This is a genomic window from Gordonia namibiensis NBRC 108229 (assembly GCF_000298235.1).
Taxonomy (GTDB): Bacteria; Actinomycetota; Actinomycetes; order Mycobacteriales; family Mycobacteriaceae; genus Gordonia; species Gordonia namibiensis.
Map to the genome: position 1 here is coordinate 1 of NZ_BAHE01000019.1, position 194,173 is coordinate 194,173.

Genomic DNA, 194,173 nt, shown 5'->3' on the forward strand with positions numbered 1-194,173 from the left:
AAACTCCGCCCCGCAAACCCGAAGATCCGCAGTCCGAAGGAATCTGGCGACCCCTCAAACACCAACCCGAGACACAAAGACTCGAACCAGAAGTTCAGGGGCGGTCAGCCGCAAGCCCGATCTCCACTCCCCATCCAAACCCTCTCAGGCCGGCCGGGGCGGCGCCGTGGCGCGCTGACTCGACATAAGTTACGCACGTGGGTCCTCAGCGTCAAATCGCCTGGTCAGCGGCTATGCCTGGGGACCATTACCGAGTTCGGCGTGCATTCGGAGCGGATACCGAGCCTTGTCCGGGCTTTCCCGATGGGAACCGCGCCCCCGTATCCGCCCTCCACGGGCGGCCCGAACGACACACCGTCGCCGGCAGATCTGCGGAGGGTGGATTCCAGGGGCCGGTTCTTCGAGCCGGTTCTCGTTCAGCCATCAACCCGGGGATCTCGTGCCAACACCCAGGCTGAGAGAACAAACCCAGAAAAAGCGAGAACCCCCGCCCGGACATCCCGGGCGGGGGTTCTCGTGTTGGTAGCGGGGACAGGATTTGAACCTGCGACCTCTGGGTTATGAGCCCAGCGAGCTACCGAGCTGCTCCACCCCGCGTTGGTGAACACAACGTTACACACGCGTTTGTCAGCGATGCAAATCGATGCCGCAACCGCCCGTGACCAGTATCGATGTCAGTGACAGCGGTCACCGCAGCGATACAGAGGTGGTCACGGCGGCGCATCGTCCGGCTCGGGCAGCTTTCGCCGTTGTGAGCTGGGTCACTCTCGGGCGTAGACTCGGCGCTACCCGATCCGGGCTGACCCACTACCGAGGAGGGAACCATGTCCGCCCATCTCCACCATGAGAGCCATGGCAACCACCCGATGAGTTTCATCGGATTCGTACTCGCACTCGGCGGCTTCGTGGCCGCGGCACTGTGGCTGGTCCACATGGCCTCCGGCAACACGGGCCCCGCTATCGTGTCCGCGGTGCTCATGGTCGCGGCGTTCGGCGTGGCCGTCTCGATCTTCTTCACGATCGGCCACCGGTATCACCACAGCCCGGTTCTGCCGGACAACACCCCGGACGAAAAAGAGCGCTACGTGCGCAAGTATCGCGGCTAGCGATACCCGACGCACGTAGCGCTCGGATTCCCTCTCCCGATCGATGCGCCCCTCACCGGGGCGCATCGATCGGAATCTGTCCGGCTAGTTCTGCTCGGGCAGTGATTCGTACTGTGCGACAGCCTTGTTCAGCCGATCGAGGGCTTGGCCGTAACCGGCGAAGTCGCCCTTTGTCTGCGCGTCCCGCAGTGCGCCGAGCGCGTCCCCGATCGCCTTCACCGCGGCGTCGCGTTCGGGCGTTCCGCCCTGGGGAGGCGCGGGCTGCTGCGGGTTGGTCGTCCCACCCTGCTGCTCGGACTGGTCCGGCGTGTCCTCGGACTGCTGCTCACCGGGAACCACACCGGCGGCCGGCGTGATCCCGACCTGACGCAGCGCCTCGGCCGTCGTCGGGGCGTAACCGATGCGCGCCTCGCGTTCCTTCGGCTCGTAACGGGTGATCACCCGGAAGAGCCGCGGGAAGGCTTCTTCGCCCTGGGCCTGTGCGTACATCGGGACCACGTACAGGATTCCGTTGTCACCGACCGGCAGCGTCAGCAGGTTGCCGAACGTCACCTTCGCCGTGTTCTCGAGTGCCTTCAACGATTCGGCGACTCGGCCATCGGTCTTCATCGGGTTGAAGGCCTGCTTCGGTCCCGACCGCTGGTTGTTACCCGGGAGCTCCTTGACGGTGATCTGCCCATAGTTCGACGGGTCCGAGGAGACGGTGATGTAGGCACCGAGGATCGGCCGGTTGAGGCGGGTGAGCACCGAGGTGATCTGGAACGATGCCTGCTTGCTCTCCGGATCCGAGGCCACGAAGTAGTACGGCGGCTGATCGAGTCCGCGCTGTTCGGCGTCGGGACTCGTCGGATCAGAGGGCACCGACCAGAAGTCGTTCGCCTGGAAGAACGTGCCCGGGGAGTCGACGTGGTAGCGCGTCAGAAGTGCCCGCTGGATCTTGAACAGATCCTCCGGGTACCGGACGTGCTCCCGCAGGGAGGTCTGCTTGTCGAACTCGGCACGCGAGGCGACCGAATCCGGGAAGACCTTCATCCAGGTCTTGAGAACCGGGTCCTCGGTGTCGACCTCGTACAGCTTGACCTCACCGGTGTAGGCGTCGACCGTGGCCTTCACCGAGTTGCGCACATACGACACGGTCTTGTTGACCTGCGTGCGTCCGGTCTGCCCGGGATTGAGGTCCTGGGCGTCGGCGGTCGCGCTCTGCAACGACATCGGCTGCGAGTACGGGAAGTTGTCGAGGGTGGTGTACCCGTCGACGACCCACTTGATCGAACCGTCCTCCATCACCGCGGGATAGGTCTTGGAGTCGACGGTCAGCCACGGCGCGACCTGCTTCACGCGGTCTCGCGGGTCGCGGTTGTAGATGATCTTCGACGCCGAGGTGATCTCCCCCGACAGCAGGAAGTTGCGTTCCGCGTACTTGCCCGCGTACAGCAGCCGGCTGAACCAATTGCTCAGCGGGACGCCCGCCGGGCCCTGGTAGGTGTACTTGGCGTCGCCCATGTCGTGTTCGCGGGGCTCGCCGCCCTCGGAACCGACGATCGCGTAGTCGGGATCGATCTTGGCGAGCAGCTCACCGAAGTAGATGCGCGGCTGCGTCACCTTGATCGGGGCGTCGCGCTTGTACGCCTCGGTCTGGTAGTTCGTGGTGTCGCTGACGTAGTAGAACGGGTCGCCGCCACCGTCGATGTCGTTCTCGTCGGCCGACTCGTTGACCCGGTTCGCCGGCGCGGCGACGAAGCCGTTGCCGTGCGTGTAGACGAGATGCTTGTTCAGCCAGTTCTGCTGGTTCTCGAGGTAGCGGCTCGGATCGAGTTCGCGAACCGCGACCACGAAGTCGCGGAGTTCGCCGTCGATCTTGTAGCGGTCCACCGCGAGCTGGGTCGGGAAACCGTAGAAGTTCTGGCGCTGCTGCTGCTGGATGAACGTCGGCGAGACCACGTTCGGGTCGAGGATGCGCACGTTCGACAGCGTCGGGATGTCGCTGTTGACGAGGGCGGGGTTCGCCGGCTCGGCCGTCCAGTCCTTCTGCGTGATGACCTTGTCCGGCCCGATGCCGTAGGCCTCTCGCGTGGAGTTGATGGCCCGCTGGATGTACTCGGCTTCCTTCTGGGCAGCATTCGGCTTCACCGAGAACTGCTCCATGGTCAGAGGCCAGCCCACACCGATCAGCAGTGCCGAGAACAGCATCAGTACGGTTGCGAGAGCGGGGATACGCAGATCACGCAGCACGACGGCGGCGAAGAAGGCGACGGCACAGATGATCGCGATCGCCATCAGGATGAGCTTGGACGGCAGGACTGCGTTGATGTCGGTGTAACTGGCGCCCGGGAAGATCTCGGACTTCCGCGAACTCGAAAGCAGGTTGTAGCGGTCGAGCCAGTACGCCGCCGCCTTGAGCAGCAGGAAGGTTCCGGCCAGGACCGCGAGCTGGATGCGGGCGGCCATCGTGACCGATCCCCCGCCCTGCGCGAGTCGGATGCCGCCGAAGATGTAGTGGGTGACCAGGTTGGCCAGGAACGCCACGACCACCACGACGAACAGCAGGTTCAGCACGAACCGGTAGAACGGCAGGTCGAAGGCGTAGAAGCCGATGTCGAGGTTGAACTGCGGGTCCTTCTGACCGAAGGACGTCCCGTGCAGGAACATCTGGACCGTGGCCCAGGAACCCTGTGCGACGAGACCGGCGAGTGCGCCGATGATCAGTGCCGGCAGCACCGCGAACCACCGCACCTTGGTCATGATGGCGGTCCGGTAGCGCGCGAGCGGGTCGTTGGGCCCCGCGGTGGGCACGAAGACCGGCCGGGACCGGTACGCGAGGGCGACCGCGCCGAAGACGATCAGGCCGACCACCAGCGTCGTGATCAGGAAGAGGATGACACGGGTCCAGACGACCGTGCTGAACACGCTCGAGTACCCGACGTCGCGGAACCACAGCCAGTCGGTCGCAAGACCGATCATTCGTGGCCCGATGAGCAAGAGGACCAGCACGGCGACGCCGAGTCCGATGACGATCTTGCTCCTGCGTGACAGTGTCGGCATTCCTGCCGGCCCTCGGACGCCCACCAGACCCACTCTCCAAAGCTCTCAATCCGGACAACGCCCTGCGTGACGAGCAAGCCTGGGCGTGGTGCCCACTGTACTGGCACCACCCGGGTGCTGATCACACTCGGGCGTCGGGACAACGATCCGAGGTCGATCACGGTTCCCCGGGTCGTGGACGACGGCTTCGTCGGGGCAAGATGGGCGGGTGCCCGACCCCACGACACCCCCGACGACGCCCCGCGGTTTCTCCACCGACGACCTCGGGAGCGCATTGAGCGAGATCCTCGACCACGTCGACGCCGCAGGCTGGGGCCAGACGCCGTCGGTGTTCGCCCTCGTCCCGACTGCGGTCCTGGCCGAGGAGGCACCGGACGTCCTCGGCGGCGACGACGAGTCGCCCCTCACCCCGATCGAGCAGGAGTACGCCGACCTCGACGCCTTCCTGGCATCGGCGATCTGGCCCGACGCCGTCGTCGGAGCCGCGGTGGCCATCGAGATCGTGGTCGCTCCCCCGGCTCCCGGCGACGACGGCACGCCGCGTTATGTCGCGAACGAAAGCCACCCGGCTGCAAGCGTTCCGGACGACGCGTCGGAGCAGGCGCGTCTGGTGGTGGGCGTGCTGCGCTCCGGAAAGGACCTCGCGCTCATGCGGTTACGCCATCAGCCGGGTGAGGAGATCGAGACCCTCACCCATCCGCAGCTCGGGACCGAGTTGCGGGCGGCGCTCGCCGGCACCTTCACACCCGACGAACCCGGGGTCTGAACCGCCCGGACGAGGAACGACCGGTCAACAGGTCGGGGCCGGGCGCCCTTCGCCGATGGCGTCCAGGGCGTCCACCGCGCTGTCGAGCGTCTCGACCTTCACCAGTTCGAGGCCGTCGGGACGGTCGGAGACGGCCTCCGCACAGTTCCGGGCCGGGACCAGGAACACCGTCGCACCGGCATCGTGCGCCGCGCGGGTCTTGTGGGTGATGCCGCCGATCGGCCCGACGTCCCCGTCGGCGGTGATGGTGCCGGTTCCCGCGATGAACTTGCCGTGGGTGAGCTCGCCCGGGCTCAGCTGATCGATGACCGACAGCGCCAGCATCATGCCCGCCGACGGTCCACCGATGTCACCGACGGTGTAGGTGACCTTCAGCGACGGGTCGGCATTGGCGACCTCGGCCGCGACCCCGAGGAACCCGGCCTTCGCGTCGTCGGGATGCGGGGCGAGCGTGACGGTCACCGTCTGCGGGGTGCCCTGCCGCACGATCTCCAGCGGCAGCACCGTGCCCGGCGGGTTCTTCGACACGACGTCGCGCAGTTCCTTGCTCGTCTCGACCTCGACGCCCCCGACCCTGGTGACCACGTCACCGGCCTGCAGGACACCGGCCGACGGGCCCTCGGCGCCCACGCCGGCGATACGCAGAACCGTGGGACGGTCGAGGAAACGCAGCGCCGCGATGGTGGCGCTCTCCTCCGACCCCGCCATCTGCTGAGCGTTCTCCTGCTGGACCTGCTCGGTGGTGCGGTCCGGCGGATACACCTCGTCGCGCGGGGTGAGCGCGTACTTCCCGGACAGCCACATTCCCAGTGCGTCGAAGAGGGTGAGCCCGTCGCTGACCGACACCGTCGTCAGGTTGAGGTTGCCGGTGGTCTTGTCGAGGGGCGCACCGTCGATCTGCACGACCTTGCGTTCGACGACCTTGCCGTCCTGCTCGACCTTCGTCATCCCGAGGGTGTTCAGCGTCGGGCCAGGACCGAGCGCGGCGTAGGGAACCTGCACCTGCGTGCCGACGACGAGCAACGCCAGCAACACCAGGGCGCTGACCGCGGCGGTGGCGATCCGTCGGAAGCGGGGGCTCGAACTCATTCCGCACACGATAGTGCCCCGACCTCCGACGACGGTCCCGGCGTCGCTACGCGCACGGCGAACATCCGACGCCGTGAACCCGCCTGTCCGGGCGGTACGGTGGACGTATGAGTGATCTGCCCTTCGGCTTCTCGGCGTCCGGGAACGGCGACGACGACCGCGACAAGAACAGCGGCGACAAGGACAAGCCGGGCGGCAACCCCGGCAACCCCTTCGGTGGCGCCAACCCGTTCGGATTCGCAATGGGCGGACAGGGTTCCGGAGGCGGACAGGGCTTCGGCGACTTCGACCCGTCGAACTTCGACCCGAACATGCTCGGCCAGATGTTCTCCCAACTCGGCAGCATGTTCAGCGGCATGGGCGCCGGGATGGCCGGTGGCGGCGGCGGTCCGGTGAACTACGAGGTCGCCACGAATCTCGCCCGCCAGCAGATCGGTTCGTTCACACCGATCCTGGAGAAGGAGATCTCGGCGTCGGCCGACGCCGTACGACTCGCCGACGTCTGGCTTGATGACGCGACGACGTTCCCCAGCGGCGTCACCCAGACCGTCGCATGGACCCCGGTGCAGTGGCTCGAGGAGTCGATGGACACCTGGAAGGGTCTGTGCAACCCGGTCGCCGAGCAGCTCGCGCGCACCTGGCAGGACAATCTCCCCGCCGAGGCCGCCCAGTTCGCCGGGCCGATGCTGGGCATGCTGACCCAGATGAGCGGGATGGCCTTCGGCACCCAGCTCGGGCAGGGGCTCGGCCAGCTCGCCAAGGAGGTGCTCACCTCCACCGACATCGGTCTGCCGCTGGCGCCCGAGGGCATCGCGGTGCTGCTCCCCGAGGCGATCGCGAAGTTCGCCGAGGGTCTCGAGCAGCCCGCCCAGGAGATCATCGTCTTCCTCGCCGCCCGCGAGGCCGCCCACGTCCGGCTCTTCACACACGTCGGCTGGCTGCGTCAGCGTCTGCTGTCGACGGTCGAGGAGTACGCGCGCGGGATCAGCATCGACTTCAGCGGGATCACCGACGCCACGTCGAACATCGATCCCACCGAGTTGCTGTCCGATCCGTCGAAGCTCGAGGAGCTCATCAGCTCGTCGACGTCGTTCGAGCCGACCACGACGCCCGAGCAGAAGGCCGCGCTCGGCCGTCTCGAGACGCTGCTGGCCCTCATCGAGGGCTGGGTCGAGCAGGTGGTGACCCGGGCCCTCGGCGACCGCATCCCGAGCACCGGGGCACTGACCGAGACCATCCGCCGTCGCCGCGCCTCGGGCGGTCCCGCCGAGCAGACCTTCGCGACCCTCGTCGGTCTCGAACTGCGCCCGCGCAAGGTGCGCGAGGCGTCGGAACTGTGGCGTCGGGTCTTCGAGGCCACCGACCTGTCGACCCGCGACGGTGTCTGGGCACACCCCGACCTGCTGCCCGACTCCGACGACCTGGACAACCCGGCGGCGTTCATCGACCGACTCCTGCACAAGGACACCGATCTCGACGACGCCATCGCGCAGCTCGAGAAGTCACTCGCCGAACAGGACGACACCGAGTCCGGAGACGACGGGCCGAACGGACAGAGCGGGCAGGCCGGCTCGTAACTCCACAGTCGACGCCGCACGCGCCCATGTTGTGGATAACCGGCCCGACCGCCTCCCGCGAGATGTTTTCGCTGGCAGAGTTGCGTCATGTCCATCACGGTCCCGCGCATCCGGCCGGGAACACCGATCCTGGTACGACCGGGCAACCGGGTGCACGTGGGGATCGATCCGGCCGGCAGCGTGATCATCGAGCTCGACGACGCGATCTCGGCGCATTCGGTCGCCACGATGCTGCGCTCGCTGGAACGCCCGTGCACCCCGGAGCTGCTCATCCGTCGGGCGTCTGCCGCCGGACTCGCCGACGACGAGATCCGGACGCTCCTCGACGGCCTGGCCGCGGCCGGGCGGACGGTCCCGAGTATCGAACCCGAAACCCCCTCGGCGAGTTCGGATCTCGTCGACTTCCGCATACAGATCCACGGTCAGGGACCGTTGTCGGACCTGTTGGTCGCCTCCTTGCGAGCGCAGGGCCTGCAGGTCCACCGGACGATGCGCCGACGCCCCGACGGCTCTCTCGACACCGTCGACACCAGACTCGTGATCCTCAGCGACTTCCTCGTCCACGACCCGCGGGTCGTATTCGCCCTGACGAGGGCGCGGATTCCGCACCTGCTGGTCCGGGTCCGCGACGGCGTCGGAATCGTCGGCCCGCTCGTCCTGCCGGGCCTTTCGAGTTGTCTGATGTGCGCCGACCACCATCGCTCCGACGCCGATCCGGAGTGGCCGACGATGGCGGTGCAGCTCATCCGCACGCCGGGCGACCCGGATCCCGCGATCGTGCGGCCGACCGCCGCGATCGCGCATGGGCAGGTCGAACGTCTCGTTACCGCACTGCGTGGGCCCTCCCCCGCCGCGCCACGGGGCGTGCCGCAGTTGTTGAATCAGGTGTTGGAGTTCCGCGATGATCCTGTGCGAGTGGACCGCCGAGAATGGTCACCCCACCCGAGCTGCGATTGTCGTCTGGTGCGAGACGAACAGCTCAAGTCGTCTATTGTGTGACGCGGAAAGGATGCTATGACCGACATCACTCGGGGGCAGGGTCGTCGCAACGCGAAGTTGGCTTCTCTCCCCATCGGTATGGCCGGACGTGCGGCGGCGGGGCTCGGCAAGCGCATGGTCGGTAGAGACAAGGACGAGGTCAACCAGGAACTCCTCGAGAAGTCCGCGGAACAGCTGTTCGCGGTCCTCGGTGAGCTCAAGGGCGGCGCCATGAAGGTGGGTCAGGCGCTGTCGATCATGGAAGCCGCGATCCCCGACGAATTCGGTGAACCGTTCCGCGAAGCACTTACCAAGCTCCAGGCGGAAGCACCGCCGATGTCGGCCGACAGGGTCCACAAGGTCCTCGACCAGCAACTCGGTACCCGCTGGCGTGAGCGCTTCAAGGAGTTCTCCGACGAGCCGGCCGCGTCGGCATCTATCGGCCAGGTACACAAGGGTGTGTGGTCCGACGGGCGTGAGGTCGCGGTCAAGGTCCAGTACCCGGGCGCCGACCACGCGCTCAAGGCCGACCTGAAGACGCTGTCGCGCATGTCGGGCCTGTTGCAGAGGTTGTCGCCGGGCACCGACGTCAAGGCGATGATGGACGAACTCATCGACCGCACCGAGGCCGAACTCGACTATCTCGGCGAGGCCGACAACCAGCGGGCCTTCGCCAAGGCGTACGACGGGCATCCGAACTTCCTGATCCCCAAGGTGGTCGCCAGCGCGCCCAAGGTCGTGGTCTCGGAATGGGTCGACGGTGTCGCGCTGTCGAAGATCATCGCGACCGGCGACCAGGAGACCCGCGACAACGCGGCTGCGAAAATGGCCGAGTTCGAGGTCAGCTCGCCGTACCGGGTCGGCCTGCTCCACGGCGACCCGCATCCGGGCAACTTCTTCATCGCCGACGACGGTCGTTTCGGTGTCCTCGACTTCGGTGCGGTCGGCCACTACCCCGGTGGACTCCCCCCGGAGACCGGGCCGATCCTGCGGCTCGCCCGCGACCAGAAGTACGACGAACTCAAGGACCTGATGGTCGAGGCGGAGTTCATCCGCCCGTCGCACGCGTCGAAGGTCACCAGCGCCGACCTCGAGGCATACCTGCGGCCGTACGTCGACCCGCTGTACTCCGAGTCGTTCCACTTCACACGCAAGTGGATGCAGCGTGCCGCGGGCAAGGCGACCGACGTGCGCGGCGAGGTCTACAAGACCTCGCGGAACCTCAACGTGCCCAAGCGGTTCGTGATGGTGTTCCGTGTGCTCGGTGGTTGTGTCGGCATCGCCTCGCAGCTCGAGGCGCACGCGCCGTACCGCGCCATCATGGAGGAATGGGTGCCCGGTCTGGGCGACTGATCCCCGACGACGAACAGCGACGCCGCGAGCACTGCTCGCGGCGTCGCTGTCTGTGTTCTCAGGCCGCGGAGTTCTTGCGCGGCCGGCCGCGGGGGCGCTTGCGTGCGATCACGGTGCCGCGTTCGAAGATCTCGCCGCCCCACACGCCCCAGGGCTCGGCACGATCCAGGGCCGCCTGCAGGCACTGGGTCCGGAGCGGGCAGTCGGCACACATCGCCTTGGCACGCTCGAGGTCACGCGGGTTGTCGGCGAACCACAGGTCGGCGTCGGCCACCTGGCAGGGCAGGTCGAGCCGGGCGGTCGCTGCGCGGTCCGCCGAGATACAGGACTCGAGTACGCAATCGACGGTCATTGGGTTTCTCCACATCTGCTCGTTTGGGATTGGTGACCCATGTCCTCGATGTGGCTGCCGGTCCGAGAACCCCTGCGAGGGGTGATGATCGGGTGACAAAAAAGAGGGCCACGGGTTTCGCCTCTGCGATTCGCCCGTGGCCCGAAGTTCTCGGAGGTCTAACTCCGGAGAATCGGTGTCGGTACGGGGAACCCATGCGGCGCGGGGGCTGCTGCGGCTGCTGCCGGCGCTACGTGCGCTGCTACCGGATGCACTGCCACCGCGGGATGCGCTGCCGCGGTCGGCGGTGCGACCGCCGGGAGTGCGGCTGCAACGGCCGGCATTGCCGGAATCGTCGCTCGAGCGACGACCGGACGTGCACTGACGGCAGGCAGCCAGGAGCGGTTGCGACGGGCGCGCAGAACGACGGCATGTGCCTGGTTCGGCTTGGCCGCAGACACGGCGATGCCGGCCTGGTTCACGGTGCTTCCGTTCACTGATCCGCTCCTTTCTCTTCTCGTCGAACTCCGATGAGCGATGGGTTCCTGGTGGGCACAAGAGCGTTCCCACCCGTGTGCCGACGGAGATCAGCCTAAACGGTGCGTCAGAAGGCGCACAACCTATTTTTGACCTGCGGTTTTGACGAGTTCGAGGAGATCCTCGCCGTACTCGTCGAGTTTCTGCGCGCCGATCCCCGAGATCGACACCAGCGCGGCGGTATCCGTGGGGCGCTGTTCGGCGATCGCGGTCAGCGTCTTGTCGGAGAAGACGACGAAGGGCGGGACCTTCTTCGCCTGGGCGCGAGACCTGCGCCATTCCTTGAGCGCGACCAGGAGGTTCTCGTCGAGGTCGGACGGGCATCCCGCGCACCGACCGAGCAGCGTCGCGGTCGAATCCATCAGCCGTGAGCCACAGACGCGGCAGGTGGGTCCCTTGCGGGGGGTACGTTCCTTGGCGATCTTCGACGCCGGCGAGTCGTCGGGGACGAGATCGGTCAGGAACCGGGAGCGACGACGGGCGCGTCCGCCCTCATTACGCGCGAGCGCCCACGACAGGTGCAGGTGTTCGCGGGCACGCGTCACGCCCACGTAGAACAGTCGGCGCTCTTCTTCCACGTCTTCCCAGGACCCCTTGATGGCCTGGCTGATCGGCAGCGACCCGTCGGTCAGCCCGACCAGGAAGACCGCATCCCACTCGAGTCCCTTGGCCGCGTGCAGCGACGACAGGGTGACGCCCTGGACCGTCGGCGGATGGCGCGCCTCGGACCGGGTCGTGAGTTCGGCAGACAGTTGCGGCAACGTGAGGTCGGGGTTCTCGGCGACCATGTCCTCGGTCAACTGCACCAACGCCTTCAGCGACTCCCACCGGGCGCGCGCCTGGGCGCCCGACGGTTCCTCGTCGGTGAGTCCGAGTTCGCCGAGGACGGCGCGCACGACCTCGATCGTCGTGACACCGGGCTTCACCTCGCGGTTGGCGACCGTGGCGATCTGACGCATCGCCTGCCGCACCTCGGTGCGCGCGAAGAACGCCTCGCCGCCGCGCACCTGATACGGGATGCCGGCCTCGGTCAGCGCCTGCTCGTAGTTCTCCGACTGGGCGTTGACGCGGTAGAGGATCGCGATCTCCGACGGTGCGACACCCGACTTGATGAGGTGCTTGATCTCGATCGCGATCGAGGTGGCGGCGGCCGGCTCGTCGTCGTATTCGGCGAACTGCGGTTGCGGGCCGGACGGCCGCTGTCCGATGAGTCGGAGGCGGGTCCCGGCGATGCGTCCGCGCGCGGCACCGATCACGCGGTTGGCGAGGTCGACGACCTCGGGCGTGGACCGGTAGTCACGCTCGAGCCGGACGACCGTCGCCTCCGGGAAGCGACGGCTGAAGTCGAGCAGATAGTTCGGGGATGCACCGGTGAACGTATAGATCGTCTGGTTGGCGTCGCCGACGACCGTCAGATCGTCGCGCTCGCCGAGCCAGGCGTCGAGCAGTCCCTGCTGGACGGGCGTCACGTCCTGGTACTCGTCGACGACGAAACACCGGTAGCGCGAACGGAATTCGTCGGCCGTACCGGGCTCGATGGTGAGGATCTGCGTCATGTAGATGAGCATGTCGTCGAAGTCGAGGAGGCGATCGCCGTCCGGCGAGACCTTGGAGTCCTCGTAGTGGCCGTACACCGCGGCCACCTTCTGCGGCGGTGCGGGCGACTCGCGTCCGAGCCGGCCGACCGCCTCGACGTAGTTCTCCGGCGAGATCAGGGTGGCCTTGGCCCACTCGATCTCCGACGAGAGATCGCGCAGGGTGTCGGTAGCGGTGTCGAGTCCGGCGCGGCGTGCGGCGCGCGAGATGAGCGGGAACTTGTTGTCGATCAGCTCCCACCGGGCATCGCCGAAGGCGCGCGGCCAGAAGTAACGCAGCTGCCGCATCGCCGCGGCGTGGAAGGTCTGGGCGGCGACGTTGCCGGTGGCCCCGCCGACGCCGAGGCTCCGCAACCGGGTCCGCATCTCGCCCGCCGCGCGAGCGGTGAACGTGACCGCGAGGACCTGGCCGGGATTCACCTGACCGGTGTCGACCAGGTGGGCGATGCGTCGCGTGATGGTGCGCGTCTTGCCCGTACCCGCGCCGGCCAGCACACACACCGGGCCGCGCGGAGCGAGGACGGCCGCGGACTGCTCCGGGTCGAGTCCCTCGACCGCGCCGGCATCGCGGAAGCGGGCATCGGGGTTCGCGGGGGAGGTCGGATGGCGCACGGACTCCACTATGTCACCACCCACCGACGCTCCCCGGACCGGCGATCGGGCTGTGCATGACGCGTCCCACGTCGCCGATCGCGGCGCCGCCGGGAACAGCCTGCGCATGCATGGTGTTATGGCAGTCATGAGCAACGTGATCGACGACGAGGCAGGCGCCCGCAACTCCGACACCGGCGAACTGACCATGTACACCACCTCGTGGTGTGGTTACTGCGCCCGCCTGAAGACCGGACTGAAGGCCAGCGGTATCCCCTGGCAGGAGATCGACATCGAGCTGAACCCGGATGCCGCCGAATTCGTCGGCAGCGTCAACGGCGGCAACCACGTCGTCCCGACCGTTCTCTACGCCGACGGCACCACCGCGACCAACCCCTCGATCGCCGACGTCAAGAAGAAGCTCGGCGTCTGATCTCGTGACCTGAACACCCGGGCCGGCCTTGCCGGACCCGGGTTTTCTCGTCTACCGGGACTGCTGCGCCGTCACCCGGCCGCGGCCCAGGACTCGATCAGCGTGCGTGCGATGGAGATCGATCCCGGCAGCTGCAACCGGGGTGCCGCGCCGTCGGGTCCGGGATCGGCACGCGTCCACCCGTCCCGCGACAACGCCTCGCGCACCTCGTCACGGTGGAACCACTGCGCATCGCCGATCTCGCCGTCGAGGAAGGCGAGCTCGTCAGCGGGATCGCCGATCGCGGCGAAGCCGAGCATGAGCGACCGCGGGAACGGCCACGGCTGGCTGCCCAGGTAGCGCGGTTCGCGCACCACGATGCCAACCTCTTCGTGCACCTCCCGCAGCACACATTGTTCGAGTGACTCCCCCGGCTCGACGAACCCGGCGAGGGTCGAGTACCAGCCGTCAGGCCAGACGGCTTGGCGCCCCAACAGGATCCGGTCGGCGCCGTCGTGGACCACGGTGATGATCGCTGGATCGGTGCGTGGGAACTCGTCTCGGCCGGACTGGACGCTCCGACGCACCCAACCGCCACGCGCCGGCCGCGTCGCCGACCCGTCGACCGGCGAATGACTCGCCGTCTCATGCCAATTCAGGATTCCCAGCGCGGTGACGAGCAGTCCCGCCTCGTCCGGCGTCAGATGTACGGCGCCACGTCGTGCGTCGTCGGTGGGACCGTCGATGTGATCGACCCGGCGCGCCCACCGGTCGATGCCGTCCACGACACCGAGGATCACCGCATCGGCGGGCGGCTCGTCGGCGACGGTGGTCGCCGGAACCCAGTGCAGCACACCGGACTCCCCGACCGGATATCGACCGTTGGAGTCGATCAGCAGCACCTTCGCCTGTGGCCATCCCGCCAGCATGCGCTCGGCGTCGTCGCGGACCTCGTCGGCGCGGTGGAATGTCGCGCGCGACAGGAGCGGCTGGTGGACCAGTTCGAAGTGCACGTCGGTGTGTCCCTTTTCGGTGGTCGGTGCGGGGTGTCCTGGTGGCCGACAGGGCTTCTCGTCGACCGTGTTTCTCGTCGAAGGGCTTCTCGTCGCCGGGGTCTAGTCGTCGCCGGGGCTCTTGCGGACGTACAGCAGACGGTCGCCGACCTCGATCTGTTCGACCTCGCTGTCGTCGACCCGGTGCAGCACCCCGTTGCGGACGACGCCGAGCACGATGTCGCGGGTGTGCGCGGGCGAGCCGCCGGTCTCCGTCGGGTCGACCTCGCGTTCGGCGATGGCGTAACCCGCGTCGGGGGTGAGGAGATCCTCGATCACCTCGACCACCGACGGGGTCATCGTCGCGATACCGAGCAGGCGGCCGGCCGTCTCCGAGGACACCACCACGGAGTTCGCGCCCGACTGCCGCATCAGGTGGGTGTTCTCCGACTCGCGGATGGACGCCACGATCTTGGCCCGCGGGTTGATCTCACGTGCGGTGAGTGTCGCCAGGACGGCGGTGTCGTCGCGGCTGGTGGCCACGACGATGCTCGAGGCATGCGCGACTCCGGCCAGACGCAGCACGTCGGACTTGGTGGCGTCGCCGCGGACGGTGACCAGACCGTTGGAGGCCGCGGACTCCAGGACGGTCGGGTCGGAGTCGACGACCACGATCTCCGAGGGCTTGATGCCGTCGCCGCGCATGGCGTCCACCGCGGTGCGGCCCTTGGTGCCGTAACCGATGACGACGGTGTGATTGCGCACGGTATTCCTCCAACGCTGGATCTTGAGCGCCTGTCGGGACCGTTCGGTGAGCACCTCGAGGGTGGTGCCGATCAGCACGATCAGGAACAGCACACGCAGCGGCGTGATGATGATGATGTTGATGAATCGGGCGAAGGGACTGATCGGCGTGATGTCGCCGTAGCCGGTCGTCGACAGAGTGACCGCCGAGTAGTACAGCGAGTCCAGGTAGGACAGTTCGCTGTTCTGCGCGTCCCGGTACCCCTCGCGATCGAGCCAGACGACCACCGAGGTGAAGAACAGCGCGAGGCACGCCCAGAGCACGCGGCGTCCGATCGCGCGTGCGGGGCTCTGCTGCAACTCGGGGATACGGACGACGCCGACCAGTGCGTGGTCGGGCCGGTTGGCCAGCTCGGCGTCGGATCCGAAGCGGCCGCGGAAGCGGTTACGCATTGCCACGTTTGCGCTCCTGGAGTTCGCTCACACGCTGAAATGTAACCCACACGACGGTGCGAGGGCTCATTTGGCCAGCTTGGCGGCAAGGGTCGCCTCGTCGGGCAGGTCGTCGGCCTCCAAGGTGTGTCCGTCGCGCACGTAGTGGAAGGCGGCGTGCACCTTCTCCACCGGCACGCCGGCCAGCTGAGCCCAGGCGATCCGGTAGGCGGCCAGCTGGATGAACAGTGACTCCCGTTTCGCCGGTTCGGGTACGACGCCGGTCTTCCAGTCGACGACCGTCCAGGATCCGTCCTTCTCGGCGAAGACCGCGTCGATGCGGCCGCGCACGACGATGCCGCCGATCACGGTCTCGAACGGCACCTCCACCTCGGTGGGGCTGCGATTGGCCCAGCGGGACGCGAGGAAGGCCTCGCGCAACGCATCGAGGTCGGCGTCCGGGCTCGCCGTGGCGTCCGCCGCGCCGGGCAATTCGTCGATGTCGAGCAGCCGGGTGGCACCGAACCAGCGCTCGACCCAGGCGTGGAATGCGGTGCCGCGCCGCGCCATCGGGTTGGGCCGGAAGGGCGTCGGGCGCCGGAGCCTGCGGGCGAACTCGGCCTCGTCGGCGTCGAGTTCGACGAGCTGGCTGACCGACAGGTGCGTCGGCAGCGTCACCTCGACGAGCGCCTGGTTGGCCTGGTGGTGTTCGGCCAGCAGGGCCGACACCTCCGCCTCCCAGGCCGCGACCTCGTCCTCCGGGTCGGGCGGCATCGGCAGCATCTCCGGATCGTCCGGGGCCTCCGGCGCCTCGAACAGTGCGGGCGCCTCGCGAGTGGCGATGGCGTCGAGGACGAGGTCGGCGGCCGCCTGCACGGCGTCGCGGCGGCCGGCGAGCGGATCACGCGGCCACGGCTGCGCCACAACGCGTTCGGCCAGCGGGTTGGTCGCGTCCTCGGCCGGCGGCGGGGTGCGCACCGCGATCGACAGGCCGGTGGAGTCGACGGCGGGATCGGTGATCGCCTCGTCGATGGCGACCATCAGCTCGTCGAAGAAATCCGAACCGCCGCGCGGCTTGTCACCGGTCTCCGACCAGTGGTGAGCGGAGATCAGCAGGTCGTGTCGTGCGCGGGTGAGGGCGACGTAGAGCAGGCGCCGATCCTCCTCGAGGCGGCGTTCGCTGATCGCCGCCTTGTGGTCGGACAGGGCGTCCTCGAGTTGCTTGCGGTCGCCGACGGTGTCGATCTTCAGCAGCGGGAAGCCCTCGGGCGTGCCGTCGGCCGACTCGGCCGGGATCGCGAGGTCGCCGCGCAGGTCGGCGGGTAGTTCGCGCGCGCTGCCGAGCCACGTGGTGTCGGCCTTGGCGCTCGGGAAGATTCCCTTCGCGAGGTGCGGGATCGCCACGACGTCCCACTCGAGCCCCTTGGCCGCATGCACGGTGAGGATCTGCACGCGCTGCTCGGCGACCTCGATCTTGCCGGGCTCCAGGCCTTTCTCGATGGACTCGGCGGCGTCGAGGAAAGCCAGCAGCCCGGGCAGGTTCGCACCGGGACGGTCGGCGTAGTGGCTGACGTAGTCGGCGAAGGCGTCTAGGTGTTCGCGGCCGGTGATCGCGCCGCGCATGCGCCGGGCCCGGATCTGCGCCTCGACGCCCACGCCGATGGTGTTCTCCACATCGGCGACGAGTTCGGGCAGTGGTTGTCCGATGCGGCGGCGGAGGGATTCGAGCTGCGCACCGAACGCCCGGATGCGGGCGTATCCCTCCGGGCTGTAGTCGCCGGGGTCACCCGGATCGACGACGGCATCGGCGATCCCGGCGCGATCGACGATCTCGGTGGGCAGTACGGCGTCGAGCGCGGCGTCGAGTTCCTCGCGGCTGGTGACGACGCCACCCGCCTCTGCGTAGCTCTCGGCGGCCAGCGTCGTGGCCCGACGCCACAGCGCGGCAAGGTCTTTGGCGCCGAGACGCCAGCGGGCACCGGTGAGGAGCCGCATCACGGCGGTGCCGGCCATCGGATCGGCCATGACGCGCAGCGTCGCGACGATGTCCTCGATCTCCGGGACGTGCAACAGTCCACCGATGCCGACGACCTCGGTGGGGATGCCGCGGCTCTCCAGCTCGGCGGCCAGCGGGGCGGAATCCTCGTTGCGCCGCACCAGGATCGCCGTGGTGGGAGGCGCCTCGCCGGCGGCCTCGGCGGCGCGATAGCGCCGCTCGACCTCGTCGGCGATCCAGTTACGTTCGTCGAGAACGGTCTCGGTGAGGGCGATGGCCGCGGTGCCGTGCGGGGCGTCGGGGCGGGGTCGGAGGATGGAGACCGGGATGCCGCGGCGCCGCAGTTCCTCCGAGATCTGGTTGGCCAGGCGGAGGCCCTGAGCTGCGTTGCGCCAGCTGGTGAGGAGTTCGCGACGTTCGGCGGGCGTGCCGTCGGGTCGTGGGAAGTCGCGGGCGAACCGCGGGAGGTTGGCCGCCGACGCACCGCGCCAGCCGTAGATGGACTGGATCGGGTCACCGACCGCGGTGACGGCGACCGACTCCCGCGACGGGTCGTGGCCGCCGAACAGGGTCGACAGCAGCACGCGCTGCGAATGGCCGGTGTCCTGGTACTCGTCGAGGAGGACCGCGCGGAACGCCGTGCGCTCGGCGGCCACGACCTCCGGGTTGGACACGACGAGCTTCGCGGCGAGCGACATCTGGCTACCGAAGTCGAGCGAGGACTGCGCCCGCATCGTCTCGCCGAGGGCGATCACCATCGGGATCAGTTCGCGCCGTTCGTCGATGACCTCCTTGACCTTCAGCAGCGCCTGCGTGGGCTTGTCGCGCTGCTTCGGACCCTTCGGCAGGGTGTCGATGAGCTCGTAGAGTCGCGAACCCGCCTTGGCGAGATCGTCGATGTCGACGAGGTGTTCGGACATCTCGCCGTACAGCTTGAGGACCGACTCGGTGACGCTGGCCGGAACCTTCTTGGTGTTCAGCTCCCCCGGCCACGACGACACGAGCGAGAAGGCGAGCTGCCACAGTTCGGTCTCGGTGAGCAGCGTCGACGACGGTTCGACGGGCAGCAACAGACCGTAGTCGGCGATCAAGCGGCCGGCGTAGGCGTGATAGGTGCTGACCTCCGGGTCGGCGCCGCGCAGCCGTGCGGCCAGCGTCCCGTCCGGGTCCCAGGTGCGCAGGGCGGGCGCGCCCGACAGCATGGACAGGCGACGCCGGATACGTGCGCCGAGCTCGCTGGCGGCCTTGCGAGTGAAGGTGAGTCCGAGGATCTCGTCGGGTGCCACGATCTGGTTGGCGACGAGCCACACCACCCGCGAGGCCATCGTCTCGGTCTTGCCCGCACCGGCTCCGGCGACGACGAGCATCGGCTCGACCGGCGCCTCGATCACCGCCACCTGTTCGGGGGTCGGGTCGGGAAGGCCGAGCGCCGCGGCCAGCGACTTCGCGCCGATCATCGTCCGGCCGGGCGTGAGTCCGCCGGTCTGGGTTCCGCTAGTCATCGGTCACCGCCTTTCCGGGGATCTTCGCGGGGCAGCTGGTGGTGAGGTTGCAGTGCACGCAGCCCGGGTTGGGTGTCGCGGTGAAGGTCGGGCCGATGCTCGCGCGGGCGGCCCGGCGCACCACGCCGATCCACTCGTCGAGCATCTCGGGCGTCAACGGCGACTGGACGCGTTCGGCCGCACCGGAATTGCGGTTCGCGGTGGACACGTAGACCAGGCGCGCACCGCCTGGCGGGACATCACCGAACTGTGGCACTCCCCCATGCGCCAACGCGACCTGGTAGGCCGCCATCTGGGCGTGCTCGTCGGCCTCGGCCTTGGTGATCGCGTTCTTCGACGTCTTGACGTCGACGACCACCGGGCGGCCGGCCGCGTCGGTCTCGAGGCGATCGACGCGGCCGCGCAGCCGCACGTCGGGCGCATCCTCTTCGTCGGGATCACCGGTGGGACCGCCGGGAACGGTGGCGTCGACCGGCAGTTCGACGCCCACCTCCTCGAGGTCGGCACGCGAGATCCGCAGCCAGTCGCGGAAGTGGCCGAGCATGCTCTCGGCGCGTTCGAGTTCCCGGGCCGAGTACCAGCCCGCGCCGGTGTCGACCCGGTCCCAGATCGCGCGCAGCGCCGCGGTCACCTCGGCCGGATCCAGCTGTCCCGCAACGGCCTGGACAAGTGTGTGCACGAGGCTACCGGTGAGTGCGGGCGTCCCGTCGCCGTCGCGGCCGCCGTTGCGTTCGAGCACCCAGCGCAGCGAACACCTGTTCAGCGCTTCGACATTCGACGGCGACAGCACGACGGGTCCGTTGTCCGGTGTCCACAGCGGCGCATCGGTGCTGGGTTCGGCGAGCCCGAACCAGTCGCGCGGGTGGGCGCCGGGGATGTCGGAGTCGGCGAGTTCGGCGAGCAGCCGGGCTGCGGCCCGGGTCCGCTCGTCGGGTTCGTGGGCCCCGGCCATGACGACCGAACGCAGGGTCGCGACCAGCGACGGGAGCGACAGAACGCGGTCCACGCCGGGGTCGAGCTGGAGTTCGGCCTGAGGCGCCTCGTCGTCGGGATCGTCGACGAGATCGGCGAGTTCGGTGAGGAAGCGCGACGGCGAGGCGTCGCCGCTGCCGTCCTCCACCGCCGTCACGAGCAGCCTGCTGCGTGCGCGCGTGCAGGCGACCAGGAACAGCCGCCGCTCGTCGGCGAGTGCCGTCGCGCCACGGGCGACGGTGTCGACCGCGCCGGCGTCCATGCCGTCGAGGATGTCGACGAGCGCACCGGTGGAGAGCACACCGCCGCGGCTGCGCAACGACGGCCACAGACCGTCCTGGACCCCGGCCACCGCGACAACCTCCCACTCGCGGCCGACCGCGGCATGCGCTGACAGGACGGTCACCGATTCGGTTGCCGCCGTGGCGGTTCGGCTGTCACGCGGGATCTGCAGCTGGGACAGGTAGTGGACGAACCCGGCCGGCCCGGCGGCGGGCAGGGTGTCGGCGAAGTTGGCCGCTGCCTCGAACATCGCCATGACGGCGTCGAGGTCACGGTCGGCCTGTTCCCCGGCCGGGCCGCCCCGGACCGCCGACGCCGCCCAGCGCCGTTCCAGACCGGTGGCCTGCCAGGCCGCCCACAGCGTCTCTTCGACGCCGCGTCCGGCATCGTGCGCCCGCTGTCCGGCGGCGACGACGTCGAGAACGCGGGCCAGCGGCCCCGCCTCGGTCTCGGTGAGGGCCCGGCGGTACCGTGCGCCGAGCTCGGGGTCGAGGAGGGCGCGGGTCAACGAGGTCAGCGAATCCGGTTGCGCCGTCGGGTCGTTCTTCTCGTCGAGGCGACGGATGCCGCGCCGCAGGCGTCGCATCGCACCGGGATCGGCCGCACCGACCGGACCCGACAGCAGCGTCAGCGTGTCCTCGGTGGTGAACAGCTCGGACTCCGGGGTCGCCTCGCTCCGCATCGTCGGGTCCTCGCGGCGGGCGGCGACCACCCGCAGCACCAGCATCAGCGCGATCACCGCACGCTGGCGGTGCAGCGGCAGATCGCTGGCCGGGGTGGTCACCGGGACCCCGGCCGACCGGAACGCACGGCGCAGTGGGGGCAGGGCGAGGGACACCGACCGGACGATCACGGCCATCTGCGACCACGGGACGCCGTCGAACAGATGGGCGCGGCGCAGCAGGTCGGCGATCGCGGTGGCCTCCTTGGCCGCCGATCCGTACACGCGCACGGCAGCCACGTCGCGTGGCACTGCGGCGTCGGACTCGGCCTGCACCGGTTGGGGATATGCGTGCGGGCGCGCCCCGGGGAGCCGCGCGGCGATCGCGCGGCCCAGGCGGGCGAGGTCGGGGTGGGAGCGGAAGTCGTGCTCGAGCACGATGTCGCGCTCGGACCCCGGCTCGGCGAGCCCGTCGGCGAATCGTGGACTGGCCCCCCGGAATCCGAAGACCGACTGATCGGTGTCGGCCGCGATGATCGTCGAGGTGGTGCCGGTACCGACCAGCCGGATCAGCTGTGCGGCCTGCGGATCCAGATGTTGCGCGTCGTCGACGAGGAGGTGACGGATGCGGCGGCGTTCGCCACTGAGCAGGTCGGGATCGGTCGCGAAGGCCGACAACGCCGAACCGATCAGCTCGGCGGCGTCGACGGCCGGCGCCGACGCACCGGGCGTCTCGAGGCCGACCGCGCCGCGCAGCAACATGTTCTGCTCGTATTGGGCGTACGCACGGGCCGCGGCGGTCCACTCGGGGCGTTTGTGTTCACGACCGAGGGCCGCGAGTTCTTCCGGCCCGACGCCGCGTTCGGCGGCCCGCATCATCAGGTCGCGCAGTGCCTGCGCGAAACCGTCGGTACCCAGGGCCGGCCGCAGATGCGCGGGCCAGTACTCCGCGCCGTCCTCGATGTCGCCGGCGAGCAGCTCGCGCAGCACGACGTCCTGCTCCGATCCGGTGATCAGCCGCGGGGGCGGGTTGCCGTGGGCACTCGCCTGCAGGCGCAGGATCGCGAAGGCGTAGGAGTGCACGGTCCGGACGAGGGGTTCGCGGAGCGCACCGCCGAGCACACGCCGCCCGGCCGCGTTGGCCGAGAGCACGCGCCGGGTGATCTCCTCGCGCAGCGCGACCGCCGCCCGGCGGCTCGACGCCAGGACGAGGACCGATTCCGGATCGGTCGCGGGGTCGAGCAGGCGCGCGACAGCGGCGTCGACGATCAGCGAGGTCTTGCCGCTGCCCGGTCCGCCGTGGACCCGCACCGGACGCCAGGCCTGCTCCTCCTCGCCGGCCGGGATGCTCGCCGCCGGGTCGATGACCTGCGTGATCGCCGGCGGCCACTCCCGGGGGCGGTCCGCGGCCTCGGGCGCTGCGACGAGCCGTGCGCGCAGGGCGCTGCGTGACGCCTGGGTGCCCGGTTTCCGACTCATGGGCTCCATCGAATCATGTGCCACCGACGACTCCCGCGGCCCGAGGTGTCGGTGCGGGTGGGTCGGGCTCGCCACCCGCGCATACGGCAGGATGGACGAGGTGACAGCTCTCAACACGTATGTCTTCGGCGGCGACACGGCGGAGGGCGACACCGTTCTCGCAATCCACGGTCTCACCGGCCACGGTCGTCGCTGGGAGCCCCTGGCACAGCACCTGAGTGGTGTCCGCATCGTCGCGCCGGACCTCATCGGCCACGGACGTTCACCGTGGCGTCCGCCGTGGAGCATCGAGCACCATGTGCGTGCACTGTCCGCCGTGCTCGACGACCACGTCCCGACCGACCGGCCGATCGTCGTCGTGGGCCACTCGTACGGCGGTGCACTCGCTCTCCACCTGGCGAACCGTCGGCCCGACGACGTCAAGGGGATCGTCCTCCTCGACCCTGCCCAGGGCCTCGACCCAGAGTTCGCGCTCCAGGTCGCCACCGACAGTCTCGACAACTGGGACTACCCGAGCGCCGACGCCGCGCGCTCGGCCAAACGTGCCGAGGGCTGGGCGGATGTGCCCGACGACATTCTCGAGGCCGAGCTCACCGAGCACCTCATCCCCCGTCCGCACGGCCGGGTGGGCTGGCGGGTCAGTGCGCCCGCGGCCGCCGCGTCCTGGAGCGAGATGGCTCGGCCCGCAGTACTTCCGCCACCGGGCGTGCCCACGCACATCGTCGTCGCCGATCAGGTGCAGCCGCCCTTCGTGCGGCCGTCGTTCCTGGAGGCCTGCGCGAGCGAACGCGGTGACGACGTGACGGTGCACCACGTCGACTGTGAGCACATGGTGCCGTTCCTCGAACCGGAACTGTCCGCGTCGCTGATCCGCTCGCTGCTCTAGGACCCCGATGGCGGCGATCACCGAGGAACAGGTCGAAGCCGTCCGCGCCCTGGTCGCGGCGATCCCGGTCGGCCGGGTGAGCACCTACGGCGACCTGGCCGGCGCGGCCGGACTGTCCAGCGCCCGGATCGTCGGTTGGATCATGCGCACCGACACCGCCGACCTGCCGTGGCATCGGGTCGTCCCCGCGAGCGGTCGTCCCGCTCCGCATCTCGCGAACCGACAGCTCGAAAGGCTTGCGGCGGAAGGTGTCCCGATCTCCGAAGGACGAATCCGGTTGCGCGAGTGCCGGTGGGCGATCGCGTGACCTCGATACGCGGCGTCCTCGCTTCGCTCGGTCGTCGCTACTCGGCCAGCAGAACGAGCCCCCCGCGTGGCCCGGCCGTCACCACTCGGCCAACAGAACGAACCACCCGCCGGCTCGGTCGTCGCTACTCGGCCAGCAGAACGAACCACCCGCCGGCCCGGTCGCCGCTACTCGGCCAACAGAACGAACCACCCCCCGCTGGTTGAGTAGGCGAGGAGCGTGCGACGAGCCGTATCGAAGCCAGCCGACGCAGCTCAGACGAGCCGCGGCACCGGGGTGCGTCGGTACGGGCTGATCGCGGCCCGCATGCGCGTGACGATGAGGTCGACGATGCGCGGGTCCGGGCCGAGGGGTGCGGCGACGGCGTCGGCGCCGTAGGTCTCCAGACGCTGGTGGAAGAGCCCCGGTGCGAGCAGGTAGCTCGCGACCACGACGCGACGTCCGGTGCGGCGCGCCTTCTCGATCGCCTCCGGCACCGACGGCTGCGCGGTCGTGATGAACCCGACCTCCACCCGGCCACCGATCAGGGATTCCAGTTGGCGCGCAGCCAGATACACCTGGCCGCAGGCACTGGGATCCGACGACCCGGCGGCGGCCAGGACCACCGAATCGCCCGGCTCCCAGCCGGCCTCGGCGAGCCGCAGGCGGGCGACCGCCGCGATCGCCGGGTCGGGGCCGAGCGCGCGGGTCACGACCGTGTCGGGTCGGCCCGCGAGCGCGACGTGTTCGGGGATGTCCTTGCGGACGTGGTACCCCGAAGCGAGGAAGGCCGGCACCAGGACCGCGGGCTTGTCGAGGTCGGCGATCACCTCGGACGGGGTCGGCCCGAGCACGTCGACGAAAGCGGTACGGGTCAGCCCGATCCGCGCACTGACAGCCTCGGCGATCTCGGCGATCACGGTGACACCGTGCGGGTTACGGGTGCCGTGGGCGACCAACACCGGACTGACGTCTCGCAGGCGGTCGCCGTGCGGGAGCCGAACAGTGCCGTCTCTCAGGACATTGTCTCGCATGTGTCCTCCCCTGGACGTGGTCATTCGTCTTCGGCGTCGTATTCGAGGTCGACGGCCAGGCGGTAACCGCGTTTGACGACGGTCTGGACCATCTTCGAATCCCCCAATGCTGCACGGAGTCGCGCGACCGCGACCTCGACGGCATGGGTGTCGGAGCTGTCGCCGGGCAGCACCGCGAGCATCTCCTGCCGCGACACCACCCGACCGGGGTTGCGTGCGAGCAGCTTCAGCAGCAGCAGGCCGGTCGCCGACAGGTCCTTCAGCTCGCCGTCGACGACGACGGCCTGGCCGCGTATCGCGGTGTCGTGTCCGGCGACCCGCAGCACGTGGGTGCGGCGCGGAAGTTCGTCGGTGATCAGGCGCGCAAGAGCTCCGAGCCGGAACCGGCGGGGATACGTCGTCGGGATCTGCAGTGCCTCCAGCGGACTGGCGGTCACCGATCCCACGCACATCACCGGCACCGCGGTGCGCAGCGCGTGCACGAACTGCTGCAGTTTGCCGAGTTCCTTGGCGCGGGTGAGGATCGATGCCGCGGCCGGCGCGCTGGTGAAGGTGATCGCGTCGAGGTCGCCGCGCAGCACCTGCGCGATCATCTTGTCGATACGCGCCACGTCCGGGTGCATGTTCCAGCGGTAGACCGGGATCGGCACGACCTCGGCCCCCGCGGCCCGCAGGACGGTGCAGAAGTCCGGCAACGGTTCCCACTCACTCGTCGCGCCGTGGAGCTGCACGGCGATGCGCACGCCCTCGACGCCCTCGGCGAGGAGGTGGTCGAGCACCTCCGAGGAGGACTCGCTCTCCGGCGACCACTCCTCCCGCAGGCCCGCGGCGCGGATCGCGCCCTTCGCTTTGGGGCCACGCGCGATCAGCCGGCTCTGCGACAGCGAACGCAGCACATCCTCGGCGTTGCCCCAGCCGTCGGCCGCCTCGATCCAGCCGCGGAAACCGATGCCGGTGGTCGCCACCATGATCTGCGGCGGCGAGGCGATGATCTCCTCGGTCACCCGCTCGAGCTCGGTGTCGTCGACGAGCGGCAGGATGCGGATCGTCGGCGCCTGGACGACCCGCGCACCGCGTCGTTCGAGCAGTGCGGCGAACTCCTCGGCACGACGCGCCGCGGTGATACCGATGGTGAATCCAGTGAGCGGCAACGGGTCGGCTTCGGCCGCATCACCGGGAAGATTGATGGCGTTCACGCGGGAAAGAACACCTCGACGATCCGCTCGACGACGCGTACGCCGTAGCTCGGCACGGAGACCGATTCGTCGTCCAGGCACACACCGGTCCGCAGTGCGAAGACCTGCTTGCCCAGCGGCGAGGCCACTGTCGGCTCGCCGGCGCGGTCACCGGTGAGTCCGCGCGAGAGCACCGCGGCTCGACCGAACGGGTCGATGTTGCCGATGGCGTACAGGCGCGAGCGGCCGGGAGCCGCCTCGCGGTCGGTCTCCGCGGCCTGCAGGCGGAACAACGCCGCCTGTTCACCGCGCGGACCGAGTACCGCGACTCCGCGTCCGACGATCAGGTCGTCGATCGGACACGCCCTCACCCAGGCTCCCTCGACCGTCCCCGACCCGTCGGCTCCGGACCGCTGTCCGGTCTCGTCTGGTGCGATGGTCATGTCGGCACTCCTTCCTTCACCGGCGCTGCGGTCACAACCGACCCGGTGTTCTCCTCCGCTCCCGGACGCACCTGCGGCATGTCGAGCAGCACCGGCACCTTACGTTCGTACTCGGCGAACCGGATGGTCGGGTCGACCACATCGGGTGCGTTCACGAACGACACGAACCGCTTCAATTTGTCCTCGTCGTCGAGCACCGCCGCCCATTCGTCCCGGTAGCCGGCGACGTGCCGGGCCATCGCATCCTCGAGTTCGGCGGCGAGTCCCAGGCTGTCGTCGCAGACGACCGCCTTGAGGTGGTCCAGTCCGCCTTCGAGGGATTCCAGCCACGGCGCGGTGCGCTGCAGCCGGTCGGCGGTACGGATGTAGAACATGAGGTACCGATCAATGTAGGCGACCAGGGTGTCGTCATCCACTCCGCTGGCCAGCAGCTGCGCGTGCTTGGGGCTCTGACCGCCGTTGCCGCCGACGTAGAGGTTCCAGCCGTTCTCGGTGGCTATCACGCCGACGTCCTTGCCGCGGGCCTCCGCGCATTCGCGGGCGCACCCGGAGACGCCGAACTTGATTTTGTGCGGCGCCCGCAGGCCCCGGTACCGCTTCTCCAGGAAGACCGCCATGCCGACCGAGTCCTGGACGCCGTAGCGGCACCAGGTGGAGCCGACACAGCTCTTTACCGTGCGGAGACTCTTCCCGTAGGCGTGCCCGGACTCCATCCCGGCGTCGACGAGGCGTCGCCAGATCTCGGGCAGCTGGTCGACGCGGGCTCCGAACAGGTCGATGCGCTGGCCACCGGTGACCTTGGTGTACAGCCCGTAGTCGCGGGCGATCTCGCCGATCACGATGAGCTGCTCGGGGGTGACCTCACCGCCCGGCATGCGGGGCACCACCGAGTACGAGCCGTTCTTCTGCATGTTCGCGAGGAAGTGATCGTTGGTGTCCTGCAATCCGGCCTGCTCGCCGTCGAGGATGTGATCGCTCGACGTCGAGGCGAGGATCGAGGCGACGGTCGGCTTGCAGATTTCGCAACCCTGGCCGGTGCCGTAGCGGTCGATGAGTTCGGAGAAGGTCCGGATGCCGGTGACGGCGACGATCTCGAACAGTTCGGCGCGCGACTGGGCGAAGTGGTCGCACAGCGACTTGCTGAGTTCGACGCCCGACGCGGTGAGGAGCTGCTTGATGCTGGGCACACAACCGCCGCAGGTGGTGCCGGCCGAGGTGCAGCCCTTGATCGCAGCGATGTCGCAGGCGCCGTCGGCGATGGCCGAGCAGATCGAGCCCTTCGACACCCCGTTGCAGGAGCAGATCTCGGCATCGTCGGGCAGCGCGTCCATGCCGACGCCGGTGCCGCCCTCCGGGGCGATCAGGGCCGCAGGGTCGCCGGGGACCTCGCGACCGACCATCGGCTTGAGCAGGGCGTAGGCCGACGCATCGCCGACCAGGATCCCGCCGAGCAGGGTCTTCGCGTCATCGCTGACGACGATCTTGGCGTACTTGCCCGCGACCGCGTCGTGGTAGGTGATCTCGAGGGCGTTCTCGGTGGTCGCGAACGCATCGCCGAAGCTGGCGACGTCGACGCCGAGCAGTTTCAGCTTGGTCGACATGTCGGCGCCGGGGAAGGTCGACGAGCCACCGAGGAGACGGTCGGCGACGACCTCGGCGGTCGAATAGCCGGGGGCGACGAGTCCGTAGCAGCGGCCCTCCACCGCGGCGACCTCGCCGATGGCGAAGATGTGCTCGTCCTCGGTGACGCAGTTCGTGTCGACGAGGACGCCGCCGCGCTCGGCGACCGCGAGGCCCGCATCGCGGGCGAGCTGGTCGCGGGGCCGGACTCCGGCGGAGAAGACGACCAACGAGGCGTCGATCAGCGACTCGTCGGAGAGCGTGACACGCAGGCCGCCGTTCTCCGCGTCGGCGATCTCCGAGGTGCCGACGCCGGTGTGGACTTCGAGGCCGAGGTCGGTGACGAGGTTCTTCAGGATCGCGCCGCCGCCGGCGTCGACCTGCATCGGCATCAGGCGCGGCGCGAACTCGACCACGTGCGGCTTCAGGCCCATCAGCTTGAGCGCGTTGGCCGCCTCGAGCCCGAGCAGACCGCCGCCGACCACGACGCCCGTCGCCCCCGGGCCGGCCGCGTCGGCGGCTGCCCGGATGTCGTCGAGGTCGTCGAGGGTGCGGTAGACGAAGCACTTGGAGTTGTCGTGGCCCGGCACCGGCGGCACGAAGGCGTACGAACCCGTTGCGAGAACGAGTGCGTCATAGTCGATCTCGCGGCCGCCGGAGGTCACCACACGTCGGTGCGCGCGGTCGATACCGGTGACGGCCTCACCCAGATGCGTGACGACGAGATCGTCACCGTCGTAGGTGTTGCCGTCCAGCGCGAGCGAATCACGCTGCCAGGCACCGACGTAGGAGGACAGACCCACGCGGTCGTAGGCCGGATCGCGCTCCTCGGAGACGATCTCGACGCGCCACCGGTTCTCGGTGTCACGCTTGCGCATCTCCTGCACGAAGCGGTGGCCGACCATGCCGTGACCCACCACGACGACGGTGTTGCGGCCGGTGTTGGTCTCGCTGCTCATTGTCTACTCCCTGTGCCTTGCCTGATGGTCGAGTTGCGCCGCGGGCGAACTCAGGCCAGCGCTTCCCTGGTGGTGGCCGGCTCGCCGGTGCCGGCGGTGGTGCCGGTGGCCTCGGCGACCGGCAGATCGGTGGTCTCGCCGACGACGATCGGGCGTCGTGCGTAGAACCACCAGGTGACCACCGCGGCCACCACATAGAAGGTGAGGAACACCCAGAAGGCCTGCGTCGCCGACTGATTGGACTTGTAGCTGGACCGCAGCACCAGGTTGATGCCGACACCGCCGAGACCGCCTGCCGCACCGGCGATGCCGATGAGCGCGCCGGACATGCTGCGCGACCAGGTGGACTTGCCGAAGGCGTTCAGCCCCGACAGCGTCTGCGCCTTGTGCTCCCAGATCGTCGGGATGATCTTGTACACCGAACCGTTCGCGATGCCGGAGATCAGGAACAGCAGGATGAAGCCGGTGATGAAGGCCGCGAGCACACCGCCACTGATCACCTTGCCGTTGGCGTCGGCCGACATGCCGGCGATCACGAGGATCGAGGCCGAGGCGGCCATCGCGATGAAGCAGTACAGCGTGACCTTGCCGCCGCCGATGCGGTCGGCGAGCTTGCCGCCGTAAGGGCGGGCCAGCGAGCCGAGAAGCGGTCCGATCCAAGCGATCTGCGCTGCTGCGAGGGCAGGCTTGGAGGCACCGGCGGAGGTGAAGCTGATGTTGAGGACCTGGCTGAACGCGAAACCGAAACCGATGAACGAGCCGAAGGTGCCGATGTAGAGCAGGCAGATGAGCCAGGTGTCGCGGTACTTGAGGCAGTCGATCATCGCCTTGCCGCTGGCGGTCTGGTGGTCGAGGTTGTCCATGTAGATCGCCGCGCCGATTCCCGCGACCGCGAGTGCGACGAGGTAGATCGCGCAGACGATCTCCGGCTGGTCGGCGAACAACCAGATGACCAGCAGTCCGATGACCTGGACGACCGGGACGCCGATGTTGCCGCCGCCGGCGTTGAGACCGAGCGCCCAGCCCTTGAGACGCTGCGGGTAGAAGGCGTTGATGTTGGTCATCGAGGAGGCGAAGTTGCCGCCGCCGAAGCCGGTGATGGCCGCGACCGCGAGGAACCAGCCGAACCCGAACTCGCCCGGGTTCATCATCAGCATCATCGTCAGGCCGGTCGGGACGAGGAGCACGATGGCGGAGAAGATCGCCCAGTTGCGTCCGCCGAACCTCGCGGTGGCCTGGGTGTAGGGGATGCGCAGGCACGAGCCGACGAGGGTCGCGGTCGCGGCGATGACGAACTTCTGGTCCATGCTGATGCCGTATTCCGGGCCCATGAACAGGGCCATCACCGAGAACAGCGACCAGATCGAGAAACCGACGTGTTCGCAGATCACCGACCACACGAGGTTGCGCTTGGCGATAGCGGCGTTGCCGTTCTCCCAGGCGACCCTGTCCTCCGGGTCCCAGTCGGTGATGGTGTGGTCACGCTTGAGCTGTGCTCTGAGGTCTGCGAATGCCATGCGTCCCCGTCTTCCGATGCTTGGTGGTCACTGCACGAGCAGTGCGGGCTGTCTTCTCGACACGACAGCGAGCTGTCATATCGGACGCCGACACCGATGTCGTGCGATCGAGACCAAGCATCCCGGGGGCGTGTTGCGCGGATTTTCCGCGAGGTGACCGGACAGTCACGTTGTTCTCACTTCGGCACGAAGGCCGTGTGAGAACTCAGAAAAATCCCGATCAGGGCTGTGAGCTGCGGTTATACGAGCAAACGTACCAGTTCGACGACCCGCTGCAACCCGGGCAGTGCGCCGGCGGTCGAGCGCGGGTGCAGGGCGTGGACGGCCAGACGGAACATCGTCGCCCGCAGCATCATCTGCGGCCACTCCGGCTGATCGGACCACCGCTGGACGAGTTCGGTGTCGGCGCCGCCCCAGGCGAGGGCGTCGACCACCGCCACCGCGGCCGCCCACGGGGCGGGCCGCCAGTACGGGACGATGTCGGTGATGCCCGGTGCCGCAGCACCGGCGAAGAGCACGGTGCCGAACAGATCGCCGTGCACGACCTGAGACGGCAGGTCGACCGGCTTGCGTAGCTTCGCCAGGGTTCTCAGCATCTCGACGCTCTGCACGCCGTCGGGTGCGGTCGGCTCGGCCATGCCCGCGGCACGTGCCGAGCGCAGCGGGACCTCTTCCCACGCGGCCCGGTCGGCGGCGGTGAAGACGTCGACGTCGGTGTGTGGCGGCGCCGGGGGCTGCAGCAGGAAACGCGGGCGTTCGAGGGACGCGGTCGCCTCGTGTAGACGGTCGGCGACGAGGACTACCTCGTCGTGGCGCGGTTCTGGTGTCCCGGCGATGTAGGTGTCGGCACGCCATCCCGAGACGACGTAGCGGCCGTCGGTGGCACGGAACGGGCGTGCGATCCGCATGCCCTCGACGTACAGCGTCTCGCGGACTGCGGCCGACCAGGCGGCGCGTGCGTGGTCGGGCACCAGCGACAGCACGACCTCACCGACGCGCCAGCCACCGATCCATGATTCGCCCATGGCGACGGGCGGATGGGAGGTGAGCCCGAACGTGTTCAGCACGTGTTCGGGCGGCTCGACGGTATTCACCAGGTCAGATTACCGAGCGCCGGTGACCGATTCGAGAAGGCACGCGGTGGGAGCACCCGAGAACGGGTGCCCCCACCGCGGTGGGAAGGTCTCAGTAGACCGGCAGTGTCTTGTCGACCTGGTTGGCCCAGGCGGTCACCCCACCCTGCAGGTGGGTGGCGTCGGCGAAACCGGCTCGCTTGAGTGCGGCGAGCGCCTCGGCCGACCGGATGCCGGTCTTGCAGTAGAGAACGGTCGGGCGGTCCTGCGGGACCTTCGCCAGGCCCTCGCCGGAGAGGATCTCGCCCTTGGGGATGAGGGTCGCACCCTCGATCCGCACGATGTCCCACTCGACCGGCTCGCGCACGTCGATGATCGCGAGCTTCTCCCCCGCGTCGATCTTCTGCTTGAGTTCGACGGCGGTGAGCGTCGAGCCGGCCGCGGCGTCGGAGGCCTCGTTGGACACCACACCGCAGAAGTCGTCGTAGTCGATGAGGCCGGCGATGCGCTCACCCTCCGGGTCCTTGCGGATCTTGATGGTCCGGTAGGTCATGTCGAGGGCGTCGTAGACCATGAGGCGGCCGAGCAGCGGTTCACCGATACCGCAGATGAGCTTGATCGCCTCGGTGCCCATGATCGATCCGATCGAGGCACACAGGATGCCGAGGACACCGCCCTCGGCGCACGACGGCACCATCCCGGGCGGCGGGGCCTGCGGGTAGAGGTCGCGGTAGTTGATGCCGCGGCCGTCGGGGGCGTCTTCCCAGAACACCGACGCCTGACCCTCGAAGCGGTAGATCGATCCCCAGACGTAGGGCTTGTGCGCGAGCACCGCGGCGTCGTTGACCAGATAACGGGTCGCGAAATTGTCGGTCCCGTCGAGGATGAGGTCGTACTGCGAGAACAACTCGATCGCGCCCTCGGGCTCGAGTCGCTGATCGTGGATGTTCACGGTGACGTACGGATTGATCTCGAGGATCGAGTCCCGCGCGCTCTCGGCCTTCGGGCGTCCGATGTCGGACTGGCCGTGGATGACCTGGCGCTGCAGGTTGGACTCGTCGACGATGTCGAACTCGACGATCCCGATGGTGCCGATACCGGCCGCGGCGAGGTACAGCAGCGTCGGCGAACCGAGCCCGCCGGCACCGATGACGAGCACCTTCGCGTTCTTCAGGCGCTTTTGCCCGTCCATCCCCACATCCGGGATGATCAGATGGCGGCTGTAACGGGCCACCTCTTCATTGCTCAGTTCGGCTGCCGGCTCCACGAGGGGTGGCAGCGACCCGGTGAGCGACCCTTGCGACGACACGAACGCCTCCAGTAATCGGCGAGTACACGGACTCTTGGCACAACCATCGGAGCCGCCCGCTCATTCCCGGGGTCAGCGCTTGGGGAACGGCCAGGGATTCGGGCGGCAGACGAACGTGCGGTTGGCCTTCATGTCCGGGTCGAGGGCCATGATCTCGGAGTTCGCGGTGCCGAAGGACTGCTGCATCATCACCGGCGCGAGCGCCCCGTTCTCGCGGCATGGCTCGTGCGATGCGTAGCCGAGTCCGTGCCCGACCTCGTGATTGACGAGGTACTGGCGGTAGGCGATGTCGTCACCCTGGTAGGACAGCGCGCCGCGCACCCAGCGGGCCTCGTTGAGGGTCACGCGCTCCTGCGGCGGGTAGTAACAGGAGGTCTCCAGCTTGATCTGGTATCCGCACAGTTCGCGGGTCGTGCCGGTGGAGACCAGGGTGATGCGCAGATCCGGCTCACCGCGGTCGATGCGCCGGAAGCTCACGCGCCCGTCGCCGATCCAGCTGCGTGGGTTGGCCAGCGTCATGTCGACCATCTTCGCGAAGGTCGGGTCGCCGCCGTAGTCCTGCGGATTCAGGCCGTTCTCCACCTCGACGGTGTAGGTGTACTCCTGGCCGCCGGTGCCGACCTTCGGACCCGCACCGCGCAGCACCCGGAAGGTCTGCTTGCCCTGCGTGGTGAACGGGCCGCCCTGCGGCAGGGTGCCCGCGGGCAGCGCCGCGGCCTGGATGTCGCCGGTCGGCGCACCGATCGGGCGTGTCTCGGTGCTGATGTCGGTGTTGCGGGCGGCCGAGTCGGGATTGACCGCGGCGGTCGGCGCCAGATCGGAACCCCGTCCGTCCTGGATGGTCACCACGATGAGAACGATCGTGAGAATCGTCAGAACCGGGATGGCGTAGGCGCGCCAGCCGTACGTCGATACGAACCGGCCGAGAGCCGACTGCTTCTTGTATTCGGGCTGCGCATCGCGGTCGACGCGGGGACGGCCGTTGTCATCGGTCGGGTCCCAGCGCGCCCGAAGCGGCTGGTCCGGCTTGGGACGCCCCGACGATCTCGGGCCGACATCCTTGGTGCGCACCGGTCCCTCGTCGAGGCCGGTGCCGCCATCCTCTGTGCGGCTCACGGAACAACTTTCTCACAGCGGACCGCAGATACTGCGCAGGAAGGTCTCCCGAGTACGATCTTCGCCATGTCGACCGCAACCAACGCGTCCTCGGTACCCGGACGCAGTACGCGCCTGCCGCGCAGCGCACGGCGCATGCAGTTGCTCGATGCGGCCAGTGAGATCTTCGTCGAACGCGGCTACCACGCCGCGGGGATGGACGAGATCGCCGTGCACGCGGGAGTGAGCAAACCCGTCCTGTATCAGCACTTCCCGTCGAAGCTGGACCTCTACATCGCGGTGGTCGACTCGCATGCCGAGAAGCTGGTCAGCGACGTCAACACCGCCCTGCGCACCACGACCGACAACCGGAAGCGTGTCCGGGCCGCGGTCGAGGCATTCTTCGACTTCATCGACCAGGACAACTCGGGCTACCGGCTGATCTTCTCCTCCGACGCCTCCGACCCCGCGGTCATCCGTCGCGTCGAGGGTGCGACCGAGGCCTGCGTCGACGCGGTGTACGGCCTGGTCATGCACGACTCCGGCCTCGATCCGTACCGCTCGCGCATGCTCGCCTCCGGGCTCGTCGGTGCCAGCCAGGTCAACGCGCGCTACTGGCTCGAGGCCAAGCGTCCCGTGGACAAGCAGACGGCCGTCGACACCACCGTCGCACTGCTGTGGGGCGGTCTGTCCCACTTCCCGCGCCAGGCCGCACCGCAGACCGACGCCGAGTCGCCTGCGGAGACCGACTCCGGTCCGGCCTGAGACCCCGACGACGAGTCCCGGACATACGACAAGGGTCCGGCGCGCCCGTAGCGAGTGATCGCGAGGTGCGTGCCGGACCCTTGTCGTTGGTCTGTGTCCCGCCTCAGGAACCGAATCCGACGCGACGGTTCTCCGACGCCCCGACCTCGGCGTAGGCGATCTTGGTGACCGGGATCAGGTAACGGGCGCCCTTCTCGTCCACCAGCGCCAGCAGCGGCTGCTTGCCGCCGAGTGCCGCCTCGACCTCGGCGTAGGCCTCGTCACTGGTCAGCGACGTCGCGACGGTCAGCTCACGCGGGCTGTCGGTGATGCCGATCTTCACTTCCACGGCCATGTGCCGCCCTCCTCCGGTGTCAACAACGCTTGCCGCACAAGGCTAGTCCAGCGGTCACCGGACCGGACAGCCGCTCCGCTGACAGCGAAAAAGCGGCGGGAACGAACAGGTGGTCAGTCGAGCCCGAGATCGGCCATGCGCTCGGCGTGTTTGGCCGCGACCGCATCGAAGAAGTGAGCCACCCCGGACAGCGAGGACGCCCCGGAGAACAACAGGTCGGTGACCTCCTCCTCGGCGGCGAGCACCCACTGCGCGTGGGTGATGGCCTCACCCAGCAGACGGCGACCCCACAGGACCAGCGCGGACTTGATCGACGGATCGGCCTCGACGGCCGCCCGGACCTGCTCGCGGGCGAACGCCGAGTTGGCGGTCTCCGCCATCACCTCGGCCATCACGGTGCGCGAGTCGGGCGGGAGCATGTCGGACAGTTCGACGTAGAAGTCGGACGCCAGACCATCACCGACGTAGGCCTTGACCAGCGCCTCGTACCAGGTCTTCGGGGTGGTGGCGCGGTGGTACTGATCGAAGACCGACCGGTAGCGTTCGACGGCCTCGGCGGCGGTGAGCCCCGTCATCGTCTCGACTCGCTCGGCGAGGCGGTCGAAGTGGCCGACCTCGGAGGCGGCCATGCGCGCGATCGCGATCTTGCTGGGCACGTCGGGAGCCATCGCCGACTCCTCGATGAGGCGATGGAAGGCGGCGAACTCGCCGGCCAGCAGCACCGCGAACAGCTTCCCGACCACGCGGTCCTGGGTCTCGATCGCAGCTACCGGGGTGATGTCGGAGGGTTCGGAAACAGGCGCCATGAGGTGATGGTAGCGGCCTCTCAGGAAGCACCAAGTACACTCGACCTCGGTGCACCCCGACGGGACCCCCCGGCGCCTGCCCGCTGAGCTGCGTGATCATCGCGTGCTCGCCGGCGCGAGCGTGTGGATGCGGCCGATTGGATCTTTCGACGACCCCTCGCGATCTTCGCGGGATCGAGACAGCGAGTTCCTCGCGGATCGAAGAGTTCGTCGCACGACGCCCGGCCGAATCCCCGGTACCACCACGACATTTGCGCGCGCACTTTCGAGCTTTTTCCTCGTGCGCGCAGGAATCACACGCGCGCAAGAGAACTGGCCAGAAAGGCAACAACCGCACATGAGCGATTCGGCCGTGCAGACGACCATCGTCGACGAAACCCACACCGCCCCCACCTTCGCCGAACTCGGCGTGGACGAGCGTATCGTCTCGGCACTCACCGAGGACGGCAAGACCCAGACGTTCGCCATCCAGGAACTGACCCTCCCCCTCGCCATGGGCGGAGACGACCTCATCGGTCAGGCCCGTACCGGCATGGGCAAGACCTACGGCTTCGGCATCCCGCTGCTCCATCGCCTCGCCAACGCCGAGGCCTCGGGTGTCCGCCCACTCGACAACACCCCCCGGGCGCTGATCATCGTGCCCACGCGCGAACTCTGCGTGCAGGTGACCAGCGACCTCGAGATCGCCGCCAAGAACACCGACGTCACCCTCGCCGACGGCACCAACCGCATGCTGAAGATCACCTCGATCTACGGTGGCCGCCCCTACGAGGCGCAGATCGCCGAGCTGCAGTCGGGCGTCGACGTCGTCGTCGGCACCCCGGGCCGCCTGCTCGATCTCGCCCAGCAGGGCCACCTCGTGCTCGGCAAGGTCTCGATCCTCGTCCTCGACGAGGCCGACGAGATGCTCGACCTCGGCTTCCTCCCGGACATCGAGCGCATCATGGCCGCGCTGCCGACCCCGCGCCAGACGATGCTGTTCTCGGCGACCATGCCGGGCCCGATCGTCACCCTGGCCCGCACCTTCCTGCACCGGCCCACTCACATCCGGGCCGAGAACGCCAACGACTCGGCGGTGCACGACCGCACCAAGCAGTACGCCTACCGTGCGCACGCTCTCGACAAGGCCGAACTCGTGGCCCGAATCCTGCAGGCAGAGGGTCGCGGCGCGACGATGATCTTCACCCGCACCAAGCGCACCGCGCAGAAGGTCGCCGACGACCTCGCCGAGCGCGGGTTCAAGGTCGGCGCCGTGCACGGCGACCTCGGTCAGGTGGCTCGCGAGAAGGCCCTCGGCCGGTTCCGCGACGGCACCATCGACGTCCTCGTCGCCACCGACGTCGCCGCCCGCGGCATCGACATCGACGACGTCACCCACGTCATCAACTACCAGTGCCCCGAGGACGACAAGACCTACGTGCACCGCATCGGGCGCACCGGTCGTGCGGGCCGTACCGGCATCGCCGTGACCCTCGTCGACTGGGACGAGCTGCACCGCTGGGAGCTCATCGACAAGGCCCTCGGGCTCGGCATCCCCGAGCCGGTCGAGACCTACTCGACGTCGGAGAACCTGCGCGAGGATCTGTCGATCCCCGAGTCGGCCACCGGCCGCATCGTGGCCGCCAAGCCCGCCCGCGACCCGAACGAGACCCGCGAGACGCGTGAGGACCGGGAACCGCGCAAGCGGTCGACCCGCACCCGTCGTCGTACCCGCGGCGGCCAGGGTTCCGAGGGCGGCGACTCCGCGAAGTCCGAGAACACCGCGGAGTCCACCGCCGAGGCCGAGAGCGGCGAGTCGGCGAGCAGCGACACCGAGGCCTCCGGTGAGGACAACGGCGACGGCGCCTCGAAGCCGCGTCGTCGTCGCCGTCGTCGCGGTGGCGCCAACCGCAAGCCCGCGGGCGAGGGCTCGGGCGCCGGCGACGCGACCCCGGTCTCCGCACAGTCCGCAGCCGAGTAACCCACCACGAGTCCACGCGTGGCACGCGTCAAACCGGAGCGGCGTCGGCCGATCGATCTCGCGGTCACCGCGACCATCATCGTGCTCGTCGCCGTCGCCGGGCTCATCGCCTGGTTGGTGAGCCCGGTCCGCGGGACGACCAGCGTCCAGGCGCAGTCCGCCCCGCCGCAGGTCGAACAGCCCGCGGCGGTTCCGGACGCCTTCGCGCCGCGCTGGCAGGCCTCCTCCGATGCCACCGTCGCCCCGGCGATCGCCGATTCGGTGGTCGTGACCGGCGACGGCGGCACCGTCATCGGCCACGACCCGGCGTCCGGGGCCGAACTGTGGTCCTACCGCCGAGACCTCGACCTCTGCGTCGTCGACACCGCCTGGACCGCCAGCAGCGACCTCGCGCTCGCCGTCTATCGCAATTCCCGGGGCTGCTCGGAGGTCACCGCGCTCGACGCGAAGACCGGTGCCCGCAAGGGCTCCCGGACCAGTGACGCCGACGACGAGCTACGCCTCGTCAGCGACTACGGGTACGTGGTCGCACAGGGCTCCGGGCGATTGGAGACGTGGGGTTCGAATCTGGTCCGCGGCGTCGAGTACGGCCGCGTGGAGGCGCCCGTGCGCCCCGAGGACGAGGCGAAGCGCAAGGCCTGCGTCATCTATTCCTCGGCCATCACCGGCGATCGCATGTCCGTCGTCGAACGGTGTGCCGACGACCCGGGCTACCGGCTGACCGTGCTGGGCGCCCTGCTCGACGACGACGAACGAGTCGAGCAGTACGGTTCGACGCTGATCACCGGTGACGTCAGCGGACCTCCGCCGGTGGTGATCGCGATGTCGTCGACGGGTATCGCCGTCTACGACGGTGGTGCGAGTCCGGCCGAACCGCCGGCGCTCGGTGGCGACAGCGGACCATCGATCCGCCGCTTCGATTCCGAGGGCGTGGCCACCGGTTCGAACACCGTCGCCGGGGATGCCACTCCGCCGACGGGCAGCGTCCCGCTCGAGGGCAACGGCATCGTCACGTACTGGACCGGCAAGGCCACCGTGGTGCTGGATGCGCAGAGTCTCAAGCCGATCTACCAGGTGCCGGCGACGCTGGGCCCCGGTCAGGTGATGGCGGGGCAGCTACTGCTGCCGAGTGCGTCGGGGATCAGCGTGCGCGACGTCGCCGGCGGTCGTGAGATCCGTTCGATCCCACTCGACCGCAGCAGCGCACCGGGCGGCGTGGTGAGCCTGCGGGTCATCGGCGACACGGTCGTCGAACAGCGCGGTACGACGGTCGAGGCCTTCGGGCCGGCCTGACCTCGTCCGCTCTACGCCTCAGAAGTCGACGGTCCGCACACCCTCCCCCGCATCCCAGTGCTTCCACAGGTTCTCCGCGAGTTCGCGATATGCGGTGGCGCCCTTGTTCTTTCGACCACGCATGACCGACGTTCCGGAGGCGGAGGCCTCCGCGAACCGGACCGTGCGCGGGATCGGCGGGCTCAGCACCGGCAGGTCGTAGCGATCGGCGACGTCGGAGAGGACGTCCCGGCTGTGTGTGGTCCGGGCGTCGAACAGCGTCGCCACCGCTCCCAGCATCTTGAGGTTCGGATTGGTGATCTGCTGGACCTCGCGGACCGTACGCAGCAGCTGTCCCACGCCGCGATGGGCGAGCGTCTCGCACTGTAGGGGGACGATCACCTCGTCGGCGGCGGTGAGGCCGTTCAGGGTGAGCACGCCCAGCGACGGCGGGCAGTCGACGATGATGACGTCGAAGTCCTGCCCGACCTCGGCGAGTGCCCGCTTGAGCGCGTACTCACGTCCCGGGCGCATCAGCAGCAGCGCCTCGGCGCCGGCCAGGTCGATGGTGGCGGGCAGCAGCGTCACCTTGTCCTCGGTGTCGAGGAGCACGTCGGCGATCTCCTCGTCACCGAGGAGCACATCGTGCACCGACGACTCCAGCTGGTCGGGGTCATGCCCGAGGGAGAACGTGAGACAGCCCTGCGGGTCGAGATCGACGACCAGAACCGACACGTCGAGGTCGGCGAGAGCGGCTCCGAGGGACTCGACCGTGGTGGTCTTGGCGACCCCACCCTTCTGATTGGCAATCGCGAGGATGCGCGTCATGCGCCCCACTGTACGGGCGACCGCCCGGACGTCGACGTATTGGAGTCAGGGTTGTGGTAACAACTGGATCAACTGGTCGGAATGCCCGATTCCGCGACCACTTACCCGGTTCAGTGGTCGGGTTCGAGGTCCCCGGCGAGCCACCGGACGGAGGCCGGGCTGAACAGCATCACCAGCACGGCGAGCGCCGCCAGGGCGAGCGGCACGCTGAACACCGGCCAACCGCTGGTGTACAGGTAGTACGCGACCGGGAGCAGCAGGATCTGGGCGACCATCGCGATCGAGCGACCCCAGCGGCGCCCGGCCAGGAGGGCGAGCCCGCCGACGAGGACACCGCCGCCGATGATGCCGAACCAGCCCCCGGTGCCGTAACCGCTGATGGCCGTCTCCTCGTGTCCGGCGAGACCGCGGATCACCAGGATCACCGCCACCGTGACACCGATCAGGCCCTCCACGGTGGTCACCGCTCCGGCCACCTTGATCTGGGTGGGCGTCACCGACGGATCGACGTCGATCTCGAGCCGGTCCTGCTCCGGGCGGTCCTTCTCCGTACTCACGCGTCCAGCGTATTCGGCGCCGGCGGGAGGTGGCTGCGCACCCCACGGCAGCCTTCCACGACCTCGCCGATGCAGGGCGGATTGCACGGTTGCGCCACCTACCCCATATCCTCGGGTGTCGTGCGCGTCATGCTCATCGTCAACCCCTTCGCCACCGCGACCAGTCCGGCCGGGCGCGATGCTCTCGTGCACACACTGAGCGCTCACTTCGACCTCGACGTCGAGCTCACCACCCACCGCGGGCATGCGTTCGAACTCGCCGCCCGCGCGGCCGCCGAGGACTTCGACACAGTCGTCGTCCACGGCGGCGACGGCTCGGTGAACGAGGCCACCAACGGCCTCCTCGATCCACCGGGTACGAGCGACCCCTCTCGGCGCCGGCCGAGCCTGGCCGTGATCCCGGGCGGCAGCGCGAACGTCTTCGCCCGGACCCTCGGCATCGACCCCGACCCGCTGCTCGCGACCCAGCAGATCATCTCGCTGCTCGACGCCGGGGAGAGCCGTCGAATCGGTCTCGGCCACACTGACGATCGCTGGTTCCTGTTCAACACCGGCATGGGCATGGACGCCGTCGTGGTGCATGCGATGGAAGACAAGCGTCATGCGGGCAAGGCCGCCACTCCCGCGCGGTATCTGTGGACCACCGTCAGCAGCTTCCTCAAGCAGGCCGGCAGCTCGGCGACGTTCGACGTCGAGATCCCCGGCCGCGACCGGATCGTCGGCGCCCGTTTCGGTTTCGTCTCCAACACCAGTCCGTGGACCTATCTCGGGCCGCGCGAGATCCGCACCAATCCGACCACCGGCTTCGACACCGGACTCGGTGTGTTCGTGGCGACGTCGACCGGCGTCCTGCGCAACCTCCCTCTCGCCACGCGACTGCTGGCACAGGCAGATCCCAAGGCGCACCACCTTTTCCGCGAGGACGACGTCGACGAGATCCGGTTCATCGCCGAGGCCCCGATCGATGTACAGATGGACGGCGACTACATCGGCGCGTTCCGCGACATACGTTTTCGTCATCGTCGTGACGCCCTGACCGTCATCGCACCCGCCCCCACCGCATAGGGCAGCGCGGCGATCGCGAACAACGCCGCAGGCCCCAGATGTACCGATCCCGCCGCCCATCCGGCGAAGGCGAGGATCGCGACCACCTCCTCCCCCACGCCCGCGATCGACGTGACCGTTGCCCGCGACGCGGAGTCCAGCCGGTCCTGCAACGCGGCGTCGGCGACGACCAGCGCCCACCCGAAGACCCCGAAGGCCACGGCCACGCCGACGACGCCCGCCGGGTGAGCCCACAGGGCCGCGGCGATCAGCGCCGATGCGCCGAGCCCCACCGCGGGGCCGACCATCACGGTGTCCCGGACGCGCCGTGCCGCAAGGGAACCGCAGATGTCGCCGGCGGCGACCACGATCATGAGCAGTGCGACGGCCTCCGGGGTCGCAGCACCCGACATCGGGCCGCCCAGGAAGGATTCGGCCAGCAACGGCAGGTACTCGTCGAGCGCTGCCACCCAGGTCAGGGCGATGACCAGGACCAGCAGCCGACGTGCGATCGGACGGTCACGCAGATGGCGCAGTGCGCCGCGGAGGACCGCGAGCCAACCGTCGGGTGCGTCGAGTTCAGCGGTGTCGGCACCCGGACTCGAATCCTGTCCGGGGCCGCCTGCTCCGGGGCGACCCGATTCCGGCAACCCGGCGGAAACCAACGCGCAGAGCACGCAGGCCGTGACACTCGCAACGCCCGCTGCCGTGTACCCACCCCACGCGAGGAGCGGCACCGCCAGGGCCGTGCCGCCGATCACCCCGATCGCGGCCGCGGCCCGCATCGCACCCGAAAGCCGTGCGTACTCGTGTGACCGGCCGAGGATCGCCAGTTCGTCGTAGACGAGCGCCTGGCTCGTACCCGAACGCAGCGAACCGCCGATCGCCCACAGCATGAAGCCCGCGGCGAAAGACGGGAAGGAGGGAGTAACGGTCCAGAGCGCGAACCCGGCGCCCGTGACCAGAGGCCCCGCCACCAGCAGGCGGCGTCGCGAGAACCGGTCGGCGAGGACCCCGGTCGGCACCTCGACGATCACCGTCGACAGCGACCACAGGATGAACAACGCACTGATCTCGGCAGGCGACAAACCGGCCCCGGGGACCGTGGGGTCGGCGAAGAGAATCGCGTAAACCGGGTAGAGCGGGATCAGATCCTCAAGCAGGGCGGCACCTACGGCGCAGCCCGCCAGACGCCGCTCAGAACCCCGGCCGCGAGCGCGGGATCGGAGTGGTGTGGATCAACATCGTCGACGCATGTGAGCAAGAATACGCGAGCCGTCTCTCCACGTCACGAGGGATTTCCCGAGAGCGTGAGGGTCGTCACCTGCGGAAACTCATCGACAGCCCCTGAGAGTGCGCGTAGGCTACTACACGGACGGCGAACATGCTGTCCATACCCCCCATGGGGTCGGCTTTGGCTGAAGTGGTAGGCGCGGGACGTGATGTTGCCCACGTGTTAACCAAGAACCATTGACTTCGGCTGGATTCGTGAAAGTATTCACAAGCAACAACGCGGAAACATTTGGTGCGCCCGCGTGAACTGAGAGTTACCAGCCAAACAATCAGCAAGCAATCAACTAATCGAGTGGTGCGCGGAAACGCGCCTGAAGGAGTAGTGGAATGGACTGGCGTCACAAGGCCATCTGTCGCGACGAGGATCCGGAGCTGTTCTTCCCCGTGGGAACCAGCGGTCCGGCCATCGCGCAGGTCGCCGACGCGAAGCTCGTCTGTGCGCGGTGCCCGGTCACCGCTGACTGCCTCTCGTGGGCCCTCGAGTCGGGCCAGGATGCAGGCGTCTGGGGCGGCATGAGCGAGGACGAGCGTCGCGCACTGAAGCGTCGTACCGCACGTACCCGCACCCGGAGCAGCGTCTAGGCTCATCCGAGCCGGCGTTCGCCCGGATTCGAAGAAACCCGGCCACGGCCGGGTTTTTTCGTGTCCGGCAACAGCTTTCACACCCGGATGACCGCGCCGCGTCAGGAACGCAGCGGAATGTGCACGCCGACTTCGGTTCCCGCCCCTTCAGGGTTCGGCCGGACGTCGAGTTCACCGCCGAGTTCGATGGACACCAGTGTCTTCACGATCTGGAGTCCGAGGTGGTCGGAGGTCGCCGGGTCGAAGTTCTCGGGCAGTCCTGAGCCGTTGTCGCGCACGGCGATACGAAGGTTGCGCACGTCACGTTCGGCGATCACCGCGATCTCGGCGTCGGATCGGGGCGAACCGTCGAAACCGTGCTCGATCGCGTTCTGGATCAGTTCGGTGAGCACCATCACCAAGGGCATCGCCAGCTCGGCGGTGAGGACGCCGAGCCGGTCACGGTGACGCACCGTCACCCGTGACTCGTTGGACGCCACATCGACCAGGATCGGCACGAGACGGTCGACGACCTCGTCGAGATCGACCTCCTCGTCGACGCTGCCGGACAGCAGTTCGTGGACCAGGGCGATCGACGCCACCCGGCGCACGGCCTCGTTCAGCGCCTCCCGCGCGTCGGTGTTGGACGTGCGGCGGGCCTGCAGGCGCAGCAGCGCCGAGACCGACTGCAGATTGTTCTTCACCCGGTGGTGGATCTCCCGGATGGTCGCATCCTTGCTGATCAGCGCGCGGTCGCGTCGTTTGACCTCGGTGACGTCACGGATGAGCACCACACTCCCCGACTCCTCCCCCTTCGGGCGGAGCGGCACCGCCCGGATGAGGACCGTCGCGCGCCGGGCGTCGGCCTCCACCCGCATGCCGATGTCGCGGTACGGGCCGGTGGGCACCTCGGCCACCCCGGCCGCGATGTCGAGCATCATCGCTACGTCGTCGGCCTCGAACGGCTCGGTGACGAGTTGTTTGACCACGTCGGAGAGCCGCGTGTGGTTGAGCTCCGCCGTCCAGCCCATGCGATGGAACGCCGAGAGCGCGTTGGGGCTCGTGTAGGTCACCGTGCCGGTCCGGTCGAGCCGGATGAAACCGTCGCCGGCGCGAGGGGTCGACAATCCCCGCGGATTGCCCTCCTCGTGCGGGAACGTGCCGTCGGCGACCATCTGGCACAGATCGTCGGCCGAGTCCTGATAGGCGAGCTCCAGGGGCGACGGCAGTCGCGGATGGGTGAGGTCGACGGCGCGCGTCAGTACGCCGATCACCTCACCCTCGAAGCCGACCGGGACCGCCTCCTGCCGCATCGCGGTGGCCCCGAACCACGTCGGGTCCTCGTCGCGGAGGACCTTGTCGGAGTCGAACGCGCGGACCACCTGCGGATGCACGGAGGTGTCGATGACCCGGCCCACCTCGTCCGTGGGAAAGACGGTCGACGCGGTGTTGGGTCGGCACTGCGCGACGGTGACCACGTCCCCGTCGTCGGTGCGCACCGACAGGAGGAAGTCCGCGAAGGAGAGGTCGGCGAGCAGCTGCCACTCGGCGACCAGACGCTGCAGGTGTGCCGCGGCCGCGTCGGAGAGCGTGGTGTGCTCGGCGAGCAGGTCGGCAAGGGTCGACATGGGGTGCGGCGCGGGTTATTCGAAGGTGGCGATGACGTCGCCGGCCTGGATGACGTCGCCCACCTTCACCTTCAGGTCGGCGATGGTGCCCGGTTCCTCGGCGAGAACGGGAATCTCCATCTTCATCGACTCCAGCAGCACGAGGGTGTCGCCGACCTCGATCTGCTGTCCGGGGGCGACCAGGACCTCGAGGACACTCGCGACGATCTCTGCCACCACGTCTTCAGCCATGCACATAAGTTAGCCCACGAGGTGACCGGCGACGACGGGTCGGGGCCGGGTCGGGACCGATCGCGACCGGTCGGTGGCCGGCCGGGTTTTGGCACGTGGGAGAATGCCTGAGACACTGTGATGTCCCCATCCGCCGGCAAAAGGAGATGCGTCATGGGAAAGCGCGGACGCAAGAAGCGCGCTCGTAAGAAGAACGCTGCCAACCACGGCAAGCGTCCGAACGCCTGATCTTCGCCTCACGGCGGGGTTCGGCGAACGAGCACCAAGAAAAACGCCCGGGTACGGCCACCATGGCCACCCGGGCTTTTTCATGTCGTCACCCCCGGATCAGCCGGGGGTGACGGGGGTTTCAGCGGTCGGTCTCGGCGACCTCTTGGACGATGACCGTCTTGCGGATCTCCACCCGCAGACGATCACGCAGGCCCTGCGGTGCCTGGTCGCCGCCGCACTTGCGGTTGACCAGCGCCTTCAGCTGCCGCTCGATGCCGTAGTGGGCAAGGCACGACGGGCAGGTGTCGAGGTGACCCTGGAGTCGCTTGCGGGCGTTCTCGTCGCACTCGTTGTCCAGCAGCAGCCAGACATCGGCGATGACCGCCGAGCAGTCGAGCTGGGTGAGTTCCGGATCGATGTCGCTCATCGCGCCACCTCCGCACCCTTGGCCGTGGCGGATCGGTGGAAACCACGCTCCCGGGCGACGTCGGCCAGCAACTCACGCAGCTGACGGCGTCCTCGGTGGAGTCGGGACATGACGGTGCCGATGGGGGTGTCCATGATCTCGGCGATCTCCTTGTACGGCAGGCCTTCCACGTCGGCGTAGTACACGGCCATCCGGAAATCCTCCGGAAGCTCCTGCAGCGCGGCCTTGATCTCGTCGTCCGGAAGGGCGTCGAGGGCCTCGATCTCCGCCGAGCGCAGCCCCTGGGAGGTGTGCTCGGCAGTCGACGCGAGCTGCCAGTCGGTGATCTCGTCGGTCGGGTACTGCGCCGGTTGGCGCTGTTTCTTGCGGTAGCCGTTGATGTAGGTGTTGGTCAGGATCCGGTAGAGCCAGGCCTTGAGGTTGGTGCCCTCCCGGAACGACGCGAAAGCCGTGAACGCCTTGATGTAGGTCTCCTGGACCAGGTCCTCGGCATCGGCGGGATTGCGGGTCATCCGCAGCGCGGCACCGTACATCTGGTCGAGCAACGGCAAGGCGTCGCGCTCGAACCGTTCGGTGAGCTCTTCGGGGGACTCGCTCGGATCGGCGCGCCGCGGCGCACCCTTCTCGGCGGACACATCCGCAGCGGAACCGGTCGCGGTGGACCCCGGACCGGCTGCTTCGGTGTCGGCTGACTCGGCTTCGGCCACTACGATCCCTTCGATGAGAGGCGTCACTGGGACGTTGCCGGTCAAGCTTACCGACCCCGGCCCGGACAGGAGGTGCGTCGCCTCCACGAGTACCGGTGGCTCGAGTACCGCCGCTGTGCTCATCTCGGTTCTACCTCCTCGCATGCGCTCCCGATCTTTCTGTCGCAACCAGTCACAACAGGGTGGGACGGGCAGTTTGTTCCCGCGGCGTCGCATACGCTCACCACGTCACATCCGGCCCAGTCCCACCGGGAGGCACCCGACCATGGCGGCAACACCTGCGATCGCTGCCCTCGAACGCGCGAAGATCGCCCACACCGTGCACCGCTACGACCACGACCCGCGATCGGAGGCCTACGGGGCCGAGGCGGTCGAGGCCCTCGCCGACGCGCTCGGGGTGGTCGGCGAGCAGGTCTTCAAGACGCTGGTCGTCGAACTGTCCGGTGGCAGCCGCCCCGGCCTGGCGGTCGCCGTGGTCCCGGTCCCCCGCAAACTGTCGGTGAAGGCGGCCGCTGCCGCACTCGGCGCGTCGAAGGCGCAGATGGCCGAGGCCAAGGCCGTCACCCGCAGCACCGGTTACGTCCTCGGCGGTGTCTCCCCCGTCGGGCAGCGGACCGCCCTGCCGACCGTCGTCGACTCCTCGGCACTCGGGTTCGACCGGATCCTCTGCAGTGCGGGTAAGCGCGGTCTCGAGATCGCCCTGGCACCGGCCGATCTCGTCGCCGTGACGAAGGCCGTGGTCGCCGACATCGCCGTGTGAGGTCCCCCCTGTCGCAGGCGAATGGCAGCATGGTGAACATGTGCGGACGCTATGCGGTGACCACCGATCCGGCGAAGCTGGCGGCGGAGATCGACGCGGTCAACGAGGTACCGGAGCCGGCGAAGGAACCTGCCGATCCCGATGCCCTCGACCTCGATACCCCCGCACCTCGCGCCCTCGGCCCGAACTACAACGTCGCGCCCACGACCACCGTGATGACCGTGGTCAAGCGACATGCGCCGGAGGACCCGACCGACGATCCGCTGCTGCGCATCCGCGCCATGCGCTGGGGGCTCGTACCGCCGTGGACCAAGGAGATCGGCAAGGGACCGCTGCTGTTCAACGCCCGTGCCGAGAGCGCCGCGGAGAAGAGTTCGTTCCGTGCGTCGGTGAAGTCCAAGCGGTGCCTGGTGCCGATGGACGGCTGGTACGAGTGGAAGAAGGGTCCGCCCGACAGCAAGGGCAAGCCCACCAAGATCCCGTTCTACATGTCCCCGCAGGACGGCACCCGGCTGTTCATGGCCGGGCTGTGGTCGGTGTGGCACGACAAGAACTCCGACGCCGCCCCACCGCTGTTGAGCTGCTCGATCCTCACCACCGATGCGGTCGGCAAACTACGCGACATCCACGACCGGATGCCGCTGATCATGCCGTACGACAACTGGGAGGCCTGGCTCGATCCGGACCACCGGGCGCCGGACGACCTGTTCGCGCCGCCCGCCGAACCGCTCGCCGAGGCGATCGACATCCGCGAGGTCGCCCCGCTGGTCAACCGCGTCGCCAACAACGGGCCGGAGCTGCTCAACCCCCTCTGAGTCAGAGGTCGGCGACGAGGACCGCAGCCCCGTCGAAGCGTCCCGCGGCCAGGTCGGCGAGGGCACGATCGGCCTGCGACATCGGGTACTCGTGCGTGGTCGCCCGAACCCCGTGCTGGGCGGCCAGCGTCAGGAACTCCGCACCGTCGGCACGGGTGTTAGCGGTGACCGAGCGGATCTCCTTCTCGTAGAACAGTTCCCGCTCGTAGTTGAGCGGCGGCACGTCGGTGAGGTGGATGCCGGCGATCGACAGGACGCCGCCCCGGTCGAGCGCGCGCATCGCCACCGGGACCAGCTCACCGACCGGGGCGAAGGTGATCGCGGCGTCGAGCAGTACCGGCGGCACGTCGGTGGCATCGCCGACCGACGCCGCACCGAGATCGGCGGCCAGGCGCCGGGACTGTTCTCCACGGGTGAGGACGTGTACCTCGATCCCGAGGGCGATCGCCAGCTGCGCACACAGGTGAGCACTACCGCCGAAACCGTAGAGTCCCAGCCTCTTCGGACGGCCGGGCCCTGTCCCGGGGTCGTCGAGGAGGCCGGTACGCCGGAGCGCGCGATAGCCGATGATTCCGGCGCACAACAGCGGCGCGATCGAGACGTCGTCGATCCCGGCCGGCAGCGGGTAGGCGAAGGCCGCGGGCACGGTGACCAGCTCGGCATAACCACCGTCGACGTCCCATCCGGTGTACACCGATGCCGCACACAGGTTCTCGGCACCGCGGAGACAGCGATCGCAGGTCCCGTCGGTGTGGTGCAGCCAGGCGACGCCGACGCGGTCTCCGAGGGAGAAGCCGTCGGCACCCGGACCGAGTTCGACGACCTCCCCGACCACCTCGTGTCCGGGCGTCACATCGGCATGGCGAACCGGCAGATCGCCCTCGGCGACGTGGAGGTCCGTCCGGCACACACCGCAGGCACGGACCCGGACGAGCAACTCGCCGTCCGCCGGCCGCGGTTCCGGTTTGTCGACGAGCCGCAGTGGTCGGGTGTCGATCGGCCCCGGCTCGCTCACCGCCCAAGCGCGCATACCTCAGGCTAAACCCGCCCGCGCGGTGCAGCGTGGTGTTGCACATGACCGGTCTCACACCGGTCGGGCTACGCCTTCCCGACACTGTGTCGGTATCGTTGCCGACATGGTGTCGGTAAACATGCGAGGGCAGTGACATGTTCCTTGCCCTTCGAGAACTCTCTTTCGCACGCGGACGATTCGCCCTGATGGGGTCGGTGGTCGCGCTCATCGCCATCCTGATGGTGCTGCTGAGCGGCTTGTCGGTCGGTCTGGTCAACGACGGTGTCTCCGGTTTGAAGAAGCTGCCGGTGACCTCCTTCGCCTTCCAGAAGGACATCGCGACCGACTCCGCCTTCTCCCGCTCCCTGGTGCCGACGTCGGCGGTCGGGAAATGGGCCGAGCAGCCGGGCGTCGAGGACGCCGCACCGTTCGGCAACACCCTGATCAACGGCCGCACCAACACCGGCGTGGACATCGACCTCGCCCTCTTCGGCGTCGAACCGGGCAGCTTCGTCAGCCCCACCGCCTCCGAGGGCAAGTCGCTGTCGACCGCCCCCGGTGAGATCGTCATCAGCCAGACCGCCGCCGATGACGGACTGTCGATCGGTGACACGGTCACCGTCGAGCCGCTCGGCACGCAGCTGCGTGTCGTCGGAATCCTCGACGGCCAGAGCACCTTCGGACACGTCGACGTGGCGTTCGTGCCGCTGAAGACGTGGCAGGAGATCCGCGCCGGAGCTCGTCCCGGCGAGCCGGTGCCGCCGCGCGTCTATGACGACATCACCGCCGTCGCGGTGAAGGCCGACAAGTCCGTGGACCTGGCCGCCGGCGATGCCGCCGCGGACACCACCTCGCTGACTCTCGACGAATCCTTCGGCGCCTCACCGGGTTACACCGCCGAGACCTCGACCCTCTCGTTGATCCAGGCCTTCCTGTACGCGATCTCGGCGCTGGTCGTCGGCGCGTTCTTCACCGTCTGGACCATCCAGCGCAGGCAGGAGATCGCCGTGATGCGCGCGATGGGCGCCTCGACCGGCTACCTCCTGCGTGACTCGCTCATGCAGTCGTTCATCCTGCTGCTCGTCTCTGCCGGCATCGGCATCGGGATCGGCGTCGGCCTCGGTGCCGCCATCGGTTCCACCCCGATGCCCTTCGCCCTGGAGACCGGTTCGGTCGCCGCAGCCGGCGGGCTGCTGATCCTGTTCGGCATGATCGGCGCCGCCGTCGCGGTGCTCCGAATCACCCGGGTCGACCCCCTGACCGCCTTGGGAGGCAACCGATGACCGCGCTCGCACTCAACGACGTCAGTCTCGTCCACGGCGACGGGGAAGACGTGGTCACCGCACTCGACGCGGTGAACCTCGAAGTCGCCGCCGGCGAGTTCGTCGCCGTCGTCGGCCCGTCCGGATCGGGCAAGTCCAGCCTGCTCGCGGTCGCGGGCGGCCTCATCACCCCGACGTCGGGGAAGGTCACCGTCGGCGACGCCGAACTGGGAACCGCTTCCAAGCGCGACCTGACCCGGATCCGTCGCGAACACATCGGGTTCGTGTTCCAGAGCGGCAACCTGCTCGACGCGCTGACCGTCGAGGACCAGCTGCGTCTGCCACTGACCTTCGGTCGCGTCGCCGAGTCCCGCTCACCGGCCGAACTGCTCGCCGGTGTCGGGATGTCGCACAAGGCGAAGCGCCGCCCCCATCAGCTGTCGGGCGGTGAACGGCAGCGGGTCGGTATCGCGCGGGCGCTGATGACGCGACCGGACGTCCTCCTGATCGACGAGCCCACCGCGGCCCTCGACCGCCGGCGCAGTCACGAGATCGTCGAACTGCTCGCGCGCGAGACGCACGAGCACGGCGTCGCGACCGTGATGGTGACCCATGACCAGGACGTTCTCATACACTGTGACAAGGTGTACGAGATGATCGACGGACAACTGAACCCGGGCTCCCCGGCGTCCAGCTGAGCTGAGGAGGTGGGCGTTTGCCACGCATCCAGGCGCCCACCGTCGCCGAACACCGGCGACAGCAGGAGCAGGCGATCCTGGCCGGCGCGAAGGCGATTCTCGCCGAGACCGGCCAGGTCCCGACCCTCGCCGCAGTCGGCAAGCGCGTCGGGCTGGCCCGCTCCAGCGTCTACCAGTACTACTCGTCGAGCGAAGAGCTCCTGGCCGCGGTGGTGGCCGACCTGTTCCCCAGTTGGGTCCGGTTCGTCCGGGATCGGGTCACGGCACAAACCGAACCCGGGCAACAGATCTGGGGTTACATCGGCGCGAATGTCGAACTGTTCGTCGGTTCCGAGCAGGACGTGGCCAATGCGCTGACCCGAGTGGTCGACCCGAGTGTGTTGCAGGAGCCGATGCAGCGGTTCCATCGGGAACTCCAGGAACCGCTCGTCGAAGCCCTCGTCGCGCACGGCGAACCGCGGCCACTCGAGATCGCCCAGCTCATCGACTCGATGATCGTCCAGGCGTGTCGGTCCCTCGGAGGCGAGCACTCCGAGACCTCGACGCAGCCACCCACGGAGGCGAACGCGCAGGAGATCACCACGATGATCCGCCGCCTGATCGGCGGCTACCTCGGGCTCGCCGACGCCTGACGCCGGCGAGTACGACCCGTCTCAGCGGAAGGCGTAGTCGCTCAACGGGAACGAATCCATCTCCCGGAGGGTCCGCAGCGTCGAGGCGGGACGCAGGAGTGTCGCCTCCCCGTGCTGGTTGAAGTAGTAACTCCGCGAGCTCACACAGTTGCCGTTGTAGAAGACCGACGACTGCAGACGGTCGGTCACCTCGTCGAGGAAGGCGTCGTTGGCGGTCTCGGTGACCTCGAAGGTGTCCTGCCCGCGACGTCGGAGTTCACCGAAGAGCCGGGTGATGTGCTTCATCTGCCCTTCGATCGTGGTGAAGTACGACAGACCGCTGTAGGAGTACGGGCTGTTGAGCGAGATGAAGTTGGGGAACTTCGGCACGGTGACACCCTCGTAGGCCTGAAACCTGCCCTCGCGCCAGAACTTCCCGAGGTTGCGTCCCTCCCGCCCGACGATGTCGAACGCCGGGAAGTTCACGTCCCACAGGTTGAATCCCGTTGCCAGCACGAGGGTGTCGATCTCGGTCTTCGTTCCGTCGCCGGCCAGGATCCCGTCGGCCTCCAGACGGGCGATGCCGCTGGTCTGCAAGGTCACGTTCGGCTTGGTGAAGCTGGCGAAATACGTGTTGGAGAAGGTCGGTCGCTTGCAACCGAAGTCGTAGTCGGGCGTCAGCTTTCGACGCAGTTCCGGGTCGGGGATCTGGGACCGCAGGTGCGCCTTGGCCAGCCGGGCTGCGAGCTTGTTGCCGGGCTTGAGCTGCTTGTAGTGCAGCACGCCGGAGACCATCAGCAGCTCCAGCAGCGAGGTGTTGACCAGGCGGGCCGCCCGCTGCGTCAACGGGATCCGCCGGAACAGCTGCTGCACCGCCGACGGGATCGCGAAGTCGATCTTGGGGACGACCCAGATCGGTGTCCGCTGGAAGACGGTGAGCGCATCGGCACGCTCGGCCACCTCCGGGATCAGCTGGACCGCCGTCGCCCCGGTGCCGATGACCGCGACCTTCTTGCCGGTGAAATCGAAGCCGTCCTCCCACGCCGCGGTGTGCAGGATCTTCCCCTGGAAGTTCTTGATCCCCGGGAAGTCCGGGACATGGGGCTGGGAGAGGAAGCCGGTCGCGGTGACCAGATAGCGGGCGGTGCGCTGCGTTCCGTCACCGGTCCGTACGCGCCACAACCGCGCGGCGTCGTCCCATTCGGCGGAGTCGACGGTCGTGCCGAACTCCATGTGCCGCTTCAGGTCGTACTTGTCTGCGACGTGGTGGGCGTAGCGCTTGAGCTCCGGCCCGGGCGCGAAGAGTCGCGACCAGTTCGGGTTGGGCTCGAAGGAGTACGAGTACGTGACCGAGGCGATGTCGACGGCGAGACCGGGATAGTGGTTGACATGCCAGGTCCCGCCGAGATCGTCCTCGCGCTCGAGGATCGCGATGTCGTCGATGCCGAGGCGTTTGAAGGCGATGGCGGCACCCATTCCGCCGAATCCGGCGCCGACGATCAGCACCTCATGAGCAGGCGCGGCTTGTGCAGGTTGCATGAGAGACCCCAATAACTGTAACCGACAGTTACTGTAATCTAACACACACCGCGACCGCGTGTATCTCCCCTGGTCAGGCGATCGCGGTGCCGTCCCAGAGCACATCGAAGAACTGTGTCGCCATCAGTTCCTCGCTCTTGTTGCGATTCAGCCCGAGCTCCTTGCGGTAGGCCAGGATGTGCTGCAGCGACAGCGCCGAGTACAGCAGTGGCAGGTGGTCGTGCGGCTGGTCGTAGACACCGCTCGCCCCCTTGGCCGCGGCGAGATTCCGGCGAAGATGAGACGGGTGCTTGAGCGCGTCGCGCAGCACCGCCGCCTTGATCATCTTCTTGCGTCCAGCCGGGACGACGACGAGGTCGCCCGGGTCGAACAGGGCGGTGTCGAACTCCTCGGACGTCGCCACGGTGCAACCGGCGGTCGGTCGCGGATTGCACTCGACCATGTGGTGGACCCCGTCGTCGGTGACGAGGTAGTCGAAGCTGATCTGCCCGTGCCAGTTGAGTTCCCGCGCGATGGTCTGGGCTGCGGCGAGGGATTCCGGCGAGTCGACGGACTGGAAGACGATGCCGCCGCGATCGTCGATCGCGAGGGGGTGCTCGTAGCAGGAGTGCAGGACGATCTCGCCGTGGTGGGCGACGCTCCAGCTGCACCGGTCGACACCCGCGAGGTATTCCTGGACGAGCCACGGGTCGTCGGGCGTCGGGGTGATGTCATCGACCGAGGACTCCCCGGCCAGCGGCCCGGTGTTGGTGAGGATGTCGAGCCCGCCGCGCCCGAAGGCGGCCCGGGCGAACCAGTGCGGCCACCGCTGGGTGGCCTCGCGCAGCTCCTCACGGCTCGTGGTCGTCACCGACTCCGCGGCCGGGAGCCCGAGTTCGCGGCAGAGGGCGGTGAACCCGACCTTGTCGTGGACGCGGGCGAGGGTCTCGAAATCGGGGAAGAACAACTCGACGTCGGGATGCGCCGCGGAGATCCGGTCGCGGTGTTTGGCGAGGTAGAAGACCTCCTCGAACATCGGGAGCAGCCAGGTGATGTCGTGCTCGCCGATCGCCTCGATCACCGCGTCGACGAAGGCGGTGGTCTGTTGGGTGGGTGCGGGGAGCACGAGATGCCGTCGCGCGCCGCGCGAGTGACTCCCCGGCGCCGAGGCGAAGGTGTCCGCGGCGGTGACGTCCCGCCCGGTCTCACCCAGTTTGTGGATCTCGTCGACGGCGAACGGCATCCGGGATGTGGTCACGAGGAGGTGCGGTTCAGAGGCCTGCATGGCTGCAGACGATAAGCGACGCGCGGGCTTCCGGCCCGGCGATGGCGGACAGATGGCGAGGATTTGTTCCCGGTCGGCACTCCCGACCGGTCCGGCGGTAGTTTGGCAGTCTCATGACTGATCGATCCGGCACCCCCTCAACCCGCTCCTCCCGTGGTGCGGCGGCCGCGCCCCGTTCGACCACCCCCTCCTTCGTGGCGGCGGTCTACGCCTTCGCCGTCGTCATGCTCGGGACGACGCTGCCGACACCGCTGTACTCGCTCTACGGCGAGGCGCTCGGCTTCGGTGTCGCCACGACGACGATCATCTTCGGTGTCTACGCGACGGGAGTCATCGCCGCACTGATCGGTTTCGGTCGCTGGTCCGATGTGATCGGGCGGCGCAAGTTGCTCATCGCCGGCGCACTGCTCTCTGCGGCCAGCGCCGTCGTCTTCCTCACCGCCGGACCGGTCTGGCAACTGCTGGTCGGCCGGGTGCTGTCCGGGTTGTCGGCGGGGATCTACGCCGGCGCCGCAACGACTGCGGTCATCGAACTCGCACCACCGTCGTGGCGGGGCCGGGCGCCGGCCGTCGCGACCGCGGCCAACATCGGCGGACTCGGGATGGGGCCGCTGATCGCCGGAGTGCTCGCCGAGTATGCGCCCGATCCGCTGTACACCCCGTTCTTCCTCGACCTCGTCCTCCTGGCACTTGCCTTCGCCGGCATCTGGCGACTACAGGAGACGGTCGACGTCAAACCCGGTGCCCGTCTCGGTGTTCAGCGACTCTCGGTACCGGCCGACATGCGCGGCGTGTTCCTCCGCGCGTCGATCGCCGCCTTCGCGGGCTTCGCGGTGATGGGCACGTTCACCGGCGTCATGCCCTCGTTCGTCACGCAGATATTCGGCGTCGACGACCGCGCGTTCACCGGCTTTCTCGTCTTCGTGCTGTTCGCCTCCTCCGCGGTCACGCAGATCGTGGTGCGTCGCATGCCCACCGAGCCCGCGCTGATCGCCGGTTGCGCGATCCTGATCGGCGGCACCTGCTTGTCCGTCGTCGGGCTCATCGCCGCGTCGACCGCAGCCCTGCTCGCCGGCGCGGTGGTGTGTGGCGTGGGCCAGGGCATGTCGTTCAGCAAGGGACTCGCGTCGGTGGTCGCAGCCAGCCCGGCCGATCGGCGAGCCGAGGTCACATCCACCTATTTCGTGGTGGCCTACGTCGCGATCTCGCTGCCCATCGTCGGGCAGGGTGTGGCCGCAGAGCAGTGGGGACTGCGGCCGGCCGGCATCGCCTTCAACATCGGCGTTGCGGTGCTCGCGCTGGTGGCGTTGATCCTGACGATCATCGTGGTGCGGCGCCCGGAACCCCGTTCTCGTTGAGCACGTCCACCAACTGCCGGAAGCGCACGCTGCTGACGAGGTCCTCCACGAGCACCACCTCACCGTCGGCGTTGGCGAGCGGGATGCACCAGTTCGGGTATTGCTCGGCACTCGTGCCGGGTTGGTTCTGAATCCGCCTCTCCCCCACCGCGTCCACGAGTGCGACGCTCAGCAGCACCGACGGTGTGTGCGCGATGACTGCGTAGAGGGCGTCGACGACCTCCGGTTCCGACAGCGGGGTGTCCCGCGACAGCAGTCCACGCTCGTAGGCGAGTTCGAGGACGGCGTCGCGTTCGCGTTCGTTGCGTTCCCGTTCGGCCTCTTCCCCTGTCTCGAGCAGTCCCAGCCGCGCCCGCAGCGCGATGTGGTCACCGGCCAGGTAACCCGACGTCGGCGGGAGGTCGTGCGTCGTCACCGACGTCAGGCACAGTTCGCGGTAGCGTTCCGGCGCGATCGCCGCCTGGCGGTCCTGCTCGAACCACAGGATCGACGTGCCCAGGATTCCTCGCTCGCGCAGCGTGTCCTGCACCGTCGGTTCGAAGACCCCGAGGTCCTCGCCGACGACCACCGCGTCGGCCCGTTGGGCCTCGAGGGCCAGGATGCCGATCAGCGCCTCGCTGTCGTAGTGCACGTAGGTGCCGCCGGCCGGTCCCATGCCGTCGGGAATCCACCACAGCCGGAACAGCCCCAGGATGTGGTCGACGCGGACCCCGCCCGCGTGACGCAGCACGGTGCGGATCATGTCGCGGTAGGGCTCGTAACCGGCTTCGGCCAGTCGGCGCGGATGCCAGGGCGGCTGATCCCAGCCCTGGCCCTGCTGATTGAAACCATCCGGCGGTGCGCCCACCGTCGCACCGGAGGCGAGCACGTGGCCGAGCGCCCAGGCGTCGGCGCTGTGCCGGCCGACGCCGACGGCGAGGTCGGCCATCACGCCGACGGACATCCCCGCGGATTCCGCGGCATGCGCCGCGGTGGCGAGCTGTTCGTCGCAGATCCACTGCAACCAGATGTGGAAGTCGATGCGCCGAGCGAGTTTCCGGCGCTTCTTCTTGAGGTACGTCGGATCGAGGAACTTGTCCTGCCAGCGGGGGTCGTCGGCGTCGTAGCGCTCGGCCAGTGCGCACCAGGTCGCGAATCGCTTGAGGCCTTTGCCCTCCCGCTTTCGGAACTCCCGCAGGGCGGTCTTGCGGGCGGGACTCAGCGGCACGCCGTAGATCAGTTCGAGTGCTTCCAGCTTCGCCCGGTAGGACTTGTTGCGCCGGATCCGGTCGGTGGCGGTGTTCTCTCCCATGAACCCGCGGGCGAGCTTGTCCAACCACTTGCGCTGGGACTTCGACAATCCGTCGAGTTCGGGGATGTCGGTGACCCGGATGTAGATCGGGTTGAGGAAGCGGCGGGTGACCGGAAGGTAGGGCGAGGCCTCGATCGGAGGGTGCGGTTGCGCCGCATGCAACGGATTGACCTGCACGAAATCAGCGCCGTACGCACTGCCCGCGACCTCGCAGATTCCGGTCAGATCGGCGAAGTCGCCGACCCCCCACGAGTCTGCCGACCGGATCGAGTACAGCTGCACGGCCAGGCCCCACCGCTGCTGCCCCAACAGCCGGTCCGCGGTGTGCAGCCGGCGCGGGGTGACGATCAGCGGCGCGCTCGACGCCGTCGAGTCGTCGAGGTCGAGGGCTTTGATCTGGTGGTATCCGGGTTCGAGGTCGTCGGGGATCGCGAAGGTCGCCCGCCCGACGAGCGCGCCGTCGATCTCCCGCGGGTCCACCCACGCGTCGAGTTGTTCCGGCGCGACATCGCGGCCGTCCTCGGTCGCGATCCACACCTTGACCAGGTTCCCGTGCGGGACATGGACCCAGAAGGTGTTGCCGCCGCCCTCGGTCACGACCGTCACCGCGGGGACGAATTCGCGCCACGGCCGCTCGTCGACCTCCCGGATCGACTCCTCGATCTCCTCGGGTGAGTCCGCAGGGACGTCGAGCGCGGTGAGGACGGCGACCAGCGTCTCCGCGCTCACGTCGTGGGTCTCCTCGTCCCAGCCCACATAGCTGGTGGCCACACCGTGACGATGCGCCAGTTCGGTCAACCTCTCGGTGTTCACGTCAGCCACCTCGCCATCGTCTCAGGATTCGGGCGACTCCGCGCTACGTCCCTTCGATACGCCCTCCGCAAGCTCCGGGCCACTCAGGGAGCGGAGGAATACGCCCTCCGCAAGCTCCGGGCCACTCAGGGAGCGGGGAGACCGAAGATGACGCCCGGGTTCAGCAATCCCTGCGGGTCGAACGCCGCCTTGACCGCGCGCATGGTGTCGAGGTCGACATCGGACCGGCCCAGGTGGGTCCAAGCCGTCTTGGCGCGGCCGATGCCGTGTTCGGCACTGATGGACCCGCCGTTTGCCGCGACGATGCCGAAGACCCGGTCGGTGACGGTCCCGGCGTGTTCTTCGGGGACGTCGAGCAGGTTCACGTGGATGTTCCCGTCACCCACGTGTCCGAAAAGGATGGGACGACACGGGAAGTCGCTGGTCGTACCGACCGCGGCCAGCTCGGCGAATGTCTCCGGCAAGGCGCGTATGGGGACGGAGATGTCGAGTTTGACGACCGGCGTCGTACTCGACCGGGCGATCGTCTCGGTATGACTCTCGCGTGCACCCCAGAGTGCTCGTGCGGGCGCCGGTTCGAGGACGGCGTCGACGAGTCCGCCGGTGCCGTCGAGCAATTCGGCCATCGTCGTCTCGATGTCGCCGACCCCGGACACCTCGAGCAGGACGTAGAACGGCGCGGGTGTCGCCGTCGGCCGGCGTTGTCCGTGCTCGTGGACGAGTTCGATGCCGGCCTCGGTCATCAGCTCGGCGGCCTCGACGGTGAGCCCACGCGACGATGCGGCGCCGATCAGTGCGATCGCGTCCTCGACGTGTTCGACCGCGGCCACCGCGACGGTCGCCGCCGACGGCGGGACGACGAGTTTGAACAGCACGCGGGTGATGACCGCGAGGGTCCCCTCACTCCCGGCGAGAAGTGCCGGGAGGTCGTATCCCACATTGTCTTTCACCAGTGAGGTCCACCGGCGGAGGATGCGGCCGTCGGCGAGCACCGCCTCGATCCCGAGGACCTGGGAACGCGTGTTGCCACGGCGGATCATGCGGATTCCCCCGGCATTCGTCGAGACCACCCCGCCCGCGGTGGCCGACTCGCGGGAGGCCAGGTCGATGGGGAAGGCCAGGCCCGCGTCCGCGGCCCGACCGTCGATGGCGTCGACGGTGGCACCGGCCTGGGCACCGACGCAGCGCCCGACCGCGTCGACCTCGTCGATGTCGGTCATGCGGGCCGTCGACAAGACGATCACCGGTTGTCCGGTGTCGTCGCGAGGTGGCGGCACCGAGCCACCCACGAGTCCGGTGTTCCCGCCCTGCACACAGATCCGGGCGCCGACGGAGGCGCATTCGCCGACGACCCGGGAGACCTCCTCGGTCGTGCGGGGGCGTACGACCGCATCCGCCTGGCCTCGGTATCGACCGGTCCAGTCGGCCAGGAAGCCCTCCATCGCCGCGGGGTCGGTGAGGACGTTGCACTCACCGACCGCCCTGCGCAGTTGCGTCAGCAGGGCATCCGCATGCCCGGGCACGGTGTCAGACCTGTGCGACCGCGTCGGCGACCGGCGTGGGTCCGTCGTTGAACTCGATGACCTTGTGCACTGTCTCGGGCCGGGCGAGGACTTCCGCCGCCACCGCGGCAACGTTGTCGCGGCTGACGTGGTCGCCATCGCCTCGGGTCCCGCCGACGGCGATCTTCCCCGTTCCCGGCTCGTCGGTGAGCCCGCTGGGTCCGAGGATCGTCCAGTCGAGGTCGCTCGACTTCAGGTAGGTGTCGGCGGCAGCCTTTGCCTCGGCGTACGCGTGGAACGAATTGTCCTCGGGGACGCCGTGATCGGGGCCGGCACCGAAGTAGGAGACGATGACGTAGCGGCGGATGCCGACCTTCGCCGCCGCGTCCATCGATCGGATCGCCGCATCCCGGTCGACGGCGTACGTTCGCGCGGGGTCACCACCGCCCGCTCCCGCCGACCAGACCACGGCGTCGTGTTCGGAGATCGCCGTGGCGATCCCGGTCGTGTCGAGGGTCTCCACGTCGGCGACGACGGGTACCGCTCCGGTCTCCGCGACATCGCGCGCATGTTCCGGGTTTCGGATGATCGAGGTCACCTGATCGCCTCGGTCGGTCAGGATCTTCGCCAGGCGCAGCGCGATCTTGCCGTGTCCACCGATGATGGCCACTCGGGTCACTGGATGCTCACTTTCCGTTGCTCACTCGTGCTGGGGTCGACGACAGACGTACTTTTCCCAACGTACCCACCCCGCGAACGACACCACCCCGGTCCGGACGCGGTGCGTCGGGACCGGGGCGGGTTCGCTGTGGGGGCTGCGATCAGACGCGGGTCCGGCCGCGCCCGGTCACGAGCTTGACCAGGAACAGCAAGATGCATGCGCCGATCAGGCAGGTGACGAAGCTGAAGATCCATCCGGCACCTTCGACGTCGACGCCGAAGATCTTGAGGAGGAATCCTCCGAGCAGGCCGCCGATGACGCCGACGACGATGTTGAGGATGATCCCCTGCTGCGCATCGGTCTTCATGATCTTGCTGGCGATCCAGCCGGCCAGACCACCGATGATGATCCACGCAATGATGCCAATTCCCAGCATGTTTGCCTCCTAGGTAGTTGTTGATCCTGCGTGCGTACGTAAATCGTCCGAATCGTCCAGATCGTGCGATTTGCTACAAGACCGAACGTACCCAGGAATTCCGGGTCCAAACCTGCGGGCACGGATCTGTGTGCACATCGAGACCCGTGCGACGGTCGTGCCGAGACCTTCTCCAGGGGGTGAGGCCGCCCGAACTGCGGCTATGACGGAATCACGGACAGGTCACCTCGATCTCGTAGGACTTGGTCACCTTCTCGGTCGGGTTGGCGAGATCGACGCCCGACGCCTCGCCGGTGATCTTGTAGGTGGAGCCGTCCTTGTCGACCTCGGCACTACCCTCACCCACACCCTTCTGATAGCCGAGCGTCACGCCGTCCACGGAACCGAGCCCGACCGACTCGACCTCCGGCGAATCCCCCGACGACAGCACGACGCCGATGCCCGAGGTGCCCGACCCGGAACCGATCCCGATCGTCACCTTCCCAGCCGCATCGGTGCAGCCGACGGTCTTGTCCGCCAGATCCACCTCCCGGTCGTCGACGGTCACCTTGGCCTCCGCGTCGGTGTTCTCGGAGTCGTCCGAGCCGCATGCGGTTACGGCGACGGCCAGTGCCGCCGCGCCGAGGACTGAAGCGATGTGCACTTTGTTCATCATGAGAACTCCTGGGCAGTCGTGAACGCCGCCGGCCGGCGGGCTGAGACGAATCTAGCGGTTGAGCTGCGCGTTGGCACAGAAATGTTCGAATATCGGGACCTTCGGCACCGCAGTGGGTCTCAGGCGATCGACGGCAGTTTCGCGTCGGCCTCGATCATCACCGCGCGGGTGAGATCGCGGAACTGTTCGTAGTGCCCGTGATAGCCGTACTTGGCGTGCAGACTCGGCCACCGCGTGTGGTCTGCGGCCGCGCCGATCGCATTGGCCTCGTGGAGATATGCGGGCAGGATGTTCTGGATCGTCGGATCGCGCCGGAGGCGGTGGACGGTGTCCCGGTGCAGCGACGACGACGCCCGGTACTTGGTGATGACGACACCGAGTTCGACGATGGTACGGCCGATCTCGGCACCGAAGTCGGCGACCTGCCGCTGGACGTGTGGAATCGCGTACGTGGACAACACGTCCGGGATCGTCGGGATGAGATACCCACCGGCCATGAACAATCCGTTGAGACTGAATGGACCGACGTTCGGCGGACAGTCGACGAGGACGTAATCGTAGCGGGACATGGCGGGGGCCAACGCAGCCCGGAGCACCTCGACGGCGGCGAGATGGTCGTCGGCGGCGACGCGGCGCGCGCTCATCTCCTCCTGCAGGTCGATCAGGTCCAGCGACGACGGGACGAGGTCGATCCCCGTGACCCCGTCGATCGACGAGACGTCACGTTGGACGGTGCTCTCCAGGTCGAACCGGTGGGTGCCGTCGAGGACGTCGGCGAACAGGGTTGCGACGGTGTGCCCGCGCGCATTACAGGCCTCCCAGCCCTTCTCGCCGATCATCATCGTGGTGAGGTTGGTCTGGGCGTCGAGGTCGACGAGGAGCACCTTCTCACCGAAGGCGCCGGCGAGGAAGTCGGCGAGGCCGGCCGTGAGCGTGGTCTTCCCGACCCCGCCCTTGAGGCTGATGGTCGCGATCACCGTCGGCATGGTGTCCCCGGTCTGTTCGGTGGGTCTGCGTCGCCAGACTAACCGGGAGAAACGCGCGGCGCAGCGACTCTCAGCCGGTCGTACCCAGGGCCTCGACCCTCTGGTCGTGGTGGGCGAAGGTGGGACCGCGCCCGCCGTCCTGCTCGGCGGCCAGCTTGGTGAAGGCGTCGTGCATGACGGCCCAGTAGGTGTCGCCGTTCGCGCGACGCCTGTCGGCCCGCTTCCAGTACCCGGGGATGCGTCGGTCCAGATTCGCCAGGCGCGCCTGCGCGGTGATGAGTTTCGGTGCGACACGTCCGATTCGGGTCGGCTCGGGAGTACCGGTGATGCGCTTGCCGAGGAACGTGCCACCGATGAAGAAATACAGGCCGTGCAGGGTCTGGTGGAGCGCCGACTTCACCTGCGTGTCGATCAACGGGACCCGAACCTTGTCCATCAGCGTGTTGAGCATCATCTCGGAGACGTCGTTGAGCGCCTCGGAGAACTCCGACGGTGGTTCCATCACCGCATAGCCGTAGTCGAGGAGCTCCACCGCTTCGCCGAAGGTGCGCGGGATCATCGCCTCTCGAATACCCAGGATGTGACCGATGTACGACCAGAAGATGTTGAGGTCTTCCAGGTCCCGGTAGTCGTAATGACGACCGTAGTTGATGTCGTACATGAGGTTGGCGACCCCGAACGACGGGATGCCGCCGGACATCTCGGCATTGGAGATCGGCACACCGTGCTGGGCGACCCATTCCTCCCCCCACTTCTTACGCAGCATGACACGCGCCTGCGCGTGCATCAGCCGCACCCGGACGGCGTTCTTGAACGCGATGCCGTAGCGGTCGAGCGCCCCCGGTGCGGGCAGGTGCACCCAGAACTCGGCGGTCTCCAGCGACCGGTTGACCATGTTGCGCTGCATGCGACCCATGGTTCCGACCGCGCCGCCCACCGAGCCTCCCTGGACGGTGACCAGGGTGTTGAGGAAGATCAGCGACGCCTTGCCCGCCGGGCTCACGCTGTTTGCGACGATCGCGCCCCGGTCGACGCGCTCCCTGGTGATCCAGGACGGCGGGTTGTCGATGTGCTCGAAGAGCGCGACGAGTTCCTCCGGGGGATCGTCGATGGTCTCCAGTCCGTTGTCGAGTGCGTCTTCGAACATCTGCCGTCCGCTCCGCGGGGGCAGTCTGCGGAACATCTGCACGACCGCGTCCATCTCCGGATCACCGACCCAGAGATGGTCTTTGGCGCGGGCCACGATTCCGCCGGTGTCGGGGAGCCGATCCTGCACGTCGACCCAGCCGTCCAGCAGTCGATGACGGGCAGGTGTCCAGTCCGGGTTGAACGTCGGTCGCGCGGGCGGTGCCGGTCGCAGCGGGCGCCCCAGCACCGGATCGATCGGGGCGTCGGGGGCGGGCGGTGGGGCGAGGGCGTCGAGGTGATCTTCGAGGACGGTCATGGTGTCTCCGCGCATTCCGAGGTCCGGCAACTTAGTAATCTAGGTTAGCCAACTCGGCGGGCGTGCGGAGCCGTTCCATAGACGAAGCAGTCTCGGCGCCCGAACCCCGCCGTTCCGTGCCGCGCACTCGTCCCCGCATCCCGGCCGGCCGCCCTGACGTTTCCACCGTTGATCAAGGTTCGGGAGAACGCGCGATTCGGGCGACCCCGACTCTGCCGACATAGTCGAAATCTGTGAGAATGGTCGTCGCCGGACATTTCACGCCGAGACCGCGCGGACACCACGGCACATTTCGTGAACCGAGGAAATACGCGACGACCCGCAGTCCCTGGATTCACGTGATACCGATTCACCGAACGCGGCCGCGTCACCTCCGCGAGACAAGGACAGTCATGACCACTCGTCCCACGAACGCTGGTATCCGAAAGCTCTCGGCCGGAATGGCTTTCGCCGCAGCGGCGGCGACAACCATCGCGCTCGCACCGTCCGCCTCGGCATCCCCGGGAGATGTCACCGTCTCACCGTCGGTGTCCGGAAACACGATCACTCTCGAGGTCACCAACAATGCGAACAAGCGCATCGGCTGCGAGATCTTCGGCGTGAAGGCCAATTCCACTCCCACCGCCTCGGCCGTGGTCTTCGGTTATCAGACGCCTGAGGAACTCGGCGCCCTCATATCCCCCGGCACGTCGAAAAATGTGCCGATGCGGGTCACCGCGGGCAACCCGCCGAAGCCGACCGGGTCCGCGACGATCCCGACCGGGACCTACGACATCTATTGGGGTTGCGCCACTATCACCCTGCCGCCGGGCTCCGTCCGCGAGCAGTTCTGGGGAACCAACCCGCCGTTGACCAACATGACCCCGACCGCCGGGGCGCCGGTCCGCGTCACGGTGACGGGTGCCGGGCCGGCCACGCCGGAACCCCGGTCGGAGGCCCCCACGACACCTGCTCGCCCGACGGTCCCCAGGTTGCCCGGTATCGAGATCCCGGAGCAGATCTGCGCCCCGTGGGCCTGCTACCCGCTGCCGAGACCCTGATCGCTCACCGACTCCGCGTCACAGCGGCGTCGGGTGATTGTCCTTGGACTTCGAGCGGAACAGCATGTACCCGCCGTAGAGGGCCAGTCCGATGAGGGCGATCCAGAAGAGCCCCTCGAGCAGCGGCCCGATCACCGCCAGCGCGATGAGGACGACCGCGATGATCCCGAGGACCTTCCAGAACGTGGTTGACGAATTCGTTGATGTGCTCATGCCCCGAGTCTCCGCCGGCACCCCACCAAAAGCCACAGGTCAGCCGGTATATGGGGCGAAGTTCAGGGACATCCCTGAGACCGTCCCTAGCGCCGGAACCAGGCCTCGGGATTGCCGCTCAGGGCCTTGGAGATCCGTAGGCGCGAGGTGTCGGTGAGGTCGTCGGGCAGATCGTCGGGCGCGAACCAGGCGACGTCGGAGTTCTCGTCGTCGGCCGCATGCGGTTCGCCGTCGACGTATCGCGCGAGGAAGCGGACGTCGAGGTAGCGCGTCTGATCCCCGTTGGGATAGGTGATCAGCGGGGTTACGTCGACACTGGTCAGGCGGATGATCTCGGCGGTCACGGCCGTCTCCTCGGCGACCTCGCGCAGCGCCGCGCGGGCAGGCTCCTCACCGGGTTCCAGCACCCCGGACACGACCGCCCACTGTCCGTTGTCGACGCGGCGGGTGAGCAGCAGACGGCCGTCGGCGTCGCGGACGACCACACTGACACCCGACAGCCAGAGCTCGCGATGGCCGACCTGGGCACGCAGGTCACGGATGAAGTCAGGGATGGGCATCCCCACATCCTGCCTGCCCGGGCCTCGGGGCGTGTCGCGGCGGCGCGCACAATGTGATCCATGAAGATCTCCCGACGAGCCGAAGGGATCGCCCCGTTCTACGCGATGGAGTTCGCGCGGAACGCGGCCGAGCTGGAGGCGCAGGGCCACCACGTGGTGAAGCTCAACATCGGCGAACCCGACTTCGGACCGCCCCCTGCGGTTCTCGCGGCAGCCCGTGAGGTCAGCGACGGCCGGCCGCTCGCGTACACCGGCGCACTCGGTCTCCCGGAGTTGCGGGCCGCGATCGCGGACTTCTACGGGCACCATTTCGGCGCGGATGTCGACCCTCGACGGGTCGCGGTCACCTCCGGCGCCTCGGCCGCGCTGCTCATGGCGTGCGCCGCACTCATCGATCCCGGCGACAGAGTGCTCATCGGAGATCCGTCGTACCCGTGCAACCGCCAGTTCGCCCACGCCTTCGGTGCGCAGGTCGACCTGATCGAGACCACCGCGGAATCACGCTTCCAGCTGACGACCGATGACGTCGAGAGGTCCTGGACCGACAGCACACGCGGTGTCATCGTCGCCACCCCGTCGAATCCCACCGGCACCTCGATGCCGTACGACGAATTGGTCGCGATGACCGATCTCGTCGCAGCGCGCGGCGGCTGGTCCATCGTCGACGAGATCTACCTCGGCCTGTCCGACCCCGGTGCGGACGGACGCGCCCCGCAAAGCATCCTCGCCACCGACACCCCGGGTACGGCCGAGACGGTCGTGATCAACAGCTTCTCCAAGTACTTCGGCATGACCGGCTGGCGTCTCGGCTGGTGCATCGTCCCCGACGAGTTGGTCGGGGTCATCGAACGCCTCGCACAGAACTTCTATGTATGCCCGCCGACCCCGTCCCAGTACGCGGCGCTGGCCTGCTTCACCCCGGAGTCCCTGGCCGTCGCCGAGGACAACCGGCGCGAGTTCGCACGTCGCCGGCACCTCGTCATCGACGGGCTCGCGCGCATCGGGCTCGACGTACCGGTGGTCCCCGACGGGGCGTTCTACGTCTACATCGACGTGAGTTCGACCGGGCTGAGTTCGGCGGAATTCTGCGACCGCGCCCTTCGCGAGGCACACGTCGCCCTCACGCCGGGCAAGGATTTCGGGGTCGCCGGTGCCGATCGCTTCGTCCGGCTGTCCTACGCGGCGTCGACGGAGGATCTCGCTCTCGCGATCGACCGGCTCGGCGCGTTCGTGGGAGCCGGAAACCCCGCGTGACCCGCGACTGACGCCGACCTCGCGGATAGAGTGTGATGTGCAACACTCTTCGAGCCCAGGAGGCGGCGCATGAGTATCGCCGATCTCGACACCGTGGACCCGAAGCGGATCGCGGAGGAGGCGGGGAAGGTCCTGCGCGAGCGGACAACCGGCGAACCCCGGGTGCCCAGTGTCGTCGCCGGGGTCACCACGGACCAGCGGACCGTCTACCTCGAGGCGGTCGGGCTCAGGGCCTCCGACGCCGATCATGCGATGACCACCGACTCGGTGTTCGCCCTGTTCTCCATGACCAAGGCGATCACCGCGACAGTCGCGCTCCAGCTCGTCGGCGAGAAGCGGCTCGACCTGCACGCACCGGCGAGCGAGTACGCCCCGGCCATCGCCGATCTGGAGGTGATCGAGGGATTCGACGACGACGGCAACCCACGGCTGCGCCCACCCGCCTCCGCCGTCACCACCCACCAACTCCTCACCCACACAGCGGGTTTCGGCTACTCCTTCTTCGACGAGACCTACCACCGACTCGAAACCGAGCACCGGCAACCGCCGATGTCCGAGTCGACACACGCCGCACTGCGCACACCGCTCCTGTTCGATCCGGGCACCGCGTGGGAGTACGGCTCCAACATCGACTGGGTCGGCCAGGTCATCGAGGGCATCACCGGCCGCCGCCTCGGTGACGTGATGAGCGATCGCGTGTTGTCGCCACTCGGCATGTCCGACACCGCATTCACGCTCTCCGGCGACACCCGGCACCGTCGCGCGATCATGCACCACCGCCGCGGCAACACCCTCATCGCAGATCACCAATGGGAGCGAACCCGCTACCTCGACTTCGAGACCGCGGTCTACCGCGCGCTCAGCGTCTGACCCAGAACCTGCCGACCGGACTCCCAGAAATCTGGGGGCGCACCGGTTCCAGAGGTTCCGCCGCGACTTTTCCGGCGTTCGAGGGATGGCGGGAACAAAAGGTGCTCAGCGACTCTGAGTGCCATGAACACATCGGGAACCGCGGTGCCGAAGACCGCACCCGACCCCGCTTCACCGTCCGCTCCGATCACCGAACCGCGAAGGAACCACACCGTGTCCATCACCTCCGAACCGATCGACTTCACCGACCTCGACGCCCTCGTCACCACCGTCGCAGGACCCGTCCTGACACCGACCGACGACGGTTACACCGCCGAACTGACCGGCTTCAACCTGGTGGCCATCCCGGCCGCGCAGGTCGTCGTCGGCGCGGCCGGCGCCGAAGACGTCGCCGCCGCAGTGCGATACGCGCGGGCCAACGGACTGCGGGTCGGTGCCCGGGCCACCGGACACGGGGCCCCGATCGAGGGCCGCGGCACAGTCGTCGTCACCACCTCGCGGATGACCGACATCGTCGTCGACCCGGTCACCAGGACCGCCCGCGTCGGCGCCGGTGTCCGCTGGCGTGACCTCGCCGCGGCGACCGCGCCTCACGGACTGACCGGCCTGGTCGGCTCGTCGTCCTCGGTCGGCGTGGTCGGCTACCACCTCGGCGGCGGGCTCAGCCCCCTCGGACGCCGATTCGGTTGGGCCGCAGATCATGTGCGGTCGATCGAGCTGGTGACGGCGGATGGGATCATCCGAACGGTCGACCCCTCGGCCGGTTCGGACCTGTACTGGGCGATCCTGGGCGGACGCGACGGCTTCGGCATCGTCACCGCCATCGAGTTCGAACTCTTCGAGCTCCCCACCGTCTACGGCGGCGGCATCTTCTTCGCCGGCTCGGCGGCGGCCGACGTGCTCCACACCTGGCGTGAGTGGGCGCCGACCCTGCCGGAGGAGGCCGGCACCTCGGTCGCGATCCTGCGCCTTCCGCCGGACCCCAACCTGCCGGCCCCGTTGCAGGGCCAGCTCGCGGTGCACGTCCGCTACACCCACACCGGCGACCCGGCCACCGCGGCAGCACTTCTCGCCCCGATGCGCTCGGCCGGCCCCATCCTGCTCGAGAACATCGACGTGCTCCCGACCGCCGCTCTCGACGCCGTGCACATGGACCCGCCGGGCCCGATGCCTTCCGCCGAACGCGGCAGCATCCTGCACGAGTTCCCGGCGTCGGCCGTCGACGCCCTTCTCGACGTCGCCGGACCGCACGTCGCGAGCCCCCTGGCCATCGTCGAGGTCCGCCTGATGGGCGGCGCGCTGACGCAACCGCAGCGCGTACCCAACGCGGTCGCCGGACGCCACGGCGCCTTCAACGTCGTCGCCATCGGCGTGCCGGCCGGCCCCCTCGGCGACCAGGTCGGCGCACACCTGGCCGCCGTCACCCGGGCCGTCGCGCCGTGGTCGGCCGGTGCACTGCTGAACTTCTGCGGACTCGACGCCGCCGAACGAGAGCAACTCTGGACGCCCGAACAGCGGGTACGCCTGGAGACGATCCGCCGCCGTCACGACCCGACCGGGGTCCTCCGGGTGGATGATCCCAGCTTTGTGGGATAGACATCGATGCAGCTCAGGAACATGATTGCCAGATGACATCGAGCCTGACCGCCGAGCGCGTGCGCCGCGACATCGAAGTCGTGGCGCACGCCGGTCTCGGCCTCGACGACTTCTTCGCGGAAACCGTGGAGTCGTTGCGTCGTGCGGTACCCATCGATGCCGCCTGCATCGGCACCTTCGACCCCAACACGGTCATGCTGACCTCGGCCCGGAAGTACGGGGACCTGCTCGGTCAGGACCACAAGGACCCGGAATGGGGGCTTCTCGAGTACGGGCAGGTCGAACCGTCGAGTTACCGAGAACTGGTGGCGCAGAAGCGCGATGCCGTCGGCCTCAATCTCCTGACCCGGGGTCGGACCCAGCAGTCCGAACGCATGACGCGCCTCATGATCCCGGAGTACTGCTTCCACGACGAGGCGCGCGTCGTGCTCCGCGACGGGGATCGGGTGTGGGCCGGGATCGCGATGTTCCGCAGCGGCGCGGGCTGCCGCCCGTTCACCGACGACGAGATCGACTTCCTCGGCTCGCTGTCGCAGACACTCGCACACGGGGTTCGGATCGGGCTGCTCAGCACGGTCGTCGCCGAACAACGGCCCTCGATCAACAACGGGCCGGCCGTCCTGATCATCGATCGCAACAACGAGATCGTGCAGATGAGCGCCGGCAGCCAGGAGCGCATCGACGACCTCGCGGCGGGACCGAACAGTGCGGCAGCCGTGAACCCCATCTACGGCCTGATCGGTGCCGCACGACGCTACGGTGCCGGCGAGACGCAGGTACCGCCGCGCCTACGGGTCCGCGGCAGATCGGGAATGTGGCTCGTCATCAACGCATCCCCGCTGTCCTCGGTCGACGGCCGGCCCGGCGAGGTCGTCATCACGATCGAGGAGGCGCGCCCGCCGGAGATCATCCCGCTCGTCGTCGAGGCCTTCGGCCTCACCGCGCGTGAGCGTGACGTGACCCAGATGGTGTTGCAGAACGTCGCCACCAAGGACATCGCCGCAACCCTGCACGTATCCGCGTACACGGTGCAGGATCACCTGAAGTCGATCTTCGACAAGGCCGGGGTCCGGAGCCGTCGCGAACTCATCGCCCGGGTGTACTTCGACCAGTACGCGCAACGTCTCAACGATCCGCTCACGCCCTCCGGCTCCTACGCGTCGGCCGAATAACCACAGCTCACCTGCACATTCCCACCGAGGGCCCGCATCGCGGGCCCTCCTTTCGTCGTCAGAAGACCGGCAACTTGGTCGGTCGTCTCACAGTGAGACGTTTGTTACCTGCATCACACGGTTGTATCGAAGTCGCTCCAGTCCATGCGGGCCGGCACACCCGTCGGCTCCCTCAAAAGAGGAGGCGCACTTTGAGCAGGCAGAGCTTGACGAAAGCCCACGCGAAGATCACCGAGTTGTCCTGGGAGCCCACCTTCGCGACCCCGGCCACTCGATTCGGAACCGACTACACCTTCGAGAAGGCCCCCAAGAAGGACCCGCTGAAGCAGATCATGCGGTCCTACTTCCCGATGGAGGAGGAGAAGGACAACCGTGTGTACGGCGCCATGGACGGCGCCATCCGCGGCAACATGTTCCGCCAGGTCCAGGAACGCTGGCTGGAGTGGCAGAAGCTGTTCCTGTCGATCATCCCGTTCCCCGAGATCTCGGCGGCCCGCGCGATGCCGATGGCCATCGACGCGGTCCCCAACCCCGAGATCCACAACGGGTTGGCCGTGCAGATGATCGACGAGGTCCGTCATTCGACGATCCAGATGAACCTCAAGAAGCTGTACATGAACAACTACATCGACCCGGCCGGCTTCGACATCACCGAGAAGGCATTCGCCAACAACTACGCCGGCACCATCGGCCGACAGTTCGGCGAGGGGTTCATCACCGGTGACGCCATCACGGCAGCCAACATCTACCTCACGGTGGTCGCCGAAACCGCATTCACCAACACGCTGTTCGTCGCGATGCCCGACGAAGCCGCCGCCAACGGCGACTACCTGCTCCCCACCGTCTTCCACTCGGTGCAGTCCGACGAGTCGCGGCACATCTCCAACGGCTACTCGATCCTGCTGATGGCTCTCGCAGACGAGCGCAATCGTCCTCTGCTGGAACGTGATCTGCGGTACGCGTGGTGGAACAACCACTGCGTCGTCGACGCCGCGATCGGCACCTTCATCGAGTACGGCACCAAGGACCGCCGCAAGGACCGGGAGAGCTACGCGGAGATGTGGCGCCGGTGGATCTACGACGACTACTACCGCAGTTACCTTCTGCCGCTGGAGAAGTACGGACTCACCATCCCGCACGATCTGGTCGAGGAGGCCTGGAACCGGATCACCAACAAGCACTACGTCCACGAGGTGGCGCGCTTCTTCGCCACCGGCTGGCCGGTCAACTACTGGCGCATCGACGCCATGACCGACAAGGACTTCGAGTGGTTCGAGGAGAAGTACCCCGGGTGGTACAACAAGTTCGGCAAGTGGTGGGAGAACTACAACCGTCTCGCCTACCCGGGCCGCAACAAGCCGATCGCCTTCGAGGACGTCGACTACGAGTACCCGCACCGTTGCTGGACCTGCATGGTGCCGTGCCTCGTCCGTGAGGACATGATCGTGGACAAGGTCGACGACCAGTGGCGCACCTACTGCTCGGAGACCTGCCACTGGACCGACGCGGTCGCCTTCCGCGACCAGTACGACGGCCGGGACACCCCGAACATGGGGCGTCTCACCGGGTTCCGCGAATGGGAGACCCTGCATCACGGCAAGGATCTCGCCGACATCATCAAGGATCTGGGCTACGTTCGCGACGACGGCAAGACCCTCATCCCACAGCCGCACCTCAACCTGGATCCGAAGAAGATGTGGACGCTCGACGACGTCCGCGGCAACGTCTTCAACAGTCCCAACGTGCTGCTCAACGAGATGTCCGACACCGAGCGGGACGCGCACATCGCGGCGTATCGCGCCAATCCCAACGGGGCCGTGCCGGCCTGACGGCACGCCGGTGGGCGCCCCCCTTCCGAGTTGCTCGCAACTCGCTCCTCAGGGAGCAGGAGACGCTCGCGAGCTCGCTCCTCAGGGAGCGGTGATGACCGCAAGCCATCGCCTCCCCAGCTCCCTGAGGAGCGCAGCACCTCCCTTTTCCAGACAGGAGTTTCCGTGGCCGACACACATCACATCAACTTCGTCCCGGTCGACATCGAGATGGAGGTCGCCGAGGACGAATCGATCCTCGACGCCGCGTTCCGACAGGGCATCCACCTCATGCACGGGTGTCGCGAGGGCCGGTGTTCGGCCTGCAAGTCGTACATGCTCGACGGGGATGTCCAGATGGACAACTACTCCACCTTCGCCTGCAACGAGGCGGAGGAGGCCGAGGGCTATGTGCTGCTGTGCCGGTCCTACGCCTACAGCGACTGTGAGATCGAGCTCCTCAACTTCGACGAGGACGAATTGCTCGGCGGCGCACCGATCCAGGACGTGCGCACCCGGGTCGCCGCGATCGAGCCGGTGACGACCGACATCGTGTCACTTCGTCTCGACGTCGTCGAACCGGAGACCTTCGAGTTCAAACCCGGTCAGTACGTGGACCTCTCGGTCCCCGGCACCGAAGAGAAGCGTTCGTTCTCGATCGCGACCACCCAGGCCACTCCGGACAAGCTGGAGTTCCTGATCAAGAAGTACCCGGGAGGCCTGTTCGCCGGCCTTCTCTCCGACGGCCTCTCCCCCGGCGACGAGATCATGATCAACGGCCCGTACGGGTCGTGCACCCTGCGCAACGGCCATGTACTGCCGATCGTCTGCATCGGCGGAGGGGCCGGAATGGCCCCGCTGCTCTCGCTGCTGCGCCACATCAGCGAAACCGGTCTGAACAGGCCCGTTCGTTTCTACTACGGGGCCCGGACCGCGGCGGATCTGTTCTACCTCGACGAGATCGCCGCACTAGGCGAGAAAATCGCCGACTTCCGGTTCGTCGCCTGCCTGTCGGAGTCGGCCGACGGAGCCCCGGACGGCGTCGAGGTCGCCGAGGGAAACGTCACCGACATCGTCAACTCACACGAATCCGATCTCGCCCGAACGGAGGTGTATTTCTGCGGCCCCCCGCCCATGGTCGATGCGGCTCTCGCTCTCGCCGACCAGCATTCGGTCCCCCGGGACCAGACCTTCTACGACAAGTTCACCAGCCCGGCTTTCGACTAGAAGTCGCCGAACGAGGAGGAACGACAGGTATGTCCGCCCCCACCGCGCCGAAATCACCACAGCGCGAACGCAGTTTCCCGAGCATCGAATTCACCGACGCCGAGGCCGGCGCCAAGGAATTCCCGAGCAGCAAGAGCCGCAAGTACAACTACTATCAGCCGGCCAAGAAGCGGGCGACGGTCTACGAGGACGTCACCGTCGACGTGCAGCCCGACCCGGAACGCCACCTGACCCAGGGCTGGATCTACGGCTTCGGCAACGGTCCCGGCGGTTATCCGCAGGAGTGGACGGCTGCGAAGTCGAGCAACTGGCATGCCTTCCTCGATCCCAACGAGGAGTGGGAACAGACCATCTTCCGCAACAACTCGGCGGTGGTCCACCAGGTCAATCTGTGTCTGCAGAATGCCAAGCGTGCCCGCGTGTACGACGGCTGGAATCCCTCGTGGCTCAAGTTCATCGAGCGCAACCTCGGCGCCTGGATGCATGCCGAGAGCGGCATGGGCCTGCACGTGTTCACCTCGATCCAGCGGTCCGCTCCGACCAACATGATCAACAACGCGGTCGCGGTCAGTGCGGCGCACAAGCTGCGTTTCGCCCAGGACCTCGCGTTGTTCAACCTCGATCTCGCCGAGGCCGAGGAGGCCTTCGACGGCTCGGCACACAAGGAGGTCTGGCAGTCGGCGCCGGAATGGCAGCCGACCCGCGAGGCCGTCGAGCGGCTGACCGCGATCGGCGACTGGGCGAAGTTGTTGTTCTGCACCAACATCGTCTTCGAGCAGCTCGTCGGGTCGCTGTTCCGGACCGAGCTGATCATGCAGGTCGCGGCGCGCAACGGCGATTACATCACCCCGACGATCGTCGGCACCGGTGAGTACGACTACGACCGCGACCTGAACTACACCCGGGCCCTGTTCCTGATGCTCTCCCGCGACGAGCAGTACGGCGCGCAGAACCGCGCATTGTTCGGCGAGTGGCTCTCGGAGTGGGTGCCGCGCTGCCTCGACGCCGCGCGTGGGCTGCAACCGATCTGGTCGCAACCGGCGGACAAGTCGGTCACCTTCGCCACGAGCCTCGACGCGGCGACCGAGAAGTTCCGCGACGTACTCAAAGCCATCGAAGTCGACATCCCCGAGGAGCTGAACCGATGACCTCCATGCAATTCGGCGCACAGACCGAGTTCTCGAACATGTGCGGCGTCACCCTGATGAACACGCCCGTCGGCCGCGTCGTGGCCGACGTCATGGGCGCCAAGGAAGGTGTCGAACTCACCGAGTACCCGTCGATGATCCGGGTCGACGGCGTCAACCGGCTCGAGTTCGACTACGACGAGCTCACCGACGCCCTGGGTCAGGAGTTCGACGGATCGGTCTTCGAGGAGATCAGCTCCACCCACTACGGGCGGATGGTTCACCTCGACGACCGGACCTACCTGTTCGCGAGCCCCGAGGACGCCGCCGAGTTCATCGGGTTCGATCTCACCGCGTCGAGCTGAGCGCAGGCCCGACCCCCGATCTGCGTCGTGGCCGCCGGCGAACACCCCCCGGCGGCCACGACGCACCCCAGAAATCCCCCGCCGACAACAACTCTCGATCCCCGCCAACCCCATCGGATGCAGCCCGCTTCCACCGAGAACGATCAAGGAGTCATCGATGTACGAGAAGAATGGCGAAAAGTACTTCATCGTCGACGCACACGTCCACCTCTGGGACGCCCGTGAATCCAATCAGCGCAACATCCACGGCAAGCAGTTCATCGATTGTTTCTACGACTACCACCGCAATCTCAGTCCCGAGGAGGAGGTCTGGGATTACGACACCTACACCTACTACGGTCCCGACCGGCTGATGCGTGACCTGTTCGAAGAGGGCCCGGCCGATCACGCGATCTTCCAGGCGACGATCCTGAAGGACTTCTACGTCAACGGTTTCGCCCAGGTCGACGACTCGCTCAAACTGTGCGAGGACAACCCGGGGCTGCTCACCTACAACCACGCCTACGATCCGCGTCACGGTGAGGCCGGCCTGGAGCAGCTCCGCAAGGACGCCGACATCATGAACCTCAAGGGCGTGAAGCTCTACACCGCCGAATGGTTCGGGGACTCGCGGGGTTACAAGCTCGACGATGCATGGTCGCGCCGCTACCTCGAGGAGTGCATCAAGCTGGGCATCAAGAACGTCCACATCCACAAGGGCCCCACCATCCGACCACTCGACCGGGACGCCTTCGATGTGGCCGACGTCGACAAGGTGGCCACCGACTACACCGATCTGAACTTCATCATCGAGCACGTCGGTCTGCCGCGGCTCGAGGACTTCTGCTGGATCGCCACCCAGGAGTCCAACGTGTTCGGCGGTCTGGCCGTGGCCCTCCCGTTCATCCACACCCGTCCCCGCTACTTCGCCCAGATCATCGGCGAACTCCTCTACTGGATCGGTGAGGACAAGATCCTGTTCGCCAGCGACTACGCCCTGTGGACGCCGCAGTGGCTCGTCGAGCGGTTCGTCGACTTCCAGATCCCGGAGGACATGACCGAATACGCGCCGATCACCGTGGAGCAGAAGAAGAAGATCCTCGGTCTCAACGCGGCGGCCCTGTACCCGCACATCGAGGTCCCCGAGGAACTCAAGCTCCCGACCAGCGCGGGCGATCCGGAAGTCGAGGTGGCCGCCGGCGCGAAGGATGCGGTGACGGCATGACCGCGGTCGCTCCCCATCCCGGGTACGTCACCGACACGGCACTCGAGCACGACGTCCTCGCCGCACTCGACACCGTCCTCGATCCCGAACTCGACCAGCCGATCACCGAACTGAAGTTCGTGCGGTCGATCCTGATCGACGAGGCGGGGGTGACCGTGCACCTACGGCTCCCGACGTCGTTCTGTTCGCCCAACTTCGCCTACCTGATGGGATCGGACGCACTCGATGCGCTCGAGGACGTCAACGGCGTCGGCCAGGTCCGGGTGCTGCTCGACGATCACCACGACAGCGACAAGATCAACGCCGGACTCGACGCCCGCGCCGGGTACAAGGGCACCTTCGGCGTCGAAGCTCTCGACAGCCTCGACGAGCTGCGTCTGACCTTCCAGCGCAAGGCCCACACCGCTGCGATGGAACGCTGTGTGGCCGCGGAGATCGCCGCCGGGCGGGTCACGGTCGCCGACGTCGATCGGCTGGCGCTGCGCGACCTGCCACGCGGGCACCACAAGGCGGCGCTCCTGCGACGCCGGATGGAGCTGGGTCTCAGCATCTGCCCCAACAGCCTCGTCGTCGTCGACGAGGAGGGGCACGCGCTGCCGGCCGACCAGATCCCGATGCGGCTGAGATTCGCACGGTCCGTGCGCATCTCGATGGAGGGAAACAGCCACTTCTGCCGCGGTCTGCTCGCCACCCGCTACGCCGACGACGACCAATGCGACGGGGCCAGCGGCCCGGTCATCACCAACCTCCGCGAAACCCCTCGCGCACACCCCCGAAGCGAACAGGAGTAAGCCATGCGCGCAGTCCAGGTCGTCGGCTACCACGACAAACTGCAACTCAACGAGGTCCCGGCCCCCGAGATCACCGGGCCGCACGACGTCATCGTCCGGATCGGCGGCGCCGGTGTCTGCCGCACCGACCTGCACATCCTCGAGGGCCAGTGGGAGGCGAAGAGCGGTGTCGCACTTCCCTACACGATCGGTCACGAGAACGCGGGCTGGGTGGAGGCCATCGGCGACGCGGTCACCAACGTCGCCGTCGGGGACAAGGTGATCCTGCATCCGCTGATCACCTGCGGACTCTGCCGGGCCTGCCGGTTCGGCGACGACGTCCACTGCGAGAACAGCCAGTTCCCCGGCATCGACACCGACGGCGGTTACGCGGAGTTCCTCAAGACCACGGCGCGCAGCGTCGTGAAGATCGACGACTCCCTCGAACCCGCCGACGTGGCGGCACTCGCCGACGCCGGCCTGACCGCGTACCACGCGGCCGCCAAGGTCGCACGGATGACGCGACCCGGCGACACCTGCGTGGTCATCGGCGCAGGAGGTCTGGGGCACATCGGAATCCAGGTCCTCGCCGCGATCTCCGCCCTGCGGATCGTCGTCGTCGACCGGAACCCGGATGCGGTGGAACTCGCCAAACAGGTGGGTGCCGAGATCGGCATCGTCGCCGACGGAACACATGTGCAACAGGTCCTCGACCTGACGGGCGGACACGGCGCCGAGGCCGTGCTCGACTTCGTCGGCGAGGGCGGGGCGACCGCCGAAGGAACCGCGATGCTGCGCCGCGCCGGCAGCTTCTTCGTGGTCGGCTACGGCGAGAACATCGACGTCCCCACCATCGACGTGATCTCCACCGAGATCAACTTCATCGGCAACCTGGTCGGTTCCTACAACGACCTCGGTGAGCTGATGGACCTCGCCGCCCGGGGAAAGGTCAAGCTGCACACCAGCACCTACGCCCTCGCCGATTTCCAGCAGGCACTGGACGATCTCGACGCCGGCCGCGTACGCGGTCGAGCGATTCTTGTGCCCTGACCCTTCGAGGCTCGTCGCTTCGCTCCTCGCACCTCAGGGAGCGAACGGCGGGCCGCCGCCCTCGTTCCTCGCACCTCAGGGAGCGAACGGCGGGTCGCCGCCCTCGCTCCTCGCACCTCAGGGAGCGGTAGGGGCCTCCGTATTACCCAGCCGAGAACACCACAGAAAGGCAGGACAACCATGGCCAAGGAGTTGCGCTACAACGCCGAAGCGCGACTGCGGCTCGAGCGAGGAGTGAACGCACTCGCCGACGCGGTCAAGGTGACATTGGGACCGAAGGGCCGCAACGCGGTCCTCGAGAAGCTCACCGGACCACCGACCATCACCAACGACGGGGTGACCATCGCCCGCGAGATCCAGTTGCGCGATCCGTTCGCCAACATGGGCGCACAGCTGGTCAAGGAGGTGGCGATGAAGACCAACGGGGTCGTCGGTGACGGCACCACCACCGCGACCGTGTTGGCGCAGGCCATGGTTCGCGAAGGTCTGCGCGCCGTCGAGCAGGGCGCGAATCCCATGCGGGTGCGCCGCGGTATCGAACGTGCGATCGCGACAGTGATCGACGCGCTGTCGGAACAGTCCGTCGCACTCGGGGGCCGCAGCGATCTCGAACGCATCGCGACCCTCGCCGCGAGTGACGACGAGGTCATCGGTTCGGCCATCGCCGCCGCGGTCGAGTACGTGGGCCGCAACGGTGTCATCACCACCGAGGAGAGCGACACCCTCGGCCTCTCGGTGGATGTCGTCGACGGCATCGAGTTCGACCACGGGTACATCTCCGGGTACATGGTCACCAATCCCGAACGGATGGAAGCGGTTCTGGACAACCCGGTGGTGTTGCTGACCAACAAGAAGATCACCTCGGTGCAGGAGATCATGCCGAGCATCGAGGCGGCCAAACGCGCCGACCGCCCGCTCCTGGTGCTCGCCGAGGACGTCGACGGTCCCGCCCTGCAGCTGCTCGTCGGCGGCAACATGCACAAGACGATGCAGTCGGTGGTCGTCCGGGCACCCGGCTTCGGTCATCGCCGCGTCGCCGAACTCGAGGATCTCGCCGTGGCCCTCGGCGGTCACGTGATCGCCAAGGACACCGGCCTCGAGCTTCACGAGGTCTCCCTCGAACACCTCGGACAGTGTGACCGTGTGACCGTCACCGAGGACTTCACCACGATCGTCGGTGCACGGGGCGACCAGACCCTCGTCGACGCTCGCGTCGCGCAACTCGAGGCGCAGCACGCACGTGCGCGGATCGACGCCGACCGGGACAGCCTGGAGCTGAGGATCGCGCGCCTCACCGGCCGGGTGGCGGTCATCCGCGTCGGCGGCGTGACCAGCGTCGAACTGAAGGAACGCATGCTCCGGGTGGAGGACGCCCTGGCCGCGACGCGGGCGGCGGTCGAGGACGGCATCGTCTCCGGCGGCGGAACCGCTCTGGCACAGGCTCATCGGGCTCTCGACGCGCTCGGTGACGTGGCTGGTGACGAAGGGGCCGGAATCGGCGTCGTCCGCAGGTCGATGGCCGAACCGCTGTTCTGGATCGCCACCAACGCCGGCTTCGACGGCGAGGAAGTGGTCAAGGTCGTCAGCGGCCTGCCCCTGGGCCACGGATTCAACGCGATGACAGGCGATTACGGCGACATGTTCGACGAGGGCGTCATCGACCCGGCCAAGGTCACCAAGGCCGCCCTGGAGAGCGCCGCCTCGATCGCCGCGTTGTTGATCACCACCGAGACGGCGGTCGTCGAGGAGGTCTTCACGCACCCGGGTGCGATCGAGGCCCCCGGATTCGGCGATCTCGCCGAGGGGATGGTGCGGCCCTCCAACATCTACTAGCCCACCCCTCCAAGACCCCGGCGGGGACGTCGTCGCTGCAGCGGCGACGGGGGCCGGTCGCGATTGCAGATTCGTTCTCGGCGTGGATCGCGACCGGCCCACTTCCGGCTGTCCGTATCAAGCCCTGACCAGTACGAATTCGGACGAAAACACCTGTTCGTTCACACGCGTGAACGTTGCTTTGTCCGATACACTGCCCTGGAATGAGACCTGCATCACAGTAGAGAGATACGGTCCAGGTGAAGCCCAAGCCAACAGACCAGTCTCGTGAACCCGTCGCCCACGTGGCTCGGGCGCGGGAGAGGTTCCTCAGCGACGACGGCGTCGTCGACGATCGCATGTCCGGCGCCGTCCGCGACGCGATCTCCACCTCGTGGCGCCGCTCGCGCTCGTTCAACGTGCAGACCGACCGCCTGGAACTCCCGTTCGTGCGCGAGCCGAACACCGACAGTCCGCTGATGACCGCGGCCCGGCCGGTGCTCGACCAGCTCGCCGCGGACCTGTCGGCCGAGCCGGTGAGCATCATCCTCACCTCGCCGGACGGCGTGGTGCTGTCCCGCGCCGCCGGCTGCGGCGAGCTCCTCGGCCAGCTCGACGCCGTGTCACTCGCCCCCGGCTACAGCTACAGCGAAGAGCATGCCGGCACCAACGGGATCGGGACCGCCCTCGAAACCCGACAGGCCACCCTCGTCACCGGTGCCGAGCACTACGCGGGGTGCCTCGCCCGGCTCAGCTGCGCCGGCGTGCCCATCCGAAATCCCTTCTCCGGCGGACTCGTCGGCGCCCTCGATCTCACCGGGTGGGTCCAGGAGGGCGGCTCCCTGCTGCTGTCGCTGGCCAAGTCGGCGACCGTGCAGATCGAACAGCAGATGCTGGCGAACGCCAGCGAACGCGAATCCCGGCTTCTCTCCGCCTATCTCGCAACCTGCCGGCGCGCGCCCCAGATGATGGTCCTCGCCATCGCCGCCGACGTCGTCCTGATGAACCGGCGCCTCCGGCAGAGCATCGACCCCCAGGATCAGGTGTCGATGCTCGAGCACGCCGTCGATCAGACCCTCGAGGTCGCGGCGGGGCGTCGGGTGAACACGCTGCCCAGCGGACGTTCGGTACGGCTGGCACCGGTCACGGAGTTCTCCCACGCCGAGGACGGTGTCGCGGTCTTCCATGTCCACCTGATGGATTCGGTCACCTCCGCCCCACCGCAGCGCCGATCGTCGAAACCCTCGGTGCTGCCGGGGATCGTCGGACGCAGCTCGTCGTGGCGTCAGGCATGCGACCGCATCGTCCAGCACGTCGGGGACGGTCACTGGATCGCGGTCTCGGGCGAACGGGGTTCGGGCCGGTCGGCGGTTCTCCGCGCGGCGGCGGGGCGGTACCGGCACGGGACGATCCGCGTGTACGCCGCCGAGGACTTCCAGGACGCCGACACGCTCGACAGCTTCGCAGCCGAGCTCGACACGGACGGTTTCGCGATCATCCTGCGCGACGTCGATGAGCTGCCCGACGACGTATTGTTCGACGTCGCCGAGGTGATGCAGGGACGCGAGCACGCGGGCTGGCTGGGCATGACCCTCAGCTCCAGCGATTCGACACCCGCCCTGGGTGCCACCCTGCTGCCGTTCTTCTCGCACACCATCGAGGTGCCGCCGCTGCGTCATCGCATCGAGGATCTGCAGGTTCTGGTGCCGACCATCCTCCTGCAACTGACCCGCGGACGGGAACTCGCCGTCGCGCCGGACGCCATGCGGCAGCTGAGCAAGTACACCTGGCCGGGGAACGTCGCAGAACTCCGCCAGGCGCTGCGGGACGTGGTCATCCACCATCGGTCGGGGACGATCACGGCGCAACACCTGCCGCCGACCTATCGCGCCCAGAGCCGGCACACCCTCACCCGCATCGAGGCACTCGAACGGGATGCGATCGTGCGGAGCCTGGAGGAGAACGGTCGGAACAAGGTCGCGGCGGCCCACGCTCTCGGCATCTCCCGCGCGACGATCTATCGCAAGATCAAGGAGTTCGGCATCGACGTGTAGTCGGTCGCGCCGAGAGAGGATCGCGACGGGCAGGTCGGGACGATGCCACCCCCGCCGAATGGCACCGTCCCCGCGACCTGCATCTTCACGCCATAACCGAAGTTATTCACGATCGTGAATCGTCCGTAGTCCATCACGGGACCGCGCACCATGACAAGGAAAAGTGACAAGGTGTGACACTCGTAACAACCATCTGTACATTGCTGAACCGCGTGCACGTGACTCCTCGATCGAGGGTCGGATACCGAGCGGACGATCGGTAGATGCATGATGAACGGGTGCCCCTGAGACGGGCACGACAACGGCGGTCCGATCACGAGGAAGTGCGATGGCCACACCCATGTCCCGGCGGGACCTCGAGTTCCTGCTGTACGAATGGCTCGACGTCGAGGCCCTGACCTCACGAGACCGTTTCGCGGCGCACTCGCGCGAGACGTTCGACGCCGTGCTCGAACTCAGCGCCGACATCGCCATGAAGTGCTTCGCCCCGGCCAACAAGATCGGCGACGCCAACGAGCCCTACATCGGTGCCGACGGCAAGGTCGTCCTCCCCGACGAGGTGGTGTCGGGCCTCGCCGAGTTCCGCAAGGCCGGCCTCATCGCCGCCTCCTTCGACGAGGAACTCGGCGGCATGCAGTTGCCGACCGTCATCCGGCAGGCGTCCGCGGTGTGGTTCCAGGCGGCGAACGCGGCCATGTCGTCCTACAGCTTCCTCACGGTCGGCAACGCCAACCTGCTGGCCGAGTACGCGACCGCCGAACAACGCGACACCTGGGTCCGCCCGCTCGTCGAGGGCCGCTTCTCCGGCACGATGTGCCTGTCCGAACCGCAGGCGGGGTCGTCGCTGGCCGACATCACCACCAAGGCCGAACCGGCCGGTGACGGCACCTACCGGATCACCGGGACCAAGATGTGGATCTCGGCCGGCGACCACGAACTCACCGAGAACATCGTGCATCTCGTGCTGGCGAAGGCCCCCGGCGGGGGTCCCGGCGTCAAGGGGATCTCGCTGTTCATCGTCCCGAAGTTCCTGCCGGACGGCACCCGCAACGACATCGCCCTGGTGGGCCTCAACCACAAGATGGGCAACCGGGCCACCACCAACTGCCTGCTCAACTTCGGCGACGGCACCTTCTCGCCCGACCCCACACCCGGTGCTGTGGACACTCAGCCCGCTCGCTCCGCTCCCGGCGCTGTCGGGTACTTGGTCGGCGAGGAGCATCGCGGCCTCTCCTACATGTTCCACATGATGAACGAGGCACGAATCGGCGTCGGATTCCTCGCCACCGCACTGGGTTACGCCGGATACCAGGCGTCGCTGGAGTATGCGAAGGTGCGCACGCAGGGCCGCCCCGTCGACCAGAAGGACCCGTCGTCGAAGCCGGTGCCGATCATCGAGCACGCCGACGTCCGGCGCATGCTGTTGGCCCAGAAGTCCTATGTCGAAGGCGCACTCGCCTTCGAGCTGTACTGCAGCGTCCTCGTCGACCAGGCGGCGACGACCGCCGACGCCGAGGAACGCGCCCGCATCGACCTGCTGCTCGAGGTACTGACCCCGATCGCCAAGAGCTGGCCGTCGCAGTGGTGTCTGGAGGCCAACAGCCTGGCGATCCAGGTGCACGGCGGCTACGGCTACACCCGCGAGTTCGACGTCGAGCAGTACTACCGCGACAACCGCCTCAACCCCATCCACGAAGGGGCACACGGCATCCACGGCCTCGACCTGCTGGGCCGCAAGGTGATCATGCAGGGCGGTGCCGGCCTCGCACTGCTCGCCGAGACGATCGGCGCGACCGTCGCACGTGCACGCGAGGTGCCGGCCGCCGCCGGGTACGCCGAGACCCTGCAGTCGACCGTCGACCGGCTCGTCAAGGTGACCGCGCACATCTGGTCGTCGGGCGACCCGAAGCTCGCGCTCGCCAACGCCACGCTCTATCTCGAGGCCACCGGCCACATCGTCGTCGCCTGGATGTGGCTCGAACAACTCCTCGCCGCGGACGGCCGGACCGGCGACTTCTACGACGGCAAACGCGCTGCGGCCCAGTACTTCTTCCGGTATGAACTACCGAAGACCGGTCCGCAGCTCGACCTCCTGACCGCTCTGGACCGCACCACCCTCGACGTCGAACCGTCCTGGTTCTGACCTCACCACCGATCACGACGCGGCGCCGATGCGCCGTGTCACGTAGGAACATGCAAGGGAGACAACGATGTCCGTGATGGATCTGTTCGACACCACCGGCAAGGTGGTCATCGTGACCGGCGCTTCGTCGGGACTCGGTGTCTCCTTCGCCCGCGGCTTCGCCGAGGCCGGCGCCGACGTGGTGCTCGCCGCGCGCCGGGCGGAGAAGCTCGCCGACACCGCCGCCGCCGTGGAAGCGCTGGGCCGCAAGGCTCTCGTCGTTCCCGCCGACGTCTCCGACCCCGAGCAGTGCCAGCGCGTCGTCGACGCCGCGATGGAGACCTTCGGCAAGGTCGACGTCCTCATCAACAACGCCGGCGTCGGCACCGCCTACCCCGCCACCCGTGAGACGCCCGAGCAGTTCCGGAACGTCATCGACATCAACCTCAACGGCTCCTACTGGATGGCGCAGTCGTGCGGGCGGGTCATGCAGCCGGGCAGCGCGATCGTCAACATCTCGTCGATCCTGGGCATCACCACCGCCGGGCTCCCGCAGGCCGCCTACGCCGCGAGCAAGGCCGGCGTCATCGGTCTCACCCGGGACCTGGCCCAGCAGTGGGGTTCGCGCAAGGGAATCCGGGTCAACGCCATCGCCCCCGGTTTCTTCGAGAGCGAGATGACCGACACCTACCAGCCCGGTTACCTCGACTCGCAGATGCCGCGGGTCGTCCTGGGCCGCACCGGTCACGGCGAAGAGCTCGCCGCCACCGCGATCTGGCTGGCGTCGGCGGCCGCCGGTTACGTCACCGGCCAGACCCTCGCGGTCGACGGTGGCGTCACGATCACCTAGAAGCGACACGCGATTGCCGCAATCGGCGGCGGGGGCGGCCATAGACTGATCGCAATGGAATCCGTACCCGCTCCCGACAATCCGCTGCATCCCACCCTGCGTGAGCCGGTCAACCAGGTCGATCCACGCGCCAAGACCCTGTGGCGCATCGGTCCGTTGATCCTGGGCGTACCGGCGACCATCGCGGCCATCGTGGTCGCAGTCGTCGTACCCGACGCACGGTGGGCTGCAACGCTCGCCGCGATAGCCCTGGCCCTGCTGACCGTGTTCTACACGGTGGTGGTCCCGTTGTGGCGGTACCGCTTTCACCGCTGGGAGGTCAGCGAGGATGCGGTGTACGCCCAGTCGGGCTGGTTCGTCCGGCACCGGGTGATCATCCCGATCGCACGTATCCAGGTCGTCGACACCGAGGCCGGTCCCCTGGAACAGTTGCTGAAACTGGGGAAGCTCACGGTGACCACGGCGTCGTCGGCGGGCACGATCCACATCGAGGGGCTCGACGCCGAACTCGCACGCGCGACCGCATCCGACCTGACCATCCGCACCCAGGCGTTCACCGATGACGCGACCTGAGCCGCAACCCGGTGCGGTGCTGCCGGCCACCCCGGCGTCGGGCCTGCACATCGACGCACCGGACGAATGGCATCGACTGTCCCCGTGGATGATGGCGGTGACCGTCGTCGAATCGCTCCCGTCGCTGGTTCCGGTCCTCATCGCACTGGTCTTCGCCGGGCGGAGCGCGCCCCTGGTGACGCTTCTCGCCACCGTCGTGCTCGTGCCCCTGGTGACGGTGGTGCCGTGGCTGACCACCTTCTATCAGGTGACCGCAGAACACGTCCGGGTCCGGAGCGGGCTGGTCACCAAGAAGGTCGCCACCGCCCGCCGCGACCGTATCCGCAGCGTCGACCTCACCGCCTCACTCGTCCACCGCGTACTGAACCTGCAGAAGGTCACCATCGGCACCGGCGGCGACGAACAGGCGTCGCAGGTCAAACTCCGCGCCGTCACCCTCCCCGAGGCGCGCGCCCTGCACGACAACCTGATGCCGACGGCCGGAACCCGCTCTGCGGCAGCAGCGTCGGATGAGCAGTTCGATGCCGAGATGCCGACGGCAGCACCCGAGGTGCTCACCAGCTTCCAGAACGCCTGGCTGCGGTACTCACCGTTCTCGATGGGCGGTCTCGTGATCGCCGCCGCGGTCGCCGGCGTCGGGGTCCAGATCGCCAACGACGCAGGCATGTTCGACGAGGGGGTCGGCCTCGCACGCGACGCCTTCGACACCGTGCGGTCGATCCCGCTCGCACTGGTCATCGCCGTGGCCGTGGTGGCCGTGATCCTCATCGGCGCTGTCCTGTCGGTGATCGGATATGTCCTGAGCTACTGGGACTTCCGCCTCACCCGGCATCCCGACGGGACCCTGCGCACCGAACGCGGACTACTCACCACCAACTCGATCAGCTTCGACGAGAAGCGCATCCGCGGCAGCCACCTGACCGAACCGATCCTCATGCGACCGCTGAAGGGTGCCCGTCTGCAGGCGATCGCGACCGGTGCGACCAAACACCCGCTGCTGCTGCCGCCGGCCCCGATGTCCGACGCGATGCGGGTCGCCGACCTCGTCACCCACGAGCGGTCCGAACTGACAACCGCGTTGACCGCACACGGCCGCGTCGCCCGCATCCGCCGCCTGAACCGGGGCTTCCTCTCGGGTCTGGTGATCCTCGTCGGGATCTCGATCGCGGTCATCGGCGGCGCGATCCCGGTCGGTTGGATCGCCGTGGGTGTGCTCGCGCTCGCGGGTTCAATCGGTCTCGGCATGGTCCGGGCCCGGCACCTCGGTCACCGTCTCACCGCCCGGTCGGTGGTCATCGCTCCCCCGACGGTCGCCCGGCAGCGGATCGTCGTCGACCGCGCCGGCGTGATCGGCTGGGCGAGCCGGTCATCGGTCTTCCAACGCCGTGCCGGGGTGAGCACGCTGATCCTCGCGACGGCCGCCGGTTCCGAGCACTACTCGCTCGTCGACGTCGACGATGCGACCGCCGCGGCGATCACCTCCGACGTGACACCCGACTGGGTGGCACCGTTCCTCCGTCCGATGGCCGAGTAGGTCGACGGCCCCGCATCAGCGTGGTGATCTCCTTCCCGCCTACCGAGCTCGATCGGCGGGAAGGAATCCGACAGGCGGGATCGTCGATCACCCGGCGTCGGGTAGCGCCTGGAGCAGCCGGTCGACGAACGCCGCCTGAGCGGGGTTGAGTTTCTTCTTCGCGGTCTCCGGGTCGAACCACTCGGCGCGGTCGATCTCCGGGAACGATTGCATGCGGCCCGACCGCGGCGGCCACGCCATCTCGAAGGTGTTGGAGACGACGGTCGTCACGTCGAGATCGCCCTCCACGCCGAAGCCGATGACTGTTTTCCCGCTCTTGAGTTTCACCTCGCCGAGGTCGATGTGCGGGCCGTCGGGCACCGGGCTGCCGATCTCTTCGAGGTACTCACGACGCGCGGCGTCCCAGGCCGACTCGTCGGCGTCGAGCAATCCCTTCGGGATCGACCACGACCCCTCGTCCGGCTTGCGCGCCCAGATCGGGCCGCCGGGGTGGGCGATGAGCACTTCGACGCCGTCCGGTCCGGTGCGTCGGAACAGCAGGATGCCCGCGCTGCGGCGAGTCGAGGATGGGGTCACCGATATATCTTCGCGGAAACACCGCCGACACACGGACGCGCCTTCGCGGAAACCTCGGGTCCGTAGAAAACCAGGCATGTCGGTACTCGATGTCGTGAAGAACGGGAAGACCGGTGCGCGTCCGGTCGACGAGATCCCGCCGTTCGTCAAACTGTTCCCGCTCGGCTTCCAGCACGTGCTCGCGATGTACGCGGGTGCGGTCGCGGTCCCGCTGATCGTCGGCGGCGCGATGGTCGGGGCCGGGCAGCTACAGCAGGGCGACATCGTCCACCTGATCATGGCCGACCTGTTCGTCGCCGGTATCGCGACGATTCTGCAGGCCGTCGGTTTCTGGCGGTTCGGCGTCCGGCTCCCGCTGATGCAGGGCGTGACCTTCGCCGCTGTCGGCCCGATGATCACCATCGGCACCAGCTACGGCATCACCGCCATCTACGGTTCGGTGATCGCGTGCGGCGTGTTCATGATCGCGGTGGCACCGATCGTCGGGCGGCTCATCCGGTTCTTTCCGCCGCTGGTCACCGGCACGATCATCCTGATCATCGGCGTCTCGCTGATCCGGGTGGCGGCCGGCTGGTTCGGCGGCGGCACCGCCTCCGGCCCCGACTTCGGCGACCCGAAGAACATCGGCTTCGGTTTCCTCACCCTGGCGATCATCGTCGCCATCGAGCGTTTCGCACCCGACGCCGTCCGCCGTGTCTCCATCCTCCTCGGCCTGGCGATCGGCACGCTCGTGTCCATCCCGTTCGGGATGACCCACTGGGACAAGGTCGTCGAATACCCGTGGGTGGGTGTGCCGCAGCCGTTCCAGTTCGGCGCGCCGACCTTCGAGATCAGCGCGATCATCTCGCTGATCATCGTCGGCGTGGTGATCATGACCGAGACCACGGGCGACATCGTCGCGGTCGGTGAGATCGTCGACGAGAAGATCACCCCGCGCCGCCTGGCCGACGGCATGCGCGCCGACGGACTCGGCACCGTCCTCGGCGGCATCTTCAACACGTTCCCGTACACGGCGTTCGCACAGAACGTCGGCCTCGTCGCCATCACCGGCGTCCGCACGCGCCACGTGGCGACCTGTGCCGGCATCATCCTGGTGGTCCTCGGTCTGCTGCCGAAGATGGCGGCGGTCGTCGAGGGCATCCCGCTCCCGGTGCTCGGCGGCGCCGGTGTGGCACTGTTCGGCATGGTCGCGGCCAGCGGCATCCGGACCCTCACCAAGGTGAAGTTCAACAACGTCAACGTGCTCGTCGTCGCGATCTCGGTGGGCGTCGCGATGCTGACCGAGGCGAAGATCTACTACACCGACCGCGCTCTCGGCGATGCCCCGGTCGACGTCGTGCTCGACATGTACTCGCAGTTCCCGGACTGGTTCCAGACAATCTTCCATTCGGGCATCTCGGCCGGCGCCATCACCGCGATCCTGCTGAACCTGCTGCTCAACACCCGCAGCGTGTCGTCCGATCCGATCGACTACCACAACACCGGGGACATCGCGGTCGTCGGCGAACCCACGGTCTCGGCCGCCGACGGCATCCGGGCACCGGCGTTCGACCCGCGGGACGCCCTTGCGGCCGCCGACCCCGACACCCCGCCGGAGACCCTGCGCTACCTCGCCGATCACGACGCGTCGCTGCACCAGTTCATCGTGACCAACCCGTCGACCCCGAAGGACCTCTGCGACCACATCAAGAGCCTCGGCGACCCCAAGGTGATGCGGGTGTTCGAGACCTGGGACGGCTACACCGACGGTGGGTTCTCACGGCGCGGTTCGTGAGCCCGCGGCCGGGCCAGGTGTCGCGGAACGTGTCGGCGATCGCCACGATCGGCGACATCTGCCGACGAGTCGCTCGCTCCTGGCCTCTCCGCCCGCCGATTCGGCCTATCGTGGGAGGCATGTCCTCTCGACTCGACCCCGAGGAATCGGTGCCCGACGATCTCATCGTCGATCCCGACGTGCCCCACGAGTGGCCGCATGCGTCGGCCTTCGCCTTCGGTGATGCGACGCCGATCGGCGAGACCGATCGCCTGGCGCGCGAACGCGCGGCGTACGAGGCCGCCGGTCACGCCGACCACAACCGGGGCCACGCCGTGGGCGGCTCCGCCGGAAGTACCGAGGGGCAGTAGATGGAGGTCTTGTCCAGCCGGGTGCTCCTGCTCTCGGCAGATCCCGAACGTCTGCAGGCCTTCTACCGTGACCAGTTGGGCCTCCCGATCCATCGGGAGTATCCCGGCGGCATCGTGTTCTTCGCCGGCAACGGACTCATCGAGATCTCGTCGCACATGAAGACCGACGCCCCCGACCCGACGAGCAACGCGGTGCTCTGGTTGCAGGTCCGCGACGCCGAGGCCACCGAGAAGCAGTTCCGCGATCGCGGGGTGACGGTCAAGCGTGAGCCGCGGACCGAGCCGTGGGGCCTGATCGAGATGCACGCCGAGGACCCCGACGGGCGCACGATCATCGTCGTGGAGATCCCCGCCGATCACCCGTTGCGCAAGGACACCCGCTAGCCGGAGGGCATCGGCGGTGATGAAACCGGCCGGACCGGGCATGACAAACTGGATCGCATGAGTTCCTGGAACGCGCCCACCTGCGCGAGCGGCTTGGATGCCACCGTCGAGCTGCCCGGTTCCAAGTCCATCACCAACCGCGCGCTGGTCCTCGCCGCGCTCGCCGACGGCCCGTCGACCGTCCGCGGAACCCTCCGCAGCCGAGACACCAACCTGATGCTGGGTGCCCTGGAGGCACTCGGTGTGCAGGTGCGCACCGACCCCGCGTCCGAGACCACCGTCTCCCTCGTCCCCGGGCCGCTGCACGGCGCGGACATCGACTGCGGTCTCGCCGGCACAGTGATGCGGTTCCTGCCGCCGCTCGGTGCGCTGGCCGCCGGCCGGGTCCGCTTCGACGGCGACCCGCAGGCCCGGGTCCGGCCCCAGACCACGATCCTCGACGCCCTGCGCGGACTCGGGGTCGCGATCGAGGGCGACCGGCTGCCATTCACGATCGACGGCACCGGCCGCGTGCGCGGTGGCGAGGTCACCATCGACGCGTCGGGGTCGTCGCAGTTCGTATCGGGTCTGCTGTTGTCGGCGGCCCGGTTCGACGAGGGGCTGGTCATCCGCCACGTCGGACCGCCCGTCCCCTCCACTCCCCACATCGACATGACCGTCGAGATGCTGGCGACCGCCGGCGTCGAGGTCGACACCTCCGAGGCGAACGTCTGGCGCGTGTCGCCCGGTCCGATCCGGGCGGTCGACTGGACCGTCGAACCCGACCTGTCGAATGCGGCTGCGTTCCTGGCCGCCGCCGCGGTGACCGGCGGGGAGGTCCGGGTGCCGTACTGGCCGGCGGTTACCACGCAACCCGGCGCCCGCATCGCCGACGTCCTGGCCGCGATGGGATGCACCGTCGAGCACCTCGAAGGCACCCTCACCGTCCGCGGACCCGAGGTGCTGAAGGGTGTGAACCTCGACCTGCGCGACATCGGCGAGCTGACCCCGACCATCGCCGCCCTGTGCGCCCTCGCCGACGGCGAATCGGAGCTGAGCGGCATCGCCCACCTCCGCGGCCACGAGACCGACCGGTTGGCTGCCCTCACCACCGAGATCACCCGGCTCGGCGGGATCTGCGCCGAGACCGAGGACGGACTCCGGATCACCGGGACGAGCCTGCACGGCGGGACGTGGGAGTCCTACGCCGATCACCGCATGGCCACCGCCGGCGCCATCATCGGACTCGTGACACCCGACGTCGTGGTCGACGACATCGAGACGACGAGCAAGACCCTGCCCGACTTCCCCGGGATGTGGCAGCAGATGATCGGGCGCCCTTGAGCCGGCGGGCAGCCAGCTACGACGAATCCGACGTCCGGGTTCGTCCCGGCAAGGGCACCCGTCCGCGCACCAAGACCCGCCCGTCCCACGATGACGCCGAGCAGGGCATGGTCGTGTCGGTGGACCGCGGTCGCTGGGGTGTCGTCCTCGGGGGCGATCCGGACCGTCGCGTCGTGACGATGCGGGCGCGAGAACTCGGTCGGACACCCATCGTCGTCGGTGACGACGTGTCGGTGGTCGGCGACCTCTCCGGCAAGCCCGACACCCTGGCCCGGATCGTGCGCGTGGCCGAACGACGAAGTGTGTTGCGCCGCACCGCAGATGACTCCGATCCCTACGAGCGGATCGTGGTGGCAAACGCCGATCAGCTGCTGATCGTCACCGCGATGGCCGACCCGCCCCCGCGCACGGGCTTCGTCGAACGCACCCTGGCCGCGGCCTACGTCGGCGGCCTGTCCCCCATCCTGTGCCTGACCAAATCCGATCTCGCCGATCCGACCGAGTTCACCGCCGCCTTCGCCGATCTCGACCTGCCGGTCATCCGCGCCGGGCGGGACGATCCGCTCGACGACATCCTCGACGCACTGCGCGGGCGCATCACCGCCTTCATCGGCCACTCCGGGGTCGGCAAGTCGACGCTCGTGAATCGTCTTGTCCCCGATGCGTATCGAGCGACCGGCGTCGTGTCCGGGGTCGGCAAGGGACGCCACACCTCGACCCAGTCGGTGGCACTGCCGCTACCCGGGGACTCGGTCCCGCGCGGCTGGGTCGTCGACACCCCGGGCATCCGGTCCTTCGGACTGGCCCATGTCGGCCCCGACGACATCATCGCGGCGTTCGACGACCTCCGCGACGCCATCGAGGAATGCCCAAGGGGCTGTACGCATCTCGGCCCGCCGGCCGATCCGGAATGCCGACTCGACGAACTCGAGGGCCACTCCTACCGGCGCGGCATGGCCGTGCGCCACCTACTGGCGGCGGTCGGCGGATCGCTCAGCGACGACGACGCCGGGCCCGCAGCTGGCGAATCGCCGTCTTGAGTCCGGTCGCCCGCGGCATCCCCGCGAAACGCTTCTCCGACGCGGTTTCCGGTGCGTCGTCGGCGGTCGCGCGCAGGAGCTGATCGGGCAGCGCCAGCTTGTTGATCGTGCGCAGCGTCTGGAAGTACTGCACCGCAAGCGAACCCGTCGTGTAGGGCAGGTCGTACTTGTCGCACAGCGCGCGCACCCGCTCGGCGATGTCGGCGTAGCGGTTGCTCGGCAGGTCCGGGTAGAGGTGATGCTCGATCTGGTAGCAGAGGTTGCCGCTCAGGAACGCCATCGCCGGACCGGCGTCGAAGTTCGCGGTGCCGAGCATCTGCCGCAGGTACCACTGGCCCTGCGTCTCGTTCTCGAGGGACTCGACCGTGAACTTCTCTGCGCCATCCGGGAAATGGCCGCAGAAGATCACCACATAGGCCCACAGATTGCGGATCAGGTTGGCGGTGAGGTTCGCCGTCAGCGTGTGCCTGAAATTGGGTCCGGTCAGCGCCGGGAACAGGACATAGTCTTTCGCGACCTGCTTGGCGATCTTGCGACCGAACTCCTTCATCTGCGGGATCGCGACCTCTTTGGGCTTCTCGCCCTGGATGACCTCTTTGAGGCCGAGATCGTGCAGGCCGATCCCCCACTCGAAGGTCGCCGCCAGCATCACGTTGAAGAACGGCTGGAAGAGCCGGCGCGGCTCCCACGGCTCGTCGCGGGTCACGCGCAGGATCTTGTAACCCACGTCGTGATCCATGCCGACCACGTTCGTGTACTTGTGATGGATGTAGTTGTGGGAGTGCTTCCAGTGCGGCGAGGCGCACACCATGTCCCATTCCCAGGTGGTCGAGTGGACCTCCGGGTCGTTCATCCAGTCCCACTGCCCGTGCATCACGTTGTGCCCGAGCTCCATGTTCTCGATGATCTTCGAGAGAGCGAGCGCGCCGGTGCCGAGCAGCCAGAGAGGCCGCGAACGACTGCCGAGCAGCGCAACGCGGCCGGCAACCTCGAGCGCTCGGTGCGCCAGGATCGTGCGTCGCAGGTACTTGACGTCACGCATCCCCCGGTCCGCCTCGATCTCGCGGCGGAGGGTGTCGAGTTCGGCACCCAGCGCCTCTACGTCGGCGTCGGTCAGATGCGCGTACTCGTTGATGTCAGTGATGGCCATTGAGCCCCATTATGCCGACCTTCTCGTTTCCCTGCGCCGCCGCGGGGTGCGGCCACACGTCGACGACGATCAGGCGGCAGCCTCGTCGTCGCCGCGCGCCGCACGCAACGGCGTCACCACGGCACGGCGTCCACGGGCGGCCCGACGACGCTCACGCAGACCCGCGATGGCCGAGCGCAGCCCGCGACGGGTACCGGTCTGCTCGTCGATGGTCGCCTGGAGTCGAGTGCCCTCGGGGAGTCCCTGCTTGAAGCGCCGCTCGGAGGCGGTCTCCGGCGCATCGTCGGCGGTCGCCTTCAGGTACTTGTCCGGCAGCGAGAGCTTCGCGATGGTCCGCCAGGTCTTGGCGTACTGCACCGGGAACGGACCCGAGGTGTAGGGCAGGTCGTACTTGTCGCACAGCGCGCGCACCTTCACCGCGATCTCGGCGTACCGGTTGCTCGGCAGGTCCGGGAAGATGTGGTGCTCGATCTGGTACGACAGGTTGCCGCTCAGGAACGCCAGGACGAACCCGGAGTCGAAGTTGGCGCTGCCCAGCATCTGGCGCAGGTACCACTCGGCCTGGGACTCGCTGTCGATGTCCTGCTTGGTGAACTTCTCCGCGCCGTCGGGGAAGTGACCACAGAAGATGACGGCGTTGCTCCACACGTTGCGGATGACGTTGCCGAGCGCGGTCGCGGTGGCGGCCCGGCGGTAGGCGTTGACGTAGCCGACCTTGTGCCCGGTGGTCGCACTGACCAGCGCCGGGTAGGCGAGGTAGTCCTTGGCGACCTGCTTGCCGATCTTCGACAGCACGTCGGCGACGTCGCGCTTGTGCTGTTCCTGCTCCTCCGGCGTGCGGCGCTTCTTGCCCAGCTCGAGGTGCTGCACGGCGACGCCGTACTGGAACGCGAGCGCGAGGATCGTGTTGTAGACGAGGTTGCCGTAGTTGAACGGACGCCACCGCTGATCGCGGGTGACGCGCAGCAGGCCGTAGCCCACGTCGTCGTCCATACCCAGCACGTTCGTGTACTTGTGATGGATGTAGTTGTGGGTGTGCTTCCAGTGCGCCGACGGGTCGGTGTTGTCCCACTCCCACGTCGAGCTGTGCACCTCGGGATCGTTCATCCAGTCCCACTGCCCGTGCATCACGTTGTGCCCGAGCTCCATGTTCTCGACGATCTTCGCCACACCGAGCGCACCTGCACCGGCCCACCAGAGCGACTTCTTGGTGGAACCGAACAGCATCGCGCGTCCGGCCAGCTCAAGGCCACGCTGGAAGCGGATGGTGTTGCGCAGGTAGCGGGCGTCACGCTCGCCCCGGCTGGCCTCGACCTCCGCGCGGATCGCGTCGAGCTCGGCGCCGAGCGCCGCGACGTCCGCGTCGGACAGATGTGCGTACTCGGGGATGTCCGTGATCGCCATACGTGTGGTCCCTTCGCAGGTGGGGATGGGTCTCGGCGGGGGTCGACGACGACCTCTACACCGACCGGCTCACGCCGGATCTCCGACCCTTACGTCTCCGTAACTTACGCAAGCGTAGGTTACGTGGCGCAGGTGTGTCCAGCGGTGAGCCGCGGCAACGGCACGGATTTTCTGTGAAGTGGGGGGTTTCGACGGGCTCAACCAGCGGGGGTCGGGCGCAACCAGCGGGGGTCGGGCTCAACCAGCGGGGGTCGGGCTCAACCAGCGGGGGTCCGGCGCAACCAGCGGGGGTCCGGCGCAACCAGCGGGGGTCGGGCCCAACCGGCGGGATCAGCTACCCGCGGCCTCGCGATAGTCGTCGATGAACAACTCGAAGCCGATGAGGTCCTCGAAGACACCGTCGGACCGGGCGGCGAGCTTCTGCCGGCTGACCTCGCGGAAACCGGCCGCACGGGCGAGTTTCTTGCTGCCCTCGTTGCTGTCGGCGGCGAACAGCGTCAGCCGCCGGAAGCCGAACTTCTCGAACGCGTACCGCACGGACGCCGGGAACGCTTCCGCCAGAACACCTTTCCCGCGTGCTTCGGGGCGGGTGTAGAAACCCGCCTCGGCGCCGGTGACCTCGTCGATGTGCAGGAGGGTGATGTCACCGAGGTAGTCGTCGGTCTCCAGATCGGCAACGGCCCAGGTGCAGGTCAGGCCCTGCGCCGCGGTCCACCACTTTCGCAGACGTTCGGCGGCCGCGTGCTCGAGTTCCAGCGGATCGGGTCGCGCGAAGAGGTACTTGCGGGAGACCGGGTCGTCGAGCGTCTCGCGGATGCGGGGGTCGTCGTGTTCGGCGAGGGGCCGAAGGCGGAACCGCTCGGTCTCGAAGACGTCGGTACGCCACTCGGTCTGCGGTTCCCGCACGTCGTCGGCACGCAGTGAGCCGACCCATGCGTCGCGGATGTGGCCGCGGACCTCGACCCCGTCCGGGACCGCGGCGTCGAGCCGGAAGCCGCAGGAGTGCGCGACGCGCAACGCGTCGATGTTGCCGGCGACCGTCGTCCAGCGGACGACCTCCTTGCCGGCCTCGCCGAAGGCGTAGTCGACCGCGAGCAGGACCGCGCGTTTCATCACACCCCAGCCGCGGGCATCGGGATGGAGGTCGTAACTGAGACTGCTGAGCGGGCCCTCCCCCGCGAGGTCGACGGTGCCGACGAACCGGCCGTCGAACTCGACGGCCCACAACATGCGGGAACCATCCGCCCAGGATCTGGGCGCATAGTCGAGGGCGAACCTCTCGGCGGCGGCACGACTGTACGGCGCCGGGATGGGTGTCCACCGCATCATGGCCGGATCGGCCGCGAGCTCGACCATGCGATCGAGATCTCGGGGCTCATGAGGCCGCAGCGTCACCCCGCCGTCGGTGAGAACGGGGACGTTTTCGGGAATCGGGACCGCGGCTTTCACCGGTCAGCCCTCGGGCCGAACGGGACGGGTCCCAGCACTGTGACCAAGCACGGTTCGAGCGTACCGGCAGACCCCGGGGGGTCGCCGGGTCACAGACGAACAGGCAGGTCAGACGTCCAGCGTGCAGTCGCCGGCGGCCGCGCTGACACACGTCTGGATACGTTCGCCCTCGACATGCTCGGCACCGGAGCGCAGATCGCGCACGCAACCCTTGTCGAGCATCACCACGCAGCTCTGGCAGATACCCATCCGGCAGCCGAACGGCATGATCTCGCCTGCGGCCTCCCCGGCCTCGAGAAGGGTCGTCGCGCCGTCGACCTCCGCGGTCTTGCCCGAGCGCTTGAACGTCACGGTGCCGCCCTGGGCACCCACCACACCGCGTTCGAGGGCGAACCGCTCGATGTGCAGTTGCTCGTCCAGGTCGGCATCGGAGTAGAGCCGGTGCAGGCCGTCGAGGAACCCCGCCGGACCACACGCCCAGGTCTGGCGCTCACGCCAGTCGGGGCACAGACTCGGCAGGACCTCCGGGGTGACCTTGCCGTCGGTGCGGGTGTACTGCACGTGCAGGTCCACGAGACCCGACGACGCCATCGCCTCGAGTTCGTCGGCGAACAACAGATCGGCCTCGGAGGGCGTCGAATGGATCAACCGGATGTCGGTGGTCTGATCGCGCTGCCTGACCGTGCGCAGCATCGAGATGATCGGGGTGAGTCCACTACCGGCCGTCGCGAACAGGATCTTCTGCGGCAACGGGTCGGGAAGGACGAATTCACCGCGCGGCGCGGCGAGACGCACCACGGTGCCCGGCGTCAAACCGTTCACGAGGTGAGAGGACAGGAAGCCCTCCGGCATCGCCTTCACGGTGATCGCGATGGTCTTGTCGTGCGCCGACGCGTCGGGGGTCGAGGTGAGCGAGTACGACCGCCACGTCCACCGACCGTCCATGAGGACACCGATGCCGACGTACTGACCGGGTGCGTAGTCGAACGAGAACCCCCAGCCCGGACGGATCCGGATGGTCGCGGTGTCCTCGGTCTCCCGGTTCACCGAGATGACCTTGCCGCGCAGCTCTCGAGCCGACCACAGGGGGTTGGCGAGATGCAGGTAATCGTCGGGCAGCAGCGGCGTCGTGATGCGGGTGACCGCCGCACGAACCCACTGCGCACCGCGGCTACGCGCGGCGACCCCGGCCACCGGTTCTTCGAATCGCTCGAGCAGACCCAACGCACACACCGCCTTCGATGTCAGGAACACTGCGCCTGACACTCTAACCTACGCAACCGTAGGTTAGCGCCATCGAGGATCGTCGACCGGCCTCAGAGCAGTTCGAGCAGGAACGGCAGCTCCTGGGTGGCGTACCAGGCGAGGTCGAAGTCCTCGATGTCGCCGACGGCCAGTTCCGCGTCGAGGTCGCCCATGTCGGCGGCATCGATCACGACCACGGCGGCACGGACCTTGTCCTCCGCCTCCTTCACGTCGACGTGGACCGAGGCGACCGCCGAAAGCGGGATCGTCCCGCCGACCTTGACCACGGCGTCGTCGAGATCCGGACGCAGTTTCACATCCTCGACGTCGGCGGCGACGACCACGCGGCGCGGCGGCAGCGACGGGGTCACGCCCGGCTTCGTCACCGCCTCGTCCGCGGCGAGATCGTGCTCGGCCTCGGCGTCGCCGGATTCCGGCGCCTCCCCGGCGAGCAGACGCAGTGAGGCCCGGGCAGCCTCCCGCATCGCGACCTCCGAGAGCTCCTCGTCGTCACCCGAGACGAACGCCTCACGCAGGGCCGGGGTCAACGCGAACCCGGTTCCGCCGATCGGCCGGAACTCGCCGTCGGAGTTGAGCTGCATCAGCATTGCCAATGTCGCCGGCAGGTAGACCCTCATTCGACCATCGCTCTCATAGAACGACCGCTCACGCGGTCCGATTGCGGTACCCGCTCACCTTAGCCGCGCCCCTGACTCAGTCGGTGACCAGCAACTCCTCGCAGGACTCCGTGACGTAGTCCGCCAGAACGGGCAGGTCGGGAATGACCCCGCGGTCGGCCATGAACGAGAACTGCAGCCGGTCACCGTATTCGACGATGCTGACCGCAAGTGCCCTCTGCGAGACGAGAACCGGGATGTAGAAGATCTCGCGGACCGGCGCGCCGAGCACGAACCGGTCGGCGATCGGGGCGGTGCTCATCGCCACCGGGACGTTGTACCCGCGACTGTCGAGCGACCGGAACGCGCGCGAGCTGAAGTCGGCGAAGGGTACGAGCCCGAGCTCCGGGAACAGCGGACTCGGCCCGGTGCTCATCCGGCGCGGCGACTGCGCATAGCGCTCGGCGAGGCCCGCGACCTGGGCGAGGCGCACCGTCGGATTCGACTCCCCGACAGGCAGGTCCGTCACGAAACTCGGTTTGCCGACGTTGATCCAGCCCGGCTCTGCATGCGCCTCGATCTCCACCCCGGGGTCGCGCGGCGACAGCGGGATCACCACGCGGACGGTGTCGGCCGGTACCGCCGCCGGGTCGACCGACAACATCCAACGACGCACCACCCCTGAGATGATGGCGAGTTCCACGTCGTTGACGGTGCAGTTGTGGTGCTCGGCAATCTTTGCGCAGTCGCGGCGCGGGATCGACGCCGTGGTGAACGTGCGGGTCGTCGTGCCCGTGTTGTTGAGCGGGCTGCGCGGGGCGTGGTCGGTGAGCTGCCCGACGACGTCACCGGCCCGGCGGACGGTCCGGCCGACCACCGACCGCACCTCGGAGACCAGACCGTTGCCGCGCACGACGGTCTCGACGAGATCGCCCGGGCGCGCCATCGCCTCGGCGAGTGCACTCACGACCAGGTTCGCCGACCCCGGCGGCGAGCCGGGCATCCACAGCTCCTCGGGCAGCTCCTCCGGCTCGTCGGTGGGGTCGCAGATGACCTCACTGATCTCGGGATGGTCCGGGCCGTCGATCAGACACCGATGCGACTTGGTGAGGATCGCGAGCCGGCCGTCGGCCAGGCCCTCGATCAGGTACATCTCCCACAGCGGCCGGGTGCGATCCAACGGCCGGGACATCACCCGGGAGATGAGCTCGGCGAGATCTGCGGGACCACCGGGCCGTGGCAACCCGGAGCGCCGGATGTGGAAGTTGATGTCGAAGTCCCGGTCGTCGACCCACACCGGACGGGCGAGTCCGAACGTGACCTCGCGGACCACCTGCCGGTACCGGGGCGCCAGTTGGAGCCGGTTCTCGACCAGCGACACCAGCGACTGGTAATCGAGCGCGGGTCGACGGGACGTGGTCCCGTTCTCCCCGGTCGTCGGGTCGCCGGCCTTCGTCGGCTCGCCGGTAGAGGGGTCGACGACCAGCAACGCCCCGAGATGCGTTGTCGACCGGGAATCGTCGAGGAAGTAGTACATCGCGTCGCGCGGCGACAAACGGTTCACCACGCCGCCGATCCTAGCCGTCCGGGAGCGTCGGGGCCGGACTCGACGGGGTCAGCAGAACTCGAGGGCCACCAGCTGCCAGCGGTATTCGACCTGACCGAGACCTGACCGCACACCGATGCCGGGGCGCGAATCGTTCCCGCGCACACGGCACGGCTTGCGCTCGACGCGCCCGGCGAAGGCCCGAACACGCCCACCACGGAGGTAGGAGCCGAACACCTCGGCCGCACTGGTGTCGCACAATTGGACGTGCACACGCTGGAGAACCGTACCGCGAGCGGGCGGACCCCCTGGGGCACCGGTGGTTTCGGCCACCCTGAAGGCATCGTGACGAACCAGCGCGGCCACCTGATCGGCGATCGACGGCGACACTGAGTCACCGAGATGCGCTATCCCCCTCCGACGGTCGATGACCTCGAAGAGCAGTCGCGATGTGGCCACGGTGAACCGTCGGGCCTCCACCGCGGCGGCCAGGGTCTTGCGTGAGGTTCCCGCGCCGGGACGCGGCCGCGGGAACACGGCGCGCACGGTCCCGGAGCCGACCGCACCGGCACCCATCGCGCCGGGCCCGGCCGGCTCATACGTCGGGGCGGGCAGTACCCGGACCCGCGGCGTCCGTGTAGCGACGGGAGGAGCGGAGGTGAGTGTCTGCATGGGGATTGGACGCAGCCACTCCCCTGTCGGGTTCCACTTTCTCCCGAAATTTTTTCAGCGGCGCTGTTTCTTGGCCTTCGGCGGCTTCGGACGGCTGCCCTTGGTGTTCGCCCGTGCGGCCGCGCGGCGCTCACGCCGGCTGGCCGAATCGGCGGCACCGGCCAGTTCCTCTTCCTCGGAGTGGACGACCGTACCGCCGCCCTCGTCGGGACCGGAGAACGTCATCGGCACCTCGCCGTTGGCGGCCCCGGAACCACGCAGGGCTGCGGGGACCTGCGAACCGGTGTCGGCCGCCGGCGCCGGTGCGGGTGCCCCCGCACCGACCGCGGCCCGGAGATCGGCGGCGGTGGGCAGGGGCGCCTGAGGTGCCGGCTGCTCGGTCTGCACCTGCGCGTTGAACAGGATCCCGAGTGCTTCCTCCTTGAGGCCCTCGAGCATGCCGTTGAACATGTCGAAGCCCTCGCGCTGGTACTCGACCACCGGGTCGCGCTGCGCCATCGAACGCAGGTGGATGCCCTCGCGGAGGTAGTCCATCTCGTACAGGTGGTCGCGCCACTTGCGGTCGAGAACGCTGAGCAGGACGCTGCGCTCGAGCTGGCGCATGGCGCCCTCACCGGCGATCTCCTCGATCGCCTTCTCGCGCTTGTCATAGGCGGCCTTCGCGTCGGCGACGAGGGTCTCGCGCAGCTCGTCGGCCGAGATGTCGTCGCGCTCACCGTATTCCGTCTCACCGACGACCTCTTTGGGGTCGAGTTCGATCGGGTACAGGGTGCGCAGCGCGGTCCACAGCTCGTCGAGATCCCAGTCCTCGGCGTAACCCTCGGCGGTCGCACCCTCGACGTACGCGCTCACGACGTCGTCGATCATCTGCTTGACCTGCTCGTGGTGATCCTCGCCCTCGAGGATCTGGCGGCGCTCGGCGTAGATGATCTTGCGCTGCTCGTTCATGACCTCGTCGTACTTGAGGACGTTCTTGCGCATCTCGAAGTTCTGCTGCTCGACCTGGGTCTGAGCGCTGCGGATGGCCTTGGTGACCATCTTGGCCTCGATCGGCACGTCGTCGGGCAGACGGCTCATGATCGCCTCGAGCGCACCACCGTTGAAGCGGCGCATCAGTTCGTCGGCGACGGACAGGTAGAACCTCGACTCACCCGGATCGCCCTGCCGACCGGAACGTCCGCGCAGCTGGTTGTCGATTCGGCGGGATTCGTGCCGCTCGGTGCCGAGCACGTACAGGCCACCGGCCTTGCGCACGGCCTCGGCCTCCTCGGCGGCCTCGGTGCGCGCGACCTCGATGGCCTCGTCCCACGCGGCCTCGTACTCGTCCGGGGTGGTCACCGGGTCGAGTCCGGCCTTGCGCAGGCGGGTGTCGGCGATGATGTCCGGGTTGCCGCCGAGCACCACGTCGGTACCGCGGCCGGCCATGTTGGTGGCCACCGTGACTGCCCCGAGACGACCCGCCTCGGCGATGATCTGGGCTTCCTGTTCGTGGAACTTGGCGTTCAGGACGCTGTGCGGGATCTCGCGCTTCTTGAGCTGACGGGACAGGTACTCCGAACGCTCGACGCTGGTGGTGCCGATCAGCACCGGCTGGCCGATCTCGTGGCGCTCGACGATGTCGTCGACGACCGCGGCGAACTTCGCCTCTTCGGTCTTGTAGATCAGGTCGCCCTGGTCCTTGCGGATCATCGGCCGGTTGGTCGGAATCGGCAGCACTCCGAGCTTGTAGATCTGGTCGAACTCGGCGGCCTCGGTCTCGGCGGTACCGGTCATGCCTGACAACTTGTCGTAGAGGCGGAAGTAGTTCTGCAGGGTGATCGTGGCGAGGGTCTGGTTCTCGGCCTTGATCTCGACGCCTTCCTTGGCCTCGATCGCCTGGTGCAGACCCTCGTTGAAGCGGCGGCCGTCGAGCACACGACCGGTGAACTCGTCGACGATCAGGACGTCGCCGTTGCGGACGATGTAGTCCTTGTCGCGCTGGAACAGCTCCTTGACCTTGATCGCGTTGTTCAGGTAGCTGACCAGGGGCGAGTTGGCGGCCTCGTAGAGATTGTCGATGCCGAGACGGTCCTCGACGAACTCGACGCCGGCCTCGTGCACGCCGATCGTCTTCTTCTTGATGTCGACCTCGTAGTGGACATCCTTCTCGAGCAGCGGCGCGATGCGCGCGAACTCGGTGTACCACTTGCTCGATCCCTCGGCGGGGCCGGAGATGATCAGCGGGGTACGGGCCTCGTCGATGAGGATCGAGTCGACCTCGTCGACGATCGCATAGGCGTGGCCGCGCTGGACGAGGTCGGCGAGCGAGTGCGCCATGTTGTCGCGCAAGTAGTCGAAGCCGAACTCGTTGTTGGTGCCGTAGGTGATGTCGGCGGCGTAGGCCTCGCGGCGCGCGGCGGACGACATGCCGGTGAGGATCACCGCGGTCTCGAGGCCGAGGAAGCGGTGGACGCGTCCCATCCACTCCGAGTCGCGCTTGGCGAGGTAGTCGTTGACGGTGACGACGTGGACGCCCTCACCCGACAGCGCGTTGAGGTATGCCGGGAGCACACAGGTGAGGGTCTTGCCCTCACCGGTCTTCATCTCGGCGATGTTGCCGTAGTGCAGCGCCGCGCCGCCCATGATCTGGACGTGGAAGTGCTTCTGGTCGAGTACGCGCCAGGCCGCCTCGCGGGCCGTCGCGAAGGCCTCGGGCAGCAATTCGTCGAGCGTCTCACCATCGGCGATACGTTTCTTGAACTCGTCGGTCTTGGCTCGCAGTTCGGCGTCGGAGAGCGCCTCGAACTCGTCGGACAGCGCCTCGACGTGCGACGCGATCGCGTCGAGTCGCTTGACCATGCGGCCTTCGCCGACACGCAACAGCTTGTTCAGCACCGTGGATCGAGTCCCTCACCTGTAGAAAACACACGGAATCCGGCCCGTGCGAAAGCACAGACCGGATCCCATGGTAGCGAGGTGAGCTGAGCAGACCCTGATCGACCGGCACGTTGCCGGGACGAACTTCGTCCCTTCGGATTCGTCGGCGGACCGTCGGGAACGCTCAGCCCGCGTTCATGTCAGGCGGATGAGGCCGTAGTCGAAGGCATGCCTGCGGTAGACGACCGACGGCTTGTCGCTCTCCTTGTCGTGGAACAGGAAGAAGTCGTGCCCCACGAGCTCCATCTCGTAGAGCGCGTCGTCGACCGTCATCGGCACCGCGGTGTGCTCCTTCACGCGCACGATCTGACCGGGTGTGTAATCGTCCACGTCGTCGTAGTCGGACTTCGTGGAATCGGCCAGGGCGGTGCCCGGATCGCCGACGAAACCGTCGACGGACAGTTGGTTGTCCCGCAACGGCGGTGCGCCGATCTCGGTGGCCTCGGCCACCGACAGCGGACGGCGGTTGCCGTGGTGCACGCGGCGGCGGTCCTTCACCCGCCGGAGACGGGACTCGAGCTTGTCGAGGGCACGTTCGAGTGCGGCGTAGAAGTTCTCGCCGCACGCCTGCGAACGCACGATCGGGCCCTTGCCCTTCGCGGTGACCTCCACCTTCTGACAGACCTTGGCCTGCCGACGGTTCCGATAGTGCTTCAGCTCGACGTCGAATTCGAAGATCGTCGGATCGAATCGCTCGAGACGAGCGAGCTTGTCGCCGACGTAGATGCGGTAGTGGTCGGGTATCACGACGTTGCGGCCGCTGAACACGATCTTGGCGATGGGCTCGGCGGGTTCGTCGGCGTCCACCGTTCCGGGTGGGCGGACGAACGCGAACTCCTGGTCGTCGGAGTCGTTCTGGGCGGGTTGGTGGTCGGGCTCGAGGCCCTCCTCCACGGTCGGCCTGGGGTCCGCGATTTTCGGTTCGCGCTGGCCTTTGCGGTGGATGACTGTGGACATTCAACTACCTCCTGAATTGTTCCCGGCGGCGGTTGGGTCATCGTGATCTGTTGTCGCACTGATAATTTGGCCGACGCCGAGGATTTGTCCATGCCAGCTGACAGCTGACACTCATCGACAGGGGCATCACCTCCCGAAAATCGGTCGTGTCCGGCGCGGGGACTCAACTGTCCTCCCGGCAACCCGATGTACCCAAGACCGTAGTCGCAAGTTCGGGTATCGGCCACGTTTTGCCCCGCCGCGTCGGGTATCCCGGGACAAGTCGGGACCGAGGGCCCGCGCGCGGTGATCCCAAGGACTCGGACAACTCACCGAACAGGGCGGATCTCTCCACAGGCTCCGCCGGCCACACCTGGCGTGCGGCGCCCGGGCCTAGGGTCGGGACATGGTCTGGGGTCAGGTGCCGGCCGCGGCGGCGGATCTGGTCTTCCCGGTGGTCTGCGGCGGGTGCGCACGGCCCGGGACCCCGTGGTGCGCCCGCTGCGAGACCGCCTGGCACGACGCTCCGGTCGCCGCCCGCCCGCGCATCTCACCGGGTGTGCCGGTGTGGGCCCTCGGTCGTTACCGGGGTCCCCACCGGAACGGGATCATCGCCGTCAAGGAACACGACCGCCGTGATCTGATCCCGCCGCTGGGCGCCGCACTCGCCCACGCCGTGCGGGTGCTGGCCGGGTGGGGCGAGCTACCCGACGCCGACCGACTGGCGTTGATCCCCGCGCCCACCCGCCGGCTGAGCGCACGACGCCGCGGCGGCGATCGGGTCGCCGCGATCGCCGAACACGCCGCACCACTCCTGGGTTCCCGTGTGACCGTCGCACCGCTGCTGATGACCGCGGCGACCGCCCGCGACTCCGCCGGACTCGACGCGCGAGCACGTGCTCGCAACCTCGCGGGGGCGGTCCGCCTCCGCAGCGGTGCGCGTCCACCGCACGGTGCCGCGGCGCTCCTGGTCGACGACGTGCTGACCACCGGGGCCACTGCAGCCGAGTCGGTCCGCGTTCTGCACGCCGCCGGGATCGGGGTCGCGGCGGTCGTCGTCCTGGCCGCCGCCTAGGAAGATCCCGCCCCGGCGATCAGGGCAGAACCGGGATCGCCCCGGCGATCATGGCGGGTTCGACCTCGGTCCAGTACTGGTCGGGCTGCCCGTTGTTGCTGCCGAGGCGCAACACGCCGCGCTGATCCCCGACGTAGATGGTCGAGGCATTCGCCACCACGGCCCGCACCGGTGGGGACACGTTCCCGCTGAGCAGGCCGACCGCCGGGGTGCCGTTGATCGACAGCTGCACCACCGGGGACTCCGGCGCCTCCCGGGCGACGACCAGAGTCGTCGGTGACGCCCAGTCCAGGGACACCGCACGGTTGCCGATGTTGTAGGCCGCGATCCGCGGGCTGGTCAACGACACCTGCCCCTCGGCGTTCGTCGACAGCACGGCGAACACGATCTGCCCGCCTACGACGAGGGCAACCCGGACACCGTCCGGAGCCACCTGCATCTCGGTGATCGCGCCGCGCGCCACCCTCGGTATCGACGATGCCTCGACCGGGACGGTCTGGGTGCCGTCGTCGTCGCGCTGCCACTGCACCGGCTTCCCGTCGACGACCACCCACACAGCGTTCTCGTCGGCGCCGAAGGAGGGACGGGTGATGGACACCCCGCTGACGATCGGCCCGACGTCGCCGCCGTAGTCGCCGATCACGCACTCGAGCCGGCGGTCTCCCGCCGTCCGCACCGCGGCGACCCGCGCGCCGTTGTCGGAGATCGTCGCCGCCCGCACGTCGCGAGACGAACCGAGAGGTCCGCGCACCGGCACGGTCGCGGTGTCGGTCACCGCACGCAATGCGCCGCCGGTGACGACGTTCAGGCCGACGTCGGTGGACGGCACCGCGTTCGGATCGAAGGAGCGGAGGTCGGCGGGTTGCCATCCCGAGGCGCGTTCGGCGGCGAGGGGCGCACCGTCGGCGTCGATCACGTACGGCCCGGCGATGTCGGCGCCGTCGAGTGTCCAGACGATCTGCGCCGCGAGCACGGTGCGGTCCCGGCTCGACGGGTTGCCGATGCCGCTGAGGTCGACGCGCACTCCGCCGCCGGCGAGGCCGACGACCGGTCCGCGCAGCGTCGAACCGCTCGGGAAGCCGCTGTCGACGGCCGCGGACAGGTCGGCGGCGGGCCCGCCGAGGAGCCGGTTGACCAGCGCCGTCGGATCGGTCGCCTGCCCGGAGTAGAACCAGCGGGGGTCCGGGACGAGCCGTCGGCCGGTGCGGTCGGAGAAGTAGAGCGATACCGGACGATAGGTGTTGTCGAACTGGTCGCGGTCGATCATCGCCCCGTTCGGCAGCGGCCCGTCGATGCGCCACTGGTCGCCCTGGCGGGTCAGGCTGATGCTGGTCTCGACCCGTCCCGACGCGGGCAGCAACTGCCCGTCGGACTTGAGTGTCCCGACGTTGTCGCCGGTGAGCCGCATTCGAACGGAGTCCTCGTTGCGCTGGTCGACGAAGATGCTGATCTCGTCGAGGATCAGTGCGTCACCGCGGTCGTCCCACTGCTGGGAGGCCACCGGCGTCAGGAAGGCGCGGGCGGCGTCGTGGCCGGAGTCGGGATCGACCGTGGACTTGAGGAACGCCCGGACGAGGGCTTCCGGGTCCATGTCGGACTGGGGCACCGGGGCCGCGTTGGTGGCGCCCTCACGCTGGAAGGACTTGATGGGCTGGGGCGAGGAGTCGTTCGGGATCGACCCGCAGGCCGACACCACGACCATCGCCACGGTTGCCGTGGCGACGGCGATCAGGAACCCCAGAACACTCCGCCGCGGGTGCTCCGGATGACGTACCACGCTCATTCGGTACCAGCCTCCACACCTGGTGTGCGGCCACTCGTCTTGGCAGCGGCGCGGGGTGCCGAGCCGACCGACTTCAGCGGCAGGGGCGAACCGAGCACCTTGTGGCCGCGGACGAGAGGCAGCGTCAGCCGGAAGCACGCACCCTTACCGGGTTCGCCCCACGCCTCGAGCCGGCCCTGATGCAGTCGGGCGTCCTCGATGCTGATCGCCAGGCCGAGACCGGTGCCGCCGGAGCGCCGGAACCGCGACGGATCCGAACGCCAGAACCGGTTGAACACCAGCTTCTCCTCCCCCGGCCGCAACCCGATGCCCTGGTCACGGACCGTGATGGCGACGGCGTCGCCGTCGGATCGCATCGTCAGTGTCACCGGTTTCCGTTCGCCGTGGTCGATCGCGTTGGCGAGCAGGTTGCGCAGAATCCGCTCGACGCGGCGCGGGTCGATCTCGGCGAGCACGGGTTCGGCGGGCAGGTCCAGGACGAGCTCGGTCCCGGTCTCCTCGGCGAGGTGTCGGACGGTGGCCAGCGCACCGTCGATCGGGATGGCCATGTCCATCCGTTCCGCCGCCAGTTCGGCCATGCCTGCGTCGTGGCGGGAGATCTCCAGCAGCTCGTTGAGCAGGGTCTCGAACCGGTCGAGTTCCTTGTCCAGCAGTTCGACCGAACGCTTGCGGACAGGGTCGAGTTCGTCGCGGCCCTCGTAGAGCACGTCCGAGGCCATCCGCACGGTGGTCAGCGGTGTCCGCAGCTCGTGGCTGACGTCGGAGGTGAACTGACGCTGTAGGCCGCCGAACTCCTCGAGGTGGGTGATCTGCTTGGACAGGCTCTCGGCCATGTCGTTGAACGACATCGCGAGACGGGCCATGTCGTCCTCGCCGCGCACGGGCATGCGCTCCTTGAGACGGCCGTCGGCGAACCGGACGGCGATCCGGGAGGCCGACCGGACCGGGATGACCACCTGCCGGGAGACCAGCCAGGCGATCGCCGCCAGCAGACCCAGCAGGACGATGCTTCCGGTCAGCAGGGTGCCGCGGACGAGGTCGACGGTGTTCTGCTCCGCGGTCAGCGGGAACACCAGATACAGCTCGAGCCCCGGCACCGAGGCGTTGGTCGGGGTGCCCACGATCAGGGCCGGCGCCTGTCCGCCGGAACCGTCGGGAACCTGGGTGTACTGGTAGGCCACCTGGCCGCCGCGGACCATGTCCCGCAGGTTCGACGGCACCTCGGCGGTCGGTCCGACGCCACTGGCCGCGCTGCTCTCGGCGGCGCCGGGGACGATGAGCACGGTGTCGAAGGCGCCGACCGTGCCGGAGGCCTGACCCGTGTCGGCGTCACGGTCGGTGAGCAGCGATCGCGTCTGACGCAGCCGGTTCTGCACCGACATGTTGCCTGCGCCGCTGGACAGGTCGCGTTCGACCGAGATGCGGGCGCGGTCGATCTCCTCGGTGGCCGCGGCCAGCTTCACGTCGAGGAGACGGTCGGTGATCTGGGAGACCAGTACGAAACCGAGGATGAGGAGCACGACGACCGACAGCAACAACGTCGACGCCACGACCCGTAACTGCAACGAGCGCCGCCAGATGTGCCCGAAGGCACGTCCGACAGCGCCGGCAGCACGGGTGAAGCGCCCGAAGGTGCTGTTGACCCGTCGTCGAGATCGACCGATCACGGCGGGCCGGCCTTGTAGCCGACCCCCCTCACAGTCAGAACGACCTCAGGGTTCTCCGGGTCGGTTTCGACCTTCGCGCGCAGACGCTGGACATGCACGTTCACGAGTCTAGTGTCCGCCGGGTGGCGGTAGCCCCACACCTGCTCGAGGAGGACGTCGCGGGTGAAGACCTGTCGCGGCTTGCGGGCGAGTGCGACCAACAGGTCGAACTCGAGCGGTGTCAGCGAGATCGGGACGCCGTCGCGGGTGACCTTGTGTGCGGGCACGTCGATCTCCACCGGCCCGATCGACAGCAGCTCGGCCGGCTCCTCGTCGGTACGACGCAGACGGGCGCGGACGCGGGCGACGAGTTCCTTCGGCTTGAACGGCTTGACCATGTAGTCGTCGGCGCCGGATTCGAGACCCAGCACGACGTCGACGGTGTCGGACTTCGCGGTCAGCATGACGATCGGGACGCCGGAATCGGCACGCAGCACACGGCACACGTCGATGCCGTTCATGCCCGGCAGCATCAGGTCGAGCAGCACCAGGTCGGGGCGGATCTCGCGCACGGCGGTGAGTGCCTGCGTACCGTCACCGACCACGAAGGGTTCGAAACCCTCGCCGCGCAACACGATCGTCAGCATCTCGGCGAGAGCGGCGTCGTCGTCGACGACGAGGATGCGAGGCTTCATGTGTCCAATGGTGACACCATCGTGATGAAAGCGTGGTGAATGACGCGCCGGAGGTGGACGTTCTGGCCGGATTCGTCCCACGCCATAGACTCCTGCGCGTGGGTCAGTTGATTGCGGTAGAGGGGCTCGACGGCGCCGGCAAGAACACGTTGGTGACCGGCCTGGTCGAGCGCTGGACGGCGTCGGGTCTTCAGGTCGCGACGTTCACCTTCCCGCGCTACGGGCAGTCGGCGACCGCCGACATCGCCTCGGAGGCATTGCACGGTGCGCACGGCGACCTCCGGGACAGCGTGTACGCCATGGCACTTCTGTTCGCCCTCGACCGGGCCGGCGCGGCAGCGGACATCGCTGCGGCGACCGAGACCAGCGACATCGTCATCCTCGACCGCTACGTCGCGTCGAACGCCGCCTACAACGCCGGGCGGCTCGAACAGGACGCCGACGGCGAGGTCGTGCGATGGGTTGCCGACCTCGAGTTCGGGCGGTTCGGCATGCCCGTCCCCGACCGCCACGTCCTGCTCGGTGTTCCCGCCGAGGTGGCCATGCAGCGGGCCGAGAGCCGGGCCGCCGCCGACGCCAGCCGGGCACGCGACGCCTACGAACGCGACAGCGACCTCCAGCGCCGCGTCGACGCCGTCTACCGCCAACTCGCCGAGGCCCAATGGACGTCCCCGTGGCACCGATACGACGGCGAGGACGTCGCCGCACTGGCCGACCTCCTGACCCGCTGACGCCCGATCGGTCCGTGGGACCGCGAGTCCCCTGAGGGGGTCATTCGGACGCACGCCACCCCGGCGACCGGGCTCTGCCGTTGCCAACGCTCTTCGCTAGCCTGGATCAATGACTGGGGAGGGGGTCGAATGACCTATCAGCCGCCACCACCCGGTGGCCCACCGCCACCGTTGGGGCCCGGTCGGCCCGGGTACCCCCAGGGGCCCGGCCCCGGTGGGCAGCAGCCGTTCCCAGGACAGTTCCCGCCCGCGTCGCAGCCGCGACCCGCCTACGGTCCGTACGGAGCCCCGCCGCCCCACGGCGTCCACGGACCCGGGCCGTACGCACCGAGCGGCGGCTACGGAGGCCCTCCCGGCGGACCCTACGGTCCCCCGCCACCCAAGCGGAACACCGGCGCGATCATCGCCTGGATCACCGGCGGTGTCGCGGTCATCGTCTTGGCGGCCCTCGTCGTCACGCTGGTCGTGATGTCCTCCGGACCGGAGGAGTCCGCTGTCGCAAGCGGTTCGAGCACCTCGTCGAGTACCACCCCGGGCGGGTCGACGAGCCCCGACCCCGAATCCGCCGACTACGCAGCGCTTTCCCAGATCCGTGCGGCTCTGCAGAACTACGTGGCGGCACGCAACGCCCGCGACGTCGTACGTATGAAGGCCGCGGTCTGCAGCCAATCGCGGGAGCGCATCACCGGTCCACCGCCCACCGAGGACGGCCTGATCGTGCTCGACGGCTTCCTCGACACGGTCTTCGACGGCAACGTCGCCCAATCCGAGGTCGTGTCCCATCTCGAAAAGGGCAGCCGCCGAACCGAATCCGAGAAATCCAAGGAACGGTTCCTGAAGGAACGCGGCTCGTGGATCTATTGCCCTGACGCCGAACCCGACATCGGGGCCTGACCCCAAAACGCCGCAAACCCACCCTTTTTCGGCATTTCCACCCCCAGCGAGGGTGGTGGATCTGCCGAAAAAGGGTGGGTTTGCGTGAGCGGGTTACCTCAGTAGCGGTAGTGCTCCGGCTTGTACGGGCCCTCGACGTCGACGCCGATGTACTCGGCCTGCTCCTTGGTGAGCTTGGTCAGCTTGCCGCCGAGCGCCTCGACGTGGATGCGCGCGACCTTCTCGTCGAGGTGCTTGGGCAGGCGGTAGACCTCGTTGTCGTACTCGTCGTTCTTGGTCCACAGCTCGATCTGGGCGATGACCTGGTTCGAGAAGCTGTTGCTCATCACGAACGACGGGTGGCCGGTCGCGTTGCCGAGGTTGAGCAGGCGACCCTCGCTCAGCACGATGATCGACTTGCCGTTCTCGAAGATCCACTGGTCGACCTGCGGCTTGACGGTGATGCGCTTGGCACCCGAACGCTCGAGGCCGGCCATGTCGATCTCGTTGTCGAAGTGGCCGATGTTGCCCAGGATCGCCTGGTGCTTCATCTGACGCATGTGGTCGAGGGTGATGATGCCCAGGTTGCCGGTCGAGGTGATCACGATGTCGGCGTTGCCGATCGCGTCCTCGACGGTGACCACGTCGTAGCCGTCCATGAGGGCCTGCAACGCGTTGATCGGGTCGATCTCGGTGACCTGGACGCGGGCGCCCTGACCGGCCAGCGACTCCGCGCAGCCCTTGCCGACGTCGCCGTACCCGCAGATCAGAACCTTCTTGCCACCGATGAGAACGTCGGTGCCCCGGTTGATCCCGTCGATCAGCGAGTGGCGGGTGCCGTACTTGTTGTCGAACTTGGACTTGGTGACCGAGTCGTTGACGTTGATCGCGGGGAACGCCAGCTCACCGGCAGCGGCGAACTGGTAGAGCCGCAGCACGCCGGTGGTGGTCTCCTCGGTGACACCCTGGACCGACTCGGCGATGGTGGTCCACTTGTTCTTGTCGGTCTCGAAGCGCTTGCGGAGCAGCTCGAGGAAGACCTTGTACTCGGCCGCGTGGTCGTCCTCGGTGGGCGGCACGACGCCGGCCTTCTCGAACTCGGCACCGCGCAGAACCAGCATGGTGGCGTCGCCGCCGTCGTCGAGGATCATGTTGGCCGGCTTGTCCGCCTCGGGCCAGGTCAGCATCTGCTCGGCGGCCCACCAGTACTCCTCGAGGGTCTCGCCCTTCCAGGCGAAGACCGGGACGCCCTTGGGCTCGTCCGGGGTGCCGTGCGGACCCACGACGACGGCCGCAGCCGCGTGATCCTGGGTCGAGAAGATGTTGCACGACGCCCAGCGGACCTCGGCGCCGAGCGCGACGAGAGTCTCGATCAGCACCGCGGTCTGAACGGTCATGTGCAGCGATCCGGAAATGCGAGCACCCTTGAGCGGCAGAACATCTGCGTTCTCGCGACGCAGTTCCATGAGTCCGGGCATCTCGTGCTCGGCGAGCTCGATCTCCTTGCGGCCGAAGTCCGCCAGGGACAAATCGGCCACCTTGTAGTCGATCCCGTTGCGGCTGTCGGCCTTCAGCTCGTCCTGAGCAGTCGTCATCTGATCCCCTTGTCGTTCGCTTCGTGCGCTGCGTGTGCAGCGATTGTGCGTTCGATCCAGGCTATCGGACCACGCCCGCCGAGCCCATGGTCAGGTGCCGGGCCCTACTCCCGCCGCCGGTCAGGTGTCGCGGGTCGGGTGCGGCTGCGACGCCCGTTCCGTGTCGTCGCGGGCGAGGTCGGGGTCCTCGAGAAGCCCTTCGACCTCGGGGCGGCGGTTCAGGTAGATGACGCTCGCGACCAACCCTCCCCACACGATTCCGATGGAGATGAGGAGCATGACGATGGCGATCCCACTCATCAGACGGTCTCCTTGCTGGTCTTGGGGCCGGCGCCGCGAACACCTTCGGGAAGAGGTGGCCATGGCAGGAAGTCGGGGTTGTCGCGCCCCTTCCACGACGGCAGGGACAGGCCCACGGCAGCAACGACGAGCAGCGCGATGGTGCCCCAGCCGAATACGGTGATGTACCAGGTCGGGTATCCCTCGTAGCCTTCGTCGATCACCGACCACACCTTCTGGACGAGCATGATCGTCAGGAAGATCGGTGCTACCACGCCGACGAGGGCCAGCCAGATCCTGCCCACCTTGAACGTCGACACCGCATTGAGATGGTGACGCAACATGTCGCCGCGGCGCAGCACCCAGATCATGATGATGGTCATCAGGATGGCCGAGGAGACCACCCCGACGTTGTTGGCGAACATGTCGACGGTGTCGAGGGCGATGAGCCCCGAGGTGGTGGAGAACAGCCCGAGCGAGATGAGACCGCACACCACCGACACACCGACCGCCGCCTTGGTCCGCGAGAGTCCCCACTTCTCCTGGATGCCTGCGGAGACGCCGATCATCAGCGAGATCAGCGAGGTGAAGCCGGCGACCACCAGCGAGCCGAAGAACAGTGCGCCGAAGAACGCCGCGCCGGGCATCTCCGAGATCACCGCCGGGAACGTCACGAACGACAGGATCGGTCCGGTGAGGCCTTCCAGATCCGACACCGCGATCTGCTGCTGGTAGGCGAGGAAACCGAGGGCGGAGAACACGCCGATGCCGGCGAGGATCTCGAACGAGGAGTTGGCGAACGCCACGACGAGACCGGAACTGGTCATGTTGGCCTTACGCCGCTGGAACGAGGCGTAGGCGATCATGATGCCGAACGCGATCGAGAGCGAGAAGAAGATCTGGCTGTACGCCGCGATCCATACGTCGAGGTCTTTCAGCGCCGCCCACTTCGGGGTGAACAGAGCGTTGAGGCCGTCGACGGCACCGGGCAGCGTGACCGCGCGGATCACCAGTCCGGCGAACCCGATGAACAGCAGCGGGATGAAAACGATGTTGACCTTCTCGATGCCGTTCGCGACACCGAGCAGCAGCACAGCGAGGACCGCGAGCCACACCACGATCAGGGGCAGCGCGACTCCGCCGACGATCGTCGTGGAGACACCCGGATCACCGACCTTCAGGTACTCGCCGGTGAAGAAGCCGGCCGGATCATCGCCCCAGCTCTGGTTGAAGGAGAAGAAGAAGTAGCTGAGCGCCCACGCGATGACCGCTGCGTAGTAGACGCCGATGACGAACAGCAGGCCGGTCTGGAACCAGCCGAGCGCCTCGACCGGTTTCTTGATCCGCCGGAACGACAGCGGCGCGGTCCCACGGAAGCGATGGCCGACCGCATAGTCGAGGAACAGTACCGGGATTCCCGCGGTCAGCAGCGCGACGAGGTACGGGATGAGGAAGGCCCCACCACCGCTCTCGTAGGCGACGCCGGGGAAGCGCCAGATGTTGCCGAGCCCCACCGCGGATCCGATCGCGGCGAAGATGAATCCGGAGTTCCGGGTGAAGGTCTCCCGGCCCTCTCCGGCGGCTTTCGCAGACGTCACTGCTACCTCCTCATCGAGCGCTGAGTCCGCCGGGTACGGGCGCCACGGGGACTGTCAGGTGCGACGCTATCGCACTCATCCCCTCGCCCGCGGAGGTTGTCGTCGGCCTGTCGAAACGCTCGCCGGCGGACACCGAGTCATCCGGACAGACGACGACGGGGACCCCAGCGTGTGACCGCGGAGTCCCCGTCGAATCGACCCACTCAAGCGAGCGAACGGAAGCCGCTCGCGATGGAGGAATCGGTGTCGGACATGGTGCGGCTGGCGTTGGTGACGCCGTTCTGCAGCGCCATGAGACGCTCGCGCGACTGCGCGAAGGCACGGTCGAAGTTCGCCTGCGCCTCGAGGTACGCGGCCTTCGCCTGCGCCGAATTCCAGTTGCCGTCGAGTGCGGCGACCTGGTTCTTCAGCTGCGTGTTCTGGTCGTCGAGCTGCTGGAAGGCGCGACCGAGCCCACTGCTCAGGTCGCCCAGTGCCGCGAAGTCGTAATTGATGGTCATGAGAATGCCTTTCGAAGAGGGTGGGAAGGTCAGACGCCGAAGTGCCCGGCGGCAGCCGAGTCCTGGTCTTCGTAACCGGCGAAGCCGTTGGTCATCTGCGCCTTGATCTGATCGAGAAGCTGGTTGAGCGTGTTGGCTTCCTTGTTCCAGTCGGTGTGCGTGCCGTCGAACGCGGCACCCGCCTTGCCCTGCCACGTCGGGGTGGTGTTCGCAGCGTGCTTCTGGATCACCCCGATCGTCTCCTTCATGTCCGCGACGATCCCGCCGACCGCCGCAGCGGTGGCCTGGCCCTCCGCGACATCGACCTTCACTCCGGCGCCGCCTGCTCCGGGCAGATTCAGCATGAGTTCTCCTCCTGTGTAACGGCACCGTTTGGCGATGCCCCCGTTGGTATCCGTGACACAGATACCGCTGACAGTTGTTTCCCACGGCGGTATGGACCGCGAGATCCCCCGACCCCGATCATGTCGACCACGTCCCGTCCGGGAGGGTCTCGATCAGCAGGCGTACGGCCTGCGCGATCCGATGACCCGAACCCGGTGAGAGGGTGGTCCACACCCGACCGTCCGGAGACTTGCTGGGGCTCGACACGATCCGCCCCCTGGCGGTGTCGAAAACGGCCAGGGCCCCAGAAGATCGAGAGAATCGTCCGTCCTCGTTTGCCGAGGCGACGATCTCGGTGCGCACCCGGCAGGACGCGAATGCCGAGGAGATGACGACGGCATCGGACAGCGGTGCGCCGAGCGTGTACAACGCGTCGGTGATCTCGGTGGCCGAGCCGCTACGGCCGAGACCGTCGACCAGTTCGTCGGTGGGAACCGAGAACGACGTGAACTCGCACGGGGTGGCGTCGTCGAACCGGGAGCGCAGGAGGTCGGCCACGGCGTCGAGGTCGGCGATCTCGACGACGGCCAGATCGAGGCGATCACCCACACGCTCGGCCAGGACGTGCTCGTACCCACTGCGAGCCAGGCAGATTCGTCGCACACCGGTCTCGGTGAAGCTACGCATCTCGATCTCGCGTTCGGGCCGCGACAGGGCGCGGAGCACGGTGGCCAGCCACGGGACGGGCTCGTCGTGGTCCACCAGGTCGAGGGCGGCGATGGCCGCATCGTTCTCCCGGTCGGACAGACGCTGGGCGGTCTCGTCCGCGGCGCCGACGGGCATGTCGAGGACCACCGGCCAGGTCTGCACGCCAAAGCGGTCGCCGAGTCGCCGAAGCACGGCCGCGTCGAGCGCGACGGGGGCGTCGTGGGTTGTCCTCAACATGGGCGGTCCCCCGGGTTCCCGAGCAACAGCGTCTCCGACAGGTACCGCGGATCGACCTTCGGCGATTCGGCGTCCGACGCCGAGACGTAGTGGGCCGCAGGACGATCTGAGGTCTCGACGTCAGCCCAGGTCAACGGGGTGTCGAGACTGTCCGACGCCCGGGCCAGGCCGTCGTCGGTAGGCACCGCCTCGGATTCGACGGCGACACCGCGGATCGTGGCGCCACGATCGGCGGCCGCAGCCATCCCGGGTGCGACCGGTGGCGGCACACCGGGGCCCGGTGTGGGGGTCGAACTCGCTTGCGCTGCAATCGGTGTGGCGGCCGACGATCCCGCACTCGCCACGACAGTCGGTGCGTACCGAAGCTTTTCGGCGGGCGGCGCATACACCCCGGGCATCCCACCCGTCATCGGCGGCATCGCCGGAGTCATCGGAGGCGTGACCGCGGGTGGCGCGGCGGCACGGGCCGCGGCGGCCTCCTCCGACGCGAGCGCCTCTCCGGACACCAGGTCGGGGGCTCGACGGGAGGACGGCCACGGTTTACCCACGGGCTCCGTCGCGTTCTCGTACGTCTGCATGACGCGGGCGGCACGCATCCGCTGCTGGGCCATCGCACGTTCGGCCTCGGCCGCGGCGCCCGCGATGATCGGGGCGACAGCTGTTGCGGTGGTGGCGATCTCGTGGAACTTCTCCACCACCTCGACCTCTGCGAGATTGGGCATGTTGAGACGCGCGACGGTGGTGGCCGCGGCCTGCGCCTCGGCACGGATGGCGTTCTCGGCCGCCTCGGCGGCGGTCTCGGCGAACCACGGCGCGAGCTTCGTGAGCTTCTCGAACGCCGCACTGGTGTGGGCGGACTGCCAGTGCACGCCCAGCCGTCCGAGGACCGCCGCGTACTCGATCCCGGCTTCGCCGATCTCGGTCGCGAGCGCCGCCCACGCGGCTCCCGCTTCCGCCAGGGGCGCAGGACCCGGCCCGGCGCCGAGGTCGGCCGCCAGTTGTTCACTGGTACGTGAGTCCCAGTTGACGCCGGTGAAGCCGGCTCCGGTCGTGCTGGTCATGGTCCCTCCCCTCTGCTGGACGACGAGTCTGATGCGGTATCCGAGCGCTGCCGCAGCTGCGGCAGCGGCCGGTTCTGTGGCCTACACCTGGAGCTTGAAGGCCGCGGCCGCCTCGGCCTCGCCCTCGATGAAGCCGGCGGCCTGTGCCCGTAGCAGGGCAGCGATCTTGCGGAGCTCGAGAACACCTGTGGCCGAGTCCTTCTCGAAGTCCCGAGCCACCTTCGTGAAGCTGGCCGCGGTTGCGGTCGACACCTCGTCGCGTCCCTGGGCGTCGACGGTGAGCTTCGGCCCCGCACCGGTGAGCGCCATCTCGAGGCGGTCCGCGATCTTGTCGAGATCGACTGCCGCCGACATCAGCTCGGCGGGTTCGACGCGGAGTTGCGCGTTGCTCATGCTTCCTCGTTTCGTGTCAGACCGGGCACACCCAGCCGTAGTTCGATATCAGGACCCGGATCGGCCTCGGCCGCCTCGTCGTGTCCGATGACCGCAGGCGCGACCTCGGGGTCGTCACCGACCACCGCACGCCCGTTGTCTTCGGTCACCAGGTAGTCGGGCACGCTGTGCTGGCCTTCGGAGGCGCCCGCCCCGCGGGCACCGGCGCCGGCTGCACCCATCGGGGCGCCGCCCATCGGCATCGCCGCGGGTGTGGTCGAGACACGCGGAGCCGCCGACGATCCCATGGCCGGCTCGCCGACGCCGAAACCGGTCGGCACGGTCGGTCGGGAGGCACTCAACGGCGTCATCATGCCGCCGATCCCGCCGACGCCGCCACCACCGCCGCCGCCTCCACCTCCGCCGCCGCCTCCGGCCCCCTTGGCCTTGGCGAGCGGGCTCCCGGCGGGGGCGACGATCGCCGAATCCGGGTTGACGCTGAGCATCTTGCTGATCGGCTGCATGAGCGTGGACGGCAGTTCGGCGGCCGTGGACACCGCCGGGGAGACGACGTCGAGAACCGAGCTCGCCAGGGTGAACGGCGACTGCCCCGCACCCGCGGTCGGCGCGCCGGTGATCGCGACCGGCGCACCGTTGGCGGTCATCGCGGTAGTGGGGGCGAGCAATTCGGCCCGGGTCACGGCGACCGCCGCGGTGGCCAGTTCCAGCCCGGCCCCGGCGACGACGGCTGCGGTACTGAGACCGACCGCGATCGCCGGGCTCATGATGACCGGCACCAGAGCCGAGAGCTTGGCGACCGTCGCCGCGACGATGCCCTGGACCACGGCCAGCCCCTTGGCGACGATGGCGGTCGCTGTCTTGGTGTCGATCGAGATCCCGGACCCCTGCGCGGCCAGCGCGGTGCTGTTGGTACCGGCCTCGGCGGTTTTGGTGGCCGCTCCGGCCGCACCCTGACCCGCCCACAGTTGATCGGCGAGCTTGAGTGCGCTCTGCCCCATCGTCATCGACGTCTCGAGCACCTTGGTGAGGCTGTCGAAGATGATCGTCGGGTCGAAGCCGGCGCCGCTCAGGTCACCGGTGCCGAAGCCACCCAGCAGGTCGGTGATCGGTTTGATGAACATGCTGAGGTCGGGCGGCTGTATCGGCGGCAAACCGGGCATCGGCGGCAACGGCGGAAGTACCGGCAGCGGCGGTAGCCCGAGGCCCCCGAGCACATCGGCGACCGTGCGATCGAGGATCGGCCCCAGCGGACTCGCGTCGATCATCTCCTGCACGGTCATATGACTGAGTGCAGGCACATCCGGGACGCCGGGCAACGGGCCTGGCATCGGAGGGATCGGGTTCACAGCACCGAACGGATCGCCGCGGCGGTCGCGGCATCGGTGCCCTCGTATTCGGCGAGACCCGCGACGGTGGAGGCGGCGGTCGCGGCGTGTACCGCGGCGAGCTGCCCGACGGACATCAGATGGTTGGCCTGCGCGAAGATGAACGACGCGAGGAACTCCTGCCCGATGAGGCCGAACACCGGGACCATCGCGGCCGTGTTGGCCGCGGCGTCGATCGACCCGGCCGTTCCGATGGCCGAGGCCATCGCCGCATTCGTCGCCGCGAAGCCTTCGAGCGCTTCGGATGTCACTTTCACGTTCGTCATCGCAACCCCCTCGTGAGTGCAAGTCCTGTCGATCGACCGTCTGTTGGCCGGTTCACGTCATTCACCCGCCGGACGCGCGCCGAGCATGTCGCCGAATGATTCGTTGAAGTCCTCGGTCACCGCTGCCACCCGCGCGTAGACCCGTTGTGCGGCAAGGGCCGACGTCGCCACGATCTGTTCACCGAGCCGGGTGGCGCCGAGTTCGTTCGCGCCGTGCGCCAGCCGCAGGTCTACCAACGCCCCCTTGGCGTCCACCTCGACCGTCACCAGGCCGTCGGCCGAGGTGACCGTCACCGTGATCGCCTCGAGGCTCTCCTGGAAGGACCGCAGGCCGTCGAGCTGACGGGCCGCACGTGCCTCGAGTTCGTCCATCGCCCAGCTCATCGGCGCAACCACGACGCCGTGGCGTCGGCTTCCTCGTCGTCGCGCTCTTCGGCCGCAGCCAGGTCCTCGGGTTGCGGCAGCTTCATCTCGTTGACGAGATCCCGATCCACCCCGGCCGCAAGCAGGTTCTCCCGCAGGCGGATTCCGGCCGACATCGCGGACTGCCTACAGAGGCGCAGGATGTCGGCGGCCAGCAGTTCCGGATGCTTGTCGAGTTCGGTGGAGGCGATGTGCACGGCCACCGGCAGGCCCTGGGCCGTCGTCCGGACGGCGAGACCACCCGACCGCGAACGCGCTTGCGACAACTGATGGACGACGGCCCACGGATCGTCGTCGCGCGCATCATCGGAACGCGCCGCCGTCTCTTCGGTGTAGCTCATCGAAGCCGAACCCCCCTTCACGTCGATTTAGACGCAGACGGGGTCCCTCCCGGTTCCATCGAATTCCCGTTCGATGAAACCGCCTCCCCCAGATGCCGGTTCACCGCGTCGTCGACTGACCACGATCACGGTGCCGCCCCGCCTCGCACCTGAGGTTCAAGTGCCTGATCCTGCCACAACTCGATCAACACCACCACACGTCGAATTCGGTATGTCGAAGCGAGAGTGTGAGATGAACTGTGGATCTCGTCCGAGATCCTCTCATACCCTTCGGTAGACTGCCGTCGACGCTGCCGGAGTCGGTCAGAGTGCAAGCAGACGCACGAGGATCGATGCCTCATCGATCCTCGCATGCTGCCGCCGATCACGTTCGCGCACAGACCACGGCTCGCGCCAGGTCGGCCCGGCCGCAAGACCAGAGGATTCCCCGATGACGCACGAGAACTCGACGACGCCCAACGGCGCGGACGCGCCGGCACCACCCCCGTGGCTGCAGTTCGCCCCGCCTCCGCAGGAGCCGACGCCGCCTCCGCAGCCGCCTCGAACTCCCGCCGACGACGGCCGAAAGGCCGACTTCCCGCCGGCGCCCGGCCCCGCGCCGTCGAATCCCGTTTCATCCCCGCGCCCCGATACACCGCGCCCGCCCAAGGAAGCTGCGACCGATCAGGTCGGCCCCGGTGTCGAGACATGGCCGCACGACCCCGTCGGTCGCCGCACCCCGCCGGCACCGGAGCCCGCCCGTTTCCCCGGCCCGCCTCCGACGCCGGGACCGGACTTCCAGGCGCCGCTCGCCGGGCCGCCCTTCGAGCCGGGACCGGTGCCCCCATACGACCAGGCAACCCCGCCGGCGGGTCACCAGCCGCCGCCGTTCCCGCAGCCCGGGGCTCCGGGCCCCGCACATCCCGCCGGTCCACCGGGAGGGAACGGACCGATGCCACCGGGACAGTTCGGCCCGGGCACCGGACCCGCACCTGCGTATGCGCCTCAGCAGGCGCCCGGAGGCTACGGCCCGCCGATGGGTGGCCCGTCGCTGGACGAGGTCGCACTGATCCGCAAGGCCCGGCGCGCTCCGAGCCGCGGCTGGCGACGCGCCGTCCACACCTTGTCGGCCGGTGCCATCAATCCCGGTGAGTCGCAGGGCGACATCGCCTATCAGCAGCTGCTCGAACGTGTGAACCGACCCGTGCGCGGCGATTACCGCATCGCGGTCCTGTCGCTCAAGGGCGGTGTCGGCAAGACCACGACCACCGTCGGCCTCGGCTCGACCTTCGCGTCCCTGCGCGGCGACCGGGTGATCGCCGTCGACGCCAACCCCGACCTCGGCACGCTCGCGCAGCGCATCCCGCAACAGACACGCTCGACGGTCCGCGACCTGCTCGCCGACCAGAACGTCTACCGCTACTCCGACGTCCGCGCCCACACGTCGCAGGCCCCGAGTCGCCTGGAAGTCCTTGCTTCCGAACGTGATCCGGCGATGGCCGAGGCGTTCAACGAGGACGAGTACCGCGGGGTCGTCACCATCCTCCAGCGGTTCTACAACATCATCATCACCGACTGCGGCACCGGCCTGAGCCACTCGGCGATGAACGGCGTGCTCGACCTCGCGAACACGATCATCCTGGTCAGCTCGCCGGCGCTCGACGGCGCGCGCAGTGCCGGCGCCACCCTGGACTGGCTCGAGGCCCACGGCTTCGGGCACCTCGTGTCGCGGGCCGTCGTCGTGCTGAGCTCGTCGCGTCCGGGGTCGTCGACCATCGACACCGATCAGCTCGGTCAGCACTTCCTCACCAGGTGCCGCGCGGTGCACAAGATCCCGTTCGACGACCATCTCGCCGAGGGCGCCGACGTCGACCTCGAGCTGATGTCGAAGGCCGCCAAGCGGTCGTTCGTCGAACTCGCGGCAACGATCGCCGACGACTTCTCGGGCACCACGCTGCCGCGTGAAGAGCCGTACCTCGGGTAGACCGCCGTCTCAGCGTGCTTCCGGCGGGACCTGATTCTCCGGCAGGGTCGCGTCCACCGCTGCCGCCTCACCCTGCCGGCGTCTCGACGCCCGCCAGCGTCGCGCAGCTTGGAGGGCCATCGGCACCACCACCGTGAGCACCGAGGCGATGATCAGTACCTCGATGTTGTCGCGGACGATCGGCACGTTGCCGAGCAGGTAGCCGGCCACGATGATCCCGCCCGCCCACGCGAAGCTCCCCAGGACGCTGAAGAACGTGAACGCGCGGTAGGACATCCCGCTGAAACCCGCGGTGAGGGGTACCAACGTTCGGACGATGCCGATGAACCTGCCGAAGAAGACCGTCAACGGCCCGAAACGGTCGAAGAAGGCGTTGGTCCTCGCCACGTACTGGGGTCCGATGCGCTGCATCATCCGACCCTCGACGACGCTTCGGCCCAGACGCCGACCGATGAGGTAGCCACACTGGTCCCCGGCGATCGCGGCGAGCGCCACCAGCGGGACCACCAGCCAGACCGGTGCGAACGGGTCCGGCTGCGCCGCGAACACACCGGCGGTGAACAGGAGCGAGTCCCCGGGGAAGATCACGCCGAACAACAACCCGGTCTCGACGAAGACGAGCAAGCACAGACCGATCAGGCCACCGGTGGTCACGAAGGACTCGACGTCGAACGGATTCATCAGGCCCCACAGTAAACGGTTCGTGCAGGTGAGAGCGGTGTTCCGACCGAACGACCCCACCGGCCGCAGGGGCATCCCCACGAGCAACCGGCCTGGTCATCCGTCCCACCCGACCGCCGACGCGCGAACTCCGTTCAGGTGGGGTTTACTCGACCGTGAGCAGCACACCTCGAGCAAAAGGGGGAACCACAATGCCGTCGAAGACCCCCGGTCCGTCGAAGCCGCCGGCTCCGGCCCTGCGGCCCGTCTCGGACACCGACGTCCGCATCGAGTACCACACGATCCACGGTTACCGCCGCGCCTACCGGATCGCCGGCAGCGGTCCGGCGCTCCTGCTCATCCACGGGATCGGCGACAACTCGTCGACGTGGGACGAGGTCATCCCGATCCTGGCGCAGCACTACACGGTCATCGCGCCGGACCTCCTCGGTCACGGCCGCTCCGACAAGCCGCGCGCCGACTACTCGGTTCCCGCCTTCGCCAACGGCATGCGCGACCTGCTGGTCGTTCTGGGCCACACCAAGGTCACCGTCGTCGGCCACTCGCTCGGCGGTGGCGTGGCCATGCAGTTCTGCTACCAGTTCCCCCGTTTCGTCGAGCGCCTCGTCCTCGTCGCGGCGGGCGGTGTGACGCGGGAGGTCAATCCGGCCCTGCGCCTCATCTCGCTGCCCGTCGTGCACCAGGCCCTGTCCGCGCTGCGGATCCCGGGCGTCGTGCCCGGACTGCGCGTCGCGGCCAAGGCCGTCGCCGCCGTCCCGGTACTTCCGTTCGCCTCGGTGACCGCACCACCGAAACGCCTTCTGGCCGACCACGAGGACCTCATGCGCGTCCTCGGTGATCTCGCCGACCCGACCGCCTGCGCGGCGTTCCTGCGGACGTTGCGAGCCGTCGTCGACTGGCGCGGACAATCGGTCACCATGCTCGACCGCTGTTATCTCACCGAACGACTCCCGGTCCTGCTGATCTGGGGCGACGAGGACATCGTCATCCCCTATCACCACGCCGAGCTCGCCCACTCGGCGATCCCGCACTCGGAGCTCGAAACCTTCTCCGGCGCCGGGCATTTCCCCTTTCGCGACGACCCGGAACGATTCTGCCGGGTGGTCATCGACTTCCTGTCGCGGCACGACCCCATCGTGTTCGACCCGCTGAACTGGCGGCATCTGCTGTCCGAGGGCGCGCACCCGCAGGACTTCATCGACGACGAGGACACCCTCGACATCGTCATGGGAGCCTTCGAGGACGAGCGCAACGCGACCTGAGCACGCGCATCGCCGTCGGTGCGTCACAGGTCTGTGCCACGATGAGTCCATGACCTATCCGGGGGACGGGAACGGCACGACGCCGTTCGGCCATCAACCTTCCGAGTACGACTCGAGTCCGGGTTTCGCCGTGCCCGGGTACGGTGCGCCACAACCGAATCCGGCACCGTATCAGCACGGCGCCGCACCGGTCCCCGAGCAGCCCCTCGTTGTCATCGGCGACATCACGTGCACCCAGAACCACGTCATCACGCCGTCGGGCACCTGCCCGATCGCCGGCACCCAGTGGATAGTCACCGACATGTCCGTGTCGACCGAACGGATGTCACAGACGGGTCTGGTACTGGCCATCGTGGGGTTCTTCATGGTGTGCTTTCTCAGCCTGCTGTTCCTGCTGATGAAGGAACGCAGAACCACCGGATACATCCAGGTGACCGTGCGCGGCGCGGGCGGCTTCATGCACGTCACCAACATCCCGGCGTATTCGCCGGTCACGATGGGTGACGTCTCGGGTCGCGTCAACTATGCCCGCACCCTTGCCGCGATGGCCTGACCACACGACCCCGCCCCACCCCCACGACGACACCACGCAGGACCCACCGAGGAGGACCGACCGATGACCAGCCCGGAGAACCCCGGCGACAAGCCGTTCGACTTCGTCAAGAAGCCCCCGGCCGAGGACACCTCGCCGCCGGGCACCCCCGCCTACGGCACCGATCCGAACGCGGGATACACACCTCCGTCCTACGGGTCAGCCGACGGCGCATCGCAGGGGTACGACAACCAGCAGCAGTACGGCACCCCGCCTCAGTACGGGGCCGGACAGCAGTACGGGGCCGGACAGTACGGCTCACCCCAGTACGGTGCACCCCAGTACGGCTCACCTCAGTACGGCTCACCTCAGTACGGTGCACCCCAGTACGGCGCACCGGCCGGATACGGATATCCCGGAGCGCCCGACCCGACCGCGCCGTACGGCCGCGACCCGGCGACCGGCGAGCCGCTGTCGGACAAGTCGAAAATCGTGGCGGGTCTGTTGCAGATCTTCCTGGGCACGCTCGGCGTCGGCCGGTTTTACATCGGCGACAACACCATCGGCGGTATCCAGCTCGGCCTGACGATCATCGGCTACATCACCGCGATCTTCCTCATCGGCTTCGTGCTGATCTTCGGTGTCGCGATCTGGGCGCTCGTCGACGGCATCATGATGCTGACCGGGAGTGTCCGCGACAAGAACGGCCTCAAGCTCGGGAACTAGCCGCCGCAGCAACCGGTGGACCCGCGCACGTCGCGGGTCACCGTGTTGCGGGCGGCGAGTTCGTCGTCGGCGGGATAGTCGACGCCGACCAGACACAGTCCCCTGGCCTCGGCCACCGGCACCTGCGGGCTGCGCGTCTTCTCCGCGAGCAGCGCACGGCACCAGTCGACGCTCCGCCGACCGTCGCCGACGCTGGCGACCGCACCCACCAACGACCGCACCATCGACCAGCAGAATGCGTCCGCGCTGACCTCGCCGACGAGCACACCGTCCGCGTCACGGGTCCACGAGAAACGCTGCAGGTCGCGGATCGTCGTCGCGCCCTCCCGCCGGCGACAGAACGCGGCGAAGTCGTTCAATCCCAACAGCTCCGACGATGCGGCGTTCATCGCGTCGACGTCGAGCGGGCGACGCCACGTCGCAGTCGTGCGGGCCACCACCGGTTCCGGTCCCCACCGCGAGTCGTCGAGCCGGTAACGGTAGTGGCGGCGTAGCGCGGAGAATCGCGCATCGAATACGTCCGGGACCACCCGGACCTCTTTCACCCGGATGTCGTCCGGGCACATCTTCGCCAGCCGACCGACCAGCGTCGACGGGTCCCCGGAGATCGACCGGGTCTCCAGCGCCGACCTCGGGACGACGGCATGCGCAACCTGCCCCGTCGCGTGGACCCCGGCGTCGGTCCGGCCTGCCACCGTCAGCCGTACCGGCACCCGCAGGATCGTCGACAACCGGGTCTCGAGTTCCTCGCACACGCTGCGCTGCCCGATCTGCCGTGCCCACCCGGCGAAATCGGTGCCGTCGTAACCGAGGTCGAAGCGCAGACGACAGAACCCGCCGGCACCGGAATCCGGGCCGACGGGTTCGGTCAGCAGTTCTCGACTCAGTCGACTACTTCTTGTCGTCTTCTGCGTCGGCCTCTTCCGCCTCGACGGCGGTGGCGGCGGTCGACTCGTCGTCGACAGCCTCGGCGACGGCGTCGGCGTTGGCGACCTCGGCGTCGGTGGCGTCGGCTTCAACAGCCTCCACCACGTTCTCCTCAGCGGCCTTCTTCGAGGCGGCGACACGGGTCGCGCGAGAGGCCTCGCTCGACGCGGTGGTCTCGCGAACCAGCTCGATCACGGCCATGGGGGCGTTGTCACCCTTGCGCGGCAGCGTCTTGATGATGCGGGTGTAGCCACCGTTGCGATCGGCGAAGAACGGGCCGATCTCGTCGAACAGCGTGTGCACGACGTCCTTGTTGCGGATGTCCTTCAGCACCTCACGGCGGTTGGCCAGCTTGCCGGCCTTGGCGTGGGTGATGATCTTCTCCGCGTACGGGCGCAGGCGCTTGGCCTTCGCTTCGGTGGTGGTGATGCGGCCGTGCTCGAAGAGCGAGGTGGCGAGGTTCGCCAGCATCGCTTTCTGGTGGCTGGCCGACCCGCCGAGGCGGGCACCCTTGGTGGGCTTGGGCATTGTCTTCTCCTAGGAGGACTCCCGATCACTCGAGCGGGAAGTCAGGGTTTGGGCGAGCGTGACAGCTTGCCGCGGCGACGCGACTAGAGCTGTTCGGTTTCGGCGAAATCCTCACCGGAATCGGCGTCGAACGACGCGTCTTCCGACCACGTACCGGTGGCGGGGTCGTAACCGGCGACCTGCGACGGATCGAAGCTGGCCGGGCTGTCCTTGAGGGACAGACCGAGCGCGTGCAGCTTGACCTTGACCTCGTCGATCGACTTCTGGCCGAAGTTGCGGATGTCGAGCAGATCCGACTCGGTCCGGGCAACCAGCTCGCCGACGGTGTGAACACCCTCGCGCTTGAGGCAGTTGTACGAACGGACGGTCAGCTCCAGATCCTCGATCGGCAGGCTGAACGACGCGATGTGGTCGGCCTCCGCCGGAGACGGTCCGATCTCGATGCCCTCGGCCTCGACGTTGAGCTCCCGGGCGAGCCCGAAGAGCTCCACCAGGGTCTTGCCCGCCGACGCCAGCGCGTCACGCGCGCTGATCGAGTTCTTGGTCTCCACGTCGAGCACGAGCCGATCGAAGTCGGTGCGCTGCTCGACACGGGTGGCCTCGACCTTGTAGGTCACCTTGAGCACCGGCGAGTAGATCGAGTCGACCGGGATACGGCCGATCTCGGCACCCGACGCCTTGTTCTGCACGGCCGGCACGTAGCCGCGGCCCCGCTCGACGACGAGCTCGATCTCGAGCTTGCCCTTGTCGTTCAGGGTTGCGATGTGCAGATCGGGGTTGTGCACGGTGACACCGGCCGGGGGCACGATGTCGGCGCCGGTGACGGTGCCCGGACCCTGCTTGCGCACGTACATGGTGACCGGCTCGTCCTCGTCCGAGGAGACCACGAGGCCCTTGAGGTTCAGGATGATGTCGGTGACGTCTTCCTTGACCCCGGGGACGGTGGTGAACTCGTGGAGGACACCGTCGATGCGGATGCTGGTGATGGCAGCACCCGGGATCGAGCTGAGCAGGGTACGACGCAGCGAGTTACCGAGGGTGTAACCGAAGCCCGGCTCGAGCGGTTCGATGACGAACTTCGACCGGTTCTCGGCGATGACTTCCTCGGTGAGGGTGGGTCGCTGTGAGATGAGCATTTCGTTTTCTCCTTTGGCCGCCCGCTATATGACGACCTAGAAAGTGAACCGAACAGCAGGTAGCTGTCGGGCTGGTCTTGCTCGAAGGACTACTTGGAGTAGAACTCGACGATGAGCTGTTCCTGCAGCGGGACCTCGATCTGAGCGCGCTCGGGCACGGAGTGCACGAGGATGCGCAGGGTCGAGGGCACGACCTGGAGCCAACCCGGGACCGGACGATCGCCGACGAGCTCCTTGGCGATCTGGAACGGGACGGTCTGCAGCGACTTCGGACGGACGTCGATGATGTCGTACTGGCTGACGCGGTAGCTGGGGACGTCGACCTTCACACCGTTGACGGTGAAGTGGCCGTGGCTGACCAGCTGGCGAGCCTGACGACGGGTCCGCGCGATGCCCGAGCGGTACACGACGTTGTCGAGACGGGTCTCGAGGAGCTTCAGCAGTTCGTCACCGGTCTTGCCGGTACGACGGTTGGCTTCCTCGAAGTAGCGACGGAACTGCTTCTCCATCACTCCGTAGGTGAAGCGCGCCTTCTGCTTCTCCTGCAGCTGGAGCAGGTATTCGCTCTCCTTGATCCGCGAGCGGCCGTGCTGGCCGGGCGGGTAGGGGCGACGCTCGAATGCGGCGTCACCACCGATCAGGTCGACGCGAAGGCGACGAGACTTCTTTGTTGCGGGGCCGGTATAACGAGCCATTTTCTCTGTTCCTCCCTTTCCCGACTAGACCCGACGCCGCTTGGGCGGACGGCAACCGTTGTGCGGCTGCGGGGTGACATCGGAAATGGTGCCGACCTCGAGGCCGGCTGCCTGCAGGGAGCGGATCGCGGTCTCGCGACCCGAACCCGGTCCCTTGACGAAAACGTCGACCTTCTTGACGCCGTGCTCCTGGGCCTTGCGCGCAGCGTTCTCGGCCGCGAGCTGAGCCGCGAACGGGGTGCTCTTGCGCGAGCCCTTGAAACCGACGTGGCCCGACGACGCCCAGCTGATGATGTTTCCGCTGGGGTCGCTGATCGACACGATGGTGTTGTTGAACGTCGACTTGATGTGTGCGTGGCCGTGCGGGACGTTCTTCTTATCGCGACGGCGGGTGCCCTTCTTGGGGCCTGCGCTACGTGACTTCGGAGGCATTACTTCTTCTTCCCGGCGATGGTCTTCTTCGGGCCCTTACGAGTGCGGGCATTGGTCTTGGTGCGCTGTCCACGGACGGGCAGTCCACGGCGGTGGCGCAGACCCTGGTAGGAGCCGATCTCGATCTTGCGACGGATATCGGCCTGCACCTCGCGTCGCAGGTCACCCTCGACCTTCACCGAGGCCTCGATGTACTCACGCAGCTTTGCGACGTCTGCGTCGGTGAGATCCTTGGCGCGGAGGTCTGCGGACAGACCGGTGGCAGCCAGGATCTCCTTGGAGGTGGTACGCCCAACTCCGTAGATGTAGGTCAGTGCGATCTCCAGCCGCTTCTCGCGGGGGAGATCCACACCAGCAACACGTGCCATGTGGCGGATTTCCTTTTCGGTTCCCAGAGGTCTTCTCCCAGTCCGTCCCGCGAGCTCTGTGTGAACCGTGTGTCCACACCTCACGGGCTCCGGCCTCTGATCCGGAGGTAGGCGGTGACTCGTCTGTCGCCGCTGGTGCTGAGAGGTCTTCTGTTCTTCAGTTGTCTGTCTTCAGTTGTTCTGATTCAAGCGACCCGGAGGGTGCGCGTGATCAGCCCTGACGCTGCTTGTGACGCAGGTTCTCGCAGATCACCATGACCCGGCCGTTGCGGCGGATCACTTTGCACTTCTCGCAGATCGGCTTGACGCTCGGCTGAACCTTCACGTCAATCTCTCCTGCTCGGCTCGCCCGCGCGCACGCCAGAACCCGGCCGTGCGCGTGGGTGTCGGTCTCCTCCCAGACGGATGTCCGGGAAGTCTTCTCCCGGGAGTGCCGGGAAAGTCTTACTTGTAGCGGTACACGATCCGCCCACGAGCGAGGTCGTAGGGCGAGAGTTCCACGACGACCCGGTCCTCGGGCAGGATGCGGATGTAGTGCTGCCGCATCTTGCCGCTGATGTGGGCGAGAACCTTGTGTCCGTTCTCCAGCTCAATGCGAAACATCGCATTGGGCAGGGGTTCGATCACTCGACCCTCGACCTCGATGGCCCCGTCTTTCTTCGCCATTTCCTCCGCGATCCTGGCCGTTTCCACGACACCGGAGTTGGTGCCGCGACATTGACCCGGTTGAATCAGTGTGTGTCCGTTAGTGTGTGGGCACCGGTCCGCGAGGACCTGCACCCGGTGCGAGCGCTCCGCGCCACGTGATGACACGCGGATGCGGGCACGCGAGACGCACCGACGATCTATGTTACGCGAACTGCGAGAACAGTCCAAATGCGTGCTGCTCGGCCGCCGCATTCCGCCCGACTCGGACATCAGTCCGCCTTTTCGGCACGCCCGTACTGGCAGACTGTTGCGCATGCTGGCTTTTCTGGTCCGCACCGTGTGCACCGCGGTGGCGTTGTGGGTGGCGACGCTGATCGTCCCGGGAATCGAGTTCGTGGGCGGGTCGACGACCGCCGAGAAGATCGGGATCGCGCTGGTCGTGGCGATCATCTTCGGCCTCCTGAACGCGTTCGTGAAGCCGATCGTGCAGATCATCTCGATCCCCTTCTACATCCTGACGCTGGGGCTCATCCACATCGTGATCAATGCGCTGATGCTCGAGATCACCGCGTGGATCACCCGGAACACCACCCACTGGGGTCTCGAGGTCGACGACTTCTTCTGGTCGGCGATCTTCGGCGCGATCGTCGTCTCGGTCGTCGGCTGGCTGCTCGCCCTGCTGATGCGGGACTCGGTGGACCGATGAGCCCGATTGCGAGGACATCGTCGATGGTGCGACGCGCAGGACTGGTGGCAGTCGTCGCATCCGCACTCGCCCTGGCCCTCGCCGCCTGCGGGAGCGACCCGGCCGTCGACCAGGAACGATCGGTCACCGTCGTCGGTTCGGGTCAGGTCAGCGGCGTCCCCGACACTCTTCGCGCCGACATCGGCGTCGAGTCGACCGCCGGCGACGTGACCACCGCACTGAACGAGACCAGCGAGAAGGTGCGCGCGGTGACCGACGCCGTGGTCGACGCCGGTGTGGAACGCAAGGACGTCGCCACCCAGCAGGTGTCGGTGAACCCGCAGTACTCGAGCCCCGCCCCCGGTGGCAGCAGCCAGATCAGCGGCTACGTCGCGACCAACTCCATCCGCGTGACGATCCGCGACATCTCGAAGGCGTCGACGGTCCTGAGCGCGGCGGCCACCGCCGGCGGCGACAACACCCGGATCAGCAACGTCTCCTTCGCCATCGACGACAACTCGCAACTCCTCGAGGAGGCCCGGAAGGCCGCCTTCGACGACGCCCGCGGTCGCGCCGAGCAGTACGCCTCGCTCGCCGGCGACGACCTCGGCAAGGTGCTGACCATCAAGGAGACGACCAGCGGTCGGGAGCAGCCCGCCTCCCCCGGTTCCTTCGAGCGGGACGTCGCCGCGGCACCCGTACCCATCGAACCGGGCGAGCAGGAGCTCACCTTCACCGTCACGGTCACCTTTGCGCTCAGCTGACCCACCTCTACTGTCCGACGCTCTGCGCCCGCGCTGAAAAGCTCCCCTGGGATGCACCCCCTGTGGCGCTACCGGCGACACAGTGTCGTCGGGCGGTCTGTGGAGCGCTGCTCAGGGCGGTTTTCGGCGTAGTTTTCCGGGCCCGCCCCTGGGTACCCGACCGTCGTCGACGGAAGGAGATTGTCATGACGGGTTTCCGAGCGCGCGCTACCGGCATCTCGGCCCTGGCCGCCGCAGCAGTGTTCGCAACTCTGGGGGTCTCGGCCCCTGCGAATGCCGCGGAGACGAAATCGCTGACGATCGAGGGCGAACTCGAGATCGCAGACCTCGACGTCCTTGCGATCAAGGCCGAAGGCGTCACAGACGACACAGGAAAGAGCACCGGTACCTACGAGGCGACCCTGCTGGCCGGTGACGACGACAATCCGCTGCCGTTCACGGTCAGGGGTCCGATCACCTGCATCCACACCGACGGCGACACCGCGTCGCTGGTGTATCCGATCAGCGCCACCGACCCGAATCTGATCCCGGCACCGTTGAAGGACGCACTCGCCGTACAGATCACGGTGCGGAAGGGCGACCCGAGCAAGGTCGGGGTGAACGGTCCGGCACCCACCGATTCCTTCAGCGGATGCAAGCCTGCGGCGACCCCGTTCGAGTTCGACGGGGACATCGAGATCAAGTAGGTCCAGCGCCCGACCTGCTCCTGTATCGGACCACCCGGCCTGGCATCCTGGGTCGGTGCGAGCCGTCATCCAGCGAGTCAGTGAAGCCCGCGTGAGCGTCGACGGGAAGGTCGTCGGCGAACTCGACATCCCGGCCGGCGGGTCCGGCATCGTCGCCCTCGTCGGCGCCACCCACGACGACAGCCCTGATCACGCCGCGAAGCTCGCCGACAAGATCTGGCGTCTGCGGATCTTCAACGGCGACGAGGGTCCCGAGAAGGCTGCGGCCGACATCGACGCGCCGATCCTGGTCATCAGTCAGTTCACCCTGTACGCCAACACCGCCAAGGGACGCCGGCCGTCGTGGAACGCTGCCGCCCCGGGGCCGGTGGCCGAACCACTCGTCGACGCGGTCGCCGACTCCCTGCGCGCGGCCGGGGCCACCGTCGCCACCGGACGATTCGGGGCGAACATGCAGGTGAGTCTGGTCAACGACGGACCGGTGACCCTCATCCTCGACGTCTGAGCTGTTCTTGGCGGCGACCATCCGGAATCGACGGCTAGGGTCGGAACGGTGGGACGAATAACCGCACGACGCCGTGTCACCCGCATCCGACGCGATGCGGCGCCGACGCAGCGCGCCGACACCCTTGCTGTGGAGGAGCCCCTCGAGATCCGCGTGGGTGGTCAGCAACTGAGCGTCACCATGCGCACCCCCGGCAGCGATTTCGAACTCGTGGCCGGGTACCTCGTCTCCGAAGGCGTCATCACCGCAGGTGGCGATTACTCCACCGCCCGCTATTGCGCGGGCACCGACTCGACCGGCGCCAACACCTACAACGTCGTCGACGTCTCCCTGGCCGCCCACGTCCCGCCTCCGGCGCCTGGTGTCACGCGCCGTAACACCATGACGAGCGCCTGCGGGGTCTGCGGCAAGGACAGCATCGAATCGGTCCACATCGCATCGGCCCACGATCCGGCGACCGACACGCTGACGGTCGACGTCGACACGTTGCTGGGACTTCCCGACCGTCTCCGCGCCGAGCAGGAAGTCTTCGACAAGACCGGTGGACTGCACGCAGCGGCACTCTTCGACGCCGACGGTGAGCTGCTCGTCGTCCGCGAGGACGTGGGACGCCACAACGCCGTCGACAAGGTCATCGGCTGGGCGGTCCTCGCCGACCGACTCCCGTTGACCGGCACCGTTCTCCAGGTCTCGGGCCGGGCGAGCTTCGAACTCGTGCAGAAGGCCGCGATGGCGGGCATCCCGCTGTTGAGCGCGGTGTCGGCGCCGTCATCACTGGCCGCCGATCTCGCCGACGACCTCGGCATCACGCTGATCGGGTTCTCCCGCGGGGAGTCGATGGTCGTCTACACACGGCCGGACCGGGTCGTCGCCGCCGACTCGGAGCCATCTGCGACCGGCAGCTGACTGCGGTTCGCTCACACCATCCGTTCCCGCTCACCGAAATCGGGTGAGCATGAACGGAACCGGTGAGCGCTCAGGCCTCCTTGCCTGACGCGGCGAGCTTGAGCAACTGGCCTGCCGTCGCATCGGGCAGGTACGCGCGCGAGACCGCCAGACCGATTCGGGGAAGATCGGATTCGTCGCGGAACGCAAGGTAGACGGGTTCGTAGCGCGGGTTGAACTTCTTCTTGAACGTGTGCAACGACCGAAAGCCATAGTAGGGCTCCAGAGCCGCGCCGAGGGCGTCGAGCAGTTTGTCGAGCGGCTCGGGATCGAAGTCCTCGGTGCGCGCGAGCGGTGCGCCCGACAGCGAGATGAACTGCGCGCCCTCGTCCTTGAAGGCCACCGCCGACGAGGCGATCAGGTACTCGACCACCGGGCCGAAACCGTCGGTGCGTCGACGCATGATGTCCAGCGTCCAGCCCGCGACCTCACCGCCGGCGGCGTACACCGGCAGCCATGACAGCACTCCGTGGACGTTCCCGTCGGGATCGACTGCGAGCGCGACGCGCACCGCCGGGTCCATCGCCTCCTCCACGCTGCCGAGCGTGAAGCCCATCTCGGGTAAGCCCTTGTCCCCCACCCATTCCTCGGAGATGGCGCGGACCTGGGTCCGCACCGCGAAGGATTCGTCGGCCAGGGTCACCATGCGCATCGTGATGTCCTGCTTGCCGGCCTTGTTCAACGCGGACCGCACGTGCTGCCACGGCTTGCCCTTGAACTCCAGCCCGGGCAGGTCGACGATCGTGTCCTCGGCGATCTGCACGCTGAGCCAACCGCGTTCGGTGACGATCTCCGACGTCGACGATCCGATCGAGAACCAGCACGGCGTCGCTCCAGAACGCTCGGCCAGTTCGATGAAGGCGTTCACCGCATCCCGACGACGATCCGGGGCGCACACCGGATCCGCAAGGGCCAGAAAGGTTCCGACATGGTTCTGGTACGTCACCACCGACTCACCGGTGGGGTCGTCATCCGGCGACGTGAACTGGTAGGAGTTCCCGGGCCAGGTCGTCATCCACGACATCGTGCCGCCCCCGTGCTGGCGGAGAAGGGCCTTCACCCGGTCCACCGGGTCGGCGTCGGGGTCGTCGCCCGGCGTACCCACATGCCGCACCCTCCATGGAACGGCGAAGGCGAAGCGGCCGGGGATCAGGATGGCCAGCAACACCGCCCACAGCAGCGTCGTTCCCAACGTCACCGCGCCCTCGGTGGACACATCGGTGAAGATGACGAGAACCACGGTGAGGACGGTCAACACGACGTTCAACGCGCCGAGGACGACCGCTACCCACCAGGCCCACCGCTTGCCCCTGCGGAGTTGGTCGGCGATGAGGACGTTGATCACCAGACCGATGAGCATGGTGAACACGGAGTCGTCGCCGGCATCGGTCGGCCCCAGCGGGCCGTCGCCGGGGAACAGGAAGACCATCAGGTTCGCGGCCGCGATCACCAGCAACGCCGCGCAGCCCAGCATGCGGACCTCGCGCCGGGTGCGCGGCATGTAACCGCGTTCCTTGGTGGCGAAGAACTTCTCCCCGACCACGAGCATGATCACCGCTGCGAGAACGTATTCGACGGAGGCGAGTGTCCCTTGGAACAGGAACGCGATCGCGACGACGGCACCCATCAGCACACGAACCCGTAGTCGCCACGGTGACCGGACCGTCGCCGAGGCCACCGCGACCGCCGACACGACCAGCGCACCGACACCGGTGCCCCGTGACTCGGCGAGTTCCTCCGCCCACTGCCACGACGTGACCTCGGTGGACAGCAGCCACAGCAGGCCGACGGTCAGGAAGCATGCGACGAGGTGGCCGCCGATGCCCACCAGGATGGCTCTCACCGTGCCGAGTTGCCATTCGGCCCAACCCATTCCGACGATGATGACGACGAACGCGAGCGCGTACAGCCAGGGCCCGGGTTCGACGAAGGCGGAGCTGATCGGTGTCCACCACTTACCCTCACGCAGGGCGGGGAGACCGAAGGCCACCTCGTGGTACCAGGATTTGTCGTTCGCCCGGCCCCAGAGCGAACCGGTCGCGACACCCACGACCGCCAGCGCGATCGTGAGCGCGGCAGTAAAGGGCAGTCGGCGGACAGCAGCGGACCACGACACGTCGAAGTGCATGGTCAACGGTACGACGGGAGGTGAGCCGACACACTCCCAACGACAGGAACCGGCACGAATGCACCCGTCGGAAACGGCTTTCGACACAGATTCCGTGTCGGATGGAGACTTACTCCGGGTGCGGGGGGGGGGGAGAATCCGCGGACCGTCGGCGGTGACCGCGACGGCAGTGGCGCGGTCGCGGGTCACTCGCGTGCCGAGGACACCAACTGCGGTTGCGCGGACCGATGACCGCGAACCCTGGCGGCCAACGTATCCAGACGCCCGACCTGCTGCGCGGTCAATTCGACGTCGACGCCGGCCAGGTTCTCCGTGACCCGCTCGGCGAAACGCGAACCCGGGATCGAGACGACGGGAAGACCGAACTCGCGCCCCTTGGTGTAGAACCAGGCCAGCGCCAGCTGTGCACCGGTGACGCCGACCTCGTCGGCGATCTGCAAGAACTCCTCGAGGATCGGCTGGTTGTACGCGAGGTTGGTGGGCGTGTAGCGCGAGATGTTCAGGCGCACATCGCCTTCGACCAGATCGTCGTGGTCGAGGAGCCCGGCCAGCCACTTGCGGCCCAGGGTCGAATAGGAGACGAACCCGAGTCCGTGCTCACGGGCAGCGGGCACCACGAAGCGCTCGACGTCTCGGGAGACGACGCTCCACTCGGACTGGATGGCCGCGATCGGGTGCACACTGACCGCGCGGCGGATCTCGTCACCGGTCGCCTCGGACAGACCGATGTGCAGGACCTTGCCCTCCTCGACCAGTTCCTTGACCGCGCCGATGGTTTCCTCGATCGGAACGACCGGGTCGACGCGGTGCTGGTAGTACAGGTCGATGCGATCGGTGCCCAGCCGAGCGAGGCTGAGCTCGACCTGCTCGCGAACGTACTCTCGGTCACCGCGGACCCCGCGCTGCCCGACACCACCCTGACCGACGATGCCGAACTTGGTGGCGAGCTGGACGTCGTCGCGGCGGGTCTTGAGCAGCTTCCCGATCGTGGTCTCGCTGCGCCCGTTGCCGTAGACGTTGGCGGTGTCGATGAACGTCACACCGCTGTCGACCGCATGCGTGAGGGTGCGCAGGGCATCGTCATCCGAGACCGCGCCGTAGACGTCGGTCAGCGACATGCCACCGAATCCGAGGGCGGAGACCTTCAGTCCGTCGCCGAGTTCCACAGTCGTCATCTCGTCCCCACTCTTCTCTGCTCGACACTCGTCATCCACCGCGCCCGGTCACGCCTCCGCGGTCATGACCATTCAACGGGTGTGCGAATCGGCGATCAATCGTTGTTCGCTGTATGAACAATAAAGTGGAACTCCCCGACCCGGCAGACTCCGGGCGGTGGCGCAGACGAGCCGAGGGACCGACTAGTGGGGCCGCGGGGTCAGAATCCGCGGGCCGTCGGCGGTGACCGCGACGGTGTGTTCCCAGTGCGCGGCCCGGGAACCGTCGTCGGTGACGACGGTCCAGTCGTCCTCCAGCACGGTGGTGTCGACGGTGCCGAGGGTCAGCATCGGCTCGATCGCGAGCGTCGACCCGATCACCAGTAGCGGCCCCTTACCGGGCTCGCCTTCGTTGGCGAGGAACGGATCCATGTGCATCTCGCGACCGATGCCGTGACCGCCGTACCCGTCGACGATGCCGAACGGACGGTTGAACTTCTTCTCCGCGGCGCGGGTGCCGAGTTCGATCGCGTGGGAGATGTCGGTGAGGCGTGCGCCGTCGACCATGGCCGCGATACCGGCCTCCATCGACAGACGGGTGGCCTCGGACAGATCCGCATCGGCCTGCGACAGCTCGCCGACCCCGAAGGTCCAGGCCGAGTCGCCGTGCCAGCCGTCGAGGATGGCACCGCAGTCGATCGACACGAGATCACCTTCGGCGAGAACGACATCGGCCGACGGGATCCCGTGGACCACGACGTCGTTGACCGAGCTGCAGATCGATCCGGGGAAACCGTTGTAGCCCTTGAACGAAGGAACTGCTCCGGCCTCGCGGATCACGGTCTCCGCGACCTCGTCGAGGTCGAGGGTGCTGACCCCCACCTTCGCGGCGTCGCGGACGGCCACGAGAGCCGATCCGACGACTGCGCCCGCTGCTGCCATCGCATCCAGTTCAGCGGCGGAGCGGAACGGAACGCGCTTGCGTTTACGAAAACCCATCAGCGGACGCAGTCTCGGCGTGTCAGTTGACGCCGGCGCCGAGGGCGCTCAGCACGCGCTGGTGGACATCCTGGATGTCGCCCACCGCGTCGATGGTCTTGACCTCGTCGCCGTAGTACTCGAGCAGCGGCGAGGTCTCCTTGGTGTAGACGTCCATCCGGTTGCGGATGACCTCTTCGGTGTCGTCGGCACGACCACGAGCCATCATGCGCTCCACGACGACGTCGGTGTCGACGACGAAGGACAACACGGCGTCGAGCGAGGCGTCGAGATTGGCCAGGATGTCCTTGAGGGCATCGGCCTGCTCGGTCGAACGCGGGAAGCCGTCGAGGATGAAGCCCTTGGCTGCATCCGGCTCGCCCACGCGGGCGCGAACCATGTCGACGGTGATCTCCGACGGGACCAGGTTGCCGGCGTCGAGGTACTTCTTGGCCTCGATACCGACCGGGGTGCCCTGGGAGATGTTGGCGCGGAACAGGTCACCGGTCGAGATGTGCGGGATGCCGAGGGCTTCGCTCAGCAGTTCCGCCTGGGTGCCTTTGCCTGCTCCGGGCGGGCCGAGAATAACGAGTCTCACTTGAGGAATCCTTCGTACTTGCGTTGCATCAACTGACTGTTGATCTGTTTCATCGTGTCCAGGCCCACACCGACCATGATCAGTACGGCCGTGCCGCCGAACGGCAGGTTCTGGACGTTGCCGCTGTTACCGATCTCGAGGAACAGGTTCGGCAGGACCGCGATGATACCGAGGTAGATCGAACCGGGCAGAGTGATGCGGCTGAGGACGTAGCCCAGGTACTCCGCGGTCGGGGCGCCCGGCCGGATACCCGGGATGAAGCCACCGTACTTCTTCATCTCGTCGGCGCGTTCCTCCGGATTGAACGTCACCGCCACGTAGAAGTACGTGAAGAAGATGATCATCAGGAAGTAGACCGCGATGTAGACCCCGTTGCTGGGATCGGTCAGGTACTTGGTGACGTACTCCTGCCACGTCGACTGCGTTCCGTCGGTGCTGCGCGTCAGTTCGACGATCAGCTGCGGCAGGTACAGCAGCGATGACGCGAAGATGACCGGGATGACGCCGGCCTGGTTGACCTTCAGCGGCAGGTAGGTCGACGAGCCGCCGTACATCTTGCGTCCGACCATGCGCTTGGCGTACTGCACCGGGATGCGGCGCTGGCCCTGCTCGATGAAGACGACGCCCGCGACGATGATCAGCGCGGCGACACACACGAGGGCGAAGACGAGACCGCCGCGGGTGTTGAGGATGGTGCGACCCTCGGCCGGGATACGGGCAGCGATACCGGCGAAGATCAGCAGCGACATGCCGTTGCCGATACCGCGCTCGGTGATGAGCTCGCCGAACCACATGACGACACAGGCGCCGGCGGTCATGACGAGCACGATGATCATCAGACCGAAGATGCTGGAGTCGTTGAGCACCTCACCGCTGGTCGCACAGGACTGCGGGAGGAGCTGGCCGCGGTCGGCGAGGGCGACGATGCCGGTCGACTGGAGGAGCGCCAGGGCCACGGCGAGATAACGCGTGTACTGCGTCATCTTGGCCTGGCCGGCCTGGCCTTCCTTGCGCAGCTGCTCGAACCGTGGGATGACCACCGTGAGCAGCTGGACGATGATCGACGCCGTGATGTACGGCATGATGCCGATCGCGAACACCGACAGCTGCAGCAGCGCGCCGCCGGAGAACAGGTTGATCAGGGAGTAGACCGAGCTCGACTCACCGGCCGAGACCTCGTCCAGACATGCCCGCACGGCCTGGTAGTCCACGCCGGGCGACGGCACGGTCGCGCCGAGGCGATACAGGATGATGATGCCGAGAACGAAGAGGATCTTCTTCCTCAGGTCCGGCGTCCGTATGGCCGCGAAGAGGGGGGAAAGCACTAACTCCTCCTAGGAACGACCACGCGAGGGTTCAGTTCCGGGTCGGTCACGACCCGATCCCCGTGTGCTCGGCAATCGACAATGTTCGGGATGCGGCGATCTTGTGCGGATGCGGCAGACAACGTCTGAAACTCTAACAGTGACGCCGAAACCGCCGGTCGGACGGCAGCGGTGCTGCCGCCCGACCGGCGGTCGGATCCGTCAGAGTTCGGTGACGCTGCCTCCGGCAGCGGCGATCTTCTCCTTGGCGGAGGCGGTGAACTTGTCGGCGGTGATGTCGACCTTGACGGAGAGCTCTCCGTCGCCGAGCACCTTCACCAGCTTGTTCTTGCGCACCGCGCCGGCTGCGACGAGCTCGTCGACGCCGATGGTGCCGCCCTGCGGGAAGAGACGCGCGATGTCGCCGACGTTGACGACCTGGTACTCGATCCGGTTGCGGTTGGTGAAGCCCTTGAGCTTCGGCAGCCGCATGTGGATCGGCATCTGGCCACCCTCGAAGCCGGCGGGCACGTTCTTACGTGCCTTGGTGCCCTTGGTGCCGCGGCCTGCGGTCTTACCCTTGGACCCCTCACCGCGACCCACGCGGGTCTTGTCGGTCTTCGACCCCGGTGCGGGGCGAAGGTGATGGAGTTTGATGGTCATTGCTTAAACCTCTTCGACTGTCACGAGGTGACGAACCGCGTTGATGAGGCCGCGGTTGATCGGCGTGTCCTCGCGGGTGACGGTCTGGCGGATGCCCTTCAGTCCGAGGGTCCGCAGGCTGTCACGCTGGTTCTTCTTGGTACCGATGGTGCCCTTGACCTGAGTGATCTTCAGCTCTGCCATGATCAGACTCCCTGTCCTGCGCGAGCGCGCAGCATACCGGCCGGAGCGACGTCCTCGATCGGCAGGCCACGGCGGGCCGCGACCTCTTCGGGACGCTGCAGCATCTTGAGTGCCGCCACGGTGGCGTGGACGACGTTGATCGCGTTGTCCGAGCCGAGGCTCTTGGCCAGGACGTCGTGGACGCCTGCGCACTCGAGCACGGCACGCACCGCGCCACCGGCGATGACACCGGTACCGGGGCTGGCCGGGCGCAGCATGACGACACCGGCAGCGGCCTCACCCTGAACCGGGTGGGTCACGGTGCCGCCGATCAGCGGGACGCGGAAGAAGTTCTTGCGAGCCTCTTCGACACCCTTCTGGATCGCGGCCGGAACTTCCTTGGCCTTGCCGTAGCCGACGCCGACCATGCCCTGGCCGTCGCCGACGACCACGAGAGCGGTGAACGAGAAACGACGTCCACCCTTGACCACCTTCGAGACGCGGTTGATGGTCACCACGCGCTCGAGCTGGTTGCGGTCCTGGTCGCGGCCGCCGCGATCGCGACGGTCTCCGCGGCCACCACCGCGACGGTCGTTGCCGCCACCTGCGTTGTTCTGGTTGTTGTCGTTACCGGCGGGTCCGTTTCCGCCGTCACGCTGACGTCCGGGCATCAGAGGTTCCCTCCGGTCATGTGGGTGTAGCTGGTGAAGATGGTCATCAGAAGCTCAGGCCTCCCTCACGGGCGGCATCGGCGAGCGCGGCGATACGGCCGTGGTAGTCCTTGCCACCACGGTCGAACACGACGGCGTCGACGCCGGCAGCCTTGGCGCGGGCGGCGATGAGCTCGCCGACCTTGCGGGCCTGGGCCGACTTGTCGCCGCCTGCCGCACGCACGTCGGCCTCGATCGACGACGCGGCGGCCAGCGTCTTGCCGGCCAGGTCGTCGATCAGCTGCACGTGGATGTGGCGCGAGCTGCGCTTGACCGCGAGACGCGGACGAGCCGGGGTTCCGCTGACCTTCTTGCGGAGACGGAAGTGCCGGTTGACGGTCGCCTTACGACGACGCGTCGACACGTCCTTGCCGAGGGGCTTGCGGCTGGTCTTGGTAGCTGTGTCACTCATGGCTTACTTACCCGTCTTTCCGACCTTGCGACGGATCTGCTCACCCTCGTAGCGAATGCCCTTGCCCTTGTAGGGGTCCGGACGACGCAGGCGGCGGATGTTCGCCGAGATCTGGCCGACTTTCTGCTTGTCGATACCCGAGACCGAGAACTTGGTCGGGGACTCCACGGCGAAGGTGATTCCTTCGGGGGCCTCGATCGGCACGGGATGGCTGTAACCGAGGGCGAACTCGAGGTCCTTGCCCTTCGCCTGGACGCGGTAGCCGACACCGAAGATCTCCATCTTCGTGGTGTAGCCCTGCGTGACGCCGATGACCAGGTTGTTGATCAGCGAACGGCTCAGGCCGTGCAGCGCGCGGCTGCGGCGCTCGTCATTGGGGCGGGTGACAACGATGGTGTTGTCTTCCTTGGCGACCGTGATGGGCTCGCTGACGGTGAGCGAGAGCTCACCCTTCGGGCCCTTGACGGCAACGCGCTGTCCGTCGACGGTGACGTCGACGCCCGCGGGGATCTCGATGGGGTTCTTTCCGATACGCGACATGTCGTTCCCTCCCCTACCAGACGTAGGCGAGGACTTCGCCGCCCACGCCCTGGTTGGCTGCCTGGCGGTCGGTGAGCAGACCCGACGACGTGGAGATGATGGCCACGCCGAGGCCGCCCAGCACCTTGGGCAGGTTGGTGGACTTTGCATAAACCCGGAGACCCGGCTTCGAGACGCGGCGCAGACCGGCGATGGAGCGCTCACGGCTGGGGCCGTACTTCAGGGAGACGATCAGGCTCTTGCCGACCTCCGCATCCTCGATGCGGTAGTCGGTGATGTAGCCCTCACGCTTGAGGATCTCGGCGATGTTCACCTTGATCTTCGACGACGGGAGTTTCACCTCGTCGTGGTACGCCGAATTGGCGTTGCGCAGACGCGTCAAGAAGTCTGCGATCGGGTCAGTCATGGTCATGGTTGACCGTCAACCTTTCTCGTGGCGGTTCCCATACAGCGCCGATGAGAGGAAATCCCTCTGACCTGCGGTGGGCCTTCCACGAAGTGGATAGTTTCTGAAGGTTCTCGTCGCCGGTGCCCTTGGCTTTTCGCCGGCACCGGAGACTATTCAGTTGTGTCCCGGGCACCTGAGGTGCACAGGCAACCGGTCTAGTGTAGGGAATCTGCTGGCCAGACCCAAATCGCGTCCGGGAGCCCCCCTCGTGCGAAGCTACCGGGCGGGCACCTCGAGCACGAGGTCGTGGCGCGACGTCGGCACCACGTCGAGATGGCGGTCGGCCCCGAATCTGCCGACGCTGCTGAGCATTCGGGTCATGCGATGCTCGAGCTCCGCCTGGTCTCCCCCGCTCCCGTAGAACGCGTGGAAGTCGCTGACCGCGGCCATCGGGAAGAGCTCTTCGACGATGCCGTCCACCTGCGGCGTATCCGGCGTGAGCGCGTCTTCGACGACGTTCTGGTAGTAACCGAAGGTCGCCTGCGTCTCGATGGCGACGGTCGTGTGCTCGTCGAGCCAGATCCGACGCCACTCCTGCGGGTCGAGGTCGGCCGGCCGGCGCAGGAAGGCCACATTCGAGAGGGCGTCGACGCGCGAGCCGTCGGCGGGCAGCTCGGGGTCGAGCGGTGCGCGTTCGGTCACCCGCCAGGCCCCGACAACGGTGGCGATGTCACCGAGAGCCGCCAGGACGATGTCCACATCTGCGTCCCACACACTGACGACCGCCTCGATCGGCGGGTCCAGCTCGGAGATCCGCATGGCGCCGGCCACCGCGTCGTCGGAGAAATTCACCTGCACGCGACGCGCGCCCGATCGTTCACAGGCCCGGCGGAAACCCGCCCCGAGCAGTTCGACCCCCAACTGTTCGGCACCGAGTCCGGTTCCACGCAGCGCCACCATCACCTTCGTCATGCGGGCACGCTAACGGATGACTGGGCCTCGGCAGGCCCGGTTCGCCACTCCCGGCGACCGGAGATCTCGCACCGGAACTTGTCGGACCCCCGTGGTGTCATGACGTCACCCTTCGAACAAAGGAGCGATCCATGTCAGACCACGCTGCCGCGATCCGAGGTCTGCCCCGGTGGCATCCCAATCCTGTCATCCGCTCGACCATCGACACCATCCGCCGGTGTGGATGGCAGGTGACCTCCGTCGGCGAAGGATCGCCCGAGGCGAACAGTCGCGAGACCGACTGCGGGTTCTCGTACACCGCCGGGCTCTCGTTGCACTCGATCCCCGAGCTCGCCATCTACGGGGTCGACGCGCTCACCGCGCACCACATACTGAATGAGCTCGGCGATCTCTTGCACCGCGAGGACTGGCGTGACCTCGTCGCGGACCAGTCCGACATCCGGCTGCAGACGGTAGCGGTGTCGGTACGACTCATCGAGCAGGTCCACAAGGACGAACTGATCCTTGCCAACCTGCTGTTCCCCGATTACCCGACGCTGCAGGTGGTCTGGCCGGATGAGTACGGCCGGTTCCCCTGGGAGGAGGGTTACATCCTGCTGCCGATGCATCAGCCGGTGAAAGGAATCCCGGATCTCTCGGCCCACGCGCGGCGGGCGGCCCACGTGATCACCACCGAGACCGGACCCGACCGCGCCCGACCCCGCCGGGGCCGCCGCGTCTCGGGCCACTGACACGCCGGACATCCGTTGCCCGCCTTGATGATCGGCGCAGGCCCCGGAGGTCAGAGAGTCGGCCGTCGGGTGTCGTATCCTTCCCGGTACCTCACCCGACGACGACCGTCACCCGCGACGACGAGAACCGTGCGGACGATGATCGCGAGCAGGACGACACCGCACGCGATCGTCAGAAGCACTGCGGCCATGACGCTCCCTCACTTCGCCCGCACACGCGAACCACGTTGCGGCACCATTGAAATCGTCTGGGACTGGCCCGTGACGAACTGTTGTCGAACATGGTTGCGCGGAACCGCCGGCGGACGCCACTGATTTTCTGTGGCGGACGGGAGCCGTGCGTCGAGAACCGCCCCTGGGAAGCACCCTGCTCGCGGGCACCGGCGACATATCGTCCGCCGCCGCGCTCTGGAGGGCGCTTTCCGGGGGGCGCTTGTCGTCAGGGCGCGCCGGTCGGTCAGTGGAGCGATTTACTCGCGCATCCGAGTTGGCACAATGGACGCGTGCTCACGCTGTCCGCCGGAGAGAACCGCCCGTTGCCGTCGTCGGCCGTGACGGTGTCGGTACGTTCCGCGTCGCCGGTCAACACCTCGGCGATCCTGCTCACCGATGCCGGTCGCGTCCGCTCCGACGCCGACCTGATCTTCTACAACCAGCCCACCGGTCCGGGTGTCGGTTATCGCTCGTCGGGAGCGGTCGACATCGTCACCGTCGACACCGCCGCTCTCCCCCACGACATCACGACGGTTGTCGTCGCCGCGAGCCTGGACGGCACCGGCCCGTCCACCTTCGCGACCGCCGGCACCCTGACCGCAACCCTGAGCGGCGGCGGCGAGGAACTCGGCTTCACGCCGACGGGCCTGACCAGCGAGGCTGCCGTGGTCTGCCTCGAGATCTACCGCCGCAACGACACCTGGAAGGTCCGCGCAGTCGGCCAGGGTTACGACTCCGGGCTCGCCGGTCTGGTGTCCGCATTCGGCATCGACGTGGAGGACGACCCGGCACCGCCACCGCCTCCGGGCCACCCACCGCGCGTGTCCGATCCGCAGCCGTGGCCACCCACGAATACGCCTGTCCCACAACCCCAGTCACCACCACCGGCCAGTCCGTCGCCGGCCACCCCGCCCCAGCCTCCGGTCACGACCCAACCCACGGGAGTCCCCATGCACAGCGATCTGTTCGCCCCCTCCCACGCCGAGGTCAACGGCCAGGGCATCCAGAAGCAGGGCAGCAAGATGTGTCGCGTCGGCCTCTCGGGTGAGGTCATGGCGCGCACCGGTTCGATGGTCGCCTACCAGGGAGACCTCCACTTCGAGGCCCTCGGCTCCGGCGGTTTCGGCCGGATGATGCGCCAGGCGATGACCGGCGAGGGCGTCCCTCTGATGAAGGTCACCGGCCGGGGCGACCTCTTTCTCGCCAACGCCGCGTCGGACGTGCACCTCATCGACCTCGACGGCACCGACGGCCTCACGATCAACGGCGCGAACGTCCTCGCCTTCGATTCGACGCTCCGCTACGACATCCAGCGCGTCCAGGGCGCCGGCGCCATGAGCAACGCGGGCCTTTTCAACTGCGTGTTCACCGGCCGGGGGCGCATCGCGATCACCACCGACGGGACACCGGTGGTCCTCAACGTCGACGCCGCGACATACGCCGACCCGCAGGCCGCGGTCGCCTGGTCGTCCAGTCTGCGGACCTCGGTGAAGTCCAACGACTCGTTCAATCTCGGCACCCTGATGGGCCGCAGCACCGGCGAGCGCTTCACCCTCGCGTTCTCCGGCCAGGGCTTCGTCGTCGTGCAGCCGTCGGAGTTGCCGCCGGGCGGGTTCATCGGCGGCACGGGCGGCGGTGGGGCCGCGGGCTCCGGCGCCGGCGGGGTGCTGGGCGGCATCCTCGGCCGCTGAGCCCGACGACCGGCGAACGCCTACCGGAAGACGCTTCCCTTGTTCTCGGACGCCTCGACGCGTTCGACGATCCAGGCGACCAGCACCTCGGGCTTGCGTTTGCGGCTCGTCTCCTTGCGGGTGTCGAGTTCCTGCTCGGCGATGATGTCGCGGAGCAGGTCGAGGGTCAGTTCGCTGAGTCGCGCCGACAGTTCCTGGGCACCCCCGCCTTCGCGGTAGACGACGAACGGATCGAACGCACCCGGTTGACGTGTCACCCGCTTCTTCGGCGCCGCCGTTCGCTTCCGCGGCGCCGGCACGGGAGCGCCGTCGATCGCGTCGTTTACCGGCCGCAGCGCGTCGACCACCCCGGTGAGGGCCGACGCGAACCGGGATGATTTCTCCGCCTCGGCGATGATCACGGTGGCCAGTCCCGCGATCAGCTGTGCGGCCTGCGGGTTCTTCGCGTCCAGCTGCGCGAGCGCACCGCCGACGGCCTGATACTCCATACGGCGGCGGGTGTCGTCGGAACTCATCGGATCTTCTCCTGCGCCTCGGTCATCACGTCCATGGTCAGGCCACGGAACTGGTCGAACTGTCCGGAGTTGCCGTACTTCACCCGAAGCGTCCCGTACGACGCGAACTCCGCCGCTGCGGCAACGGAATTCGCCTCGTTGATGTAGCTGGGCAAGACGTGCTGGATGGTCGGGTCACGGCGAAGGCGCATCGCCGTCGACCGGTGCACGGCCGAGTTCGCCTTGTACTTCGTGATCACCACCCCCAGCTCGACGATCGTCCGACGGATCTCATGGCCGATCTTCCGCACCCGGGTCTGGATCTGCGGGATTCCGTACGTGGACAACACATCCGGGATGGTCGGAATGATGTAGGCGTCCGCGGCGGCGAGCCCGTTCAGGGTGATGGGCCCGATGTTGGGCGGGCAGTCGATCAGCACGTAGTCGTAGAAGTCGAGCACCGGTTCGATCGCCTCGCGGAGGAAACCGGTACCACCGTCGGGCACCCGCCCCTCGACGCGCAGCGCGCTCAGGTCCTCCTGGACCTCGATGAGATCGAGCGACGATGCGAGCAGATCCACGGAATTGACCTTCTTCACCGGTGAGACACCCCGCTCGATGGCCTCGTCGAGCCGGAAGTACCGGGTGCCCTTTACCGCATCGGAGAACAACGTGGCCAGGGTCCGACCATTCGTGTTCAGTTCGAGCCAGCGTTCCTCGCTGATCATCATGGTGGTCAGGTTGATCTGTGAGTCGAGGTCGATGAGCAGCACCCGCTGACCGAACTCGGCCGCCATGTATTCGGCCAGCCCGGCGGTCACCGTGGTCTTGCCGACCCCGCCCTTCAGGCTGATCGTCGCGATCACTTTGGCCATCGAAGAATCTCCGCCTTCCCTGCGGTCATGCGTCGGCAGGGAACCGGGTCGTCCCATCGCACTGATCAGCCGCCCCGGCGTGAGAGCTTAACACCACGATGCGTAGCGAAAATGCGCACCGTATCCGTGCTTTCGCCACGGATCCCCGGAGCATGGGTAACGTCGGGGGCACCCGCCACCACCGCAGGAGTTCGTCGATGCCCGAAGCCTCCACCTCCGTCGTGATCAAGCAGCCGCCCGAAACGGTCTGGGAGTACTGCCTGGTCCCGGAGCACGTCGCGGCGCTCACGCCGGGTGTCGTCGGCATCGTGCCGGTGTCGGAGGGCCCCACTCGCGTCGGCACCACGTGGAAGGGCCAGATGAAGGCTCTGGGACGCACGGTCGACTGGGTCGGCGAATTCACCCGCGTCGACCCCGTGAAGGGGACGGAGTTCACGTCCACCGAGTCGCCGTTCGGATTCACCATCTCCGCGACCTTCGACGACGCTCACGACGGGGTACGACTCACCTACCGCGTGCACAACGACGGCGTCGGGGGCGGGGCGATCGGCAAGGTCGCCGACGCCTTGGCCATCCGTGCCTTCCAACGGTCGCTGGCGGCCGGCGCCCGTAAGCTGCCGCGCCTCGTCGACGAATGGGCGGCACGACACTGAGCGAGCCGCACCCCGTCCGAACGGCACGACACGACTGTCGTCCGGTCGGACGGTTTTCACCACGCACGGTCGAGCGAGGTGAAGCCGGACAACGGATCATCTCGCCATCTACGATCCGAACCTCGGTCCGGATCGCACCGAAAGTGCTGCACAACAGCACAACCTGGACGTCACCCGTTCAGGGGTCCCGGAAGGTCGGTGCAGACGTCGAACATCCGCTTCGATCCGACCGGATGAACCCGTCCACGAAGTGTTAGTGATCGCGACGACCAGCGGCTACCGTCAGAGGCATCGACTGTGTTCGCGGTGGTGAGCTCCTCACCCGTCGTCGTTCACGGCGAATGTGCTGCTTCGTATCGAAGGTCTTCCGAAGATGACCATGTCCACTGCGCGACCCCGCCGAGTCCGGGCGCTCGCGGTTGCAGCTGCCGTGGGGTTGGCCCTCTACTCGGGAGGCCAAGCCCCCGCGACAGCTGAACCGAGCCCGTTCGGCGGCGCATCGCACAGCGTCGACGCCCCGAGCTCCGGCGGCGACTCGGGCGGCGGCGACTCCAGCAGCGGCGACTCCGGCGGCAGTGACTCCGGCGGCAGTGGCTCCGGTGGAAGCGGCAACTCCGGCGGCAGCGATTCCAGCGGAAGCGGCACGGGCGGGGGCAGCGGTTCTGGCGGTGGCGGGTCCGGGAGCGGAGACTCCGGGTCGGGAAGCACCAGGTCCGGCGATGGCGACTCCGATGGGGGTGGCTCCGGCGATGGAGACGCCGCCGAGAGCGGGCCCGAATCCGGGAGCGACACCGGGACCACCCCGGATTCCGGTCCCGGCGAACCCTCGGGGCCCGTCGCGGAGAACGACATCTTCCCGCAATTCCCCGATCCACCCGCCCAGAGCGAGGGATCATCCGCAGGCGAGGCGGCCGTGCCGCCGGCCGCCGAGGAGACCGAGCCCGACCCGGAATCCTCGTCCGACGCCACCCCAAGACACACATCCCTCGATGTCGACGTCAAGAAGGAGCCGGGCCCGGCCGGGGCCGACGCGCCCGACCGCACCCGTGACGGCTCCACGCCACCGCCTGCAGCTGATGCCCCGCGGCCCGGGGACACCGCCCTCGCCGCTCGATCCGCCGACCTCACCCGATCGAAGTTCGCCGGTGGGGTGCCACCGTCCGGCAGCCCGCCGCCCTGGGCGCCCCTTCTCAAGACCTCCGCACCGCCGGTCGCCGTGGCCCCGCAGCCACACGAAACCGGCGCATTGGGTCTCCTGACGTTCCTGGGGATCAACATCCTCGGGGGCGGGAGCACCGGCGCGGCCAGCCCGGCACCGTGGACGCTCCTGTGGTGGGTACGGCGTTTCGGCACCCAGAGCCCAGTCGCCTCGGTCGAACCCCCAGCCACCCCTGACACCTTCGGCCTGTCGACCGACCCGGATCGATTCCTGAGCGCAGCCGACGGCCCGAACACGACCGGTGCCGTACCGCAATTCGCTCTGGTCGGCGGTCTCGTCCTCGGATCCGCACTCCTCGGCCGCAAGCGCATGTCGGCGGCGGTGACGGTCACTGCCGGCGGCCCGACACCGACCATCCCGGTACCGGACAGCAGACCCGCCGGACCGATCCCCGCACCCGCGCCGAGCCCGGCTCCGGCCGGGATCCTGCACGGCTCGTTGCGATTCACCGATCCGGACGGGAACCCGATCCCGACGACGCTGCACGGCGTCACACCCACCGGAGACCGGACCTTCCGCACCGCGAGCGGCAGTGTGCTCACCTACGACGCACCTGCGGGCACGTACACCTATACGCCCACCCTGCAGGCGCGTATCGCCGCGACCGCACCGGGGGCACCGGAGTCGGCACGGTTCGACTCGGTCATGATCACCGCCGACGACGGCCGCGGCGGTACGACCCCGATAACGGTTGCACTGCCCATCACGAGCCCGTACTCGCTAGGGCAGGTGACCGTGCCGGGCTGTCAGATCGACGAGGTCGCCATCGGACTCGAGGACGTTGCCTTCGTGACCACCCAGCGCGGGGACGGGTGCACCCAGGTCTCCGTGGTCCGGCCGAAGTCCATGACGGTGGCGTCGGTCCCCATTGCGGGTTCTCCCACCGAGCCCGACCGTGGCGTCGTCCTCGGCCCCGACGGTCGGGCACATCAGGTCACCGAACTCACCGAGATCGCCGGGGACACCATCCGGACAGCGGTGCGGATCACCCGGATCGACCCGTCCGGGGCGGCGTCGACCACGGGGCCGATCCTCGGACTACCAGCGGATCACCTCCGATTCGACGACGCGGGCGTCGGATACCTGCTGACCACCTGGCCCGACGACGACGGCCGGACCTACACCTACCTCACCGCTCTGGGCCTCGACGGCACCGCGTCGACCCTCCCTCGCATCCCGGGCACCGACAGCCGACTGATCCTGTCACCGTCGGGAAAGGTGTTGGTCTCGACGTCGGACGCCGATGGAACCCGTCTTCACGAAGCCGATGCCGGCAGACTGTCGCTCGTCGGGCAGGTGTTCGACGAAGAGGGCGGCGACATCTGGGCCCGGCACGGCGACTCGCTGTACTTCGTACGTCATCGTGTCGACCTCGACGCACCGGTCGCCACGCTCGCGATCCGTCACCCCGACGGTTCACTGGACACCGTCGACGGGATACCCGGCCGGGTGGCCTCGGTGGTGCCCACCGAGACCGCCGTCTACGTGGTGTCACGGTCACCCGATTCGGTCGTTGTCACCGCGGTACATCCCGATGGGCGCAGATCGTCCGTGGCTTTGTCCGGCGTCAGCGACTGCGACGCCGTCGCCGGGCCCGATGACCATCTCTACCTCCCGCTGGCGAACCCCCTGACGGGAGAGAACACCGTCGTCGGGATCTCTCCGGACGCTGTGTCCCGTGTCGTGACCTCGGGCATCGGGCAGGCCTGGGCGCGGGCCGACGAGAGTGGCAGCGTCTTCCTCACGACGACGACCCTCACGCCGGAAGGCGAGGACATCACCACGGTGACCGTCATCTGCGGTGACGGCACGAAGCACGCGGCGCGCGTAGACGGGACCCCGATCTCGGTTCACTTCGACCGACGCGGCGCCGCCCATCTCCCGATGCTCACCACCGACCCGGCGAATGGGGACCCGCTCGTCTCCCTCGCCGTGGTGCGCCCCGACTCCGCGACCGTGGTGTCCGCGACCGTCGTCGGAGAACCGGCCGGTCCCCCGGCGATCACGAACGACGGCCGCACCTACCTGCCGCTGACCCGTTTCTGCCCCGAAACCCGTTGGCCGAAGACAACTCTCGTGGTCTTCCACGCCGACGGCTCGGTCGTCGAAGCCGGCGAGTTCTACGGCCACTCGACACACGGCCCCGCCCTCACACTCGACGACGACGTCATCCTGCTCACCGACGACGCCGGCACCACGACGATCCGACCGATCCGGATGGCGACCGGCGGCGGGCGCCACGCCGCCGATCCCACCGCGGCCATGGTTTTCGACGTCACCCCGGTCATTTCCGACATCAACATCGACACCGGCACCGTGTCGGGGTCGGTGGCCGACGCAGCCTGCCCATCCCGCGCACTCAGTTTTCTGACCACCGACACCCAGGTGGAACTCGATTCCGACAGTGGCACATTCGTTTTCACCCCGACCGAGGATCAGCGACGAGCGACGGCCGAGACGGCCACCCACGAGTTCGCGGTTCTCGTATCCGACGAATCCGGCTCGTCCACGGTGATCTCGGTGAGCGTCCCGATCGTGCCGACGAGTTTCCTCGAGACACTCGAATAGCCTGCGCGCCAACGATCCCGCTCAGAAGGGGCGGCCGCGCGCACCCGCAGGCGAACAGATCCGGACTCACGAAGCGCTTTGCCTGCCAAAGTAATTGACCGTTTTATCCGGTGGTCCCGGGCAGATCGGCGGCGTAATCTCATCCGTGCACGGAACTCGGTCAAGCAAGCACCTACCCGCCTCACGCGCGCCGTAGGCCGTCACTCCTCGTCTTCATCCATTCAGGTTCAATCATGCTAGAAGCCAGCGCATCCGTCCTCATCAAGCAACCCGTCGAGACGGTCTGGGAATACACCACCGCCCCGGAGAACATCGCCGCCTATCTGCCCGGCACCGTCGAGATCACCCCGCTCTCCGACGATCCGATCGCGGTCGGCGCACAGTGGAAAGGCAAGACCAGCGTCCTCGGCCGGACGGTGGACTGGCGGGGAGAGTTCACCCGCGTCGATACATACAAGGACACGGAGTTCCAGACCATCGAGGCCGCCTTCCCGTTCAAGACCCACTCCTCGTTGGAAGAGACCCCGGAAGGCGTCCGCATGAGCTACCACGTCGAATCCGCCAGCGGTTTCGGCGGGGTCTTCGGCAAGATGGCCGACCCGATCGTCATGCGGATCTACCAACGCTCGCTGAACGCGTCGATCGAGAGTATCCCCGACCTCATCGAGGAATGGCTCGCCCAGAAGTAGCGCCCACCGACGCGAAACGGCCCCACCTCCGAGATGGAGGTGGGGCCGTTCGTCAAAGCGTCAGCCTTGGGCGAAAGTCACCAGCTGGACTTCTGCACGCCCGGGAGCTCGCCCGCGTGCGCCATGTCGCGCAGGCAGATTCGGCACAGGCCGAACTTGCGGAACACCGAGTGCGGACGGCCGCACTTGTTGCACCGGGTGTAGGCCCGCACGGCGAACTTGGGCTTCTTGTTGGCCTTGTTGACCAGAGCCTTCTTTGCCATGTCAGTTGTCCTTAACGTTGTTGTCCTTGAACGGGAAGCCCAGGGCACGCAGCAGCGCGCGGCCTTCCTCGTCCGTGCGGGCAGACGTCACGACGGTGATGTCCATACCCCGCGGGCGGTCGATGTTGTCGATGTTGATCTCGTGGAACATCGACTGCTCGTTCAGACCGAACGTGTAGTTGCCGTTGCCGTCGAACTGCTGGTCCGACAGGCCGCGGAAGTCGCGGATACGGGGGAGGGCGATGGACACGAGGCGGTCCAGGAACTCCCACATACGATCGCCGCGCAGGGTCGCGCGGGCGCCGATCGGCATGCCCTCACGCAGCTTGAACTGTGCGATGGACTTGCGGGCGCGACGGATCTCCGGACGCTGACCGGTGATCTTGGCCAGGTCCTCGACAGCGCCGTTGATCAGCTTCGCGTCACGGGCGGCGTCGCCGACACCCATGTTCACGACGACCTTCACGACGCCGGGGATCAGCATCACGTTGGAGTATTCGAACTGCTCGTTCAGCTGGCCCTTGATCTCCTCGCGGTAGCGAGTCTTCAGGCGCGGCTGGATCTTGGTCTCGGTAGAGGTCATGTCAGATGTCCTTCCCGCTCTTGCGCGAGATCCGGACCTTCTTGCCGGTCTCTTCGTCGACGCGGTAGCCGACGCGAGTCGGGTTGCCATCGGAATCGACGACCATCACGTTCGAGACGTGGATCGAGGCTTCCTGGGTCACGATGCCGCCGGAGGAGGCACCGCGCTCGTTGGCCGACGCGGCGGTGTGCTTCTTGATTCGGTTGACGCCCTCGACGAGGACACGCTGGGTCTTCGGGAAGGCCTGGATGACCTTGCCCTTCGCACCCTTGTCCTTGCCCGAGATGACGATCACGGTGTCACCCTTGTGAACCTTCATGCTCAGATCACCTCCGGTGCCAGCGACACGATCTTCATGAACTTCTTCTCACGCAGCTCGCGGCCGACCGGGCCGAAGATGCGGGTACCGCGGGGGTCGCTCTCACCCTTGAGGATGACGGCGGCGTTCTCGTCGAAGCGGATGTAGCTGCCATCCGCACGACGGCGCTCCTTGGTGGTGCGCACGATGACGGCCTTGACGACCTCACCCTTCTTGATGTTGCCGCCGGGGATGGCGTCCTTGACAGTGGCGACGATCACGTCACCAATGCCGGCATAGCGCCGCGAGGAACCGCCGAGCACGCGGATGCACAAGATTTCCTTGGCACCGGTGTTGTCGGCGACCCGCAGGCGAGATTCCTGCTGAATCACTCGTTAGTCTCCTTGACCTGGCTTCTTATGTACGCCGGATTTCCGACCCGACGCACACGGTCCGTTACCACCGAACACACGCCTGCCTGGGGTTTTCCTCCAGGCTGTGACACCTGGACGCTTCGCCCAGTGGGTTCGTGAGCCGATTCGCGACACAGCAGTGCCGCAGGCAACCCCACAAGTGTAGGGGAACGTGCAGGTGGGAGCCAAATCCGTACCGCTGTCGACCGTGAAGCGTTTGGCAATCTCCCAAATCGGGCAAAACTTTTTTCGAACCGGACCCATCTGGCCCGGTACCCCGCACGAAGCACCCGTAGGACGAGACCGGCCGGCACTGGCGATTCAAACCGCGAGCGACCAGTACGGCTTTCCGTCCGGAACGCAGTAAGCAAACCTGCGGCCGACGGGGCACCCGACGAGTAGGTCGAGTGCCGGGGGATCTGCTTCGACCCGAACGTGACCACACGTCTCACGTCATCGGGGTCCGACGTCCAGCACGACACGCGCGACCTGACCTTTCATGACTTCGGTCCTCGACTGCCAGGCGCCCGTCCACAGGGGAGGCATGCGTGACCACTGAAGACACCATCCGGCAGAGCAGCCACATCGAGAGCACATCCGACCCCGATCCCACGATCTCGATGACCGCCGCTCAGCGCGGCATCTTCTATGCCCAGCAGCTCGAACCCGATGTACCGCTGACGATCGACGCCTACATCGAGTTCCGCGGTGACACATCGGGTTCCGACGGCGCCCCGGTGGACATCGATCCCGAGATCCTGCAGCGAGCGACGACGCTGACCGAGATGGAGACGGAAGCCTCCATGCTGCGGCTCACCCCGACGGATGACGCCGAACCGACGCTGACCATCGACCGGTCGCGCAGATTGGTCGTCGGCACACAGGATTTCAGCGACGCCGCGGACCCGCGCGCAGCCGCGCTGGCCTGGATCGACGACCACCGGTCGAAGAGTCCGGACATGTTCTCCGATCCCCTCCTCGACACACACCTGCTCAAAATCGGTCCGGGACATTCGATCTGGTACTGCCGCGGTCATCACATCGGGTACGACGGCTATGCCGCCATGTACCTGATGCTCCGCGTCTCGTCGCACTACACGGCCATCGTCAACGACACCGCTCCTCCGCTGGCGGACACCGCGACGATGGCCGAGATCGCTGCGATGGACGTCCAGTACCGGACGTCGGAGAAGTTCCTCGCCGATCGGGAGTACTGGTCGCACCATCTGGCCGACCTGCCCGAGTCGGCCACTCTCACCAGGCGTTCCGGTCCGGCAGCGCCGTTGTCGAAGGTCAACTCGGCGACCCTCGACGACGACCTGGTCACCCGCATCCGCTCCCTGGCACGAGCCCACCGGGTGCGGCCGGCGTCGGTCATCACCGCCGCCGTCGCCGCCTACGTCGCCCGGTTCACCGATCGTGACGAGGCGGTCCTCAGCCTTCCGGTCGCGGCACGCGACCGCGACATCCTGCGAACGTCCGCGGGCCTCATCTCCAACGTCGTCCCACTGCGCGTCGCACTCGACGACGTCGCCACCGTGGCCGATCTGCTCGCGGCGGTCAACGCGGAGATCAAGAGCGCCGTGCGCCACCAGAAGTACCGCCACGAGGACATCGTCGCCGACATCCTGGGAGCCGCCGGGGCGCGTCGCGGGTTCTTCGGACCGCTGGTCAACGTGATGCTGTTCTTCCAGCACATCGACTTCGGGCCTGTGCACGGTGAGCTCAACGTGCTGTCCACCGGGCCGATCGAGGACGTCTCGGTCAACGTCTACGACAGCCTCGACGGCGGTATGAGCGTCGATCTGGAGGCGAATCCGAACATCTACTCCGACGACGAGATCGCCACCCATCACCGGCGCCTCGTCGAGTTCCTCGAAGCTCTCGTCACCGCCGCTCCCGACGCCCCGGTGTCCCATGTCAGCGTGCTGCGTGAGTGTGAGTACGCGGAGTCGTCGCAACACTCCACCGGCGCCCACGTCGAACTCGGCGACCGCACCCTGGTCCACCTGTTGGACGAGGCTGCCGCAGCCCATCCCGAAGCGCCCGCCCTCATCGCAGCGCACCCGCGGGATTCGGTCGAAACCGAGCCACTCTCCCATGCCGAGTTCGCCCGGCAGACACGGTCCCTGGCAGCCGCGCTGCAGGATCGCGGCATCGGAGCGGAAAGCATCGTCGCCGTCCGACTCCGACGCAGCGTCGACCAGGTACTGGTGCTGCACGCCGTCGTCCGGGCGGGCGCGGCCTTCGTCCCGGTCGACCCGGACGAGCCTGCCGATCGTCTCGAGCACATCCTGGCGGTGGCCGCCCCGGATCTCGTCCTCACCGAGGAGAATCTGGGCGAACTGCGCGCGAACCCCGACCTACGGGAACCCGCGCGGGTCGCCGGCCCCGACAACACCGCGTACCTGCTGTTCACCTCCGGCTCGACCGGCAAGCCCAAGGGGGTGGCGATCACCCACCGTGCGATCGTCAACCGGCTCGGATGGATGCAGGAATGGTATTCCCTCACCGAGTCCGATCGCGTCCTGCAGAAGACCCCGGCCACCTTCGACGTGTCGGTCTGGGAGTTCTTCTGGCCGTTCGTCACCGGTGCCGCACTCGTGGTCCCCTCGCCCGACGGACACCGCGACCCCTGGTACCTGCGCGACGTGATCGACGAACACCGCATCACCACGGCGCATTTCGTCCCGTCGATGCTCACCGCGTTCTCCGCAGCCCTCTCCGCCGACTCCGACACCCCGGGCGGTGCACACCGTCGCGCCACGACGACCCTGGGGTCGTTGCGCCAGATCTTCACCAGCGGCGAGGCACTGACGCCGGGCACGGTCGGTGCGACCGCGGCGCTCACCTCCGCACCGATCCACAATCTCTACGGTCCCACCGAGGCGGCCATCGACGTCACCCACCACGACGCCTGCCGTGCGGACGTCCCGGTCGTGCCCATCGGCCGACCGGTGTGGAACACCAGCGTGCACGTCCTCGACCACCGCCTGCGTCCGCAGCCGCCCGGCGCGGTCGGCGAGCTGTACCTCGGGGGCGTCCAACTCGCCCGCGGTTACCGGGCACGGCCCGACCTCACCGCAGCGCGATTCGTCGCGTCCCCCGACGGGAGCGGCGCCCGTCTCTACCGCACCGGCGATCTGGTCCGCATGAACGCCGACGGTGAACTGGAGTACCTGGGACGCACCGACTCCCAGGTGAAGATCCGCGGCCAGCGAGTGGAGCTCGGCGAGATCGAGGCGACGCTGGGTTCTCTACACGGTGTCGCCTCCGCGGGTGTCGTCGTCCGCGACGACCTCGTGGTCGACGGACCGGTCCTCGTCGGCTACGTCAGCGGCACCGCCGACCTGCACACCCGCGAGCTGCGCAGCGAACTGGAGTCGGCGCTTCCCTCGCACATGATCCCGACGGTCATCATGGTGCTCGACGAGCTCCCGACCACCTCGAACGGCAAGCTCGACCGCCGTGCGCTCCCCCGGCCGGAACTCCGCACCGACCGCGAGTTCGTCGCACCGGAGACCGCGCTCGACCGGTTCGTCGTGCGCACCGTCGCCGATGTCCTGGGACTGGACCCGGAGCCGACGGAGAGCGCGCCGATCTCGTTGCGCGACGACTTCTTCGCCATCGGCGGCACGTCGCTGTCCGCGACCAGAGTGGCTTCCCGCCTGTCGAAGGCGACCGGCCGGCGGATCGGCATCCGCACGATCTTCGACGCCGCGGACATCGGCGGGATCGTCGAGGCGATCGCCGAACTGGGTGTCGGAGTCGACGATTCCCCGGAGGACACCTCCCCTCGCACCGGTTCGCCAGTCCTCGCCGGCTCCCCGGTACCCCTGTCACCGGCACAGCACCGGTTGTGGCTCGCCACCCGCCTCGATCCGGCCGGCGCGGCAACCTACAACATGCCCTTCACCGTCCGGCTCGTCGGCACGCTCGACACCGACGCCCTGCGGCAGGCCCTCAACGACGTCATCGTCCGCCACGAACCGCTGCGCAGCATCGTCGTCGAGCGGGACGGCATCGCCTTCATGTCGCCGCGATCGCCGGAGACGGTCTCCGTCGACCTACCGGTCCTACGGACACCGGACGTGCGCGATCTCCCCGACCGTGAGTTCGCCTCCCAGACCTTCGATCTCGGCGTCGACCTGCCGATCCGGGCGCGTCTCGTCCGCACCTCCGACGATGACCACCGCCTCACCATGGTGGTCAACCACATCGCCGCGGACGGATGGTCGTTGGCACCCCTCGCCGGGGACCTGGCAACCGCCTATCGCGCCCGGCGCGACGGCAACGAACCCGACTGGGACGCACTGCCCGTCACCTACTCACAGGTCAGCGCGGATCGCCATACCTGGCTGTCCGAGAGCACCGGCGCCACCGCCGAACTCGAGTTCTGGCGGGCCGCCCTCGCGGACGCCCCAGGCGAGACCGACCTCCCACTCGACCGCCCGCGTACCGGCCGCGGCGACGCATCGGGCGCGTCGGTGACCCACACGCTCTCACCCGACACGCACCGCGCCATCCGAGATCTGTCTGCCGCCACCGGTTCCACCGTGTTCATGGTGCTGCACGCCGCCGTGGCCGTCCTGCTGCGGTCGTTGTCCCAGTCGTCGGACGTCGTCGTCGGAACTCCTGTCGCCGGGCGCGGGGACGCCGACCTCGACGGTCTCGTCGGCATGTTCGTCAACACGCTGGCACTGCGCACGGCGGTCGACAAGGACGCCGCGTTCGTCGACCTGCTGGCGCACGTACGCGACGTCGACCTCAACGCGTTCGACAACGCCGACCTGCCCTTCGACCGTCTCGTCACCGAACTCAACCCGGACCGGTCATCGCACGTCCATCCGTTCTTCCAGGTGTCGCTCGCGCTCGAGGACCGTTCGGCCATCCGTCTCGACTTCGCCGGCCTCTCGGCGACCGCGTCACGCGTCGACACCGGGTACACCACCTTCGACCTTCAACTGACTTTCACCGAGGCGCAGGACAGCGACGGCGAGCCAGCCGGACTCTCACTCGAGATCGGTTATGCCACCGCCCTGTTCGACCGGTCCACGGTGACCGCGCTCTCCTCGCGTCTCGACCGCCTGCTCCAGGCGGCCACCGCACAGCCGAGTTCCGCAGTCGGCGACCTCCCGGTCCTCGACCTCCACGAACGACTCGACCTCGTTCCCGCGGTCGGCGAGGGACGGCGACCCGTCGAGCATCTGACAACTCTGCTGTCCACGGCCGCCGCGTCCTCCCCCTATCGGATCGCCATCACCGACGGCACGCGGTCGCTGACATATCGTGACCTCGACGCCGCGTCGAACCGGCTCGCGCGGTTGCTGATCGAACGGGGCGCCGGTCCCGAACGCCATGTGGCGGTGGCGCTTCCGCGTGGCATGGACTGGATGATCGCCATGTGGGCCGTGGCCCGGTCCGGGGCCGCGTGGGTGCCCGTGGACCCGGCCTACCCGCCGGCGCGGATCGCGCACATGCTCGACGACTCCGGTTCCTGCCTCCTCCTCACCGACCGGTCCGCCGACCCGCGGACCGCATTGGCCGACGAAACCGCAAGCAACCCCGGGCACCTTCCGCAGACTCTCGTTCTCGACGACGACGAGGTCATCGAATCGGTGCGCCGGATGTCCGCCGCCCCGGTGTCGTCCGCCGAACGCCCGGCCCCGCTCGATGTGGACCAGCCCGCCTACCTGATCTACACATCCGGCACCACCGGCACCCCCAAGGGCGTGGTGGTCAGTCATCGCGGTCTCGCGGACTTCGCAGCGCAGCAGGTCACGCAGTACGGGATCACCCCCGACAGCCAGACCATGCACATGGCCTCGCCCAGTTTCGACGCGTCGGTACTCGAGATCCTGATGGCGATCGCGGCCGGTTCGACGATGCACATCATCCCCCCGGGCATCGTCGGCGGCGCCGAACTGGCCGAGCTGATGCGGGAAGGCCATGTCACCCATGCCTTCCTCACCCCGTCCGTGCTCACCACCATGTCGCCCGACGACGTACCCGAACTCGAGGCCCTCGTCATCGGCGGCGAGCACCCGAACCCGGAGGTGGTGCGTACGTGGTCGAGCGGGCCGCGACTGTTCAACGCCTACGGCCCGACGGAGACCACGGTCGTCGCGGCCGTGTCGTCGCCGATCGAACCCGACTACCGGACGCTGACCATCGGACGGCCCATTCGTGGCGTCTCCGCGCTCGTGCTCGACGAGCGTCTGCAGCCGGTCGCCCCCGGCGCGGTCGGCGAGTTGTACATCGCCGGTGAGCATCTCGCCCGCGGGTACCACGGGGTGCGCCCACTGACCTCGAAGAGGTTCATCGCCAACCCGTTCGGCGATCCGGGCGAGCGGATGTACCGCACCGGCGACCTGGTGCGTTGGACGACCGACCACGAACTCGAGTTCCGGGGCCGCGCCGACCATCAGACGAAGGTCCGCGGTCACCGCATCGAACTCGGCGAGATCGACGCCGTGCTCGTCGCCGACGCCGCGGTGCGTGCGGCGGTCACGACCACCCACGGCGAGGGCGACCGCGCTCATCTCGTCTCGTACGTGACGATGGCGGACGGTACCGGGGACACTGCGTCCGACGTGCGTGACCGTCTGTCGGATCGTCTTCCTCGACACATGATCCCGTCGACGATCGTCGAACTCGACGAGATCCCGACGACTCCGATCGGCAAGGTCGACCTGCGCGCACTGCCCGCACCGGAGGCCCTGCCGGTCGAGACCGGCGTCGCCTACGTCGCGCCGCTCACGCCCACCGAGCAGACCGTGGCCGACCTCATCGCCGAACGTCTCGACCTCGAACCCAACACCGTCGGCCGTCACCACGACTTCTTCGACCTCGGCGGGAACTCACTGCTGGCGACCCAGATCGTCGGCGCTCTCGAGCACCTGACCGGTCACCGGATACCTGTGCGTGAGGTCTTCGACCATTCGACCGTCGCCGCCATCGCACGCCTCGTGCCCACGCGGGATCTCGAACGGCCGGACACGAACGTGACACGTATCCCCCGTCTCGTGCACGATCCCGACGCACCCGTCGAGCCCGGTCCCGCCCAACAGCAGCTCTGGTTCCTCAACCAGCTCGCCGTCGGCGAGGCCGCCGAGGGGGACGGTTCCGCGACAGCCGGTTACGCGATCGCGTTCGCGCTCGACCTCCGCGGTCGTCTTGACGTCGAGGCACTAGCCGCGGCGATCCGGCACACCGTCGACCGTCATGTGATGCTGCGAACCGTCTATCCCGACCTCGACGGCAGGCCTGTCCTCGAGGTGCACCCCGCCGACGCCGTCACCCTCGATCTCGCGGTCACCGACATCACGGAAGCGCACTGGCCGGAGATGGCCCGGGCTCTCACCGCCCGCCCGTTCGATCTGACCACCGACCTCCCGCTGCGGACCGCACTGCACCGGATCGACGGCGACGCCATGCACCACCGACTGTCGATCGTCATCCACCACATCGCCGCCGACGGGTGGTCCATGATCCCGCTCCACCGGGACATCACCCACACCTACGCCGAACTCCGTGACGGAACCACGACCGGCGCTAGGCCCATGACCGACACCGCGATCGACTACCTCGACTACCTGCGGTGGCAGGCCGAGAACCTCGCCGACCACGGTGAGCTCACGGACTGGTGGCGACGCGAACTCGACGGGATCGACGCCGGTCCCGTCCTGATCCCCGACGCCCCGGCCGGACGACCTCGTCGTGCCGAGGTCGTCGAAGTGGAGTTCGGCGCCGAGATCCGTCGGCGGCTGATGGCCGTCTCCCCCGACCACGCAACCGAATTCATGAGTGTGCATGCACTGTTCGCGGCGCTGCTCCACCGTCTACACGCCGATCCCGCCACCCATGTGGGTGGCGCGTCCTCCGACATCGTCATCGGCACCCCGGTCGCCGGGCGCAACGACCCCCGTCTCGCCGACGTCGTCGGGATGTTCGTTAACTCGGTGGTCTTGAGGACCCCTGTGGACGGTCGTGAGAGCTTCACGACTCTGCTCGACTCCGTTCGCCGGCGCGACCTGGAAGCGCTCTCGCAATCCGACATGCCGTTCGAGCGGATCGTGTCGATGGTCAATCCGCCTCGTGACGGTCGGCATCCGATCTTCCAGATCGCGCTCGCCTTCGACGCGCAGACGACCGACGCCTCCACCGACCGAGCGCCATCGGGTCCGCTCGCCGCCGGCTCCGGGATCTCCGACCTGCGCATCGATGCCGACGAGATCGACACCGGCGTGGCACGTTTCGATCTCGAGCTCCGTATCCGGGACGGGCGCGCACGGTTCACGTATGCCACCGACGTCCACACCCGCGCTCGCGTCGAGATCCTGGCCCGGATGTTCGCCGAACTCGCCGACGCCGCGACGGCGCACCCCGACGTCCCCCTCGACGATCTCCACTTGACAACGACCGCAGACCTCCAACCGGTCGGCGAACCCACGGTCACACCGCGCCACCTCGCCGACATCATCACCGCCACAGCACGCCGGTATCCCGACCAGGTGGCCGTCGAGGACTCCGATCGCAGTCTGACCTACGCCGAGATCGACGAGATCTCGACGATCTGGGCGCACAACCTGCAGGCCTTCGAGGTGGGCACCGACGACGTCGTCGCCGTGGCACTCGAGCGCAGCATCGAGTCGGTGATCGCCACCTGGGCGGTGGCCAAGAGCGGTGCCGCGATCCTTCCTGTCGACACCCGCTACCCCGCCGACCGGGTCGCCCACATGATCAGCGATTCCGGGGCCCGCCTGGGCATCACATCCGCAGATCGCTTCGCGGACGTGCCACAGGAGATCTGGTGGGCCTCTCCCGGCATCCTGGGTGTCCCGTGGGAGAGTCCGACCCCGGGTGCCGACTCGCTCGCAGGTCCGCGCCACACCGACTCGCTCGCGTACGTCGTCTACACCTCCGGATCCACCGGAAAGCCCAAGGGCGTCAGCGTGACCCATCGCGGACTCGCCGCGTTCGGTGCAGCGCAACGCGATCGCTACCGGGTGGCCCCCGGGGACCGCACCCTGCATTTCGCCTCCCCGGCCTTCGACGCCGCGATGCTCGAGTTCCTCCTGGCCTTCGAGGTCGGAGCGACGATGGTGATCGTCCCGTCGACGATCTACGGCGGCGACGAACTCGTCGACTTCGTCGACGAGCACGCAGTCACCCATGCGTTCATCACCCCGGCTGCGTTGGCCACCGCGGCCCCGCGTCCACTCCCTCGGCTGCGCACGCTCGGAGTCGGGGGCGAGGCCTCGACGCCGGAGTTGGTGGCACGGTGGGGAACCGACCGCAGCTACATCAACTCCTACGGCCCGACCGAGACCACCATCGTCGCCGTCATGTCGCAGCCGCTCCGTCCGGGCGCGCCGATCACCATCGGCACCCCGGTCACCGACTGCACCGCACTGGTCCTCGACCATCGCCTGCGCCCGGTGCCCGATCACGTCCCCGGCGAGCTGTACATCAGCGGACCGGGCGTCGCCCGCGGTTACCTGGACCGGCGTGGACAGACCGCCACCCGGTTCGTCGCCCGACCCAGTGGTTCCGGTGACGTCATGTACCGCACCGGCGACATCGTCCGGCGCGACACCGACGGATCGCTGATCTACCACGGCCGCAGCGACAACCAGGTCAAGGTGCGCGGTTTCCGCATCGAACTCGACGAGGTCACCGCCGCATTGAGCGCCGCCGAAGGCGTCGACTTCGCGACGACCGTAGTCAGCGGGCACGGTGCCGACGCGGTGCTGGTCGGGTACGTCACCTCCACCGACCCGGCCGCCGCCCCGGACACCGCAGCCATCCTGGACGCCGTCCGGCAGCGGCTACCGCGCCACATGGTCCCGTCGGCGGTCGTCGTGCTCGACTCGATCCCGCTGACGCGCAACGGGAAACTCGATCATCGCGCGCTCCCCGCCCCCGCCACGACAGCGGTGTCGACGACGGGTCGCGCTCCGCGCACTCTCGCCGAGACCGCGCTGACGCACATCCTCGCCGAAGTCCTCGATCTCCGTCCGGACGAGGTCGGGGCCACCGACGACTTCTTCCTCCTCGGCGGCACGTCGCTGCAGGCGACCACGCTCGTCAGCCGGATCAACCGCGTCCACATCGGTGAACGGCTGCGGGTACGGGACGTCTTCGATCACCCGACACCCGAAGCGCTCGCGCCGCTGCTCGTGCTCCCGCAGGGTTGGGACGCGAGTGCACCGGACGCGGCCGACGTCATCTCGGGGTCAGTCGAAGATGCTGCGCCCGTCCGGCGTTCGGACCGGCCCGAGCGGTTCCCGCTGGCTCCCACACAGCGTCGACTCCACTCGATGGCCACCGCGAACCCCGAGTCCACCGAGTACCTGATGCCCTTCGTGCTGCACCTCCGCGGAGAACTCGACGTGCCGGCGCTGCGCGGCGCACTCGTCGACATCGTGGCCCGGCACACCAGCCTGCGCACCATCTTCGAATCCGACGAACACGGCCCCATGGGGCGAGTGCTCGACGACCCGGAGGCCGTGATCGGAGACCTCACCGTGCAGTGGACGACCGACGTCGCCGCCGAGATCACCCGGTCCGCAACCCGGCCCATGGATCTCACCCGGCGCGCGCCGATCACCGCGACACTCGTCGCGGACAGCACCACCGCGAATGCCGACACCGAACACGTACTCGTGCTCGTCCTGCATCACATCGCCGCCGACGGTGCGTCGCTCCCGATCCTCGTCGCCGACCTCACCCGCGCCTACGGCGAACGCCGACGCGGCCGTACCGAGAACTGGACGCCGGCCGACATCGACTACCGCGATCACGCGCTCGAGAGCGCAGACGCCGAGAGCCTCGCCGACGACCTCCGCTTCTGGGAGGAGACCCTCGCCGACGCCCCGGCGGAGACCACCGTCGCACCGCTGACGGATGTTGCGCAGCCGTCCGAATCCGGAGCAGGGTCCGTGAGTCTCGCACTTCCGGCACACACGCGGGCGGGCCTGATCGCCTTCGCCCGCGAGCAGTCGACCACGCCGTTCTCGGTCCTGCACTCAGCACTGGCGATCCTGCTGAACCGGCTCGGCCTCGGCGACGATCTCGTCGTCGGCAGCCCGGTCGCCAATCGCCTCGGCCACGACGCCGACCACGACTACAGCGGTGTGGTGGGCATGTTCGTCAACGTCGTGCCGCTGCGGACGCGCCTGAAGGCGGCCGACACGGTCGCCGGACTCGTCCGCCGGGTACGCGACGCCGACGTCGACGCGCTCGACCACCGCGGCCTCCCGTTCGACGACATCGTCGCGTCGCTGAACCCGCCGCGCACCCCGGGACGGCACCCGCTGTTCCAGGTGGCGCTGTCCGTCCACGACTACACCGCCGGGAACACCGAGGGACCAACCGAGGGCCTGCCGGCGACGACCATCGAGATGGGTGCGGGACTCCGCGCGGCGATCGCCGAATTCGATTCCCCGGAAGCGAAGTTCGACCTGCAGTTCACACTGACCGGCATGCGCGACGGCGACGCCGCCCTCCAGGTGACCTACGACACGGCTCGATACCGGCGACCGGATGCCGAACTCCTGGCCACGCGCCTGATGCGGGTCGTACGCGGCATGTTGGGTGACCCGGGGCGCCCGATCGGCGACATCCGGATCACCGACCCACTCGAGATCGCCGAGCGCACACCGTCACTCGGTCGCCCTGCACAGATGCCGACCACGCTCGACCGGTTGTTCGCGCAAGCTGTGCAGCGCAACCCGGATGGCCTGGCCGCCATGGCGGGATCGCCGGATTCTCCCGAGACCATCACCTACGCCGAGCTCGACGCCCGTTCGAACCGGCTGGCCCGCGTCCTGCTGGGTCGCGGCGTCGGCGCCGCGGACGCCGAACACGTGGTCGCGATGGCCGTGCAGCGGTCCATCGAGTCTCTCGTGGCGATCTGGGCCATCGTGAAGACCGGTGCCGCCTATGTGCCGATCGACCCCACTTATCCTGCCGACCGGATCGCCCACATGCTCGGCGACAGCGGTGCACGGCTCGTCGTGACGACCTCGGCCGCAACCGAATCCATCGCTGCGGGGATGGCCGGGGAACCGACACCGCTGCTCGTCCTCGACGACGCGACGACGATGACCCGATTGCAGCACTCGTCGCCGTCGCCGATCACCGATGCCGAACGCGGTTCGACGATCCGGCCCGATCAGCTCGCGTACATCATCTACACGTCCGGTTCGACCGGCCGTCCGAAAGGCGTACTCGTGCCGCATTCCGGGTTGCGTCCGGTGCACGACGAACTCGCCCACCGGTTGGCCCCCGGCCCGATGTCGCGGGTGCTGCACTTCGCGTCGCCCAGCTTCGACGCTTCGGTCCTGGAAATGCTGCTCGCCCTTGCCGGTTCGGCGCCGCTGGTCATCGTCGGACCGCAGGTCTACGGCGGTGAGGCCCTCAGCGATGTCATCGACTCCGCGCAGGTCACCCATGCGTTCATCACGCCGGCGGCCGTCGCGAGCATGTCACCGGCCGCGGTGCCCTCGCTGCGGGCGCTCGCCGTCGGGGGTGAGGACTACGGCGCCGACCTGGTCCGGCGCTGGGCTCCCGGACGCACCCTGATCAACGTGTACGGTCCGACCGAGACCACGATCATCATCACCGGCAGCGAATCCCTCGCCCCCGACCGGCAATTGACGATCGGCACGCCGAACAACGGGGTGGGCGCGCTCGTCCTCGACAAGCGTCTGCATCCCGTCCCGGCCGGGGTGGTGGGCGAGCTCTATCTCATGGGACCGCAGGTCACCCGGGGTTACCATCACCGGCCGGGCCTCACCTCGACCCGCTTCGTGCCGGCGCCGATGGTCACCGGACCGCGTTTCGCCGGTCGTCGGATGTATCGCACCGGCGACCTGGTCCGCTGGACCGAGGACGGGCGACTGGTCTACGTGGGCCGCAGCGACACCCAGGTGCAGGTCCGCGGCTTCCGGATCGAGCTCGGCGAGATCGACGACGCCCTGACGACCGAGCCGGATGTCGACTTCGCGGTGACCCTCGTCGAAGGGACCGGCGCGGCGGCGAAGCTCCGCAGCTACGTCACCGCGGCCGACGCAACCGCACCGGACCCCGCCGATCTACGACGCCGCGTGAGTCGCCGGCTCCCCCGGCACATGGTGCCGACCTCGGTGACCCTGCTCGACTCCATCCCGCTGACCCCCACCGGCAAGCTCGACCGCAAGGCGCTGCCCGCGCCCACCGACGACGCCGCGCGTCGCGCACCGGCCCCGGGCGGCGAGACGACGATCGCGCAGATCTTCGCCGAGGTCCTGGAGGTCGCCCCGGACACCATCGGAGCCGACGACGGCTTCTTCGACCTCGGGGGCAATTCCCTGCTGGCCACCGCCGTCACCTCACGCCTGACCGAACGGACCGGCCGCCAGGTGTCCGCGCAGTCGCTCTTCGGCGCGCCGAGCCCGGCGGAACTCGCTGCGGCACTGGGCATCGACGGGGCGGCTCCGAGCGACCCGTCGGAACAGTCCGGCACGGCAGGGCTGGACATGCTCCTGCCGCTGCGTCGACAACGCGGTGACATCGACGAAAGCGGCGGCGAGCCACCTCTGTTCGTCGTCCATCCGGCGATCGGGCTGTCGTGGAGCTTCACCTCGCTCCTGCCCCACCTTCCCGCCGGCCGCCCCCTGTACGGGCTGCAACATCCGGCGTTGTCCGGGAAGCCCTGCCCACGCTCGATCGGCGACCTCGCCGCCGAATACGTGGCGCAGATCCGGACCGTTGCGCCGGAAGGTCCGTATCACCTCGTGGGCTGGTCCCTCGGCGGACTGATCGCACACGAGATGGCGGTGCAGCTACGCGAGGCCGGCGACGAGGTCGCCCAGCTCGTCGTGCTCGACAGCTACGTCATCTCCGAGCGACCCGACCTCGACGCCGAGGCCTCGATCACCGACCTGATGCGCGAGTTCGGCCTGGAACTCGACAGCGAAGACCTCTCCGGGACAGACGAACTCACCGTCGCCGATGCCCACCGCCTCATCTCCACGGTGGGCGGGGCGCTCGGTGGGCTCACCCGGGAGACCCTGGGCACGGTCCACGAGGTGTTCCGCCACGCCTCCCCGCTGGCCGAGAGGTGGCGGCCGCGTCTCTACGACGGCGACCTGACCTTCGTCACCGCAACCGTCGACCCCCAGCCCGGCGCGCCCGCCGTCGATGCCTGGCACTCGAAGGTGACCGGACGGGTCGTCGAGATCGAGGCGCACAGCACCCACGCACGAATGATGTTGCCCGAGCACGTGTCCGACTGGGTACATGCCATCGGTGTATCGCCGGGAGCTCCGGCGGCCGCCACACGACAGGAGAAGTGATGACCAATCCCTTCGATGACACCGACGGAGTCTTCCGGGTGCTCGTCAACCACGAGAACCAACACTCGCTGTGGCCGGAGTTCGCCCCCGTCCCCGACGGCTGGCGGACCGTCTTCGGACCGTCCGGCCACGACGAATGCCTCGAGTACGTCGAACAGAACTGGCGAGACATGCGGCCCGCCAGCCTGATCCGGACGATGGAGAGCGCACAGGACGAGGGAAGCGAGGTCACCCGTGGGGCGACACAGTATCGCTGACGACGCACCGGAACGTGGGGCGTCACCGTACGCGTTGGAGCTCCGCGGGCTGCAGAAGACCTTCCGCACCGGATTGTTCGGCCGCGGTCCGCGTGTCCATGCCCTGAACGGCCTGGATCTGTCGGTCCCCACCGGAACGGTGCACGCCCTCCTCGGCCCCAACGGCGCAGGCAAGACGACCACGGTCCGCGCGGTGGCGACGCTGATGACCCCCGACGAGGGCTCGGTCATCGTCGACGGCATCGACGCCATCGCCGATCCCGGCGCGGTCCGGAAGATCGTCGGGGTTTCCGGCCAGTACGCCGCCGTGGACGGGAACCTGACCGGTTTCGAGAATCTCCGCATGGTCGGCCAGTTGTACGGGCAACCGCGTGCAGTGGCATCGGAACGTGCCCGCGAACTGATCGCGGAGCTGAACCTCGAAGACGCCGCCGACCGACCGATGCGGACCTACTCGGGCGGGATGCGGCGTCGCCTCGACCTCGCCGGCGCCCTCATCAATCGCCCCTCACTGGTGATCCTCGACGAGCCGACGACCGGACTCGACCCGCGCGGACGACGCCAGATGTGGGAGGTCATCGCCGAGCAGGTCAGCTCCGGCGCGACGGTTCTGCTGACGACGCAGTACCTCGAGGAGGCCGACGCCCTCGCCGACGAGATCACCGTCATCGACCACGGCACGATCCGGGCCCAGGGAAGCGCGGCGGAACTGAAGTCCGCCACCGGGGGATCGATCCTCACCGTCGAAGTCGTTGTCCCCCATACGGACGACGCCGACGCGCAGGTGTCGGCGTCCCTCACCGGCATCGGCGTCGGACCCGCAGAACGCCTGGGATCGGACGGTGGCACCGGCACCGATTCGGCGCGCTGGTCGGTTCCCGTCGACGCCGGCACCCGCAGTGCCGTGGCGGCGGTCCGGGCGCTGTCGACCGCCGGCATCGAGGTCGTCGACGCATCCGTGTCGACACCCACCCTCGACGACGTCTTCCTGACACTCACCGAGCGTTCCGGTGACAGAACTCCCCCGGTCGACGAGATCGCCGACGTACCAACCGAGTCGGACATCACGGTCGCCGAAGCGGACATCAATGGCAAGGCGGTCAACAGATTTGCCGACGTTGTCGTCGGAACAGATGACAACTTCACGGACGTAACCGACATTCCGCCCAGCCGATCGGAGCGAGCCCGTGTTCACTGACACCGCAGTACTGGTCGAGCGAAACCTGCTGACCGTCAAACGTATACCGACGCTCCTCATCAGCGCGACGATCCAGCCGCTGATGTTCGTCTTTCTCTTCGCCTACGTCTTCGGAGCGACCTTCGGCGGTAGTTCGTACCGCGAATTCCTGATGGCGGGCATCTTCACGCAGACCGTAGTGTTCAATGCCGCCTTCACCACTGTCGGTCTGGCGAACGACACCTCGGACGGGATCATCGACCGCCTCCGCTCACTGCCGATGTCCCGTCTGGGGGTCATCAGCGGCCGGGTCACCTCGGACATGCTCCTGGGCGCCGTCGGACTTGCGGTGATGGTCGCCTGCGGACTGGCGATCGGTTGGCGGATCTACGGCAGCGCCGGCGACGCCGCGATAGCCTTCGGCATCATCGGTCTCTTCGCCATCGCGATGGCGTGGGTCGGCGCCGTGTCAGGTCTGGCGGCGCCGAATGTCGAAGCGGCACAGAGCATCGGCTTCCTCTGGATGTTCCCGGTGACATTCCTGTCGAGCGCGTTCATCTCCGCGCAGAGCCTCCCCGGCCCCCTGCGCACCATCGCGGAATGGAACCCGGTGACTGCCGTCGCGACCGCCTGCCGGCAGCTCTTCGGGAACGAGGCGCCACCGATGTTCCCGACCGCGACCGGATGGGTCGCCGACCATGCCGTGGGGTATGCAGTGGGCTCGTCGTTGGTCATCCTGGCCGTGTGCGTCCCTGTGTCCCTTGTCCTTTACCGACGTTCCGCGAACCGGTGATCGCCGATCGCCGGAGAAGTTCCGACCGTTCCGGTTACCGTGATGAGGTGACATCGGACGACGGCGGCGCGACCCCCGATGCGGACCACGGACGTGGACACGAATCTCGTTTGTTGCGCGATCTTCTCGAATCGGCTTCCACCGGGGATCGTGCCGCGTTCACACGCCTGTACGACCTGACGAGTTCACGCATCTACGGACTCGCGTTCCGCGTCGTCCGCGACCGCGAGTACGCGGAGGAGATCGTGCAGGAGGCCTACCTCCAGTACTGGCAGAAGGCGGACCAGTACCACGCCGCCCGGGGGTCGGTCCTCACGTGGATGATGACCATCGCCCATCGCCGGGCCGTTGACCGCGTACGCAGCGAACAGCTCCAGCAGGACCGGATGTCGGACTACGGCGCCGTCTCCGTGGAAACCCCACGCAACATTCCGCTCGAGGTGGTTGTCCACGCCGACGAGGCGCGTACGCTACGCACATGCCTCGGCGAGCTGACCGATCTGCAACGGAGCTCCATCGAGATGTCCTACTTCGGCGGTCTGACCTACCCGGAGGTGGCACAGCAGACCGAGACCCCCTTGCCCACCGTCAAGTCCCGCATCAGGGACGGCCTTCGCCGCCTGAAACAGTGCTTGAGGACGCAGGAGGATGCCTGACCTGGCCATGACAACCACCGACGCGGAGCCCGACGACCGAATGTCCGCCTGGCTCGACGACCACATCGAGCTGTATGCCGTTTCCGCCCTGACCCCGGAGGAGACCCTCCGCGCGGAACGGGAACTCGCCGCACTGCCGCCGGATGTGCGATCGGCCTATGAGGCCCGGATCGTCGAGATCCACACCACCATGGCCGGATTCGCGAGTACATACGCCCTCGAGGCGCCCTCTGATCTTCGGCGCCGGGTGCTGACCCATGTCTTCGACGAGGCTGCCGAGACCGACGGCCCGGAACCGTCGACGACACCCCAGCCCGTCCCCATCGGCGGACGCCGACAGAGTCCGCGGCGGAAGGCAGCCGTGCTCGCCGCCGCCGCGGCGACCGTCGCCGTCGCCCTCGGCGCCGGCGTGCTCATCGGCCGCACCACGGCACCGGAGCCCTCACCCGCGGCGATCGCGGTCGGCGAGACGCAACAGGAGGTCCTCACGGTCCTCGCCGCCGGTGATGCGACCGTCACGGCCGAATCCCTCGCGGACGACCACGGCACGATCACCGTCATCACCTCCGCGACCGCCGGACGCGCGGTGACCTTGATCCGGGACGTGGGCAGTCCACTCTCACCGGACAGCACCTTCCAGCTCTGGCTGGTGGGCGGATCGGAGAATCCGATCCCGGCCGGTCTGATCCCCGGCGGCGACACCGAACCCGTCGTCGTCGACGATCTCGGGGACTCGCAGGTTCTGGCGGTGACCATCGAGCCCGCGGGTGGTTCCCCGCAGCCGACCACGCCGATCCTGGCTCAAGTCCCGCTCTGAGCCGAAGCGGTACCGCCCGGTCCGCCTGTATTCGATGCCTACACTGACGACGGGGCCACTTCGCCGCCCGGCGTGACCTGCGTCGGCAGAGGTGGAAAACAGAGAAGACAGGTGGGGCGCGGTGGACGTGAACGGCAGACGGTTCTGGACGGTCCTGATGACGGTGTCGGCGCTACTCGCCGCACTCGGTTTCGTGGCCTCGCCACCCGCCGGTGCGGCACCCGGATCAAAGGTCATCGATCGCTACGCCGACGACCCCCAGCAGACGACGCTGCTGGTGCACTCGGCGGCGATGGACCGGTCGGTCGCGGTGACCGTCCTGACCCCACGCGACCGGTCTCGACCCGCCCCGGTTCTGTACCTGCTCAACGGCGCCGGCGGCGGCGAGGACTCGGCGACGTGGGATGCGCGGACCACGTACAAGAGGTACTTCGCCGACAAGAACGCCTACGTCGTGACGCCGATCGGTGGCGCCTTCTCGTACTACACGGACTGGCAGCGTGACGACCCGGTACTCGGCCGCAACAAGTGGCAGACGTTCCTGACCGAGGAGCTCCCGCCGATCATCGACGAGGAGTTCCCGACCACCGGCGCGAACGCCCTGGCGGGCATCTCGATGGCGGGGACCTCGGTGCTTAACCTGGCCATCGCCGCGCCGGGCCTGTACCGATCCGTGGCCGCGTTCAGCGGATGCGCGAGGACGAGTGATCCGGTCGGACAGCAGTACATCCGGATGGTCGTCGAGGATCGTGGCGGGGCGAACATGGTCAACATGTGGGGCCCGCTGGACGGACCCGGGTGGCGCGCGAACGACCCGTATCTCAACGCCGAGAAGCTGCGCGGAACCAACGTGTACATGACCAGCGGTACCGGACTACCGGGCTCACACGAGCAGCTGGGCGACCCGAGCATCGACGGCAGCGCCTTCGACCTGGTCAACCAGGCTGTCGTGGGTGGCGGCATCGAGGTCGCCATCGACATCTGCACCCGTCAGATGGTGCAGCGGATGCGCTCCCTCGGGCTTCCCGTGCAGGTGAATCTCCGGCCGACCGGCACCCACTCGTGGGGCTACTGGCAGGACGACCTGTACGCGACCTGGCCCAAACTGGCGCGCGACCTGCGCTGAACCCCGTCTCGGGGACCACCGCAGGTCGAGCGTCAGAGGTTCACCAGCGATCGAGGCTGGTGTATCCGTCCTGGAGTGCGCGCGCGAAGAGATGGGTCTTCGTCGGCGCCGGACGGCCCACCGCGGTGTACTTGGCACGGATGCGTGCGAGGTGGGTGCTCACGGTCGACGCCGAGATGAAGAGTCGGGCTGCCGCCTCTTCCTTCGACTCGGCAGCGAGCCAGGCGAGCAGAACCTCGACCTCACGGTCGGACAGGCTCGGCCGCGGCAGCGCCGCCGGTGCACGGTCGACAGCCGGGCGATAGTCGGCAAGCCGGGCGATGCCGTTGTGGAGCATCGTTTCCGGCGAGCCGACACGACGCTGGTCCACGGCCCCCCGGGACTGTGCGGTTCGGTAGAACTCTGAAGTGGCCGTCACTGGTCCATCCCCTATTTTCTGGCGCATCGCCCACGTCCCCCGACGCCGCACGCTCCACGCGTATTCCCAATGATCTGAAAGTAGTGCTGCTGTCGGTCGCCCGGTAGACCCAGAAATGGGGACTTCTACTGTTCCGGCGCCGATCGACCACTGAATCCCCACCGTTCCCCTTTTTTGCCTACTGATTCCGAACCGGGTAGTCCCTGGACCCGATCCGGATCGACCTATTGTCGACGTTCCGACGGACCTCGGCTCCGGTGCCGTTGGGGCACCGGAAGCCAGCCGTCCTCCACCGCACGCTTGAACAAATCGACCTTGGTCCGGGTCGGCCTGCCGGCGTCTGCATACTTCTGGCGAATGCGTTTGAGGTACTCGTTCACCGTCTCGGCGGACACACCGAGGGCCGCTCCCACGCGCGCCGACGTCTCCCCCGACGCGTACAGGGCCAGCACCTTCTGCAACTGGGGCGAGAGATCAACCGCGGCCAGCTCGGGGTCGCCGTCGATGGCGGCCGCCCACTCGGTGGTGAGGACCGCCCGCCCCTCGGCGGCCGCCCGGATGGCGTCGATGATGACGGACTCCTCCGCCGACTTCAGCACCACTCCGAGCGCGCCCGCTCGAGCCGCCGACCGCAGGAGCGCCGGATGCTCGCCGGATGTGTAGATGACCGTGGCAACACCGGCCGCGGACAGCGTGTTGACGTTCTCCCTGGGCGTGGTGCCGTCGTCGAGGCGCAGATCGAGCAGCACGACATCGAGTGGCATTCCCGCGAGCACGCCCGCAACCGTGGACGCCGAGCACGCCAGCGAGATGTCGTCGACGGGGTCGAGCACCCGCTCGATCCCCCAGATCGGCGAGCGATGGTCATCGACCATCCCCACTCTGATGGCACGGTCCACCGCCGCCACGTCGTGCGTCGTCACCGCGTGCACCTCGCCGTCTGCGCCTGGCTGGGTGCGGCACCCTTTCGGTGCGGCGATGCGACGTTACCCTCGGGCATCGACGACGCCCCCTTTCGTCGGCTCACCGGGCGGCCTGCACACGTCTCTCAGCAATTACACAGCGTGGCGCGACCGCACACGAGGCGAACCGTATACGACAAGTCGGACATCGGCCGGTTTCCGGCCGGGACCTGCGACAATCCTTCTCGTTTTGTCGCTTCCGGTGTCCACAGGATGGAGGACATCCGCCTTCTCCGACGTCTCCACGACCTGATCATGCAAGACTAGAACACGTTCTAGTCTTGCGTCGAACCGTTCCGGAAGACCCCACGTCAGACCAGTAGAAGGAGTACCGGTGACCGCACCCTCGTCCCACGACATCCTCGGCACCACGGTGACCATGCCCGTCGAGATCCGGCACGCGCAGTGCTTCGTCGCGGGTTTCACCGCAGACGCGGCCGCGGTCCAGCGTGCGATCGACAGCGAGTCCGCACGCCCGGGCACCCTGCGTCCGCTGCGCATCCGACCGGGACGTGCGATGTGCATGCTGGTCTTCGTCGACTACGTCGACGGCGACCTCGGGCCGTACAACGAGTTCGGTGTCTGTTTCCTCGTCGACGACCCGTCCCAACCCCCGACCTCGCCTCTCCGCGCGCTCCGCTCGCTCGCGAAGGGCGACGCGCGCGCTCTCGTGCACCGCCTCCCGGTGGACGGTGACTTCACCCTCGCGGCCGGGCGCGGGATCTGGGGCTTCCCCAAGACCCTGGCCGAGTTCGACGTCGACCACGCCTCGTCGACCCGGCACGGTCGGCTCGAGGCAGACGGTTCGCTGATCGCCGACCTGCGGATCAAACCGGGGATCAAGGTCCCGGACACGACCGCAGACACCGTGCTGCACGCCTACTCCCAACTCGACGGCGTCACCCGGCTCACGCCCTGGCGCCTGACCTCGGTGAGCGGGACCCGCACCCGCCTCGGCGGGGCGAGCCTCACGCTCGGCGACCACCCGATCGCCGCCGAAGTCCGCTCTCTGCGGCTCGGCCGGCACGCACTGATGACCAGCTCGGTACAGAAGATCACCATGCGTTTCGAGAACCCGACCGTCGTCTGAGTCGCGGTTCCCGGCACCGGGGGTCCCGACGCCGGGGAGAATGGTCGCCATGAGCAATCTGGAGGCCCAGCCGGCCGAGGTCGAATGCCGCACCGACGCCGAGAGCGCGACCAGGTCCGGGCACCTTCATCTGGAGGTCCTCACCGCACGCGACGTACCCCTCGGCGGTCCGCGCGCGATGACCGTTCACCGAACCCTCCCCCAACGCTCGCGGTCGCTCATCGGCGCGTGGTGCTTCGTCGACCACTACGGGCCCGACGACGTGGCGAGTACCGGCGGGATGGATGTGCCGCCGCATCCGCATACCGGCCTGCAGACGGTCAGCTGGTTGTTCACCGGCGAAGTCGAGCATCGCGACACGATGGGCAACCACGCGATGGTCCGCCCCGGCGAGATCAACCTGATGACCGCGGGACACGGCATCGCCCACACCGAGGTGTCGACGCCGGAGACCACGGTCCTGCACGGCGTACAGCTGTGGACCGCGCTTCCTGCCGATGCCGTCGACACCCCACGGAACTTCGCCCACCACCGCCCGGACGACGTCGTACTCGACGGGGTCACGGCCAAGGTGTTCCTCGGCGAGCTGCTCGGCACCCGATCGCCGGTGCACACGTTCACGCCGCTGCTCGGCGCCCAGCTCGACTTCGTGCCCGGCGCGACCGTCGACCTCGACGTCGATCCCACCTTCGAGCACGGCATCCTCGTCGACGCCGGGACGATCGAGGTGGCCGACACCGACGCTGCACCTCTCCAGCGCACCGAACTGGGTTACGTCGGAGTGGGCGCACAGCGACTGACGCTGACCAACGTCTCCGACGACACCGCCCGCGTGATCCTGCTCGGCGGCACCCCATTCGGCGAGGACATCGTGATGTGGTGGAACTTCATCGGCCGCACGCACGACGAGATCGTCGGATTCCGCGAGGAGTGGATGGCCCACAGTGAACGGTTCGGTCAGGTCCGGGGCTACGACGGCGACATCCAGCACCTGCCCGCACCCGCTTTGCCGCACTCTCGGCTACGTCCCCGGAAGAACACTCCGGGCCGCGCCTGACGCCGAGCCCCGCTCCCGGGGAGGCCATCACGAAGGGCCGAGCAACCGGGCGAAGTTGGCGATGCCCGCCGCCTCGATCGTCTGTTGGCGCACGTCGGGTCCCGTACCACGCGTGTCGTGCTGTGTGTCGCCGACGCGACTCCGGGTGTCTGACGCGGCACCACCCGCGGCCCGCGGCTCGATGAGCCCCGCGAGTTCGTTTGCCGCACGGTCGATTCGACCACTCAGACCGGAACCGCCGGCCGACTCGGCGCCCGCCCAGTCCTCTGACGCCGTGTACACCCCGGTCGGCACGATCACGGTTCGCAGGTAGGAGAACAGCGGGCGCAGCGCGTGATCGAGCACCATGGAGTGCCGCGGGCTGCCGCCGGTGGCGGCGATGAGCACGGGCTTGCCGGACATCGCGTCCACGTCGACCAGGTCGAAGAACATCTTGAACAGTCCGCTGTAGGAGGCGTTGAAGACCGGGGACGCCACGATCAACGCGTCCGCGGATTCCACGGCGTCGATAGCGGCGCGGGCCTGTCCGGAGGCGAACCCGACGGTCACGGCGCGGCCGAGGTCGACGGCCAGATCGCGCAGGTCGATCACCTCGACCTCGACGGCGGCCTCCCGCTCGCCGAGGGCGTCGGTCACCGCCGCCGTCATTCGGTCGATCAACATCCGCGTCGACGACGGTTCGGAGAGCCCGCCGTTCACCGCCACGAGGCGCACCGCACCCCCGTTCATGACCGCACCTCGATCTTCTCGCCCTCGCGGCGGGCGGCCACCAGCGAGGCGTGGGTCGGCGCGTCCGGGACGTCGGCGGGCCTGCCCTGAGCGAACCCCTCGCGTAGCTCGGGCAGGACCTCGCCGAGCAGGTCGAGCTGCTCGAGGACGACCTTCAACGGCAGTCCCGCATGGTCGACGAGGAACAACTGTCGCTGGTAGTCCCCGAAACTCTCGCGGAACGACAGTGTCTTGTCGACGAATTCGGCCGGGCTGCCCACCGTCAGCGGCGTCTGGGAGGTGAAGTCCTCCAGCGACGGGCCGTGACCGTAGACGGGCGCGTTGTCGAAGTACGGCCGGAACTCCCGCACCGCATCCTGGGACCGCGGCCGGATGAAGAACTGGCCGCCCAGGCCGACGATGGCCTGGTGGGCCTTGCCATGGCCGTGGTGCTCGTAGCGCTCCCGGTAGAAGGCGATCAGCCGCTGGAAGTGTTCCTTGGGCCAGAAGATGTTGTTGGCGAAGAAACCGTCGCCGTAGTACGCGGCCTGCTCGGCGATCTCCGGACTACGGATCGACCCATGCCACACGAACGGGGCCACGCCGTCGAGCGGGCGCGGGGTCGAGGTGAACGACGTGAGCGGCGTCCGGAACTTCCCCTCCCAGTCGACCACGTCCTCGGTCCAGAGCCGGTGAAGCAGGTGATAGTTCTCGATCGCGAGCGGGATGCCCTGCCGGATGTCCTGACCGAACCACGGATAGACCGGTCCGGTGTTCCCGCGCCCGAGCATCAGGTCGACGCGGCCGTCGGCGAGATGCTGAAGCATGGCGAAGTCCTCGGCGATCTTCACCGGGTCGTTGGTGGTGATGAGCGTGGTCGCGGTACTGAGCTGCAGCCGTTCCGTCTGCGCCGCGATGTAGGCGAGGGTCGTCGTCGGCGAGGACGAGAAGAACGGCTCGTTGTGGTGCTCACCGAGGGCGAACACGTCGAGGCCGATGTCCTCGGCCTTCTTGGCGATCTCGACGATCGCCTTGATCCGTTCGTTCTCGGTGGGTGTCCGGCCCGTGGTGGGATCCGTCGTGATGTCGCTGACGCTGAAGATTCCGAACTGCATGTCGCGCCTTTCGTTGCGTACGATCGCGCTGCCCTGGCAGCCTCGACCACCATAACCGGACCGCGGTCCGATTAATTCCCCCTGATCGCTGGGTTAGTGTTGGCTTACTACTCCGCGGTACCGACCGCGGAGGCGTCGCATGAAGGGGAATCAATGAAGATCCGGAAGTCCGTCGCCGCCATCGCCCTGGCCGGGTCCGCGCTGTTCGTCGCCACCGCCTGCTCGTCCGAGGACGTGGACGAGGCCACCAGCAAGGTGTCGACCGCAGTCGAGTCCGCCGCATCCGAGGTCTCCACCGCCGCTGGCGACGCGATCGACGAGGTCACCGGCCTCAGCGACTCGAAGGCCCAGGACATCCTGCGCAAGGCCGTCGACCCCGCAACCCCTGCCGACGAGCTCGACTCGGTCGTCGACACCTCGGACCCCGCCACCAAGGCTGCGCTCATCGCCTTCGCGAAGGGTTCGTCGGCCGCCGGCTACACCCCCGAGGTCTACACCGTGAAGGACGTGTCGAAGGACGGTGACAACAAGGCCGTCGCCACGGTGGCCGTCGCCAGCCCTCATGCCCCGGCCCCGGTCGACATCAAGCTCACCTATGTCGACGCCGATGGCGGATGGAAGCTCAGCGGCGATGCTGTCACCCAGCTCGCCGGAATGGCGACCGACCACTGACACCGGCCGGCACCTCCTCGTCGCCGGTAGACTCGCCCGGGTACGGCCCGTCCCGCGAGCCGGCGAGCGAGGAGGTGCCGTGCGCGTCGACATTCCCACCCAGCCGTTCTCACCGGCGATCACCGAACGTCATGAGCGATGGCCCGCGGTCAACGATCTCGACGACAATGCACTCCCGGTCGTGCCGGACGCCGCAGTAGAGGCCGCGCCTCCTGCCCTACACTCGACATCCGGTCCCGCCCCACGGCCCGCCACACGTGTCGAGACCCGTCTCCGCCCCGCGCCGGAAGATCACGCCGCCCTCCCACCGGTGGGCGACTTCTGGGGCCTGCAGAACTCCGTCGAGCAGAGTCCCGTTCTCGGCTCCACTTCTTCCGCACCCGCTCGGCTCTCGGGCGGGCGGCCGGTGCCATTCGTCGGTTCACGGCCGACCCCGGCCGTCCGGCCGTTGCCGTATTCGCCGCCCGCGGCGCGGCGTACGGTCGCACCCGCCGCGTCGCTGGCGCTGACCACCGGTCTGATCGCGATTCCCATGACCCTCGCCCTCGGACTCGGCGCGATTCTCGGCATGGTCGCCATCGTCTCGGGAATCGTCGGTATCAAGCAGATCAACCGGGCGCCGATGAACCGCAAGGGAACCGGCCGCGCCGTCACCGGGATCGTGTGCGGTGTCGGCAGCGTAGTCGTCGGCGGGCCGATTCTGCTGCTTCTGGCGTTGGTCTTCGGTCTCTGACGCTCTGACGACCGGCCCGTGTCGTCGAATCCTCGGCCCCATAGAGACATCGAGACCTGCCCGGCTGTACCGGGCAGGTCTCGATTCAAGTTGTGGGTGCGGAGACTAACTCACCGCACGTAGATGGGTACGCGCCGGCGCAACCGCTCCCCGCCCGCGCCCCAGCCAGGCTTCGACCTCGCCGAGGACCTGCATTCGGGCCTCCAGCGGTTGAACTTCGCCCAGCGTCGGCAGGCAGTTCATCAGGGCGGCGTAGAACGCAGCAGCCTGAGACATGCCATGCGCGGAACACACATGATCGTATTCATCGATTCGATGTGCGAGCTCACCGTAGGTGAGTGCCTTGTCGCCCAACCGAACTGCGGTCAGCTTCGGCGTTATCGCGCCACGATCCTGGATGTCGTGCACTAGATCGTTCATGAGTGACTACCTTCCCCCCCGCCCATAATGGCGTGACCGCGGCGTCCCTGCCTCCCCAGACATTGGTACGTTGCGGCCCTTCAACACAGTGTGCCCTACCCCACGAAATATGGGGACTCTTGCTTCAGCATCTGTGGCACATTCCACAAGCGGTTCTGCGTGGAGAATGTGACTCCATGTTACTGCTGAGGCGTCAGTTACGGCAGTTCATCACTCTTGTTTCGTTGAGTTGTTATTCGCGCGGAATCGTCCCGATATTCCGGTAGGTCGATTCCGGACAAACCGGATCAGGATCCGGCGGCCTTGTCGGCCTCCATGGCCTCGATGAGACTCTTGGGCCGCAGATCGGTCCAGTTCTGCTCGACGTATTCCAGGCAAGCAGCACGGCTGTCCTCACCGAAGACCTTCGTCCAGCCCGCCGGGATGTCGGCGAAGGTCGGCCACAGCGAGTGCTGGTTCTCGTCGTTGACGAGCACGAAGAAGCGGCCGTCCTCGTCATCGAATGGATTCGTCATAGTCGTACCTATCGTCGGGAGCCGACGTCGGTCGGCTCGGAACACGGTCGTGTCAATCGTAGGCAACCCGATCCCGGATCACGGCGCCTACGGGCCATGACCCCGCCACGATCGGTGACTTTCATCCGATCGAGGTCTCGAATGGATCACGGGGATCGGGCGATGACCTATTTCGCGGCTTCCCCTGCCCGATCTGCCTCCATCGCGTCGATCAGACTCTTCGGCCGCAGGTCGGTCCAGTTCTGCTCGACGTATTCGAGGCAAGCGGCACGGCTGTCCTCGCCGAAGACCTTGGTCCAGCCCGCCGGGATGTCGGCGAAGGTCGGCCACAGCGAGTGCTGGTTCTCGTCGTTGACGAGCACGAAGAAGCGGCCGTCCTCGTCATCGAATGGATTGGTCATCAATGTCTCCTCATCTGTTTCTAGCGTCGGGATAGATTGCCTCGTCCGGCATCCGGTCTACTCGGGCGAATCGATACCCGACTCGCCGTTCGCGAGTGCCTGCTCGACCCGCGGTCCGATGACCGCGAGCGACGCGGCGTCGGTCATGCCGAGGTGGTGGGTCGGGACATCGGTGTTGTCGATGGGCCCGGAGACGTGCGCCCGCCACCCCTCGGGGATCGCGGCCGGGTTCTCCTTGTCATTCGTCGCGGTGAAGATCTGGACCGAGCCGACGTACTGCTGCGGGCGGTAGGCCAACAGCATGTCCGCGGACACGGCGAAGCTGTCCATCACGCGGTCGACGACGTCCTCGGCGAGCAAACCCATCCCGGCGATCTGCGTCCGCACGATGTCGGCGACCTCTTCCGCACTCTCCGCCTTCACCGCGTCGTCGAGATCGAACAGATCGCGCCAGCCGCCCAGGATGTCGGCGGCGTGGTCCGGGTTCGTCGCGGACTCCTCCTCGACGACCGCTGCGGGGACCTCCCCGTCGACCGCCGGTGTGGTGTCCATGATGCCGAGGTAGGCGACGCGTTCACCGACCGCCTGCAGGCGTGTGGCCATCGCATGAGCGATGATCCCGCCGATCGACCACCCGAGCAGGTGGTACGGGCCTTCGGGCTGCACCCGGCGGATCTCCTCGACATAACGCGCGGCGAGTTCGTGCGCGTCGGTCGCAGAGTCCTCACCGTTGACGACGTGAGGATCCTGCAGGCCGTAGATCGGCCGATCGGAGATGTACGGCGCGAAACCACCGTAGAACCAGGCGAGGCCGCCGGCCGGATGCACACAGAACAGCGGCGGCCGGGCGCCGTCGCCGCGCAGGGTGATCAGCACGTCGTTCCCGCGTGCACCGCCCTCGTCGATGCGTCGGGCCAACTCACGGACGGTGGGATCGCTGAACAGCCAACGGAGTTCGAGCGGAAGGCCATGGTCGTGCACCCGCGACACGACCTGGGTCGCCGACAGCGAGTTTCCGCCGAGGTCGAAGAACGACTCGGTTGCCGACACGCGTTCGATACCCAGGATGTCGGCGAAGACCTCCGCGATGACCCTTTCGTTCTTCGTTTCGGGTTCGACGTGGTCTGCGGTCACCACCACCGGCTCGGGCAGGGCGGCCTTGTCGAGCTTGCCGACGGGCGTCATGGGCAACGCATCGAGACGCGTCAGGGTTGCCGGGACCATGAAGGACGGGAGTCGCCGGCCGATGAACTCGCGGAGCTCTTCGTCGGCGACGTCCCCGGTGGTCACCACGTAGGCGGCCAGGGACGACGCGACCGCGCCGCCCACGCCGATGACGACCGCGGAGTCGACCGCGGGGTGCGCGGTGAGTGCGGATTCGATCTCACCGAGTTCGATCCGGAGACCGCGCAGCTTGACCTGGTCGTCCGCGCGACCGGAGAAGACGAGAGCCAGTGCGCCGTCGGCGGTACGCGCCCAACGCACGACGTCTCCAGTGCGATACATTCGCGAACCGTCCGACCCGAAGGGGTCGGCGACGAACCGCTCCGCAGTCACATCTGACCTGTTCAGGTAGCCGCGTGACAGGTGCAGGCCGGTGACGTACAGCTCCCCCGGGACACCTACCGGTACCGGGTGCAGGCGATTGTCCAGTACCTGCATCCCGACGCCGGCGTAAGGACCGCCGAGCAGCACCGGGTCGCCCGGTTGCGCCGGCTCACTGGTGCTCACAACGATGGTGGTCTCGGTCGGCCCGTACATGATCTGGGTCCGAACGACCGCAGACCACTCATCCTGTAGCGCTTGCGGAACCGCTTCCCCGCCGACGAACACCAGTTCCACCGAGTCCAGCCCTCGAGGGTCGAGCGTCGAGAGAACCATGGGGGTGAGGAACATGTGAGTCACCCGGTGTTCGTTCACGAACTGCCCCAAGGCTGCCCCACCGACCGCTTCGGCAGGACGGTAGACGATCTCTCCACCGGAGCTCACTGCCAGCAGGTATTCGAGGAGTGACGCGTCGAAGCTCGGCGAAGCGAATCCGAGAACACGAACCGGACCCGACACCGACCCGTGCCGGAGCTCCTCACGGGCGAAGTTGGCAAGGCCCGTGTGGCTCACCGCCACGCCCTTGGGTCGGCCGGTCGAACCCGACGTGTAGATGACGTAGGCGACGTTGTCCACGCGGACGGGAGCGAGGCGCTCGCTCTCCTCCAGGGCCCCGGACGCCAACTCCGAGAGATCGACGTCCTCGAGGCGATGCCACGTGATCCCCTCGCGGGGTAACGGCCCGGCGACCTCTGTCGTGATCCCGATGGATGCACCGGAGTCGGCAACCATCATCGCAACTCGCTCAGCCGGATAGTCGGGGTCGACCGGTACGTAACCACCGCCGGCCTTGGCGACCGCCCAGATCGCGGTGAGCATGTCGGCCGATCGCGGAATCGCCACCGCCACGAGGGATTCCGGACCGATGCCGCGGGCGATGAGCCAACGGGCGTACTTGTTCGACCGCGCATCGAGTTCCGCGTAGGTGAGGGAGCGCCCGGAGGCATCGGTCACCGCCACGCGCTCGGGCCACGAACGGGCAGCTCTCTCGAACGTCTCCGAGAGTAGTTCCGGCCGTGCGACCCGACCACCCGAGACCGGGGTGAGTTTCCTGGTCGACGACTCTGCGAGGTACCGCGCATCGCCGACCGGAGCAGTCGTGTCGGCTGTGAGCACGTCCAACAACTCGACCAGCCAGTCACCGATCCGCTGAGCCGACGGCTCGTCGAACAGGTCAGTGGCGTAGGTCAGCCTGGCACGCCATGGCTCGCCGGGACTCGTGGCGGCGGCGACACTCACCAGGAGGTCGACCTTCGCCGGCGTCGACGCGATCGGTAGAGGCGCGATCGTGAGATCGCCGACGGCCCCTGAGGGCAGGTCATCCGCGCCGGGTAGGCCCCCCGCAGCCTGATCGAAGGTGAGCCACACCTGGCTGAGAGGTGCAAAGGCTCCCGACCGCGTCGGCTTGAGGGCGTCGACGACGGTCTCGAACGGCACGTCGGCGTGCGCAAACGCTTCGACGTCGGCCGTCTTGACCCGCTCGAGCATCTCCCCGAAGGACTCCCCGGACGCGACCTGCGTCCGGAGTACCAGGGTATTGACGAACATGCCGACGACCCGCTCGAGTTCTTCCTGTCCGCGACCGGCGATCGGCGTGCCGATCGCGATGTCGTCTGTCCCGGACAGCCTGGCGAGGAGCGTCGCCAGGGCGGCGTGGACCACCATGAAGTCGGTGACGCCGTTGGCGTGCGCGACCGCGACGATCCGATCGGCGACTCCCGCCGGGATCCGCAGGTCGACCGTCGCGCCGGCACCCGACGCGGTCGCCGGACGGGGCCGGTCGGTGGGCAGGTCGAGCACATCCGGCAGACCGGTGAGGCGCTCGCGCCAGTAGGCCAGCTGCGATCCGAGGACGGTTGTCGGGTCGTCGGGAGAACCGAGTACTTCGTGTTGCCAGAGTGAGTAATCTGCGTACTGCACTGGCAGCGGTGCGAACTCGGGCACGGCATCCGCACTTCTCGCGACGTATGCGCCCACCAGATCGGTGACCAGCGGGGTGACCGACTCGCCGTCGGCGGCGATGTGGTGCACAACCAGCGCGAACAGGTGCTCATGTTCAGAGATGCGCAACCACCGCGCGCGTATCGACCACTGCTTGGTGACCTCGAACCCGGTGGCCACGTCCCGCTCGAGAGCGGCCTGGTCAGGGGCCTCGGCCCAGTCCAGTCGGTCGGCAACGTCTGGGGCGGGATGAATGCGCTGCACCGGCCGCCCCTCGATCGAGGGGAAAGTGGTACGCAGGGATTCGTGGCGCACGACGACGTCTTCCACGGCCTTACGCAGCGCACCGATGTCCAACGGTCCGGTCAGTCGCAAGACTGCCGGGATGTTGTATGTCGGTGACTTCCAGTCGAACTGGTTGATGAACCACATCCGCTGCTGTGCGAAGGACAGTGGAACGGTTTCGGGCCGCGGCTCGACCGCGACGATCGGCGGCAGGCCGCGTCCTCCGGTAGCGGCTGCGGCAACCAGTTCACGGACGCTGGGCGCGTCGAAGACGTCGCGGACCGAGATGTCCGCACCGAGGGCCACCCCCGCCCGCGAGGCCAGTCGCATTGCCGAGAGCGAGTTGCCACCCATGTCGAAGAAGCTGTCGGTGACGCCGATCCGGTCGACACCGAGCACCTCCGCGAAGACCTCCGCGACCCGTGCCTCGTCGTCCGTTTCCGGCGCCACGTACTCACTCGAGGTGAACTCGGGAGCGGGCAACGACTTCCGATCGAGCTTGCCCGCGTTGTTGAGCGGGATCTCGTCCAACACCATCCACACCGTCGGGCGCATGTACTCGGGCAGCGGTGTCGCGATGGTGGCCTTGATCGCATCGACATCAACCGTCTCGCCGGGTGCGCCGGACACATACGCAACGAGGTGTTCGCCACCGTCCGGGGCCTGAGCGACGGCCACCGCGGTGTGCACGACGCCGGGCGCCTGTGCGATCGCGGCCTCGATCTCACCGAGCTCGATCCGCTGGCCGCGGAGCTTCACCTGGAAGTCCGTTCGGCCCAGGTACTCCAGCTCACCGGAAGCGTTGCGGCGCACCAGGTCACCGGTGCGGTACATCCGCGCACCGGGCTCGCCGAACGGATCCGCGAGAAAACGATCAGCGGTGAGATCGGGTCGTGCGGCGTAGCCACGCGCCAACTGGACACCGCCGACGTAGAGCTCGCCGGGCACCCCGGCCGGCACCTGGTTCAGGCGTCCGTCGAGTACGTAGGCCGTCGAATTCCACACCGGCACACCGATGGGAACGGTGTCACCGATCTCGTCGAGCTGCTGATAGGTGATCTCGACGGCGGCTTCGGTCGGACCGTACAGGTTGTACAACAACGCATCCGGTATCGCGGCACGGGTTTCGGCGGCCACTGCCGGCGGTAGGGCTTCGCCCGTCGTCGAGACGATCCGCAGACAGTCGAGCCGCGCCAACCGTTCCGGACCGGCGAGCTCGAGGAACACCGACAGCATCGACGGCACGAAGTGAACCATCGTCGCCCCGGTGTCGGCGATCAGATCGGCCAGGTACGGCGGGTTGAGATGGCCGTCGGGTTCGGCGATCAGCAGCCGCGAACCCTGCATCAGCGGACCGAACAGTTCCGCGACCGAGCAGTCGAAGGTGTAGGGCGTCTTGAGGACCACCATGTCGTCGGCACCGATGGGCAGTTCGTCCAGACCCCAACGCAACCGGTTGACGACGGCGTCGTGCGGCAAGGTCACACCCTTGGGCCGACCGGTCGAACCGGAGGTGAAGATCGTGTACGCGGCATGCTGTGGACGCAGTCGACCACGCCGTTCGGTGTCGGTGAGCGGCGCGACAGAACCCTCGATCGGAGCCGACGCGTCGACCGCGATGACCCTGACCTTGTCGCCGAGCCCGGAGATCGGCTCGGGGACGGGCAGTCCGGCATGTACCAGTGCGACGGTCGCACCTGACGTCTCGACCATGTACTCGGCTCGGTCGACCGGTGCGGCGGTGTCGACGGGAACGTACTGTCCGCCGGCGGTGACGATCGCATGAATCGCGACCAGCAGCTCCACCGACCGTGGGATGCACACGGCCACAGCGACATCCGGGCCGACACCGGCAGCGATCAGCTGCCGGGCCAAGGTGTTCACCCGTGCGCCCAGTTCGCTGTAGGTGACACTCCGGTCCCGGAACACGAGCGCTTCGCGACCGGGGTACGCGGCGACACTGGCGGCGAGCGCGGACGCCAGGTCCTCGGTCGGCAACGGCCTGGTGAGGCCCTGCTGCCCTGCGGTGATCACCGCTGCCTCGTCGGCCCCGAGGATCGAGACGTCTCCGACCGGCACGTGCACGTCGTCGGTGAGCGCATCGAGCAGCGTGACGAAGCGGGTGGCCAGGGTGTGCGCCGTCGACTCGTCGAACAGATCGACGGCGAATACGACCGCGCCCTGCCAGTCACCGGTGGGCGCCGAATTGACCATGAACGTCAGATCCACCTGCGCCGGCCGGCTGTCGATCTCGACACCGGAGAACACCAGGTCACCCACCGGAAAACCGGTCGACCGCGCGGCTCCGCCCGGGTCGAGGGTGAGCATTACCTGGGCCAGCGGCGCGAAAGCCTCGCTGCGCACCGGGTTCACCGCGTCCACCACGGTCTCGAACGGGACGTCGGCGTTCTCGAAGGCCCCCAGCGCGGTGGTGCGGGTCCGGGAGACGACATCGACGAAGGACTCACCGAGATCGATCTTCGACCGCAGGACCAGCGTGTTGACGAACATGCCGATCAGCGGGTCGAGTTCGGGCCGGCCGCGGCCGGCGACCGGGGTGGCGATGGCGATGTCATCGGTCGCCGACATCCGCGCGAGCAGCGTTGCCAGCGCAGCGTCGAGCACCATGAACGGCGTCGCGCCGGTGCGGGTGGCGACGTCGCCGATGCGGCGGGCCAGATTCTCCGGGATGGTGAACGCAGTGGCCCCGCCCCGACCGGAGGCGACTCTGGGCCGCGGCCGGTCGTAGGGCAGTTCGAGCACGTCGGGCATCCCGGCGAGTGCCTCGCGCCAGTATCCGAGTTGCTTGCCGATGACCGACCCGGCATCGTCGGGTGAACCGAGGACCTCGTGCTGCCAGATCGCGAAATCCGCGAATTGCACTCCAAGCGGCGCGCATTCAGGCGCGAAGCCCTCGTGTCGAGCACTATACGCGGCCGCCAGATCGGAGATCAGCGGACGCAGGGACTCACCGTCGGCAGCGATGTGATGGATCACGATCGCGAGCACATGCTCGTCGGTACCCACCGGCCACAGCCGGACCCGGATCGGCCAGTCGACGGCGAGGTCGAACTCGGTGGTGACCGCGGCCTGGATGTCTGCCATCGACTCCGCGGTGCCCCAGTCGAAGCGGGCGGCCACCTCCTGAGCGTCGGCGACCTCCTGGTATGGCACACCGTCGACGGCGGGGAACGTGGTCCGAAGCACCTCGTGTCGCATCGCGAGGTCGATGAAGGCGGCTCGGAGTGCAGACACGTCCAGAGGTCCGGACAGTCGCAGTACGTTCGGCAGGTTGTATGTGGCATTGCCGGGTTCGAACCGGTTGATGAACCACATCCGCTGCTGCGCGAACGACAACGGCACCCGGTCGGGCCGCGGTTCGACGGCAACGATCGGCGGCAGCGCAGGGCTGCGTCCCGCGACGGCCTCGACCAGTTCACGGACGGAAGGCGCGTCGAACACGTCCCGGACACGGACTTCGGCATCCAGTGCAGCCGACACGCGCGCTGCCAATCGGGCCGCGTTGAGGGACGTACCGCCGAGATCGAAGAAGGACTCGGTGACGCTGACCTGCTCGATGCCGAGGATGTCGGCGAAGACCGCGGCGACCGCTTCTTCGTCGGCACCGACCGGTGCGACGACGTCGACTCCGCCGAAATCCGGTGCGGGCAGGCGCTCCCGATCGACCTTGCCGGCCGCGTTGACCGGCATGTCGTCGAGCAGCGTCCACACGGCGGGGCGCATGAACGGGAGCAGCCGCTCGGCGGCGTGGTCACGCAGTGCGGTCACCGTGACGTCGGCGTCGGCGGTGACATAGGCGACGAGACTCTGTGCGCCGGTGGGGGTCTCGAGGACCGTGACGACGACCTCGCGGACACCTGGCGTGGATGCGATCACCGACTCGATCTCGCCGAGTTCGATTCGCTGGCCACGGAGTTTGACCTGGAAGTCGACGCGTCCGAGGTATTCGATCTGACCGTCGGCGCGCCAGCGCACGATGTCGCCGGTCCGGTACATGCGCGAACCCGCGGGTCCGCTGGGATCCGCGACGAACCTTTCGGCCGTCAGACCCGGGCGGCCGATGTAGCCGCGCGCTATCTGAACGCCGCCGAGGTACAGCTCACCGGGTACGCCGACCGGCACCGGATGCAGTCTCGTGTCGAGAATCTGAGCGGTGCCGTGCGGGGTGGGGACGCCGATGGGCACTGCCCCGAGCCCGGAACCGACCTCGGCGATCGTCGAGTAGATGACGGTTTCGGTTGGCCCGTACTGGTTGTGGAGGCTTGCCTGCGGCCAGACCCGGTGCATCGCATCGGCGAGGGCAGGGGGCAGCGCCTCGCCGCCGAGCTGAACGGTCCGCACCGAACCCATCGCCGCGAAATCCTCGTCGGACAGTTCGCCGAGCATCAGCGACAACATCGAAGGAACCATCATGATCGAGGTGACACGATGCCGGATCACGTAGTCCCGCAACGCCCACGGGTCACGCTGCTGACCCTGTCCGACGATGACGAGCGCGCCCTGGCTGATGACCGGACGGAACAGGTCGAGCACCGACGGGTCGAAGGTGAAGTCGAGCACCGCCAGGATCACATCGGCCGAAGTGAATTCGTGGTCGAGGTGATCGGCGTGCAGCATCGCCATCGCCGCGCGGTGAGACACGGTGACGCCCTTGGGCTTACCGGTCGAACCCGAGGTGAAGATGGTGTACATCGCGTGGTCGGCGTGGAGCGGCGCGGTGCGATCGGCATCGGTGATGGTCGACGTGTCGCCGGTCAAGGGAGCCGACGCGTCCACCTCGACGACTTTCACGGTTCCGGGCTCCACACGGTCGGCGGCCTCGCGCGCATGCGCGGAAACGATGAACACGTCGGCGCCGGTGGCGTCGAGGATGTAGCGGACCCGCTCCGCGGGCGCGTCGACGGAGACGGGGACGAAATGGCCTCCGGCGGCGATCACGGCGTGTGAGGCGATCACCATCTCCATCGAGCGCGGCAGCGAGATCGCCACGGGGACGTCAGGACCGACGCCCAGACTGATCAGCTGTCGCGCAACCGCATTGGTGCGGTCGGTGAGCTCCTGGTAGTCGATGGTGCGGTCACCGTCGATCACCGCGGTGGAGTGCATGAACGACGGCTCCACCTTCTCCACCAGATCGGCAAGGGTTCCGGTCCGGAGCCCCGCCGCGCGATCGGTTGTCGATCCCGACCAGTCCGCGATCTGCGACCGCTCTTCGGCGTCCAGAAGGTCTATGTCGCCGACGAGGACCTCGGGCTCGGCGACGACCGCGGCCAGCACCCGGATCAGCCGATCCACCGTTGCGCGAACCGTCGTCTCGTCGAAGAGGTCAGTCGCATAGGTGACCGATCCCGACCATGAATCACCCGTGGGAGCGGTGTGCATCCCGAAACCGAGGTCGACCTTGGCGAGCGTGGGTCCGTCCTCGACCGGGGAGACGACCAGCCCGTTGGGCAGTTCAGCCGAACTCTGGCCCGCTCCCTGTTCGACCGTCAACCAGACCTGGGTCAGCGGGGCGAAAGCCGCACTGCGGACCGGGTCGACCGCCTCGACGACCGACTCGAAAGCGACGTCGGCGTGTGCGAATGCAGCCAGATCGGTGTTGCGGACGTCGGCGAGCAGCTCGGCGAAGCTCGCCGAACCGTCGACGCGCGATCGCAGTACGAGAGTGTTGACGAACATGCCGACGAGCGGTTCGAGTTCACGCTGCCCGCGACCGGCGAACGGCGACCCGATGGCGAGATCGTCGCTGCCCGACAGTCGTGCGAGTACGACGGCCAGGGCGGCGTGCACGACCATGTACGGGGTGACACCCCGTTGGGCGGCGAGTCTCGTGATCCCGTCGGCGACGTCGGCCGGGACCTCGAAGGTGGTTCGCGCGCCACGACCGCTCGCGGTCTGGGGGCGCGGACGATCCGTCGGCAACTCCAGAACGTCTGGTAGGCCTGCCAGTTGCTCGGTCCAGTACGCGAGCTGCCGGCCGACCACAGAGGACGAGTCCTCGGGTGAGCCCAACACCTCTCGCTGCCACAACGCGTAGTCGGCGTACTGCACCTCCAGCGGCGCGAACACCGGCGACTGGCCGGTCGATCGCGCGAGGTAAGCGGTGACCAGGTCGGTTACCAGTGGCGCGAACGACTCACCGTCGGAAGCGATGTGGTGCATGACCACCGCGATCACGTGCTCGGCCGGGTTGACCTCCCAGACACGCACTCGCACCGGCCATTCCCGCTCCAGGACGAAACCGGTCGAGACCGCTGCCTCGATGTCGGCGACCGAGCCGACATGTCGCCAGTCCAGATGCTCAGGGATCTCGGAGATGTCGTGCACCGACTGGAACGGCGTGCCATCGGCATCCGGGAATGTCGTCCGAAGCGTCTCGTGCCGGGCCACGACGTCACCCACCGCTGCGCGAAGGGCCGTGACATCGAGGTCGCCGGTGACCCGCAGGACCACCGGGATGTTGTACATACCGCTGGCCGGGTCGAGCTTGTTGATGAACCACATCCGCTGCTGCGCGTACGACAGCGGGATGAGTTCGGGGCGCGGATCCACGCGGTGCACGGGTGGCAGCGAAGACTCACGCCCCCGGACTGCGGTCACGAGTTCGCGAACGCTCGGCGCGTCGAAGACGTCGCGCACCGACACTCCGACCCCGAGTTCGTTGGAGACCCGAGCCGCGATGCGCGTGGCCGACAGCGAACTGCCGCCCAGATCGAAGAATGATTCTGTGACGCCGACACGGTCGAGACCGAGGAGCTCGGCGAAGAGTTTGGCGACCGTCTGCTCGTCGGCGGTCTCGGGTGCCACGTATTCGGCCGCACCGAAGTCGGGGGCCGGCAGCGAACGGCGGTCTACCTTGCCCGCGGTGTTCAGGGGCATGGACGCCAGCGGGACCCACGTACCGGGTCGCATGTACTCCGGCAACCGCGAGGCAACACTCTTGTGGACCGCGTCGAGGTCGATGTCATCAGGTGACAAGTACCCGACGAGCACCTGGCCGCCAGGGGCGTCGACGACCGAGGCGGCCGAGTGCACCACACCGGGAGCCGCCGCGATAGCCGCCTCGACCTCGCCGAGCTCGAGGCGTTGGCCGCGCAGTTTCACCTGGAAATCGGTGCGGCCGAGGTACTCGATGGCGCCACTGGTGTTCCAGCGCACCAGATCGCCGGTGCGATACAGGCGTGAGCCAGGGGTGCCGAACGGGTTGGCGACGAAGCGTTCGGAAGTCAGGTCCGAACGCGCTGCGTAACCGCGTGCCACCTGCACGCCCCCGAGATACAACTCGCCGGGGACACCGACCGGGACCGGTTTCAGAGATGAATCCAGAACGAAGGTCTGCGTGTCGGGAACGGGAACGCCGATCGGCACATTCCGATCGCCGGCTACCACCGGCTGGGCGGTGACGTCGACGGCCGCCTCGGTCGGACCGTAGAGATTGTGGATCTCGAGTCCTGGGAGCGCTGCGAGCGCAGGTCCGGCGACCGCCGCAGTGAGCGCCTCTCCCGAGGTGAAGAGCAGACGGAGTCCGGTGAGTTCGCCGACCCGGTCGCCGAGGACATCGGTGAAAGCCGACAGCATCGACGGCACGAAGTGCACGACCGTCACGGACTCGGCTGAGATGAGGTCGGCGACGTATTCGGGATCTCCGTGGCGACCCGGTTCCGCGATGACCAGGGTGGCGCCGAGGCCGGTGGGCAGGAAGAGTTCCCACACCGACACGTCGAAGGTGATCGGGGTTTTCTGGACGAAGACATCGTCGGCGGTCAACGAGTACCACTCGCGCATCCAGCGGAGCCGGTTGGCGACGGCCCGGTGTGAGACGGTGACGCCCTTGGGCCGACCGGTCGAGCCGGAGGTGAAGATCGTGTACGCAGCGGTCTCACCGTGAACGGGTGCGAGCCGGTCGGCGTCGGTGATCGGGGCGGCATCGGGCGTCGGACCGCTGCAATCCACGATCCGGACCGCGGCCATCCCGTTGTACCGATCGCGCGCCGCCTCGGCCTCGTCTGCGACCAGGACCAGCCGAGCACCAGAGGTCGTGACCATATAGCGCAGACGTTCGTCGGGCAGCTGCGCGTCGAGCGGCACGTAGTGTCCGCCGGCAGCGGTGATCGCGTGAACGGCGACCAGGAGCTCCACAGACCGCTCGATCTCGACGCCCACCGCGACCTCGGGGCCGACGCCATCCGCGATGAGCTCGCGTGCGAGGTCGGCGACACGTGCGGTGAACTCGTCTCGCGACACCCGACGCCCGCCGAACACCAGAGCCGGAGAGGGCGACGCGGTCTGTGTCGTGGTGTGAGTCCTGTTCAGCTCCGACACGTTCCGTTGACTCTCCTCGTCGTTTCCGGTGCGAGCACCGCCGTGGTTTCCGGTGCGAGCACCTTCGGGGCGCCCGCTGCGTTCTGCGCCGTTTCTCATCAGAGGCTACCCGTCGCGAACTCGATCAAAGTCTCCTCCGCAGGGCCGGCCAACACCCCGCCCCGCGACCAACCGAGGACTTCGTCGTGTTCTGCGCGGGTCATCAGCGGGGCCTCGGCCACGGGGGCATCCGGCCACGCGATCAGGTACTCGAGAACGTCGACGAACCGATCGGCCAGCCTCCGCGCGCCCGCAGCGTCGAACAGGTCGGTGGCGTAGACGAGTCGCACCTCCCCGTTGTCGCGACGGTTGGTGCCGACGGTCAGGGTGAGGTCGTACTGCGCAGGCACCACCGGAGACTCCACCGGGGTCACGGTCAGCTCTCCTGCTTCGGCATGCTCGTCCCCGGATTCGGCTGTGGTCTGGTCGACGACGGTCACCATCACCTGTGCGAGGGGT

170 protein-coding genes, 1 tRNA gene and 1 pseudogene are annotated in these 194,173 nt (G+C 67.9%); 72 read left to right on the forward strand and 100 right to left on the reverse strand.

The window, feature by feature from the left end:
* Positions 1 to 520 precede the first annotated feature (520 nt).
* Positions 521 to 597, reverse strand: a tRNA-Met gene (locus GONAM_RS11235).
* Positions 598 to 824: 227 nt separating this feature from the next.
* On the opposite strand from GONAM_RS11235, the gene GONAM_RS11240 reads away from it, so the two are divergent.
* Positions 825 to 1,106, forward strand: coding sequence for a hypothetical protein (locus GONAM_RS11240; RefSeq protein WP_006866888.1), 282 nt, complete (start codon positions 825 to 827; stop codon positions 1,104 to 1,106).
* An 84-nt stretch (positions 1,107 to 1,190) separates the two neighbouring features.
* Here GONAM_RS11240 and GONAM_RS11245 read toward each other — a convergent pair whose 3' ends face one another.
* Positions 1,191 to 4,148 (reverse strand): UPF0182 family protein, encoded by a 2,958-nt coding sequence (locus GONAM_RS11245; protein ID WP_006866889.1) that lies wholly within the window; start codon positions 4,146 to 4,148, stop codon positions 1,191 to 1,193.
* Positions 4,149 to 4,356: 208 nt separating this feature from the next.
* Between GONAM_RS11245 and GONAM_RS11250 the strand changes: the two genes are divergently transcribed.
* On the forward strand, positions 4,357 to 4,914 hold the full coding sequence (locus GONAM_RS11250) for a PPA1309 family protein (protein WP_006866890.1): 558 nt from the start codon (positions 4,357 to 4,359) through the stop codon (positions 4,912 to 4,914).
* A gap of 24 nt (positions 4,915 to 4,938) precedes the next feature.
* On the opposite strand, the gene GONAM_RS11255 is transcribed toward GONAM_RS11250, so the two are convergent.
* Complete coding sequence (locus tag GONAM_RS11255; RefSeq protein WP_174310898.1) at positions 4,939 to 6,003, reverse strand: YlbL family protein; 1,065 nt, start codon at positions 6,001 to 6,003, stop codon at positions 4,939 to 4,941.
* Positions 6,004 to 6,110: 107 nt separating this feature from the next.
* Here GONAM_RS11255 and GONAM_RS11260 point away from each other — a divergent pair, with 107 nt between their 5' ends.
* From GONAM_RS11260 to GONAM_RS11270, 3 genes are all read left to right on the forward strand, one after another.
* Positions 6,111 to 7,580: a zinc-dependent metalloprotease gene (locus tag GONAM_RS11260; protein WP_006866892.1), complete on the forward strand. Its 1,470-nt coding sequence runs from the start codon at positions 6,111 to 6,113 to the stop codon at positions 7,578 to 7,580.
* A gap of 87 nt (positions 7,581 to 7,667) precedes the next feature.
* Positions 7,668 to 8,579, forward strand: a complete 912-nt coding sequence (locus GONAM_RS11265) for a hypothetical protein (RefSeq protein WP_006866893.1) — start codon at positions 7,668 to 7,670, stop codon at positions 8,577 to 8,579.
* Between the two features lie 15 nt (positions 8,580 to 8,594).
* On the forward strand, positions 8,595 to 9,911 hold the full coding sequence (locus tag GONAM_RS11270; RefSeq protein WP_006866894.1) for an ABC1 kinase family protein: 1,317 nt from the start codon (positions 8,595 to 8,597) through the stop codon (positions 9,909 to 9,911).
* Positions 9,912 to 9,969: 58 nt separating this feature from the next.
* Here GONAM_RS11270 and GONAM_RS11275 read toward each other — a convergent pair whose 3' ends face one another.
* The gene (locus GONAM_RS11275; RefSeq protein ID WP_006866895.1) at positions 9,970 to 10,263 is read right to left on the reverse strand and encodes a WhiB family transcriptional regulator; all 294 of its coding nucleotides are present in this window, start codon (positions 10,261 to 10,263) and stop codon (positions 9,970 to 9,972) included.
* A gap of 175 nt (positions 10,264 to 10,438) precedes the next feature.
* Between GONAM_RS11275 and GONAM_RS22670 the strand changes: the two genes are divergently transcribed.
* The gene (locus tag GONAM_RS22670; RefSeq protein ID WP_157159154.1) at positions 10,439 to 10,627 is read left to right on the forward strand and encodes a hypothetical protein; all 189 of its coding nucleotides are present in this window, start codon (positions 10,439 to 10,441) and stop codon (positions 10,625 to 10,627) included.
* A 235-nt stretch (positions 10,628 to 10,862) separates the two neighbouring features.
* On the opposite strand, the gene GONAM_RS11280 is transcribed toward GONAM_RS22670, so the two are convergent.
* The gene (locus GONAM_RS11280) at positions 10,863 to 12,995 is read right to left on the reverse strand and encodes an ATP-dependent DNA helicase UvrD2 (RefSeq protein WP_006866897.1); all 2,133 of its coding nucleotides are present in this window, start codon (positions 12,993 to 12,995) and stop codon (positions 10,863 to 10,865) included.
* 118 nt (positions 12,996 to 13,113) lie between these two features.
* Here GONAM_RS11280 and GONAM_RS11285 point away from each other — a divergent pair, with 118 nt between their 5' ends.
* Entirely contained in the window at positions 13,114 to 13,398 is a 285-nt protein-coding gene (locus tag GONAM_RS11285) for a mycoredoxin (protein WP_005197022.1), read from the forward strand.
* A gap of 71 nt (positions 13,399 to 13,469) precedes the next feature.
* Here GONAM_RS11285 and nudC read toward each other — a convergent pair whose 3' ends face one another.
* From nudC to GONAM_RS11305, 4 genes are all read right to left on the reverse strand, one after another.
* Positions 13,470 to 14,390, reverse strand: a complete 921-nt coding sequence (gene nudC / locus GONAM_RS11290) for an NAD(+) diphosphatase (RefSeq protein WP_006866898.1) — start codon at positions 14,388 to 14,390, stop codon at positions 13,470 to 13,472.
* Between the two features lie 102 nt (positions 14,391 to 14,492).
* Positions 14,493 to 15,566, reverse strand: coding sequence for a potassium channel family protein (locus tag GONAM_RS11295; RefSeq protein ID WP_040536179.1), 1,074 nt, complete (start codon positions 15,564 to 15,566; stop codon positions 14,493 to 14,495).
* Between the two features lie 66 nt (positions 15,567 to 15,632).
* Positions 15,633 to 19,043 (reverse strand): ATP-dependent helicase, encoded by a 3,411-nt coding sequence (locus GONAM_RS11300; RefSeq protein ID WP_006866900.1) that lies wholly within the window; start codon positions 19,041 to 19,043, stop codon positions 15,633 to 15,635.
* Positions 19,036 to 22,437 carry an ATP-dependent helicase gene (locus tag GONAM_RS11305; protein ID WP_006866901.1) on the reverse strand — a complete coding sequence of 1,134 codons (3,402 nt, stop codon included), beginning with the start codon at positions 22,435 to 22,437 and terminating at the stop codon, positions 19,036 to 19,038. The genes GONAM_RS11300 and GONAM_RS11305 overlap by 8 nt, the downstream gene beginning before the upstream one ends.
* A gap of 100 nt (positions 22,438 to 22,537) precedes the next feature.
* On the opposite strand from GONAM_RS11305, the gene GONAM_RS11310 reads away from it, so the two are divergent.
* Both GONAM_RS11310 and GONAM_RS11315 read left to right on the forward strand, forming a co-directional pair.
* Positions 22,538 to 23,323 (forward strand): alpha/beta fold hydrolase, encoded by a 786-nt coding sequence (locus tag GONAM_RS11310; RefSeq protein WP_006866902.1) that lies wholly within the window; start codon positions 22,538 to 22,540, stop codon positions 23,321 to 23,323.
* A gap of 7 nt (positions 23,324 to 23,330) precedes the next feature.
* Entirely contained in the window at positions 23,331 to 23,630 is a 300-nt protein-coding gene (locus GONAM_RS11315; RefSeq protein WP_006866903.1) for an MGMT family protein, read from the forward strand.
* A gap of 254 nt (positions 23,631 to 23,884) precedes the next feature.
* Here GONAM_RS11315 and GONAM_RS11320 read toward each other — a convergent pair whose 3' ends face one another.
* The 8 genes from GONAM_RS11320 to GONAM_RS11355 all read right to left on the reverse strand — a co-directional run bounded on the left by GONAM_RS11320 (position 23,885) and on the right by GONAM_RS11355 (position 33,855).
* Positions 23,885 to 24,643 (reverse strand): sirohydrochlorin chelatase, encoded by a 759-nt coding sequence (locus GONAM_RS11320; RefSeq protein WP_006866904.1) that lies wholly within the window; start codon positions 24,641 to 24,643, stop codon positions 23,885 to 23,887.
* 20 nt (positions 24,644 to 24,663) lie between these two features.
* Complete coding sequence (locus GONAM_RS11325; RefSeq protein WP_006866905.1) at positions 24,664 to 25,839, reverse strand: uroporphyrinogen-III synthase; 1,176 nt, start codon at positions 25,837 to 25,839, stop codon at positions 24,664 to 24,666.
* Positions 25,836 to 26,261: a nitrite reductase (NAD(P)H) small subunit gene (locus GONAM_RS11330; protein ID WP_006866906.1), complete on the reverse strand. Its 426-nt coding sequence runs from the start codon at positions 26,259 to 26,261 to the stop codon at positions 25,836 to 25,838. The genes GONAM_RS11325 and GONAM_RS11330 overlap by 4 nt, the downstream gene beginning before the upstream one ends.
* A complete protein-coding gene (gene nirB, locus GONAM_RS11335; protein ID WP_006866907.1) occupies positions 26,258 to 28,840 on the reverse strand; it encodes a nitrite reductase large subunit NirB in 2,583 nt (860 codons plus the stop codon). The genes GONAM_RS11330 and nirB overlap by 4 nt, the downstream gene beginning before the upstream one ends.
* 50 nt (positions 28,841 to 28,890) lie before the next feature.
* On the reverse strand, positions 28,891 to 30,357 hold the full coding sequence (locus GONAM_RS11340) for a nitrate/nitrite transporter (protein ID WP_006866908.1): 1,467 nt from the start codon (positions 30,355 to 30,357) through the stop codon (positions 28,891 to 28,893).
* Positions 30,358 to 30,596: 239 nt separating this feature from the next.
* Positions 30,597 to 31,451: a TIGR02569 family protein gene (locus GONAM_RS11345; RefSeq protein WP_006866909.1), complete on the reverse strand. Its 855-nt coding sequence runs from the start codon at positions 31,449 to 31,451 to the stop codon at positions 30,597 to 30,599.
* 91 nt (positions 31,452 to 31,542) lie between these two features.
* Positions 31,543 to 32,739 (reverse strand): adenylyltransferase/sulfurtransferase MoeZ, encoded by a 1,197-nt coding sequence (moeZ, locus tag GONAM_RS11350; protein ID WP_006866910.1) that lies wholly within the window; start codon positions 32,737 to 32,739, stop codon positions 31,543 to 31,545.
* 72 nt (positions 32,740 to 32,811) lie between these two features.
* Positions 32,812 to 33,855: a DUF3152 domain-containing protein gene (locus tag GONAM_RS11355; RefSeq protein WP_006866911.1), complete on the reverse strand. Its 1,044-nt coding sequence runs from the start codon at positions 33,853 to 33,855 to the stop codon at positions 32,812 to 32,814.
* A gap of 66 nt (positions 33,856 to 33,921) precedes the next feature.
* Here GONAM_RS11355 and fasR point away from each other — a divergent pair, with 66 nt between their 5' ends.
* Positions 33,922 to 34,599, forward strand: coding sequence for an HTH-type transcriptional activator FasR (gene fasR, locus GONAM_RS11360; RefSeq protein ID WP_006866912.1), 678 nt, complete (start codon positions 33,922 to 33,924; stop codon positions 34,597 to 34,599).
* A gap of 103 nt (positions 34,600 to 34,702) precedes the next feature.
* Here fasR and GONAM_RS11365 read toward each other — a convergent pair whose 3' ends face one another.
* Together GONAM_RS11365 and GONAM_RS11370 are read right to left on the reverse strand one after the other, a co-directional pair.
* A complete protein-coding gene (locus tag GONAM_RS11365; RefSeq protein ID WP_006866913.1) occupies positions 34,703 to 34,933 on the reverse strand; it encodes a DUF3107 domain-containing protein in 231 nt (76 codons plus the stop codon).
* A 113-nt stretch (positions 34,934 to 35,046) separates the two neighbouring features.
* The gene (locus tag GONAM_RS11370) at positions 35,047 to 35,739 is read right to left on the reverse strand and encodes a ferritin-like fold-containing protein (RefSeq protein WP_006866914.1); all 693 of its coding nucleotides are present in this window, start codon (positions 35,737 to 35,739) and stop codon (positions 35,047 to 35,049) included.
* Between the two features lie 337 nt (positions 35,740 to 36,076).
* Between GONAM_RS11370 and GONAM_RS11375 the strand changes: the two genes are divergently transcribed.
* Both GONAM_RS11375 and GONAM_RS11380 read left to right on the forward strand, forming a co-directional pair.
* On the forward strand, positions 36,077 to 37,699 hold the full coding sequence (locus GONAM_RS11375; protein WP_006866915.1) for a DEAD/DEAH box helicase: 1,623 nt from the start codon (positions 36,077 to 36,079) through the stop codon (positions 37,697 to 37,699).
* A gap of 18 nt (positions 37,700 to 37,717) precedes the next feature.
* Positions 37,718 to 38,992, forward strand: coding sequence for an Rv3212 family protein (locus tag GONAM_RS11380; protein ID WP_006866916.1), 1,275 nt, complete (start codon positions 37,718 to 37,720; stop codon positions 38,990 to 38,992).
* An 18-nt stretch (positions 38,993 to 39,010) separates the two neighbouring features.
* On the opposite strand, the gene GONAM_RS11385 is transcribed toward GONAM_RS11380, so the two are convergent.
* Together GONAM_RS11385 and GONAM_RS11390 are read right to left on the reverse strand one after the other, a co-directional pair.
* A complete protein-coding gene (locus GONAM_RS11385) occupies positions 39,011 to 39,799 on the reverse strand; it encodes a ParA family protein (protein WP_040536185.1) in 789 nt (262 codons plus the stop codon).
* Between the two features lie 110 nt (positions 39,800 to 39,909).
* Positions 39,910 to 40,356 carry a hypothetical protein gene (locus GONAM_RS11390; RefSeq protein ID WP_006866918.1) on the reverse strand — a complete coding sequence of 149 codons (447 nt, stop codon included), beginning with the start codon at positions 40,354 to 40,356 and terminating at the stop codon, positions 39,910 to 39,912.
* 129 nt (positions 40,357 to 40,485) lie between these two features.
* On the opposite strand from GONAM_RS11390, the gene GONAM_RS11395 reads away from it, so the two are divergent.
* Positions 40,486 to 41,421 (forward strand): diacylglycerol/lipid kinase family protein, encoded by a 936-nt coding sequence (locus tag GONAM_RS11395; protein WP_174310902.1) that lies wholly within the window; start codon positions 40,486 to 40,488, stop codon positions 41,419 to 41,421.
* Here the strand turns inward: GONAM_RS11395 and GONAM_RS11400 are convergent.
* On the reverse strand, positions 41,373 to 42,524 hold the full coding sequence (locus tag GONAM_RS11400; protein WP_439644543.1) for an MFS transporter: 1,152 nt from the start codon (positions 42,522 to 42,524) through the stop codon (positions 41,373 to 41,375). The genes GONAM_RS11395 and GONAM_RS11400 overlap by 49 nt on opposite strands.
* Positions 42,525 to 43,020: 496 nt before the next feature.
* On the opposite strand from GONAM_RS11400, the gene GONAM_RS11405 reads away from it, so the two are divergent.
* Complete coding sequence (locus GONAM_RS11405) at positions 43,021 to 43,275, forward strand: WhiB family transcriptional regulator (protein WP_004023450.1); 255 nt, start codon at positions 43,021 to 43,023, stop codon at positions 43,273 to 43,275.
* Positions 43,276 to 43,376: 101 nt separating this feature from the next.
* On the opposite strand, the gene GONAM_RS11410 is transcribed toward GONAM_RS11405, so the two are convergent.
* Positions 43,377 to 44,882, reverse strand: coding sequence for a sensor histidine kinase (locus tag GONAM_RS11410; protein WP_006866921.1), 1,506 nt, complete (start codon positions 44,880 to 44,882; stop codon positions 43,377 to 43,379).
* 15 nt (positions 44,883 to 44,897) lie between these two features.
* Positions 44,898 to 45,113 (reverse strand): biotin/lipoyl-binding carrier protein, encoded by a 216-nt coding sequence (locus tag GONAM_RS11415; protein WP_005195222.1) that lies wholly within the window; start codon positions 45,111 to 45,113, stop codon positions 44,898 to 44,900.
* A 153-nt stretch (positions 45,114 to 45,266) separates the two neighbouring features.
* Here GONAM_RS11415 and GONAM_RS23130 point away from each other — a divergent pair, with 153 nt between their 5' ends.
* Complete coding sequence (locus GONAM_RS23130; protein ID WP_369758845.1) at positions 45,267 to 45,341, forward strand: 50S ribosomal protein bL37; 75 nt, start codon at positions 45,267 to 45,269, stop codon at positions 45,339 to 45,341.
* A 121-nt stretch (positions 45,342 to 45,462) separates the two neighbouring features.
* On the opposite strand, the gene rsrA is transcribed toward GONAM_RS23130, so the two are convergent.
* Positions 45,463 to 45,750, reverse strand: a complete 288-nt coding sequence (gene rsrA, locus GONAM_RS11420; RefSeq protein ID WP_006866922.1) for a mycothiol system anti-sigma-R factor — start codon at positions 45,748 to 45,750, stop codon at positions 45,463 to 45,465.
* Positions 45,747 to 46,457: a sigma-70 family RNA polymerase sigma factor gene (locus GONAM_RS11425; protein WP_374112703.1), complete on the reverse strand. Its 711-nt coding sequence runs from the start codon at positions 46,455 to 46,457 to the stop codon at positions 45,747 to 45,749. The genes rsrA and GONAM_RS11425 overlap by 4 nt, the downstream gene beginning before the upstream one ends.
* Before the next feature lie 265 nt (positions 46,458 to 46,722).
* Between GONAM_RS11425 and ybaK the strand changes: the two genes are divergently transcribed.
* Together ybaK and GONAM_RS11435 are read left to right on the forward strand one after the other, a co-directional pair.
* Positions 46,723 to 47,217 carry a Cys-tRNA(Pro) deacylase gene (gene ybaK / locus GONAM_RS11430; protein ID WP_006866924.1) on the forward strand — a complete coding sequence of 165 codons (495 nt, stop codon included), beginning with the start codon at positions 46,723 to 46,725 and terminating at the stop codon, positions 47,215 to 47,217.
* A 38-nt stretch (positions 47,218 to 47,255) separates the two neighbouring features.
* On the forward strand, positions 47,256 to 48,032 hold the full coding sequence (locus GONAM_RS11435; RefSeq protein WP_040536221.1) for an SOS response-associated peptidase: 777 nt from the start codon (positions 47,256 to 47,258) through the stop codon (positions 48,030 to 48,032).
* Position 48,033: 1 nt separating this feature from the next.
* On the opposite strand, the gene GONAM_RS11440 is transcribed toward GONAM_RS11435, so the two are convergent.
* Entirely contained in the window at positions 48,034 to 49,062 is a 1,029-nt protein-coding gene (locus GONAM_RS11440) for a zinc-binding alcohol dehydrogenase family protein (protein WP_006866926.1), read from the reverse strand.
* A gap of 137 nt (positions 49,063 to 49,199) precedes the next feature.
* On the opposite strand from GONAM_RS11440, the gene GONAM_RS11445 reads away from it, so the two are divergent.
* The 3 genes from GONAM_RS11445 to GONAM_RS11455 are packed head-to-tail and all read left to right on the forward strand — an operon-like array spanning position 49,200 to position 51,636.
* A complete protein-coding gene (locus GONAM_RS11445; RefSeq protein WP_006866927.1) occupies positions 49,200 to 50,327 on the forward strand; it encodes an ABC transporter permease in 1,128 nt (375 codons plus the stop codon).
* Positions 50,324 to 51,004, forward strand: coding sequence for an ABC transporter ATP-binding protein (locus GONAM_RS11450; RefSeq protein WP_006866928.1), 681 nt, complete (start codon positions 50,324 to 50,326; stop codon positions 51,002 to 51,004). The genes GONAM_RS11445 and GONAM_RS11450 overlap by 4 nt, the downstream gene beginning before the upstream one ends.
* A 17-nt stretch (positions 51,005 to 51,021) precedes the next feature.
* The gene (locus GONAM_RS11455; protein WP_006866929.1) at positions 51,022 to 51,636 is read left to right on the forward strand and encodes a TetR/AcrR family transcriptional regulator; all 615 of its coding nucleotides are present in this window, start codon (positions 51,022 to 51,024) and stop codon (positions 51,634 to 51,636) included.
* A 21-nt stretch (positions 51,637 to 51,657) separates the two neighbouring features.
* Here the strand turns inward: GONAM_RS11455 and GONAM_RS11460 are convergent, their stop codons facing one another.
* Positions 51,658 to 53,154 carry a flavin-containing monooxygenase gene (locus tag GONAM_RS11460; RefSeq protein WP_006866930.1) on the reverse strand — a complete coding sequence of 499 codons (1,497 nt, stop codon included), beginning with the start codon at positions 53,152 to 53,154 and terminating at the stop codon, positions 51,658 to 51,660.
* Positions 53,155 to 53,227: 73 nt separating this feature from the next.
* Positions 53,228 to 54,418 carry an ATP-grasp domain-containing protein gene (locus GONAM_RS11465; RefSeq protein WP_006866931.1) on the reverse strand — a complete coding sequence of 397 codons (1,191 nt, stop codon included), beginning with the start codon at positions 54,416 to 54,418 and terminating at the stop codon, positions 53,228 to 53,230.
* A 113-nt stretch (positions 54,419 to 54,531) separates the two neighbouring features.
* Between GONAM_RS11465 and GONAM_RS11470 the strand changes: the two genes are divergently transcribed.
* Positions 54,532 to 55,776 (forward strand): MFS transporter, encoded by a 1,245-nt coding sequence (locus GONAM_RS11470; RefSeq protein WP_006866932.1) that lies wholly within the window; start codon positions 54,532 to 54,534, stop codon positions 55,774 to 55,776.
* Here GONAM_RS11470 and malQ read toward each other — a convergent pair.
* The 7 genes from malQ to GONAM_RS11505 all read right to left on the reverse strand — a co-directional run bounded on the left by malQ (position 55,739) and on the right by GONAM_RS11505 (position 63,564).
* Positions 55,739 to 57,880 carry a 4-alpha-glucanotransferase gene (malQ, locus tag GONAM_RS11475; RefSeq protein WP_006866933.1) on the reverse strand — a complete coding sequence of 714 codons (2,142 nt, stop codon included), beginning with the start codon at positions 57,878 to 57,880 and terminating at the stop codon, positions 55,739 to 55,741. The genes GONAM_RS11470 and malQ overlap by 38 nt on opposite strands.
* Positions 57,881 to 58,005: 125 nt before the next feature.
* Positions 58,006 to 59,403: an FAD-binding oxidoreductase gene (locus tag GONAM_RS11480; protein WP_006866934.1), complete on the reverse strand. Its 1,398-nt coding sequence runs from the start codon at positions 59,401 to 59,403 to the stop codon at positions 58,006 to 58,008.
* Between the two features lie 4 nt (positions 59,404 to 59,407).
* Positions 59,408 to 60,061: an SDR family oxidoreductase gene (locus GONAM_RS11485; protein ID WP_006866935.1), complete on the reverse strand. Its 654-nt coding sequence runs from the start codon at positions 60,059 to 60,061 to the stop codon at positions 59,408 to 59,410.
* A gap of 142 nt (positions 60,062 to 60,203) precedes the next feature.
* Positions 60,204 to 60,479: a GlsB/YeaQ/YmgE family stress response membrane protein gene (locus GONAM_RS11490; RefSeq protein WP_005195242.1), complete on the reverse strand. Its 276-nt coding sequence runs from the start codon at positions 60,477 to 60,479 to the stop codon at positions 60,204 to 60,206.
* A gap of 211 nt (positions 60,480 to 60,690) precedes the next feature.
* Positions 60,691 to 61,134 (reverse strand): lipoprotein LpqH, encoded by a 444-nt coding sequence (locus tag GONAM_RS11495; RefSeq protein WP_006866936.1) that lies wholly within the window; start codon positions 61,132 to 61,134, stop codon positions 60,691 to 60,693.
* 119 nt (positions 61,135 to 61,253) lie between these two features.
* Positions 61,254 to 62,120: a ParA family protein gene (locus tag GONAM_RS11500; protein ID WP_040536193.1), complete on the reverse strand. Its 867-nt coding sequence runs from the start codon at positions 62,118 to 62,120 to the stop codon at positions 61,254 to 61,256.
* A 70-nt stretch (positions 62,121 to 62,190) separates the two neighbouring features.
* Complete coding sequence (locus GONAM_RS11505) at positions 62,191 to 63,564, reverse strand: oxygenase MpaB family protein (protein WP_006866938.1); 1,374 nt, start codon at positions 63,562 to 63,564, stop codon at positions 62,191 to 62,193.
* A 392-nt stretch (positions 63,565 to 63,956) separates the two neighbouring features.
* Here GONAM_RS11505 and GONAM_RS11510 point away from each other — a divergent pair, with 392 nt between their 5' ends.
* The gene (locus GONAM_RS11510; protein WP_006866939.1) at positions 63,957 to 64,604 is read left to right on the forward strand and encodes a hypothetical protein; all 648 of its coding nucleotides are present in this window, start codon (positions 63,957 to 63,959) and stop codon (positions 64,602 to 64,604) included.
* Between the two features lie 18 nt (positions 64,605 to 64,622).
* On the opposite strand, the gene GONAM_RS11515 is transcribed toward GONAM_RS11510, so the two are convergent.
* Entirely contained in the window at positions 64,623 to 64,817 is a 195-nt protein-coding gene (locus tag GONAM_RS11515; RefSeq protein WP_006866941.1) for a hypothetical protein, read from the reverse strand.
* Positions 64,818 to 64,903: 86 nt separating this feature from the next.
* The gene (locus GONAM_RS11520; RefSeq protein WP_006866942.1) at positions 64,904 to 65,377 is read right to left on the reverse strand and encodes an NUDIX hydrolase; all 474 of its coding nucleotides are present in this window, start codon (positions 65,375 to 65,377) and stop codon (positions 64,904 to 64,906) included.
* A 60-nt stretch (positions 65,378 to 65,437) separates the two neighbouring features.
* On the opposite strand from GONAM_RS11520, the gene GONAM_RS11525 reads away from it, so the two are divergent.
* The 17 genes from GONAM_RS11525 (at position 65,438) to GONAM_RS11605 (ending at position 86,765) form a co-directional block, all read left to right on the forward strand.
* Positions 65,438 to 66,631 (forward strand): aminotransferase class I/II-fold pyridoxal phosphate-dependent enzyme, encoded by a 1,194-nt coding sequence (locus tag GONAM_RS11525; RefSeq protein ID WP_006866943.1) that lies wholly within the window; start codon positions 65,438 to 65,440, stop codon positions 66,629 to 66,631.
* A 69-nt stretch (positions 66,632 to 66,700) separates the two neighbouring features.
* Complete coding sequence (locus GONAM_RS11530; RefSeq protein ID WP_006866944.1) at positions 66,701 to 67,501, forward strand: serine hydrolase domain-containing protein; 801 nt, start codon at positions 66,701 to 66,703, stop codon at positions 67,499 to 67,501.
* Between the two features lie 213 nt (positions 67,502 to 67,714).
* On the forward strand, positions 67,715 to 69,097 hold the full coding sequence (locus tag GONAM_RS11535) for an FAD-binding oxidoreductase (RefSeq protein ID WP_006866946.1): 1,383 nt from the start codon (positions 67,715 to 67,717) through the stop codon (positions 69,095 to 69,097).
* Positions 69,098 to 69,129: 32 nt separating this feature from the next.
* Positions 69,130 to 70,269 (forward strand): LuxR C-terminal-related transcriptional regulator, encoded by a 1,140-nt coding sequence (locus GONAM_RS11540; RefSeq protein WP_006866947.1) that lies wholly within the window; start codon positions 69,130 to 69,132, stop codon positions 70,267 to 70,269.
* A gap of 191 nt (positions 70,270 to 70,460) precedes the next feature.
* The gene (locus tag GONAM_RS11545) at positions 70,461 to 72,098 is read left to right on the forward strand and encodes an aromatic/alkene/methane monooxygenase hydroxylase/oxygenase subunit alpha (protein WP_040536196.1); all 1,638 of its coding nucleotides are present in this window, start codon (positions 70,461 to 70,463) and stop codon (positions 72,096 to 72,098) included.
* Between the two features lie 165 nt (positions 72,099 to 72,263).
* Complete coding sequence (locus tag GONAM_RS11550) at positions 72,264 to 73,304, forward strand: 2Fe-2S iron-sulfur cluster-binding protein (RefSeq protein WP_006866949.1); 1,041 nt, start codon at positions 72,264 to 72,266, stop codon at positions 73,302 to 73,304.
* Positions 73,305 to 73,333: 29 nt separating this feature from the next.
* On the forward strand, positions 73,334 to 74,452 hold the full coding sequence (locus GONAM_RS11555; RefSeq protein ID WP_006866950.1) for an aromatic/alkene monooxygenase hydroxylase subunit beta: 1,119 nt from the start codon (positions 73,334 to 73,336) through the stop codon (positions 74,450 to 74,452).
* Complete coding sequence (gene mimD, locus GONAM_RS11560) at positions 74,449 to 74,796, forward strand: propane 2-monooxygenase effector subunit MimD (RefSeq protein WP_006866951.1); 348 nt, start codon at positions 74,449 to 74,451, stop codon at positions 74,794 to 74,796. The genes GONAM_RS11555 and mimD overlap by 4 nt, the downstream gene beginning before the upstream one ends.
* Positions 74,797 to 74,953: 157 nt before the next feature.
* Positions 74,954 to 76,000, forward strand: a complete 1,047-nt coding sequence (locus tag GONAM_RS11565; protein ID WP_006866952.1) for an amidohydrolase family protein — start codon at positions 74,954 to 74,956, stop codon at positions 75,998 to 76,000.
* Positions 75,997 to 76,791, forward strand: coding sequence for an iron-sulfur cluster assembly protein (locus GONAM_RS11570; RefSeq protein WP_006866953.1), 795 nt, complete (start codon positions 75,997 to 75,999; stop codon positions 76,789 to 76,791). Before GONAM_RS11565 ends, GONAM_RS11570 begins: the two co-directional genes overlap by 4 nt.
* A 3-nt stretch (positions 76,792 to 76,794) precedes the next feature.
* On the forward strand, positions 76,795 to 77,820 hold the full coding sequence (locus GONAM_RS11575) for an NAD(P)-dependent alcohol dehydrogenase (protein ID WP_006866954.1): 1,026 nt from the start codon (positions 76,795 to 76,797) through the stop codon (positions 77,818 to 77,820).
* 180 nt (positions 77,821 to 78,000) lie between these two features.
* Positions 78,001 to 79,653: a chaperonin GroEL gene (gene groL / locus GONAM_RS11580; RefSeq protein WP_006866955.1), complete on the forward strand. Its 1,653-nt coding sequence runs from the start codon at positions 78,001 to 78,003 to the stop codon at positions 79,651 to 79,653.
* A gap of 239 nt (positions 79,654 to 79,892) precedes the next feature.
* A complete protein-coding gene (locus tag GONAM_RS11585) occupies positions 79,893 to 81,686 on the forward strand; it encodes a sigma-54-dependent Fis family transcriptional regulator (RefSeq protein ID WP_006866956.1) in 1,794 nt (597 codons plus the stop codon).
* A 328-nt stretch (positions 81,687 to 82,014) separates the two neighbouring features.
* On the forward strand, positions 82,015 to 83,829 hold the full coding sequence (locus GONAM_RS11590; RefSeq protein ID WP_006866957.1) for an acyl-CoA dehydrogenase: 1,815 nt from the start codon (positions 82,015 to 82,017) through the stop codon (positions 83,827 to 83,829).
* Between the two features lie 67 nt (positions 83,830 to 83,896).
* Positions 83,897 to 84,658: an SDR family NAD(P)-dependent oxidoreductase gene (locus GONAM_RS11595; RefSeq protein WP_006866958.1), complete on the forward strand. Its 762-nt coding sequence runs from the start codon at positions 83,897 to 83,899 to the stop codon at positions 84,656 to 84,658.
* A 54-nt stretch (positions 84,659 to 84,712) separates the two neighbouring features.
* Positions 84,713 to 85,231 (forward strand): PH domain-containing protein, encoded by a 519-nt coding sequence (locus GONAM_RS11600; protein WP_006866959.1) that lies wholly within the window; start codon positions 84,713 to 84,715, stop codon positions 85,229 to 85,231.
* Positions 85,218 to 86,765, forward strand: a complete 1,548-nt coding sequence (locus GONAM_RS11605; RefSeq protein WP_006866960.1) for a PH domain-containing protein — start codon at positions 85,218 to 85,220, stop codon at positions 86,763 to 86,765. Before GONAM_RS11600 ends, GONAM_RS11605 begins: the two co-directional genes overlap by 14 nt.
* A gap of 87 nt (positions 86,766 to 86,852) precedes the next feature.
* On the opposite strand, the gene GONAM_RS11610 is transcribed toward GONAM_RS11605, so the two are convergent.
* Entirely contained in the window at positions 86,853 to 87,341 is a 489-nt protein-coding gene (locus GONAM_RS11610; protein ID WP_006866961.1) for an NUDIX hydrolase, read from the reverse strand.
* A 76-nt stretch (positions 87,342 to 87,417) separates the two neighbouring features.
* On the opposite strand from GONAM_RS11610, the gene GONAM_RS11615 reads away from it, so the two are divergent.
* From GONAM_RS11615 to rsgA, 5 genes are all read left to right on the forward strand, one after another.
* Positions 87,418 to 89,115 carry a nucleobase:cation symporter-2 family protein gene (locus GONAM_RS11615; RefSeq protein WP_006866962.1) on the forward strand — a complete coding sequence of 566 codons (1,698 nt, stop codon included), beginning with the start codon at positions 87,418 to 87,420 and terminating at the stop codon, positions 89,113 to 89,115.
* A 119-nt stretch (positions 89,116 to 89,234) separates the two neighbouring features.
* Positions 89,235 to 89,465 carry a hypothetical protein gene (locus GONAM_RS11620; protein ID WP_006866963.1) on the forward strand — a complete coding sequence of 77 codons (231 nt, stop codon included), beginning with the start codon at positions 89,235 to 89,237 and terminating at the stop codon, positions 89,463 to 89,465.
* Positions 89,466 to 89,849 (forward strand): VOC family protein, encoded by a 384-nt coding sequence (locus GONAM_RS11625; RefSeq protein WP_006866964.1) that lies wholly within the window; start codon positions 89,466 to 89,468, stop codon positions 89,847 to 89,849.
* A gap of 57 nt (positions 89,850 to 89,906) precedes the next feature.
* A complete protein-coding gene (gene aroA, locus GONAM_RS11630; RefSeq protein WP_006866965.1) occupies positions 89,907 to 91,172 on the forward strand; it encodes a 3-phosphoshikimate 1-carboxyvinyltransferase in 1,266 nt (421 codons plus the stop codon).
* Positions 91,169 to 92,212 carry a ribosome small subunit-dependent GTPase A gene (gene rsgA, locus GONAM_RS11635; RefSeq protein ID WP_006866966.1) on the forward strand — a complete coding sequence of 348 codons (1,044 nt, stop codon included), beginning with the start codon at positions 91,169 to 91,171 and terminating at the stop codon, positions 92,210 to 92,212. The genes aroA and rsgA overlap by 4 nt, the downstream gene beginning before the upstream one ends.
* Here the strand turns inward: rsgA and GONAM_RS11640 are convergent.
* The 9 genes from GONAM_RS11640 to hpf all read right to left on the reverse strand — a co-directional run bounded on the left by GONAM_RS11640 (position 92,166) and on the right by hpf (position 104,168).
* On the reverse strand, positions 92,166 to 93,362 hold the full coding sequence (locus GONAM_RS11640) for a fatty acid desaturase family protein (protein WP_006866967.1): 1,197 nt from the start codon (positions 93,360 to 93,362) through the stop codon (positions 92,166 to 92,168). The two genes, rsgA and GONAM_RS11640, sit on opposite strands and share 47 nt — an antisense overlap.
* Positions 93,363 to 93,431: 69 nt before the next feature.
* Positions 93,432 to 94,766, reverse strand: coding sequence for a fatty acid desaturase family protein (locus tag GONAM_RS11645; RefSeq protein WP_006866968.1), 1,335 nt, complete (start codon positions 94,764 to 94,766; stop codon positions 93,432 to 93,434).
* A gap of 330 nt (positions 94,767 to 95,096) precedes the next feature.
* Entirely contained in the window at positions 95,097 to 96,215 is a 1,119-nt protein-coding gene (locus tag GONAM_RS11650) for a GNAT family N-acetyltransferase (protein WP_006866970.1), read from the reverse strand.
* Between the two features lie 108 nt (positions 96,216 to 96,323).
* Positions 96,324 to 97,439, reverse strand: coding sequence for a ferredoxin reductase (locus tag GONAM_RS11655; RefSeq protein ID WP_040536233.1), 1,116 nt, complete (start codon positions 97,437 to 97,439; stop codon positions 96,324 to 96,326).
* A 92-nt stretch (positions 97,440 to 97,531) separates the two neighbouring features.
* Positions 97,532 to 98,098 carry a DUF6912 family protein gene (locus tag GONAM_RS11660; RefSeq protein ID WP_006866972.1) on the reverse strand — a complete coding sequence of 189 codons (567 nt, stop codon included), beginning with the start codon at positions 98,096 to 98,098 and terminating at the stop codon, positions 97,532 to 97,534.
* Positions 98,099 to 98,174: 76 nt separating this feature from the next.
* Complete coding sequence (locus GONAM_RS11665; RefSeq protein ID WP_006866973.1) at positions 98,175 to 99,644, reverse strand: wax ester/triacylglycerol synthase family O-acyltransferase; 1,470 nt, start codon at positions 99,642 to 99,644, stop codon at positions 98,175 to 98,177.
* Between the two features lie 48 nt (positions 99,645 to 99,692).
* Positions 99,693 to 100,295 (reverse strand): Rv3235 family protein, encoded by a 603-nt coding sequence (locus GONAM_RS11670; RefSeq protein WP_006866974.1) that lies wholly within the window; start codon positions 100,293 to 100,295, stop codon positions 99,693 to 99,695.
* Between the two features lie 54 nt (positions 100,296 to 100,349).
* The gene (gene secA / locus GONAM_RS11675) at positions 100,350 to 103,169 is read right to left on the reverse strand and encodes a preprotein translocase subunit SecA (protein ID WP_006866975.1); all 2,820 of its coding nucleotides are present in this window, start codon (positions 103,167 to 103,169) and stop codon (positions 100,350 to 100,352) included.
* Positions 103,170 to 103,346: 177 nt separating this feature from the next.
* Positions 103,347 to 104,168, reverse strand: coding sequence for a ribosome hibernation-promoting factor, HPF/YfiA family (gene hpf / locus GONAM_RS11680; RefSeq protein ID WP_006866976.1), 822 nt, complete (start codon positions 104,166 to 104,168; stop codon positions 103,347 to 103,349).
* A gap of 385 nt (positions 104,169 to 104,553) precedes the next feature.
* Between hpf and GONAM_RS11685 the strand changes: the two genes are divergently transcribed.
* Positions 104,554 to 105,222: a ComF family protein gene (locus GONAM_RS11685; RefSeq protein WP_006866977.1), complete on the forward strand. Its 669-nt coding sequence runs from the start codon at positions 104,554 to 104,556 to the stop codon at positions 105,220 to 105,222.
* A 19-nt stretch (positions 105,223 to 105,241) separates the two neighbouring features.
* Here the strand turns inward: GONAM_RS11685 and lpqB are convergent, their stop codons facing one another.
* From lpqB to mtrA, 3 genes are read right to left on the reverse strand one after another with little or no spacing between them, the layout of a single operon-like run.
* Positions 105,242 to 107,005, reverse strand: coding sequence for an MtrAB system accessory lipoprotein LpqB (gene lpqB, locus GONAM_RS11690; protein ID WP_006866978.1), 1,764 nt, complete (start codon positions 107,003 to 107,005; stop codon positions 105,242 to 105,244).
* On the reverse strand, positions 107,002 to 108,672 hold the full coding sequence (gene mtrB, locus GONAM_RS11695; RefSeq protein ID WP_006866979.1) for an MtrAB system histidine kinase MtrB: 1,671 nt from the start codon (positions 108,670 to 108,672) through the stop codon (positions 107,002 to 107,004). The genes lpqB and mtrB overlap by 4 nt, the downstream gene beginning before the upstream one ends.
* Entirely contained in the window at positions 108,669 to 109,346 is a 678-nt protein-coding gene (gene mtrA, locus GONAM_RS11700) for an MtrAB system response regulator MtrA (RefSeq protein WP_004023513.1), read from the reverse strand. The genes mtrB and mtrA overlap by 4 nt, the downstream gene beginning before the upstream one ends.
* 98 nt (positions 109,347 to 109,444) lie before the next feature.
* Here mtrA and GONAM_RS11705 point away from each other — a divergent pair, with 98 nt between their 5' ends.
* Both GONAM_RS11705 and GONAM_RS11710 read left to right on the forward strand, forming a co-directional pair.
* On the forward strand, positions 109,445 to 110,077 hold the full coding sequence (locus tag GONAM_RS11705) for a dTMP kinase (RefSeq protein ID WP_040536235.1): 633 nt from the start codon (positions 109,445 to 109,447) through the stop codon (positions 110,075 to 110,077).
* A 129-nt stretch (positions 110,078 to 110,206) separates the two neighbouring features.
* The gene (locus GONAM_RS11710; RefSeq protein WP_006866981.1) at positions 110,207 to 110,971 is read left to right on the forward strand and encodes a hypothetical protein; all 765 of its coding nucleotides are present in this window, start codon (positions 110,207 to 110,209) and stop codon (positions 110,969 to 110,971) included.
* 98 nt (positions 110,972 to 111,069) lie between these two features.
* Here GONAM_RS11710 and ahcY read toward each other — a convergent pair whose 3' ends face one another.
* The 12 genes from ahcY to GONAM_RS11770 form a co-directional block, all read right to left on the reverse strand.
* Positions 111,070 to 112,545: an adenosylhomocysteinase gene (gene ahcY, locus GONAM_RS11715; RefSeq protein WP_006866982.1), complete on the reverse strand. Its 1,476-nt coding sequence runs from the start codon at positions 112,543 to 112,545 to the stop codon at positions 111,070 to 111,072.
* Between the two features lie 120 nt (positions 112,546 to 112,665).
* Positions 112,666 to 112,845, reverse strand: coding sequence for a methionine/alanine import family NSS transporter small subunit (locus GONAM_RS11720; protein WP_006866983.1), 180 nt, complete (start codon positions 112,843 to 112,845; stop codon positions 112,666 to 112,668).
* A complete protein-coding gene (locus GONAM_RS11725; RefSeq protein WP_006866984.1) occupies positions 112,845 to 114,422 on the reverse strand; it encodes a sodium-dependent transporter in 1,578 nt (525 codons plus the stop codon). Before GONAM_RS11725 ends, GONAM_RS11720 begins: the two co-directional genes overlap by 1 nt.
* A gap of 203 nt (positions 114,423 to 114,625) precedes the next feature.
* Positions 114,626 to 114,922: a WXG100 family type VII secretion target gene (locus GONAM_RS11730; RefSeq protein ID WP_005197550.1), complete on the reverse strand. Its 297-nt coding sequence runs from the start codon at positions 114,920 to 114,922 to the stop codon at positions 114,626 to 114,628.
* Between the two features lie 29 nt (positions 114,923 to 114,951).
* Positions 114,952 to 115,266 carry a WXG100 family type VII secretion target gene (locus GONAM_RS11735; RefSeq protein ID WP_006360164.1) on the reverse strand — a complete coding sequence of 105 codons (315 nt, stop codon included), beginning with the start codon at positions 115,264 to 115,266 and terminating at the stop codon, positions 114,952 to 114,954.
* Between the two features lie 118 nt (positions 115,267 to 115,384).
* A complete protein-coding gene (locus tag GONAM_RS11740; protein WP_006866985.1) occupies positions 115,385 to 116,191 on the reverse strand; it encodes an ESX secretion-associated protein EspG in 807 nt (268 codons plus the stop codon).
* Positions 116,185 to 117,252, reverse strand: a complete 1,068-nt coding sequence (locus tag GONAM_RS11745) for a PPE domain-containing protein (protein WP_006866986.1) — start codon at positions 117,250 to 117,252, stop codon at positions 116,185 to 116,187. The genes GONAM_RS11740 and GONAM_RS11745 overlap by 7 nt, the downstream gene beginning before the upstream one ends.
* A gap of 81 nt (positions 117,253 to 117,333) precedes the next feature.
* Complete coding sequence (locus GONAM_RS11750; protein ID WP_006866987.1) at positions 117,334 to 117,645, reverse strand: PE family protein; 312 nt, start codon at positions 117,643 to 117,645, stop codon at positions 117,334 to 117,336.
* The gene (locus GONAM_RS11755) at positions 117,642 to 118,991 is read right to left on the reverse strand and encodes a hypothetical protein (RefSeq protein WP_083876417.1); all 1,350 of its coding nucleotides are present in this window, start codon (positions 118,989 to 118,991) and stop codon (positions 117,642 to 117,644) included. The genes GONAM_RS11750 and GONAM_RS11755 overlap by 4 nt, the downstream gene beginning before the upstream one ends.
* On the reverse strand, positions 118,988 to 119,296 hold the full coding sequence (locus GONAM_RS11760; protein ID WP_006360169.1) for a type VII secretion target: 309 nt from the start codon (positions 119,294 to 119,296) through the stop codon (positions 118,988 to 118,990). The genes GONAM_RS11755 and GONAM_RS11760 overlap by 4 nt, the downstream gene beginning before the upstream one ends.
* A gap of 57 nt (positions 119,297 to 119,353) precedes the next feature.
* Complete coding sequence (locus GONAM_RS11765) at positions 119,354 to 119,668, reverse strand: YbaB/EbfC family nucleoid-associated protein (RefSeq protein WP_040536238.1); 315 nt, start codon at positions 119,666 to 119,668, stop codon at positions 119,354 to 119,356.
* An 8-nt stretch (positions 119,669 to 119,676) separates the two neighbouring features.
* A complete protein-coding gene (locus tag GONAM_RS11770) occupies positions 119,677 to 120,060 on the reverse strand; it encodes a hypothetical protein (protein WP_006866990.1) in 384 nt (127 codons plus the stop codon).
* Positions 120,061 to 120,490: 430 nt separating this feature from the next.
* Between GONAM_RS11770 and GONAM_RS11775 the strand changes: the two genes are divergently transcribed.
* A complete protein-coding gene (locus GONAM_RS11775; protein ID WP_006866991.1) occupies positions 120,491 to 122,023 on the forward strand; it encodes a MinD/ParA family ATP-binding protein in 1,533 nt (510 codons plus the stop codon).
* A 9-nt stretch (positions 122,024 to 122,032) separates the two neighbouring features.
* On the opposite strand, the gene GONAM_RS11780 is transcribed toward GONAM_RS11775, so the two are convergent.
* A complete protein-coding gene (locus GONAM_RS11780; protein ID WP_040536241.1) occupies positions 122,033 to 122,704 on the reverse strand; it encodes a DedA family protein in 672 nt (223 codons plus the stop codon).
* A 191-nt stretch (positions 122,705 to 122,895) separates the two neighbouring features.
* Here GONAM_RS11780 and GONAM_RS11785 point away from each other — a divergent pair, with 191 nt between their 5' ends.
* The 3 genes from GONAM_RS11785 (at position 122,896) to GONAM_RS11795 (ending at position 125,224) form a co-directional block, all read left to right on the forward strand.
* Positions 122,896 to 123,966, forward strand: a complete 1,071-nt coding sequence (locus GONAM_RS11785; RefSeq protein ID WP_006866993.1) for an alpha/beta fold hydrolase — start codon at positions 122,896 to 122,898, stop codon at positions 123,964 to 123,966.
* 49 nt (positions 123,967 to 124,015) lie between these two features.
* On the forward strand, positions 124,016 to 124,519 hold the full coding sequence (locus GONAM_RS11790; RefSeq protein ID WP_006866994.1) for a hypothetical protein: 504 nt from the start codon (positions 124,016 to 124,018) through the stop codon (positions 124,517 to 124,519).
* Between the two features lie 63 nt (positions 124,520 to 124,582).
* A complete protein-coding gene (locus GONAM_RS11795) occupies positions 124,583 to 125,224 on the forward strand; it encodes a TM2 domain-containing protein (protein WP_006866995.1) in 642 nt (213 codons plus the stop codon).
* Here the strand turns inward: GONAM_RS11795 and truA are convergent.
* From truA to infA, 8 genes are all read right to left on the reverse strand, one after another.
* The gene (truA, locus tag GONAM_RS11800; protein WP_439644544.1) at positions 125,221 to 126,189 is read right to left on the reverse strand and encodes a tRNA pseudouridine(38-40) synthase TruA; all 969 of its coding nucleotides are present in this window, start codon (positions 126,187 to 126,189) and stop codon (positions 125,221 to 125,223) included. The genes GONAM_RS11795 and truA overlap by 4 nt on opposite strands.
* The gene (rplQ, locus tag GONAM_RS11805) at positions 126,116 to 126,679 is read right to left on the reverse strand and encodes a 50S ribosomal protein L17 (RefSeq protein WP_006866997.1); all 564 of its coding nucleotides are present in this window, start codon (positions 126,677 to 126,679) and stop codon (positions 126,116 to 126,118) included. Before rplQ ends, truA begins: the two co-directional genes overlap by 74 nt.
* A gap of 83 nt (positions 126,680 to 126,762) precedes the next feature.
* Complete coding sequence (locus tag GONAM_RS11810; protein WP_005197582.1) at positions 126,763 to 127,815, reverse strand: DNA-directed RNA polymerase subunit alpha; 1,053 nt, start codon at positions 127,813 to 127,815, stop codon at positions 126,763 to 126,765.
* An 89-nt stretch (positions 127,816 to 127,904) separates the two neighbouring features.
* A complete protein-coding gene (gene rpsD, locus GONAM_RS11815) occupies positions 127,905 to 128,510 on the reverse strand; it encodes a 30S ribosomal protein S4 (protein ID WP_005197585.1) in 606 nt (201 codons plus the stop codon).
* Positions 128,511 to 128,534: 24 nt separating this feature from the next.
* Positions 128,535 to 128,942: a 30S ribosomal protein S11 gene (rpsK, locus tag GONAM_RS11820; RefSeq protein ID WP_004023536.1), complete on the reverse strand. Its 408-nt coding sequence runs from the start codon at positions 128,940 to 128,942 to the stop codon at positions 128,535 to 128,537.
* Positions 128,942 to 129,310 (reverse strand): 30S ribosomal protein S13, encoded by a 369-nt coding sequence (gene rpsM / locus GONAM_RS11825; protein WP_006866998.1) that lies wholly within the window; start codon positions 129,308 to 129,310, stop codon positions 128,942 to 128,944. Before rpsM ends, rpsK begins: the two co-directional genes overlap by 1 nt.
* Positions 129,311 to 129,521: 211 nt before the next feature.
* Entirely contained in the window at positions 129,522 to 129,635 is a 114-nt protein-coding gene (rpmJ, locus tag GONAM_RS11830) for a 50S ribosomal protein L36 (protein ID WP_005207978.1), read from the reverse strand.
* Between the two features lie 119 nt (positions 129,636 to 129,754).
* A complete protein-coding gene (gene infA / locus GONAM_RS11835) occupies positions 129,755 to 129,976 on the reverse strand; it encodes a translation initiation factor IF-1 (RefSeq protein WP_004023539.1) in 222 nt (73 codons plus the stop codon).
* Positions 129,977 to 130,271: 295 nt separating this feature from the next.
* Between infA and GONAM_RS11840 the strand changes: the two genes are divergently transcribed.
* The 5 genes from GONAM_RS11840 to fdhD all read left to right on the forward strand — a co-directional run bounded on the left by GONAM_RS11840 (position 130,272) and on the right by fdhD (position 133,504).
* Positions 130,272 to 130,664: a phage holin family protein gene (locus GONAM_RS11840; protein WP_040536201.1), complete on the forward strand. Its 393-nt coding sequence runs from the start codon at positions 130,272 to 130,274 to the stop codon at positions 130,662 to 130,664.
* Between the two features lie 23 nt (positions 130,665 to 130,687).
* Positions 130,688 to 131,407, forward strand: a complete 720-nt coding sequence (locus GONAM_RS11845) for an SIMPL domain-containing protein (protein ID WP_006867001.1) — start codon at positions 130,688 to 130,690, stop codon at positions 131,405 to 131,407.
* Between the two features lie 185 nt (positions 131,408 to 131,592).
* The gene (locus GONAM_RS11850; protein WP_006867002.1) at positions 131,593 to 132,093 is read left to right on the forward strand and encodes a hypothetical protein; all 501 of its coding nucleotides are present in this window, start codon (positions 131,593 to 131,595) and stop codon (positions 132,091 to 132,093) included.
* Positions 132,094 to 132,148: 55 nt separating this feature from the next.
* On the forward strand, positions 132,149 to 132,598 hold the full coding sequence (gene dtd, locus GONAM_RS11855; RefSeq protein WP_006867003.1) for a D-aminoacyl-tRNA deacylase: 450 nt from the start codon (positions 132,149 to 132,151) through the stop codon (positions 132,596 to 132,598).
* A gap of 48 nt (positions 132,599 to 132,646) precedes the next feature.
* Positions 132,647 to 133,504, forward strand: a complete 858-nt coding sequence (gene fdhD / locus GONAM_RS11860; RefSeq protein WP_006867004.1) for a formate dehydrogenase accessory sulfurtransferase FdhD — start codon at positions 132,647 to 132,649, stop codon at positions 133,502 to 133,504.
* 70 nt (positions 133,505 to 133,574) lie between these two features.
* Here fdhD and GONAM_RS11865 read toward each other — a convergent pair whose 3' ends face one another.
* From GONAM_RS11865 to GONAM_RS11920, 12 genes are all read right to left on the reverse strand, one after another.
* On the reverse strand, positions 133,575 to 135,671 hold the full coding sequence (locus GONAM_RS11865; protein ID WP_006867005.1) for a bifunctional lysylphosphatidylglycerol flippase/synthetase MprF: 2,097 nt from the start codon (positions 135,669 to 135,671) through the stop codon (positions 133,575 to 133,577).
* 185 nt (positions 135,672 to 135,856) lie between these two features.
* Entirely contained in the window at positions 135,857 to 136,846 is a 990-nt protein-coding gene (locus tag GONAM_RS11870) for an aldo/keto reductase (protein ID WP_006867006.1), read from the reverse strand.
* A gap of 183 nt (positions 136,847 to 137,029) precedes the next feature.
* Positions 137,030 to 137,824, reverse strand: coding sequence for a type I methionyl aminopeptidase (map, locus tag GONAM_RS11875; RefSeq protein WP_006867007.1), 795 nt, complete (start codon positions 137,822 to 137,824; stop codon positions 137,030 to 137,032).
* Positions 137,825 to 137,846: 22 nt separating this feature from the next.
* Positions 137,847 to 138,401: an adenylate kinase gene (locus tag GONAM_RS11880; protein ID WP_005197619.1), complete on the reverse strand. Its 555-nt coding sequence runs from the start codon at positions 138,399 to 138,401 to the stop codon at positions 137,847 to 137,849.
* Complete coding sequence (gene secY, locus GONAM_RS11885; protein WP_006360195.1) at positions 138,398 to 139,726, reverse strand: preprotein translocase subunit SecY; 1,329 nt, start codon at positions 139,724 to 139,726, stop codon at positions 138,398 to 138,400. Before secY ends, GONAM_RS11880 begins: the two co-directional genes overlap by 4 nt.
* A gap of 201 nt (positions 139,727 to 139,927) precedes the next feature.
* A complete protein-coding gene (gene rplO / locus GONAM_RS11890; RefSeq protein WP_006867008.1) occupies positions 139,928 to 140,368 on the reverse strand; it encodes a 50S ribosomal protein L15 in 441 nt (146 codons plus the stop codon).
* Between the two features lie 3 nt (positions 140,369 to 140,371).
* The gene (gene rpmD / locus GONAM_RS11895; RefSeq protein WP_005197622.1) at positions 140,372 to 140,551 is read right to left on the reverse strand and encodes a 50S ribosomal protein L30; all 180 of its coding nucleotides are present in this window, start codon (positions 140,549 to 140,551) and stop codon (positions 140,372 to 140,374) included.
* A 2-nt stretch (positions 140,552 to 140,553) separates the two neighbouring features.
* Positions 140,554 to 141,201: a 30S ribosomal protein S5 gene (rpsE, locus tag GONAM_RS11900; RefSeq protein WP_005197623.1), complete on the reverse strand. Its 648-nt coding sequence runs from the start codon at positions 141,199 to 141,201 to the stop codon at positions 140,554 to 140,556.
* A gap of 46 nt (positions 141,202 to 141,247) precedes the next feature.
* Positions 141,248 to 141,652: a 50S ribosomal protein L18 gene (gene rplR, locus GONAM_RS11905; RefSeq protein WP_005197625.1), complete on the reverse strand. Its 405-nt coding sequence runs from the start codon at positions 141,650 to 141,652 to the stop codon at positions 141,248 to 141,250.
* A gap of 3 nt (positions 141,653 to 141,655) precedes the next feature.
* Positions 141,656 to 142,192, reverse strand: a complete 537-nt coding sequence (gene rplF, locus GONAM_RS11910; protein WP_006867009.1) for a 50S ribosomal protein L6 — start codon at positions 142,190 to 142,192, stop codon at positions 141,656 to 141,658.
* A gap of 13 nt (positions 142,193 to 142,205) precedes the next feature.
* Positions 142,206 to 142,604, reverse strand: a complete 399-nt coding sequence (rpsH, locus tag GONAM_RS11915; protein ID WP_005197628.1) for a 30S ribosomal protein S8 — start codon at positions 142,602 to 142,604, stop codon at positions 142,206 to 142,208.
* A 252-nt stretch (positions 142,605 to 142,856) separates the two neighbouring features.
* Positions 142,857 to 143,552, reverse strand: coding sequence for an EthD domain-containing protein (locus tag GONAM_RS11920; RefSeq protein WP_006867010.1), 696 nt, complete (start codon positions 143,550 to 143,552; stop codon positions 142,857 to 142,859).
* Positions 143,553 to 143,683: 131 nt separating this feature from the next.
* Between GONAM_RS11920 and GONAM_RS11925 the strand changes: the two genes are divergently transcribed.
* On the forward strand, positions 143,684 to 144,283 hold the full coding sequence (locus GONAM_RS11925) for a DUF4262 domain-containing protein (RefSeq protein WP_006867011.1): 600 nt from the start codon (positions 143,684 to 143,686) through the stop codon (positions 144,281 to 144,283).
* A 50-nt stretch (positions 144,284 to 144,333) separates the two neighbouring features.
* Here the strand turns inward: GONAM_RS11925 and GONAM_RS22760 are convergent, their stop codons facing one another.
* Entirely contained in the window at positions 144,334 to 144,474 is a 141-nt protein-coding gene (locus tag GONAM_RS22760; RefSeq protein ID WP_167330272.1) for a hypothetical protein, read from the reverse strand.
* A 312-nt stretch (positions 144,475 to 144,786) separates the two neighbouring features.
* Here GONAM_RS22760 and GONAM_RS11930 point away from each other — a divergent pair, with 312 nt between their 5' ends.
* Complete coding sequence (locus GONAM_RS11930) at positions 144,787 to 146,187, forward strand: AIM24 family protein (RefSeq protein WP_006867012.1); 1,401 nt, start codon at positions 144,787 to 144,789, stop codon at positions 146,185 to 146,187.
* Between the two features lie 20 nt (positions 146,188 to 146,207).
* On the opposite strand, the gene GONAM_RS11935 is transcribed toward GONAM_RS11930, so the two are convergent.
* Both GONAM_RS11935 and GONAM_RS11940 read right to left on the reverse strand, forming a co-directional pair.
* The gene (locus GONAM_RS11935; protein WP_006867013.1) at positions 146,208 to 146,702 is read right to left on the reverse strand and encodes a hypothetical protein; all 495 of its coding nucleotides are present in this window, start codon (positions 146,700 to 146,702) and stop codon (positions 146,208 to 146,210) included.
* A complete protein-coding gene (locus GONAM_RS11940) occupies positions 146,699 to 147,556 on the reverse strand; it encodes a ParA family protein (RefSeq protein ID WP_006867014.1) in 858 nt (285 codons plus the stop codon). Before GONAM_RS11940 ends, GONAM_RS11935 begins: the two co-directional genes overlap by 4 nt.
* Positions 147,557 to 147,753: 197 nt before the next feature.
* On the opposite strand from GONAM_RS11940, the gene GONAM_RS11945 reads away from it, so the two are divergent.
* The 3 genes from GONAM_RS11945 (at position 147,754) to GONAM_RS11955 (ending at position 152,685) form a co-directional block, all read left to right on the forward strand.
* Positions 147,754 to 148,209, forward strand: a complete 456-nt coding sequence (locus GONAM_RS11945) for an SRPBCC family protein (RefSeq protein WP_006867015.1) — start codon at positions 147,754 to 147,756, stop codon at positions 148,207 to 148,209.
* Between the two features lie 373 nt (positions 148,210 to 148,582).
* Entirely contained in the window at positions 148,583 to 151,996 is a 3,414-nt protein-coding gene (locus GONAM_RS11950; RefSeq protein WP_006867016.1) for a hypothetical protein, read from the forward strand.
* A 233-nt stretch (positions 151,997 to 152,229) separates the two neighbouring features.
* Positions 152,230 to 152,685, forward strand: a complete 456-nt coding sequence (locus tag GONAM_RS11955; protein WP_006867017.1) for an SRPBCC family protein — start codon at positions 152,230 to 152,232, stop codon at positions 152,683 to 152,685.
* A 77-nt stretch (positions 152,686 to 152,762) separates the two neighbouring features.
* Here the strand turns inward: GONAM_RS11955 and GONAM_RS11960 are convergent, their stop codons facing one another.
* The 4 genes from GONAM_RS11960 to rplN are packed head-to-tail and all read right to left on the reverse strand — an operon-like array spanning position 152,763 to position 154,221.
* Positions 152,763 to 152,948 carry a type Z 30S ribosomal protein S14 gene (locus GONAM_RS11960; protein ID WP_004019490.1) on the reverse strand — a complete coding sequence of 62 codons (186 nt, stop codon included), beginning with the start codon at positions 152,946 to 152,948 and terminating at the stop codon, positions 152,763 to 152,765.
* 1 nt (position 152,949) lies between these two features.
* Entirely contained in the window at positions 152,950 to 153,531 is a 582-nt protein-coding gene (gene rplE / locus GONAM_RS11965) for a 50S ribosomal protein L5 (protein WP_006867018.1), read from the reverse strand.
* Between the two features lies 1 nt (position 153,532).
* Entirely contained in the window at positions 153,533 to 153,850 is a 318-nt protein-coding gene (gene rplX / locus GONAM_RS11970; protein WP_005197643.1) for a 50S ribosomal protein L24, read from the reverse strand.
* A gap of 2 nt (positions 153,851 to 153,852) precedes the next feature.
* The gene (gene rplN, locus GONAM_RS11975) at positions 153,853 to 154,221 is read right to left on the reverse strand and encodes a 50S ribosomal protein L14 (protein WP_006434640.1); all 369 of its coding nucleotides are present in this window, start codon (positions 154,219 to 154,221) and stop codon (positions 153,853 to 153,855) included.
* Between the two features lie 569 nt (positions 154,222 to 154,790).
* On the opposite strand from rplN, the gene GONAM_RS11980 reads away from it, so the two are divergent.
* The 7 genes from GONAM_RS11980 (at position 154,791) to GONAM_RS12010 (ending at position 173,410) form a co-directional block, all read left to right on the forward strand.
* Positions 154,791 to 168,584, forward strand: coding sequence for a non-ribosomal peptide synthetase (locus tag GONAM_RS11980; protein ID WP_006867019.1), 13,794 nt, complete (start codon positions 154,791 to 154,793; stop codon positions 168,582 to 168,584).
* A complete protein-coding gene (locus tag GONAM_RS11985; RefSeq protein WP_005197647.1) occupies positions 168,584 to 168,841 on the forward strand; it encodes an MbtH family protein in 258 nt (85 codons plus the stop codon). The genes GONAM_RS11980 and GONAM_RS11985 overlap by 1 nt, the downstream gene beginning before the upstream one ends.
* Positions 168,819 to 170,039, forward strand: coding sequence for an ABC transporter ATP-binding protein (locus GONAM_RS11990; protein WP_006867020.1), 1,221 nt, complete (start codon positions 168,819 to 168,821; stop codon positions 170,037 to 170,039). Before GONAM_RS11985 ends, GONAM_RS11990 begins: the two co-directional genes overlap by 23 nt.
* Positions 170,029 to 170,811 (forward strand): ABC transporter permease, encoded by a 783-nt coding sequence (locus GONAM_RS11995; RefSeq protein WP_006867021.1) that lies wholly within the window; start codon positions 170,029 to 170,031, stop codon positions 170,809 to 170,811. The genes GONAM_RS11990 and GONAM_RS11995 overlap by 11 nt, the downstream gene beginning before the upstream one ends.
* A gap of 47 nt (positions 170,812 to 170,858) precedes the next feature.
* Positions 170,859 to 171,467 carry an ECF RNA polymerase sigma factor SigK gene (gene sigK, locus GONAM_RS12000; RefSeq protein ID WP_040536243.1) on the forward strand — a complete coding sequence of 203 codons (609 nt, stop codon included), beginning with the start codon at positions 170,859 to 170,861 and terminating at the stop codon, positions 171,465 to 171,467.
* Positions 171,460 to 172,284: an anti-sigma factor gene (locus tag GONAM_RS12005; RefSeq protein WP_006867023.1), complete on the forward strand. Its 825-nt coding sequence runs from the start codon at positions 171,460 to 171,462 to the stop codon at positions 172,282 to 172,284. Before sigK ends, GONAM_RS12005 begins: the two co-directional genes overlap by 8 nt.
* Before the next feature lie 121 nt (positions 172,285 to 172,405).
* Complete coding sequence (locus GONAM_RS12010; RefSeq protein ID WP_006867024.1) at positions 172,406 to 173,410, forward strand: alpha/beta hydrolase; 1,005 nt, start codon at positions 172,406 to 172,408, stop codon at positions 173,408 to 173,410.
* Between the two features lie 40 nt (positions 173,411 to 173,450).
* On the opposite strand, the gene GONAM_RS12015 is transcribed toward GONAM_RS12010, so the two are convergent.
* Both GONAM_RS12015 and GONAM_RS12020 read right to left on the reverse strand, forming a co-directional pair.
* Positions 173,451 to 173,828: a LuxR C-terminal-related transcriptional regulator gene (locus GONAM_RS12015; protein ID WP_006867025.1), complete on the reverse strand. Its 378-nt coding sequence runs from the start codon at positions 173,826 to 173,828 to the stop codon at positions 173,451 to 173,453.
* A 224-nt stretch (positions 173,829 to 174,052) separates the two neighbouring features.
* Positions 174,053 to 174,703 (reverse strand): helix-turn-helix transcriptional regulator, encoded by a 651-nt coding sequence (locus GONAM_RS12020; RefSeq protein WP_051992546.1) that lies wholly within the window; start codon positions 174,701 to 174,703, stop codon positions 174,053 to 174,055.
* 421 nt (positions 174,704 to 175,124) lie between these two features.
* Between GONAM_RS12020 and GONAM_RS12025 the strand changes: the two genes are divergently transcribed.
* Complete coding sequence (locus GONAM_RS12025; RefSeq protein ID WP_006867027.1) at positions 175,125 to 175,880, forward strand: acetoacetate decarboxylase family protein; 756 nt, start codon at positions 175,125 to 175,127, stop codon at positions 175,878 to 175,880.
* A 49-nt stretch (positions 175,881 to 175,929) separates the two neighbouring features.
* Positions 175,930 to 176,937, forward strand: a complete 1,008-nt coding sequence (locus GONAM_RS12030) for a pirin family protein (protein WP_006867028.1) — start codon at positions 175,930 to 175,932, stop codon at positions 176,935 to 176,937.
* Between the two features lie 27 nt (positions 176,938 to 176,964).
* Here the strand turns inward: GONAM_RS12030 and GONAM_RS12035 are convergent, their stop codons facing one another.
* Together GONAM_RS12035 and GONAM_RS12040 are read right to left on the reverse strand one after the other, a co-directional pair.
* Positions 176,965 to 177,666, reverse strand: coding sequence for an FMN reductase (locus GONAM_RS12035; RefSeq protein ID WP_006867029.1), 702 nt, complete (start codon positions 177,664 to 177,666; stop codon positions 176,965 to 176,967).
* Positions 177,663 to 178,760 (reverse strand): LLM class flavin-dependent oxidoreductase, encoded by a 1,098-nt coding sequence (locus GONAM_RS12040; RefSeq protein WP_006867030.1) that lies wholly within the window; start codon positions 178,758 to 178,760, stop codon positions 177,663 to 177,665. The genes GONAM_RS12035 and GONAM_RS12040 overlap by 4 nt, the downstream gene beginning before the upstream one ends.
* 153 nt (positions 178,761 to 178,913) lie before the next feature.
* Here GONAM_RS12040 and GONAM_RS12045 point away from each other — a divergent pair, with 153 nt between their 5' ends.
* A complete protein-coding gene (locus GONAM_RS12045) occupies positions 178,914 to 179,432 on the forward strand; it encodes an MTB12 C-terminal domain-containing protein (RefSeq protein ID WP_006867031.1) in 519 nt (172 codons plus the stop codon).
* 79 nt (positions 179,433 to 179,511) lie between these two features.
* Entirely contained in the window at positions 179,512 to 180,165 is a 654-nt protein-coding gene (locus tag GONAM_RS12050; protein WP_006867032.1) for a hypothetical protein, read from the forward strand.
* A gap of 105 nt (positions 180,166 to 180,270) precedes the next feature.
* Here the strand turns inward: GONAM_RS12050 and GONAM_RS12055 are convergent, their stop codons facing one another.
* The 5 genes and pseudogenes from GONAM_RS12055 to GONAM_RS12075 form a co-directional block, all read right to left on the reverse strand.
* Positions 180,271 to 180,585: a hypothetical protein gene (locus GONAM_RS12055; RefSeq protein WP_006867033.1), complete on the reverse strand. Its 315-nt coding sequence runs from the start codon at positions 180,583 to 180,585 to the stop codon at positions 180,271 to 180,273.
* Positions 180,586 to 180,872: 287 nt separating this feature from the next.
* Entirely contained in the window at positions 180,873 to 181,100 is a 228-nt protein-coding gene (locus tag GONAM_RS12060; RefSeq protein ID WP_006867034.1) for an MbtH family protein, read from the reverse strand.
* 167 nt (positions 181,101 to 181,267) lie between these two features.
* Positions 181,268 to 181,501, reverse strand: coding sequence for an MbtH family protein (locus tag GONAM_RS12065; protein WP_006867035.1), 234 nt, complete (start codon positions 181,499 to 181,501; stop codon positions 181,268 to 181,270).
* 57 nt (positions 181,502 to 181,558) lie between these two features.
* Positions 181,559 to 193,675: pseudogene (locus GONAM_RS12070) on the reverse strand (non-ribosomal peptide synthetase); the annotation flags it as partial.
* A gap of 98 nt (positions 193,676 to 193,773) precedes the next feature.
* On the reverse strand, positions 193,774 to 194,173 hold a 400-nt coding region (locus GONAM_RS12075; RefSeq protein WP_006867037.1), incomplete at its 5' end, for a condensation domain-containing protein.

Bases quoted from the DNA above. Each gene is read 5' to 3' on its own strand.
- GONAM_RS11240 (WP_006866888.1), top strand. From the start codon at position 825: ATGTCCGCCCATCTCCACCATGAGAGCCATGGCAACCACCCGATGAGT.
- GONAM_RS11245 (WP_006866889.1), bottom strand. From the start codon at position 4,148: ATGCCGACACTGTCACGCAGGAGCAAGATCGTCATCGGACTCGGCGTC.
- GONAM_RS11255 (WP_174310898.1), bottom strand. From the start codon at position 6,003: ATGAGTTCGAGCCCCCGCTTCCGACGGATCGCCACCGCCGCGGTCAGC.
- GONAM_RS11260 (WP_006866892.1), top strand. From the start codon at position 6,111: ATGAGTGATCTGCCCTTCGGCTTCTCGGCGTCCGGGAACGGCGACGAC.
- GONAM_RS11265 (WP_006866893.1), top strand. From the start codon at position 7,668: ATGTCCATCACGGTCCCGCGCATCCGGCCGGGAACACCGATCCTGGTA.
- GONAM_RS11270 (WP_006866894.1), top strand. From the start codon at position 8,595: ATGACCGACATCACTCGGGGGCAGGGTCGTCGCAACGCGAAGTTGGCT.
- GONAM_RS11275 (WP_006866895.1), bottom strand. From the start codon at position 10,263: ATGACCGTCGATTGCGTACTCGAGTCCTGTATCTCGGCGGACCGCGCA.
- GONAM_RS11285 (WP_005197022.1), top strand. From the start codon at position 13,114: ATGAGCAACGTGATCGACGACGAGGCAGGCGCCCGCAACTCCGACACC.
- GONAM_RS11295 (WP_040536179.1), bottom strand. From the start codon at position 15,566: ATGCGTAACCGCTTCCGCGGCCGCTTCGGATCCGACGCCGAGCTGGCC.
- GONAM_RS11300 (WP_006866900.1), bottom strand. From the start codon at position 19,043: ATGACTAGCGGAACCCAGACCGGCGGACTCACGCCCGGCCGGACGATG.
- GONAM_RS11305 (WP_006866901.1), bottom strand. From the start codon at position 22,437: ATGAGTCGGAAACCGGGCACCCAGGCGTCACGCAGCGCCCTGCGCGCA.
- GONAM_RS11315 (WP_006866903.1), top strand. From the start codon at position 23,331: ATGGCGGCGATCACCGAGGAACAGGTCGAAGCCGTCCGCGCCCTGGTC.
- GONAM_RS11320 (WP_006866904.1), bottom strand. From the start codon at position 24,643: ATGCGAGACAATGTCCTGAGAGACGGCACTGTTCGGCTCCCGCACGGC.
- GONAM_RS11330 (WP_006866906.1), bottom strand. From the start codon at position 26,261: ATGACCATCGCACCAGACGAGACCGGACAGCGGTCCGGAGCCGACGGG.
- nirB (WP_006866907.1), bottom strand. From the start codon at position 28,840: ATGAGCAGCGAGACCAACACCGGCCGCAACACCGTCGTCGTGGTGGGT.
- GONAM_RS11340 (WP_006866908.1), bottom strand. From the start codon at position 30,357: ATGGCATTCGCAGACCTCAGAGCACAGCTCAAGCGTGACCACACCATC.
- fasR (WP_006866912.1), top strand. From the start codon at position 33,922: ATGTCGACCGCAACCAACGCGTCCTCGGTACCCGGACGCAGTACGCGC.
- GONAM_RS11365 (WP_006866913.1), bottom strand. From the start codon at position 34,933: ATGGCCGTGGAAGTGAAGATCGGCATCACCGACAGCCCGCGTGAGCTG.
- GONAM_RS11370 (WP_006866914.1), bottom strand. From the start codon at position 35,739: ATGGCGCCTGTTTCCGAACCCTCCGACATCACCCCGGTAGCTGCGATC.
- GONAM_RS11375 (WP_006866915.1), top strand. From the start codon at position 36,077: ATGAGCGATTCGGCCGTGCAGACGACCATCGTCGACGAAACCCACACC.
- GONAM_RS11385 (WP_040536185.1), bottom strand. From the start codon at position 39,799: ATGACGCGCATCCTCGCGATTGCCAATCAGAAGGGTGGGGTCGCCAAG.
- GONAM_RS11395 (WP_174310902.1), top strand. From the start codon at position 40,486: ATGCTCATCGTCAACCCCTTCGCCACCGCGACCAGTCCGGCCGGGCGC.
- GONAM_RS11405 (WP_004023450.1), top strand. From the start codon at position 43,021: ATGGACTGGCGTCACAAGGCCATCTGTCGCGACGAGGATCCGGAGCTG.
- GONAM_RS11410 (WP_006866921.1), bottom strand. From the start codon at position 44,882: ATGTCGACCCTTGCCGACCTGCTCGCCGAGCACACCACGCTCTCCGAC.
- GONAM_RS11415 (WP_005195222.1), bottom strand. From the start codon at position 45,113: ATGGCTGAAGACGTGGTGGCAGAGATCGTCGCGAGTGTCCTCGAGGTC.
- rsrA (WP_006866922.1), bottom strand. From the start codon at position 45,750: ATGAGCGACATCGATCCGGAACTCACCCAGCTCGACTGCTCGGCGGTC.
- ybaK (WP_006866924.1), top strand. From the start codon at position 46,723: ATGGCGGCAACACCTGCGATCGCTGCCCTCGAACGCGCGAAGATCGCC.
- GONAM_RS11435 (WP_040536221.1), top strand. From the start codon at position 47,256: ATGTGCGGACGCTATGCGGTGACCACCGATCCGGCGAAGCTGGCGGCG.
- GONAM_RS11440 (WP_006866926.1), bottom strand. From the start codon at position 49,062: ATGCGCGCTTGGGCGGTGAGCGAGCCGGGGCCGATCGACACCCGACCA.
- GONAM_RS11445 (WP_006866927.1), top strand. From the start codon at position 49,200: ATGTTCCTTGCCCTTCGAGAACTCTCTTTCGCACGCGGACGATTCGCC.
- GONAM_RS11450 (WP_006866928.1), top strand. From the start codon at position 50,324: ATGACCGCGCTCGCACTCAACGACGTCAGTCTCGTCCACGGCGACGGG.
- GONAM_RS11460 (WP_006866930.1), bottom strand. From the start codon at position 53,154: ATGCAACCTGCACAAGCCGCGCCTGCTCATGAGGTGCTGATCGTCGGC.
- GONAM_RS11465 (WP_006866931.1), bottom strand. From the start codon at position 54,418: ATGCAGGCCTCTGAACCGCACCTCCTCGTGACCACATCCCGGATGCCG.
- GONAM_RS11470 (WP_006866932.1), top strand. From the start codon at position 54,532: ATGACTGATCGATCCGGCACCCCCTCAACCCGCTCCTCCCGTGGTGCG.
- GONAM_RS11490 (WP_005195242.1), bottom strand. From the start codon at position 60,479: ATGCTGGGAATTGGCATCATTGCGTGGATCATCATCGGTGGTCTGGCC.
- GONAM_RS11495 (WP_006866936.1), bottom strand. From the start codon at position 61,134: ATGATGAACAAAGTGCACATCGCTTCAGTCCTCGGCGCGGCGGCACTG.
- GONAM_RS11500 (WP_040536193.1), bottom strand. From the start codon at position 62,120: ATGCCGACGGTGATCGCGACCATCAGCCTCAAGGGCGGGGTCGGGAAG.
- GONAM_RS11505 (WP_006866938.1), bottom strand. From the start codon at position 63,564: ATGACCGTCCTCGAAGATCACCTCGACGCCCTCGCCCCACCGCCCGCC.
- GONAM_RS11510 (WP_006866939.1), top strand. From the start codon at position 63,957: ATGACCACTCGTCCCACGAACGCTGGTATCCGAAAGCTCTCGGCCGGA.
- GONAM_RS11515 (WP_006866941.1), bottom strand. From the start codon at position 64,817: ATGAGCACATCAACGAATTCGTCAACCACGTTCTGGAAGGTCCTCGGG.
- GONAM_RS11520 (WP_006866942.1), bottom strand. From the start codon at position 65,377: ATGCCCATCCCTGACTTCATCCGTGACCTGCGTGCCCAGGTCGGCCAT.
- GONAM_RS11525 (WP_006866943.1), top strand. From the start codon at position 65,438: ATGAAGATCTCCCGACGAGCCGAAGGGATCGCCCCGTTCTACGCGATG.
- GONAM_RS11530 (WP_006866944.1), top strand. From the start codon at position 66,701: ATGAGTATCGCCGATCTCGACACCGTGGACCCGAAGCGGATCGCGGAG.
- GONAM_RS11540 (WP_006866947.1), top strand. From the start codon at position 69,130: ATGACATCGAGCCTGACCGCCGAGCGCGTGCGCCGCGACATCGAAGTC.
- GONAM_RS11555 (WP_006866950.1), top strand. From the start codon at position 73,334: ATGTCCGCCCCCACCGCGCCGAAATCACCACAGCGCGAACGCAGTTTC.
- mimD (WP_006866951.1), top strand. From the start codon at position 74,449: ATGACCTCCATGCAATTCGGCGCACAGACCGAGTTCTCGAACATGTGC.
- GONAM_RS11565 (WP_006866952.1), top strand. From the start codon at position 74,954: ATGTACGAGAAGAATGGCGAAAAGTACTTCATCGTCGACGCACACGTC.
- GONAM_RS11570 (WP_006866953.1), top strand. From the start codon at position 75,997: ATGACCGCGGTCGCTCCCCATCCCGGGTACGTCACCGACACGGCACTC.
- GONAM_RS11575 (WP_006866954.1), top strand. From the start codon at position 76,795: ATGCGCGCAGTCCAGGTCGTCGGCTACCACGACAAACTGCAACTCAAC.
- groL (WP_006866955.1), top strand. From the start codon at position 78,001: ATGGCCAAGGAGTTGCGCTACAACGCCGAAGCGCGACTGCGGCTCGAG.
- GONAM_RS11590 (WP_006866957.1), top strand. From the start codon at position 82,015: ATGGCCACACCCATGTCCCGGCGGGACCTCGAGTTCCTGCTGTACGAA.
- GONAM_RS11595 (WP_006866958.1), top strand. From the start codon at position 83,897: ATGTCCGTGATGGATCTGTTCGACACCACCGGCAAGGTGGTCATCGTG.
- GONAM_RS11600 (WP_006866959.1), top strand. From the start codon at position 84,713: ATGGAATCCGTACCCGCTCCCGACAATCCGCTGCATCCCACCCTGCGT.
- GONAM_RS11605 (WP_006866960.1), top strand. From the start codon at position 85,218: ATGACGCGACCTGAGCCGCAACCCGGTGCGGTGCTGCCGGCCACCCCG.
- GONAM_RS11615 (WP_006866962.1), top strand. From the start codon at position 87,418: ATGTCGGTACTCGATGTCGTGAAGAACGGGAAGACCGGTGCGCGTCCG.
- GONAM_RS11620 (WP_006866963.1), top strand. From the start codon at position 89,235: ATGTCCTCTCGACTCGACCCCGAGGAATCGGTGCCCGACGATCTCATC.
- GONAM_RS11625 (WP_006866964.1), top strand. From the start codon at position 89,466: ATGGAGGTCTTGTCCAGCCGGGTGCTCCTGCTCTCGGCAGATCCCGAA.
- aroA (WP_006866965.1), top strand. From the start codon at position 89,907: ATGAGTTCCTGGAACGCGCCCACCTGCGCGAGCGGCTTGGATGCCACC.
- GONAM_RS11640 (WP_006866967.1), bottom strand. From the start codon at position 93,362: ATGGCCATCACTGACATCAACGAGTACGCGCATCTGACCGACGCCGAC.
- GONAM_RS11645 (WP_006866968.1), bottom strand. From the start codon at position 94,766: ATGGCGATCACGGACATCCCCGAGTACGCACATCTGTCCGACGCGGAC.
- GONAM_RS11660 (WP_006866972.1), bottom strand. From the start codon at position 98,098: ATGAGGGTCTACCTGCCGGCGACATTGGCAATGCTGATGCAGCTCAAC.
- GONAM_RS11670 (WP_006866974.1), bottom strand. From the start codon at position 100,295: ATGCAGACACTCACCTCCGCTCCTCCCGTCGCTACACGGACGCCGCGG.
- hpf (WP_006866976.1), bottom strand. From the start codon at position 104,168: ATGTCCACAGTCATCCACCGCAAAGGCCAGCGCGAACCGAAAATCGCG.
- GONAM_RS11685 (WP_006866977.1), top strand. From the start codon at position 104,554: ATGGTCTGGGGTCAGGTGCCGGCCGCGGCGGCGGATCTGGTCTTCCCG.
- lpqB (WP_006866978.1), bottom strand. From the start codon at position 107,005: ATGAGCGTGGTACGTCATCCGGAGCACCCGCGGCGGAGTGTTCTGGGG.
- mtrA (WP_004023513.1), bottom strand. From the start codon at position 109,346: ATGAAGCCTCGCATCCTCGTCGTCGACGACGACGCCGCTCTCGCCGAG.
- GONAM_RS11710 (WP_006866981.1), top strand. From the start codon at position 110,207: ATGACCTATCAGCCGCCACCACCCGGTGGCCCACCGCCACCGTTGGGG.
- ahcY (WP_006866982.1), bottom strand. From the start codon at position 112,545: ATGACGACTGCTCAGGACGAGCTGAAGGCCGACAGCCGCAACGGGATC.
- GONAM_RS11720 (WP_006866983.1), bottom strand. From the start codon at position 112,845: ATGAGTGGGATCGCCATCGTCATGCTCCTCATCTCCATCGGAATCGTG.
- GONAM_RS11730 (WP_005197550.1), bottom strand. From the start codon at position 114,922: ATGACCATCAATTACGACTTCGCGGCACTGGGCGACCTGAGCAGTGGG.
- GONAM_RS11735 (WP_006360164.1), bottom strand. From the start codon at position 115,266: ATGCTGAATCTGCCCGGAGCAGGCGGCGCCGGAGTGAAGGTCGATGTC.
- GONAM_RS11740 (WP_006866985.1), bottom strand. From the start codon at position 116,191: ATGTTGAGGACAACCCACGACGCCCCCGTCGCGCTCGACGCGGCCGTG.
- GONAM_RS11745 (WP_006866986.1), bottom strand. From the start codon at position 117,252: ATGACCAGCACGACCGGAGCCGGCTTCACCGGCGTCAACTGGGACTCA.
- GONAM_RS11750 (WP_006866987.1), bottom strand. From the start codon at position 117,645: ATGAGCAACGCGCAACTCCGCGTCGAACCCGCCGAGCTGATGTCGGCG.
- GONAM_RS11760 (WP_006360169.1), bottom strand. From the start codon at position 119,296: ATGACGAACGTGAAAGTGACATCCGAAGCGCTCGAAGGCTTCGCGGCG.
- GONAM_RS11765 (WP_040536238.1), bottom strand. From the start codon at position 119,668: ATGGACGAACTCGAGGCACGTGCGGCCCGTCAGCTCGACGGCCTGCGG.
- GONAM_RS11770 (WP_006866990.1), bottom strand. From the start codon at position 120,060: ATGAGCTACACCGAAGAGACGGCGGCGCGTTCCGATGATGCGCGCGAC.
- GONAM_RS11775 (WP_006866991.1), top strand. From the start codon at position 120,491: ATGACGCACGAGAACTCGACGACGCCCAACGGCGCGGACGCGCCGGCA.
- GONAM_RS11780 (WP_040536241.1), bottom strand. From the start codon at position 122,704: ATGAATCCGTTCGACGTCGAGTCCTTCGTGACCACCGGTGGCCTGATC.
- GONAM_RS11785 (WP_006866993.1), top strand. From the start codon at position 122,896: ATGCCGTCGAAGACCCCCGGTCCGTCGAAGCCGCCGGCTCCGGCCCTG.
- GONAM_RS11790 (WP_006866994.1), top strand. From the start codon at position 124,016: ATGACCTATCCGGGGGACGGGAACGGCACGACGCCGTTCGGCCATCAA.
- GONAM_RS11795 (WP_006866995.1), top strand. From the start codon at position 124,583: ATGACCAGCCCGGAGAACCCCGGCGACAAGCCGTTCGACTTCGTCAAG.
- rplQ (WP_006866997.1), bottom strand. From the start codon at position 126,679: ATGCCCAAGCCCACCAAGGGTGCCCGCCTCGGCGGGTCGGCCAGCCAC.
- GONAM_RS11810 (WP_005197582.1), bottom strand. From the start codon at position 127,815: ATGCTCATCTCACAGCGACCCACCCTCACCGAGGAAGTCATCGCCGAG.
- rpsD (WP_005197585.1), bottom strand. From the start codon at position 128,510: ATGGCTCGTTATACCGGCCCCGCAACAAAGAAGTCTCGTCGCCTTCGC.
- rpsK (WP_004023536.1), bottom strand. From the start codon at position 128,942: ATGCCTCCGAAGTCACGTAGCGCAGGCCCCAAGAAGGGCACCCGCCGT.
- rpsM (WP_006866998.1), bottom strand. From the start codon at position 129,310: ATGGCACGTGTTGCTGGTGTGGATCTCCCCCGCGAGAAGCGGCTGGAG.
- infA (WP_004023539.1), bottom strand. From the start codon at position 129,976: ATGGCGAAGAAAGACGGGGCCATCGAGGTCGAGGGTCGAGTGATCGAA.
- GONAM_RS11840 (WP_040536201.1), top strand. From the start codon at position 130,272: ATGCTGGCTTTTCTGGTCCGCACCGTGTGCACCGCGGTGGCGTTGTGG.
- GONAM_RS11845 (WP_006867001.1), top strand. From the start codon at position 130,688: ATGGTGCGACGCGCAGGACTGGTGGCAGTCGTCGCATCCGCACTCGCC.
- GONAM_RS11850 (WP_006867002.1), top strand. From the start codon at position 131,593: ATGACGGGTTTCCGAGCGCGCGCTACCGGCATCTCGGCCCTGGCCGCC.
- GONAM_RS11865 (WP_006867005.1), bottom strand. From the start codon at position 135,671: ATGCACTTCGACGTGTCGTGGTCCGCTGCTGTCCGCCGACTGCCCTTT.
- GONAM_RS11870 (WP_006867006.1), bottom strand. From the start codon at position 136,846: ATGACGACTGTGGAACTCGGCGACGGACTGAAGGTCTCCGCCCTCGGA.
- map (WP_006867007.1), bottom strand. From the start codon at position 137,824: ATGGGTTTTCGTAAACGCAAGCGCGTTCCGTTCCGCTCCGCCGCTGAA.
- rplO (WP_006867008.1), bottom strand. From the start codon at position 140,368: ATGACCATCAAACTCCATCACCTTCGCCCCGCACCGGGGTCGAAGACC.
- rpmD (WP_005197622.1), bottom strand. From the start codon at position 140,551: ATGGCAGAGCTGAAGATCACTCAGGTCAAGGGCACCATCGGTACCAAG.
- rpsE (WP_005197623.1), bottom strand. From the start codon at position 141,201: ATGCCCGGACGTCAGCGTGACGGCGGAAACGGACCCGCCGGTAACGAC.
- rplR (WP_005197625.1), bottom strand. From the start codon at position 141,652: ATGAGTGACACAGCTACCAAGACCAGCCGCAAGCCCCTCGGCAAGGAC.
- rplF (WP_006867009.1), bottom strand. From the start codon at position 142,192: ATGTCGCGTATCGGAAAGAACCCCATCGAGATCCCCGCGGGCGTCGAC.
- rpsH (WP_005197628.1), bottom strand. From the start codon at position 142,604: ATGACCATGACTGACCCGATCGCAGACTTCTTGACGCGTCTGCGCAAC.
- GONAM_RS11920 (WP_006867010.1), bottom strand. From the start codon at position 143,552: ATGACGAAGGTGATGGTGGCGCTGCGTGGAACCGGACTCGGTGCCGAA.
- GONAM_RS11925 (WP_006867011.1), top strand. From the start codon at position 143,684: ATGTCAGACCACGCTGCCGCGATCCGAGGTCTGCCCCGGTGGCATCCC.
- GONAM_RS22760 (WP_167330272.1), bottom strand. From the start codon at position 144,474: ATGGCCGCAGTGCTTCTGACGATCGCGTGCGGTGTCGTCCTGCTCGCG.
- GONAM_RS11935 (WP_006867013.1), bottom strand. From the start codon at position 146,702: ATGAGTTCCGACGACACCCGCCGCCGTATGGAGTATCAGGCCGTCGGC.
- GONAM_RS11940 (WP_006867014.1), bottom strand. From the start codon at position 147,556: ATGGCCAAAGTGATCGCGACGATCAGCCTGAAGGGCGGGGTCGGCAAG.
- GONAM_RS11945 (WP_006867015.1), top strand. From the start codon at position 147,754: ATGCCCGAAGCCTCCACCTCCGTCGTGATCAAGCAGCCGCCCGAAACG.
- GONAM_RS11950 (WP_006867016.1), top strand. From the start codon at position 148,583: ATGACCATGTCCACTGCGCGACCCCGCCGAGTCCGGGCGCTCGCGGTT.
- GONAM_RS11955 (WP_006867017.1), top strand. From the start codon at position 152,230: ATGCTAGAAGCCAGCGCATCCGTCCTCATCAAGCAACCCGTCGAGACG.
- GONAM_RS11960 (WP_004019490.1), bottom strand. From the start codon at position 152,948: ATGGCAAAGAAGGCTCTGGTCAACAAGGCCAACAAGAAGCCCAAGTTC.
- rplE (WP_006867018.1), bottom strand. From the start codon at position 153,531: ATGACCTCTACCGAGACCAAGATCCAGCCGCGCCTGAAGACTCGCTAC.
- rplX (WP_005197643.1), bottom strand. From the start codon at position 153,850: ATGAAGGTTCACAAGGGTGACACCGTGATCGTCATCTCGGGCAAGGAC.
- GONAM_RS11985 (WP_005197647.1), top strand. From the start codon at position 168,584: ATGACCAATCCCTTCGATGACACCGACGGAGTCTTCCGGGTGCTCGTC.
- GONAM_RS12005 (WP_006867023.1), top strand. From the start codon at position 171,460: ATGCCTGACCTGGCCATGACAACCACCGACGCGGAGCCCGACGACCGA.
- GONAM_RS12020 (WP_051992546.1), bottom strand. From the start codon at position 174,703: ATGGTCGATGACCATCGCTCGCCGATCTGGGGGATCGAGCGGGTGCTC.
- GONAM_RS12030 (WP_006867028.1), top strand. From the start codon at position 175,930: ATGAGCAATCTGGAGGCCCAGCCGGCCGAGGTCGAATGCCGCACCGAC.
- GONAM_RS12035 (WP_006867029.1), bottom strand. From the start codon at position 177,666: ATGAACGGGGGTGCGGTGCGCCTCGTGGCGGTGAACGGCGGGCTCTCC.
- GONAM_RS12040 (WP_006867030.1), bottom strand. From the start codon at position 178,760: ATGCAGTTCGGAATCTTCAGCGTCAGCGACATCACGACGGATCCCACC.
- GONAM_RS12045 (WP_006867031.1), top strand. From the start codon at position 178,914: ATGAAGATCCGGAAGTCCGTCGCCGCCATCGCCCTGGCCGGGTCCGCG.
- GONAM_RS12055 (WP_006867033.1), bottom strand. From the start codon at position 180,585: ATGAACGATCTAGTGCACGACATCCAGGATCGTGGCGCGATAACGCCG.
- GONAM_RS12060 (WP_006867034.1), bottom strand. From the start codon at position 181,100: ATGACGAATCCATTCGATGACGAGGACGGCCGCTTCTTCGTGCTCGTC.
- GONAM_RS12065 (WP_006867035.1), bottom strand. From the start codon at position 181,501: ATGACCAATCCATTCGATGACGAGGACGGCCGCTTCTTCGTGCTCGTC.